This is a genomic window from Vibrio sp. 99K-1, from assembly GCF_013114585.1.
Lineage (GTDB): Bacteria > Pseudomonadota > Gammaproteobacteria > Enterobacterales > Vibrionaceae > Vibrio > Vibrio chagasii_B.
Genome location: NZ_VTXF01000010.1, coordinates 1 through 164,316, shown reverse-complemented (window position 1 = coordinate 164,316; position 164,316 = coordinate 1). Strand labels below are relative to the sequence as shown.

At 43.5% G+C, this 164,316-nt stretch carries 136 protein-coding genes and 4 pseudogenes; 69 read left to right on the top strand and 71 right to left on the bottom strand.

The window, feature by feature from the left end; translation table 11 throughout:
- The 4 genes from F0228_RS10295 to fabV form a co-directional block, all read left to right on the top strand.
- The coding region (locus tag F0228_RS10295; RefSeq protein ID WP_171762215.1) for a VCBS domain-containing protein at positions 1–1,977 on the top strand (1,977 nt) is incomplete at its 5' end.
- Positions 1,978–2,414: 437 nt separating this feature from the next.
- Positions 2,415–3,044 (top strand): TetR/AcrR family transcriptional regulator, encoded by a 630-nt coding sequence (locus F0228_RS10290; RefSeq protein ID WP_061031656.1) that lies wholly within the window; start codon positions 2,415–2,417, stop codon positions 3,042–3,044.
- A gap of 56 nt (positions 3,045–3,100) precedes the next feature.
- Positions 3,101–5,383 (top strand): acyl-CoA dehydrogenase, encoded by a 2,283-nt coding sequence (locus F0228_RS10285; protein WP_061031655.1) that lies wholly within the window; start codon positions 3,101–3,103, stop codon positions 5,381–5,383.
- A 210-nt stretch (positions 5,384–5,593) separates the two neighbouring features.
- The gene (gene fabV, locus F0228_RS10280; RefSeq protein ID WP_061031654.1) at positions 5,594–6,796 is read left to right on the top strand and encodes an enoyl-ACP reductase FabV; all 1,203 of its coding nucleotides are present in this window, start codon (positions 5,594–5,596) and stop codon (positions 6,794–6,796) included.
- Positions 6,797–7,178: 382 nt separating this feature from the next.
- Here fabV and F0228_RS10275 read toward each other — a convergent pair whose 3' ends face one another.
- The gene (locus tag F0228_RS10275; RefSeq protein WP_008222852.1) at positions 7,179–8,861 is read right to left on the bottom strand and encodes an aspartate:alanine antiporter; all 1,683 of its coding nucleotides are present in this window, start codon (positions 8,859–8,861) and stop codon (positions 7,179–7,181) included.
- Positions 8,862–9,103: 242 nt separating this feature from the next.
- Positions 9,104–9,367, bottom strand: a complete 264-nt coding sequence (locus F0228_RS10270) for a GrxA family glutaredoxin (RefSeq protein WP_004741562.1) — start codon at positions 9,365–9,367, stop codon at positions 9,104–9,106.
- A 519-nt stretch (positions 9,368–9,886) separates the two neighbouring features.
- Here F0228_RS10270 and F0228_RS10265 point away from each other — a divergent pair.
- A pseudogene (locus F0228_RS10265) lies at positions 9,887–11,032 on the top strand (iron-containing alcohol dehydrogenase); the annotation flags it as partial.
- Positions 11,033–11,269: 237 nt separating this feature from the next.
- Here F0228_RS10265 and F0228_RS10260 read toward each other — a convergent pair.
- From F0228_RS10260 to F0228_RS10240, 5 genes are all read right to left on the bottom strand, one after another.
- Entirely contained in the window at positions 11,270–12,124 is an 855-nt protein-coding gene (locus F0228_RS10260) for a MurR/RpiR family transcriptional regulator (RefSeq protein ID WP_004734686.1), read from the bottom strand.
- A 360-nt stretch (positions 12,125–12,484) separates the two neighbouring features.
- The gene (gene panP / locus F0228_RS10255) at positions 12,485–14,128 is read right to left on the bottom strand and encodes a pyridoxal-dependent aspartate 1-decarboxylase PanP (protein WP_116870343.1); all 1,644 of its coding nucleotides are present in this window, start codon (positions 14,126–14,128) and stop codon (positions 12,485–12,487) included.
- Positions 14,129–14,246: 118 nt separating this feature from the next.
- A complete protein-coding gene (locus tag F0228_RS10250; RefSeq protein ID WP_008224391.1) occupies positions 14,247–14,774 on the bottom strand; it encodes a hypothetical protein in 528 nt (175 codons plus the stop codon).
- Between the two features lie 174 nt (positions 14,775–14,948).
- Entirely contained in the window at positions 14,949–15,854 is a 906-nt protein-coding gene (locus F0228_RS10245) for a lysine exporter LysO family protein (RefSeq protein ID WP_061031651.1), read from the bottom strand.
- A gap of 39 nt (positions 15,855–15,893) precedes the next feature.
- The gene (locus tag F0228_RS10240; protein WP_171762213.1) at positions 15,894–16,814 is read right to left on the bottom strand and encodes an HDOD domain-containing protein; all 921 of its coding nucleotides are present in this window, start codon (positions 16,812–16,814) and stop codon (positions 15,894–15,896) included.
- A gap of 358 nt (positions 16,815–17,172) precedes the next feature.
- Between F0228_RS10240 and F0228_RS10235 the strand changes: the two genes are divergently transcribed.
- Positions 17,173–17,754: a TfoX/Sxy family DNA transformation protein gene (locus F0228_RS10235; RefSeq protein WP_004741568.1), complete on the top strand. Its 582-nt coding sequence runs from the start codon at positions 17,173–17,175 to the stop codon at positions 17,752–17,754.
- Positions 17,755–17,894: 140 nt separating this feature from the next.
- Here the strand turns inward: F0228_RS10235 and F0228_RS10230 are convergent, their stop codons facing one another.
- The 3 genes from F0228_RS10230 to F0228_RS10220 form a co-directional block, all read right to left on the bottom strand.
- A complete protein-coding gene (locus F0228_RS10230) occupies positions 17,895–18,437 on the bottom strand; it encodes a hypothetical protein (protein ID WP_004741569.1) in 543 nt (180 codons plus the stop codon).
- A 293-nt stretch (positions 18,438–18,730) separates the two neighbouring features.
- Positions 18,731–19,228: a response regulator gene (locus F0228_RS10225; protein WP_061031648.1), complete on the bottom strand. Its 498-nt coding sequence runs from the start codon at positions 19,226–19,228 to the stop codon at positions 18,731–18,733.
- Positions 19,221–21,164 carry an ATP-binding protein gene (locus F0228_RS10220; protein WP_116870345.1) on the bottom strand — a complete coding sequence of 648 codons (1,944 nt, stop codon included), beginning with the start codon at positions 21,162–21,164 and terminating at the stop codon, positions 19,221–19,223. The genes F0228_RS10225 and F0228_RS10220 overlap by 8 nt, the downstream gene beginning before the upstream one ends.
- Positions 21,165–21,348: 184 nt before the next feature.
- On the opposite strand from F0228_RS10220, the gene F0228_RS10215 reads away from it, so the two are divergent.
- The 4 genes from F0228_RS10215 to F0228_RS10200 all read left to right on the top strand — a co-directional run bounded on the left by F0228_RS10215 (position 21,349) and on the right by F0228_RS10200 (position 27,364).
- A complete protein-coding gene (locus F0228_RS10215) occupies positions 21,349–22,611 on the top strand; it encodes a DUF945 family protein (RefSeq protein ID WP_171762212.1) in 1,263 nt (420 codons plus the stop codon).
- 163 nt (positions 22,612–22,774) lie between these two features.
- A complete protein-coding gene (gene serC / locus F0228_RS10210) occupies positions 22,775–23,869 on the top strand; it encodes a 3-phosphoserine/phosphohydroxythreonine transaminase (RefSeq protein WP_061031645.1) in 1,095 nt (364 codons plus the stop codon).
- A 343-nt stretch (positions 23,870–24,212) separates the two neighbouring features.
- Positions 24,213–25,361: an extracellular solute-binding protein gene (locus F0228_RS10205; RefSeq protein ID WP_171762211.1), complete on the top strand. Its 1,149-nt coding sequence runs from the start codon at positions 24,213–24,215 to the stop codon at positions 25,359–25,361.
- Positions 25,358–27,364, top strand: coding sequence for a GGDEF domain-containing protein (locus F0228_RS10200; RefSeq protein WP_171762210.1), 2,007 nt, complete (start codon positions 25,358–25,360; stop codon positions 27,362–27,364). Before F0228_RS10205 ends, F0228_RS10200 begins: the two co-directional genes overlap by 4 nt.
- 37 nt (positions 27,365–27,401) lie before the next feature.
- On the opposite strand, the gene F0228_RS10195 is transcribed toward F0228_RS10200, so the two are convergent.
- Entirely contained in the window at positions 27,402–28,214 is an 813-nt protein-coding gene (locus tag F0228_RS10195; protein ID WP_171762209.1) for a helix-turn-helix transcriptional regulator, read from the bottom strand.
- A gap of 87 nt (positions 28,215–28,301) precedes the next feature.
- Between F0228_RS10195 and F0228_RS10190 the strand changes: the two genes are divergently transcribed.
- Complete coding sequence (locus F0228_RS10190) at positions 28,302–28,544, top strand: hypothetical protein (RefSeq protein ID WP_105059333.1); 243 nt, start codon at positions 28,302–28,304, stop codon at positions 28,542–28,544.
- A 65-nt stretch (positions 28,545–28,609) separates the two neighbouring features.
- The gene (locus F0228_RS10185) at positions 28,610–29,302 is read left to right on the top strand and encodes an MOSC domain-containing protein (RefSeq protein ID WP_171762208.1); all 693 of its coding nucleotides are present in this window, start codon (positions 28,610–28,612) and stop codon (positions 29,300–29,302) included.
- Between the two features lie 81 nt (positions 29,303–29,383).
- Here the strand turns inward: F0228_RS10185 and F0228_RS10180 are convergent, their stop codons facing one another.
- Positions 29,384–30,100 carry a 3'-5' exonuclease gene (locus tag F0228_RS10180; RefSeq protein ID WP_116870349.1) on the bottom strand — a complete coding sequence of 239 codons (717 nt, stop codon included), beginning with the start codon at positions 30,098–30,100 and terminating at the stop codon, positions 29,384–29,386.
- A 5-nt stretch (positions 30,101–30,105) separates the two neighbouring features.
- Complete coding sequence (locus F0228_RS10175) at positions 30,106–31,995, bottom strand: DUF294 nucleotidyltransferase-like domain-containing protein (RefSeq protein WP_061031638.1); 1,890 nt, start codon at positions 31,993–31,995, stop codon at positions 30,106–30,108.
- A 150-nt stretch (positions 31,996–32,145) separates the two neighbouring features.
- Between F0228_RS10175 and F0228_RS10170 the strand changes: the two genes are divergently transcribed.
- Positions 32,146–32,790: an outer membrane beta-barrel protein gene (locus F0228_RS10170; RefSeq protein ID WP_105059336.1), complete on the top strand. Its 645-nt coding sequence runs from the start codon at positions 32,146–32,148 to the stop codon at positions 32,788–32,790.
- Positions 32,791–32,893: 103 nt separating this feature from the next.
- Here the strand turns inward: F0228_RS10170 and F0228_RS10165 are convergent, their stop codons facing one another.
- From F0228_RS10165 to F0228_RS10155, 3 genes are all read right to left on the bottom strand, one after another.
- On the bottom strand, positions 32,894–34,084 hold the full coding sequence (locus F0228_RS10165) for an amino acid aminotransferase (protein WP_061031636.1): 1,191 nt from the start codon (positions 34,082–34,084) through the stop codon (positions 32,894–32,896).
- A 202-nt stretch (positions 34,085–34,286) separates the two neighbouring features.
- Positions 34,287–35,789 (bottom strand): HD domain-containing phosphohydrolase, encoded by a 1,503-nt coding sequence (locus F0228_RS10160; RefSeq protein WP_116870350.1) that lies wholly within the window; start codon positions 35,787–35,789, stop codon positions 34,287–34,289.
- Positions 35,790–36,088: 299 nt separating this feature from the next.
- Positions 36,089–36,388, bottom strand: a complete 300-nt coding sequence (locus F0228_RS10155; RefSeq protein ID WP_063522463.1) for a hypothetical protein — start codon at positions 36,386–36,388, stop codon at positions 36,089–36,091.
- A gap of 219 nt (positions 36,389–36,607) precedes the next feature.
- Between F0228_RS10155 and F0228_RS10150 the strand changes: the two genes are divergently transcribed.
- The gene (locus F0228_RS10150) at positions 36,608–38,008 is read left to right on the top strand and encodes a PLP-dependent aminotransferase family protein (protein WP_171762207.1); all 1,401 of its coding nucleotides are present in this window, start codon (positions 36,608–36,610) and stop codon (positions 38,006–38,008) included.
- 138 nt (positions 38,009–38,146) lie between these two features.
- Entirely contained in the window at positions 38,147–38,353 is a 207-nt protein-coding gene (locus F0228_RS10145; RefSeq protein WP_061031632.1) for a hypothetical protein, read from the top strand.
- A gap of 129 nt (positions 38,354–38,482) precedes the next feature.
- On the opposite strand, the gene asnS is transcribed toward F0228_RS10145, so the two are convergent.
- A complete protein-coding gene (asnS, locus tag F0228_RS10140) occupies positions 38,483–39,883 on the bottom strand; it encodes an asparagine--tRNA ligase (protein ID WP_116870352.1) in 1,401 nt (466 codons plus the stop codon).
- Positions 39,884–40,479: 596 nt separating this feature from the next.
- On the opposite strand from asnS, the gene F0228_RS10135 reads away from it, so the two are divergent.
- The gene (locus F0228_RS10135; RefSeq protein ID WP_171762206.1) at positions 40,480–41,970 is read left to right on the top strand and encodes a SulP family inorganic anion transporter; all 1,491 of its coding nucleotides are present in this window, start codon (positions 40,480–40,482) and stop codon (positions 41,968–41,970) included.
- Positions 41,971–42,079: 109 nt separating this feature from the next.
- Here the strand turns inward: F0228_RS10135 and F0228_RS10130 are convergent, their stop codons facing one another.
- Entirely contained in the window at positions 42,080–43,702 is a 1,623-nt protein-coding gene (locus tag F0228_RS10130; RefSeq protein WP_171762205.1) for a methyl-accepting chemotaxis protein, read from the bottom strand.
- Between the two features lie 747 nt (positions 43,703–44,449).
- Here F0228_RS10130 and F0228_RS10125 point away from each other — a divergent pair.
- Complete coding sequence (locus tag F0228_RS10125; protein ID WP_029405473.1) at positions 44,450–45,592, top strand: aromatic amino acid transport family protein; 1,143 nt, start codon at positions 44,450–44,452, stop codon at positions 45,590–45,592.
- A gap of 92 nt (positions 45,593–45,684) precedes the next feature.
- Here the strand turns inward: F0228_RS10125 and F0228_RS10120 are convergent, their stop codons facing one another.
- The 3 genes from F0228_RS10120 to F0228_RS10110 all read right to left on the bottom strand — a co-directional run bounded on the left by F0228_RS10120 (position 45,685) and on the right by F0228_RS10110 (position 49,330).
- A complete protein-coding gene (locus F0228_RS10120; RefSeq protein WP_061031627.1) occupies positions 45,685–47,046 on the bottom strand; it encodes an L-serine ammonia-lyase in 1,362 nt (453 codons plus the stop codon).
- A 121-nt stretch (positions 47,047–47,167) separates the two neighbouring features.
- A complete protein-coding gene (locus F0228_RS10115) occupies positions 47,168–48,421 on the bottom strand; it encodes an aromatic amino acid transport family protein (protein WP_061031626.1) in 1,254 nt (417 codons plus the stop codon).
- A 309-nt stretch (positions 48,422–48,730) separates the two neighbouring features.
- Entirely contained in the window at positions 48,731–49,330 is a 600-nt protein-coding gene (locus tag F0228_RS10110) for a CoA pyrophosphatase (RefSeq protein ID WP_061031625.1), read from the bottom strand.
- Positions 49,331–49,611: 281 nt separating this feature from the next.
- Here F0228_RS10110 and F0228_RS10105 point away from each other — a divergent pair, with 281 nt between their 5' ends.
- Together F0228_RS10105 and F0228_RS10100 are read left to right on the top strand one after the other, a co-directional pair.
- Positions 49,612–50,154, top strand: coding sequence for a heme NO-binding domain-containing protein (locus tag F0228_RS10105; protein ID WP_061031624.1), 543 nt, complete (start codon positions 49,612–49,614; stop codon positions 50,152–50,154).
- A 1-nt stretch (position 50,155) separates the two neighbouring features.
- Entirely contained in the window at positions 50,156–51,874 is a 1,719-nt protein-coding gene (locus F0228_RS10100; protein ID WP_061031623.1) for an ATP-binding protein, read from the top strand.
- A gap of 89 nt (positions 51,875–51,963) precedes the next feature.
- Here F0228_RS10100 and pabB read toward each other — a convergent pair whose 3' ends face one another.
- Positions 51,964–53,337, bottom strand: coding sequence for an aminodeoxychorismate synthase component I (gene pabB / locus F0228_RS10095; RefSeq protein WP_171762204.1), 1,374 nt, complete (start codon positions 53,335–53,337; stop codon positions 51,964–51,966).
- Between the two features lie 520 nt (positions 53,338–53,857).
- On the opposite strand from pabB, the gene F0228_RS10090 reads away from it, so the two are divergent.
- The 7 genes from F0228_RS10090 to F0228_RS10060 all read left to right on the top strand — a co-directional run bounded on the left by F0228_RS10090 (position 53,858) and on the right by F0228_RS10060 (position 61,307).
- A complete protein-coding gene (locus F0228_RS10090; protein ID WP_171762203.1) occupies positions 53,858–55,375 on the top strand; it encodes a fumarate hydratase in 1,518 nt (505 codons plus the stop codon).
- Positions 55,376–55,539: 164 nt separating this feature from the next.
- Positions 55,540–55,725: a hypothetical protein gene (locus tag F0228_RS10085; RefSeq protein WP_008222261.1), complete on the top strand. Its 186-nt coding sequence runs from the start codon at positions 55,540–55,542 to the stop codon at positions 55,723–55,725.
- A gap of 209 nt (positions 55,726–55,934) precedes the next feature.
- Positions 55,935–57,308 carry a YcjX family protein gene (locus F0228_RS10080; protein WP_061031621.1) on the top strand — a complete coding sequence of 458 codons (1,374 nt, stop codon included), beginning with the start codon at positions 55,935–55,937 and terminating at the stop codon, positions 57,306–57,308.
- Positions 57,309–57,323: 15 nt separating this feature from the next.
- The gene (locus F0228_RS10075; RefSeq protein ID WP_171762202.1) at positions 57,324–58,397 is read left to right on the top strand and encodes a TIGR01620 family protein; all 1,074 of its coding nucleotides are present in this window, start codon (positions 57,324–57,326) and stop codon (positions 58,395–58,397) included.
- A gap of 144 nt (positions 58,398–58,541) precedes the next feature.
- Entirely contained in the window at positions 58,542–60,086 is a 1,545-nt protein-coding gene (gene tyrR, locus F0228_RS10070; RefSeq protein WP_102425570.1) for a transcriptional regulator TyrR, read from the top strand.
- A gap of 18 nt (positions 60,087–60,104) precedes the next feature.
- Positions 60,105–60,692 (top strand): ribosomal protein S5-alanine N-acetyltransferase, encoded by a 588-nt coding sequence (gene rimJ, locus F0228_RS10065; protein ID WP_004741545.1) that lies wholly within the window; start codon positions 60,105–60,107, stop codon positions 60,690–60,692.
- Positions 60,693–60,833: 141 nt separating this feature from the next.
- A complete protein-coding gene (locus F0228_RS10060) occupies positions 60,834–61,307 on the top strand; it encodes a DUF2947 domain-containing protein (RefSeq protein WP_004741544.1) in 474 nt (157 codons plus the stop codon).
- 51 nt (positions 61,308–61,358) lie between these two features.
- Here F0228_RS10060 and F0228_RS10055 read toward each other — a convergent pair whose 3' ends face one another.
- Positions 61,359–62,357, bottom strand: a complete 999-nt coding sequence (locus tag F0228_RS10055) for a sensor domain-containing diguanylate cyclase (protein WP_171762201.1) — start codon at positions 62,355–62,357, stop codon at positions 61,359–61,361.
- Positions 62,358–62,689: 332 nt separating this feature from the next.
- On the opposite strand from F0228_RS10055, the gene F0228_RS10050 reads away from it, so the two are divergent.
- Positions 62,690–62,905, top strand: a complete 216-nt coding sequence (locus F0228_RS10050; protein WP_008222272.1) for a hypothetical protein — start codon at positions 62,690–62,692, stop codon at positions 62,903–62,905.
- Positions 62,906–63,062: 157 nt separating this feature from the next.
- On the opposite strand, the gene F0228_RS10045 is transcribed toward F0228_RS10050, so the two are convergent.
- From F0228_RS10045 to F0228_RS10035, 3 genes are all read right to left on the bottom strand, one after another.
- Positions 63,063–65,903, bottom strand: a complete 2,841-nt coding sequence (locus F0228_RS10045; protein WP_171762200.1) for an Hsp70 family protein — start codon at positions 65,901–65,903, stop codon at positions 63,063–63,065.
- A gap of 153 nt (positions 65,904–66,056) precedes the next feature.
- Positions 66,057–67,985, bottom strand: coding sequence for an Hsp70 family protein (locus tag F0228_RS10040; RefSeq protein ID WP_061031615.1), 1,929 nt, complete (start codon positions 67,983–67,985; stop codon positions 66,057–66,059).
- Positions 67,985–68,617, bottom strand: coding sequence for a DUF2760 domain-containing protein (locus tag F0228_RS10035; RefSeq protein WP_019822547.1), 633 nt, complete (start codon positions 68,615–68,617; stop codon positions 67,985–67,987). The genes F0228_RS10040 and F0228_RS10035 overlap by 1 nt, the downstream gene beginning before the upstream one ends.
- A gap of 350 nt (positions 68,618–68,967) precedes the next feature.
- Here F0228_RS10035 and F0228_RS10030 point away from each other — a divergent pair, with 350 nt between their 5' ends.
- Both F0228_RS10030 and F0228_RS10025 read left to right on the top strand, forming a co-directional pair.
- The gene (locus tag F0228_RS10030) at positions 68,968–70,506 is read left to right on the top strand and encodes a sensor domain-containing diguanylate cyclase (protein WP_061031614.1); all 1,539 of its coding nucleotides are present in this window, start codon (positions 68,968–68,970) and stop codon (positions 70,504–70,506) included.
- 87 nt (positions 70,507–70,593) lie between these two features.
- Positions 70,594–71,124, top strand: coding sequence for a 3'-5' exonuclease (locus F0228_RS10025; protein ID WP_061031613.1), 531 nt, complete (start codon positions 70,594–70,596; stop codon positions 71,122–71,124).
- Between the two features lie 133 nt (positions 71,125–71,257).
- Here the strand turns inward: F0228_RS10025 and F0228_RS10020 are convergent, their stop codons facing one another.
- Positions 71,258–71,788 carry a cytochrome b/b6 domain-containing protein gene (locus tag F0228_RS10020; RefSeq protein WP_171762199.1) on the bottom strand — a complete coding sequence of 177 codons (531 nt, stop codon included), beginning with the start codon at positions 71,786–71,788 and terminating at the stop codon, positions 71,258–71,260.
- A 186-nt stretch (positions 71,789–71,974) separates the two neighbouring features.
- Here F0228_RS10020 and F0228_RS10015 point away from each other — a divergent pair, with 186 nt between their 5' ends.
- From F0228_RS10015 to F0228_RS10000, 4 genes are all read left to right on the top strand, one after another.
- On the top strand, positions 71,975–72,331 hold the full coding sequence (locus F0228_RS10015) for an antibiotic biosynthesis monooxygenase family protein (protein ID WP_116870363.1): 357 nt from the start codon (positions 71,975–71,977) through the stop codon (positions 72,329–72,331).
- A 15-nt stretch (positions 72,332–72,346) separates the two neighbouring features.
- Entirely contained in the window at positions 72,347–73,027 is a 681-nt protein-coding gene (locus F0228_RS10010; RefSeq protein ID WP_105059348.1) for a hypothetical protein, read from the top strand.
- Positions 73,028–73,092: 65 nt separating this feature from the next.
- Entirely contained in the window at positions 73,093–74,031 is a 939-nt protein-coding gene (locus F0228_RS10005; RefSeq protein ID WP_171762198.1) for a winged helix-turn-helix domain-containing protein, read from the top strand.
- Entirely contained in the window at positions 74,021–74,458 is a 438-nt protein-coding gene (locus F0228_RS10000; protein ID WP_171762197.1) for a hypothetical protein, read from the top strand. The genes F0228_RS10005 and F0228_RS10000 overlap by 11 nt, the downstream gene beginning before the upstream one ends.
- 117 nt (positions 74,459–74,575) lie before the next feature.
- Here F0228_RS10000 and F0228_RS09995 read toward each other — a convergent pair whose 3' ends face one another.
- The 3 genes and pseudogenes from F0228_RS09995 to F0228_RS09985 all read right to left on the bottom strand — a co-directional run.
- Positions 74,576–75,025: a TerB family tellurite resistance protein gene (locus F0228_RS09995; RefSeq protein WP_171762196.1), complete on the bottom strand. Its 450-nt coding sequence runs from the start codon at positions 75,023–75,025 to the stop codon at positions 74,576–74,578.
- A gap of 110 nt (positions 75,026–75,135) precedes the next feature.
- Positions 75,136–77,124 (bottom strand): alkaline phosphatase D family protein, encoded by a 1,989-nt coding sequence (locus F0228_RS09990; RefSeq protein WP_171762195.1) that lies wholly within the window; start codon positions 77,122–77,124, stop codon positions 75,136–75,138.
- 92 nt (positions 77,125–77,216) lie between these two features.
- Positions 77,217–77,612 (bottom strand): annotated as a pseudogene (locus F0228_RS09985) (hypothetical protein); the annotation flags it as partial.
- Between the two features lie 81 nt (positions 77,613–77,693).
- On the opposite strand from F0228_RS09985, the gene F0228_RS09980 reads away from it, so the two are divergent.
- The 5 genes from F0228_RS09980 to F0228_RS09960 all read left to right on the top strand — a co-directional run bounded on the left by F0228_RS09980 (position 77,694) and on the right by F0228_RS09960 (position 86,654).
- Entirely contained in the window at positions 77,694–79,010 is a 1,317-nt protein-coding gene (locus tag F0228_RS09980; RefSeq protein ID WP_008222110.1) for a MipA/OmpV family protein, read from the top strand.
- A gap of 398 nt (positions 79,011–79,408) precedes the next feature.
- Entirely contained in the window at positions 79,409–80,455 is a 1,047-nt protein-coding gene (locus F0228_RS09975; RefSeq protein WP_008222112.1) for an alcohol dehydrogenase catalytic domain-containing protein, read from the top strand.
- 22 nt (positions 80,456–80,477) lie between these two features.
- Complete coding sequence (locus F0228_RS09970; RefSeq protein ID WP_171762194.1) at positions 80,478–81,689, top strand: OFA family MFS transporter; 1,212 nt, start codon at positions 80,478–80,480, stop codon at positions 81,687–81,689.
- 286 nt (positions 81,690–81,975) lie between these two features.
- Complete coding sequence (hrpA, locus tag F0228_RS09965; RefSeq protein ID WP_171762193.1) at positions 81,976–86,016, top strand: ATP-dependent RNA helicase HrpA; 4,041 nt, start codon at positions 81,976–81,978, stop codon at positions 86,014–86,016.
- A gap of 143 nt (positions 86,017–86,159) precedes the next feature.
- Positions 86,160–86,654, top strand: coding sequence for an outer membrane beta-barrel protein (locus tag F0228_RS09960; RefSeq protein WP_061031603.1), 495 nt, complete (start codon positions 86,160–86,162; stop codon positions 86,652–86,654).
- A gap of 134 nt (positions 86,655–86,788) precedes the next feature.
- Here F0228_RS09960 and F0228_RS09955 read toward each other — a convergent pair whose 3' ends face one another.
- Positions 86,789–87,541, bottom strand: a complete 753-nt coding sequence (locus F0228_RS09955; protein ID WP_171762217.1) for a hypothetical protein — start codon at positions 87,539–87,541, stop codon at positions 86,789–86,791.
- Entirely contained in the window at positions 87,462–88,259 is a 798-nt protein-coding gene (locus tag F0228_RS09950; protein WP_171762192.1) for a hypothetical protein, read from the bottom strand. The genes F0228_RS09955 and F0228_RS09950 overlap by 80 nt, the downstream gene beginning before the upstream one ends.
- Positions 88,260–88,810: 551 nt before the next feature.
- Here F0228_RS09950 and F0228_RS09945 point away from each other — a divergent pair.
- The 7 genes from F0228_RS09945 (at position 88,811) to pheT (ending at position 99,256) form a co-directional block, all read left to right on the top strand.
- On the top strand, positions 88,811–89,596 hold the full coding sequence (locus F0228_RS09945; RefSeq protein WP_004741595.1) for a TetR/AcrR family transcriptional regulator: 786 nt from the start codon (positions 88,811–88,813) through the stop codon (positions 89,594–89,596).
- A gap of 171 nt (positions 89,597–89,767) precedes the next feature.
- Positions 89,768–92,215: an MMPL family transporter gene (locus F0228_RS09940; RefSeq protein ID WP_253820291.1), complete on the top strand. Its 2,448-nt coding sequence runs from the start codon at positions 89,768–89,770 to the stop codon at positions 92,213–92,215.
- Between the two features lie 44 nt (positions 92,216–92,259).
- Positions 92,260–93,051 (top strand): outer membrane lipoprotein-sorting protein, encoded by a 792-nt coding sequence (locus F0228_RS09935; protein WP_171762190.1) that lies wholly within the window; start codon positions 92,260–92,262, stop codon positions 93,049–93,051.
- Positions 93,052–93,060: 9 nt separating this feature from the next.
- Complete coding sequence (locus F0228_RS09930) at positions 93,061–94,269, top strand: hypothetical protein (RefSeq protein WP_171762189.1); 1,209 nt, start codon at positions 93,061–93,063, stop codon at positions 94,267–94,269.
- A gap of 251 nt (positions 94,270–94,520) precedes the next feature.
- Positions 94,521–95,630, top strand: coding sequence for a GGDEF domain-containing protein (locus tag F0228_RS09925; protein ID WP_171762188.1), 1,110 nt, complete (start codon positions 94,521–94,523; stop codon positions 95,628–95,630).
- Positions 95,631–95,848: 218 nt separating this feature from the next.
- On the top strand, positions 95,849–96,832 hold the full coding sequence (gene pheS / locus F0228_RS09920) for a phenylalanine--tRNA ligase subunit alpha (RefSeq protein ID WP_004741591.1): 984 nt from the start codon (positions 95,849–95,851) through the stop codon (positions 96,830–96,832).
- A gap of 18 nt (positions 96,833–96,850) precedes the next feature.
- Positions 96,851–99,256 carry a phenylalanine--tRNA ligase subunit beta gene (pheT, locus tag F0228_RS09915; protein WP_171762187.1) on the top strand — a complete coding sequence of 802 codons (2,406 nt, stop codon included), beginning with the start codon at positions 96,851–96,853 and terminating at the stop codon, positions 99,254–99,256.
- A gap of 67 nt (positions 99,257–99,323) precedes the next feature.
- Here the strand turns inward: pheT and F0228_RS09910 are convergent, their stop codons facing one another.
- The 3 genes from F0228_RS09910 to F0228_RS09900 are packed head-to-tail and all read right to left on the bottom strand — an operon-like array spanning position 99,324 to position 103,041.
- Positions 99,324–101,312 carry an exonuclease SbcC gene (locus F0228_RS09910; protein ID WP_171762186.1) on the bottom strand — a complete coding sequence of 663 codons (1,989 nt, stop codon included), beginning with the start codon at positions 101,310–101,312 and terminating at the stop codon, positions 99,324–99,326.
- On the bottom strand, positions 101,312–101,818 hold the full coding sequence (locus F0228_RS09905) for an ABC-three component system middle component 4 (RefSeq protein WP_171762185.1): 507 nt from the start codon (positions 101,816–101,818) through the stop codon (positions 101,312–101,314). Before F0228_RS09905 ends, F0228_RS09910 begins: the two co-directional genes overlap by 1 nt.
- On the bottom strand, positions 101,815–103,041 hold the full coding sequence (locus tag F0228_RS09900; RefSeq protein ID WP_171762184.1) for an ABC-three component system protein: 1,227 nt from the start codon (positions 103,039–103,041) through the stop codon (positions 101,815–101,817). Before F0228_RS09900 ends, F0228_RS09905 begins: the two co-directional genes overlap by 4 nt.
- 280 nt (positions 103,042–103,321) lie before the next feature.
- Between F0228_RS09900 and F0228_RS09895 the strand changes: the two are divergent.
- Positions 103,322–104,195, top strand: a pseudogene (locus F0228_RS09895) (alpha/beta hydrolase).
- Positions 104,196–104,534: 339 nt separating this feature from the next.
- On the opposite strand, the gene F0228_RS09890 reads toward F0228_RS09895, so the two are convergent.
- From F0228_RS09890 to F0228_RS09875, 4 genes are all read right to left on the bottom strand, one after another.
- Positions 104,535–104,915: a hypothetical protein gene (locus tag F0228_RS09890; RefSeq protein WP_171762183.1), complete on the bottom strand. Its 381-nt coding sequence runs from the start codon at positions 104,913–104,915 to the stop codon at positions 104,535–104,537.
- A gap of 461 nt (positions 104,916–105,376) precedes the next feature.
- The gene (locus F0228_RS09885; RefSeq protein ID WP_171762182.1) at positions 105,377–106,009 is read right to left on the bottom strand and encodes a glutathione S-transferase N-terminal domain-containing protein; all 633 of its coding nucleotides are present in this window, start codon (positions 106,007–106,009) and stop codon (positions 105,377–105,379) included.
- Positions 106,010–106,023: 14 nt separating this feature from the next.
- On the bottom strand, positions 106,024–107,226 hold the full coding sequence (locus F0228_RS09880) for a YbfB/YjiJ family MFS transporter (protein ID WP_171762181.1): 1,203 nt from the start codon (positions 107,224–107,226) through the stop codon (positions 106,024–106,026).
- A gap of 295 nt (positions 107,227–107,521) precedes the next feature.
- Positions 107,522–108,769, bottom strand: coding sequence for an MFS transporter (locus F0228_RS09875; RefSeq protein ID WP_171762180.1), 1,248 nt, complete (start codon positions 108,767–108,769; stop codon positions 107,522–107,524).
- A gap of 123 nt (positions 108,770–108,892) precedes the next feature.
- Here F0228_RS09875 and F0228_RS09870 point away from each other — a divergent pair, with 123 nt between their 5' ends.
- Entirely contained in the window at positions 108,893–109,654 is a 762-nt protein-coding gene (locus tag F0228_RS09870; protein ID WP_171762179.1) for a helix-turn-helix transcriptional regulator, read from the top strand.
- 140 nt (positions 109,655–109,794) lie between these two features.
- Here F0228_RS09870 and F0228_RS25955 read toward each other — a convergent pair whose 3' ends face one another.
- Together F0228_RS25955 and F0228_RS09865 are read right to left on the bottom strand one after the other, a co-directional pair.
- On the bottom strand, positions 109,795–109,917 hold the full coding sequence (locus F0228_RS25955; RefSeq protein WP_301338008.1) for a hypothetical protein: 123 nt from the start codon (positions 109,915–109,917) through the stop codon (positions 109,795–109,797).
- Positions 109,918–109,978: 61 nt separating this feature from the next.
- Positions 109,979–110,236: a hypothetical protein gene (locus F0228_RS09865; RefSeq protein WP_171367040.1), complete on the bottom strand. Its 258-nt coding sequence runs from the start codon at positions 110,234–110,236 to the stop codon at positions 109,979–109,981.
- A 621-nt stretch (positions 110,237–110,857) separates the two neighbouring features.
- Here F0228_RS09865 and F0228_RS09860 point away from each other — a divergent pair.
- Positions 110,858–111,196, top strand: coding sequence for a cytosolic protein (locus tag F0228_RS09860; protein ID WP_116870390.1), 339 nt, complete (start codon positions 110,858–110,860; stop codon positions 111,194–111,196).
- A gap of 93 nt (positions 111,197–111,289) precedes the next feature.
- Here the strand turns inward: F0228_RS09860 and F0228_RS09855 are convergent, their stop codons facing one another.
- Entirely contained in the window at positions 111,290–112,798 is a 1,509-nt protein-coding gene (locus F0228_RS09855; protein WP_171762178.1) for a DUF3360 domain-containing protein, read from the bottom strand.
- A gap of 564 nt (positions 112,799–113,362) precedes the next feature.
- On the opposite strand from F0228_RS09855, the gene F0228_RS09850 reads away from it, so the two are divergent.
- The 4 genes and pseudogenes from F0228_RS09850 to F0228_RS25815 all read left to right on the top strand — a co-directional run.
- Entirely contained in the window at positions 113,363–113,917 is a 555-nt protein-coding gene (locus F0228_RS09850) for a hypothetical protein (RefSeq protein ID WP_171762177.1), read from the top strand.
- A 286-nt stretch (positions 113,918–114,203) separates the two neighbouring features.
- Complete coding sequence (locus F0228_RS09845; RefSeq protein WP_171730573.1) at positions 114,204–115,076, top strand: patatin-like phospholipase family protein; 873 nt, start codon at positions 114,204–114,206, stop codon at positions 115,074–115,076.
- Positions 115,077–115,110: 34 nt separating this feature from the next.
- Positions 115,111–115,467: a hypothetical protein gene (locus tag F0228_RS09840; RefSeq protein ID WP_116870391.1), complete on the top strand. Its 357-nt coding sequence runs from the start codon at positions 115,111–115,113 to the stop codon at positions 115,465–115,467.
- Between the two features lie 45 nt (positions 115,468–115,512).
- Positions 115,513–115,773 (top strand): annotated as a pseudogene (locus F0228_RS25815) (chromosome partitioning protein ParA); the annotation flags it as partial.
- Positions 115,774–115,780: 7 nt separating this feature from the next.
- On the opposite strand, the gene F0228_RS09835 reads toward F0228_RS25815, so the two are convergent.
- Positions 115,781–118,267 carry an ATP-binding protein gene (locus F0228_RS09835; RefSeq protein WP_171762176.1) on the bottom strand — a complete coding sequence of 829 codons (2,487 nt, stop codon included), beginning with the start codon at positions 118,265–118,267 and terminating at the stop codon, positions 115,781–115,783.
- Positions 118,268–118,475: 208 nt separating this feature from the next.
- On the opposite strand from F0228_RS09835, the gene F0228_RS09830 reads away from it, so the two are divergent.
- The gene (locus tag F0228_RS09830; protein ID WP_061031566.1) at positions 118,476–118,946 is read left to right on the top strand and encodes an arsenate reductase; all 471 of its coding nucleotides are present in this window, start codon (positions 118,476–118,478) and stop codon (positions 118,944–118,946) included.
- A 33-nt stretch (positions 118,947–118,979) separates the two neighbouring features.
- Here the strand turns inward: F0228_RS09830 and F0228_RS09825 are convergent, their stop codons facing one another.
- Complete coding sequence (locus F0228_RS09825; protein WP_032548816.1) at positions 118,980–119,435, bottom strand: Lrp/AsnC family transcriptional regulator; 456 nt, start codon at positions 119,433–119,435, stop codon at positions 118,980–118,982.
- A gap of 142 nt (positions 119,436–119,577) precedes the next feature.
- Here F0228_RS09825 and F0228_RS09820 point away from each other — a divergent pair, with 142 nt between their 5' ends.
- Positions 119,578–121,389, top strand: a complete 1,812-nt coding sequence (locus tag F0228_RS09820; protein ID WP_171762175.1) for a PLP-dependent transferase — start codon at positions 119,578–119,580, stop codon at positions 121,387–121,389.
- Between the two features lie 108 nt (positions 121,390–121,497).
- Here F0228_RS09820 and F0228_RS09815 read toward each other — a convergent pair whose 3' ends face one another.
- Positions 121,498–122,619, bottom strand: a complete 1,122-nt coding sequence (locus F0228_RS09815; RefSeq protein WP_171762174.1) for a methyl-accepting chemotaxis protein — start codon at positions 122,617–122,619, stop codon at positions 121,498–121,500.
- Between the two features lie 614 nt (positions 122,620–123,233).
- On the opposite strand from F0228_RS09815, the gene F0228_RS09810 reads away from it, so the two are divergent.
- Positions 123,234–125,753 carry an FG-GAP-like repeat-containing protein gene (locus tag F0228_RS09810; RefSeq protein ID WP_171762173.1) on the top strand — a complete coding sequence of 840 codons (2,520 nt, stop codon included), beginning with the start codon at positions 123,234–123,236 and terminating at the stop codon, positions 125,751–125,753.
- Between the two features lie 436 nt (positions 125,754–126,189).
- Positions 126,190–129,621, top strand: coding sequence for a hypothetical protein (locus F0228_RS09805; RefSeq protein ID WP_171762172.1), 3,432 nt, complete (start codon positions 126,190–126,192; stop codon positions 129,619–129,621).
- A gap of 154 nt (positions 129,622–129,775) precedes the next feature.
- Here F0228_RS09805 and accD read toward each other — a convergent pair whose 3' ends face one another.
- A complete protein-coding gene (accD, locus tag F0228_RS09800) occupies positions 129,776–130,639 on the bottom strand; it encodes an acetyl-CoA carboxylase, carboxyltransferase subunit beta (RefSeq protein ID WP_171762171.1) in 864 nt (287 codons plus the stop codon).
- Positions 130,640–130,755: 116 nt separating this feature from the next.
- On the opposite strand from accD, the gene F0228_RS09795 reads away from it, so the two are divergent.
- Together F0228_RS09795 and rcnR are read left to right on the top strand one after the other, a co-directional pair.
- Complete coding sequence (locus F0228_RS09795) at positions 130,756–131,646, top strand: LysR family transcriptional regulator (protein WP_171762170.1); 891 nt, start codon at positions 130,756–130,758, stop codon at positions 131,644–131,646.
- Between the two features lie 133 nt (positions 131,647–131,779).
- Positions 131,780–132,055 (top strand): Ni(II)/Co(II)-binding transcriptional repressor RcnR, encoded by a 276-nt coding sequence (gene rcnR, locus F0228_RS09790; protein WP_008223718.1) that lies wholly within the window; start codon positions 131,780–131,782, stop codon positions 132,053–132,055.
- An 8-nt stretch (positions 132,056–132,063) separates the two neighbouring features.
- Here the strand turns inward: rcnR and F0228_RS09785 are convergent, their stop codons facing one another.
- Positions 132,064–132,240, bottom strand: a complete 177-nt coding sequence (locus F0228_RS09785) for a DUF1289 domain-containing protein (protein WP_171762169.1) — start codon at positions 132,238–132,240, stop codon at positions 132,064–132,066.
- Position 132,241: 1 nt separating this feature from the next.
- Positions 132,242–132,679: a hypothetical protein gene (locus tag F0228_RS09780; RefSeq protein WP_008223720.1), complete on the bottom strand. Its 438-nt coding sequence runs from the start codon at positions 132,677–132,679 to the stop codon at positions 132,242–132,244.
- Between the two features lie 387 nt (positions 132,680–133,066).
- Between F0228_RS09780 and F0228_RS09775 the strand changes: the two genes are divergently transcribed.
- Complete coding sequence (locus F0228_RS09775; RefSeq protein WP_061031901.1) at positions 133,067–133,993, top strand: hypothetical protein; 927 nt, start codon at positions 133,067–133,069, stop codon at positions 133,991–133,993.
- Between the two features lie 29 nt (positions 133,994–134,022).
- Here the strand turns inward: F0228_RS09775 and F0228_RS09770 are convergent, their stop codons facing one another.
- The 7 genes from F0228_RS09770 to F0228_RS09740 form a co-directional block, all read right to left on the bottom strand.
- Positions 134,023–134,745: a metallophosphoesterase gene (locus tag F0228_RS09770; RefSeq protein WP_171762168.1), complete on the bottom strand. Its 723-nt coding sequence runs from the start codon at positions 134,743–134,745 to the stop codon at positions 134,023–134,025.
- 321 nt (positions 134,746–135,066) lie between these two features.
- Entirely contained in the window at positions 135,067–136,551 is a 1,485-nt protein-coding gene (locus F0228_RS09765; protein WP_171762167.1) for a hypothetical protein, read from the bottom strand.
- A gap of 1,190 nt (positions 136,552–137,741) precedes the next feature.
- On the bottom strand, positions 137,742–139,277 hold the full coding sequence (locus F0228_RS09760; RefSeq protein WP_061031555.1) for an EAL domain-containing protein: 1,536 nt from the start codon (positions 139,275–139,277) through the stop codon (positions 137,742–137,744).
- 361 nt (positions 139,278–139,638) lie between these two features.
- The gene (locus F0228_RS09755; protein WP_171730584.1) at positions 139,639–140,205 is read right to left on the bottom strand and encodes a hypothetical protein; all 567 of its coding nucleotides are present in this window, start codon (positions 140,203–140,205) and stop codon (positions 139,639–139,641) included.
- A 310-nt stretch (positions 140,206–140,515) separates the two neighbouring features.
- Complete coding sequence (locus F0228_RS09750) at positions 140,516–141,010, bottom strand: YcxB family protein (RefSeq protein WP_061031553.1); 495 nt, start codon at positions 141,008–141,010, stop codon at positions 140,516–140,518.
- A gap of 290 nt (positions 141,011–141,300) precedes the next feature.
- Complete coding sequence (locus tag F0228_RS09745; protein ID WP_061031551.1) at positions 141,301–142,398, bottom strand: nickel/cobalt transporter; 1,098 nt, start codon at positions 142,396–142,398, stop codon at positions 141,301–141,303.
- A gap of 104 nt (positions 142,399–142,502) precedes the next feature.
- A complete protein-coding gene (locus F0228_RS09740; protein WP_253820290.1) occupies positions 142,503–143,114 on the bottom strand; it encodes a DUF1007 family protein in 612 nt (203 codons plus the stop codon).
- Between the two features lie 301 nt (positions 143,115–143,415).
- On the opposite strand from F0228_RS09740, the gene F0228_RS09735 reads away from it, so the two are divergent.
- Positions 143,416–144,762 (top strand): sphingomyelin phosphodiesterase, encoded by a 1,347-nt coding sequence (locus tag F0228_RS09735; RefSeq protein ID WP_253820289.1) that lies wholly within the window; start codon positions 143,416–143,418, stop codon positions 144,760–144,762.
- A gap of 39 nt (positions 144,763–144,801) precedes the next feature.
- Here the strand turns inward: F0228_RS09735 and F0228_RS09730 are convergent, their stop codons facing one another.
- The gene (locus F0228_RS09730; protein WP_171762165.1) at positions 144,802–145,299 is read right to left on the bottom strand and encodes a heme-binding protein; all 498 of its coding nucleotides are present in this window, start codon (positions 145,297–145,299) and stop codon (positions 144,802–144,804) included.
- Between the two features lie 213 nt (positions 145,300–145,512).
- Between F0228_RS09730 and F0228_RS09725 the strand changes: the two genes are divergently transcribed.
- Together F0228_RS09725 and F0228_RS09720 are read left to right on the top strand one after the other, a co-directional pair.
- Entirely contained in the window at positions 145,513–146,187 is a 675-nt protein-coding gene (locus F0228_RS09725) for a response regulator transcription factor (protein WP_061031547.1), read from the top strand.
- Entirely contained in the window at positions 146,171–147,580 is a 1,410-nt protein-coding gene (locus tag F0228_RS09720; protein WP_061031546.1) for a HAMP domain-containing sensor histidine kinase, read from the top strand. The genes F0228_RS09725 and F0228_RS09720 overlap by 17 nt, the downstream gene beginning before the upstream one ends.
- Before the next feature lie 31 nt (positions 147,581–147,611).
- Here F0228_RS09720 and F0228_RS09715 read toward each other — a convergent pair whose 3' ends face one another.
- The gene (locus tag F0228_RS09715) at positions 147,612–148,436 is read right to left on the bottom strand and encodes a DMT family transporter (RefSeq protein ID WP_061031545.1); all 825 of its coding nucleotides are present in this window, start codon (positions 148,434–148,436) and stop codon (positions 147,612–147,614) included.
- 239 nt (positions 148,437–148,675) lie between these two features.
- Between F0228_RS09715 and F0228_RS09710 the strand changes: the two genes are divergently transcribed.
- Together F0228_RS09710 and nqrM are read left to right on the top strand one after the other, a co-directional pair.
- Positions 148,676–149,122, top strand: coding sequence for a NifB/NifX family molybdenum-iron cluster-binding protein (locus tag F0228_RS09710; protein ID WP_061031544.1), 447 nt, complete (start codon positions 148,676–148,678; stop codon positions 149,120–149,122).
- Positions 149,119–149,316: a (Na+)-NQR maturation NqrM gene (nqrM, locus tag F0228_RS09705; protein WP_061031543.1), complete on the top strand. Its 198-nt coding sequence runs from the start codon at positions 149,119–149,121 to the stop codon at positions 149,314–149,316. The genes F0228_RS09710 and nqrM overlap by 4 nt, the downstream gene beginning before the upstream one ends.
- Before the next feature lie 43 nt (positions 149,317–149,359).
- On the opposite strand, the gene F0228_RS09700 is transcribed toward nqrM, so the two are convergent.
- Complete coding sequence (locus tag F0228_RS09700) at positions 149,360–149,638, bottom strand: DUF134 domain-containing protein (protein WP_055318616.1); 279 nt, start codon at positions 149,636–149,638, stop codon at positions 149,360–149,362.
- Between the two features lie 44 nt (positions 149,639–149,682).
- Here F0228_RS09700 and F0228_RS09695 point away from each other — a divergent pair, with 44 nt between their 5' ends.
- Entirely contained in the window at positions 149,683–150,150 is a 468-nt protein-coding gene (locus F0228_RS09695) for a PaaI family thioesterase (RefSeq protein ID WP_061031542.1), read from the top strand.
- Between the two features lie 184 nt (positions 150,151–150,334).
- A complete protein-coding gene (locus F0228_RS09690) occupies positions 150,335–151,426 on the top strand; it encodes a transporter substrate-binding domain-containing protein (RefSeq protein ID WP_171762164.1) in 1,092 nt (363 codons plus the stop codon).
- Between the two features lie 28 nt (positions 151,427–151,454).
- On the opposite strand, the gene F0228_RS09685 is transcribed toward F0228_RS09690, so the two are convergent.
- The 11 genes from F0228_RS09685 to F0228_RS09635 form a co-directional block, all read right to left on the bottom strand.
- The gene (locus tag F0228_RS09685; RefSeq protein WP_061031899.1) at positions 151,455–151,670 is read right to left on the bottom strand and encodes a hypothetical protein; all 216 of its coding nucleotides are present in this window, start codon (positions 151,668–151,670) and stop codon (positions 151,455–151,457) included.
- Positions 151,671–151,874: 204 nt separating this feature from the next.
- Entirely contained in the window at positions 151,875–153,221 is a 1,347-nt protein-coding gene (locus F0228_RS09680; protein ID WP_061031541.1) for a hypothetical protein, read from the bottom strand.
- Complete coding sequence (locus F0228_RS09675; protein WP_061031540.1) at positions 153,218–154,015, bottom strand: cupin domain-containing protein; 798 nt, start codon at positions 154,013–154,015, stop codon at positions 153,218–153,220. Before F0228_RS09675 ends, F0228_RS09680 begins: the two co-directional genes overlap by 4 nt.
- Positions 154,012–154,857, bottom strand: a complete 846-nt coding sequence (locus F0228_RS09670; RefSeq protein ID WP_061031539.1) for an HEXXH motif-containing putative peptide modification protein — start codon at positions 154,855–154,857, stop codon at positions 154,012–154,014. Before F0228_RS09670 ends, F0228_RS09675 begins: the two co-directional genes overlap by 4 nt.
- A gap of 52 nt (positions 154,858–154,909) precedes the next feature.
- Entirely contained in the window at positions 154,910–155,047 is a 138-nt protein-coding gene (locus F0228_RS09665) for a hypothetical protein (RefSeq protein WP_155647292.1), read from the bottom strand.
- A gap of 375 nt (positions 155,048–155,422) precedes the next feature.
- The gene (locus F0228_RS09660; protein WP_061031898.1) at positions 155,423–156,337 is read right to left on the bottom strand and encodes a VirK/YbjX family protein; all 915 of its coding nucleotides are present in this window, start codon (positions 156,335–156,337) and stop codon (positions 155,423–155,425) included.
- Positions 156,338–156,611: 274 nt separating this feature from the next.
- Positions 156,612–156,752, bottom strand: coding sequence for a hypothetical protein (locus F0228_RS09655; protein ID WP_171762163.1), 141 nt, complete (start codon positions 156,750–156,752; stop codon positions 156,612–156,614).
- A gap of 39 nt (positions 156,753–156,791) precedes the next feature.
- Positions 156,792–157,067 (bottom strand): HU family DNA-binding protein, encoded by a 276-nt coding sequence (locus tag F0228_RS09650; RefSeq protein ID WP_004741779.1) that lies wholly within the window; start codon positions 157,065–157,067, stop codon positions 156,792–156,794.
- A 353-nt stretch (positions 157,068–157,420) separates the two neighbouring features.
- Positions 157,421–158,119 (bottom strand): VC0807 family protein, encoded by a 699-nt coding sequence (locus F0228_RS09645; RefSeq protein WP_004741780.1) that lies wholly within the window; start codon positions 158,117–158,119, stop codon positions 157,421–157,423.
- A gap of 155 nt (positions 158,120–158,274) precedes the next feature.
- Positions 158,275–159,519: an NADH:flavin oxidoreductase/NADH oxidase family protein gene (locus F0228_RS09640; RefSeq protein ID WP_171762162.1), complete on the bottom strand. Its 1,245-nt coding sequence runs from the start codon at positions 159,517–159,519 to the stop codon at positions 158,275–158,277.
- A gap of 198 nt (positions 159,520–159,717) precedes the next feature.
- Positions 159,718–160,290 (bottom strand): YceI family protein, encoded by a 573-nt coding sequence (locus F0228_RS09635; protein ID WP_105056979.1) that lies wholly within the window; start codon positions 160,288–160,290, stop codon positions 159,718–159,720.
- Between the two features lie 276 nt (positions 160,291–160,566).
- On the opposite strand from F0228_RS09635, the gene F0228_RS09630 reads away from it, so the two are divergent.
- On the top strand, positions 160,567–161,283 hold the full coding sequence (locus F0228_RS09630) for a DUF1826 domain-containing protein (protein WP_061031535.1): 717 nt from the start codon (positions 160,567–160,569) through the stop codon (positions 161,281–161,283).
- 65 nt (positions 161,284–161,348) lie between these two features.
- Here the strand turns inward: F0228_RS09630 and F0228_RS09625 are convergent, their stop codons facing one another.
- Entirely contained in the window at positions 161,349–161,708 is a 360-nt protein-coding gene (locus F0228_RS09625) for a VOC family protein (protein ID WP_061031534.1), read from the bottom strand.
- A 78-nt stretch (positions 161,709–161,786) separates the two neighbouring features.
- Positions 161,787–162,488 (bottom strand): YafY family protein, encoded by a 702-nt coding sequence (locus F0228_RS09620; protein ID WP_061031533.1) that lies wholly within the window; start codon positions 162,486–162,488, stop codon positions 161,787–161,789.
- Positions 162,489–162,655: 167 nt separating this feature from the next.
- Here F0228_RS09620 and F0228_RS09615 point away from each other — a divergent pair, with 167 nt between their 5' ends.
- Positions 162,656–163,090 (top strand): RidA family protein, encoded by a 435-nt coding sequence (locus F0228_RS09615; RefSeq protein ID WP_008217422.1) that lies wholly within the window; start codon positions 162,656–162,658, stop codon positions 163,088–163,090.
- A gap of 66 nt (positions 163,091–163,156) precedes the next feature.
- On the top strand, positions 163,157–164,026 hold the full coding sequence (locus tag F0228_RS09610) for an EamA family transporter (RefSeq protein ID WP_171762161.1): 870 nt from the start codon (positions 163,157–163,159) through the stop codon (positions 164,024–164,026).
- Positions 164,027–164,316: the final 290 nt, after the last annotated feature.

Below are 164,316 nucleotides of genomic sequence, written 5' to 3'. Positions count from 1 at the left end.
GAGGATGTTGAGGTTGATCTAGAGAGCAATAATCTGACTACTTCTGGCACACTGACTATCACCGATGTTGATGCCAATGATGTCGCAGCTTTCCAACCAAACGGTATTTTTACCCCAGAAGGTTCAACGAATGAAACCGCATTGGGGATGTTGACCATCACTGACGATGGTGAATGGACCTACGTTGTTAATAATGATGATGTTCAGTACTTAGATGATGACGAGTTTGTTACTGAGGTTTACACCGTGACAGCAATAGACGGTACAACCAGTGAAGTGACCATCACTATAAACGGTGCGGATGACCCATCGGAAATCACTGTAGGTGAAGGGGATTCGGATACCGGAGAGGTAACAGAGGATCTTAATGTAAACACCGAAACTAATGAGTTAATGGCATCTGGTACATTGACTATTACTGATGTCGATACCAGCGATAACCCGGCGTTTAAGCCAAACGGAGTGTTTACACCAGTAGGGTCAACGTATTCACTTGCTCTAGGCATGTTGACTATCACACCAGAGGGAGCCTGGAGTTATGTTGTCGATAACAATGCTGTCCAATACTTAGGGGACGATGACACCGTAATCGAAAGGTATGTTGTTACCGCGACCGATGGTGTTGAACATGTTATTGAAATTACAATTAATGGTGTGAACGATGCGCCTGAAGCAACCAGTTTTACTGTCGTCAATGATGATGACGCCGTGATACCAATTCTGTTCGATTCTGAAGATGGTGGTATACCTGACTACATTTCAGATGTGGAAGATGATCATAATGACATAGCTTTACATGTTCGTATTCAGACACTGCCAACCAGTGGCACATTGCTATATACCGATGAAAATGGCGTTACTAGAGAGATTGTGCAGTCTGATGTGGATAATGAAGTATTGTTTATTCCAAACAACATTAGCTTCGTTGCCGGGCCTGGTCAGCCATTTGAAATGGGCTTTAGTGGCGAGCCGGAGGATATGCCAGCGCTCGTTGATGGATTTTACAATTGGGGGGTAGAGGTTTCCCCGACAGAGAGGCTGATTACATTAGAAAATGGCAACACGATTACTCTATCGATTGAGGACAACAACGATAAACCTCTGAAGCAATACCAAGGAGAGCAGCCTCATGTTGGCTTTGGTATTGGTGATACCGATGGTAGAGGTATGAACAAACAGGAAACCTTGATCCTCGATTTTTCAAATAACCCACTAGAGGTCGTTGACTTTGGTTTAGACGGTTTGGGTGGTGCGTTTAACACCAATAGTAACGTTTATGTGGAAGTTCTTTATACTTTCGCTGACGGTACAACACACACAGAGCAGTATCAAAAAGACCCTGGCGACACTGGGAACAGTCAAATTCTTTATGATTTTAGTTACTCCTCACCAAGTAACCCCATCGTGGGCATGGAGCTTTCGTCGACAGGGGGAAGTTGGGAGCTACGCTATGTACAAGGTAATGAAGCGGTTACCGATGACCCACAATTTGACTATGTTGCTGTTGATTCAACGGGTACCGAAAGTAGCGTAGAAACAGTGACCGTTGATATTGAAGAGCCACAACAATATAACGTGATAAGTGCAGCGAGTAACGAGCCCTTATTCGCGGGTACTGGTAATGACTTACTGATTGGTGACAGTGACGATAACATTTTCACCTGGTTAGATTCAGCGCTTGATAATGGTACGGATATCATCAAAGATTTTGAGCTGTATACGAATGGTTCAGGTGATTTGATAGATCTCAATGATCTGCTAGAAGACCCACAAGATGAAACTCAAATGGCTGAGCTACTGGGTATGATTGAGGTTAATGTTGATGGGGATGATATTGCGTTGTCAATCCCAATCAATGATGGAGGTGATTCTCAAACTATTGTTGTAGAGGGGATTGCAACAGAAGTGGCCGCATCGGTTGACTTAGGTAATGATCTCGCAGTGCTGGGAGAGCTCATTAAAAATGATGCGGCCTGATATGTCGGGCCATGGTGCCAGCGTTTAGTCTAATCATAGCCCCCAATATTGGGGGCTTTTTTGTGGGAGAACACTGCCGGTAAAGAGTGAATCCCAGGCAAAAAAAAGCCCAAACCAACGTGGTTTGGGCGGATACAAGTATAGGAGTTAATAAGGAAAATGCAGTAATTAAGAAAGCAGGGAGAACAACAAGTTTGACGGCCTGTTAAACTTCTAAATACTCTGTTTTCTACGTAATTTATGACTCCCCATTTCTAATTCAGTTCCCAGAAAATTCATTAAATTTTACTTTTTTCTTAAACATCCCGCGATTCAATCGGTTAGTGGCGATATTTTTTAACTGGTACGACCAATTTGTGAAAATGTGATGTTGCTTGCTTGTTAAATAAATGTTCTCGTCGTATATTTCAAACAGTTGTTTAATACGAGTGATTGAAATGGCACCAAGAAGTACAACCAAAGACAAAATCTTAGACGTAGCTGAAGGCTTGTTTGCTGAGCATGGCTTTAATGACACCTCTTTACGCACCATTACGGGCAAAGCGAACGTCAACCTAGCTTCGGTGAACTACCACTTTGGCGACAAGAAAACTCTGGTTCGTGCGGTACTCAATCGCTACCTAGAAGCATTCATGCCTGCGCTGCAAGATGCACTAGTGAACTTAAACTTGAACGAAACGTATTCTATGAGTGACGTGTTTGAGTCTTTGAGACAGCCATTAAGAGCACTGAATGATGTAAGGCCAAATGGTACTAGCAGATTCATGTTACTTATCGGCAGAGGCTACACGGACGTACAGGGGCATTTACGTTGGTTCATTACGACTCGTTACAGCGAAGTACTCACTTTGTTTACTAGCTCAGTAATGAAGGCTAACCCGAACCTCACCAAAGAACAGTTATTTTGGCGATTGCACTTCACCCTAGGAACTTGTGTATTCACCATGGCTTCCAGTCAAGCTCTCGTAGAAATTGCAGAGAATGATTACGGGAAGAAAATAGATGCCAAAGCAGTGGTCGATATTTTAATTCCATACTTGGCCGCTGGCATGTCAGCAGAAGAATAAAACAATAAAAAGCGAATAAATTCACAACCAATATAGTGAACAAAAGGATCTGAACTATGAGCTCTCTAAGACAAAAATGGGTAAGTGACCCAGCTTTTAAACTCTTTAAAAAAGTACTACCACCACTATCTAGCACTGAAAAAGAAGCGATGGAAGCGGGTAGCGTGTGGTGGGACGGAGAGCTGTTTTCTGGTAAGCCAGACTTCACTAAGCTGCACCAATACCCGAAACCTCAACTTTCATCAGAAGAGCAGTCTTTTATGGACAATGAGCTAGAAACCTTGCTTTCTATGCTTGATGACCATCAGATTGTGAAAGAAGATCGAGATCTTCCGAAAGAAGTTTGGAATTTCTTACGCAAAGAACGCTTCTTTTCTTTGATTATTTCTAAAGAGTACGGCGGTCGTGAATTTTCAGCACACGCAAACTCAACGATTGTTACTAAGATCGCAACTCGTAGTATCAGTGCCGCGGTTTCTGTAATGGTTCCTAACTCTCTTGGCCCTGGTGAGCTTTTATCTCACTATGGTACTCAAGAACAGAAAGATTACTGGCTACCACGTCTTGCTGACGGTACAGATATCCCATGTTTCGCACTAACTGGCCCTGAAGCGGGTTCTGATGCAGGCGGTATTCCTGATGTTGGTACTGTATGTATGGGGATGCACGAAGGTAAAGAGACACTGGGTATCAAGCTTAACTGGAACAAGCGTTACATCACGCTAGCACCAGTCGCAACAGTACTTGGCCTAGCATTCAAACTGCACGATCCAGAAAAGCTATTGGGTGATAAAGAAGATATCGGCATCACGTGTGCGCTTATTCCAGCAGATCATGAAGGTGTTGTGATTGGTGAGCGTCATGACCCACTAGGCCTGGCGTTTATGAACGGTCCAACACGCGGCCACGACGTATTCATTCCTATGGAATGGCTAATCGGTGGCGCAGATTACGCAGGTAAAGGCTGGCGTATGCTGGTGGAGTGTCTATCTGCGGGTCGTGGTATCTCATTACCAGCATTAGGTACGGCAATGGGCCACCTAACGGCAAGAACAACAGGTGCATACGCATACGTTCGTAAGCAGTTTGGCATGTCGATTGGTAAGTTTGAGGGTGTTGCAGAGAGCTTAGGTCGCATTGGTGGTTTAACGTATCTACTAGAAGCGACACGAACTCTAACGACGACATCGCTTGATATGAAAGAGAAACCGGGCATCGTAACGGCTATCGCGAAATACCACATGACAGAGATGGCACGTACCATTCTGAATGATTCAATGGATATTCACTCTGGTCGTGCAATTCAAGATGGTCCGATGAACTACTTGGCTGCGCCTTACCTAGGTATCCCAGTTGCAATCACAGTAGAAGGTGCAAACATCCTGACTCGTAACCTGATGATCTTTGGTCAAGGTGCGACACGTTGTCATCCATACGTATTGAGCGAGATGGAAGCGGCAGCTAATCCAGATGAGAAGCAAGGCGCGAAAGACTTCGATGACTTGTTATTCAAGCATATTGGGCACGCAACTAAGAACACATTTGGCGCGTTCGGTGCAGCATTGACTGGCTCTAAGTTTATTAAAGCGGACATGAGTGGTCCAACTAAGCCTTACTACCAAGACCTGACTCGTCTGAGCCGTGCATTAGCGGTAAGTGCAGACTTCGCGATGCTAACTCTAGGTGGTGAACTGAAACGTAAAGAGCTTATCTCTGCACGTTTAGGTGATGGTCTGAGTTACCTATACATGGCTTCAGCTGCGCTTAAGAAGTATGAAGACGAAGGTCGTCAACAAGCAGACTTAGACTATGTACACTACGCGGTTCAGCACTGTTTCCACCATGCTGCAAAGGCACTACAAGAGGCGTACCGTAACTTCCCGAATAAGGTGGTTGGTAAGGTACTTAAAGGTCTAATATTCCCTGTGGGCAACCACTTCGAGAAACCAAGCGATGATCTGACAGTCCAGTTGGCTGAAAGCTTGATGACTCCGGGTGCACACCGTGAACGCCTGACTCACCTTTGCTACATCGGTCAGGAAGAAGACGATAGCGTTGGCTTGATGGAAAATGCGTTCAATGCGATGTACAGCATCAAACCACTTGAACGTAAGATCTTTAAAGCGGTTAAAGAGGGCAAAGTAGCACGTAAAGGTCTACTGCAAGACAAACTTGCTCAAGCACTGGCAGCAGACGTACTGACTCAAGACGAAGTTGACCAAATCATTGCAGCAGACAAACTACGCTACGCTGCAATCCAAGTTGACCACTTCAGTCACGATTACAGTGAAACTTTGACGCGAAAAGAGTTAAAACCTAAGCTAAATAGCGTTGCTTAGATTAAGAAATGATAAAAGGCACCTTAAAAGGTGCCTTTTTTTGTTTTTGTCGTAGAAGTCGCAATAGACGCGTTAACAAATGGTGACTTAGTCAGCAAATATTTACTGAGTGCTCCAACCACTTGCATTTTCACCACATTTTTACAGAAATTAGATGCCATTTGCGTACGAAACTTTTATCCTTAACCTGATTTTTTAAGGAAGTTGAATATGATCATCAAACCTCGAATTCGCGGATTCATCTGTACTACAACACATCCAGTCGGTTGTGAAGCTAATGTAAAAGAACAAATTGCTTACACAAAAGCTCAAGGCCCAATCGCAAACGCACCTAAACGTGTACTAGTTGTTGGCTCTTCAAGTGGCTACGGCTTGTCTTCACGTATTGCGGCTGCATTTGGTGGCGGCGCTTCAACTATCGGTGTTTTCTTTGAGAAAGCCGGTACTGAAAAAAAGCCTGGCACAGCTGGTTTCTACAACTCAGCAGCGTTCGACAAGTTTGCTAAAGAAGAAGGCCTATATTCAAAAAGCCTGAATGGCGATGCTTTCTCTAACGAAGCGAAACAAAAAACAATTGACCTGATCAAAGAAGATCTAGGCCAAATCGATATGGTTGTATACTCACTGGCGTCTCCAGTACGTAAAATGCCAGAGACTGGCGAAGTAATTCGTTCATCTCTAAAGCCTATCGGTGAAACGTACACGTCAACTGCGGTTGATACGAACAAAGACACAATCATCGAAGCAAGCGTAGAGCCTGCAACTGAAGAAGAGATCAAAGACACTGTAACTGTAATGGGCGGTGAAGATTGGGAACTTTGGATCAACGCTCTTTCTGAAGCTGGTGTACTAGCTGACGGTTGTAAGACGGTAGCTTACAGCTACATCGGTACTGAACTAACGTGGCCAATCTACTGGGATGGCGCACTAGGTAAAGCTAAGATGGATCTAGACCGTGCAGCGACAGCGCTGAATGAGAAGCTAGGCCAAACTGGCGGTACTGCAAACGTTGCTGTTCTTAAGTCTGTTGTGACTCAAGCAAGCTCTGCAATCCCTGTTATGCCTCTTTACATCGCTATGGTGTTCAAGAAGATGCGTGAAGAAGGTATTCACGAAGGTTGTATGGAACAGATCTTCCGTATGTTTAGCCAGCGTCTATACAAAGAAGACGGTAGCGCTCCAGAAGTTGATGACGTAAACCGTCTACGTCTGGATGATCTAGAACTGCGTGACGACATTCAAGAACACTGTCGTAACCTATGGCCTCAAATCACAACTGAAAACCTAAAAGAACTGACTGACTACGTTGAGTACAAAGAAGAGTTCTTGAAGCTATTCGGTTTCGGTGTTGAAGGTGTTGATTACGAAGCTGACGTTAACCCAGCTGTTGAATTTGATGTAGCTGACATCTAATTCAAATTATCGAATCTAAACGAATAGGCGCTCATTGAGCGCCTATTTTTTGTCTGCTATTTGATTAAAGAGATTAAGAGCAGATACGGGATACGAAAAGATTAAGAGCGGATTCGGGATGCGAGTGGCGGGATGAGAAGAGATTAAATAGCAGATGTGGGATTCGAGTGGCGGGATGTGAAGAGGTTAAGAGCAGATACGGGATGCGAGTGGCGAGATACGAAAAGATTTAAGAGCAGAGACGAGTGACGAGATTCGAGATGCGAAGAGAGCTAAGAGTAGGAGCGGGGAAGGAGGCTTGAAGTGCTAAAAACAAGCAATAAAAAATGCACTAACCCAGATGAATTAGTGCATTAGAAATGAATCGCTTAGCGATGTGTGTCTAGCTGATAATGATGATGAAAGTACCGGCTAACGTCATCAAGATGTTTGCTATCGCGTAAGTGCCCGCGTAACCCAGTGCTGGAATTGTTGAACGAGCGTGGTCATTTACGATGTCCATTGCAGGAGCACAGGTTCGTGCACCGATGATCGCACCAAACAACAGTGCACGGTTCATTTTCAATATGTACGCGCCCACTAAATAAGCGAAGAATACTGGGATAACACTGACGATCAGAGCAATACCAATAACCTGCGGACCAACTTGAGTTAAGTGCTCAAATATCTTACCACCGGCGCTTAAACCGATACCGACCATAAAGAACATCAAACCGAGGTCTTTGACCATGTTCAATGCACCCTGAGGTACATAACCAAAAGTAGGGTGGTTCGCTCGTAAGAAGCCAAGCATGATACCGGATAGCAATAGGCCAACCGCGTTACCTAAACCAAATGAAACCTGGCCAAATGTCATCGTGATCAAACCAAATAGAATGCCCAAGATAAAGAAGCTACAGAACGCCATTAGATCCGCCATTTGGCTGTGGATCGAGATGAAACCAATTTTCTCTGCTAGGCCGTGAACACGACTCTTTTCACCACTTACCTGCAGTACATCACCTTTAGAAAGCACGATGTTTAAGTCCATCGGCATTTCAATCTGAGCTCTTACTACGCGGTTTAGGAAACAACCATATTCAGACAGGTTTAAGTCTGATAAGCGTTTACCTGCGATACTGTCACTTTTAACGACGATCTCTTCTTCCACGATACGTAGGTCAAGAAGGTTACGGTCGAAAACCTCTTTGCCATTACGGAAACTTGGGTCTAGGCGCGCGTGGCTATCCGGGAAACCAACCAATGCGATCTCGTCGCCTTCTTGCAAAATGGCATCACCATCTGGGTGTGCAAGAATGCCATTACGGCGAATACGTTCGATGTAACAGCCTGTTTGGCGATAGATACCCAACTCACGCAGGTTTTTACCGTCAGTCCAAGAGATAAGTTCTGGTCCCACACGATAAGCACGAATAATTGGCAGGTAAACCTTGCGCTGGCCCGAAGCGCCTAAGCCTCGTTCTTGCGCAATTTGCTCTGCTGAGTCGTGCAGATTTACTTTCTGAAGTTTTGGAATCAGACGAGCAAACATAATCATACTGATTAAGCCAACTAGGTAAGCCATCGCGTAGCCGACCGATAGGTTTTCGATAATCAGGCTTAAATCCATGTTCCTAGGCACTTCAGCAAGCCCTGAGTTGAGTGCGTCCTGCGCACCTACCAAGATTGGTGTCGCCGTTAGTGCACCAGCCATCATGCCGGCAGAAAGTCCGAAACTAAGGCCTAAGTACTCGCTGCAGAAGTAGGTAAGCGCAATAGCTGTGGAGAGCACCACTAAACTTAAAATAAGGTAGTGTTTGCCATCTCGGAAAAAGATACCAAAGAAGTTCGGTCCCGCTTCAATACCCACACAGTAGATGAATAGCATAAAGCCAATCGTTAGGGCATCTGCGTTAAATGAGAAACCTAGATGACCCATCACAAGAGAAGTAATCAGGACACCTATTGAGTTGCCAAGCTGGAGGCTACCAAAGCGAATTTTACCAATGGCTAAACCAATCGATAAAACAACAAAGATGAGGAGAATGGGGTTTTGTTCTAGCAGAAAAACAACGTCGATATTCACAGTGGTCGCTCAATAATAGGCGTGAAAAACAGGGTAAGTTTGAAATGTGGATTGTATCTAAATATAAATAAATTATAAGTGATATTTTCCCTTTTTACTTGATTTTGACCAGATTCTTATATCGCATGAAAACTGGCTATAAAAAAAGCCCGCTTTAATAAGCGGGCTTAATAGAAACCTTACAGTCTGACACTAAAAATGTTCAGCTGATTATGGGCTTAGCCCAAGGTTTGAAATCTAAATTAGTCGAAAAGACCTAGGTTTTCTTTTGCGTATGCTTCAAATTCTGTGCAGCCGCCGATGTGGTCTTGGTCGATGAAGATTTGTGGCACAGTTTCAACTGGCTTACCAACAGTCTTCTCTAGGTCTGCTTTGCTGATGCCTTCAGCGTGAATGTCAACATAACGGTAGTTGAAGTCATCACGTTTTGCTTTAAGAGTTTCTGCGTGCTCTTTTGCACGAACACAGAATGGGCAAGCTGGGCGACCAAAAATAACTACAAACATTTCATTTCTCCTAAATACGGGATGAGGCTCGTTAACCGAAAATACGTCAACTATTCTTAATTGAACAAGACTCAAAAATTCTTGAATCCAACTATGCCCTAATGCCCTAGGGAAATAAAGATGGAATTACCTCTTAATACAATAGGTTTTGCCTATCAGAACAAATAATCGTCATAATAAGGATCCATGCTGGTTTTTGATAGGTATCTAGATTGAGTACCCTTAGAAGTAGAGTGTGAATTACCCCTAAGAAACCGACTTTTATCTATCTTTAGCGCGACAAGTTGCACCGCGTCAAAAAAATTGCGATTAGAACGAGGCATCTTATTACAGATACGCGGAAATAAAGAGTTCGAGTGACACGCGGGTCAATACTACTTGTTCGCTCTCTTTTTCCCTATTCGACGCTTGTAAGCATAAGCGTCTTACGAATCGATTTAAATCAAGCTTGAGATACAAAGATACATTCCAACAACCAAGAGTTCGCAGTTTTGTTTGGTCATAGGCGCAGGAGGCACCATGTTTCAATTTATGACATCTACAAAGATCATCTTTGGTGATGGAGCACTTTCCGCTTCATTGTCTCTCTTCAACCAATACGGTTACAGCGTACTGTTGGTGACAGGTAGCACATTAGAGCGCACATCCATTGTCACCGATTATCTAGATGCTCAAAGCATGCGCTATCAACACATCGCAGTTACTGGCGAGCCTAATATCAAAATGGTCGAAGAGGCCGCGATATCTGCACGACGATTTAAGCCAGATATGGTGATTGCTATGGGCGGCGGCAGTGCGATAGATATGGGGAAAGCGTTAGCAGCCGTACTACCTAACCAAGGCAACCTCTATGACTATGTTGAAGTGGTTGGACGTAATGTGCCTCTCAAAACTAAACCACTGCCTTTTGTTGCCATTCCCACAACTGCGAGTACTGGTGCTGAAGTCACCAAGAACGCAGTGCTTAAATCAGGGCAAGACCAAGTAAAGATAAGCTTAAGAAGCCCAGACATGCTGGCTGACGTAGCGATTGTCGACCCGACTTTGACTTATGGTACTAACCTATACTTGTCAGGGCGCGGCGCGATGGATGCCTTTACTCACTTGATGGAAGCTTATGTATGCGGAGACCCAAACCCATTGACGGATATGATCTGTGAAGAAGGGTTGCGTAAGCTCAGCGGTTCCGTGGTGCAAGCGTGTGTTTATGATGAACCGCAAGCACGCTCTGATCTGGCATTCGCTTCCATGCTTGGTGGTATGGCAATCACCAACGCCAAGCTAGGTGCAGCGCATGGTTTAGCGTCTGCATTGGGCGGAAAGATATCGGCTCCACACAGCGTGATTACTGCTCGGTTAGCCCCATTTGTGATGCTAGAGAATATTGAGGTCGCGAGGGAGCATCAAAGAAGCGATATTTTAGAGCGCTATCAAAGGATTGCTCAAATAGTCACGGGTAAAGCGCAAGCCTCGGCAGAGGATGCCATTCAGTGGTTATCAGAAGTCTTAGATACACTTAAGTTGCCAAGTTTACTGGACTTTGGCGTTTGTGAGGCGCAGTTCGAAGAGGTATCGGCTGATGCACTTAAGTCGGTTGCTATTAAAGGGAATCCATTGCCATTGAATCAAGAGCGTTTGATTCATATTCTGCAGCAGGTTTGCGAGAAGTGCGATTGTGGCGAGCGCAGAGGCTCCGAGGCGTTGAAGCACCAAGATGAAGAGTCTTCAATGGTGGAGTCGAGTTTCACGATCATCAACTCTTATGCCTCAGAGAATAGTGTGGTGGAGAAGGGGAACAGCTGGACCATTTAATAGTATTGGTAAATGGCCATGACACTATTGAAGACGTAGATAAAGAAAAACGGAGCACTTGGCTCCGTTTTTTAATTCTAATCTTTGGGGTTAGAACTGAGAGTATTTCTCGTAGCGTGAATCACGAAGTGACTCTTTGACACGCTTTAGATTTTCTCTGAAACCTGAGCCACGACGCAATGTAAAGCCAGTTGCTAATACATCGATAACCGTCATTTGCACAACGCGGCTTGCCATTGGCATGTAAACGTCAGTATCTTCTGGCACATCCAATGAGATAGACAGTGAGCTTGCCTTATCAAGTGGAGAGTCTTTCGCTGTGATAGCGATAACTGTCGCGCCGTTTTCGCGAGCTAGGTTCGCAATCTCAACTTGGCTCTTCGTGCGGCCTGTGTGAGAGATAAGAACGATAACGTCGTTATCGCTGCAGTTAATGCAGCTCATGCGTTGCATCACGATGTCTTCAAAACACGTGATTGGGATATTAAAACGAATAAACTTGTTTTGAGCGTCTTTCGCTACGGCAGAAGAGGCACCTAGTCCGAAGAACGAAATGCGTTTTGCTTGAGTCAACAAGTCAACCGCACGGTTCACTTGCATCGCATCTAGACTGTTTTTAGCAACGTCTAGACATGCCATAGTTGATTCAAAGATTTTGTGCGTATAAGCATCTGGACCATCATCTTCTTCAACATTACGGTTCACATAAGGTGTACCGTTCGCCAAGCTTTGAGCTAGGTGAAGTTTAAAGTCAGGAAAGCCCTTTGTGTCTAAACGACGACAGAAGCGGTTAACTGTAGGCTCACTTACGTCAGCCATTTTAGCTAAGGTAGCAATGCTAGAATGGATTGCAGTTTGAGGGGAAGCCATAATTACTTCGGCTACTTTACGCTCAGACTTGCTGAAATTTTCCAGGTTTTTTTGTATTTTTTCTAATGTATTCATAGTGTTCACAAGGGTATAGAGAACAACTTGCTAGTTAATATCTTTTTACCAGGGGGTATGGCTGAAACAAATTTCAGTAAACACAGTACCAACGCAGTGTTGGGTGTTGTAATTACTGCTGTATCAAATAGATATCAAGCTAACTAGCACCATAGAGTCAGTATAAACCCAACATACTATTTACTAATACAAAAACACGGGATGAATGCTTAAGAATATGACAGGCCTCAACAAAATTTTAGAAAAGTACAGAATTGGAAGAGGCTTTGAGCAAAAAGAATGCGATTTGAGTATGAACTGACAGCTAAGTTACATCAAAAAGAAATAAATTTTCAATTTGATGCAACTAAAATTGAATGGCTATGCGTTTATTTGCGTAACCAGTTTGGTGATCTTACCCATCAAGTTAGGAGCAAGTTTAGAGATTTCACGCTGCTCTTCAAGTACAGAAGAAAGAATCTCGTTGCCCGTTAAGGGGTTAGCAAGTACTACGCGGAAAACGATGATTGGCTGATGAGCCCACGCTTCAGGGTTTAGGCGAGTACGAGATACAAACGATTTGCCTGTTTCACGCTGTTTCTTCTGGATAAACTTAGTCAGTTCGTTCAGAAGTTCGTTCAACTCTACACGCTGTTCAGGAGCTGCTTTAAGCAGGGCTGCTTTTACCACTTCAGGAACGTAGCGGTAGGTCAGTAAGCAAAGCTCTGGTTCAGATACCAGTTCGAAATCACTTTGTTCTTTGATTAGGTCGGCAAAGTAGCGTGCTTTGTTGATGCTTTGATCGATCAGCAGTTCATAGCCTGGACGGCTGATGATGTGCATTGCAGCATAAACCAGCATCGCCATACCTGAACGAGAACCTTCTAAAGTATGGCTACCTAAGTCTTTCGATCCTTTACGCAGAATGTATTGCGCGTGGTGTTCAATGGCTGTCATCGCATCTGGTTTCTTAAACAGAACCATGCCAGCACCCATAGGGATGTAAAGCTGCTTGTGAGCATCGATAGTGACAGAATCAGCAAGCTCAATACCATCTAAAAGGTGACGGTGATTATTCGACATTAAGGTCGCACCACCCCAAGCTGCATCGACGTGGAAATGACAGTCAGACTCGGCACATACCTCTGCAATATCTCTTAGTGGATCGATATTACCGGTTTCAGTTGTACCAGCGACACCGATAACGGCGAAAGGCTTAATCTTGTTCTGCTTGAGCTGCTCGATCTTCAGTCGTAGGTCGACAGTACAAATGCGATTGTCGTTATCTGTTTTAACTGATACAAGACCTTCCTGACCTATACCCAGTACGTCAGCGGCTTTTTTCAGGGAGTAGTGACCACGTTCAGAGACTAAGATGGCTAGGCCTTCGTAGTCGTAGTGTTTCATGGCTTTGAATAAGCCTTCTTTCTCTACACCTTTGAACGAGCCCTGTGCTTTTAGCGCATTGTTACGTGCGACCCAAAGCGCAGTAATGTTCGCGATAGTACCACCAGAACAAAACGCCCCTAATGAGTGATTTGCACTGTGCATCCAACGAGAATAGAACGCGTCATCATCTTGATAGATTAAGCGATGAAGCATACCTAGAACCTGACGTTCTAAAGGAGTGAAAGCTTTTGAAGTCTCGATTTTTACTAGGTTCTGATTCAGCGCAATCATGATTTTAGAAAGCGGCATCAAGAAGTAAGGCAGGGCAGACGTCATGTGACCAATGAAGCTTGGTGAAGACGTATGAACCGAGTGCGATACAAGAGAATCGAGGAGATGCTCAGTATGTTCAGAAACAAACTCAGGCTGCTCTGGGATATGAGCATTTGAAAAATCTTTCTCAATTTCACGCAGTGGCTTTTCTTCAGCCACGATATGTTCACGTAAGAATTGATTCAGGTTTCGTGAAAGTTTGTCTTCAATTTGAGTGAGTGTTGAATCTGGGCCTTCAGGTACCGTGAAGATACGTAGAAGACTGTCGAAGCTAACATCTGCTGTTTTTTGTTCCGTAACCATAGCAAGCGAGTTATTTTTCTAATATTGACGCGAGCGGGACAATCTAAACGAAAACGGGAACAATGTCCCGTCTTAATTATGAAATCCAACTTCTCATAAAAGCCTATTAAATGAGGGGTTACTTACATTTAATCGCTTCAAGTTCAGCAATAGACGTGTTGTAACGCTGCAGTGCTGTATCGATCTGTTTAGGGTGGCTAAGTAGCTCTGCAAACGCAGAACGCAGCTCGTAGTTTTGAGCGTGAGGCTTTGATTGACGGTCGTCGAACGTCGTTTTTGCTACCTTGCCTAGTTCATCATCGCGCTGTGATAGCGTTTTAATGTCATGTTGCTCAAGTTGTAGCCAACCTTCAACAGGTTGCTCTGTAGCTACTTTGCTTGAGTCGTTTACCAAGTAGTAGTGTACCGCTGCACGATTTAGCTCGAAGTGGTGCTTACGGCCTTCAAGGAACCACTCGCTGACTTCTGTTAGCTCTGGGTATTGTTCAGAGGTGAGTTCAGCAAGATCGGCGTACCAATTTAGAGAAGCGTCGATGTAAGCATCGTATTTTTTCGCTTGGCACTGGTTTGTTTCAGACATTGAATCTGCTGCAAAAGAGAAAGTAGAAGTTGAAGCTAGCAGTAATGCGACGCAAAGGCGTTTCATAGCGGGTCCTTTTGTAAGTTTATTCTTGTTATTACTTTGTCGTTACAGGTTACCGTGATCATTCTTTGTTGAGCAATGACACTTAGTGTCTTTTTATTTGGGTAACTGTATCGGTATCTTGGGCGTTGGTATTCGAGATGCATTTTAATCTAAATCGATCGCTATTCCTGCGATCTAGTTAGCAAGAGATACAAAGAACAACATCAAAATGGGCACGAGTAGACTCAATATAAATCCACTAACAATCGCGATCGGCACACAGCGGACGCCGCCTGTTGTTTGAATAACAGGCAAAGTGAAGTCCATGGCGGTAGCTCCTGCATAACCAATAGACGTACATGGATAGCTACGAATGAGCACTGGAATCAGGACTAAGGCAACAAGCTCTCTCAGTAGCTCAAGCATGAATGACGCTCCGCCGTAAACCGGACCAAATGCATCGCCCATTAGGATTCCAGCCAAAGAGTACCAACCAAAACCAGAAGACATGGCTAGCGCTTTAAACAGAGGGATATCCAACAAGTAAGCCGCTATCACGCCGCCTAACATAGAGGTGATAATTATCGTGACAGCGATGACCATGCCATGCTTGTTGAGCAAGATTTGTCTAAGGGTTAAACCACTGTTACGCAGTTGGATGCCGATGAAGAACAGAAGAACGAATAGGATCCATTCGCTGGCAGTGTCAACCCAATCTAGGCCGATAGGCAGAACGAGTCCTGCGATAAGACCAGAGCCGACAACCAAAATGAGCTTGGCAGATTCCATTGCCATAGAAGACAGAGGGAGCTTCTTTTGGCTGCTGTCTGTTTTTAGCGGCAGTATTTTGTCTATAGCGGGCAATGCCATCAGGTTACATACACTCAAGCAGACAAAGAAAGTGACCGTATAAAGAAGGATTGTCTGTAGGTTGCTACCAAGATTATCAAGCGCGGCAAGGCTTAATCCCATCAGCGCCAGAATTACATAGATCAAGCGCGATGTAGAGCGGTTGATGAATTCTAGCGTTTGGGTGTTTGAAATTGAAAATAGATACCCCACAACAAGTGGAGCAAATATGAAGATCATCCCTGTAAACATGCTTTCCTCTATTGCAATTACTTCAACTTTTTCTATGACTTAGAAGCCACTAGCGTTGATCACGTCGTTTAGCTTTGCATTAAAATCATGTTTACTCAAGTTGCTTAGATTATAAAGCACTTCTGCACCTGTCACGTTGAGCTCAACTTCGTGATCATCGATGTTTTCATCCTTGTTTCTGAACATCAGTAGGTGGTTAGCAATGCGTGCGATATCTAAGTAAGAAACTTCACGTTCTTCTTGTTTATTGATGGTGTTGCTGCACACGTCAATGAAGTCGCTGTCGAAGCCCCAACGCTTGAGTACTAGCTTGCTGGTGGCTGAGCATTGGCCTTGGAAAATCTGCAGCGCAATATCGTGGTCGAGGTAGTTACCGTTCTCAAGGTATAGGTGGTATTCGCTTACTAGGCAGAACAGCCCGATATCGGCTAATAACCCAACCAGCAAAGACTTCTCATGTTCAAGGTAGCGGTATTCAGCAGGGGCGATCTCTTTAAAGCCATTGGTCACAAGTACCATGGTTGCGCCTAACTCTTTTGATACAGAAGCGCTTTGAATCAATAGCTGGTTACACTCTTTACTTAAATCAACAGAGTGCTTGAGCTGCTCGATCGCTTGTGCTGTCACGATGTCACGAACTCGCAATATGCCCAGGCGTGAAACGGCCGTCATAATGTCGAGACAGGTAATGTTGCGCCTGTTAAAGACGACCGAGTTAGCCACTCGAATGACTATGGCGGTAAGGCCTGGGTCTTCAAGTAAGCACTCGGCAACCTCGGCTATCCCAGTCGATTCAAGGGTACAAAGTTTTTGGATTTTAAGTACAACGTTAGGGATTGGAGGAAGGGTTATTTTTCCCGCTGAGATGGAATGTCCAACAAGTTGGGCAAATTCTGATTCTAGGCCCTTAAGAAGAAGTGCCTTGTTTTGTGGTAGCCAGAAAAACGATAAATGATTCATATAAAAAGTAAAAACATGTATGTCCTACCATTTTACAAGCCACAATGCTGCGAGGCAATACTGATCGGTCCACACGAGCTTTTAAATATTGAACCGGTGTATCATCAATCGTCAAAATTCAATCACGGAATGATAGCTTTGTGTGATGTTAATCATGAAAAAGCGTAATACACAATTGATTGATGTGAACTAAGTCCAGACTTATTTTTCTTTTCGAAGTATCATTTATTTAAAGGTGAAAAACGCAACTATAATATTCACCTAAACAATAAAAATAGATTTAAAAAATTTTTCGCATAAAAAGCTGCTTGTCTGGTGATCAACCTAATCGGGGTAATTTGATTAAGGATCAACGGATATGACCGAGACAGCATTTATTAATTACGTGAATCAATTTGGTGAGCATCAAAAACGTTCTATGTTCGGAGGTATTGGCCTCTTTCAAAATGACGCTATGTTTGCCTTATTGAGTGAAGGTTGTTTATTCATTAGAGGTGGCAAGTCATTAGATAAAAAACTGGCAGATCTTGATTGTGAAAAGTATCGCCATGTGAAAAAACAGACAACAGCAACCGTAAACTACTACGACATTACTGATCTGTTCACATGCGAACATCCTGAATTGGATAGCATTATTCGTACTTCTATCGATAATTCAATTCAGCAGCGCAGCTTCAAGAAGTCATCTGCTAGCCGTAGATTAAGAGATCTTCCTAACATGCAGCTTACGTTAGAGCGCATGGTGAAAAAGGCGGGTGTCGATGATGTTTCTATGTTTATGCAGTTAGGCGCACCAGAAGTATTTAATAAGGTTCGCAAAGCGTACGGAAACGATGTTGACCTAAAACTACTTTGGAAATTTGCGGGTGCGATTGATGGTATCCATTGGAAACTATTACAAGAACCACGCAAGCAGCAATTATTAAAGAGCTGCCACTAAAGAAGTCGTCCTTATATGCTTGAAATTACAGTTTATAAATAAAAACCGAGGAATAAATCCTCGGTTTTTTTGTTTCTGTCTCGACTAAAGAGATTGAGTCTTCTCTTAGAACCCGAAGGTTCGAACTCGTCAGCTAAGTATTAGTACTTGAAGCGAGCTGTGAACATTAGCTGATCACCGTAGAAGTCGTTGATACGAGCTTCAGCGCCGATAGAGAATAGCTCTGTAGAGTGGAAACGTGCGTAAACAGAACCGATCCAATCATCGTTGTCATCGATAGAAACGTAACCACCTTTACCACCAACTTCTAGTTGTGGACCAAGCCATTGGCGAACACCAATGTTCACTTCCATGCCGATATCAGTAGAGCTTGTGTGTTCAGGTTGAACGATGCGCGCTAGCATTTCACCTGTTAAGTCAGCCCAGTTGTTGATTGGAGCGTGGAAGCCAAGACCAACAGCAGAGTCGAAATCACTTTCAAATTCTGAATCAATGCGCGCAATCGCGTGAGCATTCGGGTGGATAGACTTACTGAACGCGCCACCAAATGTAACAGGGCTAGCACCGATACGTGCTTCAAAGTAATCGTAGCTGAAGTTGCTCATTACTTGTGGTTGTTCTTCGACAGCTAGCGCTTGGCTCGAAGCCAACAGCATAGCGGTAGTAAGTAGTATTTTGCGCATAACGACCGTAAACCTTTATTAGTGTTAATTCCTTTGGCTTGAGAGAAATCGACAAACCATAAACATCGAGACAGTTTAATCTAACTCACGGAAAAGTAATCCATTAAAATGTAAATCCTTAATCATTTAGTTAAAAAATAAACAAATTAAGGGTCAGTCTGCTACGGAGATCTCATGTTTTAGAGCAAATAAGAAAACGAGATGAGTAAATCATCCAAATTTTATATGTATCCCTTGGCGTCTTATATTGACTGCTGTTTATCTCATAGCCCTTCAAACGTTAATCGTGAACGTTATTCTCCAAAGCTTGTGCGCTTGTCTGCCATCGAGGTAAGGATGCGCTCTGTATCAAGAATGGAAGTCCAATTCAGTAGCTGTTTATCGTTGGCAATTACGTAATCGGTTAGCTGCTGAGTAATGGTATCTCTGAGCTGATCACCTTGCCAAGGTTTCGAAATATAGAAATCGAGTGCCGCGTTATTGATTGCGGTTACCGTATCTTCCAGTCCGGCTTGCCCAGTGAGTAGCAGCTTGCGTGTTGGCTTTGTAGATTCGTGCTGGTTAAGTTCGATAAGAAAATCGATCCCTGTTTTTTCAGGCATGATGTGGTCGCACAAGATCAGAGCGAGCTGAATACCATCTTGTCCCATCTCTTTAATCACTTGCTTGGCTTCATCCACTGACTCTGCACCCTCGACGATGAAGTTATCTTCGAATGTGGCCAAGTCTTGAAGCACACTGTTGAGCACTTCTGGTTCATCATCAACGCATAAAATTAGGTACTTATTCATGAGGTGCTCCTTCTTGTTTGAATGGAAGCCACACTTGCATGTGCGTATGGCTGCCTACCTCAGACTCAACCAAAATAAACCCTTGATGAGCCGAAACAATTTGTTGAGAAATGGACAACCCAATCCCTAAGCCGAAGTTGCCCTCTTTTTTAGTCGTAAAGTTTGGGTTGAAAATAGAGTTGATGTCTTCCTGCGCGATTCCAATGCCGGTGTCTGATATCTGTACTACTAGAAACGTTTGATTGTCTTTAGTTTGTTGGGAGGTGGTAATAGACACCTCGCCACGCTCTGATAGGGCATCAAGTGCATTGGAGAGAAGGTTGGTCCACACTTGTTGCAATGCAAGCGGCTGGCAAAGTAAAGCGGGTAAAGTGGTGTCATAGTGCTTTTCAAGTTGGTGGTGCTTCAACCTATTTTCAAAGATCACCAAGGTATCTTCTAGCCCTTCATGGATATCGGCGTAGTGGCGAACCTCTTCATCTTCACGAGCATAGCTCTTTAGGCTCTTCACCATATCGGCAATGCGTTTGCTACACACTTGAATGGAACGGATAGAATTTCCAACATAGTGGTAATGCTCTAAGTCATTGAGTAGCTCTCTACCAGCGATAGGTGAGTCTTTCAGGGTCTCTAAAACCTTAGCATCTTGGCTTAAATTCAATCTAACCGCTTTTTTGGCGAGAGCACGGTCATCGATCGTTGATGTAAGGTGTTTTACCAGTTGCCTTTCTTGTGAAGTCGAAAGCGGTTTGGCTAATTTTGAACACGCTAACACCTCTGTTCCTTTATTAGATTCGGGAACAGCGAGGTTCTCGAGTATTTGGTCTAGATGCTCTGATAGCGTTTCAATACTTCTCATAATTGCCGCTATGGGGTTATTAAGCTCATGCGCGACACCAGCGACAAGTTGCCCAAGCATAGCCATCTTCTCTTTTTCAATTAATTGCTGGTGTGCGGACTCCAATGATTCGAGCGTTTGTTGCAACTTGATTTTATTGGTGATGCTGCGCTGTAAGCGTCGATTGAAATGCCGGAGTAATAAATTAGTGAACAGAGGAAGTAGGGTATTGTTGGAATGCATCACCTGAGCAAAACTCTCTTTGTCGAGCTTTATCACTCGTGTCTGGGTAAGGGTGAGCCCAGTAGAGAAAGAAGGTTCGCCTGTCACAAATGACATCCCGCCGACTATGTTGCCTTTAGAGTGACGCACGACCTCTCGCTGCTGTCCTAATTCATCTTTCTTGTAGAGAGCGACTTCACCCTCAATGATCAACCACAAGAAGCGATTATCTTCTCCTTCAACCGTCAACAAATGCTCCGGTGAGTAATCGCGAATCGCTCTGGTCTTGTCATCTTTAGAGAAGACCTCTTGCAAGGCATTGAAGACACGTTCAGCGAGCGCATTGTCTGAGAGCTGGTGGTAATCGTGAATAAAACCTGATTGAAAAGATTGAATCTTTTGTTCTATGTGTGCTCTTAATAAGCGTTGTTGATCTAACGCATCACTGTAAGACAACAGGTTTTCAGAGTCGTATTGGATAACAAAAGACGTCAGCTCCTTTTGAGCTGACTTGAAGAGAACCTTATCCTGAACCGGTTTCGTTAGGCAGTGGTTCAGCCTACCTTCGTTTACTGCCGTTAGAATGGATTGAATGTCTGACGACGCGCTGACCAAAATGGTTCTAGCAGTATTACTATGAGGAAGCTGTTCAAGTTCAATAAGAAACTGCACGCCATTAAATTCAGAGTGATGGTGAGTTATCACCAAAGCGACCGTTTGGTGGTTGTCATGGATGTCTTCCAATGCGTGGTGTGCATCTTCGATGTTCTCGGCAGTATAGATATCGAAAACACCAGACAACGGAGCCAACTCCGTACGTATCCTCTCAATGCTGATCGGATTATTGTCCAAACAGATAACAGCGTATTGATTCACAGTTTACCCTTAGTAGTAGCGACGCTTCTAGCCTAGCAAGAACTGTCGAATAAGGATGAGAGCTAGCCGTTAATTTGCTGAGTGAATTGCAGTATCGAGCAATAGACTGATTTAACTCAATGTTTCTTGTTTGCGACTGATGGGTTAGACTGAAAAAAAACAAACACATGTAGAAAGAGAACTCATGGAACAGTTAAGAAAAATTGGCGCAATTGGCGGCGCAATCTCATTGGCTCTTTGCTGGCCTTTAGCGGTTGGGCAAATTGGACAAAATGCGATTACTGATGGCGTTGCAAAACTTAACAATTCGAGCATTCAAGCTGAGATCGTTGAGTACGATAGGGGTTACCTTTCTTCTAATGTAACCACTCGCATCACTGTGACGGATGAAGATCTGAAAGAGCAGCTTGCGATAGATGGCTTACCAAGTGAGTTTGTCATTAACAGTGCGGTTAGCCATGGTTTGGTTAGTCTTAATGCTGTTTCGACGTTCGATAATACTGACATTCTGCCTCTGACATTAACGACGAGCACAGAGCTAAACGGTAATACGGACTTCGACTTCGAGTTGAGCCAGTTTAATCATCAAGGCACTGATGAGAATGGTACCTCGGTGTCTATCACTAAGTCGAACCTGACAGGCCATGCGACAGTGTTAGGCCAAGTGGATTACGAGCTTTCTATCCCTTCTGTTCAGATCGATTTTGAAACGGGTGAAGAGGTGACGTTATCAAACCTGAAAGGCATCGGTTCAGGTCAACAAGCCAAAGGTTACTGGCTTGGTACACAGAACTTCACTATTGATAGTTTCTTGATTTCAGATTCGGCAATGCAGCCATTCATGACTATCGAGAACTCAACGTATGATTTTGAGTCGCACCTGGATGATGCAACCAAGCGTCTGCGTAGCAACCTTAAACTGGATATCGCAAACATCGAGACGAGTGAAGGACAAGTGAACAACTTAAATGTTGATTTCGAAATGTCGAAACTCGATAGCGAGTCGTTCGAGAAAATCTTTGAGATTTACCAGTCTAATCCTGTTCTAACACAAGAAGACGTTGCTGAGATCATCCCATTCATTGACATTCTATTTGCTAAGGGCTTCGACCTTTCAATGAACAACATGTCACTAGAGTTAGGCAAAGGCCAGTTTGAATCGAAGTGGTTGGTGAGTGTTCCTGAAGGTACAGAAAACATCAGCAGTAACCCTTCAATGATTATGCCTGCACTAACGGGTAATCTTCACTCGAGTTTCTCAAACGGACTGGTAGAAGAGTACCCATTTATTCGCGAAGGTATCGATGAGTTGATCGTGATGGAAATGATCAAAGAAACGGACAAGGGTTACGAAATCAGCGCTGACCTAAAAAATGGAAACCTAGTGTTTGAAAATGGACAAGAAATTCCACTAATTGCACTACTTATGCCGGCTTTTGTTCAATAAAACTGAGTAGGCAAGAATACTCATAGGGCAATTTAGCGCATTAAGATAAAGATTTTGTACTGTACGAAACAAAAGAGGTCATAAGACCTCTTTTGTTGTTTTTATGTTGAGTAAAACATGGTATTACTTGCATAGTTATTATTTAGCAGGAGCAATCATCCCCATGGAACTTACATTAGATAACGTATTCAATTTTAGTGCTGGCCCAGCGGCTCTGCCTAAGCCAGTAATGAAACAAGCACAAGCTGACTTCATTGATTGGAACGGTTTAGGCACTTCCGTTATGGAAATCAGTCATCGCAGCAAAGAGTTTATTCAAGTTGCTGATGAGTCTGAGCAAGACCTACGTGATCTTCTGAACATCCCAGACAACTACAAAGTTCTGTTCTGTCAGGGGGGCGCTCGTGCTCAATTCGCTGCTGTTCCTCTAAACCTGTTAGGTGATGCGACGAAAGCGACTTACATTGATGCGGGCTACTGGGCTGAAAGCGCAGTTACGGAAGCGAGCAAGTACTGTGAAATCGACGTGTTCAATGCAAAAACGACAGTCGATGGTAAAGCCGCTGTAGTTCCAGCTAAAGATTGGAAAATCGACCCAGAAGCGGCGTATGTTCACTTTTGCCCGAATGAAACCATCGATGGTATTGAGATCAGTGAGCTACCACAAACAGACAAGCCTATTGTTGCTGATATGTCATCTAACATCTTGTCTCGTAAGATCGATGTGTCTCAATATGGTGTTATCTATGCTGGTGCGCAGAAGAACATTGGCCCAGCGGGTATCTGTATCGCTATCGTGCGTGATGATCTGCTAGATCTTGCAAACGACGTATTGCCAAGCATTCTTAACTACAAAGTACTTGCTGAAAAAGACTCTATGTTCAACACGCCACCAACGTACGCTTGGTACTTGTCTGGTCTTGTCTTCAAATGGTTGAAAGCTCAAGGTGGTGTTGAAGCGATGGAGCGTGTGAACCAAGAAAAAGCAGCACTATTGTACAACGCGATTGATGATTCTGATTTCTACAAGAACGAAGTGCACGCAGCAAACCGTTCAAGAATGAACGTACCATTCCAACTTGCGAAACCTGAGCTAGATGCGAAGTTCTTAGAGTTGGCTGACGCTGCTGGTCTTAAGTCGCTGAAAGGTCACCGAGCAGTCGGTGGCATGAGAGCATCGCTTTACAATGCGATGTCTCTAGAAGGTGTACAAGCGCTTGTAAGCTTCATGAAAGATTTCGAAGAGAAATACGCTTAATCAATGACAGGTTAGTGAACGATACAGCGCTGAATTGCTTTTTGTTGTGTCGATTGTACTAAACGAGATGAATGCCGCTTTTGCGGCATTTTTTTTTGCCTAGAAATGTGTAAAGGGTATGATATGTTGCAGTTGTAGACAGAAGTGTTATGCATAGATAGCACTAATGTTTCTCGGGCGAAAAGATCAACCGCAAGCGTCACTTTTTCTGTTTATTCATGAATGTTTGCTATATAACGTCTCGCCCAACGTGTAGCCAGCACTACCGATTACTTGAGTTTTGTTATTTGTCAGCGTGGGTGCAACTTGAATTAACGATACGTTTTTACCATGAGGAAATAGTGTGAGGTTTTTGAGTACATTAGCGGCATTATTCCCGGTATTGACCAGCGCTGCTACGCTCGAAGTTTGGGTGGGCATCAATTACGAAACGGCAGGTTACGTCAAAGAGCATATTGAATCTATGACTGAGCATCGTGTCGAAATTCGCCCGTTTAATGTAAACAGTATTCGTTCGGAACTCCTTGTTGCCGATCCTCGTGATAAGACTTTTCCAGATGCGATCTGGGTACCCTCCGATTTTTTAGGTCTGACTGAATATATTGATTTAGCAACATTACCCTCCAATTGGGTTGATACTTCACGCTATGAGAAAAAAGCGTTGGGTTCAGTGGTGCTAAACGGTGAACTTAAGGCGTTACCTGTTGGTATCGGCAACCAGTTAGTGCTTTATTCTAACGAGCCTCAAACTCAAGCCATCACTTGGGAGGACCTAATGAAGCGTTCGTCTCAATCGATGCAAGCCAGTGTGCTTTTCCCCAATCCAAACATGTATTTCTTTTTGGCATTCTACCAGTTGTTTTCACAAGAGAAGCTCTCATCGAAAACCATCAATGGTGAGGACTTAGTGTCTGTTTTTGAGTTTATCGACATGCTCGAGAAGAAGAATGTTATTAAATCGTCTTGTGATGAAGTCTGTGCAAGGCAACGTTTTATCGATGGTGAGGTTGAGTTTTTAATTGATGGAGATTGGGCTTTTAGTGAATTGGAGCAAGCCTACGGCAGCCAGTTGCAAGTGAACTCTTTACCAACCTATCGAGGTCAGGCTATGTCTTCATTTAGCGGCGCTAAGATTTTTGCAGTGACCAAGAAAGGTATGCAAGACCCTGGAACTAAAGAAGTCTTAAAAGAGGTGGTTGAGTATTTGCAGTCGAACCGTTTCACCTACTTAGCGCATTCAAATGCAATGATCTCTCCATTCCATGAGGTGAATCAGCGCCGTGTTGATGAGGGAAATGTCACCTTTTCAAACATGTACGATGAATTTCAATCATCGCAAATGATGTCAAGCGACTACAAAATGGCGATTGTTTGGGAAGCAACTGCCAGAGCTTATGAGCGATATAAATCGGGAATGCCAAAGCAGAAGCTACATAAATTTTACGATGACTTTGTCGCGTATTACTCAGCGACCATGAGGTCTGCACAATGAAGTTCTCATTGAAGTACTCGACGGGTTTAGTGCTATTTGCTTGCTCTTTGCTGCCTGTTTATTTAGCGGGTCAACTCATACTGAATATGCAGAATGAGAGCTCTTTGGAACAGAAAGAGATCAAACTGGCCAATTCTAAAGCTGGTATACAACAAACGGTGCAGGAGCAGATCGACCTTACTGCCAGCCTCACCCAATGGTATTCACAAGATCGTTCCCTGATTAAAGCGGGTGGGAATATCTTTTTCTCTAGCGTTGTGTGGGACAAGATGGACAGCTTTAACACACTCGCGGATAGTGTGTCGGCGACATACATATTAGATCGCAACTGGAAACCCATTTATGACAGTAATGGCAGCTTGTACCACTTTGAACAAAGTCAGTTATTAGAGGAACTCAAGCATCCTCAGCCTGCATATACACAAGGCAAGATGTACCATATTGAATTCACTGAGTCAGAACTTGCTGATGATGCGAAGTCAGGCATTGCTTTTGTCGCACCAATACTGCCATATCGACTCATCGAGGGTTCCAACTACACACCACAAGGTTATCTTGTCGTGTTGATGGGGTACGATAGATTAGATTCGAAAGTCGCGCCATTCTTATATGAAAACGAATCTGTTGGATTTAAATACCTACCTTCTGATGCGCAAGACAGCACTTGGGCGCACAGTAAAATTGTATCCAACAACAACACTTTGTTTTCGAAAAATCTTGTCCTAGGAGTAAGACACCAGGTGTCTGATGAGGCTCGTTTGTTGGAGATGCAGGAATCTCAAGTTGTGTTTATTCGAATATTCTTCGCGACATTATTTGCTGCCATCGTTATTGCTTTAGTGCTTAATCGTTGGTTCTCTAAACAATTGAATCTACTGACAGAATCTGTTGAATCCTATTCAAACAATCGACCGCCTAGTCACGGTGCAAATGAACATCATTTTACAGAGTTCATTACATTTAGTCGTTTGCTGGAAAAAATGTGGGGACGAATACAGCATCAATTAAGTGAGGCACGAGTTCGTAATGACCAGTTAAGAAGTGCTTACCACCAAATCCAAGAGAGTAATCACAAGCTGGAGAATTTCAACCTTCAGTTAGAGCAAACCGTAGAAGAGAAGACGAGTAGGTTAACGCATTCATTGGCTCGTGAAGAGTCTCAGAAAAACCGTATTCTTAAGATCGTCAAGTTTGCTTCCACGAGGCAAAATGTTGAATACCGACTGATTCCAGAACATGTTAATCGACAACTCGAATCACTCCTTCCGAATTGCCTAATTGAGTTCAGCTTTAGTTGTATTGCTGACGGAGAAATCGTGGACAACGACTTTTCTGATCGTTACAAGGTTTTAAAAGACTCGAAAGAGATAACGATTGGTCACTTTTTCTCTCAAAGTTTTGCTTTGCTGAATGAAGAAGACCAGCTGATTTTTGACTTATACCAAAAGCAGTTAGTAGGTTGGGTTGAGCTAGAAAATATGAATCGTATCAACATGCCTACGGGGTGTTATAACCGTAAAGCCTTCGATGAAGATCTGGAATTTTATAAACAATGCGCGACCGAGAATAAAGATAGCTTATCTTTGTTGATCATTGATATTAATGGATTAAAGGCCGCCAATGACCAGCATGGTCATGCCGTGGGTGATGAGCTGATAAAAGGTTGTACAAACGTCATTCGTAATCGGTTAAGCGGGGCGAGCAACCTGTATCGATTAGGCGGTGATGAATTTGCCATTCTTACTTTGGCACCAGCCGATCAACAAGCACAAGATCCTCAGCAATTAGCTCAACGACTATATGCAGATCAATTTGAGCAGGTTGTCGAAACGCAAGCCGGCGGTAGCATTCCGGTTAGATTCTCGATTGGGGTCGCTTCAACAGAGTCGACCGGTATAGAAGACTTGTTCTCTCAAGCCGATGAAGATATGTATCTTCAAAAGCGTCGTTATTACCAAGGTTTGTCTGAGGCAGTAAAGTCGCGCGAATCAAACATCAGTTAGAATTAGAGTCGGAATTAAGGACTAAAGGCGGGCGTTCTTAGCTTCGACGCCCATTAAAGCGAAACTGCTGTGGCGTGACATCGAAAGTCGCTTTGAAGGCTTTGATGTAAGAGGAGTCGTTTTGGTAACCCACTTGATCAGCAATACTTTGTATTGAGTCATCTTCGTCTAGCAGGGACAATGAGTAAATCAGTCGTATTTGTTGACGCCACAGCTGGAATGAGGTGTTGAACTCCTTTGAAAATAAACGCGACAAGGTTCGCTCGGATGCACCTACTTTTTCTCCCCACGCTTTGAGCGATAAATCTAAATTTGGCTCATCAGTGAGGGCCTCAAATATCAACTTCAAGCGCCTGTCTTGAGGCAACAACAGCTGAAATGTCTGTACGTTGTCTTTCATTATTTGGTCGTGCAATACGGACAGTAGGCGAGACACTTCTTCATCGCTCACCAATCCCTCACACTGTCTGCGAATTTCTTGCAATAGCTCGTTCAAAAAGGGAGTAAGTGCAATGGTTCGAACCTCGGGCTCATACTTAGTTCCAAAGGCTGGGTTAAGGTAAATACCAACAAACGTGGTATGACTCAATGCGATAGATTCATGTGAAATACCGGCAGGTACAAACAAAGCTGATGTGTGCGGCACAAGGTGTTGATAGTGTTCTGTTTGAGTTTGTAGCAAACCTTTGAGTGGAAAAATCACTTGATGCCATGTGTGTTGGTGCATCGCATCGATGTAACCTTTCGGCATGTCGATAGTCTTAACGAGCGCGGGCGAGTTCGGATTGGCGACCATCATCTTGTTGGAGGTGACCACTCCAGTACGAGAATCGATTTGGCGGGTTAGCATGGTTAAGTGTCCTTATGTCCCTATTCTGACGGAGCGACCCTAGGCTATCATGCTCGACAAATAGAATGAAGCCGAGAGGATACGAGCATGCGCTTTCAAGTAGAGATATCCAAACAAAACCAGCTTTTGTTTAAAGTTGATATTGAGAATATCGACCGCAGAAAGTGTGAAACATCACTCGATACTGTATTAGCTAAGTTTCCAATCGAAGAGGGCTATCAGCGTCATGTGTTGGCTTCTGATAGTGAGACTCGCTACCTCAAAAGCACCGACCAGAGTATTGAAGTGTTGGCGGCGATTCCGATATTTAGATCATTAGGCGAGCGATAGTACTGCTCGTAGAAGACAATATTCTCGCAGAAAGAACAATAAGATTGAGACAAGAAGGGAGAGATATGAAGAAGTTAGGCGTGGTAAACAATGTATTGGCAGGTAAAACGGTCGCTTTCGCACATGGTGCAAAAAGTGCCATCAACAAACAAGTATTGTTGGAGCGTCAACACGCAACGGAGCTAGGTTTTACCAATGATGAGCAAGGTGATCCGCGTTTTCATGGCGGCATTCAGAAAGCGCTTCATATCTACCCAAGCGAATATTACCCAGTTTGGCAACAGGAGTTGGGCGACAAAGGTGTTTTTCAATCAGCTGGCGCTTTTGGAGAGAACATCAGCTCAAGCGGCGTGACCGAACAATCGATTTGCTTAAAAGATAAAATCCGTATTGGGTCTACTTTGTTGGAAGTATCGCAAGGGCGTATGCCTTGTTGGAAGCTCAATGTGCGTTTTGACCAACACGATATGGCAAAAAGGCTGCAAGACACACTCAGAACCGGTTGGTATTTCCGAGTGTTAGAAGAGGGCGAGATCGGTGCAGGTGATGAGATCATACTGTGCGAGCGTCCTTATCCTGATTGGTCGCTTGCTCGTATCATGGGGGCAGTTTTTACAGGAAGTTTAGATAAAGACTTATTAAGTCAAATGACGGTATTGCCATTGGTTGAGTCTTGGGGAGCGCTTGTTGCACGTCGCCTCGAAACGGGTAAAGTCGAAGATTGGGAAATGCGCTTGGTTGGGCCTACAGCGGTATAAACCAGTCGTTAGATAGAGAAAGCCCGCTATTGAGATATAGCGGGCTTTTTAAGTCTGATGAGATGAGCTTCGTAATTGCCGTTATAGCCAGAAACTCTTCAGCGGCATATCAGGCGAAAAGTGATGAGCAACTTGTGCTTGAAGCAACTCTGCAGTTGCAATGGCATCAGTAAGCGCATGATGTGGCGTGTAGTCGGGCAGGTGGTATCGACGACGGCTTTGCCCCAGCCGAACCGAACCAGGCTTCTTACCTTTTAATTTATTCCACAGGCCGCCAGCCAGCTTGTTCTGGATCTGAGACTCAATCTCTAACGTGTCCAGCACCGGAAACTCGATGCCTTCATTCAATCGCACTTTCAATGCGTTGTTTAAGAAATCTCGCTCGATACGACGGTAGTGAACAACTGGAATATGACCAGCCATCGCTTGCAATACTTCATCCAACACTTCATCAAGATCCGGTGCATCGATGATGTCATTGTGGGTAATACCGTGGATTACCACTGACTCCTCTTCTAGCTTCTGACTTGGGCGTAATGTCCAGTGCCTTGCTTGTCGCAGGTAGATTCGGTTAAGGGTGAATGGCACCAAGCCAATGGTTATGATCCCATCTTTAGAAGGGTTCAGGCCAGTCGTTTCGAAATCCAACGCTAAGAACATCACCTCTGAAAGTGGTGTGTCAGGCGAAGGAAGCGGTTGGCTGTAGAACTGTTTTAAGCGTTCATCCTGGGCACGTTCAAGCTTTTGAGCAAACTTAAATGGCCAATCGACCGCGGGTGATCTGAATAGTTTGTTCATAGGCCCTACTTAAACTTGTTACTGGCTTGGTAACGGAACTTAAGGAAGTTTTGCGCATTACTTAAGATTTGGAACGCATCCTTAAGGTTACGACGTTCAAAATCAGACAGGTTTTCCGGTTCGATGTTGTTATCCGGCTCAACATTGTTATCAACATCGTGCGCTTGGTGGCGAATGCGCACCAGAGAGATGAACTCCATTGCGTCCTTAAGATCCTGTGCTCTGCCTTTTGGCAAAATACCGGCGTCGATAATGTCGTCTAAGCGCTCAAATGAGTTTTTAGAGCGAGAGCCCACCGCAAGAGAGTGAACTCGAATCAAATCGGCGAGAGGAGCCGTACCACGTCGTTTGAGGTTGATGGAGTTGTTATGACGACCATCTTTCTCCATTACGAAGTCTTTAAAGAAACCAAGTGGCGGAGTACGGTTGAGCGCATTACGTGCCAGACATGCCAGGAAGCGGTTGTTCTTACGTGCACGTCTTACGATAAAGCTGTTTAGTTGCTCTGCCCATTTCAGGCGGCCATAAACACCATCTAGGTCGAAGAAGATCGATGCGTTCAATAGCGCTTTCGGGTTTGGATCATCAATCCAGTCGGCGAAGCACTCTTCCCATTCTCTGCGTGTCATGCGCCAAGTTGGGTTAGTCGCCATGATGTCACCCGTACAATACACGTAACCACATTGGTCTAAGCCGTCACAAATGAATTTTGAGAGTGCTTCAAAGTACTTGCCGTGCTTTGCTTCGTCGTAGGTGTCGTCAAGAATGATGGCGTTATCTTGGTCTGTCACCAGCAGTTGTTCATCACGCCCCATAGAGCCTAATGCTAGGAAACAATATGGAATTGGTGATTTGCCTAACTGTTCTTCCGCGAGTTCGATAATACGCTGCTTAAAGCTACGACCAATTACCGACATTGCGGTGCCAACCATGTGAGCATTGGCATCTTCGTTAACGAGACGGACAAAGCTGTCTTTCACTTGCTCAGAGAGCACTTTGAGATCTTCGATGCTTTGTTGCTGGAAGATACTACTTACTAAGAGCAGCGAGTTTTGAGATTCGTAACGGACGATGTCGGTCGCTTCGATAATACCGATTGGCTTCTTATCTTTCAGAACAGGTAAGTGGTGCACGTTGTAGCGAAGCATGGTCATCATGGCTTCGTATACATAGGCATTGTGGTCAAGAGAGATAACCTCAGGTGTCATCACGCTAGAGACTTCATCGGATGGATCTAGACCTTCTGCCAGTACGCGAGTGCACAAATCTCGGTCTGTAATAATACCGATAACGGGCGTTGAGTCGTCTTCATCATCTTCAACGATGTCAGGGTCGATGATCAGCAAGGAAGAGACATTCTCTTCCGCCATCATGGTGGCCGCTTGTTGAATGGTGCGCGTTTTCTCAATCATCGGCGCTTCGCTGGTCAGCAGCGTTTTCACTTTAGATGTCGTGAGGTCGTTGGCATCGTTATTACTTGAGTTTGCCTGACGTAAGCGCGCGTTATCCTCAACCTCTACGAAATCCGCAAAAGAGTCGTAGTTATCGTAGAGTTCTTGGAAAATAGGCTCAGGAATGCAATAGAGCAGCGTATCTTCGGTCGCTTTTACTGGGAAGCGTACCTTATTGTTGGTAAGCAGGCCCATTTGACCAAACAGATGGCCTTCATCAAGGCGGTTATACAGCTCGCCTTTACGACGATAGACTTCGACTTCGCCGCTTCGAACCATATACAGGTCATGAATTTGATCACCAAAGTGAATGATAGGTGTGTCTTGGCGGTAATAAGAAATTTCCACGCTACTGGTCACTTTCGTCAACATCTCCTCAGGGAGCTCATTGAAAGGGGGGTATTGCGCCAGAAAGTTTTGAATCTCTAATAACTCAGCATCCATAGTAATCATCCATTGGTTTGTATGATTTCATGGTACAACATTTGATAATAATTTGCCGTCACAAATCAATCTGTGAGCTAAAACCTTTTTAAAGTCTTAGGGATAGACTAACCTTTCAAATAATGGAGTGACAGTTTAAGGATGATGGGAATGTCGAAGTGGAAGCTTAGTTTTGTATCTGCAGTTTTTATGTTTTCTCCAAGTTTGTGGGCAGACACTCACAGTGTGGATATTCTTGATTACGACCACGTTTATGCAACGGCGCATTCAGGCAGTTTAAACGAAGACGCTGGGGGCAATAATAATGCATCGGCGTTTGGATTAGGTATTAGCTACACCATGACCGATGATTGGTTACTGCTTGGTGATTATAGCGCGCGTTTCATCCACCCTGACGAGAGTACTACTCGTATTGATACACTAATGGCTGGTGCGGGTTATCGTTATAGCATCAAGAAAGACTTGGATATTGTCGCTTCTTATTTGCTTGGTGTGACTAAAGGGGAAGTTGAGCTGAATGGCACCAACGAGACCTTAGAGTCGGACACGGAATTTGTCCAAGGTGTTAAAGCCGAGCTTAACTATGGCTTTGCTAAACGTTGGATTGCGAACGGTAGCGTGCAACTTAACCGCAGCGATTTATTCGATGAAGAGATTTACCACCTAGGTTTACGTTATTTAGTGACCAACAAGTTTGCGATTGGTGGCTCATACCAACATAGAGATGGTGAGGGGAGCACAGGCGTAAGTGAGAGGACGAATGAGTTAGGTGTCGAGTTCTTCCTCGAGTACTAATAGAATTAAATCTAATGCGTTACGACAGCTACAAAAAAGCCAGCTTAATCGCTGGCTTTTGCATATCTAAGTGTCTGCAAGAGCAGACTTGGTATTGTTACGATTAAAGAACCGCAGCGATACCTTTACATAGAGGGCCCATGTTTGACTTAGTCATGCCCGCTACGCTGATGCGGCCAGAGCCAACAATGTAGATTGCGAATTCGTCTTTTAGGCGGTTTACTTGCTCTTTGCTCAAACCAGAGAAAGAGAACATGCCGTTTTGGCGCTCGATGAACGTGAAGTCTGCATCAACACCTTCAGATTTCAGTGTTGCAACGAACAGTTCGCGCATCTCTTGAATACGGTCACGCATTTCAGCGACTTCCGCTTCCCATTCAGCACGTAGACCAGCATCGCCAAGGATGTGAGTTACGACAGCACTACCGTGCGCTGGTGGGTTAGAGTAGATAGAGCGAATGATGCTCTTAACTTGAGAGAATGCTGTTGTTGCTACGTCTGCAGACTCAGCAACCAAAGTGAATGCACCAACACGCTCATTGTACAGACCGAAGTTCTTAGAGAACGAGCTCGCGACTAGAATCTCTTTGTTGTATTTAGCGAAAGTGCGAAGGCCAGCAGCATCTTCTTCAACGCCTTTTGCAAAACCTTGGTAAGCAAAGTCGAATAGTGGAAGAAGCTTCTTCTCAGCAACGAGCTTAGCCAGTACTTCCCACTCTTCAGCTGTTGGGTCAATACCTGTTGGGTTGTGACAGCAGCCGTGAAGAAGAACGATATCACCTTCAGATGCTTTCTCTAGGTCTGCAACCATACCAGCGAAGTCTTTGTCTTTTGTTTCAGCGTTGTAGTAGCTGTACTGAGCTGTTTCGATACCCGCAGCAGCGAATACGCCGTTGTGGTTAGCCCAAGTTGGGTTGCTGATCCAGATCTTCACATCGCCAAGTTGGCGCTTAATGAATTCACCTGCAACACGTAGAGCACCAGTACCACCCGGAGCTTGTGCTGTTTTAGCACGTTGAGAATTTACGATTTCTGCATCTGAACCGAAAAGTAGCTTCTGTACTGCTAGGCCGTATTCAGCTGTACCTTCAATCGTTAGGTAAGATTTGGTTTTTTCGTTTTCAAGAAGTGCAGCTTCTGCTTTCTTTACTGTTTTAAGTACTGGCGTTTGACCATCTTCATTTTTGTAGATGCCAACACCAAGGTTGATTTTCTCTGCACGAGAGTCGTTTTTAAACTCTTCAGTAAGGCCGAGGATAGGGTCGGCAGGCGCAGCTAACACTTTTTCAAACATAATCTTCATCCATGTCAATTGAGAGGGGATAGTATCTATGGGTAGTTATACCTGTATGGAATTTTTAAGACAATACGAAGTGAACAGAAAGACCAAAAAAAATCCATTTCAATCAGATTTATTGACTAAAGAGGGTATTTGATAACAAAACACCCTACGGATTAACCTATAGGGTGCAAGAAGTTAGTGGTTTTTGAAAAGATTATGCGGTGGAAGTAATAAGGCTTTCTCTCTCCAGTTCGTTTTCTTCGTTTTTTCCATCTTTGTAAGTGGCCGCTATTTCAACAAAAAGGTCTTCGACGGCTAAAAAGGCTTGAACAACTTGCGGATCGAAATGAGAAGCTTCACCTTCTAAAATGATCGCTTTGGCTTGTTGATGTGTAAATGCTGGCTTATAGACGCGTTTAGAGATTAATGCGTCATAAACATCGGCTAATGCCATTAAACGACCAGATAAAGGGATGTCTTCGCCAGACAATTGATTTGGATAGCCGCTGCCATTCCATTTCTCGTGGTGAGTCAGGGAAATCTCTTTCGCCACTCTTAAGAAAGAACTGCTCCCGAGCTGCTTTTCAGCGATAGATAAGGCTTCAGCGCCAATAGCAGGGTGCCCCTTCATTATTTCAAACTCTTCGTCAGTCAATTTTCCCGGTTTCAACAGCACGCTATCAGGAACGCCTACCTTGCCAACATCATGCAGTGGCGCAGACTTATAAAGCAGTTCGATATAGTTTGGAGTTAACAAGGCTGAATGGGTTTCAGACTTACTAAGCTCTTGTGCGAGTACCTTAACGTATTCTTGAGTTCTAAGGATATGCGCGCCTGTCTCATTATCTCTCGATTCGGCAAGTGCAGATAGACTGACAATCGCGACATCGCGTGTGGTTTTCACTTCGTTTTGCGCTGTTTCCAAGCTATCGAGCATGGTGTTGGTCATGGATGCCATTGAGCCAAGTTCGTTATAGCCGAAAATAGGCAGGCGGACACCTTGCTCTCCATTTGTCACCTTGTTTAATGCGCACTCTTGGCTAAGCAAAATACGCTTAATCAGCTTGCTCCACAGTGTCATGATGACAATAGCGTAGCCGCCTAATACAAGTGCTAAATAGATGAATTCTTTGATTACGCTGATCTTGCCTGTGCCATCGAGTAAGCGGGCTGGATTGTGTTCCAGCCAAAATATGTCTTTGACTGCAATCATGGTTAGCATGGTCGTCAGTGTGACAAGAAGTACCATCACCAAGCCAATCATCTGTTTAACTAGCGAGCTTCTTTCACCGACCAGCTGAAAATCATACGTCCCTGTGGCTTCCATATCGTCCATTTGCTTTAGTTTGGCGCTTAGCTGGAGAATGGTGCCGGTAAAGAAGCCAAATAAGCTCATTCCAAATAAGACTTTTAGATTACTGTCTACGGTGAACTCGTAGCTAAGGTTGTAATACAGTGCGAATGGGATACTCGCTGCAAAGAACAGAAAGGTATCAAGCTGAGCAAACCTGCCTTGCTTAACCAAAGCGTGATTGGCGAATAAAAAGTGACGAACAAGCCAAACCAAGACAAAAACGATGCTGACGTGAGTGAAAATCTCAAGTGTGGATAGGCTCTCAAGCATCGGACACACTCGGCTACCATAAGTGCCAAAGAGCACCCCGGCGATAGCGTATAACTGGGTCGTTAGCGATTTATTATAGTTAGAAGTATCCATCGATAAGCCTTTGTTCTTGTTGATTTACATGAGCCTTAGATTGATTGACGGATAAAGACGCACGCACGATTAACATAGATGACATGAATGAGACCGGAAATTCTATCGATAGCTTTCGCGGATTGATACAAGAAAGTGGTTAGTGTTGGATTTTTGTTAGCTAGGTGGGGAATATTACAGCGTTATTATGAAGAGGTTTGAATAGCCTCGGTTGAGTCTCGAGGCTATTACGTCGATGAGGTTGCGATGAGAGCTGAGAAGATTTGCTACAACGCGACCTAACGATTATTAAAAGGCGGTTACTTTTTCAGATTGATTTCTGCTTCAATTGAACCAGTTTCAATCTCTGGGTGTGACGCCAGTTTGTCTGCTGCCCATTGGTTGATGTGCTTAAGAATTGCAGATACCGCGTGCTTTTCAGTAGGTGCTTGATCTTGCTCTACATCTAGCTTCTGCTTTGGATGTGAGCCTGTCGCATCTTCAGCAATATGGAGCCAATCTGGGTGCCAGTAGTATGGCTGGCCACTCGGTGTTGTCCAACTGTGAACACCGTTTGACTCTCCTTTATAACTTAACTGATCTGCTTCTATTTTTTTCATTGTTATCTCGCATGTTTTTGGGTTACATCAAATTATTGAGGCGTAAAGCGAATTTAGCTCTTACCTTGGGTACAAACTTAGCAAAGCTTACAAAGTTATCTGTGAACCAATTCACACAATTATAGAAATTAGGTGCAATCATATGGATAGAAGCAATAGTTGATCACGTTAATGATAAGATCACCCGTCCACAGGAATTTATCTAGGTAGTACAATTAGATGGCGCGTTATGAAGAGCTTGCAAAGGATATTCGGACTCAGATCGCTAATAACACGTGGCGTTCAGGGGAGAAGATCCCTTCTGTACGCATGAGTTGTCGTAACTATAACGTCAGTAATAGTACTGTTTTACAAGCCTATCAGTTGTTAGAAAGTGAAGGTTGGATCATTGCCAAGCCTCAGTCTGGCTACTTTGTCGCCCCTAAGGTCGACGGCGTTGACTACGAAGCGCCAGTAGCACGAGAGAAGAAGGCGATTAATGATCGCTTGTTCGATTTCTTAAAGTCCAGCTCAGCAGAAGGCGTCATTCCTTTTGGCTCCGCTTTTCCTGACCCAGACCTTTTTCCTTTACCTACCTTAACTCGTAATCTAGCCAGCGCCGGCAGGAAGATGACGGGTGCCAGTGTCATTAACAATCTACCACCTGGAAGTGAATCTTTAAGAAGGCAGATAGCACAGCGTTATCTACAGCAAGGAATTACGGTTAACCATCAAGATATTGTGATTACTTCGGGTGCGATGGAAGCTCTGAACTTGAGCCTGCAAACCGTGACTCAATCTGGCGACTATGTTGTGATTGAATCGCCGGCATTTTATGGCGCTTTGCAAGCGGTAGAGAGGTTAGGGCTCAAACCGATAGAAGTGGATGTTTGCCCAGTCAACGGATTGGATATTGAACAGTTTGAAAGCGTACTGAAGAACCATAATGTGAAAGCATGTTGGCTGATGACGACTTTTCAAAATCCGACAGGCACAAGTCTATCAGACGAAGCTAAACGCCGCGTTGTAGAGATAGCAGAGCAGCACAATACCTACATTATTGAAGATGACGTTTATGGTGATCTTTACTATGAAGGACACAAACCTAAGCCTCTGAAGGCGTTTGATAAAACGGATTCGGTTTTGCTGTGTGGTTCTTATTCAAAAAGTCTTTGCCCTGGCTACCGCGTGGGTTGGGTGGTCAACACTCGCTTCAACGATGCGATTCAGAAGTTGCAACTGCTATCCACGCTCTCTAGTAGTGCGCCAGTTCAGCTTGGTGTCGCACATTTTCTAACTCATGAAAGCTACGATAATCATCTGCGTAAATTACGTAAGAATCTCTTGCAGAGAAAAGCACGCTTTTTAGAGGTCATCAAACAATATTTCCCACACTCTATTCAGCTTGAAGAACCCGCTGGTGGCTATTTTATTTGGATACGCTTCACTGCTGGTTTCGATAGCCAGCAGTTTCATCAACTAGCGATCGCACAGGGGATAAGTGTCGCATCGGGTGATTTGTTTAGTGAGCAGGGTAGTGTGGATAACGCTATTCGACTGAACTTCTCTTATGAACTGACTCAAGAAAGAGAGCAAGCCCTGAAACTGCTTGGAAAACTCGCACATCAGTTAGCGAATTAAGTGCCGACCTAAACGCTAACTGACTCATAAAAAACGACATAATGCTAACTGTACGGTTTTAATGTGGCGAAACTGTACGCCTTATTGACTACAGAGTTGTGATTCAATAACGGTAGACCGAATATTGGAGAGACTGTTATGTTGAAGATGACTATGGGAAATGAATTGAAGCTGATTGTTGTCGCGATTGTGTGTGCGCTTCTACTTATTCTTGGCCATGTATTATTGGCAAAAGCATTCGCTGATATGGCTTGGGCGGAGTACACCACCGCTGCGATTCCATTCGTGATGATGGCGATCTGTGGCTTGGCAATAAAGTACGCTAGTAATCAAGATGTTGATTAGCACACCTATCAGGAGCTTGGTGTAGCATGACTCCTAATAACTTTTTCGTTTGTATTCTGAATATAAAAAAAACCTCCGCTATTGCGGAGGTTTTTATTTTCTTTCTTTTAATTCGAGCTTAATGCGGAATTAGAAGTTTGCAGAGCGAGGAGTACGTGGGAATGGGATAACGTCACGTACGTTGCCCATGCCTGTTACGTAAGATACTAGACGCTCGAAGCCTAGGCCGAAACCAGCGTGAGGCACTGTGCCGTATTTACGTAGATCGCGGTACCAGTTCATGTGCTCAGGGTCGATGCCTACTTCGCGCATACGCTCGTCTAGGATGTCTAAACGCTCTTCACGTTGAGAACCACCGATGATTTCGCCGATGCCTGGTGCTAGTACGTCCATTGCCGCTACCGTCTTACCGTCATCGTTCGCACGCATGTAGAATGCTTTGATGTCTTTCGGGTAGTTCTTAACGATTACTGGCGCTTTGAAGTGTTCTTCAGCTAGGAAACGCTCGTGCTCAGAAGACATATCGATACCCCATTCAACCGGGAACTCGAACTCACGACCTGAATCTAGAAGAATCTGGATTGCGTCAGTGTAGTCTACTTGTGCGAAATCAGAAGTTACAAACTGCTCTAAGCGAGTGATTGCTTCTTTGTCGATACGTTGAGCGAAGAACTCAAGGTCGTCACGACACTCTTCTAGTACGGCTTTGAATACAAACTTAAGCATGTCTTCAGATAGCTTAGCGATATCTTCTAGATCCGCGAAAGCAACTTCAGGTTCAACCATCCAGAACTCAGCTAGGTGGCGGCTTGTGTTTGAGTTTTCAGCACGGAACGTAGGACCGAACGTGTAAACTTTGCTTAGTGCACAAGCGTAAGCTTCACCGTTTAGTTGGCCAGATACTGTTAGGAATGTCTCTTTACCGAAGAAATCTTCGTTGTAGTCAACATCGCCTTTTTCTGTGCGAGGTAGGTTTTCCATGTCTAGCGTAGAAACGCGGAACATTTCACCTGCACCTTCAGCATCAGAAGCAGTGATCAGCGGAGCAGATACCCAGAAGTAACCTTGCTCGTGGTAGAAGCGGTGGATCGCTTGAGATAGGCAGTTACGAACACGCGCTACTGCACCGATTACGTTTGTACGTGGACGTAGGTGAGCTACTTCACGAAGGTATTCGATAGAGTGACGAGTTTTCGCCATTGGGTATGTTTCTGCGTCTTCAACCCAACCAACAACTTTAACGTCAGTTGCAGCAAGCTCAAAATCTTGACCTTTCGCTGGAGACTCAACAATCTTACCTGTTACTTCAACAGAGCAGCCAGTCGTTAGCTTTAGTACTTCGTTTTCGTAATTATTAAGATTATTAGGGACCACGGCCTGAATCGGGTCGAAACAAGAGCCGTCATAAATGGCAAGGAAAGAGATTCCAGCTTTGGAATCACGACGTGAACGGATCCAGCCGCGAACAGTTACTTCACTGTCTACTGCTAGCTTGCCGCCAAGTACGTCTTTTACAGGCGCGTAAGTCATGTTGGTTTCATTCTCCATTGAGGGACAAATTCAACGCAATGTTTGCAATTGATTGTTTATAGTTCGCTACATTTTGAACAAAAAACAATCGAAACATTGAGTTGTATAAACTTTTTAAATCAATGGAACATATTACCTGTCATACGGAGAGCTTCAACCTTTATTCTTGCTTGTAGAAAGAAATATTGTGTATGTCAGCCATAAAACCCAATAAGGGTTGGTTTTTTGTTCGATCTCTTAGTCTGTTTCCACTTCTTGCATGTTGTCACGTGCCACGCCTGTGATGAGTTGGTCGCTGCTCCATTGTAATCTTTGTTTCCAATAATGATTGTGTGATTACATTGAACCTCACACTATATTGTCGCGGTTTCTCCTATCTAGGAGACCATTCACCCTCTTTGTTTGTCGCGAATTCACTTTGCTGCGAATTAAAGAATCACCAGAGGAGTTTAATATTCACGTGTTAATTACGCCGCCTTAGCCCCTGCATTCTCTCTACACCCGCACTTTTCGAGCGCTCGCTCATTCATGAAAAACAGTCGAATACAATATGTCTGAACAAGGCAGGATAGGCTGTACAAGTAAAAGAGAATTACATGCTTAATTATTTAAAAACACACTGGTTATCAAATATTAAAGGAGATTCATTATCTGGGATTGTCGTTGCACTTGCATTGATCCCTGAAGCTATCGCATTTTCCATTATCGCAGGCGTCGACCCTAAGGTGGGTTTATACGCTTCATTCTGTATCTGTGTTGTCACCGCTTTAGTGGGTAGCCGTCCGGGGATGATATCCGGTGCGACAGGAGCAATGGCGCTATTGATGGTGACTTTAGTCAAAGAGCACGGACTCGACTATCTACTGGCAGCTTCATTTCTTGCAGGTGTCATTCAGATTGTTGCAGGCTATTTGAAGCTGGGTAATTTGATGAATTTCGTGTCTAAATCTGTGATTACCGGATTTGTGAACGCGCTTGCTATTCTTATATTTATGGCTCAATTGCCGGAGCTTACCAACGTACCTTCAAGCGTATATTTGTTGGTCGTATTAGGATTAGCGATCATCTACTTACTGCCTTACTTACCGAAATTGGGCAGCGCAATTCCATCACCCTTGGTGGCGATTATTGTGCTCACCATCATCAGTTTGATGTTTGGCCTAGAAGTGAGAACTATTGGTGACATGGGCAAACTTCCTGATTCGTTACCCGTGCTTTTAATTCCGAATATTCCATTCACACTTAATACCTTCGAAATCATACTTCCATATTCCATCGCTTTGTCAGTCGTTGGCATACTGGAATCCTTGATGACTGCGACCATTGTTGACGATCTGACGGATACCGAAAGTAATAAGAACAACGAGTGCAAAGGGCAAGGTGTCGCGAACATTGTTGCGTCACTGTTTGGCGGTATGGCGGGCTGCGCGATGATAGGTCAGTCGATCATTAACATTAAGTCTGGCGGCCTTACTAGACTATCCAGCATGATTGCAGGTGTGGTTCTATTGCTCATGGTGGTGTTCGCTGCAGACTGGTTAAAGCTGATACCGATGGCGGCACTTGTCTCTGTGATGATCATGGTATCGATCGGTACCTTCTCTTGGCGATCGATTGTCGAACTTAAAGATCATACCTTACCGACCAATGTCACCATGCTGGCAACGGTTGTGGTGGTTGTCTTTACTCATAACCTAGCGATTGGTGTCGCGGTTGGCGTGGTGCTTTCGGCCCTATTTTATGCTCACACGAGCAAGTCTATGGTCTTTATCTCCGATGAAGTCGTGACCAATCAAATGCATACCACTCATAAAGTTAAGGGGCATGTGTTCTTTGCTTCTTCTGATGCCTTTGTTGATTTGTTCGATTACGACAAGGCGACGTCGTTGGTCACGATCGACATTTCTGAGGCGTCATTTTTAGATAACACCTCGGTTGAAGCGCTCGATAAGGTGGTCTTCAAGTTTCGTAAGAAAGGGGCTTATGTCGATGTATCTGGCATGGATGAGGTCAGTGGTAAGCTAATCTTCAAACATGCGATGTACCACAAGCATAAAGATTTATCAGCGGTGTCGATTACGCACTAGCGGCTGTTTAAACATAGAGTTCATAGCCTAAGTAATGGCTACGTAGAAAGGTGAAGCGCTCGTGGTTGAGCGCTTTTTTGTTGGGTGACAGTTAGGTACTGTTCTCGGTTTAGGCTTTGTCTTTGGTACAAGATAACGTGAACTGATTAATCAGGGATTCTAGGTGGTCAGACAGCTCTTCTAGATCAGTACTGATATTACGCGTCTCACCTGCTGATAGTGATGTGTCGTTAGCGTGCGATGTGATGGTTTCAACTTTCTGCTGAACATCTTTGGTTGCCTGGGTAGTAGATTGCGTCTGTTGTTGAATGTTCTGCGCATGGGCGAGCACCTGTTTCATCTCTTCGACAACACTATTCATTTCAATAGAGAGTGCATCAATGTCGGTAGAGCTTTGGTGTGCTTGTTCGCACACGCGATCGGCAGAGGTTAATGACTCTTCGCTGCCTTGTTGGAATTGGTGAATAATTGATTCAATACTGCCCGTGGCCTCTGCTGTTCGAGAGGCGAGGTGGCGAACCTCGTCCGCAACGACTGCAAATCCTCGGCCTTGTTCACCTGCTCTCGCAGCTTCTATCGCAGCATTGAGTGCTAAAAGGTTGGTTTGATCGGCAATGCCACGGATCACACTCAATATCGAAGACACTTCGCCTGTCTGTTCGTTGAGTGTGGTGATCTTGTGTTTCACCTCTTCAATACTAGTGACAAGGTTCTTTATCTCGCTACTTGCATCATGGGCTTGGTTCGCACTTTTACATGCCACATCCGAAGTGTGATTGATGAGGTCAGATGCGGTTAATGTCGCTTGTTCTACATTGACCTGCTGAGCTTGTATTCCTTCAACATTACTTTGTACTTCAGCGGTCTCATTCTGCTGGTCGCTGGCGGCTTGCTCAGTAATTTGTGCGACGCTCGTCAGTTGATTGGCAGACGCGTTCAGCTTATGAGAGGTATCTTGTACTTGTTCCAAACTGCTTGATACTGTGCCCATAAACGAGTTAATTGATTTCGCCAGAGTGCCAATTTCATCTTGGCTCTGTTCCGGTAGGCGAGTGGAAAGGTCCTTATCGCTGCTGACTTGAGTCATAAAGCGAGAGGTTTGCTGAAGCGGGCGTACAATGATTTTACGAATCAGCCCCATCGTCAGCACAAAGCCAGCGAAGGAGATCACTGCCATGATACCGATCGCAGCCATAGTTTGAGTGTTAATCAGCGAATTAACATGACTCAGATTGTACTCTAGTCGAATTGCTCCCAATACTTCACCTTCTGGTGCCATATGACACGCGACACAATTGGTACCACGATAATTCTCACTCGACTTCATTGGTAGAGCTATCACCAAGCCTTTACCCCAGTCAGCAGAAAATGGCTCGATGACGGTTTCGCCTGACAAGGCTCTTTTATCAATCTCGTCAACAGGTGTTTGGTTGTCATTGCCTGGACCATACAACTTACTTACGGCTTCGGCACGTAATACTCGAACGTCTTCAATGCCTTCTTGCGCTAACGCTTTCTGACGCAGCGTTTCTTTCTGTGCCATGGTGCCTGTCAGCATCATCATATTAAGGCTATCGAAATAGTTGCTCGCTTTATCGTGAAGTTGTTCACTTAGAACGGAATTAACCAGTTGTTTTTGTTGGGAGTATTGAAAGTAGGTGGATATTGCCAGTAAAAAGGTAAATACAATGGCAAGAGCAACCAAAATCTTGAAGGTTATTGTTGAGCGCATAGGTGTTTTTATTAATTCTGATGACGCGGATACTGTACTGGCAAGAGTCCTTACCACCTATGGGGTATATCGAATAATGTGACCACACTCCGGTTGTGGTTTTGTTTCTGTGATGTAGCGAGTTTGTATAATCACTGAGGTCTAATTGGAACATCTAAAGAGTAAGGAGCCGATTTTGATAGTTTCGCCTAGCAAGTGAGTCGAAGCTGGTGCGAATAAAAGTACTATTTTGGATGGTTGAGTTTTATTAGTTAACAAGTCTTCTATTAATAATGATTATTGTTTTTTGATGTTTGGTGGTTAATTAATATCCAAATGCTTATTTTGTTCAATTTAATAGCAAAAAATGTGGTTATAGCGTTGTGTTTCAGAGTTCATTCGATAATATGAAGTCACCTCTAATGATAGAGGAAGGGCAGCAACGGATACGCTGCTTTAAATAATATGGAATGTGACTTATTGATATTGGACACATACATGAAATTCAAGATTACATCACCGATCATCGAACCCACAGAAGGGTCACCACATCAGAACATGGCTTCTTCATCTGATCACACCTCTCTATACTCTCGCTTGTACTACTCGTTTTCTACTGCCTTTTCGCGATTTAACTCCGCTTATCGCTCCTATCGATATTCGTTTTAAAGCTTAACTTCTTTCGAATTTTCTTTGCATCTTGGTTGATGACAGAGAACTACACCTATTAAAAACTAAATAAATAAGTTAAAGACAATGAATATTAAAATGATGGGTAGCTCCCTAATTATCGCTGGTACCGCTCTTGGTGCTGGTATGCTTGCAATCCCAATGGTATTAGCTCAATTCGGATTGCTTTACGGCACACTGCTAATGGTTCTGATCTGTTTCGGTACCACTTATGCCGCATTACTACTTCTTGAAGCAACCATCAAAGCGGGTGGTGGCTTAGGATTAAACTCTATCGCTAGAAAGACACTAGGCAAACAAGGGCAGCTGATCACCAATGGTCTGCTTTACGCCTTACTGATTTGCTTGCTAATGGCTTATATCTTAGGTGCAGGTGACTTGCTGAGTAAGCTGCTGTCTAACCTCGGTGTCGATATTACTGCAACAACGAGTCAAATTACTTTTACCTTGATTGCCGGTGCTGTTGTGGCGAGTGGAACAGGCGTGATTGATAAGCTCAACCGTGCACTGTTCTTCGTGATGCTAGCAAGTTTGTTTGCAACGATGGCGTTTTTAGCGCCAAGCATGACGCAAGATAACTTAATGCAGGTAACAAGTCACAATCATGTAGACCTAATTAAAACGAGTGCAATCTTGTTCACCAGCTTTGGCTTTATGGTCGTGATTCCAACATTGGTTTCTTACAACCATGAAGCAACCGATAAACAGCTTCGTAATATGGTGATTGTAGGCTCGCTTATTCCTTTAGTGTGCTACCTATGTTGGTTGTTTGCCGTGGTAGGTAACTTGAGTGAAGAGCAGTTTAGAAGCTTCCACAATGTATCTGACTTGATGGCTGCATTTGAAGCTCAGTCGCCATGGGTTGGTACTGTGCTATCTATCTTCACTGGTTTGGCGCTGCTGACTTCGTTCTTTGGTGTGGCAATGTCGCTATTCAACCAAAACCGAGACATGTTCAACCAAAATACAGCGGTGACTTACTGCATTAGCTTTATCCTGCCATTAGCGGGCTCACTACTGGCTGCGGATAAGTTTCTACAAGTGCTGAACTACGCTGGCATCATTCTGGTGTTCTTGGCGGTATTCGTACCTCTGGTCATGGTTCACAAGCAACGCTTTATGAAAGTAGCAGAAGACAGGTACAGCGCAGAAGGTGGCAAACCAATGATGCTTTTCTCATTGTTGTTTGGTTGCTTCTTACTTATCTCTCAAGTGATTTAACCATTGCTGTGCTGAACAGCAGCTGATATTGAGACATAAAAAAAGGAACGCATATGCGTTCCTTTTTTTGCTTGTTTGTTAGCGAGAGTCGATTAACAAACAACCTTAACAGCCAAACCACCTTGAGATGTCTCACGGTATTTAGCGTTCATGTCTTTACCGGTTTCTAGCATTGTTTCGATAACTTTATCTAGAGAAACAGTAGGAGCTGAAGAACGACGAAGTGCCATACGAGTTGAGTTGATTGCTTTTACAGCAGCAATACCGTTACGCTCGATACATGGTACTTGTACTTGGCCAGCAACTGGGTCACATGTTAGACCTAGGTTGTGCTCCATTGCGATTTCCGCAGCCATACATACTTGCTCAGGGCTACCACCCATAAGCTCAGCAAGACCAGCAGCAGCCATAGAACATGCCACGCCAACTTCACCCTGACAGCCAACTTCTGCACCAGAGATAGAAGCATTACGCTTGTAAAGACCACCGATAGCGCCAGAAGCCGCGAAGTAACGGATGTAGTCTTTCTCAGTCACAGTTTGGATGAACTTATCGTAGTAAGCTAGAACAGCAGGGATGATGCCACATGCGCCGTTTGTTGGTGCAGTAACTACACGACCGCCAGCTGCGTTCTCTTCGTTTACTGCGAATGCGAACATGTTTACCCAGTCAACAACAGACATTGGATCGTTTGTTGTTTTTTCTGAAGTCATTAGCTGTTGGCGTAGTGCAGCAGCACGGCGAGGAACACGCAGTGGACCAGGCAGGATACCTTCAGTATTCATACCGCGATCCATACACTCACGCATTGTTTTCCAGATGTTTGCGAAGTAAGTACGAGACTCTTCGTCAGAGTGGAAAGCTGCTTGGTTTTTCATAACCAGAGTGCTGATAGAAAGACCGCTGTCTTTACACTGATTAACTAGCTCTTCAGCTGTTGTGAATTCGTAAGGTGCTTTGATTGGGTTCTCTTCTTCTTTGCCGAAGTTCTCTTCGTCAACGATGAAACCACCACCAATTGAGTAGTAAGTTTTTGAGTATGCAACTTCGTCGTCAATCCACGCGTGGATGCTCATGCCGTTCTCGTGTAGAGAAAGGTTGCTAGTATGGAAGTTCATACCACCATCGCGAGGGAACGAAACTGTGTGACAGTGCATGCCAACAGGAAGGCGTTCAGTTTCTTCTACGCGAGCAATAAAGCCCGGGATAGAATCGATATCAACACGCTCAGGAGTATTGCCAGCAAGACCCATGATGATTGCGATATCTGTGTGGTGACCTTTCCCTGTCAGTGATAGTGATCCATATACGTCCACGGTGATTTTAGTGATGTCGCGCAATTTTCCCATTGAACGTAGGTCATCAATAAATTCTTTACCCGCTTTCATTGGTCCAACTGTGTGCGAGCTCGATGGACCAACACCGATTTTATAGATATCAAATACACTAATCATAGCGATTACCTCAAAAAGAGAGCCTCCCAAGGGGAGTAGGGAGGCTCATTTATTATCATTATATTTTGTGTCTAATCTCGCGATATAAGATGAAAGGCATCTTATAAAAGCTGCTTATAGATTAAAGAGCGCCGTAGATTACAGAACTAATAGCCGCTAGACCACATAAAGCTGTAAAGATTTGTACAGGTGCTGAAGTTTTGTACTTAGCCATTGCTGGTACTTTGTTCATCGCGAATACAGGCATTAGGAACAGGATAGCTGCAATCATTGGAGCACCCATTGTTTCAATCATGCCTAGGATGCTTGGGTTAATTACTGCAACAATCCAAGTAGTCACAACGATGAACGCTAGAGATACTTTTTCGATAGTGCTTACTGAAGAACCAGAGCGAGACTTGATTAGACCAACAAGACCTTCGTGAGCACCTAGGAAGTGACCGAAGTAGCTAGAAGTGATTGCTGCGAACGCTACTAGAGGACCCATGTAAGAGATAAGTGGAGACTCGTGAACGTTAGCTAGGTAAGAAAGTACAGAGATGTTTTGTGCTTGCGCTGTTGCTAGTTGCTCTGGAGATAGAGAAAGTACAACAGAGAATACGAAGAACATAACGAAACCCATTAGCATCATTGCCGCACCGCCAGTGATAGCGTCAGTTTTCTTAACTGCGTTTTCACCGTATACACGACGTTGCTCTTTAGAGAACTGAGAGATGATTGGGCTGTGGTTGAAAGAGAACACGATGATTGGAATTGCAAGCCAGATAACAGAAGGCATTGTTGACCATTCAGGCGTTACTTCCATCATTGAAGTGTTCCAATCTGGAACTAGGTAGAAAGACAGTGCTAGTAGGATGAATACTAGTGGGTAAACCATTGCTGAAGTTGCTTTCAACATTAGATCTTTACCGAATACAACGCCCGCTGTCATAGCAAGAATAAGTGCACCAGAAAGAAGAGGGCGAGGAATAGACTCCATGCCCATTTGGTTTACTAGGAAAGAATCAACAGTGTTTGTGATACCAACACCGTAAATCAGAACGATTGGGTAGATAGCGAAAAAGTAAGCGAAAGTAATAAGGTTTGCGCCGGTCTTACCGAAGTGTTCTTCTACTGTATCTGTAATGTCAGCTTCAGGGTTTTTTGCAGACAGTACGAAACGTGCTAGAGATTTGTGTGCGAACCAAGTCATTGGTGCAGCAATAAGAGCTAGGATAACTAATGGCCAAAAACCACCCGCACCAGCTTTAATTGGAAGGAATAGTACGCCAGCACCAACTGCTGTACCGAATAGTGATAAACACCAGGTAAAATCTTTATAGTTAAACTTGCTTGAATCTTTAACGGCATTTGCCGAAGAAGTTGTTGTGTTCATGTTAAATTACTCATTTTTTGGGAACAGGAAATAAGTCGGGGCTAATTCTGCAGAATTTTCTTCGGCAAAAAATAGATCTAAATCATGTAATGAAACGGCGTGTCACATGATATGCGAAAAACGGATTTTTGATCACGAAAATGCCGTGCTACATGTGATTTATGTTCATGTCTGGCATTAGTTTTTTTTATCCGAAAGGGGTGGTTGTACAGATTTATACCAAGTAAACGTTTGCGTAAAATTGCATTAATAAATCTGTTCCATAGAAAGGCTAGCGTTTGTTAACAGAGATTAAACAAAACGTAGTTGCTATGTAATTTGTTGCACTACATGCTGCTGCAATGATTGGATGATTTGTGCCGTGACGCCCCATATAAGGTGCTCTTCGAAGGGCATCGCGAAAACACGATGTTTGATTTGCTTAAAGTTTACTGTGTGGCTATGCAGCTTCGCTTGGTCTAAAACATAGGTAGCTGGGACTTCAAAAATGGACGCAACCTCGTTCTCATCAATGATGGGTTTATAGTCAGGATCGACTAATGCGACAATCGGCGTAACAGAAAATTTACTAATAGTACTCAAGGTGGGTAATTGCCCAACAATTTTAACCTGATCCGATCGAATTCCTACCTCTTCATGAAGCTCTCTAAGTGCAGTAAATTGCATAGATGGGTCGGAAAGCTCATGTTTACCGCCAGGAAAGCTAACTTGCCCCGGGTGATGTTTTAAATGAGCCGCTCTTTTAGTAAAAATGACATGTAAACCATCTTCCCTTTCAACTAAACCGACCACAACGGCCGCTTTGCGCAATTCATCATCACTAATATGAGAAACGCGCTCTACTGATTCAGGGTGATAACCAGCAGGAGGGTTAAGCTGAAACTGCTGAAGGAAATTATCTCGGTTCATAACATACCAATATATTGATTATTATGCCTTTAAGTATAGGCACAACCGACAGTGGAACGCCAACCTAACCATCATCGGAGCTGTTAACCTTTAGAACTGCCTGTGATTGCTTTGGCTACTTACTGTTTCTCGGTTTTTGCTATATTCAATATGAGCATATGGGAGAGTCAACTTGGGCGAGGTCATAAAATTAACCAAGAAAACGTACTTTTTTTGATCAAGAATTTGATAACAACAACTTAGTGGCTCATTCTAAAAAGAAATAGATCAAAAGGTATGAGATGAAAGGAATCATATTCACCGAATTTTTAGAGCTTGTTGAAGATAAGTTCGGTTTAGAGCTTTTGGAAGAAGTGCTAGAAATGTCGGAAGATGAGGGGATCTACACATCGGTTGGTAGTTATGACCATAAAGATCTAGTGAAGCTCATCATTAACCTAAGTAAAAAAACGGATATTGACGCCGCCAGCTTGCAACGAGTGTTTGGCCAATCGGTGTTTAAGAATCTATTGGCTTCAATTCCTAATAAAGCGAGTCTCAAACACAGCAATACGACGTTCCAATTTATCCAGCACGTTGAGCGTTACATTCACGTTGAAGTGAAAAAGCTCTACCCAGACGCAGAGCCACCGGAGTTTAGCTTTATCACGACAACAGAAGCCCAGCTTGTTTTCGATTATAAAAGCGCACGATGCATGTCTCATGTTTGTTTAGGGCTAATCGAGGGATGTGCCGAGTACCATGGCGAATCGATTGCAGTGGACATGACACCTCAAAATGATGACCAAAGTGTGGTTAGGTTTAATCTCAAAGTAGAAAAGTAATATGAGTTTGGTAACCGCGCTAGAGAGCAAACTAAAGCGCCAAATAGCCGCCCGCAAAGTGGCTGAAGCTCTGTTGGAGCAAAAAAGTCTTGAATTGTTCGAAGCCAACCAACAGCTGGAGCTTGCCCTGCGGCAGTTGGAAAAACGTTCCAACGCGAACATTCGTCGTATCGAGTTTCAAGAGCAAATTGATAATCTATTGATAGATTTTGGTCGCGCGTTTCTTCGAAGCGACTTAGATGATGTGATGCTGTCTCAACTGACCACAAACGTGACAAACAGTTACCTTATTGAAGCTAGCCGCTTAATATTGCCATCGAAGCTGCTTCCACAACTTCAAACCTACGATTATGGTGATGCATCGGTTGGTGATTTCGACCCAAAAATCGGAGAAACACAATGGGAAGGTGATCTACTCACTGTACCGCTTGAAGTTGAGAAGGTTATCGTCGGAGCATTGATCGTAAAGGTCAACCTATCTGAACAAGATGTCGATTTTATCGAGAGCCAACTCTTATTGGTTACAGATCTTATCTGCAGTGCCATTACTCACCAATTAGCTATCAATCGAAATATTGAGTCTCGTAAGCGAGCAGAGGAATCTGAACGAGCGACGCGCGATTTTGTGGCGATGATTAACCATGAGCTAAGAACGCCGCTCAACGGTTTATTGGGAAGTGCTGAATTAATCAGTGATACCGAGCTCAACAGTTCCCAACGTGAAATTGTGAATAACCTAAGTCAATCAGGTGAGTTTTTAAGGACCATCATCAATGACTTATTGGACTACAGCAAAATCAATGCGGGCATGTTGGAGCTGATTCCAAAGAAGTTTGCACTACTTGATTTAAGAAACACCATTGAAAGCATCTTTACGAATCGAGCCAAAGAGAAGCAGCTTGAATTTAATATCAGCGTGGCACCAAATGTTCCATCTCACTTCAAAGGCGATTTAGAGCGCATTACTCAGCTCTTTGTAAACCTCATCGGTAATGCGATTAAGTTTACCGAAGAGGGGCATGTGAACGTTGATATTGAATGGGACAACGAGCATTTCGTTTTCTCTGTGGAAGATACTGGGGTTGGGATTGCTAAATCCGCCCACAAAACACTCTTCGAACCTTTTACACAGGCGGATAATTCGAGTAGCCGAAATTATGAAGGTACAGGCCTTGGTTTAGCTATTTGCCGTAAGTTAGTGGCGTTGATGCGTGGCGACATTGGGGTGACCAGTGTTGTAGGTACTGGCACCACCTTTACTATTTCGGTTCCGCTTCAAGTGGTCGATATGCCAACAGAAAGCGACCAAGTATCGAAAGGCTTTGAAACTGAGGTCGAACTGTCATTACTTAAAGTGTTGGTGGTTGATGATATTAAGATGAACCAGATCATCATCCAACAGATGTTACGTAAGCATGAGATAGAGCCAGCCATCGCCAGTAATGGTATTGAGGGGCTGGAATTGGCATCTCATAATGAGTATGACATTGTATTTATGGATTGCCGTATGCCAGTGATGGATGGTTTTGAAGCAACAGAGAAACTCAGAGAGAAAGGCTATGAAAGATCTATTGTTGCATTGACTGCGGGAACGACCTTAGAAGAGCGTGAACGCTGCATTCAGTGTGGTATGGATGACATTCTGAGTAAGCCATACACTGCCAACGACCTTAAAGATATGCTCAAGAAGTGGGGCATGACTCCGTCCAATGCCGCCTGATAGTATCCATATATTATTTGAGAGACTAAAAAGCCGAAGTGATCATTTAGATGACTTCGGCTTTCTTATACTTTTAGCGTTTAGTTAACCTAGCACTCTTCAAGCACGGGTAGGATACGGCTTAGCTTATCCAGCGTCTCTTGGTATTCAGACGCACAATCACTATCGAATACCACACCACCGCCAGCCCAAGCGTAAAGCGTATTGTTCTCCGCCACTAAAGTTCGGATGGTAATGCTGGTGTCCATTCTGCCGTTTCGGCTAATATAGCCAATGCTTCCACAATAAGCAGATCGTCTATGTGGCTCCAGTTCTTCGATGATCTGCATTGCACGAACTTTAGGTGCACCAGTAATAGAACCACCGGGGAAGCAAGCCCTCAGTAGATCTGTCGCTGAGTATTGATAATCAAGGTCGGCCCTTATTGTACTCACTAAGTGATGCACAGCAGGGAAGCTTTCAATATCGAACAATTTAGGGACATGAACCGTTCCTGGCTTTGCCACTCGACCGATATCATTACGAAGCAGGTCGACAATCATCAGGTTTTCAGCCTGGTCTTTATCCGCGCTCGCTAGGTCTTGTGCATTTGAGTCATCGATCACATGGTCATCAGAACGGGGGCGAGTACCTTTGATCGGTTTCGTTTCAATAACGTTATCTTTTAGCTCTAGGAAGCGTTCTGGTGAGACACTAATAATGGCACTGTTCGCCAAACGGATGAAACCAGAAAACGGAGCTGAGTTGTACTGCTCAAGTTTTTCGTAGGCCAACCATTCGCTACCTTGGTATTTGGCATTGAAGCGCTGAGCCAAGTTGATTTGGTAACAGTCACCAGACAACAGATATTCTTGAACGCTATCGAACTTATCTGCGTAGCTCTGCTCGCTCATGTTCGATTGCCACTGTGTCGTTAGGCTAAATTCTTCAACGCTAGGTTGAGCTTGTTGTTGAGATAACCAATCCCAGTGAACTTCGATGTTTTGTCCAACCACACAGGCTGTTTTCAACTTGTGGTCAACCACAATTGCCCATTCATACAGACCCACCGCCATATCGGGTGCATCAATATCACGTGTTGAGGTAGCCGGAAGTATTTCCACTCGGCGGCCTAAATCGTAGCTAAAGTAACCTAACGCGCCGCCTACGAATGGTAAGTCTGAATGCCCATTAGTAGCAGGTAACAACTGTTGTTGATATTGGTCGAGTAGCTCAAAAGGATCGGAATCTGAAACCTCGCACGTCTCTTTAACATTAATGGTGGTTTTTGCACCGATTGTTTCGAAGGTGGCGATGGGTTGAGCAACTAAAATGTCGTATCGACTATCAACGTGGCTTTCTGAAGCGGAGCGTAATAGCATTGCCCACGGCAGGTTTTCGATATGAGAAAACAGCTGTTTAGCCAAAGTTGATTGATATTCAAGCGGCTTGATTTGGATAGCGCGAAATTCGTTGTTATTCATTTGTTTAATTTGTGACAAAGAGTTCGATCACTGCATGGCTTGTGAGAGGAAGCAAGAGTATCATAAATTGAAAATAAAATGGGTTCTTGATTAGGGCGTGTTGATCTTTCGAGCTGATTTTTGCAGCGAGTTGCTGGGCCTTTATACAAGGCAGAGGCGTCGACGTGTAGCTAGCCTACATGAGAGGCCGATAACGTAGTAGAAATGACCAGCAAACGCTGCCCGAAGGGTTCGGCTAAAAGCGTTTTACTCTTTGTTGAGGGAGATTTGCTTAGAGTGACTAGGCTACTTCCCCCTCGCCGCGATTAAAACGCTTTTATCTCGAACAAAATTGAACCACGAAAGGTCTACACGCCCTAGAACATTGTAATCCAAGTGGTTTAGTTTAAAGCTATGCAAGCGATTGCTAAAGCAACTAAATACAGCTCAACACAATAAAAAGCTAAACCTACTGATCTCATTTAGCGTTATTCGTTAAATAGTGAACCCACATGGAACTAGAACAATAAAGAGGCATGCAATGACGGTTATTCGTAAGCAAGATGTGATCAGCAGTGTCGCTGACGCACTTCAGTACATTTCTTATTATCACCCTTTAGACTTTGTCCAAGCCCTAGAAAAAGCGTACGAGAAAGAAGAGAGCCAAGCAGCTAAAGATGCGATCGCTCAGATTCTGATTAACTCACGTATGTCTGCGGAAGGTCACCGTCCTATCTGTCAGGATACTGGTATCGTTACTTGTTTCGTGAACATCGGTATGGATGTGAAGTGGGAAACGGATCTAACAGTACAACAAATGGTTGATGAAGGCGTTCGTCAAGCTTACAACAACCCAGATAACCCACTGCGTGCATCTGTCCTAATGGACCCTGCAGGTAAGCGTATTAATACTAAAGACAACACACCTGCGGTTGTCCACATTAATATGGTTCCGGGCAACAAAGTTGAAATTCAAATCGCGGCGAAAGGCGGCGGTTCAGAGAACAAAACTAAAATGGTTATGCTAAACCCTTCTGATGATATTGCAGAATGGGTAGAGAAGACGCTACCAACGATGGGCGCAGGTTGGTGTCCACCGGGTATGCTTGGCATAGGCATCGGCGGTACCGCTGAGAAAGCCGCGGTACTTGCGAAAGAGTCCCTGATGGAGCACATCGATATCCAAGAGCTTATCGAGAAAGGTCCTGAGAACGCAGAAGAAGAGCTTCGTCTAGACATCTTCAACCGCGTAAACAAACTGGGTATTGGCGCACAAGGCTTGGGTGGTCTAACTACCGTTGTTGATGTGAAGATCAAAACTGCACCAACACACGCAGCGTCTAAGCCAGTATGTTTAATCCCTAACTGTGCAGCAACGCGTCACGTGCACTTCACATTAGATGGCAGCGGCCCAGCAGAGCTAACGCCACCCAAGCTAGAAGAGTGGCCAGACATCACTTGGGAAGCGGGCGAAAACACACGCCGTGTGAACCTTGATGAAGTGACTAAAGAAGACGTTCAAGAGTGGAAGACGGGTGAAACGGTTCTTCTATCAGGCAAAATCCTAACGGGCCGTGATGCAGCGCATAAGCGTATTCAAGGCATGCTTGAAAGCGGTGAAGGTCTACCTGAAGGCGTCGACTTTAAAGGCAAGTTCATCTACTACGTTGGTCCTGTGGATGCAGTAGGCGACGAAGCGGTAGGTCCTGCGGGCCCAACAACGTCGACACGTATGGATAAGTTCACAGACATGATGCTAAACGAAACGGGCATCATGGGCATGATCGGTAAAGCGGAACGTGGTCCTGCTACGGTTGAATCAATCAAAGAGCATAAAGCGGTTTACTTGATGGCTGTAGGTGGCGCTGCTTACCTAGTAGCAAAAGCAATCAAGAAAGCACGTGTTGTTGCGTTTGAAGATCTTGGTATGGAAGCGATTTACGAGTTTGAAGTTGAAGACATGCCAGTAACGGTTGCGGTTGACTCAACGGGCGCAAACGCTCACCAGATCGGCCCTGACACGTGGAAAGTGAAAATTGCCGAAGCTGAAAAAGCTTAATCAACCGAAGTCAAAAAGTCGTAATTGATGCTGACCTCAGCGTTTGAATTGCAAGTTTTGACAGAAAGTTAAAGACAAAAGTGCAGCATTATCTGCACTTTTGTCTTATTATCAATGATATAGTGATAAACACATCGTTTGATATAAGAACATAGGAGAGAGGAATGCCTCGTTTTATTCAGATCCTACAAATTATCTTGGCAGTGGTGATTGGTAGTTTCATTGGTTACGATTTGATCTTGCACGGAATCAGCATCTTTAACGAAAAATACGTAACCATTACATGTGTATTGTGGTTGATTGCTGAGATAGCACTGTTTGTTATCTACAAGCTCATAGAAGACGATTAGTCTTCTATTCATTAAAGAATTTCAAAGCCCCTGATTATGAATGTAGTCAGGGGCTTTTATTCATCTAGCATTAAGAATGGGTATTGCATACTCACCACTATTAGCAAAAGAACAAGCAACAGCATACAAACTATCCCAACAGGGAAAGAACATAGGCTTGCCTCTCTATCATCATAACCAGCTTGCCTAAATATCACGGAGTCGTTCAAATGAAACACCTAACTCAAGAAATGAGTGACTTTATAAGCAGAGGAACGGATTCTCACATTAGAGTAGCGGTCACGGGTCTGTCTCGTGCAGGTAAAACAGCATTCATTACCTCGTTGGTTAACCAACTTCTTCATACCTCTACTCATAAGAATCTACCGCTTCTTGCATCAGCGAGAGATGGAAGAATTATTGGTGCAAAGCGCATCCCACAACACAACATGATGATTCCGCGTTTTTCTTATGACGAAGCGATGGAATCATTAAATGGTCAGCCACCAGAGTGGCCAGTACCAACACGTGATGTCAGTGAAATTCGCTTAGCCATCAAATATAAGCCGGCAAAAGGCGCGAAGAAGTTACTGAGTAAAAACAGTACCCTTTATCTCGATATTGTTGACTATCCGGGTGAATGGTTACTTGATTTACCGTTACTGGACATGGATTTTGAAACGTGGAGTCAATCTCAGTTTGCCGCATTAAAAGGTGACCGAGAAACTTACTCGCAAGAGTGGAGTGCAATGCTTGGCGACGTTGACCTATTGGCTGAAGCTGATGAGAAGAAACTGGTTAACATTGCGGATAGCTACACTCAGTACCTTCATACTTGTAAGAGCAATGGACTACATTGGGTGCAACCGGGGCGATTTGTATTACCTGGTGAACTTGAAGGCGCACCTGTGTTGCAGTTTTTCCCCTGCACCGCACCACAAGGTAAATTCTCGAAAACAAGTAACTATGCGGTGCTGAAAGCACGTTATGAAGAGTACCAACAGAAGGTTGTTAAAGCGTTCTACAAGAATCATTTCTCAACCTTCGACAGACAAATTGTGCTGGTGGATTGCTTGCAGCCACTCAATGCCGGCTATGACTCTTTCATGGATATGCGTGGTGCACTTGAACAGTTATTGAAGAGCTTTAAATATGGTCGAAGCAATATCTTGAGACGTTTGTTTGCTCCGAAGATCGATAAGATCCTGTTTGCTGCGACCAAGGCAGACCATGTAACACCAGATCAGCATCCAAACTTAGTGTCACTGCTGCAGCAGATGGTACACCCTGCTTGGCAACAGGCGGCGTTTGAGCATATCGATATGAGTTGCATGAGTATCGCATCTATTCAAGCGACCAGCGCAGGTTATATCTCGTCGGGCTCGGACAATGTGCCAGCGCTGCAAGGTGTTACTTTGGATAACGTTCCTCAGACTATGTATCCGGGTGAGGTGCCACGCAAACTGCCGAACAAGCAGTATTGGGAAACCAACCAGTTTGATTTCACGAGCTTTAGGCCAATGGAACAACACTCTGATGAGCCTTGTCAGCACCTAAGGATTGATAAGGTTTTAGAGTATCTCATTGGCGATAAGTTGAAGTAATTGAGGTAATAAAAGATGAGTGAATTAAAAACAAAGCAGGTCTTTAATGAGCCGCTGAAGACCTCTTTTGATGACAATGATAATGCTTTTGGTAAACAAGGCGTGGGCGAAGCGACTCCAGAATTAGGCGCTCAGCAGTTGTTTACGGAACAAGAGAAATTTGTACCCGTAGCACCACAAGTTGAGAGCGAGCTAGATGGCGAAGCCGAGCAACAACTGGAACAGATCATTCGCCCAAGTAAAAAGAGAAAGTGGTTAGGTTCTGGCTTACTGGTTGCTTTCGCGGGCTTAGTGGGCTGGCAGGCGATTGATTCTGTCATCACTGCGATTCAATCAGCAGATTGGCTCGCGCTCGGTTGGGCAGGTTTCATTGCGGCAATCGCTTCATTGGGCTTAGGAGCAATCGGCAAAGAGCTGTGGAAGCTACGATCATTGAAAGATCACTTTAGCGTACAAGAGCAGAGTGAAGAGTTACTACAAAGCCAAAGTGTCGGCAAAGGCAAAGCGTTCTGTGAAAACATCGCTAAGCAAGGCGGCATTATTGCGGAGTCTCCGGCGTTCGATAAGTGGAGAAACAGCATCAACCCAGCACACAGTGATGCCGAAGTGTTGGATATGTACGATGCGTTGGTTATTGCACAGCAAGATAAAGTGGCAACTCAAATCGTGACTAAGTTCTCGACTGAATCGGCGGCTTTGGTGGCGGTGAGCCCATTAGCTGCGGCAGACATGCTGCTGGTGGCGTGGCGTAATTTCACCATGATCGACAAGTTAGCTGATGTGTATGGCATTGAACTTGGCTACTGGTCTCGCATCAAACTGTTCAAGTTGGTGTTAATCAACATGGCAGCTGCCGGCGCAAGTGAACTCGCGATTGATGCAAGCATGGACTTAGTTTCCATGGATCTGGCTGGCAAAGTCTCAGCGAGAGCTGGGCAGGGCTTGGGTGTTGGTATCCTGACTGCTCGATTGGGTCTAAAGGCCATGACACTGCTTCGCCCTATGCCTTGGCACAATGAACGCAAAGTAAAACTGGCCGACATGCGCAAAGCCGTCCTTTCTGAAATAAAGCGTATTACCCTTAAATAAAACGTACGTCTTTGAAACAAAATGTATGACATTGAGTGGTTTGCGAGCGAAGAGTAAACATATGTTTACTCTTCTTCTTGACTGAACTCAGACCTTAATTCACACTACTGTCAACTTATCCTGACACCTATAATAGGACTATTTGTGCGTCTTGAAGTATTGTGTGAAGACCGACTCGGCTTAACGCGTGAGTTGCTCGATATCTTGGCCTCAAAAAGCATTGATTTACGAGGAATCGAAATCGATGTTAAAGGCATTATTTACCTGAACTGCCCTGATATTGATTTTGATGCTTTTAGTGAACTTATGGCTGAAATTCGTCGAATTTCAGGTGTAAAGGATGTACGAAAAATACAATTCATGCCAAGCGAAAGGCACAACACTGAGCTGATCGCTTTGCTTGCTAACCTACCTGATCCCGTTATTGCGATTGACCTTAAAGGTTCAGTCGATATGGCAAACCACGCTGCACTCAACCTATTTGGCAAGCAAGAAGACGAAGTTATTGGCGAACCGCTCGCGTCCTTCGTACCTAGCTTTAACTTTGGTCGTTGGATCGAAGGTGAAGTTACACGCCACCGTGAAGTTGTTGTGTTGGACGGTTTAGACTTCTCTATTGAAATCCTACCTATCTATCTGGGTGGAGACGTCAACGAACCTGTGCTTGCGAGCGCGGTGATGACGATTCGTTCTTGCAACCAAGAGATGAATACGCCCGATGCGATTCCGGAACAGAACAACTTAGGCTTTGAGCATTTTGTTGGTGTTTCTAATCGCCATAAAGCGTTAATCAGCCAAGCTAAAAAACTGGCGATGCTGGACCAGCCTCTGCTGATTGAAGGCGATACAGGTACAGGTAAAGAGATGTTGGCGAAAGCGTGTCATAACCGCTCAAACCGCTCGTCTTTCCCATTCTTGATTCTGAGCTGTGCATCGATGCCTGATGACGTAGCAGAAACCGAGCTGTTTGGTCACGCCCCAGGTTCATTCAATCATGAACAAGGTCATAAAGGCATTTTCGAACAAGCCAATGGCGGTACCGTATTTTTAGATGAGATTGGCGAAATGAGCCCACATCTACAAATCAAACTGCTTCGCTTCCTACAAGATGGTTCATTCCGTCGTGTGGGCGAAGAAGAAGAGATGCACGCTGACGTTCGTATTATTGCGTCAACGCGTCACCGTCTTTCTGAACTTGCTGATTCTGGCTCGTTCCGTGAAGACTTGTTCTACCGTTTGAATGTACTGACTCTCTCTATTCCAGCATTGCGTGAACGTTCTAACGACGTAGCACCATTACTGGAACTGTTCGTAGCTAAATACGCGCAGCAGCTTGGTATGTTAAAGCCTAAGCTTACTCAAGAGTTAATCGACCAACTTGGTAATTACCAATGGCCGGGTAACATTCGTCAGTTAGACAACATGGTATTACGTGCGCTTACTGAGCTCGATTCAGACACGCTATCGGTTGAGCAGTTCCACTTGCCTCAGTTAGAAACCATGACAACAGGCATGGCGAACTTGAGCTTAGATGGTTCTCTGGATGAGATCATGAAAGACTATGAGTCTCAGATCTTGGAGAAGCTTTACCAGTCATTCCCATCAAGTCGTAAGTTAGCTAAGCGTTTGAACGTGTCTCATACCTCTATTGCGAATAAGCTTCGTGATTACGGTATCAGAAAGAACTGATCGAATAAGACCTAAATTATGGAAGATTTGAGCACACCAGAACGCATTTACAAGCGAGATGGAAATCTGATTCTACGTACCGCTGAGATAGACGATGCGACGATGATCAGTGAGTACTTTCAGGTGAATCGAGAGTATCTCAAACCTTGGGAACCGATTCGTGAAGATGCATTTTTTGAGAGAACAGGCTGGGCACAGCGCCTAATTAAGCTAAACGAGCTTCATAAAATGGGGCTCGGCTACTACTGTTTATTGATTAATGCCGATACTAACGAAATGTTAGGGACTATCTCGTTCAGTAATTTGTCTCGTTTCCCGTTCTATGCATGTAACGTAGGCTATTCACTTGCAGAGCAAGCTCAGGGCCATGGTTACATGCGCAGAGGTCTCAGTATGGCGAAAGACTACATGTTTGACGTGCAGAACATGCATCGCCTAATGGCGGGTTATATGCCTCACAATGAACGAAGTGCGGGCGTACTTGAGCATCTCGGTTTTGTACGTGAAGGTTTTGCTAAAGATTACCTACAAATTAACGGTAAATGGGAAGACCACATACTGACAGCGCTCGTGAATCCTAATTGGGAAGATAGACGCAACATATAGACAACGCAGTCTATAAGCTCACATACGAGCAGTGATTTAAAAAGGCAGCGAATAGTAAGCGATGTAGCGTTGCTGCCTTTATTAAAAGAACATAGAGCCATGGTTGAACCATCGGCCTGAGAAGATATTTGAGGAATTTTGATGTCATACACAACTTTGGACGAATACCAAAGAAAATGGATTTTTACTCACCAATCGATGCCACTTCCGGCTGAGGATTTGGAAAAGATTAAGCCAATGACACAGGCAAGAGCGTCTCAGTTTTGGAAAGAGAACGTGAGTCCTCAAAGTCCAGATGCTGAGCGACTAAGCTCGCAAGATTGGCCTAGCAAGGCATCGAACTGGAAAGAAGAGATCAGCTGGATGGCACATTGGGAAGCCGATGAGCCGGAAATGCCAGAAGAGATCCTTAACTTTATTGACTGGCAAGATGACGTAACTGTTTATTTTTGTTATGAAAAATATAATGTTCTTGAAACCAAATGGGCCGTTTTCAAGAAGCATTGGAAGAACTTTTTGTTCTACGATGATGGTCCAATTCTGTTAGGCCGTCGTCGCTCTGAAGCGCTTTGGTTTGCGACGAATGGTACTGTGAAAATCGGTAACCGAGCATAAGCTGAAAACGAATTTTAAACGGTAGAAAAGCGAGCATAGTGCTCGCTTTTTTTATTTTAGTTGGGCGTAACGTTTACTCATTTTGTTTTCGTACATTTGCTCATCTGTTAGTCGAATTAACTCTTCGATAGGTGGAATATTTGACGAGTAAATAAGTGAACCATGGCTAAAAGTTGCGTGGCAATCTATACCTAGTTTTTGGGAATGTTTGTTAAAGTCGGATTGAACTCGGCTTATTATCTTATTTAGAGAGTCTTCGGTGATGTCTCTACACAATAAGAGAAACTCATCTCCTCCAAGTCTTCCACAAATATCATCCTTACGAGTGTTACGTTGAAGTGAATGAGAGAAGGACTTTATATATTGGTCGCCAATATTATGTCCGAAGTTATCATTAACATACTTAAGTCCGTCGATATCAAAATAAACAGTTCCAATACTCACGCCATTTTCTATAGTGCTATCGATGAATTTGGGTGACTCGCTTAATATCGCTCTACGATTAAATACTTGAGTCAATTCGTCGTGATTAGACGTATACTTCAATTTGCGTACTCGTTCCGCAGTATGTACTTCTCTTTCTAATAGCGCGCGAATGCTCTCCATTAAATTTATTTGTATTGGTTTATAAGAGGTCTCTTTAGTATCTAGCGCACAAAGTGTTGCAAACATGCTGCCGTCCGATTGGAAGATCGGCAAGCCTAGGTAAGAGACGTAGCCCATCTGCGTGAGTTCGGGATTGTCGCTCCATTCCTCTTTACCAGACGCATTTTTTACATAAAGCATTGCTCTGGTTTCCATCACTTTCTTGCAGTACAAATTGATGTCTCTGGGGATGATTTTGCCAGGGTTCGCTTTAACTCCTGGTGAAGAAGACATCGCAATGTTTTGGAATCCAACTTCAGACGTAAGAATAAGCCCAACAGCGGGAGCATTAAGCACTTCTGCTATGTTATTGAGCATGCTTTTCCATAAAGAGAGGTCCATTTCTTTCACTAGATCATTGATGGCATATTTAGAGCTGGATTGATAGATATTGGTAAATGGCATGAATGATCACCATTTTGGAATGTCATACTGTTGGCTCTAATGTCAAACTTCTGCCTTTGCAATCTGAAATAATGTATTTCCTTCCGTTTGTATTTTTAATAAGACAAAGGCATAACCCATAGGTGGTGTGTTTATAAAAACTATATAAAAAACGCTACGACCATATTTATTTCTTAATAAAAATAAGTGAACTCTATTTGTTTAAATAATGTGCTTATAAGGCGGTTTTCGATATGTAAATCACAATTTCACTATGGTTTAACCGGAAAGTATTGAATCAATAGGGGAGAGTCCTATATTGGGAAGTGTAGCCTTAGTGGAGGTGAAGTATTATGATTTGGGATACTCTCGAACGTGTAAATAAACTTCGCAAGGAAGCAATGGAGGATCCAGAATTCTTGGATTCAGCAAAAATGCATGAGGAATGGCTTTTGAGCGAAACTCATAACCAGCCCAATAAAGGAGCTAAAGAAAAGAAACCTAAAAAACTGTCTGACATCTATGAGAATACAGACTTTACTATCAACCCAAACGGAACGAAACATTAAACAATGATTAACTGTAACACGGCTGAGGCTCTTAACCCGAAAGCTAAGTACCAACGACACACACCAGCCTTTAGCCACCAATAAAAAAGCCACTTTCAATGTATCGAAAGTGGCTTTTTCTTTTCTAGCTGCGTAGAAGTGATATCTGCATTCAGTTCTAGCTGTTGATTAGGCTTAAACCACTTGGCAAAGCATCACCAAACACACGCTTAGATTCGCTCTCGGACAGCTCAGTTACTTCGCTAACCAGCGTTAACCAAGACTCTGGAACCTTGCTCTGCTTTAGCTTCTCAATCACTTGATTACGGTAATCGTCAGAGATATCAAACTGTCGGTCGCCAGTCTTGCGACAAATCATCACTGCGGCAAAGGCAATCATCTGCTCTTTCTGCCAGTTCTGCTCAAGTAATTTTGGTAACCACTGCTCAGCTTGCTCTCTAGGAATCACACTGTGCTGGCTGCCATACAAAGGGGTTCTTGAAGCCAGTCGACCTAGCGCCCACCAATGCGCTTGTTCAAACTGGTTTTGATTGATCGCTTTGCTTAGGAACCAAGACGCAAGAAGCACTTTGTCTTCCACTTCGAGTTGCTCAAGGGATGCCGCCAATCTAACCATGGCTTCATAACCATTGTCTTGGGCATCTTTAGCACTCTTAGGGTTCTTCATTGCACCTGGGTGAAGGTACTTAGCAATGTCGGCCAAGATAGTCTCTTGTTGCTCTTGGTTTAAACCACCCGCAACACGACGCCAGAAGACCCACCAGTCCGTCCAACCTTGGTGATTCTTAAACTGGATGTTTTGTTGATAAAGGCCCCAAATTTGCTCGATACGCCATGAGTCCGTTGGATCACCAAAGCCCGGGCGCAGCGAGTAACCCGCTAAACGCAGCCAGTTCTTCTCGTGTGCCTCTGAGCGACGACGACGTTTGCGACCTAACGAGAAGCTATCGAATAGATGACGGAGGGTGGTGAAATCCCACTCATCGCGTTTACCGAGTCGTTTCTCAAGATCTTTAGACAGAGTCTTGATCTCTTTCGATTCTGCACTCTTCTTATTGCCGCTGTAGAGGCGAGAAATCAGCTCTTTACACTCATCCAATCTTGGATGAAGTTTAGAGTTATCGGATTCTTCACCTTGCTTGTTTCTGACTTCAAATTCTAACAACCAACGTTTCGAGTCATCTTCAGTACTCACGCACTCCATTTTCAGTGTGCCGACTTCGGTTAACTGACAAGCGAGCAGCACTTCAACACGCTCTTTTTGGTTAGCTTGAAGCTCTGCTGTACCTGAGCCTTCCAGCGACGAGATGTAAGGTGGAAGAGGGGAGAATAGGTCAGGATCAACATCGACCATTACACCGTTTTGGATCGCAGTATCGTGAGCGATTTGATCGTGTGTTGAAGTCAGTAGGTTAAAACGAACCGGTTCGCCCAGCGTCAAAGAGAAACGACGACTGTTCAAACGGATTTCTTGGCCTTCTTCGGTACCTTTAGCAAGTAGACACAGTGCTTTACCCATCTTGTTCTTTTCTTGTAGATGTAAGAAATAAGAGCGAGCAGCACCACCCCCGATTTTAAGTTGGGCACCGCGGCGTGCCTTACCAAACGCAACCGCGCCAAGGGCAACAGACCAATCTGGGTGAGGGTTATCTAATACTGTGATTGGAGCGCCGTTCCAGTTGCCTAGGAGCTGAGTAATACGCTCTGTAACAAGCTCACTGTTGAACACACCGCCGTTAAGCAGCACACCGACAGGGATAGCAGCTTTCGTGTCATCGAACTCAATAGAGTCAGAGTTTTCCAGTGCAGCTTTAGACACTTGTTGGTGTGTCGTCAGGAATTCTGCAACGTGTTTACTGACTGCAGGATCGGCAACGTAAGGCAGGCCGAATTCGACTACGGCGCTGCGACGCTTGTCTGGCGTTTCGGTAAACTCAGACAGTGGGAAGAAGCCTTCCAGTGCGATTTGATGAACTTCTTGCTTGGTTAAGCCAATACTCTTAGTGCCGCCTAATAGCTTCGAACCGCTACCAAGCATTGTGATTTTGACATCGTCAGGTGCATCAGCAGAAAGCAGGCTCTCTTTTGCGGCGCGGGTCTGTTGAATCAGTTTGGTGAGGCTGGAGGCATTCAGTTTTTTGTTTTGATTGAAGCGCTGCTCTGCAAGATGAGCGAGGGCTAAATCTAGGTTATCACCACCCAGCATTAAGTGTTCGCCAACGCCAATACGGTCGAGTGCTAGTTCGCTATGGCCTTGCTTATCGGCATTGAACTGGGCTTCAATTAAGCTTAAGTCGGTAGTACCACCGCCGACATCACACACTAAGATCAATGGGATCTGTTGAAGCTCATCCGCCGCCGTTTGTTGGTGGCGCGCATACCAGTCGTAACAAACCGCTTGAGGCTCTTCGAGCAATAGAATCTGAACTAAGCCTGCAAGTTCTGCGGCTTCAAGTGTCAGCTTACGAGCTGTCTCATCGAATGATGCAGGAACCGTTACAACAACATCTTGGTCTTCAAGTTTGTTGCTTGGATTACGGTAGTTCCATGCTTGGCGAATGTGATTCAGGTAGCTCGCACTCGCGACAACTGGCGATACTTTATCGACATCTGCTGCGCCAGCCCAAGGGAGAATGTCTGAGCTACGATCCACCGCTTGGTGCGATAACCAACTCTTCGCACTCGATACTTGTCGACCTTCAACCTTAGCACCCAATTCACGCGCCCACTCACCGACGATAACATTCTTTATATCGCCTTCAACTGGGTTTGGTTCCCACGGCATAGTTAGGTCTGAAGGGGAGATTTGACCTTGTGCAGGGTGGTAACGAAACGATGGGAGTAGAGGCTTACGAACCACTTCACCAGGGCCGATAAGCTGATCGATTTCGAAAAGGGAAACGGGAGCGTGTTGTAGGTCGTCGTTAATTTCACAGTAGGCAACCACAGTGTTGGTTGTGCCTAAGTCAATGCCGACTAAAAAACGAGGAGTTGCCATACAAAACCTTATTCTTCCAGAGTGATGACCAGTGTGTTGATAGTTTTGGTCTTATTGTTGTTATTCGTATACGTCGTTCCTGAGAAACAGGTAGGACTGAATTGGGAGCGGTATTGATAAAATAACGGCACCCGCTAAGGTGCCGTTGATTCATTATGCTTCGTCGTTTGAGTCGTTGTTCGAATCTTCACGAACGTCGAACTCAACGTGCCATTTCTGACCATTGTCAGTGGCAATCGCTTCTAGGTATAAAGTACCAAGCTCAGTAACGCGAGAAGCCAAAGTAACCGGAACCACTTCACCTTCGCGACGGCCTTCAGAAACTGGCAGTGTTACTTGGATTTCAGGAAGCTCATCGAGCTCTTCTGGCGCCCAGTGATCAAGATGAGTACCAGCTTGATCTTCACGGCGAGTTGTTGAGCCGAAGAACTGGAAGTGAACTGGCTGACCAATCACTAGACCAAATTCTTGGCTAGGCACTTGAACGCTTGAGCCCTCTTCCATACCAAACGGTGCAACACACAGAGCTTCCATAGGAGGAGCCATACCTGGGATTGCAGGCATCGCGCTTTCAATACCTACGTAGTAAGCAGAAGCGATACCACCGCGGATACGAACGCCTTGACCACGACGTACCGCGCCGTAGTAAGAAGCACCACTTGCAACCGCAAGGTCTAGGTCTAGGCCTGAAAGTTGTTTAGCAAATTCAGCGTCAGCATTGATCAACCACTCGTTGATTGTGTCTGAAAGACGATCAGCAAGTAGGTTAGATTTTAGAACACCACCGTTGAACAGGATTGCTGTTGGTTTGATGAAGTCAGCAGCAGGCGCTTCAGCACCTGGCATGCCCGGCATATTTGCAAACGGATTGAAATCTTGTTGAGCCGTTTCACCATTTCCAGAAAGCGCGTTCGCTTGCTTAGAAAGGAATGCGGCAATGTGACGAGTGATACCGGCATCTTGTGCGTAAGGCAGACCCATTTGAGTCAGTGCACCACGCGTTTTTTGTACCGGGTGATCAGTCACAGCAACTTTAGGGAAGAAGCCATCAACCAATGTTTGTTGTACTTCTTGCTGAGTCAGTTCTGTTTTTAGCGTCGCGCCAAGTAGCTTAGAGCCACGGCTAGGAACCACGATTGGCACAGCTTGAAGCTCTGCGTCGTTCAGTAGCGCTTCTTTTGCGTCACGACATGCGTGAGTCATCGCTTGAACTTGCCAAGGTGCCAGTTCTTTGCCTTCTTGTGCTAGCTTCATCTTCAAGCGGTAAGCCAGAGCCAAGTCCATGTTGTCGCCGCCAAGTAGGATGTGTTCACCTACAGCGATACGGTTCAGGCTCAGGTTGCCATCGTCTTGAGTCACTTCAACTAAAGAAAGGTCGGTAGTACCACCACCGATATCCACAACCAGTACGATGTCGCCAACGTCTACTTCGTCGCGCCACTTGTCGTTGCTGTTATCGATCCAGCTATAAAGCGCTGCTTGAGGCTCTTCTAAAAGCGTTAGATGAGTGAAACCAACATTACGTGCAGCTTCAGCTGTTAAATCACGAGCGGCAGGGTCAAACGAAGCAGGAACCGTGATTGTTACGTCTTGGTCTGCCAGTTTGTGTTCTGGGTTCGCGTGGTTCCAAGCGTCTTTAAGATGCTCAAGATAAAGCTCAGTTGTCTTAAGCGGAGATACTTTTTCTACTTCTTCTGGGCTACCTGCAGGAAGGAAAGCATCACGACGGTTTACACCACCGTGGCATAGCCAAGATTTCGCACTAGCGACCAAACGGATAGGGGTTTTAGAACCAAGGTTACGAGCAATCGCACCAACCAGTGCTTTTGGCTCAGAAGACCAAGGTAGAACACGTGATGCTTCGTTCATTTCGTGCTCGTGCGGTTGGTATAGGAACGAGCCAAGTTGGCTGCGAGTTTCTACTGTACCAGGAGCCGTAAGCTGAGGAATTGGCATTACCTCAACACGTGCATCTTCATTGGTTGTGTCGATGTAAGACAAAACGCAGTGTGTAGTACCTAAATCGATACCAACGCTGAATTTAGGTGCTTGCTGTTCTTGTGAATGTTCTTGGTGTTCCATTATAGCTCTACCTCTGCCGGTGCAATTACAGATGCATCGTAGTTTTCAGCAAGCTTAGGTAGGTTCATGTCAGTTGCTTTCCAGCCTTTGTGAACAAGTGTACCGTTGAATGGTGCGTTACCTGTTACGTTGCCTGTTAGGCGGATTTCTTGAGGGTTGAAACCTTCAGCTACTGTGATGCGAGTCTCTTCATCTTCGCTGCGGATATGAGCAAGCGTTACGTAGTCTGCTAGTACTTTTTGACCGCCTGTGTGAATAACACGTGCAGCTGCGCCAACTTCTTCGTCAGAGAACGAAGTCAGGTCTTCTTTTAGGAAGTCGATTAGTCGCGCTTCTTGTTGCATGATAGACAGTAGCTGCATTGCAGAATCTGTTGGTGCTGTTGCCAGCTTAGATTCAACTTCTACTACTTTTTCGATGACTTTCTCTACTTCAACAACTTTTTCTACTTCGACAATCTTTTCAACTGGCTTTTCAACTTCAACGATCTTTTCTACTGGTTTTTCTACGACTTTCTCAACCACTTTGGTTTTACGAGAAACGGCAATTAGCAGTAGTAAAACGCTTGATGCAGTAAGGCCTGCGTGAAGCATATCAAACGTCTGTGGGATTAGGTTCAAATCAACGATCATAGTGATTTTTCTCTTTAAATTGATTTAACGGTATATTCGTCGGTTTCATTGAATATACAGGTTGGAAAGAAACGCATTGGCACAAAACCAAAATGGTCGCTTTCAAGCTATAAATATGAATGGATACTAGCATATTCAAGGCTTAAGAGTGGTAATTTATGTTTTCAAACAAGTGGTTTTTGAGTGTGTTAGCTTGAAATTTAGTCGAGATTTGGTCGATTGTTAACCTGTGATGTAAGGGCGAAGTAAACTGTGCACGATTTATGTCATTTTTAGGACGAAAACTTAAATGGAGCATCATTCCCTTCCGTTATATACTTTTAGCTCATCGAAGCCTAATTGGAACCTTTATGCCACACACTACCGACCCACTAACAGGGTTGAAGAGACGGACGCTCCCACTGGTCGTATTTTCGGTCAGTTTTTTGATAACAGTGTTGTGTTTTATACTCGTCGCACTTAACCAAAATCGTGCTTTAAACATGAATTTGGACAGTTTTGCTAAACACCAAACACTGAGCTTGGAAGCGTTTATCGACAATGATGTGGCCTACATAGGTTCGGGTGCAAACTTCTTCTATTCGAATGATCCTGAAAATTGGGACAAGTTCGATCGATTCGCACAGCAAACCATTAACGGTTCAAAGAGCTTGATTGGCTTGCAGTGGATGCAGAAAGTTGCGGCAGATGAAATTGCCGAACATACCGCGAAAATGGAAGCAAAGTATCCGGCTTACCAGTTGTTCACTATCCCTAAACATGAAGAGAAAGCTTATGGCTACATTCTAAATGGAGAGCCAGCTTATATCGCGACTGATATTTACCCAAATACCGAAGCCAATGACAAAGTGATTGGTTTCTACTCTTCTCGTGAACGTTTTAGACTGATCATCGAAAATATTAAACAGACGCGCCAAGCGAATATCTCGGACAAAGTACGCCTTATTCAAGATGGTCTAACTCAAGATACGCCTAAGGCAGGCATGCTGGTTTATCACCCTGTGTTTGAAGGCGAAAGTGATAACCTACTTGGTGTTGTGATTGGCGTGGTTCGCACAACTTACTACTTTGAGAACCTGTTAGCCTCTGCCGTCGGTGATATGGACGTGTACATTCGCGTTACGGATACCGGGTTTGAAGCTGAAGACTCCCCAATTCTATTTGAAACTCAAGGTTATGAGGGAGTAACAGGGCACCATATAACTAAGACAATCGAGTTGACCAACCGAAATTGGAAGATCGATTACAAGATAGATGCCTGCATCTCTTTTTATGGCTACCTAGTACTAACTGGAATTGCCTTAGTCGGAACAACCATCTCATTGTTGTTAGCGTACATCGTGAATATGCAGATCAGAGAAAAAGAGCGCCTGTACCGCATGCTAGACAAAAGAACGGAAGAGCTCCGATTCCTTGCGAACCACGATAGCTTAACTGAAATCTATAACCGACGAGCTTTCAATAAGATGTTTGATAGGGCGGTTAAGCGAAGTGAGTCATTTAGCTTGATTGGGTTTGATGTCGATAAGTTTAAAAGCATCAATGACAAGTTTGGTCACCCTGCTGGCGATGCTTTGCTTGTGCATGTCATCAAGTTGATTTCGGTAAACCTGAAAGAAGGGGATAACCTTTTCCGTTTGGGCGGAGATGAATTCTGTATTATTTCGAGCATCTCAAATCATGAAGCGCTAGACCGCTACTTACAATGCATTCTAAATACAGTAAGTCACTCTCATTGTGAGCATAAAGGGCAACAGTTAAGCTGCACATTGAGTATTGGTGCCGCGATTCATACCAGTGAAGACACAGAAGAATTGCTGCAAAAAACAGACAGTATGCTTTATCAAAGTAAGTCAAATGGCCGAAATCGAGTTACAATTGCAGGCTAAGTGAGCACTTGATGCAACTGGGGTCGAGTTCTGTATTGGGCTCATGTACAATTTCACAAAATTTTTTACGAGAGAATTAGGCGACGTATGAATCACAATCGAGTGGTGTGTTTCGATTTGGAAATGTGCTGTTGGAGCGAAAATGGTGTAGGAACAACAGGCGAGATCATTGAAGTGGGTCTTGCTGAGATTGATCTAGCATCTGGAACCATCGTGAAACGAGCACAATATTACGTTAAGCCAGAAAAAGACGAAGTTTCTCAATTCTGTGCCGAGCTAACCGGCATTACTCCACGCAAAATCGAAAAGCAGGGTCGTCCGCTAGAGTCAGTCATCAAATCGATGATCAAGAACTTTGGTGGTCCAAACAAGATCTATGCTGCGTGGGGACGCGATGACCTGATTTTACACAAAGAGTGTCAAGAGAAAGGCATCGAGCCACCATTTAGCGAGTTCATCAACATTGCGACGCTTTATCGCGTGCAGAACCGTTTGAAAGACAAACGCATCGGCCATCGAGCGGCTCAAGAAGCAAAAGACATCGAGTGGGAAGGTCGCCAGCATTCTGGTTATGTTGATGCTTACAACCTTGCGAAGCTTGCTCTGACGATGCTTTAGCAATAAGCGAATATTAATATTTACTTCGAAATATAAGAAAGCCACCTGGATAAGGTGGCTTTTTTACATCTTCCTGTGGGCTGTTATTACCATAGTGACTAAATAAATCATCATCGTTCGCGTATTAAGGTATTTATTTCCCTAGCATTATCTTGAGCTTATCGCCTTTATCAAAGAAATGATGCTTCAATGCCCCCAATATATGTAATGTCACTAACGACATAAAAACTTTAATCGCAGTAGCGTGAATCAAAAACAGTAAAGAAAATACTTCTCTAGAGGTTGCACTATCGCTAAATGCCCATGAGTACAAACTGAATACTGGCGTATCAATCAGTGCCATGCTTAAACCTGATATAGCGATAAAGGTCAATGTAACTGCTTGAACAAATTGAACTACTTTAGGCAAGGTGAACTTGCGTTTCTCTGGCTCTGGTTTAACTAACATTCTTGCAATTAATATATTGATGAGAATAAGGACAATTGAGCCGAGTATCTGATGAATTAAAATCGTTGGATACTTGTCTGAGAAAGGCAGAAGTCGGCTTGATATAAAACCGAGAGTTAACGTTAGCATTACCCCACTAAACATCCCCCAATGAAGAAAATCGACTTTATTAGCGAGGTTATTCTTTACTCTATTATCTGATCGTTTTTTGAACATTATGAGTTCCATTATTAGCGTGTGAAAAATCTATTATATTTCTCAAGGCTTTGTTATGGATGTGTTTGTCGAATGTTTAATATTAATAATCGAATAGCCATTTAATTAATATTAAATCGTTAGCTTGGCTCTTGATGAGTCTTTTATCTCTGTTAGCGTGTGCAACATCTAACCAACGGAGGTCCTATGAAGCGGTTTATTAAAAGTTCCATCGCATTGAGCTTATTAAGTATAAGTTCATTAGCGTTTGCACAGCCCGTTGTGCTTATCAACACATTTTCGGTAGATGCGAGTAAGCATGAAGAAACCTTAGCCTATTGGGAAAGTGCTAGAGACGTGTTAGTTCAACAACCCGGTTATATCTCTACTACGTTACATCGAGCGTTAAGCACAGACGCCACTTACCTTTACGTAAACGTCGCAAACTGGGAAAGCCAAAAGCACTTCATAGATGCCATCTCTGTAATGAGAGAGGAGCTACCTGCTCTGAATCTTGAGGGCGTTACTGCTGATCCTAACCTTTACGAAGTTATCCGAAATTAATAGAGAGTGTCCTGAATGAAATATGTACCACGACTGTTTTTAGTTATTTTTAGCTTTTTGTTCTCGGTTAATAGCTATTCAGCTGCCTATGGCGTATCGATTGCTTGGAAAACACAAGATGCTCAAGCTGTATTTGATGTGATGCCTCAACAGAAGAAAGCATTTGCTAACTTAATTGATGCTGGCTTAATTCACGATATGTTTGTTTCTGAAAGCTTTATTGGCGAAAAGCAGTTTCCAATAATTAAATTTGTAATGGAAGCCGATAGTGAAGAGGAAGTAAGACGTGTTATTGGAAATCTGCCTTTTCAATTTAAAGAGCTAGCTGAAATAACAGAAGTAAGAGACATCGGAAGTAAATGGCTAGATACTCAAGTTGCTTTTAAAAACTATGCGATTGAGTTGACTTGGAAAGAGCCTGAAGATCAAATGCTGGTAGATAAAATTATTAGTGTTGATTTACAAAAAGTGGTCGATTGGAGCACTCAAGGCGTGATTACTTCGGCTTATATAAAAAATCAATCTATTGCCGAGCCGAAGCCAAATCAGACAGCGATGATTCGACCAATATATTCTATCGCGGTATTGGCAAAGGATGAGCAACATGCTCTTGATATTGCTAATGAACTTAACGCGGTTAAATTAGGCTTCGCTAGCGTCAATGTCAGTGAATTGGGCTTTAAATTATCCCTGTGATTTTGAATTAATGTAAACCCTCGTGTTATTCTAAGGTGAGATTATTAACAGTGTTAGCTCACCTTATGAATAATAATAAATTACAAGAGTATGATTTGGTTATTGAATTTGATGACCGTACATTGATTAACCCGTCATTGAATAAAGTCGTGACATTGTCGCCATCAGAGTGTCTGCTTTTAAAGCATTTAATGGACAACTGCTCACAAACTTTAGGTCGTGAATTCCTTTTAACGCATTGCTGGCCGGGGCGCATTGTTACTAATAGCTCTCTGAATGTCGCAATCAAAAATGTTCGCAGTGCGCTCAAAGAAGTAGGGTCCGACTGCAAAGTGATTACGGTACAAAAGGAAGGCTATTGCTTTGTTGCTCCTGAGAATAGTACCGTACCTGATAGCTTTGTTGCACCTGAGAGCTTTGTCGCATCTGATAGCAGTGTCGTATCTGAAAGCCTTATAGGATCAGAAAAATCAGCAGCATCAGAACACTTTGCCGAACAAGACAAAGACATACCGAAATCTGCCAGTTTGGGAGACAAGGAGGATTCTACTCGCTCGGAATTCACTGTGTTGGAGTCAAAATCAGCTTCTGATTTAAATGAATCAGCTGACACTCACGGGCTATCAGAGAATACTCAAGCACAAGGCAAGCATGCATCTTCTAAGTTTATGCCGCTTGTTAGCGGACTCGCGGTAAGTCTGTTTATAGTCATTATCCTGTCTTATCTTGGGTTGTTTATGGAAAGAGCTTCCATCAAGGGTGTCGATGTATACCACGACAATGTCGAGTTAGAACCAGAGTTGGTGGAAGACTTAACCTCACTTGCTAAGCCTGGCGTAGAGGCGATCTATCTCCACCGTATGGGTATAGAGTGTGGTGGCATGCAAGTGGTGGTGTTAGACGAAAGTGGTTGGCACGACATTAGCGCAGATTTCAAATCTAGGCGCTGCTCACAAGGTCAGAAAGAGGCTGAAAAGGTAGAAGGAACTGCAGATGAAGCGTAACTTTTGGCTGCCGATTGTTGTAACCGTATTTGTGATCTTAGCGTTTGGCTTGGTCTCCGGAGTAGCGTCCAAAGGTTCGTATCAGTTTGAAAGCCAGTACGATAATTATGGCCGGGAGGTTTTGACCCTTGAGCTAAAAAACGGACGCTCAAAAATGCGCTATGTTGGCTACGACCGAAACGGACGAGTCGTGCAAACCAAACAGTTGTTTGGTGTGTTTTTGCGTTGGGGGAATCACTACTATTTCTATCAGCTTGAACAGCACCAAGCCCACGGGAATCAAACCTTCAACGTTAAAAATCTGTTTATCAAGCACCATGATAACAAGCGTAGTGTTTTGATATCCGATCAGCGAGGTGCGTACATTACGAAAGACGGTACTATCTTAGAGCTCAATGGCATTCTTTATGGGAAGGCAATGCGTTGATTGTGATGCAGCACACTGAGGTGATTAGTGAGATCTGGTTGGTTGGAATGGGGTGTTACTAATAATCTAGAGCAGCGTTGGGTTAATTGCCTAACGCTGCTTATTTGCATGATTGGCTTAGTCTTCGCCAAGTACGTCAAGTTTGCTCTTGATGAAATCTTTGTGGTCAACGTAGAGCAGTTCAGCGGTTTTTCTGATCACTGAATCTTCAAGTGGATCAATCTCTCCATCGGCATGAGCCACTTCCCACATTGCCTTAATCAGGTCGATTCGCACTGTCTGTGATAGCTCACGCAGTTGGGAGGTGAAATCATACAAAGAAACAGATTGTTCAACTTGCGGCTCAGCTTGTTGTAACAAGGCTTTCGACTCTTCTTCCGTAATGTCCAACAGACGTTGCAGTAAGTTCAACTTCGCTTCTTGTTCTGATTCGTTGATCTCATGGTCTGCGCCTGCGACTTCGCATAACAAACTGGCGATAGCTAAGTTTGGTGAGGCAGTAGGCGTTTTGCCTAAATCAGAGCCTTCGACCAACTGTTTAAATAACGATGTAAGTGAATTAAACATAAGAGCGTTCCAGTAATGGTGAATAATATAACTATTGGGCCTACAGAGTGTGATCGCAAGCCCCTTTACTTAAAACTGACATTACGTATAAGCCAGTAATAAGGAACATATTAGGTTGGCTCTGGAAAACGCGTTACTTTGCCATCGCCGCTTAGGGTGGTGATGGATTGTGGTTTGCCTTCGCTATCTAGCCTTAATTCACCAATCGCGCTGCGGTTCGAAAGGCGATAGAAGGTTTGATTGTCTGGGCTTCGCTTTTCTATTTTTAAACGCTTACGTTTGGTGAAATAGTTAAGCACCGAGCGTGGGCTATACAACAGCCGGTCACATACGTCGCAGAATTTTAGCAATGGCGCAGGGAACTGGTTTTTAATACCGCTGCAGGTAATCTGGTAAATGTTCGGACTGTTGCGGCGATATCTAAGCTTAATGTCGTAAGCAAAGGAGTAGTGTACATCACCAGAAAGTACCACGAAGTTCGTTGGTGTTTTGGTATGAGTAAAGATACTAATCAGCGTGTTGGCACTACCAGGGTGCGCCATCCAGTTCTCAGCATCAATCACCAGTGGCTTACCTACTGTGGTAGCCATCTTTTGCAGCGTTTCAATAAACTTCACGCCAAACATCGGTGCGGCGGAGATAATCACCACTTTATCTTGATGAAGTAACTGATGTTGGAGTTCAACCAATGCTTCCCAGTCCATCAAGCCGGACGGTTTGTTCATCCGAGACTCGGAGCGCCAGCGGCGGGTACGAGTATCCAACACAATCACTTTCGGCGAAGTGTTGATGGTGTAGTGCCACTCTTCAAAGCGATCGAGCATTTCAAGATACTGTTTGTGTCTTGCAGGTTCGAGTTGCCCAATAGGCGCTTCAATAGCTTTTTCGCTCTGATTGGTATTCACCAACTCCGAGAACAGCTCTTTCGTTTGCTCCATAAAATCGTGGTTGAAGTTCTCCGGTGCATTACCCCAACCTTGGCACATCCAATAAGCCGCAAGGCCGTTACCAATGACTTGTGTCGCAAACTGGTTTTGATCCACCGCATGCTCCCAACCAACGGTGAGGTTCCAGTCGTCAGTGACATCATGATCATCGAAGATCATGTACGTTGGAATATGAGAAAATAGACGCTGTACTTGCGGCAGACCGGCGATGAAATCATCGATGATGACACTTTCATCACGCCATTGTTGCTGCTCAGCTGGTGTGAGCTGGCGGCCAGCCTGCATGAAATTATTCTCGATCAACCGTTCGCGGTTAATGCACTGCCACAAGGTCGGTGACCAAACCAGCAGATACATGGCAATAAATTCAGACAATGTCACTAAGTGATTTTCACAATCAGTGGAGCTGAAGATGGGTATTCCGCGTTTAGGGAACAACTTATCGAGCAATGAGTGTGATGTGTTATGGTGTGGTAGTAAATGATCACGTTGATAGAGGTGATAGTCGCTGTTAAACAGAGCTTCACTGCTATCGATTTTTCCGTCTAATGAATCGGTCGGTAGTTCTTCGCTCACTAATCCAAGTAGCTGAATCACTTGATGAATCGCATCGAGTGTTGGACCGGCAACGTGATCAGCGTAGATCTGGTCGCCGCTCATCATCAGCATATCTGGACGCTCTAATACGGCTTGCTGCTCAACTTTATTATCGGCTGCGACTAGGCTGTCTTTGCTTAGATGATGAGGGTTACGACAGGAACCATGCAAGATGTAGTCGGCGCTGGTTGAGATCTTAAAGGTTATTCTTGGCGCACCAGTGGTGTCTTGTTGCTCTTGGTACACTAAATGCGGAGCCAACTTGGTCAACGCACCTTGATCAGTCTCTATCTGATATTCCAAAGGCGTGTTGGTTGGAAACTCACCTTTTAGTTGAATCAGGCTTACCCAAGCATGTGTGCCGACCTGAATCGATTCGTGTTCGCTCAGTGGTGACCTATAGAAAGGGGCTTCTTGGCCTTGGTTGTATAGCTCTGCATTACCATTGAGTGGTGTACTCGTAACAACCCAAAGTACAACCTCAGTCGCGGTCGTCTTTCTTAAAATAGGGCCAGCGAGTAAGAAGGGAAGAGAAGATGTCATCGGGCGTTTCAAGTCGATTCCTAAATCTTTGGTGGTTAGTCGTTCAGCGCTTGGGCGTTGTATTCTGGAGCGGCCATTTCATGTTCATTGGGTTCAATGTCTGGCTCTGTTGATTCCAGGATTTCGATAACTTCTGAGCTAGAAAGTTCATGTCCCATCAGAAATATTGCTAATAGGGCGTCGGCTTTCGTTTTGGTATCAGAAGGCTCATCCAACACTTGCTCGAGTTTTTCTCGAATCATTGCGATCTCGTGCTCAACAAAGCCACGGCCTTCGCTGTCCCCTTGGTTTTCTTCAGGGGCGTTATCGAATTCAAGAAAGAGCATCTCACCGTCTAATTTTGTGTTGATCAGTCGCTCTGGCAACCATTCCTCACCCATAACGATATCTGGGTCGGAATCATTGGGTAAGTGGTCTATAATGTTTTGTAATTCTGAGACTTTCACAATACTTTCATTTAACCGAGAATATTCTTCATTGTAACGGTCTATTCCGATCAAACCTAAAATTTGTTGGCTACAATGGTCAATAAATGTCTAACCAGTACCACAAAACTTATTACAAAGAGTAATTAAACAAGAATGAAGCGCAAAATTTCACCGAAGCTCATCTCGTATGGGACGATTCTATTAAGTAACGCTTTCTTAGCGAATAGCGTGGCGTGGGCTGCTGAAGAGCAAGAGTGGGGCATTGCGGCAATGTTCCGTACTGCCAGTATCCCGTATGACACGTCTGGTGGTGATAAGACAGTAAGTTCGTTTGTTCCGATGTTGTTCTTTAAAAACGACTACGTGTTCATTGATGGCACGGAAATGGGCGCTTACCTATATCAAACTGAAGATGAAAAATGGTCTTTCAATGCCATATCTCGAATGCGCTTTATTGATATCCCAGCCTCTGAACAGAACGCAATTGAAGGTGATACCGCTGACTTTGGTGGACAACTGACATACCAGTTGGACGAACAGTGGGCGGTTGAAACGGAAATCATGAGTGATAGTGAATTCAACCTTCACAGCAATTTGCGTGCGAAAGCGAAGTACGAAACTGGCGATTGGGAGTTCTACCCAAGTGCAACACTGCGCTATAAGAGTGCGGATTTTAACAGTGAATACTACTCAGCTGCGGGTCAGTCGATCGGTGCAGGTGTAGATTTAAATCTTGGCGTTGAAGCGCGTTACCATGTTATCTCCAACCTTTATCTATTGGGTTCAACCAGTGTGACTCGATTGGATGATAACGCCTACGACTCTTCCATTATCGAAGATCGTTATCAGGGCGAGCTTTACCTTGGTTTTGGTTTCTTTAATGACAAAGAGAAAGCGCCTAAGCCTAAGTTAAGCAACGCACCTTATTTACGTGTGGCGCATGGTTGGGCAACGCCGTCGAATATCGGCGACATCATGAAATTCAACACCGAGAAAGACGAGTACAATAACCAACTCACATCATTCTTTTATGGCCACCCTTTGACTGATGAGATCTTTGGTTTGCCGTTGGATATCTACTTAACGCCAGGTATCGCTCACCATTGGAGTTCAGAGGTTCAATCCAGTAGCACGGAATACATCATTGCAATTAAAGCGTACTACACCTTCAACTGGCCAACTCAGTGGCGATTCGGTGTCGCAGAGGGTATGTCTTACATAGATTCGATTACTTATATCGAAGGCTCTGAAATGGATCGTAAGGGCTACACGGCAAGCCACCTGTTAAACTACTTGGACTTCTCATTTGATGTGAACGTCGGTGACCTTATCGGTAAGAATGACCTCAACAATTTATGGTTTGGTTACTCACTGCATCACCGCTCGGCGATCTTTGAAAATGCGTCCCAGTTTGGACGTATCAAAGGTGGCAGTAACTACAACACGGTTTACTTCCAATACGAGTTCTAAAGTATTACATCTACTAAAAATGCCGCTCCAAATAGAGCGGCATTTTTTATCATTAAAGAAAAGAGCTAATCACTATTGGTCACTGATAATTAACTATTCGAAAGCCACTTCAACTGAAACCTAATATATGAGTTTATTCTGATTATCTAATATTTCCTGTCTCCTTTTCGGATTTTACTACTATTTGATTATTTAACCTTCTTTCATTATTTGTTAACTTTTTTATATTATTTACAATGACTTATATTATATCGACATCCTGGGTATTTATGGTGTTCTAACTGTGTTTGTTATCTGTTAATCAATTGTTAATCGCTGTGCTGGTCACGTTAATTATTTAATTGCGTCTATATGATGAGCTCGAATTTATATAACAACAACGTCAGCTAGGAAGAATAATGAAAGCATATGTATTTGATGGAAAAGACAGCGCGAAATTGGAAGAACGTCCAATCCCTACAATTGAGAAGCAAAGCGATGTCATCGTAAGAATCGAGAAAACCACAATTTGTGGTACGGATTTACATATATTAAGAAATAACGTTGCGACATTTAAGCCAGGCACAATCATGGGCCATGAAGGGGTTGGTATCGTCGAAGAATGCGGTGAGTTGGTGAGTAAGTTTAAGCCAGGCGATCGCGTGATCGTGTCATGTATTACTTCATGTGGTAGCTGCAAAATGTGTCAAGTGTCTAAATTTGGTCAATGTTTAGATGGTGGCTGGCTACTTGGTAATGAAATTGATGGCTGCCAAGCGGAATACGTTCGAGTTCCTTATGGCGATACAAGCCTGCATCTTGTCCCTGACGACATCGATACAGACTCTCTGGTTTTATTGAGCGATATTTTCCCAACGGGTTACGAAGTGGGTGTATTAGATGGTCAGGTTCAGCCAGGTTGCTCTGTTGCCGTTATTGGTTGTGGCCCCGTTGGCCTTGCAGCTCTGATGACCTCTAAGTTCTTCACTCCAAGTGAAATCTATGCAATCGATACTAACCCTCATCGACTGCAAGTGGCTAAAGAGCTAGGTGCAACCCATGCGATCGATAACTCAGATGGCAGTGCCGTACAGCAAATTCTTGACATGACAGATGATGTGGGTGTCGACGTGGTGATTGAGGCTATTGGCATTCCTGCTGGTTGGGATATGTCTCAGAAGTTGGTGTGCCCAGGAGGCAACATTGCAGTGCTTGGTGTTCATGGTAAATCTGCAACGATTAACCTAGAAGACATGTGGAAACGAAACTTCACTATGACAGCTGGCATGGTTCATACCAATACAACGCCAATGTTAATCAAGCAAATTAGAGCGGGTTATCTGGAACCTCAAAAACTGATTAGTCACCAGTTCAATTTAACAGAGTCAGAAGAAGCTTATTCAACATTTATCCATGCTTCAGACCACAAGTCGTTGAAAGTCATCATTTCTAACGATTGTTCATAAACAGCGAATTGTTGAGGTTAGCTTGATTAGTAAACCATTTAAAATACTAGTGATAGGTTTAATCGTGAACCTATCGATCGGTATCCTATATGTATGGGGCGTTTTCAGTGAACCTTTGGCTGAGGCGCTAGGTGTTGATCCTAAGGACGTAGATGGGCCTTACCAGACTTCCGTGTTCGCATTTTCGGTAAGTCTGTTTTTGGCTGGGGTATGGCAAGACAAAATAGGGCCAAGGAAGGTCACAATACTTGGTGTGTTTCTTGTCGGGGCGGGGCTTTTAGCGTCTGGTTATGCCTCAACATTAGCGGAATTGCAGGTTACCTTCGGGTGTATGGTCGGTGCTGGGATGGGCTTTGCCTATGCCTGTATTGGCCCATGTACCATGAAGTGGTGGCCAGAGAACAGAAAGGGGCTGGTTAGTGGTTTAACCGCTGGTGGGTTTGCGATGGCGGCACTGTATTTGGCTCCGTTATCGACCGTTCTCATCGAACACTATGGCATCTTAGATACGTTCAAGATCCTTGGTGTCGGCTTGCTCTTTATGATCCCGATGGCTTCTCTTCTGGTCAATCCACCCAAAGGGTATGTTTCAGAAGTTCCCGGAGGAAAGGCTGCGGAATATGGATCAGACGTAAACATCCAGTGGCTAGATATGCTGAAAACCCCTCAATTTTACCAGATCTGGTTAATGTTCATGGTGTCATCAGCAGCAGGCATCATGCTTATCGGCTCTATTGGCAACGTTAGTAAATCGATAGGATTAACCGCTGAAGAAATTGCGTTAGGTATCATTTTATTAGCGATTTTTAATACCGCAGGGCGAGTTATTGGCGGCGTTGTATTCGACAGGATAGGGCGTGTTCATACACTGGGCTTAATATTTATGTTGCAAGCGGTCAATATGGTCTTTTTTACAACCATTGAAACAACCATTCCTCTCATGGTCGGTATCTCCGCAGGCGCCATGTCTTATGGTGCGTTATTTGGTGTTTTCCCTCCAGTAACAGCGGTCGATTATGGTCTGAAGACGTATGGAACCAACTTTGGAATACTCTATTCAGCATGGGGTGTGTCAGGGTTCTTCGGAGGAATACTCGCTTCCGTAGCGGGGACGGCTGAAAATACCTATTTGGCTTACTCTGCTCTGCTGGTTTCGATCACCGTAATGAATTACCTAATGAAGCCGGTCGATAAGTCCGTGCTATTAAAAGACGAAGTTAATCTGGAATATTAAACGCGAGAACGGTGAGGCTCTTATTAAATTCAGAGTCTCTACCGATAACGTGTTTCCACCTAATGTTGGCTTGGGCAATCTAAGCCAACATTTTTTAATCGAATCATCGATTGCCTACCAATAATCAGCTTCAGTTTTTAGTATAACAATTGAACACGTTAGTTTGCATTATCCCTTGTTTCAGCAGGCGCTTAGGCAGCTAATATTCCTTGCTTTGTGTTAACTCGTTCCTTTCCTTTATGCTACAATCGCGCGAGTTTATATAAGAGAAAGAATAGGACACGCTGTGACTTCGTCTCCGGAAAAAGCAGATAAAAATAACCATGTAGCGAATACCAACGCGACATCGGACTCTGCTGCTGATCAAGCTAATCAAAAAAAGCAAAACAACAAACAACAAGCACCTAAAGCTAGCGCATCTCAAAATAGCCCAGCCTCTCTTCGTAAGGCCTTAAATGAGTGCATGATGCGCGACCGCTTCCGTCTAAGTAAGCGTATTTCTGGTGCAAGCCGTATTAAGAACGAAAAATCCAAGCATGCTGTTTTCGATGAAATCGCATTAGACATTGCCCAATCGATGATGACGGCAACCCAGCGTGCTGCGCAAAAACCAACCATTGAATACCCAGAAATTCTCCCTGTTAGCCAAAAGCGCGATGATATTGCGAAAGCCATTGAAGAAAACCAAGTGGTTATCGTGGCGGGTGAAACGGGCTCGGGTAAAACCACTCAGCTTCCTAAGATCTGTTCTGAGCTTGGCCGTGGTCGCTTTGGCCTAATTGGTCATACTCAGCCGCGTCGTCTGGCTGCGCGTTCGGTTGCGAACCGTATTGCCGAAGAGATGGAAACCCAGTTGGGTGAATTTGTTGGTTATAAGGTTCGATTCAACGACCAGATTTCTGACAACACACAAATCAAACTGATGACCGACGGTATTCTACTGGCGGAGATTCAACACGACCGTTTCTTAAACCAGTACGACACCATCATTATCGATGAAGCGCACGAACGTAGCCTGAACATCGATTTCATCATGGGTTACCTGAAAGAGTTGCTACCAAAGCGTCCTGATCTAAAAGTGATCATCACGTCGGCAACCATCGACCCAGAGCGTTTCTCTAAGCACTTCGACAATGCACCAATCATTGAAGTGTCGGGCCGTACTTACCCTGTAGATACGCGCTACCGTCCATTAGGTGGTGACGACAGCGATTCTGATCGTGACCAAATGGAAGGTATCTTCGAAGCGGTTGATGAGCTATGTGATGAAGGCTTAGGCGACATCCTGATCTTCATGAATGGTGAGCGTGAAATTCGTGATACTGCGGACGCACTAAGCAAGCGTAATCTGCGTGATACCGAGATTGTACCGTTGTACGCGCGCCTTTCGGCAGGTGAGCAGAACCGTATCTTCCAATCTCATACTGGTCGACGCATCGTGCTGGCAACCAACGTGGCAGAAACTTCGCTAACCGTTCCGGGCATCAAGTACGTAATCGACCCAGGTACAGCGCGCATTAGCCGCTATAGCTACCGCACCAAAGTACAACGTCTACCGATTGAGCCGATTTCTCAAGCGAGTGCGAACCAGCGTAAAGGTCGTTGTGGTCGTGTTGCTGAAGGTATCTGTATTCGCTTGTACTCTGAAGAAGATTTCGAGTCACGCCCAGAGTTTACCGATCCTGAGATCCTGCGTACCAACCTAGCGTCTGTAATCCTTCAGATGACAGCACTAGGCTTGGGCGATATTCAAGCTTTCCCATTCGTTGAAGCGCCAGATAAGCGCAACATTCAAGATGGTGTAAGACTGCTCGAAGAGCTAGGTGCGATTGCTTCGGGCAAACCGAGCAATAAGAACAAGAACCAAGGCGACGATACTAAGAAGCTAACGGCAATTGGTCGTAAGCTGTCTAAGCTACCGATCGACCCGCGTTTAGCGCGCATGGTTATCGAAGCGCCAGACAACCGCTGTCTACACGAAGTGATGGTTATTGCGTCTGCGCTTTCAATCCAAGACCCGCGTGAGCGTCCATCAGACAAACAGCAATCGTCTGACGACAAGCACAAGCGTTTCTTCGACAAAGACTCAGACTTCATCACCTTTGTGAACCTGTGGGACTACATCAAGCAACAGCAAAAAGCGCTGTCGAGTAACCAGTTCCGTAAGCAGTGTAAACAAGATTACCTGAACTACCTGCGCATTCGGGAGTGGCAAGACTTGTACTTCCAAATTCACCAAGCAATGCGTGAATTGGACACCAAGCTCAACGATGAGCCGGGCAGTTACGATGGTATTCACCAGTCGCTACTTTCAGGATTGCTTTCTCATATTGGTATGAAAGACCAAGAGAAGAATGAATACCAAGGTGCGCGTAATGCACGCTTCCATATCTTCCCTGCGTCTGGCCTATTTAAGAAGCAGCCTAAGTGGATTATGTCTGCTGAGCTGGTGGAAACCTCAAAACTTTGGGGTCGTGTGATTGCTAAAATTCAGCCTGAGTGGATTGAACCGTTAGCGAAGCACCTAATCAAGCGCAGCTACAGCGAACCACACTGGTCGAAGAAACAAGCGGCGGTAATGGCACACGAAAAAGTGATGCTTTACGGAATCCCGATTGTTCCTAAACGCCTAGTGAACTATGGCGCGATTGACCCAACGATTAGCCGTGAGTTATTCGTACGTAGTGCACTGGTTGAAGGTGAATGGGAAACCAAGCACGCGTTCTTCAAACAGAACCGCAAGCTTCTCCAAGAAGTGGAAGAGCTTGAGCATAAATCACGTCGTCGTGACATCTTGATCGATGATGATGAACTGTTTGAATTCTACGACCAGCGCGTAGGCGAAGAGGTGGTTTCAGGCCGTCACTTTGATAGTTGGTGGAAGAAAACCAGCAAAGAGACTCCAGAGCTACTTAATTTCGAGAAATCGATGCTGTTCCGCGGTGATGCAAGCCACGTTACTGATTTAGATTACCCGAACTTCTGGCACCAAAATGGCCTGAAGTTAAAACTGAGCTACCAGTTTGAACCGGGCGATGACAACGATGGTGTAACGGTACATATCCCGCTGCCTATCTTGAACCAAATCGACCAGAACGGTTTTGATTGGCAGATTCCAGGCCTACGTCAAGAATTGGTGGTTAGCTTAATCAAGTCACTACCAAAGACGTTACGGCGTAACTTTGTACCTGCGCCAAACTACGCGGATGCGTTCTTGGCTCGTGTGACACCACTTGAAGCGCCGTTACTGGACTCTCTTGAAAAAGAGCTACGCCGCATGACGGGTGTTGAAGTGGTACGAGATGACTGGAAGTTAGACCAGATTCCAGAGCACTTAAAGGTAACATTCCGTGCGGTGGATCATCGCAAACGTAAGTTGAAAGAACACAAAGACTTACATGAACTGAAAGAGAGCCTGAAAGACAAAGTTCAAGAAACGCTTTCTAAAGTTGCGGATGACGATATCGAGCAGCAAAACCTGCATACGTGGAGCTTTGGTGAGTTACCAAAAGTCTACCAACAGAAACGTGGTGGCTACGATGTAAAAGCCTTCCCAGCGTTGGTGGATACCAAAGACAGCGTAGAGATCAAACTGTTCGAGACGGAACAAGAGCAGATCTCAGCAATGAAATCGGGTCAGCGTCGTTTGATCTTGTTGAACGTGCCGTCGCCAATCAAATACTTGCACTCGAACTTACCGAATAAATCGAAACTTGGCTTGTACTTCAACCCATACGGCAAGGTTCTCGATCTTATCGATGACTGTATCGCTTGTGGTATTGATAAGCTGATCGAAGAGAAGGGCGGTTTGGTTTGGGAACCAGAGCAGTTTGAAGCACTGAAAGAACACGTACGTGCAGAGTTGGGTGATACCGTGGTTGAGATTGCTCAACAGGTAGAAACCATCCTTACTACGGCATTCAGCATCAGCAAGAAGCTGAAAGGGCGTGTGGATCTTTCTATGGCATTTGCACTTTCTGACATAAAAGCTCAGGTAGAAGGTTTGATTTTTAAGGGTTTTGCCACAGAATGTGGATGGAAACGCTTGCCAGATATCCTACGCTATATGAAGGCAATCGAACGCCGCATGGAGAAGCTGCCAATTGACCCTAACAAAGATCGTTTGCATATGATCAAAGTTGAGTCAGTAATGAATGATTACAAAGAGCTGCTGAATAAAATTCCAAAAGGGATCGCGGTTCCAGAAAACGTAAAAGAGGTGCGTTGGATGATTGAAGAGCTTCGTGTAAGCTTCTTCGCACAGCAACTCGGTACGCCTTATCCAGTGTCAGATAAGCGTGTTAAAAACGCAATCGATGCTTGCTAAAGGAATAATGCTAGACGCAATGGCAAGGTTTGGGTATAAATCTTGCTTATTGCATTACTAATTGAATAGTTATTACATACAGGGCGACTTGGTGGCAATTTATTACCACTCAAGGCCTGCCACTAGGACGAAAAAGGTCGAATATGAAAAAAACGTTATTGGCACTAGCACTGCTAGGTGCATCTTCAACAGCAATGGCTGATTCTTGGTTGTACGGCGGCGTAATGGGTGGTCAAAACTCATTCGCAGGCGAAGATGAAAACGCAGTGGGTATCCACGTGGGTACAGGTATCCTGCCACTTATCGGTGTTGAAGCGGGTTACTGGGATCTAGGTTCTTTCGACAACGTTAGCTACGGCAACCGTGCTGCACAAAACGTTGACGTAAGCACAGCTTACCTAGCAATCAAACCAAGCATCGATTTCGGTCCTCTTCACGTATACGCGAAGGGTGGTCTTCACTCTTACGAAGTGAAAGGCGATAGCTTCAAGCAAGACGACGTTGATATCATGTACGCTGTAGGCGCTGAATACTTTATCTTCGGTCCACTATCTGTAGGCGCTAGCTACCAAAACTTCAAAATGAAAGATGACGACGCAGGCGTTTTCTCTCTAAACGCAACTATCCACCTACTGTAACTACTCAGTAAGGCGATCGTAAATAACGGTTGTTTAGTCGCTAAAGAGTTCGTAAGAATTCATAAAAAATGCCAGCTTAATTGCTGGCATTTTTGTATCTGTTCATTGTGTTTTTCACACTAGAAAGCGAGTGGCTATTTCTTGCTGTTGAGAATCTGTTGGATTCTTGGGTTAAGCGCTTTACCGTGTTTGCTTTCGTACTCTTCACGCTTCAAATCGTTCAAGTTCTTCACTGAGTTAGCGGCAAGTAGGAATTGTGGTAATTCCGTTTCAAGCATGCCTTTCTCGTCTAAACGCTTCGCTTCCAAGTAGTACTTCTTAAACAGGCCATCAAGCTTGTTTTCCGCAGTGCGTTTTAAGTCATACAGCTTGTTTTGAATTAGCCATTTCTCAATCTTGTTCGCAGCAGTGCGAGACAATACTCGAATGCGGCTATCCAACAGCTCTTCTTCCGTCAGAGAGTCTTTCAGAATCCAAAGCTCACCCATTTGTGGTGGCCAGCTGTTGCCAAGCTGAATACGCTCATGACAGTGCATTAGCACGCGGTTGAGGCCGTCAGAATCGACAGAGTTAGCAAACTCAATGAACTTACCGCTTGGTTCACTACCGTATTGGTATTCCCACTGAGTCTCGTACACGCTCAAGAAAGAGCCGAACACATGGATACACCAATCCGTCAGTTCTAGTTCTGCAGGATCTTGGTCAACGACAGGTACTTGTTGATTTGAGCCAGTGTCTGATTCAACAACAGGTACCGATGGCGACGAAACTGCCGGTAAAACTTCTGGAACGACTGCAGGTGCAGGATCAGAAGGTTGGCTTTTTGCCTTTTTGAATGAGCTGCTGCCTGAAGCGTTCAGATGGGCTAAGCTTTTGTCGATACCCATTTCCTTGAGCTTGTCCTGCATTTCCTGAATATTGAGAGGTCTTCTGCTGTTGTTGTCTTTCATTTTGCTTCTCGTTAACTAACCAGTACTGCAACTTAGATTCGATGCGAGAGATTGGCATGAGTTCATTGGCTTTGGCTTTATACCAGAGGACAAATTTTTTCCATATTAAGCTATGGTCACCAGCAAGGCCGGAGAATTTAAATGCACGTTCTGCCCATGTTGGAATGATCTCTTCATCCAAATCATGAGTGGAAACCGTGTTGCTGATCATTGAGCCTCGACTTTGTGGACGAGGGGCATGCTGCATGTTTTGCATTGGCGCCGGAGCAGGCTGAAACTTAGGTGCAGGTGCAGGTGCAGGTGCAGGTGCAGGTGCAGGTGCAGGTGCCGTAGAGTAGACCGGAATACTATTGACCGGTTGAGCCTCAACGGGCGCCGCAGCTTGCTCTTGTTCAATGAGCAGTTTGAATACGTGGACCTCTTTTTGATCTCGATAGTCTACTTTTACCTTATCGAGAATACCTTGGTCGACTAGGCACTTAAGGCAGTCGGCTAAACCAAACGTAGAGAGAGCACAAAGCTGACTTGCCGATTGCAGGCACACATTGGTGTAACCGGATTCATCCGCACCGTCTGCAAGCATCAATAAAACAAGCTTTTCTGCTGGGCTAGAAGTATTCACTTGCCAAGCTAAATAAGAATATTTGGCGCTCAATATCGTGTTCTCAAAAAAGGTAAGTCGTTGTCACTATTGTAAGTCACCCATTACCGAATTTATAGCAACTTAACAGAAAACGACATTAGTAAGCCAAATATTGACCATAAGGAGAGGTCTGCCCTAAAAAGTAAGCCTACACTCATCCATTCTAGGTCAGAAGGTGGCTAAAGATGGGTTTTACGGCCGTCTTTTTCGGGTCTGATTCTTCACTAAGGCTTAAAATAACGTGGTCTATTAACGTAAAGAATGAGCTTCTCACCTTTCGTGTTCTCTTCATGAAAGCGCCTATCTTCTCTCTAGTGACTGTTGATCACTTCTCTATCTACTTATTGACATATTTATCCATCTATTCATAAATCATATTTAATTTATAAAACACCTTGATATGATCATTATTTTCGCTATTATGACGATAAGTCAGAAATGACGAAGCGTCATAAAATGGTTAACTACATGAATTTACTATTCGTGTTAATATATTGGATAGGAGTGTTTTAATACTGGCTAAGCTTAGATAATGGCTAAGCTCAAATACGGACTGAGAAATTATGTTTGGCTTTGGTTGTAAAGGCGATAAACAAGGTATCTTTGGTTGCAAAGGCGTGTTGTCTAAAAAGCAGCAGTCTATTGCAGACCGAGAAGTAGAGTTGATGTTGTTGGCGAAAGATCTGGTTCGAGAACAAGGGTTCGGAAACCTAACGATGGACAAGCTAACGGCAGCGAGCTCTTATTCTAAAGGGACAATCTACAATCACTTTTGCAGCAAAGAAGACGTCGTTTTAGCGTTATGTATTCACTCTCTTAAGACAGAAGCAATGATGTTTGCTCGCTCTGGAGAGTTTGAAGGCAACACACGTGAAAAGATCGTCGCATTGCACGTTGCTTATCGAATCTATGCTCGCATGGAACCGGTATTATCAACCTGTGCGATCATGGCTAAAAGCCCGTGGGTACTAGAGAAAGCGTCTAGTGCACGCGTCGCCGAGATGAATGAACTGGAAGAGTTGGTGATTGAACAATGCGACTCTATGGTTAACCAAGCGGTAGAAGCGGGTGACCTAAAGTTCTCTTCTGGCGTTGGTTCAGATGCCATCGTTTTTGCTAACTGGTCAATTGCATTTGGTTCAAATGCCTTGTCACAGAATGCATCAAACAGTCATTGTATTAAGCGGTTGCAAGACCCGTATTCAGTATTACACAACGCGAACATGATTCTAGACGGCCTCAATTGGCAGCCCCTTTCTAGCGATTGGGATTACCGCAAAACTTGGCGTCGTGTAGAGCAAGAACTGTTCAGTGAAGAGATCGCTTACTTAGAGTCTGTAGGTCGATAGCTTCCATTAAGCCCACACATGTGGGTTTATTAATAACCATTTTTGACGATTCGTCACAAACTTGAGATTAACCGACTGTGGTTGCTGTTTTCTTGAGTATTTGACTAAGCATTGTGTCTTTTGTCAGCTTCGGTTGGCTTTTTATGACACATATATGACGAATCGTCACAAATGGAGACTGTGATGAAACATGACAGCCAGAAGCCCACGTTCGATCAGCAAAACCGAAATAACCCTAATGCCGATAGCGCAAACGCCGATCTAAATAACAGTTGGCACTCAATACCGACCAAGCGTTCGTTTATCGTTCTGCTGGTGGTATTTTCAATCATCATTCTCTCTGCATTAGGGGCTAAGAACCTCTACTTTAGAGGGGACTACAACATCTTCTTCGAAGGCACCAACAAGCAGTTGATGGCGTTCGATGAGATTCAAACCACCTTTGCAAAAACCGACAACCTTGCGATTGTTGTCGCCCCTGAAGATGGCAATGTCTTCACCCCTGAAACTCTCACCCTGATTCAAAACCTCACGGTCGATGCGTGGCAGATCCCGTATTCAAGCCGTGTCGATTCCCTAGCTAATTATCAGCACACCGAAGCCATTGAAGATGATCTTTTGGTAGAAGACTTGCTGTATGAAGAGTACGAGCACACACCAGAGCGTATCGCCAAAGTAAAACAGATTGCCCTCAACGAACCGTTGCTCAAGAATGCTTTGGTGTCGGCCTCTGGTGATGTGACGATTGTTAACGTGACCGTACAACTGCCAGAAGTGGATAAGACGGCGGAAGTGCAAGAGGTGATTGCGGCGATTAATGCCATGATCGGCAAGTACCAAGCTCAGTACCCTAATGTCGAGTTCCATAAAGCGGGCATCATCGCCATGAACAACGCCTTTATGACTTCGGCTCAAGAAGACAGCTCAACGCTCGTGCCGTTAATGCTGCTAGTGGTACTGGTATTCCTGACCTTTATGCTGCGCTCGTTCTTTAGTGTGGTGGCGACGCTTATTGTGATTATTTCTTCAATTGTTGCCACCATGGGTTTATCCGGTTGGGCAGGGATGTTCTTGAGCACCGCAACCGTGAATGTTCCAACTTTGGTTTTAACTTTGGCGGTGGCTGATTGTGTTCACGTGATTGTGACCATGAGACAAGCGATGCAACGCGGGATGGAGAAAGCACAAGCCATTCAATATAGCATCAAGCTCAATGCGATGCCGATTCTGATCACCTCAGTGACCACTGCGATCGGTTTCTTGATGATGAACATGTCGGACTCTCCGGTGCTACGTGATTTCGGTAACTTGTCTGCACTAGGGGTACTTATCGCGTGCTTCCTGTCTGTGACTATGTTGCCTGCGTTGCTAAAACTGCTGCCAGTTAAACGTCTTTCTGCCAATCCTGAAGCCGCAGACAAAATCACCTTCATGGATAAGCTGGGGGATTTTGTCGTCACCAACCGTAAAGCACTGCTGCCGATTTCAACTCTGGTGATTGTTGGCGCTGCGGCGTTAATTCCACTCAACAAAGTGAACGATGAATCGGTGAAGTATTTCGATACCTCAAGTGAATTCAGACAAGCGGCCGACTTCATGGAACAGACCGTAAGTGGCATGACCACCATCAGTATTGCTGTGAAGACTAACGAGTCTCAAGCGATTGCTGATCCTGTGTTTTTGCAAGCAATTGGTGACTTTACTGAATGGCTACGCGTTCAACCAGAAACCGACCACGTGGCGACGCTTTCCGATGTTTACATGCGTTTGAACAAGAACATGCATGGCGACGACGAAAGCTACTACAAGCTGCCGCTTAACCGTGAACTTGCCGCGCAATATCTGCTGCTTTATGAGATGTCTCTGCCGTACGGCTTGGACTTGAACAACCAGATCAACGTCGATAAGTCATCGATCAAAATGGTCCTTACCGTCGATAACCTCGGCAGCGTTGAGCTAGTCGAACTCGAAGAGCGCATTTACTCATGGTTTGCAGCCAATGCACCTCAGTATGAAGTGGTCGCGTCGAGCCCATCACTGATGTTTGCTCACATTGGCGAAACCAACATGGCGAGCATGTTATCGACTTTGCCTATCACCTTAGTACTTATCTCTGGCTTGATGATCTTTGCGTTGCGCTCAGTTCGCTTGGGCATGATCAGCCTAGTGCCAAACATTGCACCTGCGATCATTGGCTTTGGTTTATGGGCGCTTATCTCTGGTGAAATCAACCTTGGTTTGTCAGTGGTGGTTACGCTCACTCTGGGTATCGTGGTTGATGATGCGGTGCACTTCTTAAGCAAATACCAGCGCGCACGATTAGAAGGTAAATCAGCGGAAGAAGCGGTTCGATATGCTTTCCACACCGTTGGCCGCGCATTGTGGATCACCACAGTTGTGCTTGTGGCAGGCTTCTCTGTACTGGCGATGTCGAGCTTCAGACTTAACTCCGATATGGGCTTACTCAGCGCGATTGTGATTTTCATTGCGCTGGTGGTCGACTTCATCTTGCTACCGAGCTTACTGATGATCTTCGACAAACAAACTCACTACTCAAACAAGCATGACACTCAGTCACAGACTAATCCAACAGCCGAACTGACTACTTCGACCAAATAAGGAATCGTCAGCCTGCTGCGGTGGGCTGACTCAAGGAGAAATTTATGAAAATCGTTAAACAATCATTTTTTACTACATTATTCACACTGAGCACATTCGTCGCTTTCCCAGCATTAGCAGACCCGGCGAAAGGCTTAGAAATTGCAGAGCAACGTAAAGCCGTTGATGTCGGGTGGGGCGATTCTATCGCGACCATGGAAATGCTACTTCGCAACAAGCAGGGCGAAAGCAGCACACGCCTGATGCGATTGAAATCTTTGGAAGTGGATGACGACGGCGACAAAGGCTTAACCATTTTTGATGAGCCGCGCGATGTAAAAGGCACGGCTTTCTTAAACCATTCACACATCACCAAATCCGATGACCAATGGTTGTACCTGCCTGCATTGAAACGTGTAAAGCGCATCTCTTCACGTAACAAATCGGGTCCGTTTATGGGCAGTGAGTTTGCTTATGAAGACTTAAGCTCGTTTGAGCTAGAAAAGTACACCTTCAATTACATTGAAGACGCGAAACTGGAAGGCGTAGACACCTTTGTTTTAGAGCAAGTACCGACCGATAAAAACTCAGGCTACACCATGCAGAAAGTATGGCTAGACCAACAATACTACCGCCCAATTCAGGTTGAATTTTACGACCGAAAAGGCGCACTGCTGAAAACCTTGTCGTTTCAAGACTACAAACAATACCTAAACCAATACTGGCGCGCTCACACCATGGCGATGCAAAACCATCAAACAGGCAAGAGCACCGTCTTAACCACAACAGATTTGGCGTTCCAGACGGGTCTTAAAGACAAGGACTTCCAAAAAAACACGCTTAAACGTGCTAAGTAAGGCAAGAATATGAAAAGGATTGTGGCAACAGGAACCCAGTTATCCTTAACCTTGGCAGCGACTGTCGGGCTTATGCAGGTGTCGTTACCTTGTGTGGCAGCAGGCTTTAGTCCGGATCTTGCAGGGCAGGTTAATATTGAACATAGGCAGTTCTTTAGTGACGGTTTACAAGGGCAGGATAAAGGACAAAGCTCACTGGTGTTACAGCCAGAGTTTTACTGGGAACAAAAAGAGGGCAATGGCAGCTTTACCTTCACCCCGTTTTATCGCCTAGACAGTGAAGACGATGAGCGAACTCATGGAGACATTCGAGAAGCCTTATACCTAACATATTGGGATGATTACGAACTGCGAGCCGGTGTCGGCAAGGTATTTTGGGGCGTGACCGAATCGGCGCACTTGGTGGATGTGGTAAACCAAACCGATACGATTGAATCGGTCGATGGCGAATCCAAGCTAGGTCAGCCTATGGTGCACTTCACCTCAATTAAAGAGTGGGGCACCATAGACGCCATGTTATTGCCGTATTTTCGTGAGCGTACCTTTGCAGGGGAAGACGGACGCTTAAGACCAACGGTGCCGGTTTCGGACGATGCGCTTTACGAATCTTCGAGAGAAGAAAAGCATGTAGACGTAGCACTGCGTTATAGCCAAATGTACGGCGATTGGGATGTCGGTTTAAGCTATTTAGGCGGCACAAACCGCGACCCTTATTACCATGTGGAAGGCAATCAGCTCAAGCCATATTACGCACAAATGCAGCACTTCGGGCTGGATGTACAAGGCATTATTGGTGATTGGTTATGGAAGCTGGAAAGCATTTATCGCGACAGTTACGACAACCACACAGGCGTAGCGACAGGCTTTGAATACACATGGGTTGGGGCGCTTGAATCATACTGGGACATTGGCTTCATTGCTGAATACTTGTATGACAGCCGAGGCAATAACGCCCAAACCATCGGCCAAAACGATGTGTTCCTTGGGGCGCGTTTCGCCTTGAACGATGAAGACGGCACAGAGGTACTTACAGGTATCACTCAAGACTTAGATAACAGCGATGTCTACAGCGCCAAACTAGAAGCCTCAAGCCGTATCAATAACAACCTCAAGTGGCGATTGAATGCTTGGTTGTTTGAGAACGAAACCCCAGAGGACTTGCTGTTCTTCGCTCGCAAGGATGATTTTGTCGAGGTGGCGTTGGAATATTACTTTTAGTATTTATACAGAGTTAACATGTACAAAAAGTTAGGTCTTCCAACAAGTTAATGTTGGTTTCGTGAGGCGTCCTCGTTAAGGGGCGTCTCAAATTTAAGATGACCCATATTTAGAATGTTCAAAGTCGCCTTTTTATAAAACGGATCAAACAATCGAATAGACCCACAGGTAGAATGGTTATATTTTTCGAATATCTATAGCCTCCGAATATGCATATAAATTGTGCTGGCGGTATCGACCCTAAGGGATTTATGAATTCATTTAATTGGGATAAAAACTTTGAGACAGGCATTGGTGTTGTCGATGAACAGCATCAATACCTTGTCGGTTTTATCAACCATTACGGAAACCTGTTGTCGGAGAATACGATCTCTATCGGCGACATGAGCGCTGCTTTACTTGACCTCACACGCTATGCCGAATTTCATTTTAAAGAAGAAGAATCTTTGATGAGAGAGCGTGGCGTTTATGACTTACACATTGAAGAACACATCAAAGTGCATCGTGTGTTTATGCAAGACATCTACAGCATGCAAGCCTTCATCTTGGAAGAAGATCAGGCGTCAGCACGTCAGCTACTGGATTTCCTCATCCATTGGCTTGCTTATCACATCCTTGGCATCGACCAAAACATGGCGCGACAAGTGGCCGCGATAGAAGAGGGTGCAACACCTCAACAAGCCTTTGAAGCAGAAGAAAAGCAGCAAGACTCTTCGACCATCCCTTTACTGGCCGCGCTTAAAGGCTTATTTGAACAGGTCTCTGAACGAAACAAACAGTTGTTGCGCTTCAATCAGGTACTCGAAGACAAAGTTGAAGAACGAACCGCAGAATTGAAACGAGCGAACAAGAAGCTCGAAGAACTCTCGTTAACCGACTCACTCACTAAATTACCTAACCGTCGTTGCGCTTTTAAACAGTTAGCTTTGCATTGGCAAGAATCGAAAGAATTCGGCATGCCTTTGGTGTGCATTATGATCGATGCTGATCACTTCAAGCGCATTAATGACACTTGTGGGCATGATGCTGGTGACTTGGTGTTAAAAACCCTTGCGAACGAGCTGAAAAACAGGTTTCGCAACGATGATATTGTGTGTCGATTAGGAGGCGATGAGTTCTTGGTGATTTGTCCGGATACCGATCTTAATGGTGGCATGCACATCGCAGAAACGACGCGACAGAAAGTGTCTGAACTAGAGGTCGAAACCGGCAACCAAGCTTGGATTGGTAGCATCAGTGTCGGTGTGGCTGAAATGACCCAAGAATTCGAAACCATGAATGAATTGATTAAAGCGGCTGACGAGTCCGTTTATCTAGCGAAAGATGCGGGTAAGAACAGCGTTTGTTCTATTCAGATCTAGCCTTCAGGTCATTTCCAAATTAAGAAGTGGAACCTGTAATTGTTCCACTTCTTCCTACTCCTCATTAATATCCTGTTAAATTTGCCGTGTTTTTAGTCAATAACTTGTTCTTTTAGCGATTCAATTTGGCATTGGTTGCGTGTTTGATTACTATGTGTAGCTATCTAAAAAAACTAATCATCCGATACGGACACTACCAACTGGTAGATGAGGAAATGATGCAACATCTAGAAGAGATCATTGCTAATGCAACGACTGCTATTGATACAGCAGATTCGTTAGTCGCACTTGATGAAGTGCGAGTTCAGTATTTAGGTAAGAAGGGTGAACTAACTCTTCAACTACAAAGCCTAGGTAAACTTCCACCTGAAGAGCGTCGCACTGCTGGTCAAGAGATCAACAAAGCGAAAGGTGCTGTTCAACAAGCGATCGCAGCTCGCAAAGACGCACTACAACGTGCAGAGCTTGAAGCGAAACTAGCTGAAGAAACTATCGATGTGAGCCTACCAGGTCGTCGCATTGAGAACGGTGGTCTTCACCCAGTTACTCGCACCGTTGAGCGTATCGAACAGTTCTTTGGTGAGCTTGGTTTTAACACTGAGTCTGGCCCTGAGATCGAAGATGCATTCCACAACTTTGATGCACTAAACATCGCAGACGATCACCCAGCTCGTACTGATCACGATACTTTCTTCTTCAACCCTGATCTAATGCTACGTACGCACACTTCTGGTGTTCAAATCCGTACGATGGAAAACGGCAAACCGCCATTCCGCTTCATTGCTCCGGGTCGTGTTTACCGTAACGACTACGATCAAACTCACACGCCAATGTTCCACCAAGTGGAAGGTATGTTAGTTGATGAGAACGTAAACTTCGCACAACTTAAAGGCATTCTTAACGATTTCCTTTGTAACTTCTTTGAAGAAGAAGTTGAAGTGCGTTTCCGTCCTTCATTCTTCCCGTTCACAGAGCCTTCAGCTGAAGTTGACGTGAAACGTAAAGATGGCAAATGGCTAGAAGTTCTAGGCTGTGGCATGGTTCACCCTAACGTACTTCGCTCTGTTGGCATCGACCCTGAGAAATACTCTGGTTTTGCATTCGGTATGGGTGTAGAGCGTCTAACGATGCTTCGTTACGGCGTAAATGACCTTCGTGCGTTCTTCGAGAACGACCTTCGTTTCCTTAAACAATTCAAGTAATCCGGGGCAGTCAAAACTATGAAATTCAGTGAATCTTGGCTACGCGAGTGGGTTAAACCTGCAATTAACAGCGAAGAGCTAGCTCACCAAATCACTATGGCTGGTTTGGAAGTTGACGATGTAGAACCTGTTGCTGGTGAATTCACCGGCGTTAAAGTAGGTAAAGTGGTTGAGTGCGGTCAGCACCCAGACGCAGACAAACTACAAGTTACAAAAATTGATATTGGTGAAGCCGATCTTGATGGAAATAAACAGCTTTTAGACATCGTATGTGGTGCATCTAACTGTCGTCTTGGCCTAACTGTAGCAGTAGCAACAGTTGGCGCAGTACTTCCTGGTGACTTCAAAATCAAGAAAGCAAAACTACGTGGCGTTCCATCGCACGGCATGCTTTGTTCTTTCTCTGAGCTAGGTATCGACGTAGAGTCTGACGGCATCCTAGAGCTGCCAGAAGGCACAACGCTAGGTATGGACGTACGTGAGCTTCTAGAGCTTAACGACGTAACTATCGACGTAGACCTAACAGCAAACCGCGCAGACTGCTTCAGCATCCGTGGTCTTGCTCGTGAAGTTGGCGTACTAAACCGCGCAGACGTTACAGAGCCAACAGTTGAAGCTGTTGCAACAAGCATTGAAGACACAGTATCTGTTGAAATCAAAGCAACTGATGCTTGTCCACGTTACCTTGGCCGTGTGGTTAAGAACGTAAACGTGAAAGCGGAATCTCCAATCTGGATGCAAGAAAAACTGCGCCGTTGTGGTATCCGTTCAATCGACCCAGTTGTAGACATCACAAACTACGTGATGCTAGAGCAAGGCCAACCAATGCACGCATTTGATCTAGCTAAGATCGAAGGCGGTATCGTGGTTCGTCTAGCAGAGCAGGGCGAAAAACTAACACTTCTAGATGGCAACGAAGCTGAACTAAACAGCAACACGCTTGTTATCGCTGACCACAGCAAAGCACTAGCAATCGCTGGTATCTTTGGTGGTGAAGAGTCTGGTGTAACAACTGAAACAACAGACGTTCTTCTAGAAGCAGCATTCTTCGCACCGGATCACATCCGTGGTCGCGCACGTGCTTACGGCCTACACACTGATTCTTCTCTACGTTTCGAGCGTGGTGTTGATTCAACACTTCAAGCAGCAGCAATGGAGCGTGCTACACAGCTTCTAGTTGAAATCTGTGGTGGTGAAGTTGCGCCAGTAAACGGCAGCGAATCTGAAGCTGATCTTCCTAAAGCAAACGTAGTTGCTCTACGTCGCGCTAAGCTAGACAGCCTACTAGGTCACGAAATCCCATCTACAGACGTAGTGGAAATTCTTACTCGCCTAGGTTGTAACGTTGAAACGACTGATGCTGGTTGGACGGCAACGTCTCCATCTTGGCGTTTTGATATCGCAATCGAGCAAGACCTAATTGAAGAAGTAGGTCGTATCTACGGTTACGATAACATTCCAAACCAAGCGCCTAAAGCGGCACTTAAAATGAATGACCACAAAGAAGCTGACCAACCGCTTAAGCGCGTTCGTGACCTTCTTGTAGACCGTGGCTACCACGAAGCAATTACATACAGCTTCGTTGAACCAGAACAACAAAAACTTGTTGTACCTGGTGTTGAGCCGCTAATCCTGCCATTCCCAATCTCTGCGGACATGTCAGCAATGCGTCTTGGCCTAATCCAAGGTCTACTAAACACAGTTGTTCACAACCAGAAGCGTCAACAGTCTCGCGTTCGTCTATTCGAATCAGGCCTACGTTTCATCCCTGAAGCAACTGCTGAAAACGGCATGCGCCAAGAAATGATGCTTGCGGGCGTTATCTCTGGTACTCGTGGCGAAGAGCACTGGGACATTGCAACTAACACAGTAGATTTCTTCGATCTTAAAGGTGATCTAGAAGCAGTTCTTGAGCTTTCTGCAAACGAAATCGCATACAGCTTCAAAGCAGCTAAGCACCCAGCACTTCACCCAGGTCAAACTGCGGCTATCGTAGTAGACGGCAAAGAAGTGGGTATCATTGGTACTGTTCACCCAGAACTAGAGCGTAAGTTTGGTCTTAACGGCCGCACTATCGTATTCGAAATCGAATGGGCAGCTATCAACACTCGCGTGCTTCCAGAAGCAGTAGCAGTATCTAAGTTCCCTGCAAACCGTCGTGATATCGCAGTAGTTGTTGACGAAGCAGTTGCTTCTGGCGACATCGTAGAAGCGTGTATCGCTGCTGGTGGCGAATTCCTAACAGGCGCTAAACTGTTCGACGTATACGTTGGTCAAGGCGTTGAAGAAGGTAAGAAGAGCCTAGCAATCGCACTTAGCCTACAGTCTGTAGAGCGCACACTTGAAGATGCAGACATCGCTGGTTCAGTAGATGCTATCGTAGCTTCAATCTCAGAGAAATTTGGCGCAGCACTTCGCGACTAATCTCTTCTGATAGATAGAAAAATCAAAGGCCTCGCATTGCGAGGCCTTTTTACGAATGATAACCCGACTACAATTTCAAATCTGCATCATCAATAAAACCAACAGGAAGCCCATCTAACTTTTCTGAACTATATTGTGCAACGATAAAGCCAGATAAATCTTTTACAAGATGGTCTGGTACGTCATTATCAACCAAGATAATTTGACAGGTACGGTCTTTATTCTCAAATTCTTCTGTTAGGTTTATGATATATTCATATATATTCTTATATTTTTGTGGGTCAGAAACAGCTTCTTGATTGTCAGCATCTTTCTGATTACTAGAAATATTATAATTTTGGTCTTTAGTTTTACCTAGATATTTACCAACAGTGTCAATCATTAAAAATGACGGATAATTGATTTTTGAATGTAACGATGCTTCTATTAACGAACATAGATGTCCAATAGAAACAATGGTTCTTAAGCCACCCGAAGTTAGATTCGCATAATCAATTCCTCTAACTTTCGCTGAGAAACTAACAGGGTCATAAGATATGTTACTAGGAGACTTTATTTTCACAAAATTTAAGTAACAATGTAAGTAGTCTGCTAAGTCACTTAAAACTTCCGACATGGAAGGTGCGCTTTCTTTCAATAATAATATGTCATCTTTTAACTTTGTTATTCTAATATCTAAAGAGCTGATACTAGTGGAAAGGTGTTTATGTTGATTCCTGACTTTTAGACGGTTAACTAATTCTTTTCTTTTTTGTTGTAATTCACCTAATTTCGTAGTGTATATGTCTCTTTCTGCTAAATATGGACTGGTTAGCTCTTTCATGTTTTTCTCTTGAACTTTTAGAGCTTCTTGCTCAACTTCGTCAAGTTCCTTCAATTGGACTTTAGATAGTTCCCAATCACTTTTAGTTCGTGAAATTATTGATTCTGTATCTCGAATTCTTCGCTTTAGTAAATTTATTTCATGGGATACTTTTTCTCTATCATCAATAGTAAATCTTTCTCTGGCTAAACTAATATCTAGGGTACTATCGCAAATCGGGCATAATTCTGTTTCACCAACGATTTCTCCGATTATGTTAGTTGCAGATATTGAAGCTTTAAATTTATCAATGTCGTTTATATAGTCATTTTTTAACCGAGTAAATTTCTCAATCTTTAGTTTTCGGTCTTGATTTTGTTGGATTAAATGTTTTCTTTTTAAGGATATTTTTTCTATTTCATCTCTAATCAGCGTATATATTTCGTTATCGGTAATCTTCGCATGATTTAAGTTTTTTATTTCACATTCAAGATTTTTAATCTGTAAATCTACTTTATCTACGTTGTCATCAAGGGTATTCAGTGTCTCAAATTCGGATTCTCTTAAGAAATCGGCGACCATGTTATACTTATTTTCAATGGATGCTTTTTCTTTAACTTTATCAGATAGTAACCCTTCTAAGTTACTAAGATTACTATCTAGTGCGTTGAAAATATACTTGAATACTTCTTTGTTCTTGGTTTGGATTGCATAGTTTTCTGACCTTAGAAAGTTTTTACTCCCAAGAGCATCTTGGTCAACATAGCAATATTTAAAGAGATCTCTAAAGCTTAACCTAACTAATTTAGAATCATCTTTACTTGGTGATTCCTTTAATCTGACCTTAGGGAGATCTAAGTTGTCTAATAAGAAGTCAGAATAATAACCAAGTCCAGGATATTGTGCATTTTGTGAGAAGTTTGGAAGGTACTTTTTACATGCAAAATTTTCGATTTCGCTAAAACTACATGGATACACTTCAATTGGAAGTCTGGAATTAAAAATGTCGCGTTTAATAGTGTAGTTGTTACCGTTCAAATCGATATCTAAGACTGCATATTTTCCGGAAGCTTCAATTTCTGGGTAGAGGTCAAAACTTTTTGCACCAAGTAGATAATCTATCAGGTTTAATATGCTGGATTTTCCAGTTGCAGAATCTCCATAAATTATGTTTACACCTTTGAAAAATCTGACACTATAGTTTTTTTCGTGTCCAACAACAACAAGCTTGTTTATTAAAATGTTACTAGCCATTACATATTACCTATTCTAATAATGTCATTAAGACTGTTATTCAGTTGAGATGTAGTTAAGCTAAGGGTTGGTATTAATTGCTCAGATAATTCTTTTATCTCAGAAAAGTAGTTACTTGACAGGCTTTCTGTGCGCTTTTTACCATCTTCAGTAAGAGTATATAGAAAGCCATCTTTATTTTTATAGTTCACAGATATCAAATTCTTGTGAACTAATATCTTTAATATGTCCTTCATTCTATCTCGGTCGAATAAAGGGTCAAGGTTAAATGATATTGATGAAACTGAGTAATCATTTTTGTTTTTTACTAAGTTATTTTTACCTAGTGCGTTTAGAAATCGATTTATTTTCTGTGGATTTCTAACTAAATAGTCATATATGTGAATTCGTTCATTATTCATTTTCAATGTGCCACGTTTGGTTGAACTTAAATAATAAAGTAAAATCATAACCACACTGAGGTTTAGGTAAATGTCCTCATCTGGTTCAACAAACGGTAGTCTCATGATAATACCTTGTCTAAGTTTCTTTCCTTACACCACCAAATATCAGAAGATTGGTCATTTGCTAATTGGTGTAACATTCCTTTCTTATGATAGTTTTGAAGTGAAGGTATTAAGCTTCTAAGTAGCATAGAATCTTGTTCTGTTATTTTTGTATGGACATTAGCTAGTAAAATTCCAGAGTTAACATTCTCATCAGCAAGGTAACTATCATAACTATCTTTATATATTTGTCGTATATTAATAAATAGTTTATTTAGCTGTTCTTTGTCGTGCTTTGAATTAAATAGTTTCCTTACAAACTCCGCATTATAAAACAGTTCTTTAGCATTATCTTGACTCTCATGTGCGATATCTGCAAGTATGAGTTTTAGAACAAAGAATTCTTTATCTAAATCTGTATTTTCTATGTCAGGAACCTTTTTAAATCCAACATTTTCCAATGTCTCGTTTTTAAACTGCTCTTTTATAAATTTAACGACACTCAAATAGACTATTGATTTGTCACTTTCTGGTTTACAAATAGTTTTATGGTCTTCAGCTACAGAGATTATATCTTTTTCAATTTTATCTATTGCAATAGCGCTATGCTTTGTAACAACATCATCATAGTTACCATAAAAGTATTTCGTGATAGGTTTAGAGTCTAAATAAACCCAACTTTGGTTGAGTTCATTTATAAACTTTTCTACTGGATTTAAATTAGATATCTGTAAGTTACTACTGATTATACTCCCTAAAACTGACATGGAAGCACCTTGATGAGGGACGGCTAACGACAAGAATAACTTTATTTTCGTATGGTTGTTTAGGTTTATTTCATTCTTTATAAGGTTCTTGGTAATCAAACCTCCCATACTATGAGCTACTATATAGATATTGTCATATTGTTCTAAAGAAAATCTGATGTGACTGGATAAATTATTTGAAAGCTCATCTATATTTAAGTTTCTTTCTTTTTTGTGAGTTTTTTTCCAAATAATATCTCTAATTCTTCTAGATTTCTCCTTTGTATCTGCAAATAAATTCAATAGTTCAGTAAAATAACTATAAGACGCGATATCAAAATGTTCTGATATCGTTGCGTCATTTAACAAAAGTTCAGGGAAGAAGGCGCTATTGTCATTTGTCCAAGTCTTTTTGACATCTCCAGTAAATCCATGAACGAATAAAATGAGATTCCTGCAATCTTCTCTTTTTTGACAGAATTCAAAATCTTGAGCCATTTGTAAAGCTCCTCATAATGATTTTATATTGAAAGTTCATTTAATATATCAATAAGTTAATGTCCAAAATAGTAGAAATACATAGAGTGGTTGTAAAATGCTACATATTGCACAGAAATGTAGCTCTTATCGATTGTTGTGGGTTGGGTAAGGGGATCTGGCTCAAGGTGGTTCCTATGATAAATACCCTTGACCCGTCTACAACTTCACACTTTATAGTGCCTATATTGATTGAGAGGGGCGCTTTCTGTGTTCCCTCTAAAGTAAGTAGAGAGACACTATGAAACGTTTAATTCTAAACATCACATTCTTGGTATTCATGGCGCTTGGTAGCATGAATACCATGGCTCATGATTCAACGGTTAAGTACGGTATTGCGATATCTCAAGATGGTGAGCAAATTGCGTATGGCAAAAGTGGGAGCGGGGAAACGGCGCTGATCTTCATTCACGGTTGGAGCCTAGACAGTAGGCTTTGGCAAAACCAAGTGAGTGATTTTTCAAAGCAGTACCAAGTGATCACCATGGACTTAGCAGGGCACGGTAACTCGTCGTTTAACCGCGAAGAGTACACCATGGTTGCATTCGCTGAAGACATCAAAGCCGTCATCGAGAAAGAACAACTCGAATCCGTCATCTTAGTTGGGCATTCCATGGCAGGTGGTGTGATTGCAGAAGCCGCTAAACTGATGCCGAAAAGAGTGAAGGGCATTATTGGTGTCGACACATCGCAAAACGTCGCACTAGCTGTTTCACAAAGCGACCTAGATACAATGACCAAACCGTTTGAAGCAGATTTCCAAGCGGGCATCACTACGTTCGTGAAAGACTCGCTACCAAAAGACGTAGACGCGGATTTACTTTATTGGGTAACGCAAGACATGTCGTCAGCACCGCCAGCTATCGCGATAAACCAGTTCCGCCATTATCTAGGCCAATACGTAACAGGCGAAGCCCACCGCCGTGTATGAGAACGTGAATGAACCAGTAATCTTGGTGAACCCTCGTCTATGGCCAACGGATTCAGAAGCGAGCAAGAAAAACATCAAGTATTACAGCATTTATTACATTGAAGACTCAGGCCACTTCCCAATGTTAGAGCAACCACAGCAGTTCAACATAACGTTGATGAAAGCGGTTAAGTCAGTGAAGTAGGGCAGTTGTAATTTATCTATAGATAAAACTAAGGCCTCGCGATTGCGAGGCCTTTTTGTGCTCTGTAGGGTAAACAAAACAAAGTGGCAAAGACATGTGAGAATCGGCTAACAATCCCCTCCTAACCTCCCCTTGGTTTACTTCTCCAACCTCTTGTTGATAGTGGGAAAGGGGAGGAACTGAATACCGATCGCTACATGTGTTGTTATATGTTCAGCGCCAAAGAATGTTCTCCCCCTCGGTCGTATATCTAAAGAGACCGGTGAACTCCATTTGAGGGGGAGCTAGAGGGGGAGTTTTCTTTGCCGTGCAAGAGAGTATCTGTTTATGTGGCTTTTATTACTCTGTATAGATCGCTATTCCATTTACCGTCTGTTCAGAAACAGGGATTAAGTACTGGTAGTCTGTGCCTACTCCTCCCAATACTACAGAGTTGTTGCTTCCTGTCGCTTGAAGCAAAACGCCATTAGCTCCTAGTTTAGCTGCCTGCTTTTTTAACTCCTCGATTGCATAATCGATGGAGCCTTGCTTAGTCACACCTGCATCACTAGATGCATCAACTAAAGCTATTTTTTCATAGTTCTCTGGTGCTTCAAGATAGAGAGTGACTTCTTGAGGTGTAATTGGATCTCTGGCTTCGCCTACTAATATCGCAGAGCCAGATGCACAGCCGAATAAAAATAACGTGATAGAAAGAGCTAGGGTTTTGAAGATATTCATTGGGATTAGGTTTGTTTCAGGAATCAAGAGCGGATTATAGCGAAATAAGACCTCTTATTGTTTGTGGGTATTGTAACAAGTTGCGTAATTGTTTGTGCATCAGATACATACCAGAGTTGACTTACAATCCCCTCCTAACCTCCCCTTGGTTTACATCCCAAATCTTTTTTGGGTAGTGGGAAAGGGGAGGAACTGAACGCCGATCGCTACATGTGTTGTTATATGTTTAGCGCCAAAGAATGTTCTCCCCCTCGAACGTATATCTCAAGAGATCGGCTGACTTGATTTGAGGGGGAGCTAGAGGGGGAGGTTTTGGTTTACTAGAGCTGGTCAGACACGACCTTGATGAAAGCGGTGAAATCAGTGAAGTAGGGCGGTTGTAATCAGTCTATAGATAAAACGAAGGCCTCGCGTGTGCGAGGCCTTATTAGATTTGTTCGACATAACGCTGGTTAAAGTGATCAGAAATTTTTGTATTCGCAATAGTTAAGCTTTTTTGAAAGCGACTCTAGGCTAAGTTTTGCCAATGTGTCTTTAAAAGGCGAACTGTGTAAGGCAGTCGTGAGGATGTCGCACTCTTCTGCTGAAAGCAAATTAGCATGCCTGAATAAGACGTAATCTAATGCGATGTGTAGGTACAATGTTGAGAAGTCAGCTTGAAGCAAATCATGATTGTTATTCAACTGCCTGATAAGTCCTTTAACGCTTCTTTCAATACCTTCCTTTCCCCTAATCGTTAGCACGTTTTGCTCAGCTTCGAAGCGGCTCAATGCAGCGCATCGAAATGCTACTTCCATCAACGTTTTACTTACTCCCAATAACGACATGCGTTGAGCATCGCTAGCCTTGGTCGCTGCTAGTTTTTCTGTTGGGTATGCTTGCATGAGGAACTCGCAGATCGTTAAGCTCTCGGTCAGTGCAACCCCATCACTGGTTTCTAGAACCGGAATGGTACTAAATGGATTAGCTGCGACTAATGTGCTCGGTGTTTGCCACGGGTCGACCCATTCAAGAACCATTGGAGCATCACATAAATAGGCCGTTGCCAGCACTGCCCTGGAGAATGGCGAGGTGTCGTTTAAATACAGTTTCATGAGCGATTCCTTTGCTAAGAACTTGTTTGAGCAGTGTTTAATGTCTGCTGTTTGGTTGATGTAAATGCGATGCAGAGTATCGACAAAATCAGTGCACTCGCGCTGATCATAAATAACAGGTTATAACTGGTGAGTTGAGGGGCGTAGTGAGCCATAACGAAGCCGACGATTCCTTGCGATATAGCAAACGCCATTGTCATTGCTCCCCAAGATTTCGTATGGAGTTGTGTCCCAACGATTTCTAGGGTGTAGGTTGATACCAGTGTTACGGTGCCCGGCGTAAACATACCGACCAACAAAGATGAAGCAAAAAGTGCTGTTTCACTGGTGCTTAAGAGTGGAAGAGCAACCCCGGCAGTTTTGCAAGTAAACGCCGCTACTAGTGCTTTTTTAAGTCCAAACTTATCACCTAATATACCGGTTACTATTGGTCCAATCGCAGCTCCTATACCAAAAACAGCCCAGTAAAACCCACCGCTCGTAAAACTCATTTTTAGCTCTCGAACAATATAGTCGACCCAGAAAAGAGTATGAGGCAGATAGCCAATAGCGTTGAAGGTATAGGCTAACAGTACACAGCTAACACTGATACGCTCATTCTTAGATAAGGCATCAAACGTCGATGGACTTTTATCACAATGGTTTGGCTTAACCTCAAGAGACCAAGCGTTCCACGTCAGGACAGTTGCAACGAAAGCGATCGCTCCCATACCTAACCATGCACTCTCAACACTTTGGTAGATAAGTAAAGGTATGATGGTTCCTGAAATCATCGCGCCAAGACCGATGCCTGAAAACACGACGCCACTGATTCTTGCTTTCATTTCTTGCGGGTGAAGGCTGGTGATCACAGGGGGAGCGAGTACCATGAGTATCGCACCGGATACACCAGCAATAGTTCTAAGTGTTAAAAACCATTCAAAGGGGGCAGACTTTAAGGCACAACCAAGATAACTGAAGCTACTTAGCAATAAAGAGGCACGTATGAGTGTGCCTGTTGAATAATATCTTTGTAAAAAGCTCGAAGCAGGTGCTCCGAAAATATAGCCAATCAGTGTAGCTGCACCGAGTATGGAGGCATCTTCGCTTGAGAACCACCCACTTTGAATGAGCACAGGCATTAATGCTATATAGGCAAAGCGGCCAATACCATTCCCAACTAGTGTTGCTGCGAGCCCAGCGAAGGTGCTGCGGTTTAGTAGCTTTACGTGCTGCATATCTCATACCGTTGGTTTGCGTTAGTAACATTACGCTAACATTTAAGGCTGAGCTATCTAAGCTGAGTTTTTACTCTAATGCTTAAGGTTTGATGACAACTTACATTTTCTGTAAGTGTCAGATTGGTCATTTACATTTTCAATCTCTTGTTGATAGTGGGAAAGGGGAGGAACTGAATTCCGATCGTTATGTGTGCTGAGATACATTGAGCGACAAAGAATGTTCTCCCCCTCGTTCGTCTATCGCAAGAGATCGACTGACTTAATTTGAGGGGGAGCTAGAGGGAGAGGTTGTTTATGCAGGTTTAGTTTTGACGGCTTCACGACAGCTTAGGAAATAAAGCGAAGAGACTAAGAGGACCGCGCCACATAATATCCAGCTTGTGGATATACTGTAATGCTCGGAAATGACTCCAAAAGCTAAAGAAGCTAGCACTCCACCAGCGGTAACGGCAAAAGAGCTGATGGACAAAATGGTTGAGCGCATCTCATTTGGAGTACTGTCATTAAGTAATACCTGCTCAGAATTGTTGCCCATTGTGAAAAGAAAGAAAAACGCCAAATACAGAAGAGAAAAGCTCATGGTGCTGTTGGTGTTAGCAAGTAAGATCAGCGACAGGCCGGCAAGTGCGCGAGTGACAAACATTAAAGCCTTGTGAGAACCGCCAAATACTTTTAGTAGTGGAACGGACACGATTGACGATAAAGCGGCCATCAAGAAGTACAGTGCCGATATGATGCCAAACAGAGTTAAGTCTTTGGAATGAACTCCCATTAATTCAGATAGGTAGGGTTGCCAGAGGTTTTCCACAGCACTCATTGCTGCGCCAAAGATAAGTGTTGCCTGAATCACTAACCTTAACGTCCAATGGTTTAAAGAGAAAGTAAGCGCCTTGATGCAGGTTTGTGCCGCGGTTGTGATGGTGTTTTTGTGGTCTATTTTGAAGCTTCTCTGCTCATGAGGAAGTAGTAGCCATGTAAGTAACAGCAGGGCAAGACTCGATACGCTAGCGGTGAAAACATTGATGTCATACTCGTCAAATGACTCAAAATAAGAACTCACGATACTGTTAGGTAGAAATCCGCCGATAAGGGCTCCGGTCGCTAGACCAGCAGTCACGAACACATTAACTTTTGCAATTGCAGTATGATACGAGCCTGCTCCAGTGCTATCAGTAAACGCATCATAAAACCATGCATCGAGAGTACCTGAGTAAACGGCTCTAGAAGCTCCCAACAATAAGGCGCTAATTAAAATACTGAACAAGCCATTTGCATAGAGTAGGTTTAGGCAGCCCAGTAGGGTGAGTATTAACGAGTACGAATATGTTTTTTTTCGCCCAATAGTGTCAGCAAGCCCACCGACCGGTATCTCTAATAGTGTTGTGCTTCCAATCCAAACAGCCATGACAATCCCAACTTGTGCCAGGTTGAGTCCCTTAGACTGAAAAATCAGAATAATGACAGGAATAAGCAACCCGACTACTGTCCAGTGTAGGTATTGTTGTATGCCAAATCGCACAACTAACTCTTTTCGTTGCATCAATACGTTCCTTTGTTTATTGAAAGTGGCATCATCCTTTATTGATACTTAGGTGCAACTTATGATTTAAAAGGGTAGCATTGTGATACTTTTGGTATCTCTATTTGAGGCGGTTTGAACGAAATGGACGAACAACTATCATTCGAAATTTGTAAGTTACTCAAAAGAGAGCTTAAAAGGTGCAATATTTCATATCGTGCACTTGCGGCGGAACTGGATATATCCGAAATCAGCATTAAGAGGTTACTCAACAGTTCTCAACCACTGTCTATTCAGAGGCTAGTCGCGATAGCTAACCTCACGGACATGCCGCTATCAAAGCTTCTTGCTGAGGCAGAAGAAAACATTGCTTCTATTCCCGTTTTCTCTAAAGAACAAGATGACGCGTTTTTTGAAACCCCCGCACTTTTCTCGTTCTGGTCAGAGTTAGCAGAAGACACTACCGTTCAATGTATTCAAGAAAAGCACAAGCTAAACGATGCTTCAGTACACCTGTATCTTCGACAATTAGAAAATCTCAGCCTTATCGAGATAGGTTCTAACAATAAGTACAAACTGCTCTTGCCCAAAGAAACCGCGTTTGTAAAAGGGGCTAGGTATCCCATTTATTTCAAATCTCAGGTGTTAAATGGTTTACAAGAACGCGTCATTAATTTGCCTGAATCTGATGATGATGCCTTTCTCACAAGCTTCAAAGCTGAGTTGACGAAGGATGAGTTTATCGAGATTAATAACATGTTAGATAACTGGCTGTTTAATAAGCTGCGAGAAAGACAAGCGTTTGATGGTCGAAGGTACGAAGAAGTGAAGCCTTATACATTTGGTTTTATGGGAGCTCAGGGGGAGTTCCATGGTCAGATGCCAGCAATAACGAATCTAGTTTAGCTAGCTTTGTTGATGAAAGCGGTTAAGTCAGTGAAATAGGGCGGTTGTGATCATTCTATGAATAAAACTAAGGCCTCGTGTTTTCGGGCCCTAGTTTTTGAAGGCTAATCGATGGAGTCTGTCACTGCTGTGAGAATCCATTATTTTTTGTCTTGAGACTCTTTGTATTTTTGTGCAATCCACTCATGTAAGTGAAGTCCTGTTTGGCGTTTTAGGAATACACTGATTCCAGCCAAAATTAACAGTCCAATTATTGTGCCCATAATCATCTCCACGCTTTGTCATTGTTTTTAAATCAGCTTAATCAATACGTTAGTGCTTTGATTAATCCATTGATTTCATCATTTTATCTATATTAAGCCCACCAAGATCCTCGAGGTTATTCTTAATCTCTTCATCGATTGATAGTTGGCGTTCCACTTTTTTTATTTCCTTCTCAAGAAACTTTTCAACTTCTTGAGATACGTTGAACATTAAGCCCTGCTCACGCGCTGCTTTTCTCGCTCGTTTTAGGCGAAAATCTAACTCTGATGGAATTTTAATGTTCAGCGATACTTTGGGTTGTTTTTTTTGTAATGACATATCGGTTCTCAACTTTAGCTAGAAAATACTATAAACTTTTCTACCTTTTTAGCAAGAAATTTTGTGTAAAAGAACTCAGGAACGAATAAGAAACACGTCAAGGTTTGCAGTGTTTTCTACATTGAAGGGACAGTCATTTCCCAGTGCTAGCGCAACTCAGTAATTCAACATAACGCAGGTGAAAGCTTTGAAGCTGGTGAAGTAGGGTAGTTGTACGTGAGAATGAGCTACAAATCCCCTCCTAAACTCCCCTTGGTTTACATCTCCAATCTCTTGATGACCATAGGAAAGAGCAGGAACTGAATATCGCTCGCTGCATATGCTGCTACAAGTCCAACGCCAAAGAATGTTCTCCCCCTCGAACGTGAATCTAAATAGGTCGGTGAACTTCATTTGAGGGGGAGGCTCTGGTCCTGTTCAACACAACGTTGATGCAAGCGGTGAAGCCAGTGAAGTTCGAGTGGGCGCTGTAGTTGTTAAAGGATCGCTGTAACAGTTCGATAGAAAAACTGATGTCTCGCGATTGCAGGGCATTCTTGTGTTCCGAGTGAAACTCAATTTCTCCTACGTTCTGACGTTGATAGTGATAGAATCTCTGCATTAGAAATATCGAGAACCACTATGTTTATCCATCATGTAAACGGCATCGACTGGCTGGTGATTACCGCCTTTGAAGAACTAAAACCGATGTTTATCGAAGATGCTGGCCCAATCCCATCGTACTTTTCTAGTAACAGTGAATTGAGTTTGATTGACCAAGCCAAGCGTAGCTATGGTTTTTTGCCGACACTTCGCGGCGTCATCACTGATACTGGCACCTATCAGAGTAAAGATCTTGAGGAAGATTTGAACCCGCAGTTGGCCTGTATCGTTGAAGGTCGTGGGCGAGTGTTCATCTATCACGGCGACTACGTGGCTTTTGTCGATGATGAACAAACCTTCATTACCCGAATGGATTAAATTCAGTAAAGTAGGGCGGTTATAACCCTTGCTATATAAACTAAGGCCTCGCATTTGCGAGGCCTTTGTATTGAAGTTTAGTAGTAACCGAGCTCAACGAAAGCTTGGGATAATCGCTGGAATACCCGGTAGAAGGCCAACCAATGCCATCACGCTTGTTAGTACAACAAACATAATGCCCGGTAGTACCCAACGGCTCATCTTACTCAGTTCACCACTACGTTCTTTACAGCCAACTAAGCCTAAGTTGTCTAGCAACATGGTGATAGACCAACCAAATGCTGGGTTTACAAGCGCTGATGAGAACACAACAATCGCTGCTGATTGAGTAGTTTTGCCTTCACGCGTCATCTCCATTCCTGCCTCTAGCAGTGGAACGAATACACCCACAATCAGTGCCACACAAAGTACCGGTTGCCAGATAGCTAAATCCATCGGGTAGCCCCAAATCGCAGCGATGATACAGAACAGAGCCGTCAGCAAAGCACCCGCCGGAATAGGGCGTTTAGCAATCGCCGCAGGTACGATGTAAGTACCCCATGAAGACGTAAAGTTAGTACCGCCAAGTAGCGAGCCGAACGTTTGACGAATAGACGCTGTTGTCATGGTGTCATCAATGTTCATGTGTACTTTTTCAGTGCGCTCTGGGTAGCTGATCTTTTGGAATACTTGATGCCCCAAGAAATCTGGTGACCACATCGCTACTGCTAGAATCGCGAACGGCAGTACTACCATGAAGTGTTCAATCGTCGGTAGACCTAGCATCCAACCTGTATCTTCTCCCCACCAATACATCGGGTTCATGTTAGGTAAGCCTGGCTCAGTGTGGAAAGCAAATGGCGCACCCATAGCAAATGCAATCGTACCACCCAGTAAGCAGCTAAGAGGTACAGCTAACCAACGCTTACGGAAGTGCTCCAATAGCGCATACAGAATAATGGTGCAGAAGATCACCACAAAAGCGATGTGGCTCATGCCGATGCCTTCCGCCCAAGCGAACAGTTTTTTCACCTGAGAAGCGGTTCCCACAAAGCCAAGGTAGAGCAGCAATCCGCCACACACACCTTTACTGGTGAGGTTAGCCAACATACTGCCACCTTTACTGATGGCTAACAGCAAGCCAAAAGCGCCAATCAGCAAGCCAAAGGCCATTGGGTGACCGCCAGCAGCAACCACGATAGGGATTAATGGAATAAGTGGGCCGTGCGTACCTGCGAGGTTGGCCGTTGGTAGTAGAAAACCAGAGAAAAGGATGATGAAGACAGAAGCAATAAGGAGTTCATAACGAACGTTTTCTAGAATAAAGTCTTCATTTAACCCAAGCGCTCCAGCAAAAGTGGCAGCAATTGCACCGACCATTACTACTTTACCAATGGTCGCAGCCATCGCAGGGATGGTGTCTTCTATCTCAAATCGATAGTCTTTAAACGGTAAATTTGGACGCCAGCGCTTCGGCGACATGATTTGTAATTCGTGCTCTAGATACTGCTCTCGGGATTCAAACTCTGAGCTTGGTTTGTGTTGTTGTTCATAGGAAAGTTCGTCCTCATGGGTTTGAGGCTCCTCTCTTGGCATATTTACGGACTCTAAAGTACTGCTCATTTTGATTCCTTTCTTTCACACTCTAAGGTGTGTTGTTCCAACAAACGTTATTGACTCATGCAGGTGTGCAAACAATGCGTCAACTTATAATTAAAGATTCGTTAACATTTAGTTGTTAGTACCTTATACCAAACCCAAAAAAACAAATAGACTCAGGCAGTTAGACATTAGTCGTAGGATGAAGGCACTAGAATGAAAGCCTGTAACTTGGATGGGGAAGCTTGTTTGTAGACGATGAACTTAATGGGTAATAAACGAATATCTAACAAGAAATGCTTGGCGCTAAAGCATCCGTTAAAGTCTATCGATTATTACTTGCTAGAAGTCTTGGGTGTGGTTTGATGGTGAAGCTGTCTGAAAAGTAAACGATGAGCTTGAGACCAAGGTATACGCTAGAAGGTAACTTTTAGTAATCCAAAGGAAGAAAGGCAGCTGTTGTTATGAGTTTTGCCAAAGCTAAATGTAAATCCGTCTGATAGCAACGTTTTGAATTAAATTTATTGATAATAATTCTCATTACGTTATTTTGTTGTCTCAAACATACTCATTGTTGCGGAGACCAACATGGAACACTCGGATATTACTCAACTGCTTATTCCAAAGAGCGATTGGGCATCGCCTGATCTCTTTCTCTATGAAGGAGAAGACAAACTTCACCTGAGCTTAGAAGGCGCAATTCAATACAGTGGATTGAACAGCATTGGTGGTGTGGTTCTAGGCTTTAGGATGATCCAACACGCGGTGCAACTCGCGGCGGGTGACCAGTCTTTGCAACGTGATGGCATCAGCATTTATACCGCGTTCCCTGGACGTGGTGCACAAGATGCCTTTGAGTACACATGCCGTGCACTGCGTGATAAACGTTATTGTTGTGATACCACATTGCACCACCCAGCAGCGCAAACAGGGCAGCGTGGTCAGTTCCTATTTACGATTCGCTTGAATGAGCAATCTATGGTGATGACGCCAGCAAACGGACTACCACGAAAAAGCTACTTTGAAGCTGACCGACATTCACAAGACGGCCGAGAAGCTACGTTGAGATGGCGTGACGAGAAGATCAACTTCGCCAATACACTCTTGAGCTTGTCGCCAGAAGAGTGCTTACGCGTGTTGTAGCTCTCCGTTTCCATAAGCAGAATGAGCTCACTAACTGAATGCAGCTCGGAAACAGAATAGTCACCATAGGTCGCTCGCTTTTAAGTGGGCGACTTTTTTGTATCAGCGCTCGCGGAAACTAGATTCCTGGCCGCGCTTAGGCTTGCTGGAATGATTCGTTTTCTGCTAACACATTTAAGCGTATAGGTGAGGCAGTTTTCATATCATTACACTGTCTATGGTTATACAAAGTGATATACTTTTTACCTAAGGCTTTGAAGAGCTGATGAATTAAAGGATTAGAACGATGGCAAAAACGATCTCATTGGTACTGGGTAGTGGCGGCGCTCGAGGCTTGGTTCATGTTGGCGTTATCCGCTGGCTAATTGAACATGGCTATGAGATCAAATCTATCTCTGGCTGTTCAATTGGCGCGCTTATTGGTGGGGTTTACGCGGCGGGTAAGTTGGACGAATTCGAAGAGTGGATCACCAGTATCGACCAATCAGATATGACTATGCTGTTGGACTTTTCATGGCAATCGAGCGGGATGTTCAAAGGGGATAAGATCATAGACTCTCTACGTCAGTTAATCGGTGAGATTGCTATTGAAGAGCTGCCTATTCCTTATACCGCCGTTGCTGCTAATGTCGCTGAAGAAAAAGAGGTTTGGCTGAAGTCCGGTTCTCTGTTTGATGCCATTCGCGCTTCTATCTCTCTGCCACTGTTTTTCACACCTCATGTCATCAATGGTGAAGAACTTATTGATGGCGGAGTGCTTAATCCTGTACCGATTGCACCAACCTTCGGCGACAACACAGATGTCACGATAGCTGTGAACTTAGGTGGCGAACCTGAACTGCTTAAACAAGAAGTGACACCAGTTTCCCTGCCGACGAAAGAGAGCAACCTGCACGATAAGGTTGCTAATTTTATTGATAACCTAGGCAATAACGTCAAAAGTAAAATGAGCTTCAACTTTGCGGCTTACGACATTGCCAACCAAGCGTTTGATGCGATGCAGTCGACCATTGCTCGCCAGAAACTAGCCGCTTATCCTGCCGATATTACCCTTGAAGTCCCACGTAATGCCTGTGGCACCTTAGAGTTTGAACGCTCAAAGGAGATGATAGATAGAGGCTATCATTTGGCACAGGCGACACTGGGCAACAGACTTTAATGTGATGGTTACTGACTCGAGGAAGAGAGTATTTATGGAAACGGAACTCAAACAACTTGAACTCAACGATTTGATGGCAACAAAAGATGTCATTGTGCTTACCAGCATAGAAGAGCAGGCGATATCTTGGCTCACAAGTTACTATCAAAAAAACGCTGATATTCAGGTTATCGAGAACGCACATCAACTAGAGACAGACACGATTTTGGCGCAATGCCGAAGCGGCCTTAACGAAAGTAAAAAGGTGATACTCACCGCCCAGTTTCGTAGCCAACTTCCTATCATCAATATCGCTTCACTGTGTAATGAGAAGCGCAAATCATTGATCAACATTGAGCTGTCAGATTGGGATGAAGAGCAGTGCCTTCCTCAGTCATTTAGTAGTTTTTAGGTAACAACTTTGCCTTAATCTCCGCTTGATTTATATCTTCGGTATCTTACTGGTACGGATGCAAACAATGATGGTATCCGTGATGACATTGAGGCGTTTATTGATGTGTTAGAAGTGACCGAGCCTGCCCGAAAAGCCTTAAAACAAAATGCCCATTACGCACAAGAGAGTCTGTATCACGGCTGGAGTGTAAAGAATAGCGCCAATATAAAAAAGGCATTAGCGATTAGCCATAAACATAACAAAGTTCTCGCTTGTAAAGAGTTTGTTGGTATTCCCGTAAGAGATATAACCAATACAGGGCAACCGACGACTAGCTTGCTCTATCTATGGGTTTTATTTGGTTGAGGTAACGAGAAAGTGCTTCCACTAAGTCTGACTTAATCAGTGGTTTCGTTAACACTTCATTTGCGCCTGCTTCAATGAAAGCTAGAGTTGATGTTTGCATGATATCGGCAGTCCAACCAAAGATAACAAGATCGTCATGTCCAGCTTGTCGTATTTTTCGAACCGTTTCCAAACCATTCATTTCCGGCATATGGTTATCAATAATAAATAGGTTGAAACGACCGGTTTCTAAGTGTGTTAAAGCCTCATAGCCACTATTACAGGTAACGCACTCAACGTTTAATTTATCCAAGAATCCTTTGGCGATAATAAGGTTCATTTTGTTGTCATCTGTCACTAGAATCTTAAATGGAGACAGGTCGATTTGCTCTGTTATTGGATGCTTATCATCTTCGGCCTTAATTGATGGTAGGTTTATAACAAAGCTGAACTTGCTTCCTGTACCAAGCTCGCTTTGTACAATAAGTTTACCGTTCATCAAGGTCACAAGTTTATGGCAAATTGCCAACCCAAGTCCGGTCCCACCATAATGCCGAGTCGTTGAGACGTCTGCTTGCTCAAACTCATTGAAGATTGAGCTCAGTCTTTCAGCTTGGATGCCGATACCTGAATCTTCTACCGTAAATTCCATCGCGGAGTGATCTAATGGGTTGATACTGACAGTGATCGAACCATTCGCTGTGAACTTCAATGCGTTCCCAACTAAATTTAGAATGACTTGTCGGATCCGAACTGAATCGCCGCTGTAGGCAGAGGATGCATTACTGTTATCTCGCAAAGAGAACTCAATCCCTTTTTCTGAACATAAGGTCTGATAAGTGTTTAACACGGGGTTAGTGATGTCGCACATTTTGAATGAGTGTGGATCAATTTCTAAACTGTCATTCTCTATTTTGGCTAAGTCTAGAATATCATTAAGAATGGCAATTAAGTGCTCGCCTGAGTCAAGTGCTAACTGAAGAACCTCCCTTTGCTCAGCTTTTTCCAAGTCTTCTACCAACATCTGTAGAATACCCAGTAAGCCATTCATTGGAGTTCTAATTTCATGGCTCATTGTCGCCAAGAACAGTGATTTTGCATCATTCGCCTGGCGAGCATTGTTTGCCTGTTCTTCTAATTCCTTCTCAAGCAGCTTAAATTCTGTGATATCACGTTCAATGGCGATAAAACGTTCAACTTCACCTTTCACGTTGCGTAAAGGTACGATATCAATATCAATCCAGTAGGGCGTTTTATCGATCGCGTAATTCAATATTTCTGCTTTAACTTGGTTTCCTTGTTGAATCGCAGAACCTATTCGATTTATTGTGCTAACAGAAGTCTCTTCACCTTGTAAAAATGAGCCTGGCCTTAACCCTTTGATGGAGTCTAAGCGGTAACCTGTCATTCGTTCAAAAGCACTGTTTACCCACTCAATACGTCCTTTATTATCGGTTATCACAACGCCATCTCTGGCTGTCTTGACTACGGTGGCAAGAAGGTGACTTTCACGTTCTTGCTCTGCTAGTCGTTTGTTGGATTCCTCTAGGAGCTTTTTGGAACCAGCCAATTCTTTGTGGGGATTAACGAATAATTTTTGCCCGATAAAAAACACTAAAATTGAACTGAGTGCTAATACAATCAAAAGCCCATTTATCAGCTCCTTCTGTAAGCTTAACAGCTGGTTGGTAACAAAAGAGCGGCTTACCCCTTGAGTCAATACTAAATCACCTCTTGTTAAAGCCGTTTGAGTCAATAGCCAGTCTTCTTCACTGTATTTATTTTTAATTGGTATGTGTGAATGATGGCCATGAGAGTGAGTATGCGAGTTATCTTCTTCAATAAGAGATGCGATCGGTGAGCTTATTTGACTGAGCTCGTACCAACGCTCTCGGTTCGTGACAAACGAGCCAAAGAAATCATCATAATCGACAGCGGTTTCACCATATAGCACGCCTACGAAATCGCTGCCTTGAAGTAACGGCATAAATAGCTTGATACAAATATGGTTAGCATCATCATGCAAAAGGTAAAGGATACGATCATCGACTTCCTGATTCGCTATCGCGTCAAAGATAGCTTGCTCTTGCTTTGATGCGGGATGACGAAATGTATCTTCAAACAACAGCTGGCCGGTACGGTCTCGCACGGCAAATTGCATTGACTGGTTCTGCCCCTTGAATCGCTCAAGATGAAATGAGAGCCGTTCTATATTTGAGACCGACACTGCGTCGATGACCCCTTGGTATTGCGAAGCTAAAACAATGCGGTCTTCTGCAACCTCGAGATACTTTTCCATAAAAATTTTGGCAGACTCAAGCTCGAAGCTACTGTTACCGCTTTGCAGTTGTTTGACGGTCGATTGGCTGTGATTAGAGAGTACATAAAGTGAAATGCCGCCGTAGGTCAAAGACGTAAGCAAGAGAAAGAGTACAAGCAACACTTTGGGGCTAATAGAAGATAGCTTGGTCATGCTGAAATGACTTCCATGTTATTTTTTGGAGTTATATGAGAAATATAGGATAGATATCTTGTCTATGGGCTTGATTATCCTTTTTGTCGAATAGAATGGGTGCTGACTAGGTCCATTCTCATAGCCCTTGATTCGCCGAGTTATTGCAAAACTTCCTTAAATATCTATGTTTAATATAGAAAACCAATACAAAAAGGGTCATTTAAGTATGGATGCCACTCCCGTCAAAGTTCTGTTTGTGTGCGTGAAGAAAGGTGTAAGAGCGGCTATCGCTAAAGCGATTGTCGAGCTGCAATCTAATGGGGTGATACACGCTAGCTGTTGTGGGTTTGAGCCAGGACCAACTCCTCAAGTTCTCTTAGATGAGTTGTCTAACATGCTTGACGTTGCAATAATTGGCGAGAGTAAAACAGTATTTGAATACAAAAAGACTAATGAAAAATTTGACTACGTTATTACTCTTTGCGACCAAGCAAGTAATGAGCAGTGTCACTTGTTTGTTGGATGTGTGAACTTGGTTTGCTCTCACGTACCCCATAGGCTCCATTGGGCTATCCCCAATTTGGCTGGTGCAATAGATCTGCCAGAGAGAGAAAGGGCCCAGTTTGTAAGAGGGGTTGTAGAACAAATAGATCTTAAAGTGACGCAACTTGTGGCAATGGCACAAACAAACGGCTAAATGGTCTCTCAGCTTGCGTTAGTGTGGATTTACTTATCTTACGGGTAACTTGGTTTTTGTCTTTACCTGTCCAAAGGCGAAGCTTGATTCAATCGAAGCAATATTGGGCAGGCGAGTTAACTGCTTGCGAATAAACTGCTCGTAGCTTTTTAAAGATTCACTTACCACATGCAGCAGGTAATCGTGATTCCCCGTCATTAGAAAGCACTCTAACACTTCATCAATCGCTTCAATGTGCTGCTCAAAGTCTCGCATGTTCTCTTCAGTCGGCTTTTCAAGTTTCACCAACACAAACACATTCACGGGCAGACCGCACGCTTCTTGATCGACACTGGCGTGATAGCCTCGAATGATCCCTTGTTTCTCTAATGCTCGAACTCGGCGTAAACAAGGGGAGGGAGAAAGTGCTACGCGGTCGGCTAACTCTTGGTTAGTGAGTCGTGCGTTGCTTTGCAGTTCAGCCAGTATCTTTTTGTCGATTTCATCCATTGGCATATTCCATCAATATCAAACCATACTCGGCAATATTATTGCTCAAAGTGTATGTCTTACTTTGCAAATAGCAATATTTAACATCCATGTAACACTAAAATTAAAGGAGGTACAACAAGCATGGAATGACTTAGCAATTATGAATACTTCGACTCAACTTAGCCCACTGCGTAAAACCACCAAACACGAACAAGCAGAAGCCCTTGCCATTGAGCAAGCAAAACACTTTGGCATTGATCCAAGCAGTGATTACGGCACCACGCTGGTGGAATTAGCGACGACACTGTACAAAGCTAACACCAAAACACACGATCTTTGGGCATTGACGGTTGATGGCCTTTCTAAGCTGGATAAGAGTGACCGTATCGCTTGGTTTAACGCCAAACGTTTCTTGTCGTTCCAGATCGCTAAGATCCTCGATAACCTGCAAAACCCAATGCGCGCGACTTACCAATCCATTGCGACTAACAATGGTAATTTTGCCTCAAAAGGCGCGTATCCTATCTTCGATAATGTGGCGGCAATCTTTTCCGCAAGCCCGGTGATTACGCGCACGGCGACCTATCTGTTTGCTTGTACCGAATGGATTGAAGATGCGTTCAATGGTAAAGAGCCACTGCACGATATTTACTCTCGATTGCTGAACCCAACCTCAATCTCTCTGGCGAACCATATGGTTGATCTTGAGGCAGGCTCGAGAGCCAACGAGTATCTTGCATGGAACTTCAACTCAGGTATGGCGGCCATTGATGGCTTGCTGAGTCACTTGCTAGGTCATGAAGATATTGTGTTGGCTTCACGCAACATCTACGGCGGTTCTTATCAGCTGCTGGAGGATTGGTTTGGCAAGCCGTCGAATCTGAATGTCGCGGTAGAGTGGGTGGATGGTTATTCCGGAGATGAGTTTGCGACTCGGCTTGATGAGGTTGCCGATAAATATGCTGATCGCCTCGCTGTAGGCAAGAAAATCTACGTTTACCTTGAGTCACCGTGTAACCCGCACGGCTATGTATTAGATGTTGCGAGTATAAGTAAAGCCGGTCACTCTCGTGGTTGGGATGTGATTGTGGATTCGACGGTAGGTACGCCACTGCTACACCCAGTACTAAAACGTGATGATGTGATGGAAAGACCAGATTATGTGATTCACTCGTATACAAAAGAGCTTGCCGGTTCCGGTACCACCACAGCAGGTGTTGTGATTGGCCGCAACGAGACCATGTTTGTACCAAAAGGAGATGAAGTGACTTTCACCAAGCCCAATGGCGATAAGGCGACGATTCCTTGGAACGAAACCCTGTTTTGGAATGTGTATTACATTAAAGGTGCCTTCTTAGATGCAGATAAGGCGTTTGAAGTGCTCAATGGCATGAAAACCTATGAGATGCGTGTGGTGCAGAAAACCATTAATACGCTAACTCTGGCGAAGATCTTTGATGCCCATCCAGACATCAATGTATCTTGTCCCGCTCTGCCAGACAGCGATAACTACGAACACTGTCAAAACAACATGTACTTGGGTTTACCAGCAGCGCTGTTCACAATCGATATGGAAGGTAACGGCAATCGTGCACCAATCAATCGAGATGGGTTCAAACAGTTCTTCGATATGCTTGAACCCGCTATCGGTATGCAAGTAAGCCTTGGGCAAACCAATACGGTGGCGTTGTGTCCTGCATTGACCACTCACTCAGAGTTGAGCGACGAGGCACTTAATGAAGCAGGCATTAAACCTACGACTATGCGTATCTCGATTGGTTTAGAAGATCCTCGCATGTTTATTGCACATATTATCGAGGCGGCTAAGTTATCGATTGACCGTAAACACGCAGACTTCTCATCGAGCTTCCCGAGTAACGAGTACATCGACGAGATCTATATGCAAACTTATATGGACGTACACCAAAGGTTTGTGAAGAGTCTGCCTAAGTTCGGGCAGCTTAGTCAGTAAAGGTGGTTAAAATTCTACCAAAAGGAATTATGTCAGCAAACAAAAACACCCCATCGAGTGGTAGTCGATCGGGTGTTATTTGTTTATTGTGGAGACTTATGCTTCAAGTTACGCCCAACTAAGTCGTGCATTTTCTTTATTGGATTCAGTTTCTATAATTTCATTCATTAAACGATCAATTTGGAATACGACTTGGATACTCGCATCTTCCATCGCTTGAACCGCTGTGATTATGCCTTTTTTATTCCCTGATGCTGCTTGATGCATGGCTTTTCGACCGTTGTCATGTACCTGTTTATGCGGCTCTTCAAGCAATTGATAGCTTCTCATATGACTGTAAGCCTTACCATCACCGCGATAATACCACTGGCCTAGACGACACTCTGAATGAGTATTGATGGTTTCACCAAAAGCACCGCTTTGGAGTAGGCGATAGGTATTATTTTTCCAGATAGCGTGGTCGAGTTTTACCGAGTCTAAGAACGCACGGGTAGAAGCTATATGAATCACTTGCTTCATGTTTTCTGACTTCACAACCACTTCGTTAACAATAGAGCTTATTTGCGCGGAAGACGCTGATACTTCTTCTGCGCAAACTTGGTTCTCTCCAATAGAGGTCTTTATCGCGTTTACTTGCCCCAAAACTTGCTTTACTAATGAGTCAATTTTTTCGCTAGCTTCACTGGCCTTACCCGCAAGGGTTCTTACTTCGTCAGCGACGACTGCAAATCCGCGTCCAGCTTCACCTGCGCGCGCGGCTTCAATAGCAGCGTTTAATGCTAAAAGGTTAGTTTGGTCTGAAATCTCTTGGATAGTCGATACCAGGTTAGAAATAGCGCCAGCCGTATGATCCAATATATCGACAGATTGAATGCTTTGAGACGCCTGATCGCTGATCTTGATTGCTCGGTTGTCTAGGCGCACCAATGCTTGATGTGTTTGTTTAAACATATCATCCAGCTGTTGAAGCTCTTGGTTTTCATGAGCCATAGATTTCGCACTTTCAACCATCTCTTTTTGAATGGTTTTGAGCATATCTCCACCTTTCAAGCAATTAGACATCATTTGACTGCTGTTGTGATGTTGTTGATGTGTCGATTGAGCGAGGTTTTGCGACTTATTTAATTCCATTTCGAGAGCATTAATATCAGATTCATGCTTCTTTTTTAGTTCGGCAAGTTCTTTTTTAAGTGATTGGTTTTCTAGTTTTATTCGTTTTATTCCAAACATAAAATACCTATATGTATAGATTGGGAAGCTATTTACGTGGCTAATAATGTAACTTATGGTGATAAGGTATTGGTTTTAAAGGTAATAATTATCGGTTGGATTGTAACAAAATATTATTTGGTTGTTAGCCTTATTATCTTGTCTAGGTTGATTAATGACTAGTAAATCACTTTTTTTGTCTGAATATTTAGGTTGCTATCTATTTTATGGTCATTCTTATTATGCAGCTTAATAGGTGATTTTACATTGATGAGCATTATTAATGTTAAGTCTTAATTATCTTTTAAATTAGACCTCTCTAATTTAGCGGGCTGTTAATTTATGCTCTTTAGTATCAGTTCTTATTAAGTTGGTTGTCATTATTAATCTTTCTGACATTCACATTGCAATAGGCTTGCTAATGAATAAATAAGATCTTAACATTCTCTGTGCTTATTATTTATTTGTTAATTATTCTTGTTGTCAATAATAAGATGTTGGTTCCCTTTAAATAATGTGGATATAAGCATTCTATAGTGACGGGAAATACTTCGTATATGGGACGTCATGTACTCAATAGTAGATATGATCATAGCTAAAAATATCTCATATCGAACTTTAATGGATTAAGAAAAATGAAACTAAAGACATTAGCTTTAACGGCTATACTCGCTTTGAACTCTCAACCTGCCTTGAGTTATAGCACCGAGAGGTGGATGGAGGATCTTTTCAGTAACACAAGACGAGACACTCCGCTTAACAATATTGTTATTCCGGGGAGCCACGATAGCGGTGCTTACGACGCGCAAAACTATAGTAAAAAGGCAGCCGGCGTTAATTTCCCACTTTCGAAACTAAGAGACTGGTCTGAAACACAAGACTTGAGTGTAAGAAAGCAGTTGAATGCCGGTACTCGCTTTTTAGATTTGAGAATATATGAAGACCGAGGGGAGTATTACTTCGCTCACTCGCTTATTTACGGAAAAATCGACAATATTTTAAATGAGGTAAGCCAGTTCTTAGACGAAAACCGAGGCGAAATCGTCATCATAAAGTCTACATTTGTCCGTAATGTAACTAACACTGATAATTTTTATCAATCCTTGTGTACTAACAACGCCATCTCAAAGCACCTAATCACAAATGAGTTAAAACCAACATCTAAATACAAAGACCTCATTAAAGCCGGAAACTTAATTATTATACCTGATAAAGGTGTGTCTGGATGTGGGGATAGTTTTTGGCCGCGCCAACGTCTAAAAAGCTATTACAAAGAAAGCATCTATCAAAACCCTAATAAAATAGGAAATTGGATTTCGTCGGAGTTAGCTAAGAGTCGAAGCACAAACAACAATCGACTATATACGGAGCAGCACATTGTTACTCCCACGGCGGAGGTAATTCTCAAAGGTGTGGCTGAAACTCTGGCCAGTAAAGCAGTATGTACCTTAAGTATTAATCTGTTTTGCAAAAACGTGACGGGCTTTTCGACAAACTTGAAAGAGTATGATGCTAAAACTGCGAAACATAACTCCATAGGTTGGCTTTACAACCATTACCACAAGGGAAGCCGTTCGAACATTGTTTTACGAGATTTCGTTTCTGCAGGTAAAAACAGGAAAATTATTGATTTTAATTTGAATAACCGAGATGTCATGGTTCGTGGGCGAGCTGAAAAGGACGATTCATTTGGCAAGGTATTCTCTAGTGGTGATTACAACGGAGATGGCGTGGCTGATCTGCTTGTTGGTTACCCGACTGAGGATATCAATGGTGATAATGATGCCGGCGCAGTGACGGTGGTTTACGGAGGTGATTCACTTCCTTCAAAAGGCTTGAGTATGTTGAGTTCCCGAGGCTTTCACCAAGACTCTAGCGGATTATCTGGCATGTTTACTGAAGGAGGTGACCTGTTTGGTTATGCGCTAGCAAGCGGCGATTTTAACAATGATGGTTTTGATGATGTTGCCATTGGGTCCCCAAATGAAGATATCGATGGAAAATCGAATGTTGGTATGGTCACTGTGCTATATGGAGGGAACAAAGGTCTCACCACTTCAGGCTATCAATTATTAAAAGAAGCCAATATTAGTAAGGGTAAGCAAGAAAAAGAAGACAAGTTTGGCTTCGCATTAGCCAGCCACGACTTCGATGGGGATGGTTATGATGATCTAGCCATCGGTTCTCCATATGAAGACATCGGCTCAAAAGATAATGCCGGCGTAGTCTATGTGAGCTACGGCACCAGCAATGGGCTAAGCAAGAAGCGTATCAGTAGATTCCACCAAAATAACTCTGGTTTAGAGCGCATGGCTGCAGAGAAAGATGACCGTTTTGGACATGAGTTAGCGGCAGGAGACTTTAACGGTGATGGGCTAGGCGATCTAGCGATTGGCGCGCCATATGAAGATTTAGGTGATGGTGATGATGAAGGGATGGTTGTCGTATTATTTGGCACCACTCAAGGTCTTCGTACAATGGAGTATCGTTTTTACCATGGTGACAGAAGTGGTTTCGCTGGTAGCGCTGAAAAGAACGACCATTTTGGCTACACGCTAGCAGCTGGCGATTTTAATAATGACGCCATTGATGAGCTCGTTATTGGTGTTCCATACGAGGATTTGGGCTCTGGGGGAAATAATAATGACGGAAATGCTTTCGTGCTCAGAGGCACAAGCAGTGGCCCTTCAAGAAATAGCATTCGTGAGATTCATCAAGACAAATCAGGTGTGCATGGCTCCGCTGAAAAAGATGATAAGTTTGGTTTCGCATTAACGACCGGAGACTTTGATGGTGATGGTTATCAAGACTTAGCTATTGGTTCACCAACGGAAGACTTGGCGGGCAAGGACAATGGAGGCAAAGTGGATGTGTTCTTTGGTTCTGGTAACGGTTTACGATTAAGCGGAAGCCGTGAATACAATCAAAACAAAAACAATATCACTGGTAGCGTCGAAAAGGACGACAAGTTTGGCTACAGCTTGATGGCTGGAGATTTTGATGGTGATGACAAGGATGATCTGGTTATAGGTGTTCCATTTGAAGACCTAGGCAGCGGCGGTAACAACAATGACGGTACCGTTCATGTGTTATACGGCGACTCTGATAGAGACTTAAACGGTAGAGAGCAAGAAGTTAGACAAGGGACGCGATAGTTACAAGGGACGCTATAGCTACGAAGGCCCTCCTTTCAATAGGAGGGCCTGCATAAATGTTAGAGGTCATTTATGACTTATGGACAACCTCTCTATGCGATGTGTTTTAGCCCCGAAAATTCAGCCTCTATAACCATATTTCTTTTATTTTATGTGGCCATGGAATGACTACATAACCTTACCTGATGTTTTATATAAAATTCCTCAAATGCATGTTTAAAGATAATTAGAACATTGTTGGTTATTTAATGTGTAATTCATTTTTTATGCATTTCTAATAAACTAAACACTAATTAAGTTAGTCTCTAAATTAGTGTTTTTCTAATTTCCTTATCACTAATTTAATAAAGCCTTAAATAATTAAAGGTATTTAAAAAGATATATAATGTAAGTTATCATCAATATCCCAACTAAAGTATCAATAAGGAAATAGCTTGTGTTATTAAGTAGTTCACATAGAGATGTGGATATTAAAGAAATTGAAGGTATATGCTCAAATAGTGATAGCAACCTAGAAAAAATACAAAAAATGTCTCAAATTCTAGAGGTTGTTAACAAGGAACTTGCTGAGTATGAAACTCTTTCTTTACAGGATTACAAGGCTATCGATGATAAGTACTACGTAAGGCACTATATAGTCAGTAAGATCAACGACCTAAACAGCTTGATTTTCATACAGAACTTGAAAATAAGTGTGATGAACACGATCAGATATCGTTATAAAAGTGATGAAAAATCTAGAAACCTCGCTGTGAAATCAAGTATCGCGAGAACAATGATTTATATCGAAGATCTTATCGAGCGTCGTAATGATGGCTTGTTAGGGGAGTCATTGAACAGTGCAATCACAAGTTTAAAGTACGATGAGAACAGTTTGTATTTTAGGCTAGAAAGCGCTTTGATCTACACGTTTCTTAAAGCAGAAAAGTCGCAAGTACTGTTCGCTATTAGCAGCACTGGCTTCAAAGAAGAGATAAAGCTCATTCCGGAATCGGGTGCTAAAATCTCAGAGAAAAAAGTAAACGGCATCGTACAAAGAGCGTTAAGCGGAAATATTCACGATAGTTTAGATGAATTTAATATAACTAAAGTGCTTAATGATGCTACGAGAGAAATAGAGATTTACCATGCTTGTTCTCAAGGTGATGATAAAGCTGCTTTCCGTTTAGCTTTGGCGAAAATGGCAGCAATATCTGATGAGATGAACACTTCGTTGGATTATTTTGACGAAACCTTCGACCAAATTTTATTAAAGAATAATATTCCTAAGAAGGTATTGATCCGAGATAAGTCTAGGAATGGTCTAGAGTTTCAGGTAATGGATACCATGGCGTTATTTTACAGTGACGCTATTACGCTAGAAGATATTATTGTTTATGAAAAGCCTAAAGTAATAGAACGATTTAATGATGTTATTCATTTAATTAGTGTACTTTCTGAAGTCATGGATCTGGAAGGGGATGATAGTCAATCGACTCTCGCTATTGAAAAGATAGTAGGCAGAGAAAATTTCGACTCGGACAGTCAATATTATGCGCAGTTTGTCGATTATAAAAACTCTGATATCGAGCAAGATTTGAACACTCTGATTCGTGATCAATCAATCTATCAAAGTGACTTGAATAGCAATGTCAGCATCATTTCATCCGCAGATATCATATTGCCTTTCTACAGTAAGAATGCGATCAAAAATATTCTTGATGACTATGTGGTCGGCAAAGCAGAGGGTATTGCTGAAGCGTATCGATTGGTAGAAGAGAAATTTCCTAACTGTGATGATTCAGTGAAGGTTTTTATTGCTCTATTTGCTAATTTGTTTATGTCTGCACCTACGACAGAGGCTATCACTTTAGCGATAAAACCAGCGGTGCTGATGCTACAAACTCATCTAGGCATGAGTGGCAGAGTGGTTCTCGTGAAAGATAGTAACCATCGCCACTTCTTAGTCAGCACATTTGCATTCCATCACCGAGTGACTTACCTCGGTGGGGCCGATAATGAGCTTGTTACTCAGTTGATTGAAGTGTTACCTAAACCGGATGAGAACTGGAAAGATGTACCTTACGAAGCTTTAAACGCTATCTTTTTAAAATTGAACATTCCAACAGGTTTTGACGACACTCAGGAGCAACCTAAACCTTTCTTATTGCGCAATCATAGTTTTGATAACTTTATGTGGGACGCAGTACAAGAGACGACGCTCCTTAAGTTTAACCTGATTGCTCAGTCGTTTAAAAAGGTTGGCACCAAAAAACAGTTCCAAGAGAATTATCTTTTGAAAGATCTGGTTGCGAATGAATTTAAGTTATCTCTGAGCGACAAATTGGTCGAAATGAAGGAAGTTCTGTTTACTGAAAGCTTAATGGAAGCCGCATTAAACAACAAGGTTCCGTTCTTACAAGTCGCGCAGAAGATGATAAATGATCCTGATTATGAGGTAGATATTCAAGATGTTGAATCGATTTTGCTTGATTCAATTGTACTTCTAGCAGACATCATTCCCATCTTTTCCCCGATCGCTAAGGCGTTGGATGTTAATCTCTCTGTTATTGTAAATGCTTGTGTAGTGAAAAATATCAGAGTGATTCGTTTATCTAAAACGGCCTTCATGAGAAGCGTTGTTAACGATATCTCTGACGAATTTATACGTCGTTCTAAATTTATATCGAGCGATGCCATCGGCGATCTAAAAAATAAGATAAGAGCGATTAAAAAGTACAAGTTCATGAAAGAAACCAGTGAACGTTTAGAAACCATCAAAACGATGGGATTAAGTGGTGGGGCGGGCAGCTTTAAAGTGAATAGTGCTTACGGTGCCTCTACTGGAAACGTTGTACTTGAAACGTTTGACTGGTGTTTTGATGGAAAAGGACCCGTTGGGAAAGTCGTATCGGACAATAAGATTCCATTGCCAGCTCAGCCTGAAGTTTTTCAATCTATCATCGATGAAAAGGTTTCTATAGTAAGGCAGGCGGATGAACCGATTTTGATTTCTGGTTGGCGTTCCCCACAAACTGGCCGCATTCATATTCTGGATGGACAGCACAGGTTTATTGCCGCGGCGAAGCTGGGGATTCCCGTTGAAGTAAAGATCAAAAAGTTCGGTACTGTACCAACCCAGGTAGACTGGAGTGGCACAAAGTTTAGCCAATCTACCCCTGCAAAGCACAAGATAAAAGGTGTTCAGAAGCCGATATTCAAAAAAACTGTCGTTCAAAAGGCTACTAACACTAAGGGGAAAGTTGAGAACATCCACATTCACCCCGAGCTTAGAATTGGTTCGATTGGCCGACCTAATAAAAACTATTCTACTGGCGCGCAGCTGATGACGTTTTGTGAGAACCTGAAACGTAACAATGTCGCGGCATTGATCTCCCTTGATTCTGGTATGTCGGCAAGAGAGATCGTATCGCTAACCAAGCAATTAGCGAGTCACAATATCGAGTATATCTCTAACAAGACGACGTATATCAAGGACTTCTTTTCTATCAAAGCCCTTACACAGCCTTCAAGTGAAGATATCGATGGTCTAGCGAATCGGGTTCTGGACTTATTGAGTACACGCGAAGGGAATGTGTTAGTCCATTGTGCGTTAGGTGATGGTCGCTCTGGTATGGTTAAGTCTGCAGTGATAATGAAACAAATGTTCAACGAGAGCCGTTTAGATTTAAGCAATGTGCTCGAGGGGACTAAGGCTTACGTCAAACCGTCCATCGAATCCGAACAAGCTGTTTTATCATATTTAGATGTGAAAAATAGCATTGATACGATTCGTAAAACTCATCCAAAAGCACTCGAACGCTCTGATGATATAGAGGTTTTAAATCAATACCTTGAATATCTTCAAAATCGGAGTGCAATTGCATAATTGATCTCGTACTCGTGTCCGCAGTGACACTGAGCTGTTAGGTTACACTGCCTCATCTGAACAAGTAATCGAGTGGGGCAGTGGTCAAGTCAATTCTGGTAAATATAAATAGAGCTTAGAGCTGCTCTATATTAAGTGCCTTCGCTCTTACAGCTTACGCTTTTTGATGAGTGGTATTGGTCATCATAGCTATAAGTCTTGCCACTTTTTTACGCATGTCACGCCTATCTACAATCATGTCTAAAGCACCATGTTCGAGTAAGAATTCACTCTGTTGGAAACCATCGGGTAGTTTTTCCCGTACCGTTTGTTCAATGACTCTTCGGCCCGCGAAACCGATTCTCGCTTTAGGCTCACCGACATTGATGTCACCCAGCATGGCTAAACTGGCTGAGACACCGCCAAAGGTTTGGTCGGTGAGTACCGAGATATAGGGCAGTTTGGCTTCAGACAATCGTTTTAGGGCAGCGCTGGTTTTCGCCATTTGCATCAACGCCATGAGTGATTCTTGCATGCGCGCACCACCACACGCAGAAAAGCATACCAGGGCACAGTCTGATTCAATTGCTTTATTCACTGCATCTACAAATCGAGCGCCCACAACGGAGCCCATTGATCCCGCCATAAAAGAAAATTCAAAAGCACATGCGACAATAGGCATTCCAAGTAGCTCGCCCTTCATCACGACCAGTGCATCTTTCTCACCTGTACTTTTTTGTGCAGAGGCCAGTCGCTCGGTATAGCGTTTGTTGTCTTTAAAGCTGAGTAGATCTTTTGGTTGGTGTTGATTTCCTAACTCCGTACGTTCGCTGTTATCGAGAAATGTTTCTAAACGAAGACGTGCTGTCATGCGCATGTGATGCCCACATTTTGGACACACCTGTAGGTTTTCCTTGAGTGCGATATGGTACAAGATTTGAGTACAAGAAGGGCAGTTGATCCAGACACCTTCTGGGACTGACACTTTACGATTACTTTTTAAGTTATTCTTATTCAATAGTTTTTCTAGCCAGCTCATGGATAACCTTTATTACCATTGTTCGAGTGATGAATATTGTATAAGCCTGATTTTGGTAATAAAGTGTCAATATTTGGCTTTATAATCCAATAATATGGGATTATCTGTGAGGGGATATGCTGGATAAAATTGATCAGCAATGGCTAAAGAGTTTTCATTGTGTTTATGAGAATAATAGCTTCAAAAGAGCGGCAGAGTTTCTGTGTTTACCGACTTCAAATGTTAGCCGACATATTGCGTTGTTAGAGCAACAACTAGACGTAAGACTGTTTGTGAGAAGCACGCGTCGTATTGCTCCAACGGAAGCTGGAGAGCATCTTTATCAGCGCACGCAGCCCTTGTTGGATAAACTCAACCAGGCGATAGAAGAGGTCACACAACACTCTCAAGAGGTGCAGGGGCAGTTAAACATCTTAATGCCGGACTCTGCCGAATTAGCTCAAGCTGTCATTGCCTTTTGCAACCAGTACCCATCCATATCACTGTGTTGTGATACCAGCATCAGTCCAAAAGAGGACTTGATCGACGGCTTTGACGTTATTGTCAGTTTTCATCGAGGAAAGTTAGAAGACAACAGCTGGATCGCCAAAGAAATCCAACGTTGGCCGAGTGCAGTCGTTGCTTCACCTAAACTTCTTCAAACCTGCTCAAAACCGTTTCAGATTACAGATCTAAAACACGTGCCCTGTATCAGTAGCTTTACCGCATTGAACGGAACGCCTTGGGTATTTATAGACGATCATGGTGAATGGGTAACACAGCGAGTCAAATCATCATTTAAGGTCAACAGTGGTCAGCTTGCTAAGGCTGGAGCATTGGCCGGTTTAGGTTTTGCGATACTACCAGCTGAGCTTTGTCGTGAAGAGGTTGAAGCTGGTGAATTAGAAATCGTGGATCTCGAATATCAGCCCGCAGACTTAGTCCTGTATGCGTTTTATGCCTCAAGAAAACATATAGCGAAGAGGGTGCCTGCTTTTATCGAGCACTTGCAGCACCATGCAAAATAAATCAGTAGGTTATTTAAACACCCCCTTGTCTAGGGGGCGGAATAACGGGTACTGAAAAGCTACCCCCCAGTATCGCTAAAGTGCTACATTACAAGTTAACCGCTTGTTTTTAATTACCTTGAGTACCTACGTTATGTCACATACAGCCAAAGATCAGAAAAAACTAAAGGCCCGAGTTAGTAAAATACAAGGTCAGGTCAATGGTTTGAAAAAGATGCTCGATAACGACGAGCAACAGTGCCAAGACGTACTGCAGCAAATAGCAGCGATTCGTGGCGCAGTGAATGGCTTGATGAGAGAGGTCATCAAAGGTCACCTTCTAGAGCATGTGGTACTAGAAGATGACAAAGTTCAGCGTGAAGAAGATATGGAAGTGGTACTGAAAGTATTGGATTCATACATCAAATAGCGCTTGTTTTAGCGGTTCATGTGAGCCTTTCTTTTTACTAGTTCTTTCTTGATAACATTAACAGCGTAAGGCTTCATTGATTTCCAGGCCTTACACTCTTCTCGTGTTCTACCACAGCCTAAACACCACCCTTTGTCGTGTGAAAAATCGCACATATCAATACAAGGGCTTTTCTGCTTTTTCATATTAGAGCCTATCTAGTACTTTCTCTACACTGGCTTCAAGTGAGCGCAGTCGGTTGAATTCTTCGAACAAACGCTGTTCTAGGTTTTTGAAGTTTAGGGGTAAGGTTCTCTGGCAAATCCCGTAGCTGTTGTCTTGGGTTTTGTAGCCTTTCCAACTTTCAATACGATCTTTTTCTAGAGCTTTAAACTGGCGAATAAATTCTGCTTGGGAAGGGCAGTCTTCTTCCGCATGCATGCAAACAGGAAAGGCCTTTTGCTTAATTTGAGGCCCTTCGATAAAGGTCTCAAAGTGGATACCGCCCTGTTTTTGGTTGAACCAAGTCTCTTTATATAACTGAAGGTACTCTCCACGGTTATAGATCTCCCAACCATCCTCGAACCAGTTTGCTTTTCTTAGCATCTTCTCTAGGTTGCGGAAAACACCTTTAACATCTTTCATATGGAAACTCTTCTTCCGTGGTTTGTGAGATAGTGCGTGAAAAAAAACTATACTCCCCCTGAGTATAAAATACTGCCCCCTAGTATATGTGGTTATCGTACATCATCGAATCTTAGAGCTTATCTTAGCGTGCCAGAATCGGAATTAGCGTGTTTGGAAAGGACACCGATAAGCCTGATCTAGCTGTATTCCCGATGTGATTCTAGGCCCTTATGTATGGGGTATTTACGCGGTAAAACTGACAAGTTGATGTTTAACGAGGGTTCATTTCAGTTATGTAGGCCGCATAAAACAAGGGAGGCGAGATTAATCGGTTCTATCCTCGTTAATTTTCAGGAAAATAGCCGCCCGATGATTAATGTCGGTAGTGAACACGAGGTTTCAGGTATGGCAAAGAAAATTATATTTATCCACGGTCGGGGGCAAAAGCCTGACAGGGAGTCGCTTCAATCATTGTGGTACGATGCTATCGAACATGGATTACAGCGTGACTGTAAAGGTTCTGATTCACTCCAAGCTTTCCAGAATATCGAGAAGCGTTTCGTGTATTTTGGCGACTTATCAAACACATTATTGAACAAGCCAACTGAAGAGCCGCTTGTCCGACAACAGGCTTTGATCGATCTCAAAGGGTACACCTCCCATCAGTTTAATAAGAAAACGTATGGTGAAGTTTCGAAGGCAGGGTTCCTGCAAGAGGCGCTCGCGGATACTTTTTCTTCTGTGCTTAGTCGTTTGAAAATGGCAGAGCCACTTATAGCATTAGTTGCTCCCGATATGAGTCATTATTGGTATGAAGACTCTTACTTTGGTAGCGACGTAAGGTATCGATTAATGGTGGAGCTGAGAGAGGCGTTAGATAACCAAGATGAGGTGATGATCGTCGCACATAGCCTTGGCACAATGATCAGTTATGACGTGTTATGGAAACTCTCCCATTACAGTGAGTACCGAAACGCTTACGGCGCAAAAAAGAAGATCGATCTTCTGGTTACGTTAGGTTCACCATTAGGCGATGAGAGTGTAAAAGAGCGCTTGAAAGGGAGCCGTTTAGAGGGCATGAAAAAGTACCCTTTAAATATTCATAGGTGGGTGAACTTGTCGGCTGAAGATGACTTTATCTCTCACGACAGCAAAATCAAAAATGACTTTCAAGAGATGCTCAAACTGGATTTGATTGCTGGTGGAATGAAAGACATTTATCCAATTTACAATCTCAATGTGTGTGACGGGCAAAGTAACCCGCACGCTTCTATTGGTTATCTTATAAACCCCCAATTCATCTCCGTGTTAGATGAATGGCTTGCCAGTTAGCGGTAGCGCGCAAGTTCAAATACGAATATTCAAAGGTAGATAGCCAAATAATCAAATGAGTATTGCGATGTGGAGATCTTGCTTAATCCAATATTATCACTGCGATTGTACTCCTCAATCGAGTGGTCGAACCCATAAGCTGTAGAAGGCGCCATATATTGAGTAATGCCGTGTTGTGTCGTTGTTATTTGATCATGGCCATGACCACAAATCACCTCTCGTACTCCATATTTCTGAAGCACCTTCATTATGGAAAAATCGTTCTCGAGACGTATTGCTTGCATCCAATCGGCACCGACAGGGATGATAGGGTGGTGAACAATAATGATAGGGTTACTGGCTTTTCTCAGCTGTTTCTTTAACTGGGCTAGGCCTCGATTATCGATACGCCCTGAACCGCGCGGGTGAACGCTGTCTTTGGGTTTGAAACTCGAATCGAGGAACACAAACTCTCGCCCACAAATGTTGGCTCTGTCGGTTACGCAGATCGTCGTACCTTTAAGTTCTGTGCGCATTAAGCGAGAGTCATCATGGTTGCCTGCAATCGCATAAATAGATTTGTCGGTAAGGTTTCGAACGAATGTTTCTAAGTGAACATAGTCACCGGGTTGGGGGTTACAGCAAATGTCACCTGTTAGGAAAATAACTTCGCATTCTTGATCGTTATTGACGTATTCAAGAGCTCGACGTAGGTTTCCATAGCTGGATTCATCAGAGAGGTGGCAATCACTGATTTGGTAAATGGTGTTCATTATTGGCGTCCGGTTATTTCAATTCTTGAGTGAGATAATCAAGCAGGGCTTTTACCTTAGGTGCTTACCTTTTATGGCTTAGCCAGAGCGTGTTTCGCTTTATGGATCTAAATGCCCAATCATACAAGATACTAATTAGCTTACCATTTTCTACAAATTGTTCAGCTATGTTATCTGGTAACTCTTTGCTCCTAAGCTCCTGAATCACCATGCGCCCGTGAGTTTTGATTAGTACAAAAATGCCTGCTGTATGAGCAGGCATTGTGTGAGGTAGGTTTAATAGAATGACTCCCACAAACTAGTGAAGGAAAGCATTCAACCCTAGTGGATTAAAGAAGCGAATCCCGTTGGAGAGATAAAACCATCATTTGTTCTTTGGTCAACCGTCTTTAAAATTGGGTTGATGTAAAACTCTACGATTTCGTCACTATTGATTCGATTCATGTACAACATGACCGTTTGATCAGATTGTACGACAGCGCCATCGATAGCGGTTAATTTATCAACGTCTGGTGCGTAAAAGTCTTTGTTAAGCTCTATGCCAGTATCAAAGTCATAGAATGTTTGAGTCTCAGTATCGAATGCCGATACTTTGACTGTTACCCCTTCCTTAACCCAAGATTCATTGTAATCGACGCAAAACAGGGTATGTTGCGAGGCTCTCAATGCATCGAATGAAGAGTAGGGGCGACTTTTGTCTATCAGCGCACTTTCTCCAACGTAGTCGTAGCTATTCTCATTGAGCTTATTCACTACGCATCCAATATTCATGTCATAACCATTAATTTGTGGGCTGCGCTTACTTGTATTAACGGTATTCCCTTCAGAGCCAGTAATGTCGTATTGGCTTTGCGTCGAGACTAGCTTGTCTCCAACTGGCGTGACAAATGAAAAGTAGTTTGGCTGTGCACGGTCGATCCCTGCTAGTTTGCCATCAACCACTCTCAAGGAATCATAACGCGAATTCGTATCGTGATAGTCTAGTTCCTGATATTCATCTGAAGATTTGATATAGGCATAGTGATTATAATTCACAGCATGATCTTCTGGTGGATCTTGGTAGTCGACGAGAATGTTACCTTGTGCGTCTATCTGTATGTCTCGTTCATCGGCATACGCACGACTTTTTAACGTTTTGAAGACAAAGGCATTATCTTTTAGCACTGCTTTGTAGATTCCTCTTGTGTGCCAATGCTCGTCATCTGTAATGTCAAAGCTATATAGCGTCTCATTTGGTGCTAAGTCACCTTGTTTCTGTTGGCTAAGAAATGGGCTCTCGTTTTGTAACTCAGCATCAAATTCCGATACCTTACCGTCAATCACAATGGGATAAAGCTGACCACTTTCTTTGTCCATGATGACAGGGTAATTGCCATAATACGTTTTACCTTTCCAAGCGACCGTTGAGTTGTCCATGTTAAACATGGTGTACTTCTGGTTGATATCGAATACACGTGTAACCGTTGGCATAACCGCTTCGTCACACTGTTCGCATGGCTGGAAGGCAACTTCGAATATGCGCTCGTCACCTTGTAAATTTTTGTACGCCATCGTATTCAATGCCGTATTGCTTGCGGGCTCAATGTCAAAATTGGAAGGCTTAATTGTCTGAAAGTTGGTTTGGGGAATATTCAGTGATTTGAGGGCCGGAAGCTTAACAAGCGGTGCTGGATCAATTGAGCCATTACCGTTTGAACCTCCGCCATTCGAGCCTCCACTGCTTGAGCCGCCGCCACACCCGGTAAGGGCCATAGATAGCATTGCTGCGATTGAAATAGTGTATTTCTTAATGTTCTTGTTTTGCATGAGCTGACTTGTGTTCTTGATTGTGGGATTGATACTTCTCTCTAACTTAACCGCCACTTTATTTTTTATCTGAAACCAACATTGGAATCAGGTGTTTTGTTGTGTGCGGTCAATGATTCTGAGCGGAATCATTGTGTATTCACATATTGGGATGAATACGAGTAAGTTAGGACGCTTTGTTTAAATGCCTTTGTAGGCTTGTTAAAGAGTTGCGCGATTATAGTTATTTTTATTGTGTTGCCAGCTGTGCAAACTAATATTTTATAAATGATTGGTTGAATGACTATTTCTAAGTAACTAGCGGCATATATTTGGTGTATAGCTATAGCATGATTTAATTATTCTGATGTATTTAGTCAGCCAGTTGTCGCTTATTATTTTTTTTGACGCAGCATATGGTCGTACTTTTAATAAGCACTTAAAATCTAGCGGTATGTTAAATGAATATATTAGAGAGTAGGAATATAATCTGGAGTTTAGCACTATAAATGCCATGGTACATATTGAAAGTGTGGTAATTAAATAACCTACGTGCTTATAGGGTGGATATACAGTGGGTAGGGAACAGGTTGTGATTCTTAAATGCTGCTATTTACGTAAAATTAGCAGGAATACCATAATTACAATTTGTCGTTTTATTTTTTTCGCAAGTTGTATGTGTTAGTGCAATAGACTTAGTTAGTTAAGTGAGTCCTTAAATACTAAAGAATATTCCCATTACCTAATGGATCTAGTGAAGCCGCTGCGTAAGATGTTGTGCTGAGTAGTAGAAATAATATGGTCCACTTTAACATGATAGGTCCTCATTTTTTGGTTCGGTGCATAGGGTATTAGATAGCTTAATGGTGTGTAAAGCATTAATAGATAAGAGTTTTTATTGATAAATTCGTCGAGTTAGCTCGGTGTAAGTACGTGCGAAGACATGAAAACGGCCTAAGGTTTTAATAAAAAAAAGCCACCCCGAAGGGTGGCAAATACAAACGAGAAGAATCATTACAAATGAAAAGCCCTTATTTCATAGTAAAGATATTCTACAAGGTTATGCAGACGGTTGAATATGAACATTATGTTGTAGATGTTGCAAATTTGTAATTGGCAAAGTGTGATATTTGAACAGGAAATGCCCGATATATGCACATTTTGTTTGATCTAGCGCTGATATTTCCGCCGCTAGTATCTCGTCCTTTTGCCTATTCAGCTCTTTGTTCTGGGTTCATTTCATTATTCAAAAACTCTTCAAGTGGAATCGGTTTAGCGAACAAGAAGCCCTGTAGGTAGCTGACGCTTCGCTCTCTTAAATAATCTGCTTGTTGCTCTGTTTCAACGCCTTCAGCGATAACATCTAGAGATAAGTCGTGCGACAAGGTGATCATGTTTTGAAGTAGGTGGCCTGTTATTGTGTCAACGCCAATGTCTCGGACAAAGGTTTGGTCAATCTTTAGGTAGTCGAGGTCTACTTTTTGTAAGTTAACCAAAGAGGAGTGACCCGTACCAAAGTCATCTATTGCTATCTTGCATCCGAGCGCTTTGATTTTCCCGAAAATATCATCGGTTAAATCGCAGTAGTTTAGCGCTTCTCTTTCTGTGAGTTCTAGAACTAGAGTAATGTCGTCACAGTCAATAATATCGATAAATTCCTGACACGCCTCCAGTAATGTGCCTTTCGAACAGTGCTGGGGTGAAATGTTTATACCCACATGGAAACCATTGGGTAGCTTGTCTATGAAAGGCTTAATTTGCATAGCAGTAAGCCGCATCAATTGATGTGTCATCGGTACAATAAGACCAGAGGTTTCAGCCTTAGGAATGAAAAGATCTGGCCTCACGATGCCTTGCACGGGGTGTTTCCACCTTAATAGGATCTCAATGCCTTGTATTGTACGAGTTTTACTATCCACAATCGGCTGAGCGTACGGGACAAACTCTTTTCTTTCCATTGCTCGCTCGATTTCGAGGTATAGATTAGAGGGACGCCTTGATAGCCATATAAGATAAAGGGCAAACAGAGTTTGCAGCAGTATGATGGCTACAATGTATTGTTTATCCTTGGCCCAGAATGCCGTCAGCATATTAGGGTAAGCAAACCCTGCATGTGCGCTATAAGGAAACTCTTTTGATGACACTTGATGCCAAGAGATGAGTTTTTCTACTGGGTTTGTCTTTACGGTCAACTCTTTACTATCAAGCCACTTATCACCGACCGCAATAAATGATCGTAACTTGCTGCCTGAAGTGAGCGACTCTCTTAGGTAAAGGCTATCAATCCCACTTAATGCCGCGTGATCATCCAACGTTGACCTCACCACGATAAGAGGGTGAGAAGTATCAACATTACTTCCATTAAGCAGCAGTAATTGTCCTGAAGTGTATGCGGTAGGATCATATTTGTAATTGCCTTCACCCCAAATAGAGGTGCAGAAGATAACATTGTCTTTCGCTAGATTGGCACTTCGTACGTAAGGTATGGTTGCTACCAGATGTCTAAGGGCTAGGGCTTCATCTTCACAGGCATTAGAGTTTAGCAATAGCTTTAAAGCACTCGTGTTGGTCTCCTTACCAAACTCAAGAATCTCATCTACTTCTTGAACAATATTCATTGCTTTCTGGTTGGCTTGCTCATCCAGTGAACGCCCAAAATTGAGATACAAAAAAGTGAGAGCCAAGACACAAGGGATAAAAGAAAGAAATACTAGCGTTGTTGGGCTAGTTTTTTTGTTTGCAAACATAGAAGGCCTAGTTAATTGAGTCTTTTTTGTTTTAAGAGAAGAGCATTTAACGAGATTGGGTACCCAAGTGCTTCGTTAGGAATACATAAACATCAGTATAAAGCATAATTTTAATCTTTCACTTAAGATTCGCTGCTGATTCCACGTCGTCCATTCTCATTTTTGAGAAATAATTGTTCAACACGAAGCATATAGTGAGTGAAAAATACATATTACCTATTTTATCTGCAAAGACATGTGGTGTACGTTAGTAACTCTTCATAGAATAATCAGCATTAGGTTAGATTATTTCCCTTACGGAAAATATTAACTATACAGTTTTCTTATATCACTATTAATATTAAGGTTATTTGGCGGCCGTCTATAGAGATGAATCCTCAATGGTAAATGCCCACTTGATACACTTTGGTGTGCAAACAAACCCCATTGTGTATTTTTTTATCATGAATATATAAACGTTTTGTATTGATTTTTTATTATTTATAGCCGTTATTTCAATCAGTTCTGCCTGTTGAGCTAAGATCTGCTCTTTAGTCTTTTGCAATAGAACGTCGCTTAGTTTTGTATCAAATACATTCACTATTTCATCATAACTAAGTTGCTTCCCCTCGATAGAGATAAAGTAAGCTTTATTTCCAACTTCGTTGATCTCATCGACGCCGTTTTGAGCCAAAAGGCTCATGGCTCCGTTATGGGTACCAGCAATCTTCCATATGAAGCCTTCTGGCGCTGTTAGTATTTGACCGTAGGTCGTACATTTTACATCGGACAGCTCCGAAATTAGGCCTGGCATTCCGGTGACCATATCATCGGGACCATCTTTACAGGGTATCTGAAACTCTGGATTCACTAGATCGACCAATTGAGCGGCGTGTAATGGTGCTGTGAGTCCCATCAAGGCAATGCTTAATATCATCTGCTTAAACATTTCAACTTCTCTTAATTGTTTTGTTTAAATAGGGCGTGCCCAAGGCCAAGCATTAATCAAAAATTGATTACTTCAAGTGTGGTGCACTTGATGCAATTGTGCAAAAAGCAGGGGAAAGTTTGAGTTCAATTCAATAGGTATAAGCGGTGCTGAATCATCTAGATGAACTCACGCTAAAAACAGGCAGTGGAACTGTACATGGGATTTTTAAGAACTAGAACATGGGGTTAAGCTGAGTGCGGTAGGAATCTGTTTTGTAAGGCTAGAAAATATTAAGACCTCAACTCTGAGAGGTCTTAATACACTTATGTTAGTTAGCTTTTGATGCTTTATGTTGCTCAACCATGAAAGTAATCGCGTCATCACTTAGGCACGATTTGCTCACGTATTGGCGTTGCTTCCCAATATGAATGATAAAGCCAAGGTCAGTCTCCTCAAGCTCGTCGATCTGGTTCCACTTAATCGTGTTGGTGGTCTTATAGTTTTTGTAACTCACGCCATCTAAATCACCTTTAAATACCACTTTGCTGCCAGCGCCAGAGCTGATTCTTTGTCGCCACAACCACCAGGTTCGTTTGCAATATACGCTGAACGCTTCAATAACACTCAATACAATGAAGAACCAACCAACGTAGCCGCTCGGTAATAGTTCAAACTCAAGTAGAACCCAACCAAAAAGAAGAAACAAAAACGCCTTCAAATACGCTTTTGGGAATTGAGTTGGGACGCTCGTTTGATCATAGCACTCAGCGAAGAAAGCTTTGTCGAGGGTGTACTCTGTGGTGAAACCGGGTTCTTTAGACATGTATGGCTACTTTAAGGTTCTCTGTAAATGGATTTTCGGTGGGCAGGTGTCCCACGCTGCAATTTCGCAACTTGATTATTGTATCGCTTCTTATGGCTTATCTTTAGCTATTTTGGTTATCTTTTGTAAATCGATGATACTAGATAACGGTATTCGTACTATTAGCTATGCAACGTTTGAATAAAATTAAAGGGTGTTTATGTCAGCGAAGTAAAAAGACCTATGGCTAAGAGGTCTTTAGTCTGGGGAAGTGTTATGTAGTTTCTAGCAGTGTTAGAGCGCCCCTACAGTTACATAGTAAACACCGGCGACATACCGCTGTCTTGTCCACTCATTAGCAACAAGCCAATTAAGACAAGTAAAACACCACCAAACAGTTGCAAGTAATGACCTGCAGCTTTCAATGACGCACTGTTATTCTTGTTACCTGCAGCCAAATAGCGTTTTACCAAGTTTTTGCCTGTTAGTGTCATGATTGCAATCGTCGAGGTCGTGAACGCGGTACCTATCGCCATGGCAAAGGCACTGACAACCCCCATCCAATATAAGCCAACCATGTTTGCGAAAAGCAGAACCATAATCGCACCTGTACATGGCCTTACGCCAATCGTAACGATGATTCCTGCATATTCACGAAGTGTTGAAGCTTTGTTTATAGCGTCTGCATCGGCAACATGCTGGTGGCCGCATCCACAATCCGTATGAGAATGATCTGTGTGAGCGTGTTCTGCAGTTTGTAATGCGTTAGATGGCTTCAACATCATTGAACCAGCAGGTACTGATGAGCGAAGCGCCATTGGTGATTGGACTGAAATTGGCGAAGACGTATCGGCAGCTAAGGTGGTGATCGCTTTCACTTTCAATTTTGGTGTACGCATTGTGGTGTAGATGTTTTTAAGAGCCTTCCAACAGATCAATGCACCCACTACCGCGACTAACGCGAAACTCAACGAGACAAACATATTGGCTTTGTCATTCACCATTCGCATAGAAGCGCTAAAGCCCCATAGCAACACGCTTACTAATAATATTGCGACTAATGCTTGTAAAAATGCAGAAACAATCGTTAGCACTAAACTGGCTTTTGCTTTTGTTGGGTGAGTAGCTAAGTATGTTGAGACGATGACTTTGCCGTGTCCTGGTCCAAGTGAGTGAAGCATGCCGTAGATAAAGCTGAACCCGATAAGGTAGCTACCTGCGCCCCAAGGGTTAGACTTCGCATCATAGAGGAGGTCGGCAAGCTCTGAATTAACTTCTCTTTGCCATTGAATGCTGGATATCACCAATGATGGCCACATCACCCACAGTTGGTATGCACCGACGGCAACGAGTGTGAAGGCAAGGACACCTGTAAGGTAGTATTTTGTTTGAATTTGATTTTTCTGCATTAAATGCACCTTTATCAGAAATCTTTTTCTTGATGATTAGAGAGACTTAACGAGCACAGACGCTTAATTGTCGAAACGCCTAATCGTAAAAATAAACGCCTTGGTTAAGCACCAGGAACCGCGGCACAATGAAGCTCGACCGACTGAGTGAATAGCTGGCCTAATGTGTTGTCTGGGTCGGCATCGGCAGGTAAAGACATCGCATAACTCATTTGCTCAGGCGTTGGGTTCGGCTCGATAATTTCTAACTTACATTGTCTTGCGAGCTCTGGAGATAACGTCACGTCTTCATTGGCGATCCACGACATATCGACAAAATAGCTCGGGTCGAAAATTAACATGCGAAGCGAATCGCGGGTGACCGGTTTTGGCTTTGAAAGTGGTAGGTCGAACGTTAGAACCATTTTGGCTTTATCACGTTCGAACTTAGCGTGTTCAGCAACCTGATATTTAATTGGCTCCTCACCATCGTAGAAATAGGTGAAGTAGTGCTCGTACATCATGTTTTCGATTACTGAGGCCGCAAGGTTCTTGAACGTCTCTTCCTCTTTTTCTGGAGAAACGTCTTCGCCATCCAGCATGTACATAGAGGTCATGGCGTCAAAAGACCACTCCATTGAGAATCCGGTGATCATGCCATTCTCGCCCTCTATATGAGTTTTCATTTCGATCCAAGAGTGGGGGTGTGCATGCAGGTTCGGAGCAAAAGTCAGCATCGCTAACCAAAGAGGTAAATGCTTAACAGAGCGTAATCTCGTTGGGAAACGACATAAATATAGTGAGGAGAGGCACCTGAGCACCTTGATTAGACTAAATAGCGGTTTCATGGGACATAATAGTTAATTGATGTAATGTTATACTATAACAACTGGTAGTGCTGTTCACATCAAATTTGTGTAAATCATCAATTCACTTGTAATAATGTACAGCAAGTGTCGATCATTATTTTTTATGAGCCTCCCATACTCAAAGTCATCAAATTACTCAGTGTTGCGTTATCTCTATTTTGTATTCGATATGAAACTAAGCTCTAATAATTTTTGGAGTGCGACAAACAAAAGAGTGCCTGAAGTGATGATCACCAAATTGATAAGTGCGACATTATTATGTTTGTTGTTTTTCTGTAGCGTTATCAAAGCAGAGACGAACATACGTATTTTGAATAATACCCGTGAGGATCTTAGCCTATTTATATCCGGAGATGAGCAAGTTATCACCTCAACCGGCGTCAACCATATCAGGCCTTATAGCTATGCTGAGGTTGCTAACCTGAGTCGATATGGTGGTATAAAAGTAGGCAAAGACTACTACTTTTTTATATTTTTAGGCTACGAATATCTCACTCCAGTCGTTAGGCTAAAAGGAACAGCGTGGGGGTCTGATATGTCTTTTACCCTTGTCGATCCTGAAACCACACATATCGGTGACTTATACAGTGATCGAGCAATTCACGGGAACAATAAAGGGGGGTACCGATACTATTATAAGGCTGATTACACCGGTGGTTATGATGATATAATGTTTGTTATAAGTGAAGAGCCAACGGCTCCATTATCTGATGCGAATAGCATCAATATACTGACTTACAACGTATGGCTGCTCCCTTATATTGGAGAGCATATGAATGATAGAGATATACGAATTGCTGAAGCGGTCAAGAATCATGACGTGGTTTTTATGCAGGAGGTGTTCAGGCGAGAAAATGAACTACGTTTAAATGCGGACATGCAGCGCCATTTTCAGTATGTCAGTCATAAACTCGATGGTGGTGGCAGTAATACCTACGATGGCGGTGTTATTACTTATAGTAAATATCCCATTGTTGAACAGGCACAACATGTCTTTGATAACTGTCGGGGAACCGATTGTGCGGCAGATAAAGGTGTTCTCTATACCAAGATAATAAAAGATAGCCGCCCTTATCATCTGTTTAACCTGCATCTTGGCTCTTGGAATTCCCGCGAACATCGAAATATACGAATGCTGCAGGTCGGTGAAATACTCGCCTTTGTGGAACGGTTAGGTTTACCGGAGGACGAGCCTGTTATCTTCGGTGGTGATTTCAATATCGCCAAGCACAAGTTTCCGCTCGATTTCACTCAAATGCTAAGAGTACTGGATTTGCAAGAGCCTTCTTTAAAGGGGGCATTGACCTATAGTTACGATCCGCTTGTGAATCAAAACCTATCCGATAGTGATCAATCAGCCCAAGAACGATTGGACTATCTGTTGTATTCAAATAATGGCAGCGTGATGGCGAGTTCCAGCAAAATTGAAGTGTTACGCAGTTTTGACGATGACATGTGGGGTGTGTGGGATTTATCTGACCACCTTGCGGTAAGTGCACGTTTTGAAGTGCCCTGAAATGATAGGGCACTGTTCATATGGGCAATCATTATGTTTTTAGAAGAATTTCTTAATCGCTTTTTCAGCACATGCGACATCTAAGTGACCACCAGGAGCACCGCCCACACCAATCGCCCCAATCATTGCGTTGTTGAGTTGTACCGGAACACCACCCGCGAGAAATAACAGGTTGTCATCCATATTCTGTAAAGGTTGCATGATCGGCTTATCGGCGATGAGCTTCATCAAGTTACCTGAAGGCTGCTTCATGCTTGCCACTGTGAACGCTTTTTTGCGCGAGCTATCAAGGGTGTGAATACCTGCACCATCAGAACGCAGTTGAGCAATCACATTACCCGACAAATCAACAACAGTTGCAGAAACCTTGTAGCCATCTTCCTTGCATTGATTTACTGCTTCATGAGCAAGCTTGAATGCCGCTTCTGATGAGATTTGAGTGAAAGAGACCGTTTGTGTCTCTGCCGCCATTGCGTTGTTAGAAAGGCTAAGGAAACCAAGAGTTGCTACTAGTACAGTTAGTTTTGTCATTTTCATGTTTACTCCATTAAGACATTCTTTTTCAGGTATAGGGTTTCGATGAGTGCTGGTCTGATATTGACAAGCCACTCTTAATCAACAGATTCATACTAACGAACGCATGATTACGAGGTGCTTTCTTGAACATTACAAAGTTGCAATGTTGCTTATATTCGAGAAAGGATATTGATAGAGTGTGTTTAGAGCACGCTAACTGATAAATGAAAGTAAATGAAAATACTATTGATTGAGGACGACATTCATATCGCGAAGTTTTTGGTGAATGGTTTTCATCAAGAAGGGATAACGGTGACCCACTCAACGGATGGTGTTGATGGATTACACGAGGCCGTGACTGAAGGATACGACGTGATTATTCTCGATATCATGTTACCGAAGAAAGACGGATTTGAAGTGCTTGCCGAGCTGCGAGGGCAGGGCTACGCGACGCCCGTCATCATATTAAGTGCTAAACACTCAGTAGAAGAGCGTGTTCAAGGGCTGCAATCCGGTGCTGATGATTATTTGGTGAAGCCTTTTGCATTCCCTGAGCTGCTCGCTCGTTGCCAAACCTTGGTGCGTAGAGGCAAGCAACCGACACCCCTGCCATTAGAACTGCATTATGGTCCGCTTAGCCTAGACCTTCTCAAGCACACGCTACAAAGAGATCAACAAACGATTACCATTAATCAGCGTGAGTTTATGTTGATGAAGTTACTGCTGGAAAACTCAGAGTCCGTCATGTCTAAAACGGCGATTCTTGAGCATGTTTGGGGGCATCAGTTTGATCCGCAAACCAACGTGGTGGATGTGCTCGTGTGTCGACTACGCAGTAAAGTCGACAAGGGGTTTTCTAAGCCATTGATTCACACACTTCGAGGTGTTGGTTATGTCCTCAAGTCGTAGTATTGAACAGGCGCTTGCCAAAACGCAGAGACATTTATTGGTTCGCTTTATGTCGACCTTGCTACTCTGCTTGCTGCTGGTGGAATTGATTGTCGGAGCCATTTTCTTTTTCGATCTTTATCAAACGGAGAAGAAGATTCTCACGTCGATGTCGACTGAGTATCAACGTATTCTAACTTACGACTCTAGCGAACGTTTGATTCACGTTTTAGAGGCTAACCCTCATCGATTACTTGAAAACAACATTGCCGCTTATAAGGTTGAGAAGGGCGTTTCATCTGAGGGAACGTTCATTGCGGGAAATCAACACCTATCAACAACACAACCTTATTCCAGCTACCAAATTGATGACAACCGCTCGTGGCTAGAGAGCTTCATACTTAGCCCTTATATGTCTTTGGCAATTGAAGGAGAGCAATATGACTTCTGGTTGGTTTTGGACAACCGTTCGAGAGACTATATCGCTTACAATCAATGGCTAATGACCTTGTATGCCTTGCTTGCACTTGTGGCGGTTACTGCGGTGTTTACTCGTAGAATCATACACAGTGCGATGTCGCCCCTGATTACTTTTGGTGACCTGCTCGATAAGCTTAAAAAGGGGCAGTTAGAACTTCCCAGCACTAGTACTAGAACTCAGAAAGAAACCAAATCTCAGCCACAGGAAGGTCTTAACGTCATCAGTTCCAGTGTTCACACTGCAGTTGCAAAGCTCCAGCATGTCACGACAACATTGAATACCACTGTAGATGCGATTGCTCATGATATTCGAACCCCTTTGTCTCGTATTACTTTGGTGTCTCAAACCGCACTACTGAGCAACGCCGATGAGCAAGTAATGAAAGATGCATTGGCAGATTGTTCTGAACACGCGATGCAGGCAAGTAATATGCTAACTGCTTTGATGAAGCTGAACGATGAACTGACCGGCAAGCGCACACCACAGAAGGTGTCGACACAGGTAGCGGATGTGGTTGGTAATGTTGTGAGTTGGTATGAAGATGTGGCAGAAGATAAACAAATCGAGCTAATGCTTGAAGGTGACCTTGAGGCTGTTGTTCAGTCAGACCCTGACAAGTTGACTCAGGTGTTGGTTAATCTTGTTGATAACGCGATTAAGTACACCGAGCCTGAAGGAAGAGTGACGGTCAAAGTTGAGCAAACTACAGAGGGCAAGGTGGCGATAAGCGTTCAAGATACCGGTGTTGGGATAGAGCAGAAATATCTGGATCTGATTTTTGAAAGGCTTTATCGAGTCGACAGTAGCCGAAGTAACGTTGAGGGGTATGGTATCGGGTTATCTTTGGCGCTTGCTATGGTCGAGAACCTCGAAGGCACGTTGAACGTGAAATCTGAGTTAGGAGTGGGGAGCACCTTCACGCTTACGCTTTGATTATCGGGATTGCAGGTTATCGTTTTATTGGCTATGAAGGACGGCGGCCTTTGTAAGTAACGAGTAGGTTACCGATCAGCATCACCACACCACCAATGATTAGCGCGAAGGTCAGTGGTTCGTCATAAAGCACAATTCCGACTATTGCGATAACAGGGAGCCTGAAAAAGTCGAGTATCATCACCAGAGTCACTTCTGCGTTCTTCATGGCTTTGGTCAAACAATAATGAGCGGAGAGTGCAGATAGGGCGACTAGCAACAACCAAGCTGATTCAAGTGTTGAAGGCGTTTTCCATACTTGCCAAGACAGAATCAAGCCGATAGGTAGTTGGATTAAACACATGTAAAACAGGATGGTCAGCGGAGCCTCGGTGCTGGCTAATGATTTGGTCGACGTGTGCGCGACCGCGTAACAAAACGCTGCACACAACACGACAATAGCTCCGGCATTCATGACATCTTGAGTCGGTTGAACAATGATGACAACGCCGAGTAACCCTAATGCGATGGCCATCATCTTCTTAAGTGTTAGGCTTTCACCCAGAAAGAGGCTCGCCAATAGAGCTGTCCAAAGTGGGACGGTGAATTCAAGCGCAAACACTTCCGAAAGGGGAAGTAATCCAATTCCAACAAACCAGCCAAACTGCCCTCCAAAGTGAAAGACATTACGCAGGCTATGTAAGCGGAGTCGCTGTGTTGAAAACAGTCCCTTTTGCTTGGCCGCGATGATCAGAAATGACACGACACATAATCCAATGACACTTCGTACTAACAACACTTGATAAGTACTGATGTTACCGCTGAGCTCTCTTGCTCCGATGGCCATCAAACTGAATGACATCAGAGTGCCTATCATCCAAAGAATCGTTGATGAGATAGTGATTTCCTTATCGTGCGTGTCAGGTGCCCATAATGAATGATTGTGCAGACTTTAACCGCTGCATTCAATTGAAACCTATTGTTTAATCGGATTTTGCATACTTGCTATTAAGATCGCTACAAACGGTAAATCTAATTTTTCACACGATAATTATTGGCATATGCTAATAACTGGGCGTATTCTGAGCTCCTGACCATCAATAACAGGAAGTTACCATGTTATACGCAGTACCTTGCCGCGACCTTCATGTCGGCAACCATTTTGCTCGTTCTCCTCAGATAGCTATTGTCGATGAGCGAAAACAAATCAAGCATCTTATCCCTTTGGTTGAGTCTGATAGCTCGTGCAATAAGAAGAAACGATGGATGTCTGTTGTTAAATCTTACGATGTGCAGGCTGTGGTGGTTCGACACATTGGGAGGAAGATGTTGGCGCACTTGTTTAACAACGATATTCGTGTTTTTTCGTCTAAAGGAAAGGCGGAAGTGGCGACTTTGGACTTCAGCAGTCTGCAAGAAGTGACTGATATTGATTATGGTCGAGAGTCACGAAATAGCAGGTGCAGCAAGAATACGTGCGGCGAGAAAGGGCACAAGAAAGAAACGTCGATTCTCACGCCCCAGTTGAACCGGTTCAGTGTTATTCGAGGTGTCCGAAAATGACATTTTTACTCACACTGGTGGCCTTTGTTGGAGTGGTTGTGTTAATGGCAATTGGCGTGATTTTTTCACGTAAGCCAATCAAAGGCAGTTGTGGAGGACTCGCGCAGTTAGACATTGAGCGCGAGTGCAATTGCAAGGATGTGTGCGAAGGGCAAAGCCGAAAGCTGTATCAGATTACTGAGCCATCACATTAATGTTCTTTGAGAGCCTGTCGACAAGCAAAGTTAAAACTTCGGACTATGAGCCTTGAATCACTAATGCATGGCCGTTGACGATGCACTTTGCGACTTTGGTTCGTGCTCGTTTAATGATGTTGCCGAACGTTTGGCGAGACACCTGCATCTGCTCTGCGGCTTCAAGTTGGCTTAGACCTTCTTGATCCGCTAAGCGCAAGGCTTCCAACTCTTCTAATAGCAGCTCTTCTTTCTGAAGCTCGTCCATAGGAACACCATTAGGTTTGAAACAAGAGTAAGCCGCACGGGTACATAACTGGCGATGTTTTTTTGGTCGAGCCATATCAATCTCTAAGAATCTAAGGGTAAAAAGGAATAAGGGAAAGTATGAAGGTTTTCATTCCTCACAATCATCGCCGTTGCCAAGTGTGCAGCCAAGGTTTTTTCGCAGACAGCCCCATTTGTTTTGAAGCCGTTGGTGCGCATGAAGCTTTAACCAAGCAGGAAGTTCTAGTTAAATATGAAGCTAAACCCAAGTATGAAACTTTAATAAAATATGAAGCTTTTGCCAAGATTGTACCAACAGATAAAGTTGAGGGCTACGATGGCATCATGCAGGGCGGTATTGTCACCACATTACACGATAGCGCGATGCTGCATTGCTTGTTCCAAAACAGCATCAATGCGATGACAGTGAGTTTAACGTCTCGCTTTCATCATCCAATCTTCATTGGTCAAGAGTTAGAAGTTCGCGCACATTGGGTCAAAAGCAGGCGCAACATTCACTTCTTAGAAAGCAAAATCACTCAGAATGGGAAGCTGTGTTCATCGGCACAAAGTCAGTTTATGTCTTAGGTTTACAGCCCAATGTTTTGCAGAATAATTAGGGTTCTCTATAGTTAAAGTAACAACTATTAAAGCTAGGGCAGCATTGAATTCATCATAAACTTTTTTCACTTATGAGGACGCTAGGGTGTGTTCGTTAGGCGAGCCTTTGCACTCGATTCAATTCATCGCTGCCTTTTCTGGAGGGCTGCTGATGCAAAAATTCTTCAAATCGACACTTCGATACTGTGCTCTTTCAGTCGTTTTACTTTTTCCATTCTTCAGCACTTCTGCTTCATCTGCTCCGCTTAAAGTTGGCGTTTACTCTTGTCCTCCTTTTGTTATTGGCTCGATGGATAATGAGTGGGATGGCCTCAGTATTGAGCTGTGGGAGAAGATCGCCAAGGATATGGATGTTGCGTTTACGATAGAAAATCACCCCCTCGATGACTTACTCAGCTCGATAGAGACGGGGCAAATCGATATTGGTGTCTCTTGCATCTCAATCACGCCAGAACGTGAACTGTTCGCTGATTTCTCGCACTCATTCTATGAAACCCATCTTGCTATCGCAGTGAAGAAGAAAGGCTACCTGGAGACGTTACACTCGATATTCTTGAACCCTGCGTTATGGCTGATCATCGGTGTGGTGGTATTTATCGCAGGTGTCATTGGCGCATTTTTCTATATGCTCGAGCACGGTGAAAACCAGAAGCTCTATTCGATGAAAAGCCGAACTGGACGCTGGCTAGAGAGTTTTATTCTCGGTTTGCTTTTTATTACTCGCGGTCCATTCAATTACTTTGAATTTAAGAGTTTAACGGGGCGGATCGCGACGGTGTTTATTGGCGTATTCAGCATGCTTTTTATTGCCAGTATTACCGCTGTGTTAGCGAGTAAACTTACACTTAGCCAAGGATCTTCTCAGATCAAAGGTATTAATGATCTGGCGAATGTCGCAGTAGGTGCCAAGGTCGCGACGACATCCTCTCTGTTATTGACGAGCTTCGGTATCAGACACGAGAACTATATCGATATGCCAAGGCTATTGGCTGCTTTAGAGGAAGGAGAGGTAGACGCCATTGTAGCTGATGATGTGGTGCTCAAATATATGATAGGTAACGGTAGAATGAGCGGCCAATTTGAAGATTTAGAGGTGTTACCGTATCAGCTAGAGAAACAGAACTACGGTTTTATCATTACAGAAAACAACCCTTACGAAGAAGAGATTAACCGCGCTCTGTTGCAAATTCGAGAGTCTCGCAAGTGGCGTAAAATCCTAGTCGAGTATTTTGCGGACAATTAACCGAGACAGCGATATATAGCGTGAGGTATTAGCTATCAGTCTGCTCTGATTCTAACGCTGAAACTTTACGCTTTTTGAAATATTTAACACCTATCCAAACGACATAAGCGGCAACAAAAACAATTAACGCAGAGCGGAGTAGGATAGGCGCGTCATGCTCTAATTGCTTAACATGGGGTGCGATACTGGCGAACAATCGGCTGGTAAAAAGCATCCCCATTACAAACATAACAACTTTATTCATCTGACTCGCCACTCAATTAGACACGTTACACAGAGCACATTCTCTTTCAGTTTGGTTATGAAAACCGAGAAAACGACTCTGCTCGAAATGAAAGCATGCGCTTCTCAAACGACATCGTCAACGCGATATCAGCCTATAGCCTGTAAGCTAAAATTCCGTTTTTGGAGGTGCTCTACTTTAATGTTATCCGTTACTAGGCTTAATTTATTGACGAACCTGGAGAATCAAACGAGACTTTGAGTCAGATTCGATCTTCTCTTCTAATTCGGCTCTATTCTTTTTATCCAAAAAAGCGTCCCATTCATCAAGTAATAGCGTCTCTTGCGTGTTGTTGAGTAACCAATCTAGGCATTTCTTGGTGTACTCTCCGTCGGAAATATCTTCTTTATTTAGCTCCGACTCCCAAGGCCAGCATACGCGGTACGAGGGGTTGAAATACAGAGCGCCGGAACTTCGTTGATAGTCTTTAAGGTAAGTGGTTTTTCCAGAACCGTTCGAACCAATAACAGAGAGATAGCCGTTACGATAGCTCTGAAGTTCATTTGCGCTGACTGGTTTATTGGTTTGATTATCTTTGAGCTCAATAGTAAGCGTATCTATTTTAAATGGTGCTTTGGTGTCATTAAATTTGGTGAGTAGCCTAAGCTGCCCTTTTATATTAGGTAGAAGGATAATTATCGATACTAATTCGTTTGCCGAAGCAAGCAGATGGTAGATACGAGTCAGGTTTACCACAATCCCCAGTTTAATCGCTGCATCTATTTGAGGTGAAAACAGCAAAAACACGACCAAAGAAGTGGTGGGTAAGAGCGAAAATAAAGAAGTGATTAGCATCGCAGCGTATTTACTGCGAGCCTCTTTCATTCGAGATGAAAGATACGCCTCGGTACTCAGTCGTGTATCACTCTGAAAACTGTCACGATTAATAGACGAGCCGTGATGATAGTTTTCATGGATGGCCGATAATTTCTTGGTAAGGATTGAGCCTTGAGTATTTCGAGTCTCCGATAGCCCCTCCATTCTTTTGGATATGTAGATCTTGTAGGCAGCAATAAAGAATGCGCTGACCAGGATTGAGAGAGCAAATCGATAGTCTAAAACCACACTAATCACTAACAAGCTCAAGCTGAAGTTTAGTAGTGCAGAGATAGAATGAAATGAATAACCAATAACGCTAATGATGGTCTCTTTACCTTGAGAGACCAGAATACCTTTGATGTTATCGGTGTCAGTTTTGTTGGTGCACGAACCGTAGATCGTTGTGGCAGCAGACCAAAAGTCACTTAGTGCAGAGCACAACCAAGCCTCCCGAGACATGTCACTGAAATATGACACACAGTAAGGCAGCACCATACACGTCAAGTAAACAGCGGCCCACAGTTTGAAATCAACACTGTCGAAGCCAACATTATTGACTTCGTAGATAATTTGAACGGATGCGTAAACAGAGATTGCGATAGATAGCTGGTGTATACCCGCAAAGGAGATTGCCAACCAAGAGTGCTTATTGAACAGGCTTAGCGCAATAGATCTTACTGATTCAAACTTCATACAGGGAATATCCGTTTAGTGCTGTAATTTCGAAAGGCGTGTGCTTTGTTCTTTCTGTATTTAAGGAAATTAGCGTGTAACGACTCGATCTCCTCCTTAAGCGCTATATGGTCTTCCGCACTAATATTATCGAGCCTTGTCTGGTGTGTAGGTAAGCACGCCCACTTTAAAAAGTCCGATAGCGTAGGCGTAACAATACTGTAAGTCACATGGAACGATTTACGTGATTCCGAAACAGGGTTATGAGCAACTCCTTTAGGAACAAAGAGGAGATCACCTTCGCTGAGTACGATATCGTCTTGGTTCTCGCCAAATTGCCAGCGCTTCTGACCAGCCAGTTGTTTGACCAACACATGGTGGTCGTCTTTATGGTATCCAAATCCGCTGATTGAACCGTAAGAAACATACAAATTAGCTGATGATTCACAATGAAGAAGCTCGCTAAGTTGCCGAGTAGTCGATGAAAAGTAGCCTTTGAACTCATCAATAGAGTCCATAGCAAACGTACCTCCAACAAGAAACTGGTCGTGTAGCTTATCGTTTCTTATATAGAGATTGGTTTTCCCATGTTTATTCATGCCTTTGGTGGAGACTAATTCTGTTTGTTCGGTCCCATTGCGGAAAAACCTAGCTCTGTCACTCGTCATTCTTGCACCGGACAACAATGTCTCTATATGGTCGGTGATGGGGGCGCTGTCCCCGTCTAGTGCGCGCATCAGCTGGGTCTTGTTAGAAAGCCGGTTGTTAACCAATAGGGCACCGATGAAGGCTTGCTCCTTCTCAGAAAAACTCATATTTTCTCCAATTTTGCGTTGCACACTTCTAATATCTCTTTCCCTCTTGGTTTCAATAAGTGGGATTCTAAACAAGATTGGATTGACGTTAGTGTTTGCGCTAATAATTGTTCTGTTGGCGGGTGAGCACAAAATTCTTCTGGTACGATCGATAACTCGTGTCGAAATAAGAGTAACTCGGTTCCTACAACTGCACTGTGATATGACTTATCGAGAGGGCGAGATTTATTTAAGACTGCAGAACGAGTCCAGTTCTCTTCCTTATACATATTTTCATACGAATAAAGGCCTCTAATCAGTTCTTCAATAAATAAGAGGTTATGTGTTAATTCATGAACGAGGAACTCGACTCGGTTATTTATACACCAATGTGTTTTAGGGTTTACCCAAATAACACCTGGCATACCAGAGGTGCTTCCGCCACTTGCTTGATCTGAGCGCATGAAAAATATGACATTAATAGCCAACTCGAAAACTTCATGGAGGTCAGGTGATAACTCTTTTAGATAGTCTAGAGAGAGTAAATAGTCGGCCATCTCTTCTGAAGTTACATTACATGTTGAGTTAGATATAATGTCCGACTGGGATAAGTCGTCGAGTTTTGACAAGTTATAACCTGTAGACAACTCACTACATAGGTTTGGCTCGTTTACCTTAAGTATCTGATTGTTTTCTGAGATGTTATCCAGACCTATCGGAATGAATTGAGATATTGTTTGTATGTACGAATCTTTAAGGCGTTGCTTAGCATTCTCTTGAGTTAAACCATTGATGTCGTTTTTTCTTGAATAGAGATCTAGAAAATTCTTTTTAACCGTGTTTGAACCAAGTGAAAAATACATATTATCCTCCTGTAACCTGCTAGCTAATATAAAGCTAGCAGGTTAGTTTTAGTTACTCTTGGTCTTCAAAAGCGATCATGTTTCGACGATCATTACCGTTGTTTGGTCCATCCCAATTTAATTCACATAGGTTTAGTTCTTCGCTTTCTGGACCATTAAAATCAGCCATGACGTTTTCAAAATTAATCATTTTACAATCTCCGTTATTGGTTTTAATTAATGAGCCTATTTTTGGCTCGGCGCCATTAATTGTATAAATAAGATCTTCTTGCAATATGAATTATCCGTAGATTTCTAGATATGCAACGTAATGCTCAAAAGTTATGGTTTTGTTGATATAATGTTATCAATACAATCTCACTAGGAGGTCAAAAAATCACCGCTTTGAACTTGCTTCTTATCCTGTTTTTCTCTCTAGATTTAAGGTAGGGCTTTAGAATTGTGCTAATTAGTGAGGAGGGAGATTATGGGGACGTGTTAAAAAGCCCCGTGAATACGAGGCTTTCTTTGTGTCACAAGTCACTTATTTGCGGATGTTAAGAAGGTGTGGCGAGTTTACACTCTCTCAACTTGCTTTCGCTAAATCTACGTTTAACGTAATAGGAGCCTGTAGGTGAGGGTTAATAGCGGCTCTGAGATCCTCTTCATATTGGTCCAGCCAAGCGTAACGTTGGCGGTATAGCTTTCGTTTTTGGCGTTTAAGCGGCTCAAGATCCTTTCTTGTTGCGCGTAAAGGCAACACGTAAAAGCACTTGTTATGTTGTGCTCCGTTATGCTCTTCCCAAAGCTCATCATATTTTAGGTTGATGTCTTTGCTTTTCTTTCCATAGCGGAATGAGTTTGACACATGGCTCGCTTCGTTGACTGCGTAAATGTGGGTTATACCCAGGTCGGAGGCCATTAGTCTCAGTGTTTCAACGATAAATGACTTAGGTCTTAAGCCGTGCAACGCTTTGGTAAACGCTCGGCTGAACCCGTTATCATTGGCACCCCCTTGAACACCACCGATGTAGATATCATTGTTGAAGACAGAGAATGATAGGGTGTACATCTTATTCAATTGAGAATCAGTCAGCGACAGCGTGAGCTCGCCTTCTTTTCTTGAATTGCGCTCAAAACTGAGATTCAGTAAGTAAGTTTGTTCACCAATTTCTAGCTCTAAAAGGTTGATTCTTTCGTTGTAAATATTGTGTCGAGCTGGAGTCTTGAACGTATTTTCAAACCAGTCGTAATGCTTTGATAAAATTTCAATTTTCTGCTTTTTGCTAAAGCCATTACATAGGTAGGGTGTGACAAACTTAGATAGGAAATTCGGTTGCTTTTTAAATAAGAGTTTTCTCTCATCAGAGTTGAAATTCTCATTCATTCTTTTCGTATCTGAGTAATAAAACAATGCTCGAATTGTAAACTTAGCTATCGCTTTGTACTTGCCCTTGTTTTTATGGACATTAGCGTCAATTCCCATACGAACTACATTCATAATCACCTCAAAAGAAGAAGCATCCCCCGAACACATCCGCGTCGGGTTTTACGTTCTTTACACTCTTAAACATCAAGGCTGCGATGATAATGAAAAGTGAAATTTAGGTATGTATGGTTATGTATGACAATGTAATAGGAACAATTACTTAGTGTGTGGAATTTGCGCAGAGTAAAACGGCTAGATCTCAGATATTTTGATGGTTAATAAAAATGCCACTGCAAAGGTGCAGTGGCATTGTTTATCTATCGCTTGTTATCAACGCAGGGCTAAATTAAAGCTCTAACAGTTTGGCCAGTTCACGCTCTTCTAGAAGCTCTTTAATACGTTGTCGAGTTTTAGGTGCTTGGTTTTCTGTTGATTTACCTGCTTTTTTAACGCGACTGCTTTTGGCTTTTTCCTTTGGCGTAGTCATCGTCATTTTCCTTATAGTTCTGCGTTTTAGGGCGCTAGCTTAAAGGTTGCACGCCTCTTTTAGCGCTTTACCTGCTTTGAATGCTGGTGTTTTAGATGCAGCGATTTGAATTTCTTCGCCTGTACGTGGGTTACGACCCGTGCGAGCGGCACGAGTGTTTACTTTGAAGCTACCAAATCCAAGGATCGCTACTTCATCACCGTTAGCAAGCGTTGTTGAAATACCTTCTACAAGTGCATTTAGCGCGTTACCCGCTTGTTCTTTTGAAATGTCTGCAGATGTAGCGATGTGTTCAACTAATTGAGATTTGTTCATATTCTTTATTCCTTAGTGAGTAAGGCTGGTGTCTACCTTTGGCACCTAGCTTGAGTGATCTTATCAACACCAAGTACGATATTGTCAGTGATTGGGTAGGGCTTTGTTAAGTAACCAACAAGATCGTTTAGAAAACCATCAATTGACAGTCTAATACAAGTTGTTGATTTTTAGCGTTTTAAATACGAATAGTAAAAGAGCTATCAGGAATTTTAGAGTTTGAGGGAGTAGGTGAGTCATCATCGTGCCAATTATCTTAAACCTGAGTTATTCGTTTTACTTGGTGGTAGATAAAGCAAAGCCCAGCGAATTGCTGAGCTTAGGGTGTTCAGGTTGAGCTGCTTTGAGTGAGCTTATTTGTTGGTAACGAAAATCTGCTCGGTCTCTAGCGAGGTCATGTCACGAACTTGGCGCCAGATGTAGTAAAAAATACCTAGCATCATAAGCAGGCTCGGAATCGCAATCGCAGGGTAGCTATATAGAGTCAATTTGCCGAGCTCTTCATTGAACGCCGCAGTACCAGCAGGGCTAGTAACAATCCAAGTCGCCAGGAAATAGTTCATCGCAGAAGAGAATGCGAACGTGCTAGCGAACATGTAGTTTGACGTCATTAGGCAACGATCAAATTTAGCTTGGTTTCCAAATTGCTTTAAACGCTCTTCAATTAGAGCTATGTTCAGCAATGCAGGCGTGAAAATTACCTTTTGGATGAATGGGTAGCGAGTAAAGGTAGAGCCAAGTACCGCCAGACCAATTAAGCCAGGGATTAAGGCTTCTTTTAGAGCTAACCAACGCGTGTCTAGTTCGAAGAAACCAATACCACCAGTTAGTAACACGCTGACAAAGCCAAGTGCAGCGATGAAGTTAAATTTCTTGTTGCGGATTAACTCCATGCCACCGTAAGCAATAGGGAAGGCGAGTGCGACAAGCAGTGCTAAGCCAGTTCCGAGGTGCTCTTCGCCGCTGAACTTCATTAGGATGAATGACGGAAGAAGGACGTTAAATACGACTTCAAAAAGAGGACTCGATTTTTTGTTTTCAGTGTTACTCATAATTTCTAAATACATTGTGTTATGGATTTATTCTCAGGGATTGTTGTTTACCTCGCCTGAGATGTAAAGCCTAAAGGGGGCATGCTATGTAACGACATGTGACACCGACGACATCTTTTAAGGTGTTTTGCACGTATTGCCGGCTAATAATTGCATTATGCGCGACGCTTTTTAAAGGCGTGCCAGCCAGCCGTTAGAAGGGTTTTGACCACGACTCCGAGTGCGCTAAGTTTTGGATCTGCGTCTTTTCCTGCGGCAATTCGCCACATTTGGTGTTCATACCAAACCAACCCGACCATTGCCATTCTATCCAGCGCAGGTTTTCCTGTTGTGGGTACGTCTAATGGCATTCCGTGAGCTGGGTTTGCCATTAATTTATTAGGAAAGTCGGGGTCGACTGCCATTGTTCGAGCAATCCCAACGAAGTCAGTGGCTGATGTCTGCAAAGCGTCATTCATTGCCGGTGCTGTTCTAAAGCCACCAGTTACCACCAGAGGTGTGCTAACTAACTCTCTTACCTTGACCATATAATCTAAGAAATACGCTTCACGCTTAACTGTGCTTGCTTTTACGGGTTCACTTTTGTTCTTAGAACCCATCATCGAAGGACTTTCATAAGTGCCACCGGATATCTCAATAAGATCGATACCCTCACGGCTCAGTGCTTGAACCACCTGCATCGATTCTGCTTCAGTAAAGCCACCTTTCATGAAATCTGCGCTGTTAAGCTTGATTCCGACAGGAAAGCTTTCTCCAACCTCTTTACGAATCGCGCGGTACAGCTCGATCACAAATCGAAGCCTGTTCTCCAGCGAACCTCCCCATTTATCGTCACGTTGGTTGTGTCTTGAAGATAAAAACTGGCTGACAAGGTAACCATGAGCTCCGTGTATTTGTACTCCAGTAAAGCCGGATTGCTTTGCTAGTTTGGCGCTTAAAGCAAACTTGTTGATGATGTCATGGATTTCGGAGTCGGTTAGCGCTCGTGGTGTATTGAAGCCTTTTTCTAGTCCACGCTCTAGGCTAATAGCCGATGGAGCAACAGGTTTTTCACATAAAAACTTCGGGATCTGCTTTCCTGGGTGGTTAAGCTGCATCCAAATCTGCGAGCCATTTTGCTTACCCGCACTTGCCCAAGCTTCGAATTGAGTAAGGTCACTGTGTTCATCTAGAACCACGTTGTTAGGCTCGCCGAGAGCGCCTCTATCAACCATTACGTTTCCTGTGATGGACAAACCAATGCCGCCTTGCGCCCAGCGTTGATACAAGGTAGCTAGCCCTGATTTAGGGTTATGCTGTTTGTCGCCAAGTTGTTCACTCATGGCCGATTTAAATAGGCGATTCTTAATGAGTTGACCGTTGGGAAGAGAAAAGGAGTCGCTGAGGCTGATAGAGTTCATGATAGGTACTGGCTGTATTCTTTTGAGTGTTGGTATTAGTGTTTAGTATGTCCTATTTTAATGTCGCTTCCGAGTGGCTGATTGGACTTTCGTGGGGGAGTGTGTGTGGAGGTTTGGACTTTACGCACACTCATAGGGTAACGCTGTGATCCCCCTATGAGTGTCCGCACTCGTGTTAACTCACTCTGTAATCAACCTTTATTTATCGAACATTAAGTTGAAGTTGAGTGGCACCTTATCGGAAAGCGCTAATCCGCCTACCGTTGCTGAAAGTTTGTTTAAGTTGTCGGTCGAAATACCAAAATCTGCGCCATTGACGATGACCGTGGATGTTGAATTCACCATGACAAAACCGTCAGAGGGTACGACCATAACAGGGAAGTCGATGGTTTTGGTCACGCCGTGCAGAGTGACTTCCGCTGCTATCGTCGTATTATTTGGTTCACCTGTTAACAGAGAAGGCTCAACGGATCCTGAGATCTTAACTTCAGGAAAGTTCATTGACTCAAAATACAGCTCGTTGAGTCTTTGATCACGAATGGCCACGCCTGTGCTAATACTTTTCAGGTCCAATACGATTGAAAATTGCCCTTCTTCGGTAAGCCCGCCGGACGAAGGCTTGATGGAAGCGGGTTCAACGACGAACTGCTTCTTAATGGTTGCGAATGTGACATTCGACAGCTTCGGATCTAATGTGTAGCCGCTTTCTGCAAAAGACTGCGCTGATATGACGGTGCAAAGAAGCCCGATTGTTGTAAGTAGTTTTTTCATAAGTTGTCACCACATAATGGATTGCCAGTTGAACCAAATAGCGCTGTTCGTATTCTGAACAACTTCGAGAAGTATAGGAGCAAGCTCAGCTCACCACCTTACTCATGTGTTAAATTCGGTAGGGGGTACTCATCTCATATTGGTACTTATGGAACCATGATCTCCTGAGTTGTTTGAATGTATACTGTTATGTTATAACGTTTCTTTAATTTGTTCTTTTGGCAAACATAGATATTGCCTCTAGAGAATACGAGCGCGCAGCAAGGAGATGAGATCATGAATGCCGTTTTAGCTGAACCTTTGACAACGAGTTGTAATCAATCGTCAAGTATTGATGGAGTGCTGACTCACAAAGGGCAGGAGGGCCGAAATCCATCTTGTAGTGCTGCTCCATCCCCGACCGTGTTGGCTGACATTTATCAAGATGATATCAATGTCGCGATATGGCAGCGTAACTTTGATGAGAGCTTAGCGTCTGAAATCAATGAGTTTATTGCGGCTAACCCAAATTTTAGTAAGTCTGTTAGCGTGTCACCTGCAAACGCTTTCGACAAATTGGAATTCGCTACAGACGGAACGGCTTCAAAAGCCCTGCTAGAAAATATGGCTGAGCTGGTGGACATGTTCTGTTGCTTGTTTGAGCTTGAAGAAGTTGGTCTCCGTTTGGCTGTACTGAACAAGGCAATGTGCCCTCGCTTTCATTTTGACCAAGTACCTTGCCGACTGGTGACAACCTATCATGGTATTGCGACTCAATGGTTAGAGAATGGTGCGGTTGACCGTTCTAAACTCGGTCGTGGAAGTAATGGCCAGCCAGATTCAGCATCTGGCCTCTACAATGACGAGTCTGACATCCAGCAAATGGCCGTTGGTGATGTGGCGTTATTGAAAGGAGAGCGTTGGAGCGGTAATGAAAACAGAGGCCTTGTCCACCGTTCGCCTGTCACTTCATCTGAAGAACCTCGATTGTTACTGACGATAGACTTCGGTTAGTTCTTTTTGGCTGATGAGCTAGATGAGATGAGCAAGCAACTAGAGTGTCGCTTGCTCTTTTTCATTTAGGCGAAGATTCGAATGCGGTGGCCGTCTGGGTCAATCGCGACAAAGTTGATACCAAACACGGACTCTTCTGGTGCTTGTTCAAACTGGATTCCTTTCGCTTTCCATTCTTTATAGAGGTTTTCCAGAGCTTGCTTACCTGTCATTGCTATCGATAGCTCAGTGCCGCCACCAGTTACTTTGCTTGTTGGCGTTAGAGCGTCAGATTGCTTGAGGGTGATCTTCACATTGCTTGCAAAAGTTAAGGCTGCAAATGTCGGAGATAGCAGTGTTGGCTCACAATCAAAGGCTTTGGAATAAAAATCCATGCTGCGGTGAATGCCAGTGACATAAAGGACAAATGAATCGATGGTAAACATGACTGCTCCTAGTTAGGTTATCTGGTGTGGTGCTTCTTTGGACCACAGGAATATATCTCTAACTAGTGACAGTTTTTGTCAGTAGCGAATCACTTTGTCTGTAATCCCTTCCATGCTTTGCCACTCTTTGAGTAAGCTATTCCGTGACTTTGAATACTTTTCTTCCAGTATGGTCAATTCGTTAATCCTATCCAACCTGAAGTTTCGATAAGCACTGCGTGTTTCACACCAAGCGACCAATACATAACAGTTTTCAAATACGCCGATCAGCATAGGCCATACGACCCTAGAACTGACTTTTGCCTTGGCGTCTGTATATTGAATTTGAGCTTTGTTTTGTTGCTTAATCGCTAACTTTATCTCCGACAGTTCAAAACCTAAATCTTCAACCCCAATGATTGAAGCAACACGAATGATATCTTCACTGCGTTTAGCCTGATGATCTGAAGGGAGCACGGCCGAGATCTTGGCAATCGCATTTCTAGCCGATTCACTGAACTCTCCATTAGCTTGCTTAGCGACCCATTCCGCTCCGAGTCGCAACGCTTCTAGCTCTTCCGAGGTGAACATCATTGGTGGCAGAGTAAAGGTAGGTTTGAGCAGGTAGCCCACACCAGCTTCTCCATCGATTTCCGCGCCTTGTGCTTGTAGTGTTGCAATATCACGATAGATGGTACGTGTACTGACATTCAGTTCTTGAGCAAGGTGATCGGCAGGCACGGGATATTTGTGACAGCGCAATAATTGAAGCAAATCAAAGAGGCGTTGGCTTCGAGACATAAGAAAACTCTATGGACATAACGACTTATAAGATTAATCGAATGATAGGGTGAACGCTAGGTTACCCCCATAGATAACTGATTTAATGAAAATTGTTTGTTGACTTAAAGTTAAGTTGAAGTTTTACACTCCCTAACGTTAAAAACACAGCTTAATAGGTCAAAAGAATGTCACGTAAAAGATTGAAATTTTATAATCCTGAAAAACTTTTTAACCCAACTTCTTTTGGTTTTTGCCATACGGTGAAGACCTCCGCGAACGGAGAGTTTGTTTTTATTTCAGGGCAAAGCGGTGGTGAAGGGCTAGAACATGAATTGGTGGAAGACTTTCGTCGTCAAGTCCAGGTTGTATTATCTAACCTTGATATTGCTTTGAAGGCTCATGAGATGGATTTTAGCGATGTCGTAAAGATTACCGTTCTAATCGTTGAGCATGATTCAGATAAACTGCATATCTGGAGTGAAGAAATGCTCAAACGTTGGTCTGAAGAGCGCTTACCCGCGAGTACACTGATTCCAGTACCTAGACTTGCGTTAGATGAAATGCTAATTGAAGTCGATGCTGTGGCCTTTAAATCTGAAATATCGAGTAGTAATAAATAAGGCAACCTTTTCAGCACATCTCATTTTTACTTTTCATCAGATTAATTCCTCTGGGCAATATTAAACATGCTAAAAAATTATCTAACGTTAATCGCTATCGGGCTAATTTGGGGTTCCCAATTTGTTTTTCAAGAAATCTCACTTCAAGGGTTCTCTCCAGTCTGGGTAGGGACACTTAGAGCACTGCTAGGTGCAATGACACTTATTGTTATATGTAACCTTATAAGAGTTAAAAGCATTAGCAATCAGTGGGGGCTTTTTGCTCTTATAGGGCTATTAGAAGCTGCGATCCCTTTTATTCTTGTGCCTTGGGCACAGCAGAGCTTATCCAGTTCAATTGCGGCGATACTGATGGGCACACTCCCTTTTTATGCGTTATTGCTAGCACCTGTTTTTATAAAAGATGCAAGAATAACCAAGGGGAACGCTGTAAGTGTCATCGTCGGCTTTAGTGGGTTATTAGTCTTATTCTCCCCAGAGCTATTATTGACTACTGGTGATATCAATTTAATAAGTGCCACTGCCATTATGGTTGCAGCGGTGTGTTTCGCTATTGCATTACTATTACTTAATCGAGTGAGAGGTGAGCATCCATTGATTGTTGCACGAAATGTACTTTGTATGGCGAGCATTCAACTGATGTTAATTGCGTTTTTGACTTCGCCAATCGTCAGCGTTAAGCCTACCGCTTCATCAGTGTTTTCGTTGGTTTACTTAGGAGTGATGTGCGCAGGTGTTGTTTATTATCTTTATATGATGAGCATACAAAACGCCGGGCCAGTATTTACTTCAATGACGAACTATCTTGTACCCGCTGTGGGTGTGTTCATCGGAGTATTACTTGCGAATGAGTCTGTTCACCCCACAACATGGTTAGCGTTGGTTATCATTTTATCAGCACTGTTTATCAATCAAAAGCTAGCCAAAAACCATTAGCGGCTGTTTAGCAATATGGAGATTCATTTCTTTTAAAGTGAACAATAAATGGCATAGGTCACGTCTCTTTATAGATAGAAATTAAAGGTCTCGTAACGACGAGGCCTTTTGGGTTGGCTTGTGATTGATAACGAATCAACACGCGCGGCATTTATTCTCGACATAATAACGAGGAAGCGGAATAGAACCTTATCGAATGATATTCGACCTTTTGGTTTGATCTGGATCTATTTTTCGGCTCACATATACCTTAAATACAATATCTTAGGGCATTTTATAATTTATTTTAA

What these genes read in the sequence shown, in the direction of transcription:
- F0228_RS10290 (WP_061031656.1), top strand. Translation starts at nt 2,415, where the DNA reads ATGGCACCAAGAAGTACAACCAAAGACAAAATCTTAGACGTAGCTGAA.
- F0228_RS10285 (WP_061031655.1), top strand. Translation starts at nt 3,101, where the DNA reads ATGAGCTCTCTAAGACAAAAATGGGTAAGTGACCCAGCTTTTAAACTC.
- fabV (WP_061031654.1), top strand. Translation starts at nt 5,594, where the DNA reads ATGATCATCAAACCTCGAATTCGCGGATTCATCTGTACTACAACACAT.
- F0228_RS10270 (WP_004741562.1), bottom strand. Translation starts at nt 9,367, where the DNA reads ATGTTTGTAGTTATTTTTGGTCGCCCAGCTTGCCCATTCTGTGTTCGT.
- F0228_RS10260 (WP_004734686.1), bottom strand. Translation starts at nt 12,124, where the DNA reads ATGAATACATTAGAAAAAATACAAAAAAACCTGGAAAATTTCAGCAAG.
- panP (WP_116870343.1), bottom strand. Translation starts at nt 14,128, where the DNA reads ATGGTTACGGAACAAAAAACAGCAGATGTTAGCTTCGACAGTCTTCTA.
- F0228_RS10250 (WP_008224391.1), bottom strand. Translation starts at nt 14,774, where the DNA reads ATGAAACGCCTTTGCGTCGCATTACTGCTAGCTTCAACTTCTACTTTC.
- F0228_RS10245 (WP_061031651.1), bottom strand. Translation starts at nt 15,854, where the DNA reads ATGTTTACAGGGATGATCTTCATATTTGCTCCACTTGTTGTGGGGTAT.
- F0228_RS10240 (WP_171762213.1), bottom strand. Translation starts at nt 16,814, where the DNA reads ATGAATCATTTATCGTTTTTCTGGCTACCACAAAACAAGGCACTTCTT.
- F0228_RS10235 (WP_004741568.1), top strand. Translation starts at nt 17,173, where the DNA reads ATGACCGAGACAGCATTTATTAATTACGTGAATCAATTTGGTGAGCAT.
- F0228_RS10230 (WP_004741569.1), bottom strand. Translation starts at nt 18,437, where the DNA reads ATGCGCAAAATACTACTTACTACCGCTATGCTGTTGGCTTCGAGCCAA.
- F0228_RS10225 (WP_061031648.1), bottom strand. Translation starts at nt 19,228, where the DNA reads ATGAATAAGTACCTAATTTTATGCGTTGATGATGAACCAGAAGTGCTC.
- F0228_RS10215 (WP_171762212.1), top strand. Translation starts at nt 21,349, where the DNA reads ATGGAACAGTTAAGAAAAATTGGCGCAATTGGCGGCGCAATCTCATTG.
- serC (WP_061031645.1), top strand. Translation starts at nt 22,775, where the DNA reads ATGGAACTTACATTAGATAACGTATTCAATTTTAGTGCTGGCCCAGCG.
- F0228_RS10200 (WP_171762210.1), top strand. Translation starts at nt 25,358, where the DNA reads ATGAAGTTCTCATTGAAGTACTCGACGGGTTTAGTGCTATTTGCTTGC.
- F0228_RS10195 (WP_171762209.1), bottom strand. Translation starts at nt 28,214, where the DNA reads ATGCTAACCCGCCAAATCGATTCTCGTACTGGAGTGGTCACCTCCAAC.
- F0228_RS10190 (WP_105059333.1), top strand. Translation starts at nt 28,302, where the DNA reads ATGCGCTTTCAAGTAGAGATATCCAAACAAAACCAGCTTTTGTTTAAA.
- F0228_RS10185 (WP_171762208.1), top strand. Translation starts at nt 28,610, where the DNA reads ATGAAGAAGTTAGGCGTGGTAAACAATGTATTGGCAGGTAAAACGGTC.
- F0228_RS10180 (WP_116870349.1), bottom strand. Translation starts at nt 30,100, where the DNA reads ATGAACAAACTATTCAGATCACCCGCGGTCGATTGGCCATTTAAGTTT.
- F0228_RS10175 (WP_061031638.1), bottom strand. Translation starts at nt 31,995, where the DNA reads ATGGATGCTGAGTTATTAGAGATTCAAAACTTTCTGGCGCAATACCCC.
- F0228_RS10170 (WP_105059336.1), top strand. Translation starts at nt 32,146, where the DNA reads ATGTCGAAGTGGAAGCTTAGTTTTGTATCTGCAGTTTTTATGTTTTCT.
- F0228_RS10165 (WP_061031636.1), bottom strand. Translation starts at nt 34,084, where the DNA reads ATGTTTGAAAAAGTGTTAGCTGCGCCTGCCGACCCTATCCTCGGCCTT.
- F0228_RS10160 (WP_116870350.1), bottom strand. Translation starts at nt 35,789, where the DNA reads ATGGATACTTCTAACTATAATAAATCGCTAACGACCCAGTTATACGCT.
- F0228_RS10155 (WP_063522463.1), bottom strand. Translation starts at nt 36,388, where the DNA reads ATGAAAAAAATAGAAGCAGATCAGTTAAGTTATAAAGGAGAGTCAAAC.
- F0228_RS10150 (WP_171762207.1), top strand. Translation starts at nt 36,608, where the DNA reads ATGGCGCGTTATGAAGAGCTTGCAAAGGATATTCGGACTCAGATCGCT.
- F0228_RS10145 (WP_061031632.1), top strand. Translation starts at nt 38,147, where the DNA reads ATGTTGAAGATGACTATGGGAAATGAATTGAAGCTGATTGTTGTCGCG.
- asnS (WP_116870352.1), bottom strand. Translation starts at nt 39,883, where the DNA reads ATGACTTACGCGCCTGTAAAAGACGTACTTGGCGGCAAGCTAGCAGTA.
- F0228_RS10135 (WP_171762206.1), top strand. Translation starts at nt 40,480, where the DNA reads ATGCTTAATTATTTAAAAACACACTGGTTATCAAATATTAAAGGAGAT.
- F0228_RS10130 (WP_171762205.1), bottom strand. Translation starts at nt 43,702, where the DNA reads ATGCGCTCAACAATAACCTTCAAGATTTTGGTTGCTCTTGCCATTGTA.
- F0228_RS10125 (WP_029405473.1), top strand. Translation starts at nt 44,450, where the DNA reads ATGATGGGTAGCTCCCTAATTATCGCTGGTACCGCTCTTGGTGCTGGT.
- F0228_RS10120 (WP_061031627.1), bottom strand. Translation starts at nt 47,046, where the DNA reads ATGATTAGTGTATTTGATATCTATAAAATCGGTGTTGGTCCATCGAGC.
- F0228_RS10115 (WP_061031626.1), bottom strand. Translation starts at nt 48,421, where the DNA reads ATGAACACAACAACTTCTTCGGCAAATGCCGTTAAAGATTCAAGCAAG.
- F0228_RS10110 (WP_061031625.1), bottom strand. Translation starts at nt 49,330, where the DNA reads ATGAACCGAGATAATTTCCTTCAGCAGTTTCAGCTTAACCCTCCTGCT.
- F0228_RS10105 (WP_061031624.1), top strand. Translation starts at nt 49,612, where the DNA reads ATGAAAGGAATCATATTCACCGAATTTTTAGAGCTTGTTGAAGATAAG.
- F0228_RS10100 (WP_061031623.1), top strand. Translation starts at nt 50,156, where the DNA reads ATGAGTTTGGTAACCGCGCTAGAGAGCAAACTAAAGCGCCAAATAGCC.
- pabB (WP_171762204.1), bottom strand. Translation starts at nt 53,337, where the DNA reads ATGAATAACAACGAATTTCGCGCTATCCAAATCAAGCCGCTTGAATAT.
- F0228_RS10090 (WP_171762203.1), top strand. Translation starts at nt 53,858, where the DNA reads ATGACGGTTATTCGTAAGCAAGATGTGATCAGCAGTGTCGCTGACGCA.
- F0228_RS10085 (WP_008222261.1), top strand. Translation starts at nt 55,540, where the DNA reads ATGCCTCGTTTTATTCAGATCCTACAAATTATCTTGGCAGTGGTGATT.
- F0228_RS10080 (WP_061031621.1), top strand. Translation starts at nt 55,935, where the DNA reads ATGAAACACCTAACTCAAGAAATGAGTGACTTTATAAGCAGAGGAACG.
- F0228_RS10075 (WP_171762202.1), top strand. Translation starts at nt 57,324, where the DNA reads ATGAGTGAATTAAAAACAAAGCAGGTCTTTAATGAGCCGCTGAAGACC.
- rimJ (WP_004741545.1), top strand. Translation starts at nt 60,105, where the DNA reads ATGGAAGATTTGAGCACACCAGAACGCATTTACAAGCGAGATGGAAAT.
- F0228_RS10060 (WP_004741544.1), top strand. Translation starts at nt 60,834, where the DNA reads ATGTCATACACAACTTTGGACGAATACCAAAGAAAATGGATTTTTACT.
- F0228_RS10055 (WP_171762201.1), bottom strand. Translation starts at nt 62,357, where the DNA reads ATGCCATTTACCAATATCTATCAATCCAGCTCTAAATATGCCATCAAT.
- F0228_RS10050 (WP_008222272.1), top strand. Translation starts at nt 62,690, where the DNA reads ATGATTTGGGATACTCTCGAACGTGTAAATAAACTTCGCAAGGAAGCA.
- F0228_RS10045 (WP_171762200.1), bottom strand. Translation starts at nt 65,903, where the DNA reads ATGGCAACTCCTCGTTTTTTAGTCGGCATTGACTTAGGCACAACCAAC.
- F0228_RS10040 (WP_061031615.1), bottom strand. Translation starts at nt 67,985, where the DNA reads ATGGAACACCAAGAACATTCACAAGAACAGCAAGCACCTAAATTCAGC.
- F0228_RS10035 (WP_019822547.1), bottom strand. Translation starts at nt 68,617, where the DNA reads ATGATCGTTGATTTGAACCTAATCCCACAGACGTTTGATATGCTTCAC.
- F0228_RS10030 (WP_061031614.1), top strand. Translation starts at nt 68,968, where the DNA reads ATGCCACACACTACCGACCCACTAACAGGGTTGAAGAGACGGACGCTC.
- F0228_RS10025 (WP_061031613.1), top strand. Translation starts at nt 70,594, where the DNA reads ATGAATCACAATCGAGTGGTGTGTTTCGATTTGGAAATGTGCTGTTGG.
- F0228_RS10020 (WP_171762199.1), bottom strand. Translation starts at nt 71,788, where the DNA reads ATGTTCAAAAAACGATCAGATAATAGAGTAAAGAATAACCTCGCTAAT.
- F0228_RS10015 (WP_116870363.1), top strand. Translation starts at nt 71,975, where the DNA reads ATGAAGCGGTTTATTAAAAGTTCCATCGCATTGAGCTTATTAAGTATA.
- F0228_RS10010 (WP_105059348.1), top strand. Translation starts at nt 72,347, where the DNA reads ATGAAATATGTACCACGACTGTTTTTAGTTATTTTTAGCTTTTTGTTC.
- F0228_RS10005 (WP_171762198.1), top strand. Translation starts at nt 73,093, where the DNA reads ATGAATAATAATAAATTACAAGAGTATGATTTGGTTATTGAATTTGAT.
- F0228_RS10000 (WP_171762197.1), top strand. Translation starts at nt 74,021, where the DNA reads ATGAAGCGTAACTTTTGGCTGCCGATTGTTGTAACCGTATTTGTGATC.
- F0228_RS09995 (WP_171762196.1), bottom strand. Translation starts at nt 75,025, where the DNA reads ATGTTTAATTCACTTACATCGTTATTTAAACAGTTGGTCGAAGGCTCT.
- F0228_RS09980 (WP_008222110.1), top strand. Translation starts at nt 77,694, where the DNA reads ATGAAGCGCAAAATTTCACCGAAGCTCATCTCGTATGGGACGATTCTA.
- F0228_RS09975 (WP_008222112.1), top strand. Translation starts at nt 79,409, where the DNA reads ATGAAAGCATATGTATTTGATGGAAAAGACAGCGCGAAATTGGAAGAA.
- F0228_RS09960 (WP_061031603.1), top strand. Translation starts at nt 86,160, where the DNA reads ATGAAAAAAACGTTATTGGCACTAGCACTGCTAGGTGCATCTTCAACA.
- F0228_RS09955 (WP_171762217.1), bottom strand. Translation starts at nt 87,541, where the DNA reads ATGGGTATCGACAAAAGCTTAGCCCATCTGAACGCTTCAGGCAGCAGC.
- F0228_RS09945 (WP_004741595.1), top strand. Translation starts at nt 88,811, where the DNA reads ATGTTTGGCTTTGGTTGTAAAGGCGATAAACAAGGTATCTTTGGTTGC.
- F0228_RS09940 (WP_253820291.1), top strand. Translation starts at nt 89,768, where the DNA reads ATGGAGACTGTGATGAAACATGACAGCCAGAAGCCCACGTTCGATCAG.
- F0228_RS09935 (WP_171762190.1), top strand. Translation starts at nt 92,260, where the DNA reads ATGAAAATCGTTAAACAATCATTTTTTACTACATTATTCACACTGAGC.
- F0228_RS09930 (WP_171762189.1), top strand. Translation starts at nt 93,061, where the DNA reads ATGAAAAGGATTGTGGCAACAGGAACCCAGTTATCCTTAACCTTGGCA.
- F0228_RS09925 (WP_171762188.1), top strand. Translation starts at nt 94,521, where the DNA reads ATGAATTCATTTAATTGGGATAAAAACTTTGAGACAGGCATTGGTGTT.
- pheS (WP_004741591.1), top strand. Translation starts at nt 95,849, where the DNA reads ATGCAACATCTAGAAGAGATCATTGCTAATGCAACGACTGCTATTGAT.
- pheT (WP_171762187.1), top strand. Translation starts at nt 96,851, where the DNA reads ATGAAATTCAGTGAATCTTGGCTACGCGAGTGGGTTAAACCTGCAATT.
- F0228_RS09910 (WP_171762186.1), bottom strand. Translation starts at nt 101,312, where the DNA reads ATGGCTAGTAACATTTTAATAAACAAGCTTGTTGTTGTTGGACACGAA.
- F0228_RS09905 (WP_171762185.1), bottom strand. Translation starts at nt 101,818, where the DNA reads ATGAGACTACCGTTTGTTGAACCAGATGAGGACATTTACCTAAACCTC.
- F0228_RS09900 (WP_171762184.1), bottom strand. Translation starts at nt 103,041, where the DNA reads ATGGCTCAAGATTTTGAATTCTGTCAAAAAAGAGAAGATTGCAGGAAT.
- F0228_RS09890 (WP_171762183.1), bottom strand. Translation starts at nt 104,915, where the DNA reads ATGAATATCTTCAAAACCCTAGCTCTTTCTATCACGTTATTTTTATTC.
- F0228_RS09885 (WP_171762182.1), bottom strand. Translation starts at nt 106,009, where the DNA reads ATGAAACTGTATTTAAACGACACCTCGCCATTCTCCAGGGCAGTGCTG.
- F0228_RS09880 (WP_171762181.1), bottom strand. Translation starts at nt 107,226, where the DNA reads ATGCAGCACGTAAAGCTACTAAACCGCAGCACCTTCGCTGGGCTCGCA.
- F0228_RS09875 (WP_171762180.1), bottom strand. Translation starts at nt 108,769, where the DNA reads ATGCAACGAAAAGAGTTAGTTGTGCGATTTGGCATACAACAATACCTA.
- F0228_RS09870 (WP_171762179.1), top strand. Translation starts at nt 108,893, where the DNA reads ATGGACGAACAACTATCATTCGAAATTTGTAAGTTACTCAAAAGAGAG.
- F0228_RS25955 (WP_301338008.1), bottom strand. Translation starts at nt 109,917, where the DNA reads ATGGGCACAATAATTGGACTGTTAATTTTGGCTGGAATCAGTGTATTC.
- F0228_RS09865 (WP_171367040.1), bottom strand. Translation starts at nt 110,236, where the DNA reads ATGTCATTACAAAAAAAACAACCCAAAGTATCGCTGAACATTAAAATT.
- F0228_RS09860 (WP_116870390.1), top strand. Translation starts at nt 110,858, where the DNA reads ATGTTTATCCATCATGTAAACGGCATCGACTGGCTGGTGATTACCGCC.
- F0228_RS09855 (WP_171762178.1), bottom strand. Translation starts at nt 112,798, where the DNA reads ATGAGCAGTACTTTAGAGTCCGTAAATATGCCAAGAGAGGAGCCTCAA.
- F0228_RS09850 (WP_171762177.1), top strand. Translation starts at nt 113,363, where the DNA reads ATGGAACACTCGGATATTACTCAACTGCTTATTCCAAAGAGCGATTGG.
- F0228_RS09845 (WP_171730573.1), top strand. Translation starts at nt 114,204, where the DNA reads ATGGCAAAAACGATCTCATTGGTACTGGGTAGTGGCGGCGCTCGAGGC.
- F0228_RS09840 (WP_116870391.1), top strand. Translation starts at nt 115,111, where the DNA reads ATGGAAACGGAACTCAAACAACTTGAACTCAACGATTTGATGGCAACA.
- F0228_RS09835 (WP_171762176.1), bottom strand. Translation starts at nt 118,267, where the DNA reads ATGACCAAGCTATCTTCTATTAGCCCCAAAGTGTTGCTTGTACTCTTT.
- F0228_RS09830 (WP_061031566.1), top strand. Translation starts at nt 118,476, where the DNA reads ATGGATGCCACTCCCGTCAAAGTTCTGTTTGTGTGCGTGAAGAAAGGT.
- F0228_RS09825 (WP_032548816.1), bottom strand. Translation starts at nt 119,435, where the DNA reads ATGGATGAAATCGACAAAAAGATACTGGCTGAACTGCAAAGCAACGCA.
- F0228_RS09820 (WP_171762175.1), top strand. Translation starts at nt 119,578, where the DNA reads ATGAATACTTCGACTCAACTTAGCCCACTGCGTAAAACCACCAAACAC.
- F0228_RS09815 (WP_171762174.1), bottom strand. Translation starts at nt 122,619, where the DNA reads ATGTTTGGAATAAAACGAATAAAACTAGAAAACCAATCACTTAAAAAA.
- F0228_RS09810 (WP_171762173.1), top strand. Translation starts at nt 123,234, where the DNA reads ATGAAACTAAAGACATTAGCTTTAACGGCTATACTCGCTTTGAACTCT.
- accD (WP_171762171.1), bottom strand. Translation starts at nt 130,639, where the DNA reads ATGAGCTGGCTAGAAAAACTATTGAATAAGAATAACTTAAAAAGTAAT.
- F0228_RS09795 (WP_171762170.1), top strand. Translation starts at nt 130,756, where the DNA reads ATGCTGGATAAAATTGATCAGCAATGGCTAAAGAGTTTTCATTGTGTT.
- rcnR (WP_008223718.1), top strand. Translation starts at nt 131,780, where the DNA reads ATGTCACATACAGCCAAAGATCAGAAAAAACTAAAGGCCCGAGTTAGT.
- F0228_RS09785 (WP_171762169.1), bottom strand. Translation starts at nt 132,240, where the DNA reads ATGAAAAAGCAGAAAAGCCCTTGTATTGATATGTGCGATTTTTCACAC.
- F0228_RS09780 (WP_008223720.1), bottom strand. Translation starts at nt 132,679, where the DNA reads ATGAAAGATGTTAAAGGTGTTTTCCGCAACCTAGAGAAGATGCTAAGA.
- F0228_RS09775 (WP_061031901.1), top strand. Translation starts at nt 133,067, where the DNA reads ATGGCAAAGAAAATTATATTTATCCACGGTCGGGGGCAAAAGCCTGAC.
- F0228_RS09770 (WP_171762168.1), bottom strand. Translation starts at nt 134,745, where the DNA reads ATGAACACCATTTACCAAATCAGTGATTGCCACCTCTCTGATGAATCC.
- F0228_RS09765 (WP_171762167.1), bottom strand. Translation starts at nt 136,551, where the DNA reads ATGCAAAACAAGAACATTAAGAAATACACTATTTCAATCGCAGCAATG.
- F0228_RS09760 (WP_061031555.1), bottom strand. Translation starts at nt 139,277, where the DNA reads ATGTTTGCAAACAAAAAAACTAGCCCAACAACGCTAGTATTTCTTTCT.
- F0228_RS09755 (WP_171730584.1), bottom strand. Translation starts at nt 140,205, where the DNA reads ATGTTTAAGCAGATGATATTAAGCATTGCCTTGATGGGACTCACAGCA.
- F0228_RS09750 (WP_061031553.1), bottom strand. Translation starts at nt 141,010, where the DNA reads ATGTCTAAAGAACCCGGTTTCACCACAGAGTACACCCTCGACAAAGCT.
- F0228_RS09745 (WP_061031551.1), bottom strand. Translation starts at nt 142,398, where the DNA reads ATGCAGAAAAATCAAATTCAAACAAAATACTACCTTACAGGTGTCCTT.
- F0228_RS09740 (WP_253820290.1), bottom strand. Translation starts at nt 143,114, where the DNA reads ATGCTGACTTTTGCTCCGAACCTGCATGCACACCCCCACTCTTGGATC.
- F0228_RS09735 (WP_253820289.1), top strand. Translation starts at nt 143,416, where the DNA reads ATGAAACTAAGCTCTAATAATTTTTGGAGTGCGACAAACAAAAGAGTG.
- F0228_RS09730 (WP_171762165.1), bottom strand. Translation starts at nt 145,299, where the DNA reads ATGAAAATGACAAAACTAACTGTACTAGTAGCAACTCTTGGTTTCCTT.
- F0228_RS09725 (WP_061031547.1), top strand. Translation starts at nt 145,513, where the DNA reads ATGAAAATACTATTGATTGAGGACGACATTCATATCGCGAAGTTTTTG.
- F0228_RS09720 (WP_061031546.1), top strand. Translation starts at nt 146,171, where the DNA reads ATGTCCTCAAGTCGTAGTATTGAACAGGCGCTTGCCAAAACGCAGAGA.
- F0228_RS09715 (WP_061031545.1), bottom strand. Translation starts at nt 148,436, where the DNA reads ATGATAGGCACTCTGATGTCATTCAGTTTGATGGCCATCGGAGCAAGA.
- F0228_RS09710 (WP_061031544.1), top strand. Translation starts at nt 148,676, where the DNA reads ATGTTATACGCAGTACCTTGCCGCGACCTTCATGTCGGCAACCATTTT.
- nqrM (WP_061031543.1), top strand. Translation starts at nt 149,119, where the DNA reads ATGACATTTTTACTCACACTGGTGGCCTTTGTTGGAGTGGTTGTGTTA.
- F0228_RS09700 (WP_055318616.1), bottom strand. Translation starts at nt 149,638, where the DNA reads ATGGCTCGACCAAAAAAACATCGCCAGTTATGTACCCGTGCGGCTTAC.
- F0228_RS09695 (WP_061031542.1), top strand. Translation starts at nt 149,683, where the DNA reads ATGAAGGTTTTCATTCCTCACAATCATCGCCGTTGCCAAGTGTGCAGC.
- F0228_RS09690 (WP_171762164.1), top strand. Translation starts at nt 150,335, where the DNA reads ATGCAAAAATTCTTCAAATCGACACTTCGATACTGTGCTCTTTCAGTC.
- F0228_RS09685 (WP_061031899.1), bottom strand. Translation starts at nt 151,670, where the DNA reads ATGAATAAAGTTGTTATGTTTGTAATGGGGATGCTTTTTACCAGCCGA.
- F0228_RS09680 (WP_061031541.1), bottom strand. Translation starts at nt 153,221, where the DNA reads ATGAAGTTTGAATCAGTAAGATCTATTGCGCTAAGCCTGTTCAATAAG.
- F0228_RS09675 (WP_061031540.1), bottom strand. Translation starts at nt 154,015, where the DNA reads ATGAGTTTTTCTGAGAAGGAGCAAGCCTTCATCGGTGCCCTATTGGTT.
- F0228_RS09670 (WP_061031539.1), bottom strand. Translation starts at nt 154,857, where the DNA reads ATGTATTTTTCACTTGGTTCAAACACGGTTAAAAAGAATTTTCTAGAT.
- F0228_RS09665 (WP_155647292.1), bottom strand. Translation starts at nt 155,047, where the DNA reads ATGATTAATTTTGAAAACGTCATGGCTGATTTTAATGGTCCAGAAAGC.
- F0228_RS09660 (WP_061031898.1), bottom strand. Translation starts at nt 156,337, where the DNA reads ATGAATGTAGTTCGTATGGGAATTGACGCTAATGTCCATAAAAACAAG.
- F0228_RS09655 (WP_171762163.1), bottom strand. Translation starts at nt 156,752, where the DNA reads ATGACTACGCCAAAGGAAAAAGCCAAAAGCAGTCGCGTTAAAAAAGCA.
- F0228_RS09650 (WP_004741779.1), bottom strand. Translation starts at nt 157,067, where the DNA reads ATGAACAAATCTCAATTAGTTGAACACATCGCTACATCTGCAGACATT.
- F0228_RS09645 (WP_004741780.1), bottom strand. Translation starts at nt 158,119, where the DNA reads ATGAGTAACACTGAAAACAAAAAATCGAGTCCTCTTTTTGAAGTCGTA.
- F0228_RS09640 (WP_171762162.1), bottom strand. Translation starts at nt 159,519, where the DNA reads ATGAACTCTATCAGCCTCAGCGACTCCTTTTCTCTTCCCAACGGTCAA.
- F0228_RS09635 (WP_105056979.1), bottom strand. Translation starts at nt 160,290, where the DNA reads ATGAAAAAACTACTTACAACAATCGGGCTTCTTTGCACCGTCATATCA.
- F0228_RS09630 (WP_061031535.1), top strand. Translation starts at nt 160,567, where the DNA reads ATGAATGCCGTTTTAGCTGAACCTTTGACAACGAGTTGTAATCAATCG.
- F0228_RS09625 (WP_061031534.1), bottom strand. Translation starts at nt 161,708, where the DNA reads ATGTTTACCATCGATTCATTTGTCCTTTATGTCACTGGCATTCACCGC.
- F0228_RS09620 (WP_061031533.1), bottom strand. Translation starts at nt 162,488, where the DNA reads ATGTCTCGAAGCCAACGCCTCTTTGATTTGCTTCAATTATTGCGCTGT.
- F0228_RS09615 (WP_008217422.1), top strand. Translation starts at nt 162,656, where the DNA reads ATGTCACGTAAAAGATTGAAATTTTATAATCCTGAAAAACTTTTTAAC.
- F0228_RS09610 (WP_171762161.1), top strand. Translation starts at nt 163,157, where the DNA reads ATGCTAAAAAATTATCTAACGTTAATCGCTATCGGGCTAATTTGGGGT.